This is a genomic window from Mucilaginibacter sp., from assembly GCF_028288225.1.
Classification (GTDB): Bacteria; Bacteroidota; Bacteroidia; order Sphingobacteriales; family Sphingobacteriaceae; genus Mucilaginibacter.
The window spans coordinates 57,672-219,173 of the sequence record NZ_JAQBOC010000080.1; the positions used below are offsets into that span (position 1 = coordinate 57,672).

Annotated in this window: 133 protein-coding genes and 1 pseudogene (1 of these 134 cut by a window edge); 77 read left to right on the plus strand and 57 right to left on the minus strand. The window is 42.3% G+C overall.

All coding sequences use genetic code 11. The features are described from left to right. From JWQ54_RS23840 to JWQ54_RS23860, 5 genes are all read right to left on the minus strand, one after another. Nucleotides 1-1,165 carry the 5' portion of a carboxypeptidase-like regulatory domain-containing protein gene (locus JWQ54_RS23840; RefSeq protein WP_299590104.1) on the minus strand. The gene continues 1,562 nt to the left of window position 1, outside the view, so the window shows 1,165 of its 2,727 coding nt (coding positions 1-1,165); its start codon is at nucleotides 1,163-1,165; the stop codon falls past the left edge of the window. A gap of 106 nt (nucleotides 1,166-1,271) precedes the next feature. Then, complete coding sequence (locus tag JWQ54_RS23845; RefSeq protein WP_299590106.1) at nucleotides 1,272-2,528, minus strand: aspartate kinase; 1,257 nt, start codon at nucleotides 2,526-2,528, stop codon at nucleotides 1,272-1,274. Continuing rightward, nucleotides 2,528-3,328: a DUF3298 and DUF4163 domain-containing protein gene (locus JWQ54_RS23850; RefSeq protein WP_299590108.1), complete on the minus strand. Its 801-nt coding sequence runs from the start codon at nucleotides 3,326-3,328 to the stop codon at nucleotides 2,528-2,530. The genes JWQ54_RS23845 and JWQ54_RS23850 overlap by 1 nt, the downstream gene beginning before the upstream one ends. A 3-nt stretch (nucleotides 3,329-3,331) precedes the next feature. Continuing rightward, the gene (locus JWQ54_RS23855) at nucleotides 3,332-3,793 is read right to left on the minus strand and encodes a GNAT family N-acetyltransferase (protein WP_299590109.1); all 462 of its coding nucleotides are present in this window, start codon (nucleotides 3,791-3,793) and stop codon (nucleotides 3,332-3,334) included. 115 nt (nucleotides 3,794-3,908) lie between these two features. Continuing rightward, nucleotides 3,909-4,598, minus strand: coding sequence for a YggS family pyridoxal phosphate-dependent enzyme (locus JWQ54_RS23860; protein ID WP_299590110.1), 690 nt, complete (start codon nucleotides 4,596-4,598; stop codon nucleotides 3,909-3,911). 43 nt (nucleotides 4,599-4,641) lie between these two features. Between JWQ54_RS23860 and JWQ54_RS23865 the strand changes: the two genes are divergently transcribed. Next, entirely contained in the window at nucleotides 4,642-5,046 is a 405-nt protein-coding gene (locus JWQ54_RS23865; protein WP_299590113.1) for a DUF4296 domain-containing protein, read from the plus strand. A gap of 2 nt (nucleotides 5,047-5,048) precedes the next feature. Next, nucleotides 5,049-7,406 carry an endonuclease MutS2 gene (locus JWQ54_RS23870; protein WP_299590114.1) on the plus strand — a complete coding sequence of 786 codons (2,358 nt, stop codon included), beginning with the start codon at nucleotides 5,049-5,051 and terminating at the stop codon, nucleotides 7,404-7,406. Between the two features lie 143 nt (nucleotides 7,407-7,549). On the opposite strand, the gene JWQ54_RS23875 is transcribed toward JWQ54_RS23870, so the two are convergent. Continuing rightward, nucleotides 7,550-8,125, minus strand: coding sequence for a hypothetical protein (locus tag JWQ54_RS23875; protein WP_299590116.1), 576 nt, complete (start codon nucleotides 8,123-8,125; stop codon nucleotides 7,550-7,552). A gap of 143 nt (nucleotides 8,126-8,268) precedes the next feature. On the opposite strand from JWQ54_RS23875, the gene JWQ54_RS23880 reads away from it, so the two are divergent. Next, on the plus strand, nucleotides 8,269-8,967 hold the full coding sequence (locus JWQ54_RS23880) for a CoA transferase subunit A (protein ID WP_299590118.1): 699 nt from the start codon (nucleotides 8,269-8,271) through the stop codon (nucleotides 8,965-8,967). 191 nt (nucleotides 8,968-9,158) lie between these two features. Then, nucleotides 9,159-9,815 carry a 3-oxoacid CoA-transferase subunit B gene (locus tag JWQ54_RS23885; protein ID WP_299590120.1) on the plus strand — a complete coding sequence of 219 codons (657 nt, stop codon included), beginning with the start codon at nucleotides 9,159-9,161 and terminating at the stop codon, nucleotides 9,813-9,815. An 87-nt stretch (nucleotides 9,816-9,902) separates the two neighbouring features. On the opposite strand, the gene JWQ54_RS23890 is transcribed toward JWQ54_RS23885, so the two are convergent. From JWQ54_RS23890 to JWQ54_RS23900, 3 genes are read right to left on the minus strand one after another with little or no spacing between them, the layout of a single operon-like run. Then, entirely contained in the window at nucleotides 9,903-10,535 is a 633-nt protein-coding gene (locus tag JWQ54_RS23890; protein ID WP_299590121.1) for a uridine kinase, read from the minus strand. After that, nucleotides 10,528-11,616 (minus strand): LysM peptidoglycan-binding domain-containing protein, encoded by a 1,089-nt coding sequence (locus JWQ54_RS23895; RefSeq protein WP_299590123.1) that lies wholly within the window; start codon nucleotides 11,614-11,616, stop codon nucleotides 10,528-10,530. Before JWQ54_RS23895 ends, JWQ54_RS23890 begins: the two co-directional genes overlap by 8 nt. Before the next feature lie 21 nt (nucleotides 11,617-11,637). Next, nucleotides 11,638-12,396 (minus strand): DUF4905 domain-containing protein, encoded by a 759-nt coding sequence (locus JWQ54_RS23900; protein ID WP_299590124.1) that lies wholly within the window; start codon nucleotides 12,394-12,396, stop codon nucleotides 11,638-11,640. A 97-nt stretch (nucleotides 12,397-12,493) separates the two neighbouring features. Between JWQ54_RS23900 and JWQ54_RS23905 the strand changes: the two genes are divergently transcribed. The 4 genes from JWQ54_RS23905 to JWQ54_RS23920 all read left to right on the plus strand — a co-directional run bounded on the left by JWQ54_RS23905 (nucleotide 12,494) and on the right by JWQ54_RS23920 (nucleotide 16,769). Beyond that, nucleotides 12,494-12,973: a DNA starvation/stationary phase protection protein gene (locus JWQ54_RS23905; protein WP_299590125.1), complete on the plus strand. Its 480-nt coding sequence runs from the start codon at nucleotides 12,494-12,496 to the stop codon at nucleotides 12,971-12,973. 185 nt (nucleotides 12,974-13,158) lie between these two features. Then, nucleotides 13,159-14,649 carry a proline--tRNA ligase gene (gene proS / locus JWQ54_RS23910; RefSeq protein WP_299590127.1) on the plus strand — a complete coding sequence of 497 codons (1,491 nt, stop codon included), beginning with the start codon at nucleotides 13,159-13,161 and terminating at the stop codon, nucleotides 14,647-14,649. Nucleotides 14,650-14,752: 103 nt separating this feature from the next. Next, a complete protein-coding gene (locus JWQ54_RS23915; RefSeq protein WP_299590128.1) occupies nucleotides 14,753-15,892 on the plus strand; it encodes a cystathionine gamma-synthase in 1,140 nt (379 codons plus the stop codon). Nucleotides 15,893-15,983: 91 nt separating this feature from the next. Then, nucleotides 15,984-16,769: a TIGR02757 family protein gene (locus JWQ54_RS23920; RefSeq protein WP_299590129.1), complete on the plus strand. Its 786-nt coding sequence runs from the start codon at nucleotides 15,984-15,986 to the stop codon at nucleotides 16,767-16,769. A gap of 730 nt (nucleotides 16,770-17,499) precedes the next feature. Here the strand turns inward: JWQ54_RS23920 and JWQ54_RS23925 are convergent. Beyond that, on the minus strand, nucleotides 17,500-18,558 hold the full coding sequence (locus JWQ54_RS23925) for a nucleoid-associated protein (RefSeq protein ID WP_299590130.1): 1,059 nt from the start codon (nucleotides 18,556-18,558) through the stop codon (nucleotides 17,500-17,502). A gap of 49 nt (nucleotides 18,559-18,607) precedes the next feature. Further along, entirely contained in the window at nucleotides 18,608-18,973 is a 366-nt protein-coding gene (locus JWQ54_RS23930; RefSeq protein WP_299590131.1) for a hypothetical protein, read from the minus strand. A gap of 149 nt (nucleotides 18,974-19,122) precedes the next feature. Here JWQ54_RS23930 and mnmE point away from each other — a divergent pair, with 149 nt between their 5' ends. From mnmE to JWQ54_RS23945, 4 genes are all read left to right on the plus strand, one after another. Beyond that, complete coding sequence (gene mnmE / locus JWQ54_RS23935) at nucleotides 19,123-20,493, plus strand: tRNA uridine-5-carboxymethylaminomethyl(34) synthesis GTPase MnmE (RefSeq protein WP_299590132.1); 1,371 nt, start codon at nucleotides 19,123-19,125, stop codon at nucleotides 20,491-20,493. 351 nt (nucleotides 20,494-20,844) lie between these two features. Continuing rightward, nucleotides 20,845-21,405 (plus strand): helix-turn-helix domain-containing protein, encoded by a 561-nt coding sequence (locus JWQ54_RS23940; protein ID WP_299590133.1) that lies wholly within the window; start codon nucleotides 20,845-20,847, stop codon nucleotides 21,403-21,405. A 200-nt stretch (nucleotides 21,406-21,605) separates the two neighbouring features. Then, on the plus strand, nucleotides 21,606-21,866 hold the full coding sequence (locus tag JWQ54_RS29250) for a phage integrase SAM-like domain-containing protein (protein ID WP_367187134.1): 261 nt from the start codon (nucleotides 21,606-21,608) through the stop codon (nucleotides 21,864-21,866). A gap of 99 nt (nucleotides 21,867-21,965) precedes the next feature. Further along, nucleotides 21,966-22,532 carry a site-specific integrase gene (locus JWQ54_RS23945; protein WP_299590134.1) on the plus strand — a complete coding sequence of 189 codons (567 nt, stop codon included), beginning with the start codon at nucleotides 21,966-21,968 and terminating at the stop codon, nucleotides 22,530-22,532. A gap of 200 nt (nucleotides 22,533-22,732) precedes the next feature. Here the strand turns inward: JWQ54_RS23945 and JWQ54_RS23950 are convergent, their stop codons facing one another. Further along, nucleotides 22,733-22,891 (minus strand): DUF1810 family protein, encoded by a 159-nt coding sequence (locus JWQ54_RS23950; protein ID WP_367187132.1) that lies wholly within the window; start codon nucleotides 22,889-22,891, stop codon nucleotides 22,733-22,735. Then, nucleotides 22,878-23,162: a DUF1810 family protein gene (locus JWQ54_RS23955; RefSeq protein ID WP_299590136.1), complete on the minus strand. Its 285-nt coding sequence runs from the start codon at nucleotides 23,160-23,162 to the stop codon at nucleotides 22,878-22,880. The genes JWQ54_RS23950 and JWQ54_RS23955 overlap by 14 nt, the downstream gene beginning before the upstream one ends. Before the next feature lie 197 nt (nucleotides 23,163-23,359). Between JWQ54_RS23955 and JWQ54_RS23960 the strand changes: the two genes are divergently transcribed. The 3 genes from JWQ54_RS23960 to JWQ54_RS23970 are packed head-to-tail and all read left to right on the plus strand — an operon-like array spanning nucleotide 23,360 to nucleotide 27,539. Further along, nucleotides 23,360-24,400, plus strand: coding sequence for a hypothetical protein (locus JWQ54_RS23960; protein WP_299590137.1), 1,041 nt, complete (start codon nucleotides 23,360-23,362; stop codon nucleotides 24,398-24,400). Nucleotides 24,401-24,402: 2 nt separating this feature from the next. Next, a complete protein-coding gene (locus JWQ54_RS23965; protein ID WP_299590138.1) occupies nucleotides 24,403-25,515 on the plus strand; it encodes a S8 family serine peptidase in 1,113 nt (370 codons plus the stop codon). Between the two features lie 11 nt (nucleotides 25,516-25,526). Next, a complete protein-coding gene (locus tag JWQ54_RS23970; protein WP_299590139.1) occupies nucleotides 25,527-27,539 on the plus strand; it encodes a hypothetical protein in 2,013 nt (670 codons plus the stop codon). Here JWQ54_RS23970 and JWQ54_RS23975 read toward each other — a convergent pair. Genes JWQ54_RS23975 through JWQ54_RS23990 form a run of 4 tightly spaced genes read right to left on the minus strand, consistent with a single transcriptional unit; the run spans nucleotide 27,528 to nucleotide 33,740 of the window. Further along, nucleotides 27,528-28,472: a hypothetical protein gene (locus JWQ54_RS23975; RefSeq protein WP_299590141.1), complete on the minus strand. Its 945-nt coding sequence runs from the start codon at nucleotides 28,470-28,472 to the stop codon at nucleotides 27,528-27,530. The two genes, JWQ54_RS23970 and JWQ54_RS23975, sit on opposite strands and share 12 nt — an antisense overlap. Continuing rightward, on the minus strand, nucleotides 28,469-31,774 hold the full coding sequence (locus JWQ54_RS23980) for a hypothetical protein (RefSeq protein ID WP_299590143.1): 3,306 nt from the start codon (nucleotides 31,772-31,774) through the stop codon (nucleotides 28,469-28,471). Before JWQ54_RS23980 ends, JWQ54_RS23975 begins: the two co-directional genes overlap by 4 nt. After that, nucleotides 31,771-32,439: a hypothetical protein gene (locus JWQ54_RS23985; protein WP_299590145.1), complete on the minus strand. Its 669-nt coding sequence runs from the start codon at nucleotides 32,437-32,439 to the stop codon at nucleotides 31,771-31,773. Before JWQ54_RS23985 ends, JWQ54_RS23980 begins: the two co-directional genes overlap by 4 nt. Further along, complete coding sequence (locus tag JWQ54_RS23990; RefSeq protein WP_299590147.1) at nucleotides 32,409-33,740, minus strand: hypothetical protein; 1,332 nt, start codon at nucleotides 33,738-33,740, stop codon at nucleotides 32,409-32,411. Before JWQ54_RS23990 ends, JWQ54_RS23985 begins: the two co-directional genes overlap by 31 nt. 92 nt (nucleotides 33,741-33,832) lie before the next feature. On the opposite strand from JWQ54_RS23990, the gene JWQ54_RS23995 reads away from it, so the two are divergent. The 4 genes from JWQ54_RS23995 to JWQ54_RS24010 all read left to right on the plus strand — a co-directional run bounded on the left by JWQ54_RS23995 (nucleotide 33,833) and on the right by JWQ54_RS24010 (nucleotide 37,578). After that, the gene (locus tag JWQ54_RS23995) at nucleotides 33,833-35,029 is read left to right on the plus strand and encodes a hypothetical protein (RefSeq protein ID WP_299590149.1); all 1,197 of its coding nucleotides are present in this window, start codon (nucleotides 33,833-33,835) and stop codon (nucleotides 35,027-35,029) included. Then, nucleotides 35,026-35,538: a hypothetical protein gene (locus tag JWQ54_RS24000; RefSeq protein WP_299590152.1), complete on the plus strand. Its 513-nt coding sequence runs from the start codon at nucleotides 35,026-35,028 to the stop codon at nucleotides 35,536-35,538. Before JWQ54_RS23995 ends, JWQ54_RS24000 begins: the two co-directional genes overlap by 4 nt. A 262-nt stretch (nucleotides 35,539-35,800) precedes the next feature. Then, on the plus strand, nucleotides 35,801-36,976 hold the full coding sequence (locus JWQ54_RS24005; protein WP_299590154.1) for a toll/interleukin-1 receptor domain-containing protein: 1,176 nt from the start codon (nucleotides 35,801-35,803) through the stop codon (nucleotides 36,974-36,976). A gap of 8 nt (nucleotides 36,977-36,984) precedes the next feature. Then, on the plus strand, nucleotides 36,985-37,578 hold the full coding sequence (locus JWQ54_RS24010; RefSeq protein WP_299590156.1) for a hypothetical protein: 594 nt from the start codon (nucleotides 36,985-36,987) through the stop codon (nucleotides 37,576-37,578). On the opposite strand, the gene JWQ54_RS24015 is transcribed toward JWQ54_RS24010, so the two are convergent. Then, the gene (locus JWQ54_RS24015; protein WP_299590158.1) at nucleotides 37,562-38,368 is read right to left on the minus strand and encodes a hypothetical protein; all 807 of its coding nucleotides are present in this window, start codon (nucleotides 38,366-38,368) and stop codon (nucleotides 37,562-37,564) included. The genes JWQ54_RS24010 and JWQ54_RS24015 overlap by 17 nt on opposite strands. An 83-nt stretch (nucleotides 38,369-38,451) precedes the next feature. Here JWQ54_RS24015 and JWQ54_RS24020 point away from each other — a divergent pair, with 83 nt between their 5' ends. Together JWQ54_RS24020 and JWQ54_RS24025 are read left to right on the plus strand one after the other, a co-directional pair. Continuing rightward, the gene (locus tag JWQ54_RS24020) at nucleotides 38,452-39,120 is read left to right on the plus strand and encodes a toll/interleukin-1 receptor domain-containing protein (protein ID WP_299590160.1); all 669 of its coding nucleotides are present in this window, start codon (nucleotides 38,452-38,454) and stop codon (nucleotides 39,118-39,120) included. Next, on the plus strand, nucleotides 39,117-41,081 hold the full coding sequence (locus JWQ54_RS24025; RefSeq protein ID WP_299590162.1) for a GH25 family lysozyme: 1,965 nt from the start codon (nucleotides 39,117-39,119) through the stop codon (nucleotides 41,079-41,081). The genes JWQ54_RS24020 and JWQ54_RS24025 overlap by 4 nt, the downstream gene beginning before the upstream one ends. Here JWQ54_RS24025 and JWQ54_RS24030 read toward each other — a convergent pair whose 3' ends face one another. Beyond that, on the minus strand, nucleotides 41,082-41,246 hold the full coding sequence (locus tag JWQ54_RS24030; RefSeq protein ID WP_299590164.1) for a hypothetical protein: 165 nt from the start codon (nucleotides 41,244-41,246) through the stop codon (nucleotides 41,082-41,084). It abuts the gene before it with no gap. Between the two features lie 65 nt (nucleotides 41,247-41,311). Here JWQ54_RS24030 and JWQ54_RS29255 point away from each other — a divergent pair. Continuing rightward, nucleotides 41,312-41,563, plus strand: a pseudogene (locus JWQ54_RS29255) (hypothetical protein); the annotation flags it as partial. An 83-nt stretch (nucleotides 41,564-41,646) separates the two neighbouring features. On the opposite strand, the gene JWQ54_RS24035 reads toward JWQ54_RS29255, so the two are convergent. From JWQ54_RS24035 to JWQ54_RS24045, 3 genes are all read right to left on the minus strand, one after another. Beyond that, a complete protein-coding gene (locus tag JWQ54_RS24035) occupies nucleotides 41,647-42,087 on the minus strand; it encodes a hypothetical protein (RefSeq protein WP_299590166.1) in 441 nt (146 codons plus the stop codon). Nucleotide 42,088: 1 nt separating this feature from the next. After that, entirely contained in the window at nucleotides 42,089-42,883 is a 795-nt protein-coding gene (locus JWQ54_RS24040) for a hypothetical protein (protein WP_299590168.1), read from the minus strand. Between the two features lie 294 nt (nucleotides 42,884-43,177). After that, entirely contained in the window at nucleotides 43,178-45,997 is a 2,820-nt protein-coding gene (locus JWQ54_RS24045) for a toll/interleukin-1 receptor domain-containing protein (RefSeq protein ID WP_299590170.1), read from the minus strand. A 191-nt stretch (nucleotides 45,998-46,188) separates the two neighbouring features. Here JWQ54_RS24045 and JWQ54_RS24050 point away from each other — a divergent pair, with 191 nt between their 5' ends. From JWQ54_RS24050 to JWQ54_RS24070, 5 genes are read left to right on the plus strand one after another with little or no spacing between them, the layout of a single operon-like run. Further along, nucleotides 46,189-47,226 carry a phosphotransferase gene (locus JWQ54_RS24050; protein WP_299590172.1) on the plus strand — a complete coding sequence of 346 codons (1,038 nt, stop codon included), beginning with the start codon at nucleotides 46,189-46,191 and terminating at the stop codon, nucleotides 47,224-47,226. Further along, nucleotides 47,226-50,015 (plus strand): SUMF1/EgtB/PvdO family nonheme iron enzyme, encoded by a 2,790-nt coding sequence (locus tag JWQ54_RS24055; RefSeq protein ID WP_299590174.1) that lies wholly within the window; start codon nucleotides 47,226-47,228, stop codon nucleotides 50,013-50,015. The genes JWQ54_RS24050 and JWQ54_RS24055 overlap by 1 nt, the downstream gene beginning before the upstream one ends. Nucleotide 50,016: 1 nt before the next feature. Beyond that, nucleotides 50,017-51,459 carry an aldehyde dehydrogenase family protein gene (locus JWQ54_RS24060; protein WP_299590176.1) on the plus strand — a complete coding sequence of 481 codons (1,443 nt, stop codon included), beginning with the start codon at nucleotides 50,017-50,019 and terminating at the stop codon, nucleotides 51,457-51,459. Next, complete coding sequence (locus JWQ54_RS24065; RefSeq protein WP_299590178.1) at nucleotides 51,459-51,986, plus strand: hypothetical protein; 528 nt, start codon at nucleotides 51,459-51,461, stop codon at nucleotides 51,984-51,986. The genes JWQ54_RS24060 and JWQ54_RS24065 overlap by 1 nt, the downstream gene beginning before the upstream one ends. Further along, a complete protein-coding gene (locus JWQ54_RS24070) occupies nucleotides 51,979-52,599 on the plus strand; it encodes a 2OG-Fe(II) oxygenase (RefSeq protein ID WP_299590180.1) in 621 nt (206 codons plus the stop codon). The genes JWQ54_RS24065 and JWQ54_RS24070 overlap by 8 nt, the downstream gene beginning before the upstream one ends. 46 nt (nucleotides 52,600-52,645) lie before the next feature. Here JWQ54_RS24070 and JWQ54_RS24075 read toward each other — a convergent pair whose 3' ends face one another. Continuing rightward, entirely contained in the window at nucleotides 52,646-53,137 is a 492-nt protein-coding gene (locus JWQ54_RS24075; protein WP_299590182.1) for a hypothetical protein, read from the minus strand. A gap of 95 nt (nucleotides 53,138-53,232) precedes the next feature. Here JWQ54_RS24075 and JWQ54_RS24080 point away from each other — a divergent pair, with 95 nt between their 5' ends. From JWQ54_RS24080 to JWQ54_RS24160, 16 genes are all read left to right on the plus strand, one after another. Further along, nucleotides 53,233-57,321: a leucine-rich repeat domain-containing protein gene (locus tag JWQ54_RS24080; RefSeq protein WP_299590184.1), complete on the plus strand. Its 4,089-nt coding sequence runs from the start codon at nucleotides 53,233-53,235 to the stop codon at nucleotides 57,319-57,321. Between the two features lie 1,079 nt (nucleotides 57,322-58,400). Then, a complete protein-coding gene (locus JWQ54_RS24085; RefSeq protein ID WP_299590186.1) occupies nucleotides 58,401-59,600 on the plus strand; it encodes an acyl-CoA dehydrogenase family protein in 1,200 nt (399 codons plus the stop codon). Between the two features lie 88 nt (nucleotides 59,601-59,688). Continuing rightward, nucleotides 59,689-60,735 carry an enoyl-CoA hydratase/isomerase family protein gene (locus JWQ54_RS24090; protein ID WP_299590188.1) on the plus strand — a complete coding sequence of 349 codons (1,047 nt, stop codon included), beginning with the start codon at nucleotides 59,689-59,691 and terminating at the stop codon, nucleotides 60,733-60,735. 23 nt (nucleotides 60,736-60,758) lie between these two features. Continuing rightward, nucleotides 60,759-61,982, plus strand: a complete 1,224-nt coding sequence (locus JWQ54_RS24095) for a CaiB/BaiF CoA-transferase family protein (protein ID WP_299590190.1) — start codon at nucleotides 60,759-60,761, stop codon at nucleotides 61,980-61,982. A 73-nt stretch (nucleotides 61,983-62,055) separates the two neighbouring features. Next, nucleotides 62,056-62,850 (plus strand): enoyl-CoA hydratase-related protein, encoded by a 795-nt coding sequence (locus JWQ54_RS24100; protein WP_299590192.1) that lies wholly within the window; start codon nucleotides 62,056-62,058, stop codon nucleotides 62,848-62,850. Between the two features lie 32 nt (nucleotides 62,851-62,882). Beyond that, the gene (locus JWQ54_RS24105; protein WP_299590194.1) at nucleotides 62,883-63,848 is read left to right on the plus strand and encodes a 3-hydroxyacyl-CoA dehydrogenase NAD-binding domain-containing protein; all 966 of its coding nucleotides are present in this window, start codon (nucleotides 62,883-62,885) and stop codon (nucleotides 63,846-63,848) included. Nucleotides 63,849-63,898: 50 nt separating this feature from the next. Continuing rightward, nucleotides 63,899-64,810, plus strand: a complete 912-nt coding sequence (locus JWQ54_RS24110; RefSeq protein WP_299590196.1) for a hypothetical protein — start codon at nucleotides 63,899-63,901, stop codon at nucleotides 64,808-64,810. 118 nt (nucleotides 64,811-64,928) lie between these two features. Then, the gene (locus JWQ54_RS24115; RefSeq protein WP_299590198.1) at nucleotides 64,929-65,528 is read left to right on the plus strand and encodes a Pycsar system effector family protein; all 600 of its coding nucleotides are present in this window, start codon (nucleotides 64,929-64,931) and stop codon (nucleotides 65,526-65,528) included. Nucleotides 65,529-65,690: 162 nt separating this feature from the next. Then, a complete protein-coding gene (locus JWQ54_RS24120; protein ID WP_299590200.1) occupies nucleotides 65,691-66,137 on the plus strand; it encodes an ester cyclase in 447 nt (148 codons plus the stop codon). A gap of 47 nt (nucleotides 66,138-66,184) precedes the next feature. After that, the gene (locus JWQ54_RS24125) at nucleotides 66,185-66,676 is read left to right on the plus strand and encodes a hypothetical protein (protein WP_299590201.1); all 492 of its coding nucleotides are present in this window, start codon (nucleotides 66,185-66,187) and stop codon (nucleotides 66,674-66,676) included. 2 nt (nucleotides 66,677-66,678) lie between these two features. Next, a complete protein-coding gene (locus tag JWQ54_RS24130) occupies nucleotides 66,679-67,947 on the plus strand; it encodes an NAD(P)/FAD-dependent oxidoreductase (protein WP_299590203.1) in 1,269 nt (422 codons plus the stop codon). 297 nt (nucleotides 67,948-68,244) lie between these two features. After that, nucleotides 68,245-69,567, plus strand: a complete 1,323-nt coding sequence (locus JWQ54_RS24135) for a TolC family protein (RefSeq protein WP_299590205.1) — start codon at nucleotides 68,245-68,247, stop codon at nucleotides 69,565-69,567. Between the two features lie 12 nt (nucleotides 69,568-69,579). Next, the gene (locus tag JWQ54_RS24140) at nucleotides 69,580-70,644 is read left to right on the plus strand and encodes an HlyD family secretion protein (RefSeq protein WP_299590207.1); all 1,065 of its coding nucleotides are present in this window, start codon (nucleotides 69,580-69,582) and stop codon (nucleotides 70,642-70,644) included. Nucleotides 70,645-70,661: 17 nt separating this feature from the next. Continuing rightward, on the plus strand, nucleotides 70,662-72,185 hold the full coding sequence (locus JWQ54_RS24150; protein WP_367187135.1) for an MFS transporter: 1,524 nt from the start codon (nucleotides 70,662-70,664) through the stop codon (nucleotides 72,183-72,185). A 7-nt stretch (nucleotides 72,186-72,192) separates the two neighbouring features. Beyond that, nucleotides 72,193-72,621, plus strand: a complete 429-nt coding sequence (locus JWQ54_RS24155) for a hypothetical protein (protein ID WP_299590213.1) — start codon at nucleotides 72,193-72,195, stop codon at nucleotides 72,619-72,621. A gap of 29 nt (nucleotides 72,622-72,650) precedes the next feature. Further along, a complete protein-coding gene (locus JWQ54_RS24160) occupies nucleotides 72,651-73,130 on the plus strand; it encodes a hypothetical protein (protein ID WP_299590215.1) in 480 nt (159 codons plus the stop codon). 43 nt (nucleotides 73,131-73,173) lie between these two features. Here JWQ54_RS24160 and JWQ54_RS24165 read toward each other — a convergent pair whose 3' ends face one another. Then, on the minus strand, nucleotides 73,174-73,296 hold the full coding sequence (locus JWQ54_RS24165) for a hypothetical protein (RefSeq protein WP_299590217.1): 123 nt from the start codon (nucleotides 73,294-73,296) through the stop codon (nucleotides 73,174-73,176). Nucleotides 73,297-73,704: 408 nt separating this feature from the next. Between JWQ54_RS24165 and JWQ54_RS24170 the strand changes: the two genes are divergently transcribed. The 12 genes from JWQ54_RS24170 to JWQ54_RS24225 all read left to right on the plus strand — a co-directional run bounded on the left by JWQ54_RS24170 (nucleotide 73,705) and on the right by JWQ54_RS24225 (nucleotide 86,133). Continuing rightward, nucleotides 73,705-74,673, plus strand: a complete 969-nt coding sequence (locus JWQ54_RS24170; RefSeq protein ID WP_299590219.1) for an AraC family transcriptional regulator — start codon at nucleotides 73,705-73,707, stop codon at nucleotides 74,671-74,673. Between the two features lie 191 nt (nucleotides 74,674-74,864). Continuing rightward, nucleotides 74,865-75,635 carry an ABC transporter permease gene (locus tag JWQ54_RS24175; protein WP_299590221.1) on the plus strand — a complete coding sequence of 257 codons (771 nt, stop codon included), beginning with the start codon at nucleotides 74,865-74,867 and terminating at the stop codon, nucleotides 75,633-75,635. 5 nt (nucleotides 75,636-75,640) lie between these two features. After that, the gene (locus tag JWQ54_RS24180) at nucleotides 75,641-76,411 is read left to right on the plus strand and encodes an ABC transporter ATP-binding protein (RefSeq protein WP_299590223.1); all 771 of its coding nucleotides are present in this window, start codon (nucleotides 75,641-75,643) and stop codon (nucleotides 76,409-76,411) included. 3 nt (nucleotides 76,412-76,414) lie between these two features. Beyond that, nucleotides 76,415-77,410 (plus strand): MlaD family protein, encoded by a 996-nt coding sequence (locus tag JWQ54_RS24185; RefSeq protein WP_299590225.1) that lies wholly within the window; start codon nucleotides 76,415-76,417, stop codon nucleotides 77,408-77,410. 186 nt (nucleotides 77,411-77,596) lie between these two features. Then, complete coding sequence (locus JWQ54_RS24190) at nucleotides 77,597-78,481, plus strand: phosphatase PAP2 family protein (protein WP_299590227.1); 885 nt, start codon at nucleotides 77,597-77,599, stop codon at nucleotides 78,479-78,481. Between the two features lie 763 nt (nucleotides 78,482-79,244). Beyond that, nucleotides 79,245-79,781: a sigma-70 family RNA polymerase sigma factor gene (locus JWQ54_RS24195; RefSeq protein ID WP_299590228.1), complete on the plus strand. Its 537-nt coding sequence runs from the start codon at nucleotides 79,245-79,247 to the stop codon at nucleotides 79,779-79,781. 684 nt (nucleotides 79,782-80,465) lie between these two features. Beyond that, on the plus strand, nucleotides 80,466-81,098 hold the full coding sequence (locus JWQ54_RS24200; protein ID WP_299590230.1) for a hydrolase: 633 nt from the start codon (nucleotides 80,466-80,468) through the stop codon (nucleotides 81,096-81,098). A 67-nt stretch (nucleotides 81,099-81,165) separates the two neighbouring features. After that, nucleotides 81,166-82,548, plus strand: a complete 1,383-nt coding sequence (locus JWQ54_RS24205; protein WP_299590232.1) for an alginate export family protein — start codon at nucleotides 81,166-81,168, stop codon at nucleotides 82,546-82,548. A gap of 43 nt (nucleotides 82,549-82,591) precedes the next feature. After that, on the plus strand, nucleotides 82,592-84,511 hold the full coding sequence (locus tag JWQ54_RS24210) for an amidohydrolase (protein WP_299590234.1): 1,920 nt from the start codon (nucleotides 82,592-82,594) through the stop codon (nucleotides 84,509-84,511). Between the two features lie 12 nt (nucleotides 84,512-84,523). Then, nucleotides 84,524-84,955: a DoxX family protein gene (locus tag JWQ54_RS24215; RefSeq protein ID WP_299590235.1), complete on the plus strand. Its 432-nt coding sequence runs from the start codon at nucleotides 84,524-84,526 to the stop codon at nucleotides 84,953-84,955. Nucleotides 84,956-84,973: 18 nt separating this feature from the next. Then, nucleotides 84,974-85,447, plus strand: a complete 474-nt coding sequence (locus tag JWQ54_RS24220; protein ID WP_299590236.1) for a DNA starvation/stationary phase protection protein — start codon at nucleotides 84,974-84,976, stop codon at nucleotides 85,445-85,447. Between the two features lie 5 nt (nucleotides 85,448-85,452). Further along, entirely contained in the window at nucleotides 85,453-86,133 is a 681-nt protein-coding gene (locus JWQ54_RS24225; protein WP_299590239.1) for a YoaK family protein, read from the plus strand. Nucleotides 86,134-86,516: 383 nt separating this feature from the next. On the opposite strand, the gene JWQ54_RS24230 is transcribed toward JWQ54_RS24225, so the two are convergent. After that, nucleotides 86,517-89,762, minus strand: a complete 3,246-nt coding sequence (locus JWQ54_RS24230; protein ID WP_299590241.1) for a sigma 54-interacting transcriptional regulator — start codon at nucleotides 89,760-89,762, stop codon at nucleotides 86,517-86,519. 866 nt (nucleotides 89,763-90,628) lie between these two features. Between JWQ54_RS24230 and JWQ54_RS24235 the strand changes: the two genes are divergently transcribed. Beyond that, complete coding sequence (locus JWQ54_RS24235) at nucleotides 90,629-91,996, plus strand: sigma-54 dependent transcriptional regulator (protein ID WP_299590243.1); 1,368 nt, start codon at nucleotides 90,629-90,631, stop codon at nucleotides 91,994-91,996. Nucleotides 91,997-92,512: 516 nt separating this feature from the next. Beyond that, nucleotides 92,513-93,520, plus strand: coding sequence for a sensor histidine kinase (locus tag JWQ54_RS24240; protein ID WP_299590245.1), 1,008 nt, complete (start codon nucleotides 92,513-92,515; stop codon nucleotides 93,518-93,520). Nucleotides 93,521-93,621: 101 nt separating this feature from the next. On the opposite strand, the gene JWQ54_RS24245 is transcribed toward JWQ54_RS24240, so the two are convergent. The 4 genes from JWQ54_RS24245 to JWQ54_RS24260 form a co-directional block, all read right to left on the minus strand. Beyond that, on the minus strand, nucleotides 93,622-94,182 hold the full coding sequence (locus JWQ54_RS24245) for a dihydrofolate reductase family protein (protein WP_299590247.1): 561 nt from the start codon (nucleotides 94,180-94,182) through the stop codon (nucleotides 93,622-93,624). 42 nt (nucleotides 94,183-94,224) lie between these two features. Further along, a complete protein-coding gene (locus tag JWQ54_RS24250; protein WP_299590249.1) occupies nucleotides 94,225-96,693 on the minus strand; it encodes a sensor histidine kinase in 2,469 nt (822 codons plus the stop codon). Nucleotides 96,694-96,960: 267 nt separating this feature from the next. Beyond that, on the minus strand, nucleotides 96,961-99,408 hold the full coding sequence (locus JWQ54_RS24255; protein ID WP_299590251.1) for a histidine kinase dimerization/phosphoacceptor domain -containing protein: 2,448 nt from the start codon (nucleotides 99,406-99,408) through the stop codon (nucleotides 96,961-96,963). A gap of 174 nt (nucleotides 99,409-99,582) precedes the next feature. Continuing rightward, nucleotides 99,583-101,835: a histidine kinase dimerization/phosphoacceptor domain -containing protein gene (locus JWQ54_RS24260; RefSeq protein WP_299590252.1), complete on the minus strand. Its 2,253-nt coding sequence runs from the start codon at nucleotides 101,833-101,835 to the stop codon at nucleotides 99,583-99,585. Nucleotides 101,836-102,252: 417 nt separating this feature from the next. Here JWQ54_RS24260 and JWQ54_RS29260 point away from each other — a divergent pair, with 417 nt between their 5' ends. The 6 genes from JWQ54_RS29260 (at nucleotide 102,253) to JWQ54_RS24285 (ending at nucleotide 109,364) form a co-directional block, all read left to right on the plus strand. Further along, nucleotides 102,253-102,492: a DUF2798 domain-containing protein gene (locus JWQ54_RS29260; RefSeq protein WP_367187136.1), complete on the plus strand. Its 240-nt coding sequence runs from the start codon at nucleotides 102,253-102,255 to the stop codon at nucleotides 102,490-102,492. 60 nt (nucleotides 102,493-102,552) lie between these two features. Continuing rightward, a complete protein-coding gene (locus JWQ54_RS24265; protein WP_299590254.1) occupies nucleotides 102,553-103,143 on the plus strand; it encodes a YceI family protein in 591 nt (196 codons plus the stop codon). 194 nt (nucleotides 103,144-103,337) lie between these two features. Continuing rightward, nucleotides 103,338-104,732 (plus strand): cytochrome ubiquinol oxidase subunit I, encoded by a 1,395-nt coding sequence (locus JWQ54_RS24270; protein WP_299590256.1) that lies wholly within the window; start codon nucleotides 103,338-103,340, stop codon nucleotides 104,730-104,732. Between the two features lie 7 nt (nucleotides 104,733-104,739). Then, nucleotides 104,740-105,975 (plus strand): cytochrome d ubiquinol oxidase subunit II, encoded by a 1,236-nt coding sequence (cydB, locus tag JWQ54_RS24275; protein ID WP_299590258.1) that lies wholly within the window; start codon nucleotides 104,740-104,742, stop codon nucleotides 105,973-105,975. 20 nt (nucleotides 105,976-105,995) lie between these two features. Then, nucleotides 105,996-107,729 (plus strand): ABC transporter ATP-binding protein/permease, encoded by a 1,734-nt coding sequence (locus JWQ54_RS24280; RefSeq protein WP_299590260.1) that lies wholly within the window; start codon nucleotides 105,996-105,998, stop codon nucleotides 107,727-107,729. Nucleotides 107,730-107,732: 3 nt separating this feature from the next. Next, nucleotides 107,733-109,364 (plus strand): amino acid ABC transporter ATP-binding/permease protein, encoded by a 1,632-nt coding sequence (locus JWQ54_RS24285; RefSeq protein WP_299590262.1) that lies wholly within the window; start codon nucleotides 107,733-107,735, stop codon nucleotides 109,362-109,364. Nucleotides 109,365-109,801: 437 nt separating this feature from the next. On the opposite strand, the gene JWQ54_RS24290 is transcribed toward JWQ54_RS24285, so the two are convergent. From JWQ54_RS24290 to JWQ54_RS24300, 3 genes are all read right to left on the minus strand, one after another. Continuing rightward, entirely contained in the window at nucleotides 109,802-110,107 is a 306-nt protein-coding gene (locus tag JWQ54_RS24290) for a single-stranded DNA-binding protein (protein ID WP_299590264.1), read from the minus strand. Between the two features lie 59 nt (nucleotides 110,108-110,166). Continuing rightward, a complete protein-coding gene (locus tag JWQ54_RS24295; protein ID WP_299590266.1) occupies nucleotides 110,167-110,451 on the minus strand; it encodes a hypothetical protein in 285 nt (94 codons plus the stop codon). A gap of 1,000 nt (nucleotides 110,452-111,451) precedes the next feature. Continuing rightward, on the minus strand, nucleotides 111,452-111,697 hold the full coding sequence (locus JWQ54_RS24300; protein ID WP_299590267.1) for a hypothetical protein: 246 nt from the start codon (nucleotides 111,695-111,697) through the stop codon (nucleotides 111,452-111,454). A 325-nt stretch (nucleotides 111,698-112,022) separates the two neighbouring features. On the opposite strand from JWQ54_RS24300, the gene JWQ54_RS24305 reads away from it, so the two are divergent. Then, complete coding sequence (locus tag JWQ54_RS24305) at nucleotides 112,023-113,039, plus strand: hypothetical protein (protein WP_299590268.1); 1,017 nt, start codon at nucleotides 112,023-112,025, stop codon at nucleotides 113,037-113,039. A gap of 58 nt (nucleotides 113,040-113,097) precedes the next feature. On the opposite strand, the gene JWQ54_RS24310 is transcribed toward JWQ54_RS24305, so the two are convergent. The 3 genes from JWQ54_RS24310 to JWQ54_RS24320 all read right to left on the minus strand — a co-directional run bounded on the left by JWQ54_RS24310 (nucleotide 113,098) and on the right by JWQ54_RS24320 (nucleotide 116,488). Continuing rightward, nucleotides 113,098-113,958, minus strand: a complete 861-nt coding sequence (locus tag JWQ54_RS24310; protein WP_299590269.1) for a sigma-70 family RNA polymerase sigma factor — start codon at nucleotides 113,956-113,958, stop codon at nucleotides 113,098-113,100. A 188-nt stretch (nucleotides 113,959-114,146) separates the two neighbouring features. After that, complete coding sequence (locus JWQ54_RS24315) at nucleotides 114,147-115,163, minus strand: cytochrome d ubiquinol oxidase subunit II (RefSeq protein ID WP_367187133.1); 1,017 nt, start codon at nucleotides 115,161-115,163, stop codon at nucleotides 114,147-114,149. Between the two features lie 11 nt (nucleotides 115,164-115,174). Continuing rightward, the gene (locus JWQ54_RS24320) at nucleotides 115,175-116,488 is read right to left on the minus strand and encodes a cytochrome ubiquinol oxidase subunit I (RefSeq protein WP_299590270.1); all 1,314 of its coding nucleotides are present in this window, start codon (nucleotides 116,486-116,488) and stop codon (nucleotides 115,175-115,177) included. A 550-nt stretch (nucleotides 116,489-117,038) separates the two neighbouring features. Between JWQ54_RS24320 and JWQ54_RS24325 the strand changes: the two genes are divergently transcribed. Together JWQ54_RS24325 and JWQ54_RS24330 are read left to right on the plus strand one after the other, a co-directional pair. Further along, entirely contained in the window at nucleotides 117,039-117,215 is a 177-nt protein-coding gene (locus tag JWQ54_RS24325; RefSeq protein ID WP_299590271.1) for a hypothetical protein, read from the plus strand. A gap of 263 nt (nucleotides 117,216-117,478) precedes the next feature. Further along, the gene (locus JWQ54_RS24330; RefSeq protein WP_299590272.1) at nucleotides 117,479-118,330 is read left to right on the plus strand and encodes an NAD(P)-dependent oxidoreductase; all 852 of its coding nucleotides are present in this window, start codon (nucleotides 117,479-117,481) and stop codon (nucleotides 118,328-118,330) included. A 153-nt stretch (nucleotides 118,331-118,483) separates the two neighbouring features. Here the strand turns inward: JWQ54_RS24330 and JWQ54_RS24335 are convergent, their stop codons facing one another. Next, complete coding sequence (locus JWQ54_RS24335) at nucleotides 118,484-118,906, minus strand: DUF1810 domain-containing protein (protein WP_299590274.1); 423 nt, start codon at nucleotides 118,904-118,906, stop codon at nucleotides 118,484-118,486. Beyond that, nucleotides 118,884-119,069, minus strand: coding sequence for a hypothetical protein (locus tag JWQ54_RS24340; RefSeq protein WP_299590276.1), 186 nt, complete (start codon nucleotides 119,067-119,069; stop codon nucleotides 118,884-118,886). Before JWQ54_RS24340 ends, JWQ54_RS24335 begins: the two co-directional genes overlap by 23 nt. 610 nt (nucleotides 119,070-119,679) lie before the next feature. On the opposite strand from JWQ54_RS24340, the gene JWQ54_RS24345 reads away from it, so the two are divergent. Further along, the gene (locus JWQ54_RS24345) at nucleotides 119,680-120,945 is read left to right on the plus strand and encodes a glycoside hydrolase family 71/99-like protein (protein WP_299590278.1); all 1,266 of its coding nucleotides are present in this window, start codon (nucleotides 119,680-119,682) and stop codon (nucleotides 120,943-120,945) included. Between the two features lie 27 nt (nucleotides 120,946-120,972). Then, the gene (locus tag JWQ54_RS24350; protein ID WP_299590279.1) at nucleotides 120,973-123,345 is read left to right on the plus strand and encodes a TIM-barrel domain-containing protein; all 2,373 of its coding nucleotides are present in this window, start codon (nucleotides 120,973-120,975) and stop codon (nucleotides 123,343-123,345) included. A gap of 98 nt (nucleotides 123,346-123,443) precedes the next feature. Here the strand turns inward: JWQ54_RS24350 and JWQ54_RS24355 are convergent, their stop codons facing one another. The 7 genes from JWQ54_RS24355 to JWQ54_RS24385 all read right to left on the minus strand — a co-directional run bounded on the left by JWQ54_RS24355 (nucleotide 123,444) and on the right by JWQ54_RS24385 (nucleotide 133,748). Beyond that, nucleotides 123,444-124,712 (minus strand): glycoside hydrolase family 71/99-like protein, encoded by a 1,269-nt coding sequence (locus tag JWQ54_RS24355; protein WP_299590280.1) that lies wholly within the window; start codon nucleotides 124,710-124,712, stop codon nucleotides 123,444-123,446. Nucleotides 124,713-124,762: 50 nt separating this feature from the next. Further along, entirely contained in the window at nucleotides 124,763-125,767 is a 1,005-nt protein-coding gene (locus tag JWQ54_RS24360; protein ID WP_299590282.1) for a family 43 glycosylhydrolase, read from the minus strand. A gap of 32 nt (nucleotides 125,768-125,799) precedes the next feature. Beyond that, nucleotides 125,800-126,810, minus strand: a complete 1,011-nt coding sequence (locus tag JWQ54_RS24365) for a family 43 glycosylhydrolase (RefSeq protein WP_299590284.1) — start codon at nucleotides 126,808-126,810, stop codon at nucleotides 125,800-125,802. Between the two features lie 79 nt (nucleotides 126,811-126,889). Beyond that, complete coding sequence (locus JWQ54_RS24370) at nucleotides 126,890-128,035, minus strand: hypothetical protein (protein ID WP_299590286.1); 1,146 nt, start codon at nucleotides 128,033-128,035, stop codon at nucleotides 126,890-126,892. A gap of 21 nt (nucleotides 128,036-128,056) precedes the next feature. Continuing rightward, complete coding sequence (locus tag JWQ54_RS24375; protein ID WP_299590287.1) at nucleotides 128,057-128,761, minus strand: DUF3823 domain-containing protein; 705 nt, start codon at nucleotides 128,759-128,761, stop codon at nucleotides 128,057-128,059. Nucleotides 128,762-128,779: 18 nt separating this feature from the next. Beyond that, nucleotides 128,780-130,597: a RagB/SusD family nutrient uptake outer membrane protein gene (locus JWQ54_RS24380; protein WP_299590288.1), complete on the minus strand. Its 1,818-nt coding sequence runs from the start codon at nucleotides 130,595-130,597 to the stop codon at nucleotides 128,780-128,782. 10 nt (nucleotides 130,598-130,607) lie between these two features. Next, nucleotides 130,608-133,748: a SusC/RagA family TonB-linked outer membrane protein gene (locus JWQ54_RS24385; RefSeq protein ID WP_299590289.1), complete on the minus strand. Its 3,141-nt coding sequence runs from the start codon at nucleotides 133,746-133,748 to the stop codon at nucleotides 130,608-130,610. Between the two features lie 579 nt (nucleotides 133,749-134,327). On the opposite strand from JWQ54_RS24385, the gene JWQ54_RS24390 reads away from it, so the two are divergent. Then, nucleotides 134,328-134,816 (plus strand): DinB family protein, encoded by a 489-nt coding sequence (locus JWQ54_RS24390; RefSeq protein WP_299590291.1) that lies wholly within the window; start codon nucleotides 134,328-134,330, stop codon nucleotides 134,814-134,816. 58 nt (nucleotides 134,817-134,874) lie between these two features. On the opposite strand, the gene JWQ54_RS24395 is transcribed toward JWQ54_RS24390, so the two are convergent. From JWQ54_RS24395 to JWQ54_RS24405, 3 genes are all read right to left on the minus strand, one after another. Further along, nucleotides 134,875-135,018: a hypothetical protein gene (locus JWQ54_RS24395; RefSeq protein ID WP_299590292.1), complete on the minus strand. Its 144-nt coding sequence runs from the start codon at nucleotides 135,016-135,018 to the stop codon at nucleotides 134,875-134,877. 73 nt (nucleotides 135,019-135,091) lie between these two features. Then, nucleotides 135,092-135,268, minus strand: a complete 177-nt coding sequence (locus JWQ54_RS24400; RefSeq protein WP_299590294.1) for a hypothetical protein — start codon at nucleotides 135,266-135,268, stop codon at nucleotides 135,092-135,094. Nucleotides 135,269-135,292: 24 nt separating this feature from the next. Further along, a complete protein-coding gene (locus JWQ54_RS24405) occupies nucleotides 135,293-135,685 on the minus strand; it encodes a response regulator (protein ID WP_299590296.1) in 393 nt (130 codons plus the stop codon). A 324-nt stretch (nucleotides 135,686-136,009) separates the two neighbouring features. Between JWQ54_RS24405 and JWQ54_RS24410 the strand changes: the two genes are divergently transcribed. The 5 genes from JWQ54_RS24410 (at nucleotide 136,010) to JWQ54_RS24430 (ending at nucleotide 144,619) form a co-directional block, all read left to right on the plus strand. Further along, the gene (locus JWQ54_RS24410; RefSeq protein WP_299590298.1) at nucleotides 136,010-136,519 is read left to right on the plus strand and encodes a DinB family protein; all 510 of its coding nucleotides are present in this window, start codon (nucleotides 136,010-136,012) and stop codon (nucleotides 136,517-136,519) included. A 223-nt stretch (nucleotides 136,520-136,742) separates the two neighbouring features. Further along, nucleotides 136,743-139,157, plus strand: coding sequence for a carboxypeptidase-like regulatory domain-containing protein (locus tag JWQ54_RS24415; RefSeq protein ID WP_299590300.1), 2,415 nt, complete (start codon nucleotides 136,743-136,745; stop codon nucleotides 139,155-139,157). A 252-nt stretch (nucleotides 139,158-139,409) separates the two neighbouring features. Further along, complete coding sequence (locus JWQ54_RS24420) at nucleotides 139,410-141,014, plus strand: DNRLRE domain-containing protein (protein ID WP_299590302.1); 1,605 nt, start codon at nucleotides 139,410-139,412, stop codon at nucleotides 141,012-141,014. Nucleotides 141,015-141,309: 295 nt separating this feature from the next. Next, nucleotides 141,310-142,269: a ThuA domain-containing protein gene (locus JWQ54_RS24425; protein WP_299590304.1), complete on the plus strand. Its 960-nt coding sequence runs from the start codon at nucleotides 141,310-141,312 to the stop codon at nucleotides 142,267-142,269. After that, nucleotides 142,223-144,619: a PQQ-dependent sugar dehydrogenase gene (locus tag JWQ54_RS24430; protein ID WP_299590306.1), complete on the plus strand. Its 2,397-nt coding sequence runs from the start codon at nucleotides 142,223-142,225 to the stop codon at nucleotides 144,617-144,619. Before JWQ54_RS24425 ends, JWQ54_RS24430 begins: the two co-directional genes overlap by 47 nt. 359 nt (nucleotides 144,620-144,978) lie before the next feature. Here JWQ54_RS24430 and JWQ54_RS24435 read toward each other — a convergent pair whose 3' ends face one another. The 10 genes from JWQ54_RS24435 to JWQ54_RS24480 form a co-directional block, all read right to left on the minus strand. Continuing rightward, entirely contained in the window at nucleotides 144,979-145,569 is a 591-nt protein-coding gene (locus JWQ54_RS24435) for a trans-aconitate 2-methyltransferase (RefSeq protein WP_299590308.1), read from the minus strand. 57 nt (nucleotides 145,570-145,626) lie between these two features. Beyond that, nucleotides 145,627-146,508, minus strand: a complete 882-nt coding sequence (locus JWQ54_RS24440; protein ID WP_299590310.1) for an SDR family oxidoreductase — start codon at nucleotides 146,506-146,508, stop codon at nucleotides 145,627-145,629. Nucleotide 146,509: 1 nt separating this feature from the next. Further along, complete coding sequence (locus JWQ54_RS24445) at nucleotides 146,510-147,283, minus strand: enoyl-CoA hydratase/isomerase family protein (RefSeq protein ID WP_299590312.1); 774 nt, start codon at nucleotides 147,281-147,283, stop codon at nucleotides 146,510-146,512. 28 nt (nucleotides 147,284-147,311) lie between these two features. Beyond that, nucleotides 147,312-149,123 (minus strand): long-chain fatty acid--CoA ligase, encoded by a 1,812-nt coding sequence (locus JWQ54_RS24450; RefSeq protein ID WP_299590314.1) that lies wholly within the window; start codon nucleotides 149,121-149,123, stop codon nucleotides 147,312-147,314. A gap of 32 nt (nucleotides 149,124-149,155) precedes the next feature. Beyond that, the gene (locus JWQ54_RS24455) at nucleotides 149,156-150,949 is read right to left on the minus strand and encodes an acyl-CoA dehydrogenase family protein (RefSeq protein ID WP_299590316.1); all 1,794 of its coding nucleotides are present in this window, start codon (nucleotides 150,947-150,949) and stop codon (nucleotides 149,156-149,158) included. Nucleotides 150,950-150,977: 28 nt separating this feature from the next. Beyond that, nucleotides 150,978-152,156, minus strand: coding sequence for an acetyl-CoA C-acyltransferase (locus JWQ54_RS24460; protein ID WP_299590318.1), 1,179 nt, complete (start codon nucleotides 152,154-152,156; stop codon nucleotides 150,978-150,980). 15 nt (nucleotides 152,157-152,171) lie between these two features. Next, a complete protein-coding gene (locus JWQ54_RS24465) occupies nucleotides 152,172-154,544 on the minus strand; it encodes a 3-hydroxyacyl-CoA dehydrogenase/enoyl-CoA hydratase family protein (RefSeq protein WP_299590320.1) in 2,373 nt (790 codons plus the stop codon). Nucleotides 154,545-154,582: 38 nt separating this feature from the next. Continuing rightward, complete coding sequence (locus JWQ54_RS24470) at nucleotides 154,583-155,035, minus strand: DUF2147 domain-containing protein (protein ID WP_299590322.1); 453 nt, start codon at nucleotides 155,033-155,035, stop codon at nucleotides 154,583-154,585. Between the two features lie 373 nt (nucleotides 155,036-155,408). Further along, nucleotides 155,409-155,858 (minus strand): thioesterase family protein, encoded by a 450-nt coding sequence (locus JWQ54_RS24475; RefSeq protein ID WP_299590324.1) that lies wholly within the window; start codon nucleotides 155,856-155,858, stop codon nucleotides 155,409-155,411. Between the two features lie 325 nt (nucleotides 155,859-156,183). Further along, complete coding sequence (locus tag JWQ54_RS24480; RefSeq protein WP_299590326.1) at nucleotides 156,184-157,068, minus strand: helix-turn-helix domain-containing protein; 885 nt, start codon at nucleotides 157,066-157,068, stop codon at nucleotides 156,184-156,186. A gap of 158 nt (nucleotides 157,069-157,226) precedes the next feature. On the opposite strand from JWQ54_RS24480, the gene JWQ54_RS24485 reads away from it, so the two are divergent. The 3 genes from JWQ54_RS24485 to JWQ54_RS24495 all read left to right on the plus strand — a co-directional run. After that, nucleotides 157,227-158,450, plus strand: a complete 1,224-nt coding sequence (locus JWQ54_RS24485; protein ID WP_299590328.1) for an OmpP1/FadL family transporter — start codon at nucleotides 157,227-157,229, stop codon at nucleotides 158,448-158,450. A gap of 19 nt (nucleotides 158,451-158,469) precedes the next feature. Continuing rightward, nucleotides 158,470-159,804, plus strand: coding sequence for a G-D-S-L family lipolytic protein (locus JWQ54_RS24490; RefSeq protein WP_299590330.1), 1,335 nt, complete (start codon nucleotides 158,470-158,472; stop codon nucleotides 159,802-159,804). Between the two features lie 782 nt (nucleotides 159,805-160,586). Further along, the coding region (locus tag JWQ54_RS24495) for an NHL repeat-containing protein (RefSeq protein WP_299590332.1) at nucleotides 160,587-161,502 on the plus strand (916 nt) is incomplete at its 3' end.

The following is a 161,502-nucleotide window of genomic DNA, read 5'->3' on the forward strand; positions in this document are numbered from 1 at the left end:
CCCCACTTGATTTTGCCAGGATAAAAAATGTTTTACCCTCGTTTTCTTTTACAAATGCAGGATCTGACAATAATTTTATTTTTAATGTATCCGGGTTGGTATTATCAATATTTACAGTTGTTGCATCTGCCAATACCTTTGGCATGTCTGGGGTTGCCGTCGTTCCGTCTGCAAAACTTACCTTAGCAGTATAAGTTCTGCCTTCCTCAGGAGTTAGCTGAAAAAAGCCCATCCCCAAGTGCGAGGAGGTAAATTCAGCTACTACTTTATTGGTATTATCTGTAACGGTACCTTTTACATCAATGCCAAGTCCATCGGGTTTCAAAGCTTTAAACGCTATTTTTGAAGGAATACCGCTTATCAGTTGCCCGCCTTCCGGAAAAAACTGCAGGTCGTTTGGTTGGGCCACAGATTTTAAGGAGAATTTACTGGTACCCTGTTTTCTTTCGCCCCTGTCAATAACGGTAATTAAGGCTGCAGAATCTAATCCAATATTTTTTGTATTGGTAAAGCTGATGTCGATAAAACCGTTTTTATCAGTTACTCCTTTACCCTTTATTATCTCATCGTAATCTTTTTCAACCGTCCAGCTTACTCTTTTATCGCTGTAAGGTTTGCCCTCATCATCTTTGTAGTAAATACCTGCAGTTATTTTTGAAAACTTATTTGCAACAGATCTTTTTAATGAGATCTGGGTTGAAAGGTTGTTATTTATAGCGTCGCCAATGGTAATGCTTTTATTAAAAAAGTATTCAGATCCGAAATTATTCATCCAGTTTGTGTAGGCAACTACTCTGTAATTTCCTTTTTTAAACGTGAATTGTGAAAGCGCAATATCAGCCCATGAAACACTGTTTTTTACCGGAATCTTTAATGATTGTACCAGTGAATCTTTTGCTGTTAATACATCAATGTATATTATTTTACTTATAGGTGATGGCTGATGCTCATCCATTGTGAGATATGCCTTAAACCATATGGTATCGCCTAAAGCATAGTAGGGCTTATCAAAATGAAGATAAACTCTTTCAATGGGCATATCATTGTAGAGCTTAGCTGTTTTAGTCATTATTTTATTTAAAACAGGCACATCCTGTGCAGCTGCGGTTAAATAAAAGAAAACTAAAAATAACGATAGTACAGAAATGGTCTTTATAAATCTCATGAATTTAGATTAAGCCTGATGCAAGGGCTAAATATAGCCCATTGGTATTTAAAATTGATAATATACCGCTGGGTTTAACATATTTTTACAATTTTAAACAGGAATGTTACTTAACCACCATTTGTATGGTATTGCGGCTAAGCTGTTCCATCAATATGGTTTTATTTACTTTCAGCTCATTTAACGATTCGGCCGAGTAATGCCTTACGGTAATTAATGATAAACCTTCATTATACTTTACGCTGAAGTCCTGGCCCAAGCTTTTCAAAAGCTTTTTAAAGCGGTCTTCATAAAAATCAATACAAACAGTAAAGCTAAGCGCTGATGTTTGCATCATATTTACTTTTGCCTGGCTGGTGGCAAACATGCCGAAAATATCGCTTAAATGGTTTTCAGAAATAAAGGAATAATCTTTAGCCGAAAGGGAGAGCAAAACCTGGTTTTGTTTAAGGATAATAACCGGCTTTAAAAATATATTCTGTCCATTTTCCTTTATTACCGTACCGGGTTCATCGGGAGCAGTAAAGGGTTTTACCAATAATGGTATTTTAGCGTTTTGGAGCGGTTTTATTGTTTTTGGATGGATTACTGTAGCGCCATAATAGGTCATCTCTATAGCTTCTGAATAGGAAAGCTCATCAAATTTAATGGTGTCCTTAAAAAACTTTGGATCGGCATTTAATACCCCGGGAACGTCCTTCCAGGTTGTTACTGATTCTGCGCCCAGGCATGATGCAAATATTGATGCTGTATAATCAGAACCTTCGCGACCTAAAGTGGTGGTGAAATTTTCAGATGTTCCTCCTAAAAAGCCTTGCGTAACTACAATACCTTTTTGCAATAGCGCCGGAATTTCTGCGCTGATGCTTGCCTTAGTTTTATCCCACTGCACTATACCTTCACGATACGTGTTATCCGTATGGATATATCCGCGCACATCAAGCCATTGGCTTTTTATACCTGCTTTATTTAAATAAGCGCCAACAATCCGGGTGGATACCAGCTCACCTATGGATACAATCTGATCATAAATAAAATCATAATCATCATGCGGCTCCTCTTCAATTACCCAGTCAATCTCCACAAACGTATTGGCAACATCATTAAATATGGCATCAGAAGGTTCAAATAGCTGCTCGATGATATCGTAATGATATTTTTTTATCTCATCAAAAATAGCATGAACCTCATCATCCTGGCCAACATAAGCCTTTGTGAGCTTTTCGAGCGCATTGGTAGTTTTGCCCATTGCAGAAACCACTATTAACAATTGGTTACCGTCGTATTTTTTAACCACGTTAGCCAGGTTAACTATGCCACCGGCATCTTTTACTGACGCTCCTCCGAATTTAAAAACAAGCATTATTTAATATATTGGGTTATGACCGTATTGGGCCGCAGTAGTAATTTAATTTTTGAGTAGGGGATAATAAGCTCTGTGGTACCGGCAGCGTATGGTTTTATTTCGTACTGGTTATAAAAAAACTTTAAACCTGTTGGCGTTATTGAGAAATTATCATTCAGTGCAAATTTATTATCTTTAAAAAAGTAATTGGTTGCCAGTGAGGCTGTATCGCTTAGCTTTTCATTTTTACGAAAAATACCTTCAGCAATACCATTAAGTTTTTCCAAATTATTGGGTTTGATCAGATCTGTAAGGGTTATACTTTTATTTGCTTTCGTATTCCAGTTTATAAAGCCGGTGAATGATGACGGATGTGCGCCGCCTGTAAAAACATATCCCCCTGTTTCAAGCGTTGTAAGACTGGAGTCCTGTCTTAATACTTTGGCGTAACAATCAAGCGAATAAAACAGATCTGATCTGCCATCCTGCTTAGAGCTTAAATAATCAGTCATGAATTTTTTTGATAGCTCTGTCAAACTGGTATCAGGCTTTTCACTTAATTGAAACAATGTAACAAGTTTATGCGCTATAGTATCGTTCAATTTTTTTTGGCCTTTAAAGTCAGGATATTTGAATTTTACCAGGGTACAATCGCTATCTGCCTTATTGCCACAATCAGCTGCACGCTCTTTAAATACCGTGTACTTATAAGTTAGCGTGTCTTTAACAATATCAGGATTTTTTTTATCAGGTTTACCCCACATGCACGAGCTGATCGTGATAGCAAATAAATAAACAACTAAATAACCTGATCGCATATTTTAAAATTTTAAAAGCTGTTCTTTTGACAGGGATGCATTGAGCCATCCGGCTTCAATACTAGCGTCATATTTATTATAGAAATTGATAGCAGGTTCGTTCCAGTCCAGCACCTGCCATGTCATCCCGTTAAAACCTAATTCCTTGGCTTCTGCAATAAGACGGTCAAACAATAATTTCCCTACCTTTTTTCCGCGCATGCTTTCAGTTACTATCAGGTCTTCAAGATACATCCTGTTGCCTTTCCAGGTTGAATAGCGGATGTAGTAGACGGCAAAGCCAACTATCAATCCATCTATTTCTGCAACAAATGCTTTCCAAACAGGTTTATCGCCAAAACCGGCATCTTCAAACTCCTGTAAGGTAACGGTAACCTCTTCAGGCGCCTTTTCGTACACCGCCAGCTCATTTACCAGTTCCATTAAACGCGGGCAATCTTCTTTTTTTGCTATTCGTATGTTCATTTGTTATTTTTTTGAACCATGATTAATAGGATTTAAGGATTATCATGATCCTGTCGTTTCAACCAGGCAAGTTATTATTTAAAATTCCGAAATCGAAAATCCGACTTCCGAAATCCTAATTATTTTTCCAGTGCTTTATTACTCTTTTTCCAAATATCGTACTGCCCAAACGTACCATATTGCTGCCTTGTTCAATAGCTATTTTATAATCGGCCGACATGCCCATTGACAGGGTATCAAATGCATCATCCTTCCTGAAAAAACTTTGCTTTATGCCATCAAAAAAGGTTTTTAGCTCGTAATACTCATCTTTTATCTGTTTTTCAACATCGGTATTGGTTGCTATGCCCATAAGACCGCGGATCTTTATGTGTTTTAAAGCAGCAAACTCTTCTGACCGTAACAGTTCAATTACTTCGTCAAAGCCTAGTCCAAATTTCGTATCCTCATCGGCAATATAAACCTGCAGCAGGCAGTCAATAACGCGTTTGTTTTTCTCTGCGTGTTTGTTTATTTCCTGCAAAAGTTTAAGGCTATCAACAGACTCTATCATGCTGATAAACGGAGCAATATATTTAACCTTATTGCTTTGCAGGTGACCTATAAGGTGCCATTGAATATCTTTTGGTAATTGTTCGTACTTTTCTACCAGCTCCTGCACCATATTTTCACCAAATAAGCGTTGTCCTGTATTGTAAGCTTCAAGCACTTCTTCAACAGGTTTGGTTTTTGATACCGCTATTAAGGTTACATTTATAAGTTCAGTTTCTTTTTTTAAGCTTTTGATGTTCTCTGCTATGCTCATTTATCCGTAAATTTGCTTAATTAATACGCCGCTAAATTACAGAATGCATAAATATATCACCTTGTTTTTTTCAGTATCGCTTTTTTTATTTTCATGTAAAGGTGATAAAACCCCCGACGGAATTATAAAACGCAACCAGATGACAAGCCTGTTAACCGAAGTACACCTGGTTGATGGGCGGATGTACGGTATCTTTCAATCGCAGGATAGTTTAAATAAATACGGAACCAGCAGGTACGATGCCCTGTTTAAAAGGTATCATACAGATTCGGCTCAATTTAAAAAGAGCTTTAAATATTATGCTACCAAGCCAGCCGAACTGCAGAAAATGTATGAGCAGATCTTAGCAAACCTGAAACAAAAAACAGACTCATTGAATAAAGTACAGCGTAAAACTGATTCATTGAACAGGATAAAACAACGAGAACTAAATAAATCGAAAATATAATAATGCTTTACCCGAGTAATAGTACTGATAAACTGGGTTTTACCGAGGTAAAAGAACTGATAAAAGCACATTGCCTGAGTGAAATGGGCAGACAAATGGTTGATAAGATCCAGGTGATGAATAATTACGACCAGATCCGTAAGTTTCTTTACCAGGCCCATGAGTTTAAAAATATACTGGAGAATGATGCTCCTTTGCCCATCCATCACTTTTTTGATATAAAATCTCTTGCCAATAAGGCTAAGATTGAAGGCACTTTTTTAAGCGAGGAAGAATTTTACCAGGTGCAGGCGTCACTTACAACTGTATTTGCTGTAATTGGTTATTTTAATGAACGCGAAGGCCAATACCCCAACCTGGAAGCTTTATTTGAGCATCTGCCGATTGAAAAAGCTATCCTTAAAAAAATCGATCTTGTTATTGATCAAAAAGGAAAGATAAGACCTAATGCCTCCAGGGACTTACAAGAAATAACGTCGGGAATTGCAAAAGCCGAACAGGAGGCCCGCAAAAAGATTGACGTAATATTTAAAAGCGCAACCGGCAATGGCTGGACTGCCGATGGTTCATTAACTGTTCGTGACGGGCGCTTATGCATCCCGCTGTTAGCCGAAAATAAACGTAAGTTAAAAGGCTTTATCCATGATGAATCTGCCTCCGGGCAAACGGTTTATATGGAGCCTGAAGAAGTTTTTACCTTAAATAACAAGATCCGGGATCTTGAATTTGAGCGAAGGCGCGAGATCGTAAAAATATTAATGGCATTAACTGATGAGTTAAGGCCATATGTTCCGCTTTTACTGTCATACCATAGCCTGTTAACCAAGCTTGATTTTGTAAGGGCCAAAGCGCTTTTTGCGATAGATATTGAAGGCAATATGCCCGAAGTAGTGAACGATGCACGGCTTAAATTAACCAATGCCCGGCACCCGCTTTTGCTGCTGAACTTTAAAAAAGAAGGGAAAATAGTTGTCCCCCTAAACGTTCAGATTGATGAAGGTACACGTATAATAGTTGTATCAGGCCCTAATGCCGGTGGTAAATCAGTTTGTATGAAAACGGTTGGACTGCTGCAAATGATGGTGCAGGCAGGATTACTCATCTCGGCCGCGGAGGGGAGTGTTGCAGGCGTTTTTAAACAGCTGTTTGTTGATATTGGCGATGATCAGTCTATTGAAAGTGATTTGAGTACCTACAGTGCCCATCTGTCAAAAATGAAGAATTTTGTAGAGCAGGCCAATGGGAAAACACTGATCCTGATAGATGAGTTTGGTACCGGTACTGACCCACAATTTGGCGGCCCGATTGCCGAAGCGGTACTGGAATCGTTAAATCATAAAAAGGTTAAGGGAATGGTAACCACGCACTATTCAAACCTGAAAATTTTTGCCAGTCATACCGAAGGGATCGAGAATGCATCAATGCTTTTCAATAACGTGGAAATGAAGCCGCTTTATATGCTTGAAGTAGGCAAACCTGGAAGCTCGTACGCTTTTGAGATAGCACAAAAGATCGGGTTGCCGCAAAATGTGCTTAACCTTGCAAAAAATAAAGTAAGCGCCGGTCAAAAAAAGGTTGATACTTTATTGGTTGACCTGGAACGCGAGAAAAAAGAAATTTTTGACACCAAACAAAAGCTCGATAAGCAACAGCGACAGGTAAACACCCTGCTTGCAGAAAATGAAAAGCTAAAAAGCTACCTTGAAGAAAATAAAAAGGCACTGATAAAGGATGCCAAAGAACAGGCAAAAAATATAATTTTAAATGCCAATAAGCTTGTTGAAAATACCATATCTGAAATAAAAAGCAGCAACGCCGATAAGGAAACTACACGTACGCTCCGGGAAAACTTAAACATCGAGCTGCAAAAAAACACGGTTAAACCTGCAGTGGTAAAATCTTTACCTGCTGATGAAGAGCTGAAACCCGGAGATTGGGTAAAACTTACAGACAGCGAAACAACGGGCCAGGTTATTGAACTGATAAAAGATAACGTAGTTATTGCCATTGGTGATCTGCGTACTGTGGCTAAGAGGAAACGGGTGATAAAGGTCTCTAAATCTTCTGTACCGAAAGAGATCAGGAAAAGCTATAGCCAAACCAATGATATGGCCAGCTTTAGCCCGGAGATTGATGTGAGGGGAATGCGTACGGAAGATGCGCTGAGCAATATAGAAAGACTTTTCGACCGGGCAATAATGATGGGTTTCGGCAACTTAAAGATCATACATGGCAAAGGCGATGGCATTCTCCGTAAAATGATAAGGCAATATTTGAAGAAATATGACCAGGTTGACAGGATGGAAGATGAGCATGCCGACAGGGGCGGCGATGGGATCACTTATGTATATTTGAAATAAAATAGTCAAAACTTAATCTGATAGTTACGTGTTTTAATTTTTCGTAACTGTCAGATTAAGTTTTGACTATTTCATATTAGATTTTATTCGGCATGGCAGCTTGTTGTTTTCCTAATCTCTAAACTCCAACCTCTAATCACTAACTAAGTTTCTATATGCTCAATATCATCATCTGCATCTTCCCCTACTTTTTGCTGATCAGGTAATTCATTTGGGCCTGGGATGTTAGGTTCGTTTTCATTATCTGCAGTGCCTTCCTGGTAGGTGCTTTCTTCATGCGGGCGGTCATTTTCTCCATCACCCCGCTCTTCTGGTTTACCGGGTTTTGGCAATTCGTTATTCCAGTTTGCGTATGGTTGTGCCTTAGCATAGTCAGGTTCACCATCCTGGTTTTTGGCTTTAAAATTACTGTCTTCCGGATGTTCTTCCAATGGTTCGGTACGGGCAAAATAAGCATTGGAATATCCTGCATTTTGTGATGGATTATTTTTATCGTCGCCAGCCGGTGTGTTGCTGTTTTTGCCAAAACTATGTCCACCCATTGCCCGGCCTTCCATTACAGGCTTCATGTTATTTTCACTTTTGCCGTATAAGTTTCTTTCCAGGTTCTTTTCCTTTAGGTTTTTGTCATCCTCAACACGCCATGCGTTTGGTTTGACAGCTGTCAGGTTTGGATGATCATCCCAATCATCCAAATGCTTGTTTTTATCAAATTCCATTGGTTTACTAATTGATATATAATAATGACGCCTCAGCTTTATAATTGTTTTGATTTTGTTTAATTCAGCTCGATTATTGTCACCTGATTTTAGGTATCAACCATGAACTAAAATGACTAATTTTGCGCCACCAATTATAAAACATGAATAAAACAGTTAGTGGGGCCGATGAAGCGATCCATGACATTCAGGATGGGATGACCTTAATGCTTGGTGGGTTTGGCATGAGTGGATTGCCCGAAAATTGCATAGCAGCATTAGTTAAAAAAGGCGTGAAAGATCTTACCTGCATCTCTAACAATGCAGGTGTGGACGATTTTGGCATAGGCCTGATGCTTAAAAAGCGGCAGGTTAAAAAAATGATCTCATCATACGTAGGAGAGAATGCAGAGTTTGAACGGCAGCTACTAAGCGGAGAGCTGGAAGTCGAGCTGATACCACAGGGCACCCTGGCAACCCGTTGTATGGCAGCCGGGTATGGTATGCCTGCAATTTTTACCCCGGCAGGGATAGGCACTGAAGTTGCCATAGGTAAAGAGGTGCGAAATTTTAATGGGAAAGACTATTTAATGGAATTAGCTTTTGAAGCCGATTTTGCCATAGTAAAAGCCTGGAAAGGCGATACGATGGGGAATTTGGTATACCGGGCAACTGCGCGTAATTTTAATGCAGTTATGGCCACGGCTGGAAAGATCACCATTGCAGAAGTTGAGGAACTGGTACAGCCCGGCGAAATTGATCCGGATCATGTACATACTCCGGGGATTTATGTGCATAGGATTTTTCAGGGTGTGAATTATGAAAAAAGGATTGAACAAAGAACGGTAAGAAAGCGACAATAAACGAGGCGTCATTGCGAGGAACGAAGCAAACTCTGCACTCGCAAATCAAAAAGAAATAGGCCAAGTGGCGACCAAAATGTTTTTTAATATTTTAGGTTACCGAAAAAATTAAGGTCCGTGATTGTCCTTTGAAGAGGTTGCTTCGTTCCTCGCAATGACGTGGTGGTTTAATGAATTTTATATAAAGGTAAATGTTAGACAAAGAAGGAATAGCAAAACGAATTGCTAAGGAAATAAAAGACGGTTACTATGTAAATCTTGGTATAGGCATTCCAACGCTGGTAGCCAATTACATACCCGCAAATATTGATGTGGTACTGCAATCTGAAAACGGATTGCTGGGTATGGGGCCATTTCCTTTTGAGGGTGAGGAAGATGCGGATATTATAAACGCAGGTAAACAAACCATAACCATGCTGCCTGGTTCAGCTATTTTTGACTCGGCTATGAGCTTTGGTATGATCAGGGCTAAAAAGGTAAACCTTACCATATTGGGTGCCATGGAAGTATCTGAAAATGGCGATATTGCTAACTGGAAGATCCCCGGGAAAATGGTTAAAGGAATGGGCGGAGCGATGGATCTTGTGGCGTCAGCGGAGAATATTATTGTAGCCATGCAGCATATAAACAGGGTAGGAGAATCAAAACTTTTACCCCAATGTACATTACCGTTAACCGGCGTTAACTGCGTTAAAAAAATAGTGACGGAGTTAGCCGTGCTTGATGTATTGCCCGAAGGCGGATTTAAATTACTGGAGCGCGCACCAGGCGTAAGTGTTGAAGAAATTATAAAAGCAACAGCCGGGAAGCTGGTAATTGATGGCGATGTGCCGGAGATGGTTATTTAGTCCATGGTCCATAGTCGATAGACCATAGTTTTGAATTGATTTGAAAGAAATTTAACTATGGTCTATGGACTATCGTCTATCGACCTCTTAGAACAACTTCTCTCTCAAATCTTTCGAAATCTCTTCCGTTACGCAAATAATGTCTTCGGCTTTGTGGCTATTGTTTACAATAACTTTGTCGCATTCATCCCGGTAGGGCAGCAAAAACTCTTTGTATGCCGGTACAACATGGTTTATCCATTTATACATAACACCATCATGCGAGTAGCCGCGTTCAATCAGGTCGCGTTTCAAACGGCGCTGAAGGGCTATATCATTATCGGCTTCAATAAAGATCTTCAGATCAAGTGTCTCAGAGATCTTTTTAAAATGCAGGATAAACAGGCCTTCTACAATTAAAATTGGAGCTGGCTTTATCTCCAGCATTTTAGGCACAGCAACGGCATTATTAAAAGTATATTCTTTTTTTAATATAGTTTGCCCATTCATCAGGCTTTCAATATCAGCCTCAAAATGGTCGTGATCAATGGTTGATGGGAGATCGAAATTGTAGAGTATATTTTCTTCTTTGGTCATGTTATGAGCCACCGGGAAATAATAATCATCCTGCGAAACAAGGCATACCTCATCGGTAGAAAAATGCTCCAAAAAACACTTCAAAAAAAAAGTTTTGCCGGATCCGCTGCCTCCGGCAATACCAAGGATATATGGTTTATTCATTCGGGCTACCGTAGCTGATATTTACATGAAAGCGTTTATCTAAAGCGCCTAATGAGTCGGCAACATTTTTTGTCATTACTAAAATAACATCTTTTGTTGATTCATTATCTGTAAAACGGCCAACTACTTTTGCAAAAGTAGTACGGTTAGTCATTGGGTTAGTAATTTTTATAACAGTGCCAATAGGGGCTGTGCGGTGAAGCACCAGTTTTTTGTTAGGGTCAAGGCTGGGGTCATCAATCCAGCTTGCTACACCTTTTTCATTTTTTTCATAAAGCCCATACTTATTTGCATTTAAATGGTTGCTGCTGTCTTTTGAAATTGACGGTGCCAAATTTGAATCCCGCGTAGCTACTATATGCTGTGTATCAGGGTTTGTAGCTTGCTGCACAGTTTGTTGTACTGCCTGCTGTGGTTGCTGCTGCCCGGTTGAAGGCTTTACTAAAATAATTTGACCAGGTTGCAGGCTGGTCGAGGTTAAGCTATTAAGCTTAGTAATAGCATCAACATTAGTATTAAAACGTTTGGCTATAGCATACAAGGTTTCTCCTGCAGATACTTTGTATTGTGTTGGCGGAGTGTTGTCTTCTTGTACAGGTTGCTGGGCTACAGGTTGTTGTGCAACCTGGGTTGACTGTTGTGCTGCTGTATTTTCCTGTGCGGGTTGTTCGGGTGCAGGATTGGAAGCTACACTATCACTTTCCTTGTGTTTTTTATGGCTTGCCTCTTCCGCTTTAGCCTCGTTTGCCAGTCTGGCTTTTTTCTCTTTTTTAGTTTCTTTTACCGAAGCTTCTTCGGAAGCTTTTTTGCTCTTTTTATAAGGAATGTCGGTTGGTACGTTTACAATTTTACCTAATGACAATGTTTCTTTTTTGCTGCCATTAAATTTCATTAATACCTGGGGTTTTATGTTATAACGGTGGCCAATTGAATAATAGGTATCACCGGATTTAACTTTAAACAAAATCATTTTTTTGCCGTCGTTGTTTTTTACGCCTATTGAATCAATAATGGGGTTAGCAAATAATGATACAGAAAGTGTAAATAACGATACGGTTAATAATAGAATCTTAAATTTCATAATGAACTTTGGATCAATAATCTATAGGGATAAAACTTTCAGTTCAGTCTTATTTTTTATGTAAATTAAATTGTTTTTATGCAATATAAACGCCTCCGGTTGAATTTTTTGTATGTCGGCGTTTAATAAATCTTCGTAAATCATATTTCCTCCGTCAAATACATAAAGCTCCTGGATCAGGCGCCCTTTCTTTAACGCGTGCAAAGATACAATTCTAAAATTATTGTATTCAAGGTAATGTACCCAATTTCCATAAGGGTGGATAGTGATAAGATCAGCGGGCAGAAGTTGAGGCGTCAATTGTTCAGGCACGATAATGTTATTTTCAAAGTCCTTATAAACATAAGGCTCATAAATGCGTGTAGTTGTTCCTGTTTTAATATCAGCCAAAAATAATTTGCGCGACTGCATGCGTGTATCATAAACAATGGGGCCGTTAACACTTAAGTGGTCAAATCCATAAGTAAAATTACTCCACAACGTTTTGCCGGTAAATGCATCTATGGCCAGTAAGCCCTTATGGGCAGGGCCGGTTTCAGTTTGATAATAATGAATGAGTAATACACCATCATAAGCCGCTTCAATACCGGTGAGCCACCGTTCGGGCGTAACCACATTCTTAAAATACACTTTGCCGCTATCCAGATCTATTGACCCAAAATAGACTTTTTTTTCTTCGTTATTCCTTATTTCAACAAAAAGCGTTTCACTTAACCCGTCAATTTCCATGCGCCAGATTGTTCCTGCAAATTGTTCGCTTATATGTGGCAATAGTGTCATATTGTATGCAAATATGGCTATAAATAACGGGGATAGTTATTTTTGCATGATAAACAATCGACCCCATATTTACACAAATCAAAAACACAACAATACTATGAAAGCAGAAAAAATAAGCCTTAAGGAGTCAAAAGAAAAACCGGTAGTGGATCATTTAAATGAGCTTTTAGCTAATTACCATATCCATTATCAAAAAGTACGTGGTTGTCACTGGAACGTTAAAGGCAAAAGTTTTTTTACCCTACATATTAAATTCGAAGAGCTTTACACTGCCGCCCTTACAACAATTGATGAGCTTGCTGAAAGGATCTTAACCCTTGGCAAACCGCCATATAGCACTTTTGACGATTATATTAAAAAAGCCAAAATAAAGGAAATTGACACCATCGGTTTAAAAGACACCACTATGGTTAAAGCCATTATTGAAGATATGGCCACATTAATAAAAATGGAACGTGCAATTTTAGAGATTACGGCGGAAGCAGGTGATGACGGCACCAACGATATGATAAACCGTTTTATGCAGTTCAAGGAAAAAAATACCTGGATGTTGCGTTCGTTTGTTAACGAAGACTAGTTGATTTCGGATTTCGGAAGTTCGATTTCGGAATTGGATAAAAATAAAACCCTGCTTAAAGTATAGGCGGGGTTTTGTTTTACTATATTTTTATAATCCTTCAATCTAAATAATCCAATAAATCATAGTTTAATTTATAAATTTGACGTCCATAACAATTTAAAAAATCTATTTCAAATATTAATATGAGCAAAGGGGTTGTAAGTAGCAAAGGGGTTGTAAGTAAGGACGAAGATTATTCGCAATGGTATAATGACCTGGTGATAAAAGCTGATATGGCCGAGTATTCACCGGTTAAAGGATGCATGATCATTAAGCCGTATGGTTATTCAATATGGGAAAAAATGCAGGCTGTACTTGATGGCATGTTTAAAGAAACAGGGCATGTTAATGCTTATTTCCCCATGATGATCCCAAAATCCTTTTTCTCCAAAGAAGCCAGTCACGTTGAAGGGTTTGCCAAGGAATGTGCTGTTGTGACCCATTATCGTTTAAAAACTGACGAGAACGGACAAGTTGTGGTTGATGAAACAGCTAAGCTTGAAGAAGAGCTGATATTACGCCCGACATCAGAAACCATTATATGGAACACTTACAAAGGATGGATCCAGTCGTACCGCGACCTGCCGATATTGGTTAACCAATGGGCCAATGTGGTACGCTGGGAAATGCGTACCCGTTTGTTTTTACGCACAACCGAGTTTTTATGGCAAGAGGGGCATACGGCTCATGGTACTGCTGATGAAGCCATTGCCGAAACCGAACAAATGCTTGGTGTTTATGCTGACTTTGCCGAAAACTGGATGGGCCTGCCCGTGGTAAAAGGTAAAAAAACCCCAAATGAGCGCTTTGCAGGTGCATTAGATACCTATTGTATTGAAGCGTTGATGCAGGATGGTAAAGCTTTGCAAGCCGGGACCTCACATTTTTTGGGGCAAAATTTTGCTAAAGCCTTTGATGTGAAATTTACCAATAAAGAAAATAAGCTCGATTACGTTTGGGCTACCTCATGGGGTGTATCAACCCGGTTGATCGGTGCGCTTATTATGGCCCACTCTGATGATGCAGGACTGGTATTACCGCCCAAACTGGCACCGATACAGGTTGTTGTTGTGCCTATTTATAAGCACGATGAGGAGCTTGAAAATATATCAGGTTTTGTAAAGGGCCTTACCAAAGAGTTAAAGGCCAAAGGTATTTCGGTTAAGTTTGATAATCGCGATACGCACCGCCCGGGAGCTAAATTTGCCGAATACGAGCTTAAAGGTGTGCCTTTGCGTGTAGCCATTGGCAGCCGCGATATGCAAAATGGAACGGTTGAGCTGGCGCGCCGTGATACTAAAACAAAAGAAACGGTGAACCAGGAAGGTTTAGCAACGCATATTGAAGGCTTGCTGGAAGAAATTCAGCAGAATATCTATCAAAAAGCTTTAAAGTTCAGAACAGAGAATACTACTGAGGTTGATACCTACGATGAGTTTAAACGCATGCTGGATGAGGAACCCGGCTTCCTTTCAGCTCATTGGGATGGCACGCCTGAAACTGAGCAACAGATAAAGGATGAAACTAAGGCTACAATAAGATGTATTCCTTTGGATAATAAACAAGAAGAAGGCAAATGTATTTTAACAGGAAGGCCAAGTAAACAAAGAGTTCTGTTTGCAAGGGCGTACTAAGAAAAAGTCCATAGTCCATGGTCGATAGTCCATAGCTATGATAGTTTATTTTATACTATGGTCCATGGACTATCGACCATGGACTGTGCTAAAGCACACACGCATGAAATTCGCAACAAAAGCTATACACGCAGGGCAAGAGCCTGATCCTACAACAGGGGCGGTGATGACACCGATATACCAAACATCAACCTACTGGCAAAAATCGCCGGGGGATAATAAGGGGTATGAGTATTCACGCGGCACCAACCCAACCCGGAAGGCTTTGGAAAACTGTTTGGCTGCATTGGAAAATGCCCAATTCGGCCTGGCTTTTTCGAGCGGGATGGGTGCTACGGATGCAGTGATGAAATTGTTAAAGCCAGGTGATGAAGTGATTACTGGTAATGACCTTTACGGTGGGTCATACCGGATGTTTACCAAAATCTTTGCAAATTATGGCATTAAATTTCATTTCCTGAATCTTTCCGATCCGGAGATCGTTAGGGAATATGCTAATGAAAATACAAAGCTGATCTGGATTGAAACACCCACCAATCCAACTATGCAGATTATTGATATTGCGGCAATTGCTAAGATCAGCAAAGAAAAGGAGATCCTGCTTACGGTTGATAATACCTTTGCATCGCCTTATCTGCAAAACCCAATTGATCTGGGAGCCGATATAGTAATGCACTCGGTAACCAAATACATTGGCGGCCATAGCGATGTGGTGATGGGCGCTTTGATGCTGAATGATGAAGAGTTGTATAAAAAACTTTGGTTTATTTATAACGCCTGCGGTGCCACGCCGGGGCCAATGGATAGCTTTTTAGTACTACGTGGTATTAAAACCCTGCACCTGCGTATGAAAGCGCATTGCGAAAATGGCCGTGTAATAGCTTCCTTTTTAAAGACTCACCCTAAAGTAGAGAAGATCTATTGGCCGGGTTTTAAAGATCATCCAAACCACGACATTGCCAAAAAACAAATGCGCGATTTTGGTGGAATGATCTCTATTGTGCTTAAAGATGCCGATCTGCAGGAAACTTTCCGTATTGCATCGTCATTTAAAGTATTCGCACTGGCCGAATCATTAGGCGGTGTTGAATCACTGATCAATCACCCTGTTAGCATGACACATGGTTCTATCCCTAAGGAAGAGCGTGAGAAAGTTGGCGTGGTTGATAACCTGCTGCGTTTAAGCGTAGGAGTGGAGGATGTGGATGATTTGCTGGAGGATTTGAAACAGGCGCTTTCATAAAAGAAGCAAGAAGTCAAGAAGCAAGAGTCAAGAAATGAACTGATTTTTATCTTGCTTCCTGACTCTTGATTTCTTGACTCTCTGACAATATATGATCGAAAACATAAAGGCCTTCCTCGACTCAAAAGTATCCCAATACAACCAGCCTGATTTTATAAAGAACGATCCGGTTTCCATCCCGCATATGTTTACCCAAAAGCAGGATATTGAAATTATGGGTTTGTGGGCTGCGGTATTGGCCTGGGGGCAACGGGTAACCATCATAAATAAGTGTAAAGAATTAATTATGCTGATGGATGGCGCGCCATATGATTTTATTATGAATCATGAAGAACCTGACCTGAAAAAGCTGCTGCATTTTAAACACCGAACCTTTAATGATATCGATACTTTGTATTTTATATCATTTTTCAGGTATCATTATGGAAATAATGAATCACTGGAATCGGCGTTTTTGCCCCCCGGCCCCCTAAAGGGGGAGTTAGATGGTGAAGAACCAATTGAGAAGTATCTGAATTATTTTAGAAGCTATTTTTTTTCTTTGCCGGATTTTCCGCACCGCACTAAAAAGCATATTTCCTCGCCATCACAGAAATCAACCTGCAAACGGTTAAATATGTTTTTACGCTGGATGGTGCGCAAGGACAATTGCGGAGTTGATTTCGGCATCTGGAATCACATTAAGCCATCAGAATTGATAGTTCCCTGTGATTTGCACGTGGATAGGGTAGCTCGCAAACTCAACCTCATCACCCGCAAACAAACTGACTGGCAAACTGCTATGGAGCTAACCGGACGGTTAAGAGAATTTGATCCGGCTGATCCGGTTAAGTACGATTTTGCTTTGTTTGGGCTGGGGATAGAGGAGAAGTTTTGATTTGGGTCAAAATTGTGGATGCAATGAGTATTAAATACTTATCAACGACTTAATGACCTCCTCCATGACCACAGTGGCTTCCTCCATCGATAGACGAACCCGAGTCACTTTCATAGTAGTCGTTTGAAATGCGCCTCCTTTTATCGAAATAGTCAGGCTCTTTCTTAAGAATATAATATATCAATGCCGACCAAACGAAAGGGATCGCAAGCAAAGAATAATATTCAAAAGTTTTTGTCTTTTTGTTAAAATAGTAGTCCTTGATATTCTGGAAATCATGAAGGCTGCTACAACAACATGAACTAGCAACGGCAGTAACGGGAATAAAGCTAGTATGCTTGTCATAGGCCAGGGCTTTTATCAAAAATACATAATATATTTTTAGTCTTCTTTCTTAAATATACCCCAAAGTAATTTATGCGTTCGCAATTGAACCATTACAATACTGAAGATTTAATCATCTTAGGTTTCCTCCCTAAAATGCACGTTATAATTAATTCGTAGCCTTACCATCATCAAACCCTTTTCAAACAGTAGTCTCGATGTGTGAAACACTTTGAAATTCAGTGTATTATAAGCTTGTTATTAAAAAGTACAAAACTAAATAAACTGATTATCAGTTAATTATCACAATTTAATAAATTAAAAAACGTCAATTTATTGATAATCAATATGTTTCACTGCGTTCCACCCCGTTTCTGAGTCGTAAAAATGGAACGCTTTGGAACGCTTACGCTTCTTCCTTAAAATAAACTTTATAATAATTCATTGCCTTACCATCATCAAAACCTTTTTCAATCAGGTCTTTGTCACCATGAATATAGATGTGAAAGTTTTTATCCAGCTTTAAAACACTTTTATAAACCTTTGCCTGCTTTTTAACGGCATTGTCTGAGATCTCGAAGGTATCGGATATGGGGCTGTCAAATTCTTGTTCGTACTGGCTTTTAAAGGTTTTGAATGATTCAATAGCCTTTGGGTTGCCGATAACTTCCCCGGTAAACTCATCCATATCAAAGGTGTCTTTTTCCTTAAAATATTTCATGGAGCGGTTAAGCAGGTCTATTTTATCGGCTTTGCTCATTTCAAATTCGTCATCCAGCTTTTGGGTGACAAAGTTTTTGTAAATGCCCAATGTATTGCTGGTTTGGTTAAAGCTGTCGTTGCGGATCTTTAGCTGTAAAAAATCATCCTTCCAGTAAACGGCAGCATCTTGCCCTGTATTGTTTTTATCTATAACAACTACTTTATAGCCATTCTCCTTCTCGATATTGAAGATTAGCGCACCTTTATCAAGTTTGTTTATATTAATGGCATTTTCTTCATAATCAACCTGGAAACCGCCTTTATCGGGGTAAACTTTCAGGTAGGTTTCTTTATTTTCTGATTTAAAGATGCCAATAGCATCCAATAAATTACCCTCAATCTGTACCTTATTAAAATACACGACGTAAAGCTCACCGCCTTTTATGTTAGGATGGGTAGTTACCTTAAAAAGAAACTTAGCAATCAGCTCAGATGCTTCGTGGAATTTTTCTTTCTGTTCAAAGATCCTGGTTACAAAATGATGGATCTCGTTCAGGTTAAGATCACCACTGCTGTGGGTGAGGTGATAGACCTCGTTCGCTTTTTCAAAAGGCTTTAGAAAATACTGCATCAGCAGGTTAGGAATAATCTCATCCTTCAGTTCAAGCGGATTATCAGATAATGAATACATCTCATTTATTGACGGGTTGCCAACATGATGCACAGAAATAGTATCGAGCGAAGCTTCAAAAAAGGTTACCATAGTAAGGCGAAAGTAGGGATTATTGTAATAGTGGAATATAAATTAAGTTTTATATCGGGCTCTTTTTCGTAAGTCGCCCAACTCTTGTATCGCCATGCGAAACCATTTCGCAAATTTTTATTGCCGAAGTTTCAAAATTTTCCGCTTCGGCAGGGAGCAGTAGCCAGTTGCTTTCCCTTTCTACATTGTCCAAAAAAAAAGGCTGTAGTTCCGGCACATCGTTAAAAAGGCCGTCGTGATGCTCCCGCTCTGTTGCTATCCAAATTCCGTCCCACTCAGGTCGTTTCAGAGTTTTGGAGAGAACAATCATTAATTTTTTACCCCAATAAACGTAGTGCCAGCCAAACATATATTTTATTACGATGCTATCCGGAAGATAATCGAGCACAAAATTGTATGGAACCGCCTTTGCCATGCAACAAAAATACTGCTTAATATCTTTCACTGCTATGGAACTGTGGTGTTTATGGCATACGGGCAACAAAAAACTCCCTTTAAATGCCGAACTTTGCGCCCTGTTCTTTTGCTTGCTTCACCGCAAATGATCTAATGACTAATGACACAATGACTAATAACCAAACTATCGTTGCACTTGCTACACCAAACGGAACCGGCGCCATAGGTATAATCCGCCTTTCGGGACCGGAAGCCATTACTATAGCCAACAGCGTTTTTAAGGGTAAGGATCTTACTAAACAACCATCACATACTATTCATTTTGGGAGCATTGCGGATGGCGATATAATTTTAGATGAAGTTTTGGTTTCATTATTTGTTGGGCCCAGATCATACACCAGAGAAAATGTGGTTGAGATCTCCTGCCATGGTTCCGCTTACATTATTGAGTCGATCATAAAACTGCTTATTAAAAAGGGAGCTCGTTCTGCAAAGGCGGGGGAGTTTACTTTAAGGGCATTTTTAAACGGACAGCTTGACCTGTCACAAGCCGAGGCCGTGGCTGATCTTATTGCTTCTAATTCAAAAGCATCACAGCAGGTAGCTTTAAATCAGCTTAGAGGAGGGTTTAGCAACCAATTGCAGGCCCTGCGCGATCAGTTGGTGCAATTTGCCTCGCTGATAGAGCTGGAACTTGACTTTGCGGAAGAAGACGTTGAATTTGCTAACCGCGATCAGCTTAAAAAACTGATCAACGAAATAAACAGGGTTATCGGCAACCTGATCCGCTCATTTGAATTGGGTAATGCTATAAAACAGGGTGTAAATACGGTTATAGCCGGCAGACCTAATGCAGGTAAATCAACCCTGCTAAATGCTTTACTAAACGAGGAACGTGCCATTGTAAGCCACATTCCTGGCACAACGCGCGATACTATCGAGGAAGTACTGAATATACAGGGAATAAATTTCAGGTTGATAGATACAGCCGGGATTCGCGAGGCTACAGATGCAATTGAACAATTAGGAGTGCAGCGCACCATGGAAAAGATCAGCCAGTCGGCATTGCTGATCTATTTGTTTGATGCGGCGCAAATTACCATTGAAGAGTTACAGCAAGATATTGAAAGCTTGCAAAAACCAGGCATTAATATGTTGCTAGTTGCCAATAAGTCAGATTTGCCGGAACAGTCTTCCACACTTTCGGACTTTCGGGCTTCCGGACTTTCGGACTTCCTCTCCATTTCTGCCAAAGAAAGACTGCATATCGATGAGCTGAAAAATAAGATCTATACCTCAGCCATCAAAGATCAGCTAACAGGCGATGAAACACTGGTAACCAACATTCGCCACCTTGAAGCACTGCAAAAAACCGAAGAAGCCTTAATAAGAGTGCTCAGTGGAATGGACAGTGTAACATCGGATTTTTTGTCGATGGATATTAAACAGGCCTTGCACTACCTTGGCGAAATTACAGGCGCTGTTACTACTGATGATTTGCTGGAGAATATCTTTAGTAAGTTCTGTATCGGCAAGTAGCTATAATAACTAACTGATAATCAATTAGTTGTGAATTTATTTCAGAAAGTAAAAACGTCATTTTATTTTCCTTAAGCATCATGTATTCAGATAGTTACAAATAAAACTGATTGGTATATTTACGTATTTTGTTACTGAAATTTGTTTCTTTTGTTCCTTATCTGTTCCTCATATTACTATTTGTTCCTCATTTTTATGTCAATCTAAATCGTTGTGACTATCAGTGATTAAATGGCACTAAACAGCACTAATCTATACAAAACGCCGCAAAAATGAGGGGAAATAACACTTGATATCTATACTTAGAGTTTTCATAAGCTAAGCATTGATTAGATTGTGAAAATTTAATATATGAGTTCAAACTTCACGATCAAAAGAAAATGTGTGCATTGTAAAAAAACATTCGATGCCAAAACAACCGTTACGCGATACTGCGGCAAACTATGCAATAAACGGCACAATGCTGCCAAACAAAGAAATGACAAGTTAGAAGCAGAAAAACAGCGGCGGCCGATCATTTTGTCTCCACAAGTAATCCAGAATATTCAAGGCGTGGAATACTTAAATACCCAAAAAGTAGCGCTCCTGCTTGGCGTGTCACGCAATCTTATCTATCATTTAATAAATACGGGTAAGTTGAACGCCTATAACCTTTCAATTCGAAAGACGATAGTTCTTAAAAAGGATATTGATTTACTATTTCAGACAAGACAGCTTTTAGTCATGCCCAATAGTAAATTGCCCAAAACAACCGATTGTTATAACATGGGAGAGCTTCATGCAAAGTTCGGAATGTCTGAAAGTGCGATATATACTCTAATAAAAAGATACGACATAGCGAAGTTCCATATAGGGAGATTTACCTATGTTAGTAAAAAAAGCATTCATCCATTCTTACTCAATCAGAACTAATGTCAAAGGTAGCAATAAGAAAAAAGCCATTAACTAAAAACCGAAAATCCTTGTATTTGGACTATTCACCTCCAATCTTCAATTCATCAACAGATAAATTTCAGCGGTTTGAGTATTTAAAATTGTTCGTCTATAATGAACCTGCTAATAGAATTGAGCGGATACACAACAAGGAAACCATACTTTTAGTAGAATGGATGATGCTAAAACGGCAACTCGATGTGCAAAATAAGAGATTTGGTTTTTTATCTGATTCCATTAGGAGAGATAGTTTTCTCAATTTTTTCAAAAAATACACTACTAAGCGTCAAAAGGTAGGCTCAGATAATATGGCTATGACCTTTCGTTATTTTGAAAACTTTGTTAGTAAGGGATTAAAATTTTGCGACCTGAACGAATCGATCTGTGAGGGTTTCCGGTCATATCTTTTAAGTAGTCCTGGAATCAGCTTCAGGGAATAACCAATTTCAAGAAACACTGCATCTAATTATTTCGTAAAATTTCGTTCTGCATTAAAAGAGGCCTTCAGTAAGGGGTTACTCATAGAAGATCTTTACTCTTTGGTTAAGCCTATAAAAATCAATGAAACGCATAAAGAACGTTTGGAATTGGAGGAGCTTCAAAAGTTAATATCGACACCAATTAAGCCTGATCTAATGAAGCGCGCGGCTATTTTTTCTGCATTGACCGGCCTAAGATTTTCTGATGTAAAAGCGCTGAAATGGTCGGAGCTTAGAGGACGGCCAGGGAAATACTATTTACAATATCGCCAACAAAAAACAATGGTGGCTGAATATATGCCAATATCTGATGATGCCGCTAACTTATTGGGAAATAGAAAGGACGGCGATGAAGTTGTTTTTAAAAGTTTCACTTATTCGTCGATCAGGATCTTCCTGGTAAGGTGGCTTGCAAAAGCTGGCATTGATAAAAACATTACATTCCATTGCTTTAGGCATACTTATGCTACTTTACAACTTGAATTTGGAACGGACGTTTATACCGTTTCAAAAATGCTTGGTCACAAGCACATCAAAACTACTCAAGTTTATGCAAAGATCGTAGATAGAAAGAAAGATCAAACTGTAAATAAAATCAAAATAAATTTGGCTAGGTTGATTGATTAGGTTAATTCCATAGAATTAATAAGGGCTGGTTTGATTCCCGGCCCTTATTAATAGGTATTGATTAACTCGTTAAGCTATTAATAGCATGGCGTTGGAAAGGCTACTAATTTGACTCCAATATTTTCCTAAGGTTTGCCGGCGGTCAAGGAACTGATCATAGAGTTGAGAACCGATCCGAAAAAAGCGCAGGAGGCATTTGATCAACTTGTCGCAGTCTTGCCTAATAGTTCGAGGGTCACTTGATCGGGCCGGCCTTCAAAAAATCGGTCCAAGACGGTTTGAAAGATCGGGTAGCTGGCCGGAACAGCAGCGAACAGGGTCATCGATGACTGGAGCTTGAGGTCGTCAGGGTGCCCCATAATAATTAAAGGATCGGTAATGGGTAATGAAAGCAAGACCTTCGTGATCTCGATCAATCGTTTGCCCCAAGATCGGGTGTTGCAGATAGTCCTGGGCTTCCTGCAGGTCGTCGATGCCATAATAAATAGCATTATGACTATAGCCGAGACCCTTAAGCTGGGGAAAAACGAACCATATCCAATGGCTGCGTTTGCGGCCGTTACGGATCTCGCTGAGAGCTTGAGAGTAAATCAAAGCCTGCGCATCTATAAATCGCTGGAGTTCGCTCATAGGGTAAAGTTAAGCAATAAATTACAGGTTCATTAGCTATGCAGTTTGGAGCGCATGTGTTCCCGGACGCTACCAACTGGTAATTTTTTTTATAAATATTTTATATAGCGTGATATTATTATAAATAATATATTCCTATCTTTAAGCGACTTAAAACCAATGGGTTAAAATTAACCCAGGCTATAAATGCTTATCACATGCTGGACAACACCGTATTAGAGGTCGTGATCGGCCTTACTTTCATTTATTTATTGTATAGTTTATTGGGTACGCTTTTGCAAGAGATCGTGGCAACGAATATCGGACTAAGGGCAAGGTTACTACAGTATGCGATCAGGCGGATGTTAAATGACCAGACCCGGAAAAAGGATAAAATAGCTATCATAAAGAAACACGGTGTGCCCGAGCCGACCTTGCTGAGCGAGGCTTTTTATGGTCACCCCTTGATCAAGTACCTGGCGTCTGACGGTTGGTGGCCTTTACAAAAGATACCAGCCTATATCTCCAAAGAGACCTTTTCCAAGGTGATGGTGGACCTGTTACGGGGTTGTGAGTTACAGCCTGGCGATGTTTATAATGCACTGATCACCAAAAGCTTGAATGATGGTAAGATCGCCTGGACCGATCATAGCTTTATTTGCACGCAGACACTGAGTTATCTCAAATCTCTTTGGATCGATGCGCAGGGCGATGTCGTCAAATTCAAAATGCTGTTAGAGCAGTGGTTCGAAGAAATGATGGAAAGGACGACAGGCTGGTATAAGAAGTGTACGCAACTTGTTTTATTGGTTATTGGCGTTGGGATGGCGGCGGTCTTTAATATTGATACGGTCAAGATCGTTAAAAAACTGGAACATAGCCCCAAATTACGGGCGCAGGTGGTTGCCCAGGCGAATGACTATGCCAAGGCACATCCGCAGGTGGCTGATGGTCAAACGCCGGCAGCCTCTCAAAAAGTACGGGATAGTTTGTATAACCAAGCAGCGGAAGTGGTGAAGGGCGATGGTGATGTGGCCAAGGTGAACGAACTATTGGGGCTTGGGTGGGACAATAAAGACAATACGGATGGTACGACTTGGCTTGGTTGGTTATTGACCGCTTTGGCGATTTCCCTGGGTGCACCATTCTGGTTCGATCTGCTGAACAAGCTCATGAAGCTACGAAGTTCGACCGCGACCAAGAAAGACGATACGCAAACGAAGGCCGGGGAGATCCCTGCAACACAAAGAGTAGGCTAGCGATGAAAGTAACGGTCAAAGATAAATACCTGAATGTGCGGGTCGGTAAGCCTTTACTGAGCGCACCGAGTTACCAGTATATCGCACCGGGTAGCCAGATCGAGGTAGATGGTAAGCTGTATCCGGGCGACCCTTATGAAGGGAACGCGAACTGGTTAAAGGATGCGGCTAATAACTATTATTGGGCGGGAGGGGTAAGTGGCCTGCCCGGTGCTGTTACGACGGTGGCTGGCAAAACCACGTATGGTTGGTTCAATCGTTTGAATATCGCGCAGGTATGGAAGGACTACAGTACGCAAGGGTCAGGGGTAAAAGTGGCGGTGTTGGATTCGGGTTATTCGGTGACCAATGCCGACTTAAAAGGAAAAATTACGGCAGCAGATACCCGGATCGTGATCACTGGTCCTGAATATTCAGCTACTTCGTTAAAGATCAATGATGAGAGCAAGGTAAGACACGGTACGCGCTGCGCCTCGCTGATCGGGGCAGCGAACACCAAAGCTTCGGTTGTCGGCATCGCGCCTGGCTGCGAATTGCTGATCGCTAAAACAAGTGTGGATCGGGAGTTTCTGAAAAAAGACTATTTGTTGACCGCGCTAGATTGGGCCATCGGACAAGGCGCTGAGATCATATCGGCTAGTCTGGAGTTCGATCTTTCGGCTCAAGAAATCTTATCATTCGACCAACATATCCGGAATACGATCGGTAACAAACAAGTTTTGCTTTTCGCGGCGGCCGGTAATACGAGCGGCATATCGCAAAGGATCATTAATTATCCGGCCAACTTAAAGACTTTCGTTTCTGTCGGGGCAACCACAGAGTCTGGGATCCTTAGTCCCATTACCGCCTTGAACGATGTGACGACGATCCACGCGCCAGGCGAACGCGTCGAGTCTTATGGTCCCGGAGAGGTGATCACCCCGGATGATGGTACAAGTTTTTCAACGCCCATCGTGGCAGGGGTCGCTGCATTAGCGGTCAGTTACTTAAAAACAAAAAATGGCACCTGGAATAGTGCGGATCTGTTAACACAGATCTATGCGACCGGTGACAGGATACCTGGTGAAGCGCTGAAGAAACTCATTAACCCCGTCAATCTTTTCAAATCCTTTTAACCCTCACGCATATGAAAAAAAAATCACTAACGCTGCTTTGCTGGTGCCTTACCTTGACCACATTCGCGCAGCAAAAGAGCTTGTTCAGCCAGGCCGCTTCGATCTACAGCAATAACACCGCCGGAACTACCATTTATACGATCGATGCGGCGATGGCTACTGACTTGCAAAATTTATTTTCGGGAATGGATAAAACCCAGATCTCGGCTGCTTTGTCAGCTAACCCTTTTATCACTGGGAAATTGCAGATCAGCCCTGCCGCCGCCGCAGCTTTTGCGCCGGTCAATTCCGCAATCAGCGGCTTGGGTAGCCTGGACGTCACTAATTTCGCTAACGCGATCGCCAGCTTGATGATCGACCGGGCCAAACAAGAATTGACCCTGGCTTTTTTTGAACGTTTGTCGGATTTCTCAAAGAAATATCCGGAATTCCAAACCATGTTTCCCAAAACCTATGATAAAATGCGGAATCTCTTATCCTATAACTATCCGCAAATGTTACCGGCCCTGCGTGACGCGTTCTTTGCTGACCTGGAGCAGCTCACGTTTAACCTGGAAGCTGTGCTGGAATTACCCAAGTATGCTACTTTGAGAGCTAACTTTCGTGAGATCAAGATGGCTATACAAACCTTGAAAGTGATCCATGAACTTGAACAGGGGCATACACCCGCAGAAGTGATCGCCGATGTAGATAAGGCGCTCACGGACATCGAAACTGATGGCACCCTGGTCAAAGGGAGTGAAGGCTTTACCAATGTTGTAGCGACCGTACATTTTGCGCAGGTTTTTTCTCAAAGTTTGCAGGATGCTGACGGGCACAATATCTGGATCACATTGGATCAAGCGAAGCAATTGATCACCGATGAGAACTTTGCCCGGATCTACCTCGCTTTGCTATATCAACAGGTCAGCAATAAGAATTTGACTTATGTTTTTAAAGGTGTATCCACGCCTATCGTTGATCTGTTAAAACAGAATGCAAATAATATCTTGATCTTCCAAACCAAGATCTCCCAGTTTCTGACCTTGGCTGTCAAAGTACAGCAGGCGTATGATCAGATCAGTACTACCTTACCGATCGGTACCAAACCGACGCCGGAGCAATACTATAACTTTATCAATACTTCCCTGGATGCGATCGACTTTACGGTGAGTGTCGTGAAAATTATCGATCCGAAACTCCAGCCCGATGATTATTTAGCGATCGCGCGCAAAGCGAATGCGTTGTATAAGGATATCTATTCCAAACAGTATACCCAGGCAGTAAGTGATGGGGTCGATATTATCGTCAGCGTTCAGGAACTCACCAAGTACGATAAAAAGACAGTGGTGGTCAATGTAACTGGGGCTCCCGATTACAAAACCGCCTCCAGTGACTTGGAGGCTTTTGTAACCAAGGTAAAGCCCTATGCTTTGTTCATTGGCAATGTAGTTGATGCCAAAAGCGAGGATGATATTAAGGCGGCCTTAAATAATGCGATCTTGCCGGTGGGCAGTTCGTCGATCAAAAAGAACACATCCAATAATTTGTCGATCCAAACGTATTTGGGAGCTTACGATTCCTGGTACAACGCCCGGCCGGATGCGGCCAGGGCATGGTCGAACAAATATGGAGTTTATGGGCCGATCGGCTTGTCTTATACACCAGGCTTTTTAAGTTGGGGTAAATGGGGTTCTTTGTCTTTATTTGCTTCCGTATTTGACCTGGGTGCGATCATTGATTATAAGTTGAAGCAAAACCCAACGACAAAGACCAGTACGAATCCAGCGACAGAATCAGCCACTTCAAAAGATTATTCGGTCAATTTGGGGCAGCTGTTTTCACCAGGTATCCATGTGGCTTACGGCTTCCTGGGCAACATCCCTTTATCGCTTGGCATCGGCGCTCAATATGGGCCTGGACTTGCCTCGGTGGATGCGGCGGGCAATACCAGTGTGATCAACCCGAGCTGGCGGTATAATATTTTCCTGGGTGTGGACCTGCCGTTCTTCAATTTGATCAATAAATCAAGATCAGGAAAGTGAGCGGTACATTTCCGCCAGGTCGTTGCTTTCTTCTTCGATCCAGTGGTCGGTATGGATGAGTTCCTGGATCAGGTCGGTTTGTTGCGGCGTAAAATCTGCGGCGATGAGCCCTGACAGCGGTTTATGCATTTGCCAGCGACTGTTGTGGGCGAAAGAACCGGAAGGCAGGCGATTGTGGCCGCTGCTGGGCGATAAGAGGGTAAGACCGGCACCACGGACCTGTAGCCGCGCTTTGATCCGGGAGAAAATAGATAAGCCATCATAGTCCCAGTCGCAGGAATAATAGATCGGGCGCTGCAGATCGATATGGTCGATATCATTGATGATGCCGATGTTGTTACCACCGACCTGCCAGAGTTTGACCTTGAGCTCCGAAGCGAGCCAAGGTTGCTTTAAAAAGGAACGGTTCTCGCAGAGGATGACAGCTTCCGGATGGGTATAATCGACCACAAAGCGCCACTGGAACTCCTTACTGTTTTGCGGAAAATCAGTCACCCCCAAGATCTGCAAAACCGCGTTGCGTACACTGCCTTTTTGCTTGAGATACTTGGAGCCCGCGAAGTCGAAGATCTTGGCGGAAAAATCCTCTATATTCGTCAGTTTAGCCGCCAGTTCCTGGCGGTTCTCCCAAATGAACATGAGGGTCTGGATATCTTGTTGGCTAAAGGTCTTACGGGCATCCGCACTGAGCGCGGTCTTGTCAAAAAAGTTTTGATAATAATCGAAGGTCGCAGCGATATGCTTTTGGTAATAGGCAGCATATTGTTCCGCGGCAACGAGGATATGCGGCTTACCATGTTTACGGTCCAAAAGCTGTAATTGCAGCAACAGGTATTTGATAAAATCATCCCCTTGCACCTTGGCAGCGGTCTGCCCGCTGCTGTAAAGCGTATGCAGGGCTTTTAGTACGGGCCAGTCGATCTTCCTATTCATAATTCAAAGCCATCAGCGATCCGGTCGGTGATCCGCCCGTTCGCAAAAATAGCGAATGGCGCCACATAGCTTTGCTCATCGGCCGCCCGGTTGTCGTGTAAGATATAAATATATTGGTCGGTCGCATTGATATCGCCCGCGGTCTCGATAGACATTGTGATCAGCTGGTAATTGTCCTTATGCGCCAATTGGTTGAGCATCTCGTAATTGCCACCCAAACCTTCAGCCTCGTCGATAGGGATGAATTTCAAACCGGTGCGTTTTTCATCCTGAATGAGGGAGAGCCTGGCTAGGCAGAGCAAGGCGTTAGCCGTGTAAGTTTGCCCATTACTGCCCGCGTTATTTTGGCCATCGTCTGTTTTGATCTCGAACTTGAGGTCGAAATAGGACTTGGGGTTGAGCAGTTCCTCCGGCGTCACTTTGGCCGTGCCACCGCATTCCCGGAATACCTCGACCATCATTTGGTTGATATCGACTGCTTTATAGAGTTTTTCGAACAGGCCCTGGTTATTGAGCTGTTCGCTCAGGCGTTTGCGGAAGGTCACCATCCAGCTATCCGGAAAATCGACCGATTTGGTATAGGTCAGCGAAGCATGGTGGCCACCCGTAATCGTGTGGTCTTTATTTTTGAGGTAATTGTTGATCTCATGCACCTTGCTGAGATATTCATTGTAGACATTATAGACCGCCGAAAATACCCGGTTCAATAGCTCGATCTTACGCGAACCGATCATCATCACATCTTCCATGAGTTTACTCAAGCGCCGGTCGATCTGCTGAGCGATCAGGGCTTCATCCACCTCGCTGGTCGGGAAGACCGTCGGTAATAATTTGTTGGCCAGCACACCCAGGGAATGGTCCTCCAGTGCCGTTTGATCTTCGATCTGCCGGCCTGCGTTCTCATATAAAGTAATATACTTGACCTCCGCATCATCACATTGTTTGGTCAGACCGGCGGGGTCAGCCGCTTCTACCGGCACTTCCGGCGGCTGGAACTTTTCGCCGAAGCGTTTGAGGTACAGGACCTGCGCTTCCTCCCATTTGACCTGCGCCTCCTCGAACCGGCGATCGGCCGCCGCCAGTTTGATCTTGAGCACACCTTGTTCGGTATCATGGTCTGTCTTGAGTTTGATCAAAGCGCTGCGCGAAGGCTGCGCGGCGAAGAGCCTGGCTTCGAGTTGCTGGATATAGCTGTGCGCCCGCTCATATTCAACGATCAGGTCTTCCAGTTCGTCTTCCAGTGCTTGTTGCTGGCGATCATAACCCGCGATCGCCGTTACCGGATCGATCTGTCCGTAATTGTCCGCTATTTCCTTGTTGGTCCGGGTGAGGTGACCTTGCTGGGTTTGCGCCTCGTTTTGCTGGCCGGCCAGTTCCAGATAGGCGTGGTCCAGCGCGTCCTGCGCATCCTTCCAGTCGGTCAGCACCTGGACCTTGTTTGCATATAAGTTCAAGCGCTGCGCAAAGTCCTGCGCGTTCAGTTCGGCCACGGCATGAGGGACGTAGGCGTCCAGGTCCTTATCTTTGTAAGCTGCGATCGCCGCTTCCAAACCCGTAAAGGCCTGTAAAGCATTATACAGTTGTTGGGCCTGTTCCAATTTGTCACTGAGCAAGGCCAATTCTGCCAAGGCGTTTTGCTGGTCAATTCGCAGCGTTTCTTGTAATTGCGTGCCGTCCGGCTGGTCCAAATAGCGGACAGGAACGTAATCGACCCATTCGTAAATACCCGATAAGTTCAACCAAAAGCCGCTGGGCAGTATTTTGGGGATGTCCGGCTGATAGAAAAGGGTTTCGGGGAAAGGAAGGTATCGCGGCTCTTCCCTTGTCTCGGGCTCCGTGCGAGACAGCTGCTGAAAGTGCATTAACATACTTTCCTTTTCATGACTGACAGGAAATGCGAGTTCTGCGATGGCCCAAGCGGCCAAAGACGAAAGGTTGTTCAGATCAGAAAAAGCCAGAAACAACTGCTTTTCCGCGATCTGCTGGGTAAGCTCCTGAAGCTGCTGGAGCTGAGCGGATTGCGAGCGCCAGTTCGCATTTTCAAAAGCTTCGAGCAGCTCACCTTTTTTGAGATAAGCGATAAATTCTTCGCGCAAGGCATGATCGCGGTTTTTTTTGCGGGCCCGTTCATAATGCTCCTGCAAACCTTCAGCACTAGTCCGGAGTTCCAGCAGCCAAGTGTCTAGCTCTTCGATGGCCTGTTTTTCTTTTTCGGGTCGTATGACTTGCCCTTTGGCCACCGCTACGGCTTCTTCGAACGGCAATAAGCGCCGTTCGTTTTGGGCGATCTGCTTTTCATAATGCGCTTTGTCGAGCAGCAAACGCTGGAGTTCGGCGCGTTCCAATTTGTTGAGCCGCTGGTCGGCCAAATTGGAGCTGAATCGTGCCTGACCCATCTCGCCTTTAAGCTGGCCCTGTTCAGCAGCTAAGCGGGCGTGCTGCTGGTACCAAAAGCGCGCGCTGTTCAAAGCCAGGTCTTGCCGCAGGGAGCGCAATAGCGCGAACTGCGCTGCCACCCCCTCGATCGCCTGGTGTTTTTCCCGGATCAGTCCGATCTCCTGTTGATAGCGTTCGTGTTGCTGGTAATCGGCGCTGATGTTATTGACCTCGTCGCGGTATTTTTCCATCAGCAGGAGCTGGTCTTCGTTCCCGAACAAAAATGTTTTCAGCGCTTCGGGCTCCGTATCAAAACCCTTACCCCGCGCAAAAGAGCGCAGGATCGTGGCATAACTTTTTAAGGTTTGCTTGTTGCTTGACAGGTCCAGCGCGAGAATATTGTTCTTGTACAGCAACTGCTGGTATTTTTTCAAAGGCAGGACCTTCAGGTAATAGGGCGAAAGGAGGTTCTGCAACTCCTCGGCAGCAACGACCTGCCCGTCCTGGAGGAGGGCTTCGTACAAGACCGGGCTATCCATAGGGACCAGCGTGTCTTCCCAATCATAACCATTTTGGATGATAAAAGAGCGCATTTGCGCCGCGGAACTTTCCAGGTAGGCGCCCAAGGTGATAAATTGACGAGGCCCTTGCTCGATATTCAACAAGATATAACCCCGGCTATAAGCGCCGGCTTTTTTCTCGGCTAACATCCCCCGGGGATCACGGACCTTATTGCCTTCTGTACCGGAGCGGAAGACAGCTGTCCCGACCAGCAGGAGCTGGATCATATCGGCGATCATGCTTTTCCCACTACCACTTTCCCCGCTGAAATCGGTCCGCAAATGATGGAACCGATAGTTGGCGTTGAAATGCTGGCGGATACCTATCGTCGAGATACTGTATATTTTAGGGTAGATACTACTCATGCCTGGTCCTTTTTAAGTAATTCATCGATGGCCTGGATCTGCGGGTAATACATGCGCCGGAGCCGCTCGAAAGAAGGCTGATAGCTGAAACGGTCCCGGTCCTCTTCCTCGCGGGAGACCCAGCCAAGGGATTCAAACTCGGCGAAGGCTTTATGGACCATATCACTAAAACGGTCCTCACTAAAATCAGAATTGGCATCGGGCAGGATCTTGTTCAGCAGCCATTGTATCTTATGCACCAATTCATCATATTCCTGATATAGCAACTGGATAAAATCCGTAATGCGGTCAAGTTCGATATTGGCATCCAGCTTATAGACCTTAAAGAGCAGTATGCCTACCAGGATATGTTCCGTCTTCAGGTAATCGCGGTTATAGGCGGGCAGGTTACCCCTGGACCCTTCGGCAAAATCGATATAATAATAATTGTCCAGGCTTTCATCACTGCGGACCAGCAGGACATCAAAAAGATCGGCATAATAAGCGCAAAGCCCTTCGAAATGATTTTCCAGGAAACGGTAAAGCGCCTCGGGTGAAGGATAATTACGCTGGATATGCATCCCGCTCTTGAGCGCGTAATCCAGTTTTGCGAATACCTTCCGGGCCTGCTTGTCCTGCAAAAAGGCATAAGGGCTCAGTTCTTTTTGCTGATCTTCATTTTCCATAAGCTGATATCGCTGGGTAAAAGGGGGATATAGGTTTCGGTCTGGACCTCGATACCGAAACGGCTCCGGTCCTGGACCTCTTTGATCACACGGTGGGCGGTACGGACAGGGATCTGCAAGTTCCCTTTTTCCTCCGCCAGGATATGGTAAAAGAAAGCCGAGAAATCGATCTCGCCTTGTTCTTCGATCAGGCGCAGCGCCTCGTTCGCCCAGTAAGTGATGCGGTTGCGCAGGTACAGCACACGCTCATTACCCGCCATCATTTGTCTGGTCCGCTCCGGATCGACGGCCCGCACGATGGCCGGTTGCGGCGGTTTGGGTAACAAGTCCCTTTCGGGCACGATGCAAAAGCAGCTGACCAGATCCGCCCTTTTAAGCGCAACGGCCGGAATATCCGGCGGTAAAGTCAAACGCTTGGGCCCGCCCGGGCTGCGCTGATATGCGGAACGGTCCAGCAGGTAATGGATAAAACGGTCTGTTTTCCTATCCAGCTCGCGCTGGTTGAAATCGTAAATAAATTCCCGGAGCCGCGGCTTGATCTTGTCGATACGCAGGCTGACCTGTTCCAAATGGGAGCGGACCTGTTCATTATAAGTGCGGACGAATTTGATGTTATCCAGATAGGGGTAGGCCTGATCACTTTCCAATAACTGCTGTAAAAGTTCGTCGATATCAAAGGTGACCTGGAAAGCATTGGTCAGATCGGAGGCCTGTTTTTTGATTGCTTCCAAGTTCTTTTCGATGCTATCGATAAGCTGGATGATGGACTCATGCTGGCTCTTGACCGTATAACGAAACAGTTTGACCGATTCGGCGACTTGCTGGTCGAGGATCTCGATCTGCTCGGCCAGTTCATTACCGCGCTCCGAAAAATGGTCCTCGACCCAGGTATTCAGGTCGCCGTCTGTGCCGCTCAAACTTTTTTTCAGTTCGTCAAGCAAATAATTGAATATCCGTTTGATCTTGGCCGGGGAGTAGCTATCGAGCAGGCGGTTATTGATGCGCTTACAAAACTCCAGCCCATATTTTTTAAAGCGGTAGACCTTGCGCTCGCTATCCCGCCATAAAAAGAATTCCTGCAAACGGATCACGACCTGGTTCTCCCGTTCGTATTCATTACGGCCCTGGGGTTTGCCCAGATCTTTATTGACCTGGCGAATGATATCGATGATCTGGTCCTCGGTAAATTCCCCGCCCTGATAACGGTTAAAAAGCGTCAGCAAGATCAAGCCCGCATCCTTTGGCGGGACCAGTTGGTTATAATGCTGCCTGGCTTCTCTTAATAGGTCGGATAAAGGCATTAGGGATGAGGTTTAAAAGTTAAAGCTAAAAAAAATAATAGGAAATAATACCCAGGAATATATTTATCTTAGAAGGACCTTACCGATCGCCGATGCCTGTACCGAACCCTAAAGATCAATTGATCAACGACCTGCTAGCCAATCGTATAACGGAGGCGGGCTTGACCAGCTTGCGCCAGATGGTCAATGAGCTGGACCTGGCGCATATTATTCAAAAAATATATGACCTGAACGGAAACCAGGTCCGTAAGATCGCGGCATTGGACCAGATGCTGGGTAAGATCGACGCAATCAAGAACAGCCAGCGCAACAGCTGGTTCACCAAGCAGATCAGCGCGGATTTCCGCGACAAAACAAAAAACAACAAGATCATTTTAGCGGAAGGGGATTCCTGGTTCAATTACCCGGTCATCCTGAGCGACGTGCTGGACCGCATCAATATGGAGCCCGATATGCTGATCTATAGCCTGGCCAACGGCGGGGACTGGCTGCTGAATATGCTCGGCGCCCGTAAATATGTCGAGCAATTATCGGTGATCCACCCGGATGTTTTCCTGATCAGCGCCGGGGGGAACGACCTGGTCGGCCGGAGCCGGTTGGCAGCGATGGTGATCCCGGAAAGCAGCTCCCGGGAATTAGCCCATAACGAGTGGGCGACCAACCTGATCAAAAAAGCGACCCTGCATCCAATCATCCCGCTCGATCAAAAGCGTTTTGATCGCGGGGTATCCTATATCTCCAAAGATTTTTTTGCGCTGCTGATGTTCTTTCATCTGCAATATTATTTCCTGATCAATGGCATCCTGACCGCCGGCACCGGCGACCCGAAGAACGGAAAGTTCCCGGACCTGAAGATCATTACCCAGGGCTATGATTATGCTATCCCTTCCCATGAGCTCAAATGGGGTTGGAACCCGCTGCGCTGGTACCGGCCGTTCATCCGGAGTTTTTTAGGGCATGGTAGCTGGCTCAAGACCCCACTGCAGATCCGCAGTATCACCGATCAGGGGATCCAGGCCGATATCGTTTATGCCATGATCTTTTTGTTCAACGAAATGATGATTCATACCGGCGATGTGTTTTGTCAACTGACCGGCCCGCGGGTATTCCACGTCGATTCCCGCGGGGCCATGGGCACGGACGGCTGGGCGGATGAACTGCATCCGCTGCCGGGGAATTTCGCCAGGATCGGGCAGACTTTTATTGATTGTATCCAAAGGCCGGCCAGTTCCGAGCATGGCCAGGTCTTTGTCGTGAATGAACTTTACCCGCTATCCGTAAAACCATGAAAAAGATACTTTGGCTGGCCCTGATCGTGATCTTCCTGGTATCTGTCTACCAGGCCCTTGTGGTTTATCTAGGCACACCGGAACATTACCAGCTGCCCGGCCTCGCTTACGCCGACCAGCAAGGCGCACACGATTGGCTCGCGGCCTGGCAGGCGGCTCCCTATGGGCGCGGAACCTTACTCGATGTGGCCCGTAGTAATTTACACCTGGACTTTGGTTTTATTTTCGTGTATACCATGTTAATCCTGCTGCTTTCGTACCTGCAAATGCAACGGGAACGCTCGCCCAGGCTCAATGCCTACCTGCGCCTCAATATTTTCCTGGCCCTAATCCTGACCGTCAGTGATATCCTGGAGAACATCTTACTACTGTACGACATCCGCCACATTAACGATCATGGTCTATACCTATCCCCCTGGTTCTTTAGTACCCTCAAATGGCTGCTGACCGCTTGGGTAGTCGGCGTTTACCTCATTTCACGAAGCCGGGAAACACTGGTCAAGGGTTAGGGCTCCAGTCTATGTAATGTTCAGAAATTGTTAGCGGCCGGAAAAAGATGCGGACAGTAAAAAACCAAATAACGAGGACTTTGCGGTCGATACGGTCTATGATTTTATGGCGCTGGGCTCAATTATTTCCAAGGAATTGGACAGCAGATTGGTCACCAGTGCCGCTGCTACCGAGGCCAGGTCTACAACTGAGGCCTGCAGCTTACCGGTCAGGGGCTGATCGGAGAACTTTTACTATAATAAATATCCTTAATTTTACGTCATGGACTTCACTTACCAACTCATCTTCCTCGGTGCCTGGAACGGCTGGCAGAAGGAGATCGAAACGATCTTCCGCGCCCGTATCAGCGAACTGGGTGTAGCCCCGGAACATATTTCGATCTTGACGAGCGCGAATTTTGATGAGCAGTACCGCGCTAATGCGCCGGCCTTTTGCATCTATTTCGGCGCCGTTACGGCGGCCTATCCCGACCTGGAGAAAGTTGGGAGACTGCTCGCCAGCGCTAAGACGATCGTGCCGGTGGTGGATGACCTAAAGGCCTTTAATCAGCAGATTCCTCAGGAATTGCGAGCGATCAATGGTTACGCGCTCGACGGGACGGCTAATATAGAGGCTCTGGTCAGCCTTGCGCTGGAGAACCTCAGCTTGCTGCGGACCTCGCGCCGGCTCTTTATCAGCTACCGGCGCGATGAATCGACCGCCGCCGCGATCCAACTCTTTGAGCGCCTGGAAAAAGCCGGATTTGATGTTTTCCTGGATACCTATAGCATCCGGCCTGGCGAACCCTTCCAGGATGAGCTTTGGCAAAGACTGGCCGATACCGATGTGGTCATTTTATTGAACACCCCGGATCTGTTGGTCAGCCAATGGACCGAGAAAGAATTGGCCAAGGCCAATACCATGGCAGTTGGTATCTTGCAGCTGGTCTGGCCGAACAACGCCGACCTGCGCTACGCCGAACTGACCGTGGCCGAAACACTAAGCCAGGCGGATTTTGGTACCACCGACCCGCGCAGCAAACAAGGGCAGCTGACGAATGATTGCCTGGACCGTACCGTGGGCCTAGCCGAGTCCTTACGCGCCCGCAGCCTGGCCGCGCGGCAAAGCAATATGATCAGCGAATTTTCGATGGCAGCCAAAAACTTGGGCATCCCGGTGAGCGTACAACCCGGTAAGTTCCTGCTGGTCGACCGCGGTCCCGGTCGGCAGCTCATCATGATCCCCACAGTCGGCGTGCCGCAAGCTTTTACGTACCACCAAAGCGAAGAAATGGCCAAAACCATTCGGACAAAAGAAGTGTCGGGCGTATATTTGCTGTACGATCACCTGAATATCCGTGACAAATGGGTCAAACACCTGGACTGGCTGGACGGATACCTGGAGATCAAAAGCTTGAAACTGTTGGAAACCGAAGCGAAATTAGCCGGTTTAAAATGAACGCACCTATGAAAAAAATCTTCCTTTCGGCCAGTGTTCCCAAGCTGGACCGGCCCGAAAAATACCATAAGACCGCCGACGTGATCGCGATCCGTGACGCAGTCAAAGCCCTGGCGACCGTTGTGATCCCCAAAGCCGAACTCATTTGGGGCGGGCACCCGGCCATCACGCCACTGATCCGTGAGATCCTGGAGCGGATGAACACGAGTGTCCAACTCCATGTGACGATCTATCAATCTGGTTTTTTCGAAGGCCATTTCCCCAAAGACAACCAAGCCTTTGAACACATCATCATTACCACGCCCAAAAAAGACAAACCGGAAAGCCTGAAAGAAATGCGCGCCCGGATGATCGGCGACAATGATTTTGCGGCCGGCATTTTTATCGGCGGGATGGAAGGGGTAGAGGCGGAGTATGCGCTGTTCAAAAAATACCACCCGCAGACACCCGCGCTGGCGATCGCCAGCACCGGAGCGGCCGCCGGCATCGTTTACAAACAACAGCTCGAAAATGCGATGAAACCAGACCCGCGGCTAAAAGACGACTATGCGTATATGGCGCTGTTCAAGGACTTGCTACGGGATGTTATCGCGGCTTCTTAAGGGGTTTGATCTCATAAAGGGTGTCTAGGGGATGACCTTCTTTGACGTGTATCAATTTTTTTTTGGTCTGAAAGGCCCTGGCCCAGAATTCAAGATCTGTGGTATTCAATTTGACCAAGTGATCCAGTTCAAGCATATATTGGATCTGTACTTCTTCCCGCTGGCTTTCGTTTAAAGCCCCGCCACCTGAAAAAGCTTTAAATAACTCCGTAATTTGAGCTCTTTCAGGGATCCGTTTTCGGATGATACGGGAAATGGAAAGCTCGGAATAGATCCAGGGCGACTGGGTCTTCTTTTCGACTAATTCCCGAACGGTAGATTTCGGTGTATCCAGGAAGAAAAGACATTCCATATGATCGATCATTTTGGAAAGCGCATTGTTTACCATGATATGTACGTGTGCTGTAGAACGGTTCCGTCGTTGATAATTATAATTGCCCGTTTTAGGATCTTTGCAATGGACATCATCAATGTTGCGCAACAGAACGTCGGCATGCCCCCAAATACAGGAATCGATGAATGCGATGATTTCAAACTTTTCATATAACCAGCCAGCCAATCCCATAGCCAGTTTTTGATCAGCATGGGCATGACTGATGAAAATATCTCCATGGGCTTGTGGGAACCAGTCAGCCTGCATTTTTGAGCCGTCAAGCACGGTATCACTAACGGCATATTGATCCAGAACCTCTTTAAAGCCATCAAGCAGCACTTCATGAATTTGTTCGCCGTTGGCTAGATAGTCCGAGAACTTTTTTGGGTCCAGGTTCAATTGAAATCCTCTATACATGCCCAAAGATATTTAATATTTGTAGGCCTCATATATTTTCTATACTTTAACTGCCTGATCACTAAACCTGACCAGCACAACACATGGCTTACCGGCACGATATTTTTGTCAGCTATAAATGGGGTGGGGACCTGAAAGTTTGGGTCGACTCCGTTTTTATCCCGATCCTGAAAAATGTCCTAATTGAACTTAAGGATGAGTTCCGGGATACTGACATTTTTCATGATGTACGCTCGACACTTTCCGGCGCTAATGTACCGGATGTTTTACGCGATGGTGTGGCTTATTCTAAGTGTATGGTCTGCGTGGTCAATAAGCCTTATTTCACGAACTCTAAATGGTGTACCGAAGAATTATCGGCCATGCTGCGCCGGGAAGAAGAAACCGGCGTCCGCCGAAATGCCGATCATGTGGGCTTGGTATTTCCGGTGTTGTTCGTCGATGAAGCAGAAACCGAACTTGGTAATCAAAATACCGTTTATACCCATCGGGGCGCTGCCGGTCTGCTCGAGCAGATCCTGCCTTTAAAATTGAACGAAGAAAAATTTTTTTGCATTGCTGCCGGTTTCAAAGGCACAACCGGTTATGACCAACTTCGCTTGACCATCAAGCGTTGGGTCAGGAATGGCTTGCTCAAGCAGATCCAGACGCCACCCGAATGGCGGCCAGGATGGGGCGAGTTGCCGTATTTTGAATCCCGTTTTAATCCTCCTGCCCTAGTGCAGGAACACTTTGCCATGCCCCAACTATGAGTAAGATCGCCAAAAAAACGGGTACGATCGTTACCTTTTATTCTTATAAAGGAGGGGTCGGTCGTTCGATGAGTTTAGCAAATGTGGCCGTCATGCTGGCCAATTGGGGCTATCGTACATTGATCATCGACTGGGACCTGGAAGCGCCCGGACTGGAGAATTTCTTCAAGGATTTTATCTCCTTACAAAAAGCCAAATCCAAACCTGGTCTGATCGATCTGTTGACCAGTCAAATGGGGGAGAAGGTTAAGCCGGTGAGCTGGCAGGATTGCCTGGTCAATATCAATATCGCTGAAAGTAAATCAGGCGTTAAATTTAAAGATAAACTTTACCTGATCACATCCGGGACCGTTGATGATGATTATTATAGCCGGGTCCGCGGGTTCGATTTTACAGAATTTTACCAAAAGCATGACGGTGGGAACGTTATCGATAATTACCGTAAAGAGTGGAAAAGCGAATTCGATTTCGTATTGATCGATAGCCGTACGGGTGTGACCGACATCGGCGGGGTCTGTACCATACAACTACCGGATATGCTGGTACTTTTGTTCACACCGACCAATGCCGGTTTTGATGGTGTGCGTAAAGTCGCCGCTAAAGCGGCCCAAGGGCGCAAACTGCTACCCGAAGCCCGGGTCAAGTTGTTGAATTTACCGATCCCGACACGGATGGATAATACAGAATCCGAACTGCATTTTGACTGGATACAGAAGTTTAAAGAAGGTTTAGAAGAGTTATACGCGCCTTGGCTGCCAGAATCAGTGGACCGTACGGAATTTCTATTGATGACGAAGGTGCCCTACACACCATACTACAGTTTCGGCGAAGGTCTGCCAGTATTGGATAAAGCAGCCAAAGACCCGGCTCGCGCAGGTTATGCCTATGAGGCCCTGGCGGCGCTGATCGCCAAGCAGTTGAATGATGCGAAATACCTGTTGAATTCCCGGGGAGATTATCTACATTCGGCTGCGGACCCGGGTTTGGATTTGTCTTATCTGGAAGAAAAAGAAGCTTATCGGAACGCAAATGTTTCTTTAAGGCAAAAAGAATATGATTATGATCGATCAATAAGTGAATCGTATTCTCAAATCAAAAGTCAAAGAAAGTTGCGATTAGCTGCGATCATTAGCATAACTATTACTGGGATCGCCTTAATTGTCGCGGCTTATTTTTATCTTAAGAGCAAAACCAAGGAAGATTCCCAACAACCGACCAAAGACGCCCTTGCCTTATTGGCGCTGCAGGATTCCATTAAGCGATTGGACGCACAAAAGACTTATCGCGTCAAATTACCAGCACCTTACACACAATTTGGCAAGGCGGGAAAGCCGATCGGTATCGATATTTCCCGTATCAATGTGGTCAGCAACTGGGATAGCCTGAAAGCTACCGGGATCCATTTTGTTTTGATGCAAGCGACAACCGGTAGTAATTACCAGGACCGCTTATTTAGCAACAACTGGCTGAATGCAAAAAAGTACGGACTTATCAGAGGAGCCTATCATTATTATAGGCAAAACGTTGATGCGGAAATTCAGGCCAGTAATTATTTCGCCACGGCAAAGCTTGAAAAAGGTGATCTGCCGCCAATCGTAGACCTACACGCCGTCGTTTCCTTAGACCAGGAAAAAATCATCCTCCCGTTATTGCGATCGCTGCAAGAACATTATCATGCCAAGCCGATCATTTATGCAACTTATGCGACCGCAAAGCTTTTGGCCCAAGTGCCGGGTATGACCGAATATCCCTTATGGATCGGGGTTTTTGGCAATAATAACAGGCCAACTTCCGGCCCTTTATTACTCAACCCACAACTGCCCAAAGGCTGGCAAACCTGGAGGTTTTGGCAGTTTACGACCGAAGGCTCCTTGCCTGGCGTACTGAATGAAAAGACCAAGCTTGACTTGAACCAATTCAACGGGGACCGTGCGGCATTGAATGAACTGCTGATCAAATAGCTAGCCATGGAAACCGCCAAACTCATATCCCAAAAAGACCTCGATAAGATCTACTGGCGGGAGGTCAAGGACAAAGGCGAGCAGGCGGCTTTTGAGCGCGCCCTGTATAACAAAACCTTGTACCATGGAAAAAAACATTCGAGGCGCAGTGTCTTTTTTTGCCATAGCGACCGGGATAAAACGATCATCGCTAAGACCTTGCTTTTTTTGACCGACTCAACGCCGGACTTTACGTCGACTGGATGGACGAGGCGCTCCCGATCGTACCCGATGAACGAACGGCGCAGTCGATCCATACCAAGATCAAAGATTGCCATAAGTTCCTGTTCTTGGCTACCACCCGGGCTTTGGAGTCCAAATGGTGCAGCTGGGAACTCGGCCTAGCCTTTGGATCAAAGGCCCCAAAGAATTCGCGATCCTGCCGATTGGGGCGCGGGACGGGAAATGGAACGGCAGCGAATACCTGCACTTATACTCGGTGATCGATACCCAGCAGTTGGATATGGAGAACCTGCGGGAGGACAGCTTGTCTGTAAGTTACCCTGACGCGCAAAAGATCAGCTTTTTAGACTGGCTTAGGCAATGAATGCGTCAAAAAATAATATACACCGCCGGCGACCAATGTGATAAAAATATAAAGCGGGCCGATACTATCTGTTAAAACAAAGCTCAAAACCGTATTCGCTTTGACCATTGATTCCGGTACAACCATATCGAAATCGATAGCCCCCTCGTCGGTAGCCCGCACATGGTCATAAAGCGCGCGGTAACGTTTCTCCTGCGCTAAATAGTAGGCGTCCAAACCCCAGAATACAGGCAACACTACGCCAATAACATAAATGAATTGGTACTGAGAGTCCTTGGCCGATAGGGCGAACAAAGCGGATACGAGCGCTACAGTCCAGCCTTTGATGGCGAAGGAGTTGGCGTTCATCCGAGTGATGACGTTTTGCAAAAAATCCAAATGCTGGCGTTTGTTTTCGCCTGTTGTGATGGTTGTTGACATACTATGATCGAATATGGTTTACTTGATGGTTGTCGTACAATAGTTTTAAGGCATCGCGCTCATTGGCTAGTTCTGCGAATGCTTTTTCCCAAGTGATCATCTGATCAACATGGACTTTGGTCAAATGGCCCAAGTCAAGCTGATACCTGACCCGTAACTGTTCACCTTCGTTCAGCGAGCGCAGTTCTGTCGCGCTAAAGGACTTGATTACTGAGGTCCGCAATCGCTTAGGTATGCGTTTTTCGATATGTTTTGCGGTCGCTATCTCGGCATAGATCCAGGGGGAAAAGGTGCTCTGCTCAACCACATTTTCGGCACTGATGGATGCTGGTGTATTCAGGAAAAAAAGGCATTCACAACGGTCGATCATTTGTGTCAAGGCCACAGACAGCATCATATGCACATGACTGGTCGAATAATTCCGCTTTTCGTAATTATACGTTTCAGCGCCTTCGTTCCTGGTGAACCGTTCGTCGATCCGTTTTTGCAACTGGTCGCAATAACCCCAGACACACGAATCAATAAAACAACTTAATCCGAATTTATCCTGCAACCAACCGGCGAAAGCGATCGCCATATCCAAGTCATTGTGGGAATGAGATACAAAAATGTCCGCTTTGATATTAGGGAACCAGTGTGCCTGGAGGTCCGAGCCGTTGATCTCGCCAGTCGCATTGATAAACTGATCAAGTGAGCTTTCCGTTGTCCGTTTTAAGGCATCATAAATGGTTTTGCCCCGGTCGTAGAACCGGCTAACATTCTCATTTTTTAGGTCCAGATCGAATCCTCTATACATGGTTCAGGTGTTCATTAAATAAAAAATTAATATTAGCGTTTTTTCAACACTGAAAAAATACTTCGGCGCTAAATTTTGAGTTTATAAGTGTTTATTTCCTTTGGTACAAAGTTTTACATAAATTCGGTTTAAAAAGCGCGCTTTGGCAACCATATGGTTATTATGTGATTTGAAAAAAGCAAAGGATATTGAAAAACGCTTTTTAGCCAAGAAAAGGGTCTAAAAACGAACATCTCGTTATGGCGGTGGATAAACGGGTAGAAGAGGAGTGGAAGTAACGGAGGGGGTGACCCATCATTTTTTACCGGTAATGCCCCAAACCAACTTTGCCGCAGCTTCCTGATCGAAGATATTTTCCTTGAATGTTACATGGCCTAACCCTTGTAAAAAAACAAGGTCATCAGGAATACTTGTGACGCCAGGAAGCAATACCGGGATCAGCGGGATCTTTTCATGGACGCAGCGATGTATGAACGAACGGAGCTCTAAGTTTTGCCATTGTCCGATGCCCTGTGTCCCGATCAAAATAGCGGCCGATTTGACCGAGCGTATTGCAGATTGCAATACGTCCTGGAACCAAAGCCCGGGTGGGACCTGCTCATCATCTATCCATGGATAAACCCCTCTTGCCCGGAGTATTTTACCTAATTGCAAGGTAGCAGTTTGGTCGGCGGAGTTGTGGGCTAAAAAGACATCGTATTCCTGCGATGCCGCCTTTAGCTTTAAAGCTTCAACGACGCTTAAGGAATCTGAGGCTAAACATTCCTCATCCTCTGGTAATAAAGACAAGGCGATAAAGATGGTGTCATAAATGCTCGCCTTGGTAGATACGGAGGCCTCGTAATTACTAGGGCTGGCGTTTAATTTCAATTCAAGGGCGATGAGCTCTTTCACATCCAGTAAATCAAGAAAAGTTTTGATTTGTGCTCTTGAAGCTAATCTTTCGCTTAACTCATCCATATCTTTAGCATGAAAAGCGATGACCAATTCGTTAAAGCGCTCTGTCGTCGCTATTGCAGTAATTGCTAAAATCAATTGCCCCGCCGAGCTTAGCCCGAACATTTCTACCTTTTTGTTGCCCCAGCTACTTAGCAAAGCGTCATTCCCAGCGATCGTTTCGTGGATCTCCCGTTTCAACTGGTCTGCTTTTTTTCTGGCGTCATTATCTTGTTGAATACCAATGACGCTGGCAACCGATCGATCAAGATCGATTCGAAGCAATTCGGGATCATCTTCGAAAGGAAAAGTAAAACCACTAATGATTTCCTTATACTGATCGAGTTTTTCCAGCAGGAGTGTTATTTCCTGCCTGTCAAATTTCGTGTCGGGATATTTTTTGTGAAAAATAGTCTTAGATAAGGCAAAGACCTGTTCTTCCATTTGTTTGCGTAGTGGGACGAGACTGGAGATCAAGGCTGCCCAAATTGCCTTGGCATCAGAAATTGAGGGTATGGCTGCGGTATGCCAAGATCCGATATTAATGATCATTTGATGTATGCGATCGCTTTGACGTTGGGCGAGGAGCTTGTTATGGAGGCTGACCCTTGCATCTCTTTCTTCTTGCACAGATGCCTGTAGCGAGCTTAATTTTCCTAATTTATCAAAGCAATTTCTTAGTCCATGGTCATTTTGCTGTTGATGGCTTGGGATACAATCGGCCCAGGTCAATTGTAGATTCTTTTGTTCATTAAGTTCGTAAATAACCGCTGGGGCGGTTTGTTGTAAGGTAGAAAAATATGCTTCCAAAGCTTCAAAATATGGTAGGGTAGCAGTTTGCCAGTGGCCATCATGAGGGTCAATTTCTAGGTGCAGGGCTAGAGCTTCTAGTACCGCCGATGCCGATGTCTTTGGTTCGTTAGCTATGAGTTGTCTATTTGACGTTTGCAATACGACCTGATATTCGTTGTGCAATATGCCAGCCAAATGTCCTGGTGCTGATGCGTTAAATTTTGCTTTCGAATATAGCTTCCAGGCACCTCGGTGATTGTTTTGAAAGCGCTTGCTGATCTGTTTCCCTGCATGGCGCCACCAATGGTAAAGTTCAGAATTAAACGAGCGGTAGGATAGGAATTTCGGTTTGTCAGAAGCGGTCTGTAAAATTTCGGCTTTTAACCGCTCAGGTAAGATTGAACTAAAACCTTCGTAAAATTTTTCTAAGGTCCAGGTTGTTAGCTCTTCCTCCTTCGTTTTTTCCAGCCATTTACCGATGAGCAAATGGTCGTTTTGTAACGATTGCATATCCGTTAGTTTAACTAAAAAGGAATAGACATGCTCTCTGAACTCAAAAGAGAGCTCATAATCCCTGATCATCTTTTCAAGTATGGTCAGATCGAGGGGGGGATTTTGAAGCCGGGTGTGATAAGCGGCCATTTTCCGAAGTTGTTGCCAAGTATCTCCGATATTCTTACCCCATTGGTCGATTTCTTTCATCGGTTTTTGCAGTTGCTTGCACAGGTCAATGATATCTTTTTCAAATTTCGTCCAATACGCGATGCGATCATTGTTGATTTCATAAAAGGAATCGATCAATCTCCGCAACCTGAGATGTAATTCTTTCGCGTTCCTTCTTCCGAAGGGCAGGATCCTTAAAATGGGTTGACCTACGTCGCCAAAAAAAATAAAACAAGGCACAAATCTCCCGATCCCGAACCTTTGAGCTAAGCGCATAGCTTCAGACGCACCAGGAATAGCGGCGTAACTTTGTGTCTCAAAATCGATGTGATGTTGGATCTTACCAGGCGTATTCAAAGGGTATAAGCCGTCTGGTCTCAAATCATCCCAAGGATTTCGTTCAAGGTCGAATTTGTTTGACGACATCATACCAGTTACTGCACTAACAATTTGTGAAAGGAAACTGCCGCCCCCTTTGCCGCTATGGGCCATGTCCTGCGTCTCGATTTCACTTAGCTCCGAAAAAAAAACGAACCGGATGCGATCACCAGTCCGGTGACAAAGATCTATAGTGTATTGGGATAAAAAATCCCGGCATACGGCGGAACTATCATTGACCATTAATATACTCCAGCTGAAGCCGTCAGACAGGCCGTTATCGTCATGGTCCTGCCGTAAAATGTGGCGATATACTTGTTCTGAACTTTTTGCGCTGTATCCCATGTGATTAAGTCCATTAAAGATAAGGTGAATTTCTATTTATTGGTATTTATTTTAGCTAACGAATTAGGTAATTTCTTTCTATGAAACTAATTATCAGAGATCCCAATCAGAAAAGAAACCGAAATCATGAGATATTATTTTAATATGAATGAATAATTATCTAATTTCATAATTATTATACCTAATCCTTGATGTCGTTCAATAAAACAAATAATTTAGGTCAATTTATCAGTCGAGATGTTAAGGATGATGCCGTACTTGAGTACTTTGTAGACAGGGTCGAAGCGAGTTTTCCATGGGAACAGGTCGAAGAGATCATTTGCAAAGAATACGGTATTCGTGTGATCGGATTATATGTGATCAATATTGGCTACGATGACCTTAACTTTCGTGCTGAAACTGATGCGGGACCGGTGTTTATTAAATTCTTCTGTAAAGAGAAAACCTTAGCATATTGCCTTAGCGCTGCTCAAATCATCAAGGAGGCAGCCGGCCTCGGAATTGTCACGCCTGGCATTGTAAAGAATCTTAGTGGTTTTGAGGTGTCTAATGTTAGCGGGGCTTACTTTTCAGTGATGGACTATGTTACAGGCGGAGATTATTATTCAAATGAAATTTATCCCGGTAAAAAAGATATTGAAGCGATCATTACTAATGTGAACTTGTTTCAATACATAAACACAACACCGATAGTCGTTTATAATCCGTGGTCGGCGATAAATTTTACTGCTGAATATAATAAAAATAAATATTTATTAACTTCATTTGAGTCAGAACTAATTCAGCCTACCTTCGAGAAATTTGCAACGATAAACTTGGGGGTTTTGCCAAAAAGCTTTGTACATGGCGATATCCTCCGTTATAACGTCATACGGTCTACAGGCGAGATGAACTGGATAGTTGACTATGGCTCTTGTTCGATATTACCCAGGATTTTTGAATTTGCTGTAATGTGCAATGATATTTTATTTAACACATCCGATTTAGACCACGTGAAGGAAATTTATGACTTCGCTTTCAATTTTTTTCATCACCTGAAAAACTTAGACAGCAATGAAATTGACGTGCTGCCAATAGTGATCCAAGCCGGGTTTGCTTTAAGTATACTCGCGGCTAGAGCAGAAAAGCAACGTGATCAAACAGGAGATCCTTCTCAACATGATTATTGGATCGACAAAGGGAATGCCGGGTTGAATTATTTTAGGACTACCAATTTTCAGTTTAATTGATGAAGAAAACGTATAATATTTTTATTTCTTATCATTTGGCTGACGCGCGGACTCATTATTCCAAACTAATAGCTAGCTTGGATCGAGAAGGGTTTTCTTGTTGGACAGATTTTGATGATGTCGATCAAAATAACAATTTTGATCGTGAACTTTCAGCAGCCATCAAGGAATGCGAGTTTTTCTTGGTTTGCATCACTGCAAATATGGCTAATGGCGAATATATGGCAGAGGAGATCGAATATGCTAAACAAAACGGGAAAACCATCATTCCGCTTATATTCGAAAATGTCATTGTTCCTTTGCGTTTAGCAGCTTTACGACGTGTTGATTTTATAAATTATAGAAAAGGACTTAGCGACCTTGTCGCTATCCTGCAAGGTTCGTTCAATAAAAAGAAAAAAACGCCGGAGGAAAAAGAGCTGGAATATTTAGCATCGATTGGAGATATGTTCCATGCGATCGATCCTACCTATGCGCAGCTAACATTTAAAGGTAACTACTCGGATAAAGTCAAGAATGCTTTTGCAACGACTTTGTTCCAAAAAACTGAACTAAACCAATTTCTTCATAAAAATTCAGATTCGGCATCCATAACCATTACCAAAATAAAGGAGCTGATCGCTTTTATTTTAATTCACAAAAGAGTGGCGATCTTGGGCGAATCGGGCGCTGGAAAAACATTTACGCTACAAAAAATTGCTTACGAGCTGGCCAAGATGCGGTTAAGTGATAACACGGTGCCTTTACCAATTTATATTTCTTTGGGGACATATGTAGGTGAGCATTTCAGTATTTTTTTAAATGAGAATTTTGGCGAGCTCAATATCAATAAACTTGGATCTGCTAATGTGATTCTATTGTTGGATGGCTTAAATGAAATTCCTACAGAAAATCTCGAAGCATTCTACTCCGGCATCTCGAAGAGTGAATATGCCTGTGTGTTATCTTCTCGCAAAATTGATTACATCAGCCCAGAAAAACACTTTTATGAAATTACCATCAAAAGTCTAGATGTTCGGCAGATCCGTTCTTTTATCCATAATTACTTGAAAGAAGAAGCGGCGGAAGAATTTTTCTGGAAAATGTGTGGAATTGAGGTTTCAAACCTATGGGATTGGTATAGGGCGACTTATACTGACGTGAATATCGATAACTTTTGGTACGATAAACCCTATGAAAACGTACGGTCGAACGAAGTTAATAAGCTGAAGATTAATAAATTGAGAAAAAGCTATCAAACGAGCGGCATCATGCCTCATTTATTAGAATTCGCGAAGAGCCCGTATTTGCTTTTTGTTATGTGCTGTATATTGGTCAATGAAGGAGATCTGCCCCAAAACAGAGCTAGTCTTTTAAAGATCTTTGTCGAAATATTGTTGAGTTCGGGTCGCAAACGCAGCAAACGTAAATTTGCAGATGTTCCCGATGATACGCAAAGGATCGCTATGTCGAAGTTGGCATTCCTGATACAAAGTGAAAAGAAAGGGACCTTTTTTGAAGAGGACTGGGCGATCGATGTACTCAATAAGTCGGTCTCGGGTTTTAGCTCAGATAGTTTGATCTATCATGCGGTTTGTGCGAATTTGATCGAAAAACATCAGCATCTTAAATTTTCACATCAGCTGTTGCAAGAATATTTTGCAGCGTTCGAGCTTATTGATGATATAGAAAATGGAGCAAGGGTAGAAGAATACTTTTCAGATGCGGAATGGTGGAAGCCAACAGGGTGGGAAGAATCCCTGTTGTTTTCTGTGAGTATTGTGAAAGATGCGACCAATATCTTTAAGTGGTTAATACCTGCTAATCCCGATCTCGCATTTCTATGCAGTAGAGAACATGGAATAAAATTCGACAATGAGCTGTTATCTAAAATATATGAACCAGCGTTAGGCGAGCGCGTATCACCCTATGCAAAAAAAGAATGGGGGGAATTACTTGCGAAAAATGGAGATAGCAGGGATGGCGTAGGTTACAGTGCCGTGCCTGATATTGCCTGGATCAAAGTACCCGCAGGGCAGCTGGATATTGGGAATGATGTGCATTGCGGCGAAATGGGTTTTGCCTGGGAGGGTATGAAAGTTAAAATTGACACGCCATTCCTGATGGCCAAATTCCCGGTGACCAATGGCCAGTTTGAAAAGTTTATTGAAATGGGCTATAATGAGGAACGGTTTTGGACCAAAGAAGGATTCGAATGGAAAGCTGACCAGCAGAATCCGTTGAATTGGAAACCCGAGGCATTTGAAGATTATAATCAACCAGTTACAGATGTTACATGGTATGAAGCCTATGCTTTTACAAAATGGCTTAACGAATTAATTGGCGATGAGGTAAAGAAGGCTTATGATTTCCCGGACTGCGAAATTCGCCTGGCCACGGAGATGGAATGGGAGTATGCTGCTCGCTACCCCGATGGTCGTTGTTTTCCTTGGGGCAACGAATATATAGCTGGATATGCTAATATTGATGAAACAGCGGAAGAGGCAAAAGTGGGACCCTATTTTCTTGGAAAAAAGACTGCCGTGGGTATGTATGAGCAAGGAAATAGTGCGCTCGGTATTAGCGATATGTGCGGGAATGTCTGGGAATGGTGCCAAACAATATGGCAACAGAAACTTAGCGAAAGTTGTAATAATTCACCTGAAGGAGACGGCTTCAGATCTCTGCGTGGTGGCTCCTGGTTAAATTCATGTATTTTTTCAAGAAATGCGACCAGGGATCATTTTGATGCCGAGCTTTTTGTGTATGATGTTGGTTTTCGAATAGTATTTGCACCTAAAATAATGTAATATGAAAAAACTGTGGATAAATGGCAGCTGGGTTGAAAGCGAAAGTTCTGCCACCATCAATATTATTGACCCGGCTACAGAAGCGGTAATTGGGGTCACTCCAAATGCCAATCGCCAGGACGTGGATAAAGCAGTCGCTGCCGCAAAAAATGCGCACGATCTCGGGCTATGGAGGAATTTGTTACCGGGCGAAAAATCTAAGATCCTTTGGAGGTTAGCCGATCTGATCGAGGAAAAGTCCGAATACTTAAGCAAATTGGAAGCGGAAGATACCGGAAAGGCTTATTCTTATGAATGTCTGGCTGCAGAGATCCCGTTGATCGTTGACAATTTACGTTTCTTTGCCGCCAGTGTAAGAGATTTAGGAGGCTTGGAAAGTAAGAGTCTAACAACAGGTGGATTGTCTATTTTTCTGAGGGAGCCGTTGGGCGTAGCAGGATTAATAACGCCATGGAATTACCCGTTAATGATGGCGGTATGGAAAATCGGAACGGCCTTAGCGGCTGGTTGTACCTTAGTTTTGAAGCCTGCCCCGCAAACGCCATTGTCTACTTTAGCCTTGGCTGAATTGACCAAAGAGGCTGGGATACCTGATGGGGTCGTTAATATTATATCAGGTGATGATGAAACTGGGCAGTTTATTACCGAGAATCCTGACGTAAGTATCATCAGTATCACCGGATCTTCTGAAGCCGGACAGGATGTCATGGAAAGGGCTTCAAAAAATATTACCAAAGTTACATTGGAACTGGGTGGAAAGGCGCCGTTTATTGTTTTTGACGACGTCGACATTGAGACCATAGCCGCATCCGCAGCTTTCAATGCCACGGTAAATTCGGGGCAAGATTGCGTCGCTGCTACACGATTATATGTTCAGGAAAATGTGCTCGAAGCTGTGACTAAAGCGGTGGTCGAGAAAATGAGTTTAGTGAAAATGGGCTTACCGTTTGATGAAGACACAGAGATCGGGCCACTGATATCCATAGAACATTTAAACAGAGTTGACGGTTTTGTGAAAAAGGCTATTTCCGACGGAGCAGAATTGTTATTAGGAGGAACGCGTGACTTGTCATTTGAACGAGGCTATTTTTATAAACCGACCGTTATCTTAAACCCGGATCGAAAATCTGAGATCATTCAGAAAGAAGTTTTTGGACCGGTGCTAACGATCAATTCATTTAAAACAGAAACGGAGGCTATAGAATTGGCGAACGATGTGGAATATGGCTTGGCTTCCTCTATATGGACTAAAGACATTGGCCGGGCATTTAGAATGTCGACACAACTTTCGTTCGGAACGGTTTGGATAAACAACCACTTAACATTTGCTTCTGAAGCGCCACACGGTGGTGTGAAACGCTCTGGCTTTGGTAAAGATCTATCTACAGAAGCGATCAAAGAGTTTCAGACCGTCAAGCATGTCTTGATTAACTCGCTGTTGTAATGGAATCGGCGAAAATACTTGTTATTGGCGAAAAAGGTGTCGGTAAAACGGAATTTACAAAATCAATTTCGTGGTATCCACCGACAAATATTTTCAAAAAATTTGGCGGTGTCGGCTATTTGAAGATCATCAATGGTAGGTGTAAGGTCAAAAACAGTATGATCTATATTTATTGTTTAGATGAGCCCAATGATGAAGCATTACTAAGAAATATTCTTGAAGGACAACGATCGAAATTTGATGCCATATTATTCATGTTCGATGCTAGTAAGGTCGGCGCGAAGGAATATTTAGATGAGTTAAAACAACATTCCTTGGTGATCGATGAGCTGTGTTTCGGCAGAGTGCCTTATTTGATGGTTGCCAACAAAATTGATTTGCTAACAAAACCTAACCTAATAAGAAATTTAAAATTTGGTTTGTCATCAGGACAACAGATAGAACCATGCAATGCGATGAATAAGGATAATGTTGCGGGCGTTTTTTACAACCTGCTGCAAATTATTAATAATAATACTCATGAATAAAATTGATGATTTCTATTATAAAATAAACCTGATCGAAACGAATGACCTACCGAAAGGCTGGGCAGAAGAAATTGAAAATCTGGTTGATCGTTATTCAACGGCGGTTTTTTTAGATGGGAACAATCCTACATCCAGAGAACCAGAGGAAACACGTGGCATGACCTACCATGTGATCACAGGCGATATTATCAAAAAAAGTTTAGGATGGCTTTATGAATTATATGCCAGTAGAATTTTAGAAATTGCCAATACGATCTCGGAAGAAGTGTATGTCGCGGATAACGATTTGGTTTACGCTATCAATATTAATGCATTAAAAAAAGTTGGTGACCGGTACGAACGCCATGTTGATACTGAAGAATTAAGCGCAGTGCTATTTGTGACCGACCAGGATGATATCCATGGTGGCCAGTTATTATTCCATTTAAAAGAAGACCTTATTGCGATCTATCCGAAAAGCGGAGATTTGATCCTGTTTGATGCGCGACTAGTTGAGCACGAGGTAACTGCCTTAAAAATGGATCGGTATAGAATTTCCATTCCAATGGGTTACTATAAAAAGGATACGCAAACCGACTCTAATGATGAGATAAAAAGCTATTTATATCAATAAAAGCCCTGACCAATGTCGGCTATTCTTAGCTTAGGATCAGCTGTAATTACAAGGAGAACCAATTGTATGCCGCCAGAAAAACCACGAGCAGGAACGGGACCAGGTAAAAAGGGAGTAATGTTTTTGTTTTCATAGCGTCCCAAACAGTTTTGGCGTCCGCTTGGCAATCTATATCAGGTTGGCTGGTATCTACGAAATTTTCCCTCTTTAATGTATTGAGATCATATAAGTATCTGTCGGTTTTTGGGCGATTGGCGATCACCCATTTGTAGAGCTCACGGTAAAGTTTTTCAGTTCGAAGAAAAAAGCCGTCGAGGTACCAAAAGCAAATGATAGGCATTAATAATACCAGACAAATATAAACGCCATGGTGGTCCTTTGTCAAACCGGCACTAAAAACTTCCGTGTTCTTAAAAGCCAATATGGCGGTAACTATACTCATCATCCAGGTTTTGACTTGGAAGGAGTTTGTGGCCATGCGTTTGATCACATCCTGGATCAGGTCAAGTTCTTTGGGAACGATTTCTTTGTCTGCCATAAAGTTTTGGGGTTGTTGGGTAAAGTTAAATATTTGTCTATATATTAACTGCATATTTTTGCGTATTTTTATAAACCGACCTGATCTCCTTACAAATGTCCGAAATCGAATTACAAGATATTTTTCAGATCGATTGTGATCTGATCATCATCCCTATCTCCACTGTTGGCTCTTTATCCGGACCCTTTGCGAAATATTTGAACGAGCATGAGGTACCGCAAAGTGCCTATCGCAAAAGTTATCAATTAGGGGAGGTTGAGATCGTGCCATTTGAAACGCCCCATTTTCGATATATCGCTTTCGCCTGTGCGGTAGAAGATTTCACCAGTAACTATACCGCGATCCGGCAGATCGGAAGGACGGTCGCTCAGCAAATTACGCAGTTAGAGGATGTCAAGTTGATCGCATCGGTCATTTTAGGTACCGGGGCAGGTAGTCTGGGCTATGTTGAAAGCCTTAGCATTATGCGGAACGCATTTTACGAAGCTGCTTTATTGCCAGGCACGATCGTTTTCTGTACACCCGACCAAAGAGTTTACAATAGTATTTTAAAAGAACCGGTCGATCGGAATATTTTAAGCGCGGTGTTGGTATTAAGGGCGGATAGTAAACGTCTTTTAGCTAATAAGCATATCGAACCGATCGCCTATGCGGATGAATTCTATTACGAGCTGGCCAGGAAGAAATTTTTAGAATTTTGGCAATACGATAGGGCTCCCGATTTTTTTTCTGAGCTACTGGCCCAATTCAAAAGTGAGAAAAGTACCTTTAGCCGTTTTTTGGAATATTTAGATAGTCGGAACGATGACGATAGGCGTCACTTTTGGGTCTTATGCGGGGAACTTATCGCCTACATTGATTATAACGCCTACAATAAAAGTGAATGGAACCAATATCATGACCGGCGGGTGATCGCTAAATCCAATGTGAACCAGACTCACTGGGTCACCAATTTGTTGAAAGCCAAAATATCAGGAAGTTATCAAACAGGACTTCCGAAGAATATTAAGAACGCACTGGCTTTTTTAGCTGAACCCTTGGGGAATATTTCCGTGCTTTCGGTCAAACACCGAGAGTTGATCTATAGTAATCTTCGGATCGGAAAGTATGAAGGAGAGGCTTCTTTAGTAAAGTTGTTCTATTTTTTTCGGGATGCTGGATTTAGAGCAATCAATCCGGAGAACGAGGGTGCACTACTTAGCCGCATACTCTATTATCCGGAGGTCAAAAAGATGTGGCTCACCGATGATCTCGATGAAGGCGTCGATCTGATCATTGATGATGATACTGAAGATCTGTCTCACGCGCGTTACCTTGTTACGGAATGTATGCGTAGTAAAAACAAAAGGTTGGACCTAGGCCGCTGCGGTTTAACAGACTTGGATTCCTTACCAGAGCTGTTTGAGTGCATCCATCTGGAGGAACTCATTTTAAGTAACGAATGGGCGATCTACCAGGACCAGAAATGGCGAAAGCAGGTGAGCAACAATAAAGGGAAACGGAACCTGTTACAGAGTTTATCTACCGATCTCAAAGCCCTTAAAAATTTAAAACGGCTGATCTGCGGTGGGGACTGGAAAAAAGAGGATGGCAGCTGGGACCGTTGGGGCATCAAAAATATCAAGCCGGTCGCTGACTTAAAAAAACTGGTCTATGTCAATTTGAGCAATAATACGATCAACGATCCTGCACCGCTGAGCCGATTGACCAAACTAGAGTTTATCCATCTGAACAATAACGTCATCTCCAGGCAACTGCCCATGGCGCGTTTGGTGAATTTGAAAGAGCTGAATCTGAGCAGTAATATTTTACAGGATATCGGCTTTCTTGCTGATGCGCCATCGCTTTTAACGCTGGATCTGCATGCCAATCGCATAGCAGATATCAGCCCATTGGAAGATCTGATCCGCCGTATTGGAATTAAAAATGCCAAATGGGAGTTAGGTACCATTAATATCGCCAAGAACCCGATGGAGCGGCCGCCGATGGAAATCGTTATTCAAGGTAAAGATGCGGTTTTAAGCGTCCTTGCAGATATCCGGAAGGAAAAGGAATATATCAATACACAGATCAAGATCATCCTGATCGGTAACAGTGAGGCTGGTAAAACGACGCTGGCCAAATACCTTAGCAACGATGAAGAACTGCATTTATCACATCCTGCGACGCACTGGATGAGAGAAATACCGGCGCAAAGTAAGGCTATCGTAGAAAGCATCGGCAGGCCCTGCGAACTTCGTCTTTTTGATTTTGGCGGTCACGATTATTATCATGACACCCACCAGGTATTCTTTACTGCTAATACCATTTACTTGCTGCTTTGGGAGACAGCAACAAATAATCTCAAAAGCAGGCCGTCGATCCAGATCGCAGCAGATGGAACGACCAGTAAACTAGAGAATCAAGATTATCCGGTCGAATACTGGCTGGATTCGGTCAAGTTCTATAACCAAGCAGTGGAGGCTGATAATTTCGCCTTTAAAACTGCGGGAAATAACGCTTACGAAATTTGGTTACTGCTTTTGCAAAATAAAGTAGGGAACCGGGCACTGCTGGGCCCACTGAACAACGAACGCTTAATAAAGGATTATGCTTTTATTTTCGATCTTTTGAATCTGTCCATTATTAAACCTTCAAGGAATATGGGCTATTTTGACCATGTTTTTAAAGAAATGTTGGATCATATGTCGATCCTGGGCGCTGTATTGCCCGGGTATTTCGGCGTGGTCAAGGACGCAGTGACAAGCTATACTGGGCCTGCGGTCTTGAGTCCTTTGGAGTTTCAGGCATTTTGTAATAGCCGGCTTAAAAACCCAATCGATCTGTTGAAAAGTAATATCCTTGCGCGCTATTTGGACCAGATCGGCATCTTGCTTTGCTCTAAAAATTTAGAAGGTGGGAGGATCTATATCCGTAAAGAAGTCATCATCGATGAAGTATACAAGGTACTTACAGAATTGGCAGGTTCAAAAGGCGAGATCAGTTTAAAAGAGTTCGCTGACCTTTTTCCTGAAAATGGGGTCCTCGCAGATGCTGTGCTTGCTTTTATGCAGGAGTTCAAAATGATCTTTAAACACCCTATCCGGGATATCTACATTGCACCCCTATACTTACCAGCGATACCCGCCACTTCGGTTAACTTGTTTTTAGACAAACGTAAAACGCCGTACCGCCGGTTCACGTATTGCGGTTTTATTCATAAACAGGTGATCCTGGCATTTTTTGCCCAGTATGGCCAGTTCATTAAAGAAGATCCGGAGGGGCAAAATTATTATTACTGGAAGGATGCCTTGATCATCAAGGACACGGCGACGGAGGAGATCGTGATGATCAAATTCGATATTGGGAAGAAAAAAGGCGATGCCTGTATTGACGTCTATAATTTTGGACATGGTACGGCGACCAACTTTATCAAAAAGGTGATCGAGCAATTGCGGCTGATCAATAAGGGTTATGACACCGAAGAAATGGTATCACTTGACGGAAAGATATTTGTTTCGGTGGAGTTACTGAATCAAAACGCAGAAAAAGGCTTATTGGTTTTTACCGAAAGTAAGCTGTCTGATAAAGAAAAACCAGTGGCGGGGCCTGAGCATATTTTTCGTTTAAAAGATTACCAGGAATTCCTCACGAACCAGATCAAAAAGAAGCGGGTGGTCATATCGTACTCCAAAAAAGACTTGGCACAGGTCCATGAATTACGAAGGTATTTGCAACCTTTGGTCGATGATGAGCTGATCGGAGAGCCTTGGTATTGTACCAGGTTGCTCGCTGCAGATCAATGGGAAACAGTGTTAAAACCAGAGTTTGAAAAGGCTGACATTGTTTTTTTTATGATCAGCGCAGACTTTTACGCGACGCCGTATATCATCAAAAACGAGGTGCAAAGTATTTTCGACCGCTACGACCGGGATAAGAATGTGAAGATCGTTCCTATTTTCCTCGAATTTTACGATTGGGCCAGAAAAGGAACTTATGACTTTAGCCGTTTTGCCGGCCTTCCGTACAAGGCTAAGCCGGTCAGTGATTTCAAAAACCCCAAATTGGCTTGGTACACGATCGCGCTATCAGTTAAAGAAATGATACTGCAGGATCTTGATCCGGAGAACCAGGTGGCGATGAACCGGGAACTTCAGCTAATTTACGAGCGACTTGTAGAAGGCAAATTGGATGATAGTGTCTGAAACCTATTAAAGAGTTAATTATCAGTTTTTAATAGTGCGCAATTTTTCGAAAAAGAATCGTGATGTTTTATTAATAGCCTTCAATAATTTACGATTAGTGTTTTTCTCGAATAATTTTATGGAAAGCTAATCAGTACAGAATGGGCTAAGGTGATAAACTGTTCTTCGGATACAGCGCCGAGGGATATACAAAATCTTAGAGAAAAAGGCATATTGGAATAGGAACCGATATGGCGCGAAATGCAGCCTATAATTGTAAATTAACGCATATTAACTCAACGCTAATTAAATTATAAAGTAGAAAACAAATAAGTTTAAATCGAGAAATTAGATTATTGCAGTTAAAATATTGAATAAAAATTTGTGAGTTATTAACATTTTTTACTATATTATATATTTGTTACTCATTTGTAACTTAATCTCTGTAAGTAATTGATTGTCAGAAATATATTACTTTCTGTATCGGTAAATAATTGAAATAAACTCAGTAAATATCTTATTTTCAATTAGTTATAAATATAAAAAATCTTTAAAAATCATCACTTTTTAATTTCTATAGTGTTGTAAATACTTGATAATGAGTTTATTGATAAATATTGCAATCTCCAACTCGATTCATTCTTGTCATTATTGTTCAATTTTTGACCCCCATTTGTTCCTCAAAAGCCCTTTTGTTCCCCATTTTAAAGAAAAAAAAGGCATCATGCTTAACAGTACTAATTAGTACTTAATTATACTTCCTAAAGGCTGAATGGAAGCCAATCAGCATACCGGAAAAATTGTACTTACCGTTTAACGGTCATGCAGTGCTCAATGCAACATAAGAACCCATTGAGCCATGCTGGCATTGTCGTAGTGATCTCTTGTCAAACGACTAATTATTAAATTTTTCCAGCCACTAAAACCAAGACCAGGCAATGTTCAGAGGGCTTGCTTTCTCATGTATTTACCAGTATGGGTTAATCATTGATTGTGAAAGTATATCGTTTGAATACGAAAGATTTAAGTGTAAATGTCAGGCTACTTTTGTCATGTACAAAAACCAGATAATTGAATTTACAAACTAAAATATCATTGTTATGAGTACTACCAATTTGCCAGGTGCTTTACCAGCACCAAATTCTGATTTTTACATGATCGCGGATTGCCTTTCGGACAAGGAGCGAGAGAAACTTGCCGAAGTAAGGGAGTTTGCAGAAAAGAAAGCAAACCCTATAGTAAATGAATACTGGGCAAAAGATGCGTTTCCATTTGAGCTCTTGCCCCCGTTTAAAGAATTGAACATTGCCGGAGCAGGTTACACTGGCTATGGATGTGCAGGTGGCGGAACCCTTTTTGCTGGGTTTCTTGCTATGGAACTCGCCCGTGTTGACTGTTCGCTGGCCACTTTCTTTGGTGTACATAGCGGCCTGGCCATGGGCTCAATCTTTTTATGCGGATCTGAGGAGCAAAAAGAACATTGGTTACCGCAGATGGCCCGCCTGGAAAAAATAGGTTCGTTTGGTTTGACCGAGCCGCTGGTTGGTTCAGGCGCGTCAGGCGGCCTGCTGACCACGGCTAAAAGAGAAGGTGACCACTGGATCCTGAACGGAGAAAAAAAATGGATCGGTAATGCCACGTGGGGCGACCTCACTATTATATGGGCGAGGGACCTTGAAGACAACCAGGTTAAAGGTTTTATTGTAGAGAATAATGCTCCTGGTTTCCGGGCAGAAAAAATTGAAAATAAAATGGCGCTAAAAATCGTCCAAAATGCGCACATCATTATGGAAAACTGTATCGTACCAGAGGCCAACAGATTGCAGGAAGACAGTTCATTCCGGGATACCGCGAGAGTGTTGCGGATGACCAGGTCCTTTGTTGCATGGGAAGCTGTTGGATGTATGATGGGGGCTTATGAAAATGCTTTACTATATGCTCAAAACCGGCTTCAATTCGGAAAACCAATTGCGAAATTCCAGCTCGTGCAGGATTTGCTGGTAAAAATGCTCGGAAACATTACAGCTTCGCAAACGATGTGCGTCAGGTTGTCCCAAATACAGGATGCAGGCAAACTAAAGGATGAACACGCCTCCCTTGCAAAAGCTTTTTGTACCGTAAAAATGAGAGAATGTGTTGGCTGGGCCCGGGAGGTACTCGGAGCTAATGGTATACTTCTGGATCATAATATAGGTCGTTTTGTGGCTGATTCTGAAGCTATATATTCTTATGAAGGCACACGTGAAATGAATACTCTTATCGTCGGCAAGGCTATCACCGGGTTTGGAGCGTTTGTTTAGATCTTTTCGCCGCAGGTATCTATCTGTAACGGCTCCTTATAGCATTTGATAATAGAACATCTTCTTAAACTTAAGTTACGCGGAAATAATGAACGGAAAAGCATTAAACATTAATCTGTCCAATCTCGCTCAGAACAAAATTGCGATTGACCTGGAAAAGATCAAAAGTGCCGGTAAAATATATCTTGAAAACAACGGTGCAACTATTCTTGACGCAGGTGATGGAATTGGAATCATAGAATTTCATACTAAGGCTAATGCCTTAAATGATGAGATCAGCGAGATCATCGTAAATGGTTGTGAAAAGGGTAGTAAGGAATTCAGGGGACTTGTCATTGGTAATACCGGAAAGCATTTTTCAGCCGGAGCGAACCTTGCCCTGATATTGGAAACTGCCAGGTCAGGAAAATGGAAAGCCCTTGAAAACACCATCCTTAACCTGCAGCACGCTACGATGTCACTCAAATTAAGTCCTGTTCCGGTAGTTGCTGCACCTTTCAGCAGTGCGCTGGGCGGTGGTTGCGAAGTTTGCCTTCATTCCGCTTTTGTTGTGGCATCCAGCGAAACGCATATGGGCCTGGTGGAAGCCGGTGTAGGTCTGATCCCAGCCGGAGGTGGAACCAAAGAGCTTACCATAAGGGCCTTTGACAAGGCAGACAAGACTGGCCTCCCACGTGAACAATTGCTGATGCAGGTGGCTGAAAATATTTTGAAAGCTAAAGTATCCCATAACGGAGAGGAAGCGAAAAATATCTTTTTAAATGAGAATGACCTTGTTGTATCCACACCGGTTTCGCCGACAGGGATAGCGAAAATGGCGGTTATGATAATTTCTGAAGATTATACCGCTAAGAAAATGAGAAATGACATCCCTATTCTAGGCAGAAATGCATTTGCTGCTTTCGAAGAAAAGATTAAATCAGCCATTGATTCAAAAACGATGACAGCACATGATGCTGTAATAGCGGGTCACATAGCGTATATCGTATGCGGCGGCGATCATGCTGAAGCCTTTTCCTCAGAACAGCACTTTCTTGACCTTGAAAGACAGGCATTTCTCTCCTTATTAGGTACTACTCAAACGCAAGAGCGGATAGCCTATCTCCTTGCCAACAACAAACCCCTTCATAACTGAATACACTATTTAAAATTTAAATCATGACAAACAGTAAAGGAATTTTTAGCAACCTGAAGGTCATCGACTGTGCCAGCTTTATTGCTGGTCCTGCCGCAGCTACCATATTATCAGATTTTGGTGCAGATGTCATTAAGATCGAACCTCCCGGAATGGGAGATCCGCACCGGTTCTTATACATGGTTGAACCCAATCCCAAAAGCAAAAAGAATTATTTCTGGCAGCTGACCAACCGGAATAAACGCAGTATATCGCTTAATCTGAAAGATGCGGAAGCGCAAAAAATTTTAAAAAAGCTCATTGCGGAGGCCGATGTCTTTGTTGTAAACTTCCCTCCGCATGTTCGCAAACCTTTAGGAATAACCTATGAGCAAGTCAGCGAAATTAATCCCAAACTTATTTACGCTGACATAACTGGTTACGGAGAGAAGGGGCCCGAAGCGGATAAGCCGGGCTTTGATATTACAGCCTATTGGGCGCGTACCGGCTTAATGGACAGCGCAAGAAACGAAGGCAGTCCGCCAACACTACCGGTTGCAGGTATTGGTGACCACGCAACGGCAAGTACATTATACGGAGCTATTGTGACTGGCCTTTACAGGAGAGAGAAGACAGGTACCGGTTGTAAAGTATCTACCTCCCTTATTGCGGAGGGTGCATGGGCAGCCGGCGGCTGGATCCAGGCAGCATTGGACGGTGAAGCTGTATCCGGACCATCGGGAAACAGGGAAAAACCACACAATGCCCTTACCAATACCTATCAAACTTCAGATGACCGCTGGTTACTACTGGCTTTTGTAGTAGAAGCAAAAGACTGGCCCGGCCTGGTAAACGCGTTGGCCCGCCCCGAATTACTTTCAGATACGAGATTTGCAGATGCAAAAGCGCGGCATTCTAATGCGGCCGAATTAATGCTGTTATTACAAGCGGAATTTATTAAACATCCATTGTCCTATTGGAGAGAAGCACTCGACCAGGTACACGTCACTTTCGGTGTTGTTCAAACTATTAGTGAAATAGCTCAGGATCCACAGTTAATTGCCAATGACGTTATTCGCCAGATCGAAAACGGTGATGCGGATACGAGTATGCAGACTGTGGATAGTCCGATGAAGGTATGGGGTGAAGAAAAGGTGGCTCCCCGCCTGGCTCCGGGACTGGGGCAACATACCGTTGAAATATTAAAGCATCTCGGGTACAACGATGCAGAGATTGAACGGCTTAAATCGGCGGGCGCTATTGCTTAATACACGTTGTTGTCTATAGCAGTTGATGACACATAACAGCATGGCTGACAAATAAACTATAAAAAAAATAATTATGACTACCAATGCATCAGAATCTTCTCCTGTTCTTTTTTCCGTCGCGAATGGGATAGGATTGATCACCCTTAACAGACCGAAATCGTGGAACGCTATTAATAAAGCCCTTGCAGAAGCGCTTCTTAAAAGTCTTGATGAATGTAAAGATCCCTCGATCAGATGTGTATGTCTGACCGGGGCGTCGGATGTTTTTTGCGCAGGCCAGGACCTTGTGGAGGCATCCGCCAGCAGCCCGGGGGAGTTGGGCAAGAAAGTGGGAGCACTTTATAATCCCATTATCAAAGCCATAAAAGAACTCGAAAAACCGGTGGTAGCAGCGGTCAACGGCCCGGCAGCAGGTGCAGGCGCTAATATTGCATTATGCTGCGACATCGTTATTGCATCTGACAATGCCTATTTTCTGCAGGCTTTCAGTAATATAGGGCTTATTCCTGACAGCGCAGGTACCTATTATTTGCCCCGGCTAATAGGCTGGCAAAAGGCGTCCGCGCTTATGCTGCTGGCTGATAAACTGTCAGCTGCCGATGCCGAGCGCATGGGTATGATCTATAAAGTTTTTCCTCAAGCGGAATTCCTGCAAAAAAGGGATGATCTGACAGCTCGCCTGGCAAAAATGCCAACAAAGGCATTAGCCCTGACTAAACAAGCTTTGATCGCCTCGCTGACCAACGACCTTACCCTGCAACTGGATGTAGAAGCTGAAAATCAAAAATTGGCGTTAATGAGCGCTGATTTTAAAGAGGGCACCCAGGCTTTTATTGAAAAACGAAAACCAAATTTTATAGGTGCATAATCTAATCCGTCTTTACTTAAAATTTTACTATTATGAATACAATATCAAAAACCAACGAAAAAAAGGCAGCTTTTATCTCCGGACAAAGAACGATAGCTGTGATCGGTGCAGGCGCAATAGGTCTATCCTGGACAGGTTTGTTCCTGGCCAACGGGTTGAATGTTGTTATCAATGATCCGAGACCGGATATTCGGGAAACTGCTTTACAGGGACTTGATCTGATCAAACCTACTTTAGGTTCCCTTGGATATGACGTCGCAGATCTGACCGCACGCCTGTCTTTTGAAAGCGAACTCGGGAAAGCAGTCGAAAATGCAGACTTCATCCAGGAAAATGGACCCGAGAATATCGCTTTTAAGCAGGACCTGTATGTCCGGCTGGAACAATTTGCCAAACCCGGAGCGCTTATGTTTTCGTCATCGTCAAGCATTCCTGCCACTGTTTTTGCTGAAAAAATGAAAAATGCTGAACGGGTGCTGATCGGCCATCCGTTTAACCCGCCACACCTTATTCCGTTAGTGGAAGTAGTTCCTGGTAAAAATACAAGTAAAGAAGCTACAGACGAAGCGCTGAATTTCTATAAGGCCCTGGGTAAGCATCCGGTCCTCATTCAAAAGGAAGTAACAGGATTTGTTGCAAACCGCCTTCAATGTGCGCTTTTAAGAGAAAGCGTGCACCTGGTACAATCAGGGGTTGTTACCATGGAAGATCTTGACGGGATCGTATCCAGTTCGATTGGCCTGAGATGGGCCGCAGCAGGCCCCTTTAAAACCTTTACTCTCGGCGGAGGAAAGGGCGGCTTTCCGCATTTTCTTGAAGGTTTAGGCCCCATGGTTGGACATATCTGGGAAGTACTTGGAATCCCAACATTAGACGAGCCAACTAAAGCAATTTTGCTAAAACAAGCTGCGGAAAGCTATGGCAAGATTCCCATTGAAGAACTGGAAACAGAACGTGATGAACAACAGCTTGCTATTCTTAAAGCTTTAAATAAATAATTCGGTAAATCGGCTGCAGTATGTAAGGTGCAGCATTAATTTTTGAAAATATGGAGAATAAACCTTCATCAGATAAAGGCAGGTTACTCGTACTGGACGGGTATAAGGGCAAAATTTTGATTTTCGACACCGAAGGTAATCCGTTAGGTACTTTAGTAGATGATTGCGGGGGCACGCCGGATGGCGTTTGCGTTGACCCGGAAAACAAACATATTTACTGGACCAATATGGGAGCGCACTGGGAACAGAAGGATGGTTATATCGAAAGAATAAATTATGATGGGTCGGGCAGACAACTAATCATACAGAAAGGTGAAACAACAACGGCGAAACAAATGCAGCTTGATCTGAAAAATCGGTTGATCTATTGGTGCGACCGGGAAGGGATGCGTGTTATGCGGGCAAACCTGGACGGCACGGGGATAACTACCCTGGTGATATCAGGTGAAGGCCCTGAGCACCAGCTGGACGAGAGGAGGCATTGTGTAGGTATCGCAATAGATCCTGAGGCAGGTTATTTGTATTGGACTCAAAAAGGGCCTCCAAATAGCGGTACGGGAAGAATATTCCGTGTTGGGATCGACCTGCCTGCGGGAGAAGATCCGGCAAACAGGAAAGATCTCGAAATCCTGTTAAAAGACCTGCCAGAACCAATTGATCTGGAGATCAATCACCTCACCCATGAATTGTACTGGACCGATCGTGGCGATCCGCCCAAAGGGAACACGCTAAACCGCCTAGATATGGACGAATGGCAGACCGAGATACTCACGGGAGGATTTGACGAAGCCATCGGTCTTGCAATGGATATTGAAAATGATCGTGTTTTTGTAACAGACCTGACCGGGAGTATTTATAGAAGCCGCCTTGATGGCACGGCCCATACAAAAATATACGGCGGGCAAAATTTAGGACAAGGTTTTACCGGAATTGCCTATGTCAAGGATGGTCTTGGGAGGTAAAGTCTGTCTCGGGAGATAAAGTCTATTGTATATCTGATTTAAACTCATCAGGAGTGATGACCAGTATTACCGGTCACGCTCCTGATGAGTTTAATATAAGTAAAATGAGAAATGAACTATGAAAAAGCCACAAAGCATATTGCAGGGAGGCAAACCGGAAAAGAATAAAAAAAAGAAAACGGAAAAAGGTGTGGATACGATGTTTAAAATCGCATCGTCCAATAACCAGCGGCTTAGCAGTATGGCAGACAATAAAGCCCATATTTTAATCACCGTTAATTCGATCATTCTTTCTGCTATCATCAGTCTGCTGGTCAGAAGATTGGATACCGACACCTACCTTATTATCCCCACCATTATTATTCTTGGAGTGAGTCTTTCCTCAATGATCTTTTCAATTCTTGCTACACGTCCCGATATTTCAAAAGGAACCTTCCAGGCCAGGGACCTGGCCAGTGAAGATATCAATCTGTTGTTCTTTGGTAACTTTTATAAAATGCCACTCGGGGAATATGAAAAAGGAATGGTTCAAATGATGGAAAGCAGTGAATTCCTTTACAGCGCACTTATTCGCGATGTTCATGCCCAGGGAGGAGTTCTTGGAAAGAAATACCGTCAGCTCCGGCTTGCCTATAATATCTTCATGTTCGGACTTATTATAGCGGTGTGCGCCTTCTTATTGACAACCGTTCTGCATACAGCCCAACTGTATCATTGATTTACGAATTCAGTTTAGGAGACATTTTAAACGCATGAAGTTAACATTATGTGCTTTCCAAAGACTTTCGTTTGGATTTGAAAGATAAGCGAAATGAGGCTAACCGTAATTTGTGTAACCGTCATCGCGAGAATATTTTACGACAATAATGTAGCATCACTTATGAAATTAGCCGAAAACCTTCAAAAAGTGTCCGCACTTGATCGCGCCTGGAATGAGCGCAGATGGGACGACTACAGTAGTTTTTATTCAGATGAAGTTGTCGTGTTCATAAACGGCATGACTAATCCGCAAAACAAAAGGGATTTCCTAATAGCAGCCCGCTCCATTTGCGAGTTGTTTCCGGATAATCAGGTGTTGATCGATCCTTACATCAACTTATTTGCATCTGGTAATGAAAGCCTGACCTGTTCTGTTGCCTGGGTAATGGGGTCAAAGACTGATGCGTTCGTTTTCGGAGATTACCTGTTCAAGCCAAAATACAGCAACTATGCAGTTACGGTTGCGGCTGTCAGGGGTTGGCGCAATGGAAAGGTAATCATGCAAAGGGTGTGGTTTGATGTTGAACAATTGCTTTCCCGGGTTTCAATGAGCCGTATAAGAAAGTAAAAAAATATTATAAAAAAATATTAATTGCATTTATAGAGCTATTTAAAATGAAAAAATTCGGGAAAAAGCTGATCAGCCTCGCAATTGCCGAAGTGTGGATCTCACTGTTTAAAGTTAATGATAACCGGCCTGCCTTCCCTAATGGCGGAGACAGGAGAAAAATGATCGCTGAGTTTATTCAGCTTACAGCGAAGGAAGAAAAGAAATTCTGGGCTATCTATGACAAGCTTCAAAGTAAAAACGTAGCGCTCACTGCCGAAAAAATGGAAGAGGCTGGGTTGCTTCGAATTAAAAGTATTCAACCAGAAGAGCGGTCAGCTTTATTTTCTGACCTCATTTTCAATTGGGTTAACGATGTGACGGATCTCTACGGGCGCCAGACAGATAAAATGAGAAAAGAGGTTGGAAAGAAAAAAAGCATTGCTTTTTTAAATATAGAAATGAATTTCTATGCAGCGAGGCTGGAAAGCATGATGGCCGGCAGGGTATCTTCCAGCCATCAGGATGAAAATAAATTTATAAATCATTTAAATAAATAACTATGGAACATGTTGTGATCATTGGCGGCGGGTTTGGGGGTGTGAACCTGATTAAGGAACTTGCCAAAGACAAAAATTTTGAAATTACCCTTGTCGACCGAAATAATTATAATTTTTTTCCACCCTTGCTTTACCAGGTATCAACCGGTTTTTTGGACGCTGCTAACATTAGCTATCCCTTCCGGAAACTACTTCGCAAATATAAGAATGTTCACTTCAGTATGGGTGAGCTGGAAAAGATCCTACCTGATGCAAAGGTGGTCTTAATTAATTCTAAGCCTATACAATACGATTACCTGGTTTTAGCCACCGGACTCTCAACCAACTACTTTGGCATGGAGAATGTCAAACATCATTCCCTTCCCATGAAAACGCTCGGTGACGCGCTGGCTTTACGTAACCATATTCTTGGAAGGCTGGAAGCGGCTTCTGCAGAACCTGACCCGCAGATACGTCAGAAAGAAATGAATGTTGTTGTGGTAGGCAGCGGCCCGACCGGGGTAGAAATTTCAGGTATGCTTTCAGATATGAAAAGAGATATCCTGGCGAAGGACCACCCGGAAATACCAGCGTCAGGAACGGAACCCCACATTTACCTGGTCGATGGGTTAAACGAAGTACTTAAACCGATGAGCGATAAAACGCACGCATATGCTTTTAAAGCATTAACCCAGATGGGGGTTGACGTCCGCCTGGGCATGCAGGTTAAAGATTATGACGGAGATACCGTTGTTTTTACAAATGGTCAGCAAATAGATACCAAATCGCTGATCTGGGCCGCCGGGGTAACCGGAACAAAGTTTGAAGGGATCCCTCCGGAAAGTTACGGGCGTGGCAACAGGATCATTGTAGATGAATATAATGAAGTGCTAAACATGAAAAATGTTTACGCGATCGGAGATATCAGCCTGCAGACACATGAAAGTGCTTATCCGGGAGGCCATCCGCAAATGGCCCAAATTGCTATTCAGCAAGGAAAAAATCTGGCCGATAATTTAATAGCGGAACTCGAAAACCAAGAGCTACATCCCTTTAAATATCATGATAAGGGAAGTATGGCAATTATTGGCAGGAACCGCGCGGTGGTCGATCTGCCAGGCAAAGCTCATTTTAACGGGATATTGGCTTTTTATATGTGGCTGATGGTTCACCTGCTGTCCCTGGTAACAGCAAGCAATCGCATCACAACTTTTTATAATTGGCTGATCGCTTATTTCAGCAGGGACCAGTCCCTCCGAATGATCATCAAACCATCCGACAAGTCCCAGTAGCTTGTCAAGGTAAATAAACTGAGGGGGAAAGGGAAGACTTTTGTTCCCCTCTTTTAAACTTAATCCCATTGTCCGGTTTGATTTGAACATTACATTCTTTGTTTTCAAAAGGACTTGGATTTATAAATAAAAGACATTTGCTTACAAGGATCAACCAGTGCTGAATCTGAATAAACCGATTCCCTGGTATCAAAAATTGGCTGGTGGAATCCCAATATTTCATCGAAATATCAGTTCACCAAGCTGTTTTACTGAATAAGCCAGGTGAGAATTTGTCCTTAGAAAGAATTTACTTATATGAAACAAGCCTGCTTGACCATTATTGTATTAGCATCATTTCTTGTATGCAATGTTGCCTCAGCCCAGGATACGCTTAACCGTCAGGTACTGACTATGCAAGAGGTGTTTAAACTGGCGCTTGAAAACAGTCCTCAACTCAAAGTGTCGGCAAAAAACATTGATCTTGCAAAGCAACAAAAGGAAATCGCAAAGCTTTACCAGCTCCCCAACGTTTCTACCGACCTGGATTATGGCTACCTCAGTAACGCCGACGTTTGGACACCTACTTTTTCAAAGCACGAAAAAGGCGCGATACCTCACCAGTTTACTCAGTTCAGTGTATCAGCTACACAGCTTATTTTTAAAGGAAACGAGGTTAGGAACAACTTGCTTAAAGCATCTTTTGAGGAACAGGTTGCTTTTCTTAACCAGGAGAATAACGAAGAGGATATCAAATTCCTGGTTGCGGCCAAATATCTTGATATTTACAGGCTGATCAATCAACGGATTGTCCTTGTCAATAATCTTCAGCTTGCAAAAAAGCGTTTGGCGAATATCTTAACCATGCAAAAACAGGGCATGGTCACAGAAAATGACGTCCTGCGCACAAGACTGAGCATATCAGATCTGGAGCTGTCTATCAGAAAGGTGGACAACAATGTTACAATCGCCAATAAGCAACTTAACCTGGTTACCGGCCTGCCGGATGATCACAGGTTGCTCCCTGACAGCACGCTTCTTCAACAGCAGCAGGAGAAAAAAGCCCTTGAAGAATTCAGGGATATAGCCCTTAAAGAAAATCATGAACTCAAAATAGCCGGGCAGGAAGTTAAAATTGCAGAAACCAATATTAAAATTTACGGCAGCGACAGGTATCCGCAGATCGGACTTTATTCTGGTAGTGTGCTGCAGCGCCCTTTTTTGTATACCCTTCCGTCACAGGATGTTTTTTATAATATCTGGCAGGTAGGTGTATCTGTTAAATACAACATTTCTTCGATTTATCAATCTCCGAGAAAGATCCGGGCGGGAAAAATACAACTGGAGCAATCAAAATCCAGGGAAACGCTTGTCAAAGATCAGTTAGGCGTAAATGTTGACGCGGGATTTATTAAATACAACGAAGCGGTTGAAAACCTTGATACCTACCGCGAAGATTTGCGGTCTGCACAGGAGAATTATCGCATCGTTGAAAAAAAATATTATAACCAGCTATCCCTCTTAACTGACATCCTTGATGCGTCGAGCACTAAAATCTCCGCAGAGCTAAAAGTTACTGATGCGCAAATCGATGTGATTTATTACTACTACCAACTATTAAAAACTATAGGAACTATTTAATTATAATCGGCCATGAGTGATACTAACCAGGAAACAACTAATCAAAAAAAGAGATTTTCGCTATTGATAATCAATACTGCATTGGTTATCGTCGTGCTGCTCGCTGTTATGTGGGGGATTTCCACCTATTTTGATTTGGGCGACGGCGCATATACCAATGACGCACAGGTTGAAGAATATATTAACCCCGTAAATGCTAAGATCCCGGGATATCTCCGGGAAGTTCGGTTTAAAGAACATCAATTTCTTAAAAAGGGAGATACCCTGGTTACTATTGATGACAGGGAGTACAAGATCGCTCTTGAACAGGCTGAAGCAGCGTATCATTCCGCGTTGGCTGCTAAAGTAGTAACGTCATCTTCCAAAAATACAACAGAAAGTAATCTGAGCATTTCCGACGCCAACATCCAGGCCTCCCAGGCGAGGTTGTGGAATGCCAGGCAAAATAAAGACCGGTACGAAAATCTGCTTAAAGATGGTGCTGCGACACAGCAGCAGTATGACCAGGTTAAAACTGAATATGATGCACTTTTTGCACAAACAAACGCATTGAAGAAACAGCGAAACACCACTACGCTTTCCACAGACGAGGTATCTAAAAGGATATCTGTGAATAACGCAGAAATTGAAAGGGCAAAAGCGGCGGTTGACCTGGCTAAGTTAAACCTTTCCTATACGGTTATCCTCGCCCCCTACGACGGCGTAACAGGGAGAAGGAATATCCAGGAAGGGCAGCTTGTACAGGCCGGTCAGAACCTCTTAACATTAGTTAGGAATGATTACAAATGGGTTGTAGCCAATTACCGCGAAACGCAGTTGGAGAAGTTAAAGATCGGCCAGGTAATGAAGCTCGGCATAGACGGAATCCCGGATAAACAAATTCTGGGTAAAATCGTCTCCATTTCCGAAGCCACAGGTTCCCGGTATTCGGCTATACCTGTGGATAATTCAACGGGGAACTTTGTTAAAGTTCAACAACGGGTACCAGTGATAATTGACTTTATCAAAAATAAAGACACGGACTCCCTGATGAAACAACTGCGTGCAGGAATGAATGCCGAGGTAAGTAAAAATTAAACTATAGTGCTATGGAGATGTATGACTTGTTTTATAAATGGATACCCATATATTTCAGGATCCCTGTTTTAGTTCTGCTGTTTTTTGTCATTCTCTGTGCCAATGGCGTTTTTTTAGGCAATTTAACTGACATGGCGAGCAGCCTGGGAATGTATCCTGAACATTATACCGCAGCGGTAAACGCCATGTATATCGGGATGGCGTTAGGGCTAATGACAGATGTTCGATTGAAGCTGCGCTTTTCCAGTAAAACACTTTTGCTGGCTGGCTTGAGCGTAATGCTGCTCATGAATATCATATGCGCTACTACCAGTAATCCCTGGATAACGATCATAGCAGTGTTTATTCTTGGTTTTGCAAAAATACCCGCATTAATGGAAGTATACATTATTCAACTGATGATGTGGAGCAAACAATTAGATACATCCCGTTTTTACCCTTTTGTATATTTTGTAGCATTGGGGGGGCTGTACTTAACAACCTGGGCCACTGCCAGCCTGGCTTATTATTATAACTGGCGATACGCCTATATCCTCGTTGTGATGGTTTTACTGATCGCAATTTTATTGACAGTCTTGTTAGTTGAAAATCATCCATTAAAAAAAACAATGGCTATTAGAGGAATGGATTGGACCAGCCTCTTGCTGTTGGGAATTAGTATGTTAATGTTGAATTACGTTGTGGTATATGGCAAGGTTGAAGATTGGTTTTATTCAGACTCGATAAAGCTCGCTGCGTTTGGGTTTATCTTTTCGTTTTTAATTTTTCTGAAAAGAACATTACTCATTCCTGCACCTTTTTTCAAATTGGAAATTTTTCTGAAGCCAAGTTTCCGAATAGGATTATTGCTGTTTTTCATCCTCGGCGTGTTCTCAACGGGAACCTTTCAGTCGGCCTTTTCTGCCGGTATTTTACAATATGACACGCCGACTAATATGGAGCTCAATCTTTTCCTGATTCCGGGCGTAACAGCTGCCAGTGTGCTTTGCTTTATTTGGTATTATAAGAAACTTGATCCCGAACCTATGATAATCATCGGGTTCGCCGGTTTTTTAGTGTATCATATCATGATGTATCAAAGTTTTTCCAATGAATTTGCCATAACTGACTTTTGGGCACCGTCGATTGTGAAAGGATTTGCCACCTGTGTAATATATATCGCCGTTGGATTATATACAACCCAAAATTTTGACCTGGGGGTTGTCATGATGGCAGGAGGAGTCATGATCCTCGTCCGGTCTTTTCTCGGAAGCGGTATTTTTTCAGGAGTGTATAATTATATTCTGTATGCGGAACGGGTAAGGCATCTGGATAAACTGGCCGTGATGACTGATAGCGGTGGGTTTTTTCCTGGTCAACTAACCGGCGGTGGCCTGTATAAAGCCCTGGCAGAACAATCTACGCTTGCAGCGTCAAAAGAAGTGACAGGCTATATCATTGTTTTTGGCTTTGCTTTGATTGCCATTCTGATACTAAACTATCTCAGAATAAAGATTATTGGAACCACTCCTGTAACACCGGAGCCAACACTTGCCAAATAATGTTGTAATGGAAAAGAAAAAGACAAGAGAACCCATACTTACGCAAGCCATTATTGATCTTCACGAGAGAGGTTATTGTGAAGACTTTATGCCGATTGGTGACGGCGTCTTTTCTTGTACAGGAAATAAATCGCAGTTTTCCAGGTCACAGGTTACGGTACATGTTTATCAAAGTCCGCTATTAGAAGAGTCTCAAAAAGTGCTTTGTCTTGTGGAAAGCTGTGATGGGACGAAGGGTATGATGCTCTTAACAGCGAACAACTATAGGCATGACGACCAGTGGCGTTTTACCGATACGGTTGTGGATGCGAACCGCATTTATACGGGTGTGCCCCGGGGATCGCGATCACCTGCAGGCCTTACCTGTTTTCAGTTCCTTGCCGGCCATTCAACCGAAGGATGGTATCCTTATATTTCTATGAATTTCAGATTGTAATCAACGTTCAAATTTTAATCCATATCAAAATGAAAAAAACAATTTTAACATTAATGCTCGCAACAATTTTTATCAGCAAAATATTTGCACAAACCGATAAGGAGGATGTAAACATAGCACTGGCCTTGCTCAATAAAAATAAAAAAGAAGTTATCTCGCAGGCCGTTCCGCTCAATGAAAGTCAACAAAAACCTTTTTGGGATTGTTATGATCAATACGAGAATGAGTATAATCTCCTGCTGAAAAAGCGCATTTTATTGATAGACAAGTTTACCCAAAATTACAATACGCTAAACGACACGCTGGCCACAGCTGTCGCTGAAGGAATTATCAAAAATACCGGCGAGTTGAATGATCTTCACTATAAATACTTTAAAAAATTCCAAAAGATTGCGGGTGGTGTCAAGGCTGCAACATTATATCAGATTGAGCTATATGTACAAACAGCGATACAATTTGATGTACAACGTCAATTGCCGATCATAGGCGGCCTAAGCAGTATGCAATAACATGGTGGCGGGCAAGCAGTGAAAATTTTGCCTGCAAGGCTCATTATTTTTCAGAAAAATAATGAGCCTTGCCTATTCCCAATTTCTCATTTTTGACGTTAATACAGAATATGGCGCACGGCATCTCCGCGGCTCCGCCATAGCCCGAAACTTTTCCTACGGTCATTTTTAATGCTTTATTATCTCAGACTGTCCAAAAACTCCTTCATTATTAAGCTCATACCCCAAAAAGTTGTAACTATCATAATCACTATTGGATAAGCCAATGTAAGCGCGCCTCGAAATTTGAGATAGGATGCTATCGTTCCGGCTACTATTATAAATCACCGATAGTTTCTGATTTTGAAATTTCCAGAATAATCGAATTCTGAAGTATCTGATCGCCGTCTGAAACGGTTGATAAAAGTTTCCTGTGATCTTGAATTATCGTTATTTCGCTATTTTATTTAAACAATTACCGAAAAGTAAGATCATCCTAAACTGCAAATTTTTATCTAAATGGTTGTTTGTCAGTAAATTAATTAAACGGCATCCCAATTGGTTACTCCATATGGTTATAATTTAAATAATTGTTATGCTAAAGAATTTATATATCGCTGAAAGCCAGCCTGAAAAAGATAAAGTATTGTCCAGCTATTTGCGCGCCTTTACCAAATTTTCAGGAGATGGGGTAATCGATCTTGATAAGCGGCTAAAAGACAAATTTGAGTACTCGTTGTATGATCTCGAAGGTGTGGTCCGGGCCTTCAATGGCACCGTACCCCCAAGCAGGCAGTCTATTTACACAGTTGCCTTGATTAAGGAAGGCTCAGGTTTAAATAATATCGGCCAACATGCTTTCCCGATACTTAACAATACTCTTTTTATAATTCCCAGCAGGGTTATTCATGCCAGTAGTTTTGATACCCTCACCTGCAAAGGATTCCTATTGCATTTTGACCTTGACTTTTTTTCTAAAACCGCATTTCCAAAAGAATGCATTATCAACAGAAAAATCTTCAGGACTTCTATCAGGCCTTATTTATATCTTAATAAGTCACAAGCCAAATCCTTATCCTGCATATTTGAGCAAATGATGAATGAAGAAGAAAAAATAAAGAATGAAGGCAATGATATGCTGGCCGTCAAGATACTGGAACTATTGATCCATTGTGACCGTTTGTTTTCTAAAGCACCAATTATGGGCAATGTAATAGATTATCATCCCGTTATCGACAGGTTTTCAGAATTACTGGAACATAATTATAAAACGTACAGGAGCGTACAATTTTATGCAAAGAAACTCAATGTTCACCCGAACCATTTAAATTTCCTGCTTAAAAAACACAACGGGTTGAATGCAAAGCAATATATTAATAACAAGATCATTTCTGAATCCAAATACCTGTTATCAAATTCCAGTTTCATCATCAAAGAAATTGCCAATCACATGGGTTTTGAGGACCCCAATAATTTTTCGACTTTCTTTCAGAAGGGTACCGGCCAGGCGCCTTTAAGTTATAGAGGATCAACTCCTTTATATAGCTCCCAATCTGCCAGTTAGCTTATCGGGGACGATTTTAAAAGGCTTTTCTTTGAAAATTAAAGGATTAATGTGGTGAATTAACAGATGTTTGGTATAAATGCCAGGAACGTAATTAAAAGAGGAAATCAACCATCTAACGTTTTCTTTGCCTGGGCGCAATTACCCTTATTTTTTGAATAAATAAACACGAATTAAATACCCGATGAAACATGGCGATTTTTGTAAGGACGAAAACATTTCTGGAAGAAGCAGGTAGCCTGGCGAAATTTACCGGGCAATTTCTGTTTATGGGAAAGCAATCCAGGTACGAGGTCAGGGAGTTTCTCGTCCAGTCTTATACCATAGGATACCGGTCATTAGGGCTTGTAGGTCTAACTGGTTTTATTATGGGCCTGGTGTTGACCATGCAGCTTCAGCCCTCACTGGCCAGGTATGGAGTACAATCTGAACTACCCGGCATGGTGGCTATTGCAATTATCCGGGAAATCGGACCTGTACTGACAGCATTGGTATTTGCAGGTAAGATAGGAAGCAGCATTGGCGCCGAACTCGGATCGATGAAAGTCACTGAACAAATAGACGCCATGGAAATAAGCGGAACGAATCCATTTAAATTCCTGGTTGCCACGCGGGTTATTGCAGCTACGCTGATGTTGCCTGTACTTACTATTCTTTCTGACGTTATTTGTCTCTTCGGATCATTTCTCGGCGTTAACATGGGGTATGAAACAAGCTTTAAGCTATTCTTCAACGAGGTAATTCAGCATTTGTCATTCAATGATCTGTTCCCTGCACTTATCAAGACATTTTTTTTTGGATTTGCTGTAAGTATGATCGGATGCTACAAAGGCTTTACCTCGAGCAAGGGAACAAGAGGCGTAGGCAATTCTGCGAATTCAGCTGTGGTCATAGCCTCCGTAACCATTTTTATTATGGATCTGCTGGCTGTACAAATAGCCAATCTACTCAACCTTAATTAATTTTCATGAAAATGAGGCATGATATATCAAGTAAGGAAATTGATCCCAATGAGGAGCCTCTTCTGATAGAACATCTGTCTAAGTCATTCGGTGAGCGTAAGATCCTTGATGATTTCAGCCTTCGGTTAAATAGTGAAGAGAATGTGGTTGTACTTGGAAAGTCGGGAGCGGGCAAATCTGTACTGATCAAGTGCGTAATCGGATTGCTGGTTCCGGATGAAGGAAGTATAAAGGTTTACGGAGAAAATGTAGTTGGGATCGGAAAGCATGAGCTGGACCAACTTCGCACGACCATTGGATTCCTATTCCAGGGGAACGCCTTATACGATTCGATGAGCGTCCGCGAAAACCTGGAATTTCCACTGAGAAGACATTGGATTAAAATTACAGAAAACGAAGTCAATGATATGATCCTGGATGCGCTTGAAAATGTCAATTTGGCCCATACCATAGACATGATGCCTGCTGAGTTGTCCGGTGGTATGCAGAAGAGAATTGCGCTTGCCAGAACAATGATTTTAAAACCAAGGATTATTTTATACGATGAACCAACAACAGGGCTTGACCCCGTTACGGCAAGGGAAATCGATCAGCTCATTCTTAAGCTGCAGGAAAAATACCATACCTCCTCAATCATAATTTCCCACGATATGAATTGCGTCAAAACAACAGCCAACCGGATTGTCCTGTTACTTGATGGTAAATGTTATGCGGAAGGCACCTATCGGGAACTGGAGCTTTCCCGGGATTTAAAAATTAAACAGTTTTTCGAATAAGCAATGAAAACGGAAAGAAACAACATTAAACTTGGGATATTCGTCATGTGCGGATTAGCCATCCTGGTAATTGCACTCTACCTGGTGGGTGAAAATAAAAACAATTGGGGATCGGGGATCCAGGTTAAGATTCATTTTTCTGACCTTAATGGCCTTGTAGAAGGGGATAATGTATTATATGCGGGCATGACTGCCGGCAGCGTTAAAAAGGTTCAAATTTTAAACGATACGACCATTGAGGTTACATTACTGGTTAATAATAAAACCGGGCATTTTATTCACCGGAATTCAGTTGCGACAATTGGCTCCCAAGGCTTAATGGGCAACAAGGTGATCAATATTACACCGGGCAGAGGAAATGCAGGCCTTATAAAGGACGGAGATTATTTGGCCACCTTGCAACCTGTAGGAATTGACCAAATGTTACCGAAATTATCGCACATCGGGGATAACGTCGCAGTGGTTTCCGAGGTGTTAAAAAATACGGTGCTGGCACTCGACTCTAGTCACCTGATGAGGTTGCTGAAAGACAGCAACACAGCAAAGCAACTTCGCTTGACGTTGACCGGTGCACGGGTAACCCTGCAAAACACGGCGGAGGTGACTACTGTATTTCGCAATCTTGCCTATCAAACGAAAAATGGAAAAGGTGCCCTGGGTTTATTAATTGCAGATAGCAGTTTCGCTCGCTCTATCTCAAAAACCGTGAACCAGCTGGAAGGTGCTTCTCATAATGTCAATGAGGCTTCCTTAAAATTAAACAATACAGCTTCCGATATTAATGACGAGCTCTTACATGGAAAGGGGGTGTTAAACCTGCTGCTTACAGATTCAGCATCCGCGGAGAACGTGAGTAAGTCATTACTTAATATTAAAAATGGAACTGACGGTTTTAACCAAAATATGGAAGCGCTTAAACACAACTTTTTCTTTAAGGGATATTTCAGGAAGAAACAAAAAGAGGAAGCTAAACAACAGAATAAAACCGGGGCTCAATAACGCTGAGAAATAGGAAGATCATGCATTGCTTTATTAATGGGTGGTTCAAAATTGACGGATCAGGCATTGCAGTCCTTACAGCGCCTGAACGTTTCTTAACAGAACGTTGAAATTAAAATAACATCATTTGATTTAAAAAGATTTTTCCGCCGGACACACGCTTTATTTGGTAAAAAATAAATTATCATGGTCAAATCAATTTTCTTGCCGGTTAGATATAAAATACTTACCATTTCTATCATGAGTTTGTTAGCCACGGTGCTTTCATGCCAATGCTTTGCACAACAACTAAATGATACCACTAAAAGAATAAAAGTTATAGATACTTTAAAAAAGGACCTTTTTACCGCACCGGATACTGTTCGCCATTTACACAGCAAATTGTGGACCCTTTTGCCACCATCAATTATGATAGCGTACGGAACATCCTCTTTTTATTTTCACCCGGTCAGGAGAATAGATAAGTCGATTTATAACGAGACATTAAAACACGATTGGGTTCCTAATAGTCATATGGAAGATTATTTTCAATTTGCCCCGGTAATTTTGACCTACGGGCTTAATTTGGCAGGCATACACGGTAAAAACACTTTCGTTGATCGCTCCATGACTTATCTATTAGCACAGGGAATGACTGAGCTGACTGTTTTTTCTTTAAAGAAGGCCACGCACCGCGCACGGCCGAATGGATCCAACTCCTATTCCTTCCCGTCAGGTCATACTGCTAATGCATTTGCCGGGGCAGAATTCATGGCCCAGGAACTGGGTGAAAAGTCGCCCTTTTACAGCGCGATTGGCTATGCATTCGCGGCTACCACCGGTGTTTTTCGCATCTATCACAAGGATCATTGGTTCAGCGATGTTGTTGCCGGCGCGGGTTTCGGAATATTGTCCACTAAAGGAGCATACCTCCTGTATCCGGTCATCCGTAATAGTCTGACACCTAAAGGACGGGAAAAGGAGAGAAGCAGCACCGGGATCGATATTAAACAAAAGCCAAAAAAGGAAAAGATACTCCTTCCATCCTTTAATGACGGAACTATCGGTTTACAGTTCGCGATGCAATTATAAGACGAGTTAGCCGGTATCCTAAAAAACCGGGTACCATCTATAGAGACGGGCAATAAACGGATAGACTCACTCGATTTTCACAGGACGCACGGTTGCCGGTATTTGGTAAAATCAAGGAAATCGCGAATCACATGGGTTTTGAGGACCCGAATAATTTTTCGACTTTCCTTCAGAAGTGTACGGGCCAGCCACCTTTAAGGTATAGAGAATCATGCCCTTTATATAAGTCGCGATCTGTCGGATAAGTCATCGGGCCGATTTTAAAAGACTATTCTTTGAAAGCTAAAGTATTAACGCGGTGAATTAACGGATTTTGATATATAAAGGAAGAAGAGCAACGGGTCGAATGAATTGCAATTAATTTTCATGCTAATGTTATCCGGTTTCTTGCACAAAAAGTATTGCTTTTGGGAGATACAGCGTCTCACGAAATAGAACCATTCATGGGCGTATCAGGCTTAAAGGCACTTAGGTAACTATCAGGCCTCCCTCAGCTTTTATTTGAAATTGAAAGCTAATCTTTTGGAATTAAAAGAGGAAATCAACCATCTGTTGTTTTCTTTGTATGGGTGCAATTATTCTTGTTTTTGAACAAATAAACACGAAATAAAATGGCCCCCTGTGAAATATGGCGATTTTTACAAGGACTAAAATATTTCTGAAAGAAGCAGGTAGTTGGGCGAAATTTACCGGGCAATTTTTGTTTATCGGAAGCCAATCTATATATGAAGTTAGGGAGTTTCTCATCCATAATAGGAAATGAATGGAAAAAGCAGAATTACTCATTTCAATAAAGGAATGTTTACGAAATAATAAAATTCACCAGAAAAAGGTGTATGTGGCTTATTATGGGTTCGCATATTGCATTGCGTTACGATATGCGAACAGCAGAGAAGAGGCGTCCATCATAATGAACAAGGGCTTTTATAACGCTTTTGTTCGTTTGGGCGATTATGATAAAACGATTGAATTTAAAGAATGGTTGAAATTTCTTATTCTTCATGCAGCTATTGAATATCTTTTCAAAGTCAAGCAATATCCTGAAATACCACGAGAGTCAGAAATTAGTGATCATAATCCCCGTCACAATAATTTAGAAACTGGATTTTCCTACGATTATTATATTAAAATTCTGCATCAACTCCCTTTTCGAAATCGGGCAGTTTTTAACCTTTTTGCAATTGAAGGTTATGAGCATGAAAAAATTGCAAATATGCTCAACATATCAATTAACTCTTCCAAACTACTTTTAACACAGGCCAGAGAGAATTTAAATTTTTGGATACTCCAGAGCCGTTGACCGCCTCTTCCCGGAATAACAAGCAGTTAACGCCGCAACACTTTTAATATATTAATTATTAATTCGGATTTTCCTAATTCCCTATACAACTTGGTGCTTCGAGGCGCATGGAACAATCTGATCAAGCCTCCCGGAATGTCCATTCATATTCAGGGAAATTGCCAATCACATGGGTTTTGAGGATCCCAATAATTTTTCGACTTTCTTTCACAAGTGTACCGGCCAGGCGCCTTTAAGTTATAGAGGATCATGTCCTTTATATAAGTCCCAATCTGCCCGTCAAATTATCGGGGACGATTCTAAAAGGCTTTTCTTTAAAAATTGAAGGATTAATGTAGCAAATCAACAGTTGTTTGATATAAATGCCAGGAAGGAAAGCAACAGATCAGATGGCTTACAATTAATTTATGCCAATTTGTAAATACTAAATTTAACGGATAAGGTATCCGGTGCCGTGTGGGGTGTTTTTAATTTTTAGATCTCTTAATGATCTGATTAAAGCTCCATCCGGTTAAATACAGCCACTGTCAGATTACTTGCTTTTCGTTGCCTTTCACTGCCAGCATTCGTAAATTTTCGAAATATCATAAGTGATAAAATAAATATTTATGGTTAAGTATTTAATTATAAGTAATTTATATAAGTGGCATTGTTCATGAATAATGGTTTTTAAAAATTTATATTATGAAACCATCACCAGATTTATTAACTCCTGACAACCATGTATTGGTTCTGATCGATTTTGAAGGACAAATGGCCTTTGCTACTAAAAGCATCTCTTTAAACGAATTGCGTACAAATACAGCAATCATCTCCGGTGCTTCTAAAATTTTTAACGTTGCTACGATTGTGACTACTGTTGCCGAAGAATCGTTCTCCGGACCGGTCTTTCCGGAAATACAAGAGTACTATCCGCAGGCAACCTCGGGCTATATAGACCGCACCTCGATGAATACCTGGGAGGATGAAGCTGCATATAAAGCGATCACCGGCACCGGCAAAAAGAAAATTGTTTTAGCCGGTTTATGGACAGGCGTTTGCATCGTCGGCCCGGCTTTGTCTGCACTAAGCGAAGGATACGAAGTATACGCAATCACCGATGCCTGCGGTGATGTTAGCACCGAGGCACACGAACGCGCTGTTCAACGCATGGTGCAATTAGGCGTTAAACCGATGACATCTATTCAATACGTGCTGGAACTACAGCGTGACTGGGCCCGCCAGGAAACTTATGTTGCTGTAACCGACCTGATGAAAAAATATGGCGGTGCATACGGCATCGGCCTCCAGTATGCTCACCATATGCTGGCACACTAAGTTTTATAAAAGAGACAGGGTTTTTGCCCTGTCTTTTTAACTCATTTCCATATTACTAATACCACTAATGAAAGCATTTTTTAATTACCGGATAATATTATTGCCTGCCTTTGTGATGCTATGTGTGGCCGTATCCGCGCAAAACTTTAAACCTTTAAGATATGATGAAGATTATAGCTATTTAAGGAACGATACCTCCCGGAACTGGTATGATAATATGAAGTTTCAGCCGCTATCTAAAAATAAGGAAACTTATTTATCTTATGGTGGGGAGGTTAGATATCAATATTTTTGGTTCCAAAATGAAAACTGGGGCGCTGCCCCCAAAGATAAGGATGGATTTTTTCTAACGCGGTATCTGGGAAGTGTTGATTTCCACGCCGGAAGTCACTTCAGGACATTCGTTCAGCTTCAAAGCAGTTTAGCTAACGGCCAAATTACTTCCCCCAACCCTGTCGATCAAAATCTTCTGGATCTGCACCAGGCATTTTTCGATGTCAGTTTTATAGAAAATAAAAACAAGGACCTTATCTTCAGATTTGGCAGGCAGGAAATGGCCTATGGCTCTCAACGCTTAGTATCTGTCAGGGAGGCGCCAAACAACAGGCAAGCATTTGATGCAGCAAAATTTATATATAAAGGAAAAGACTTCAGAATTGATGCCTTCTATGGCGACTACGTACCCGCTAAATCCGGTATTTTTGATGATGGGGTTAATAAAAACACCTCTATCTGGGGTTCCTACGCTGCATTTAATGATGTTCCGTTTTTCAAAGATGTAGATTTTTATTATCTGGGCATACACCGAAAGAATACTGCATTTGACGATGGCAAAGGGAAGGAGACCCGTCATTCGATAGGTTCGAGAATCTGGAACACTGCACCTGACTGGTCTTATGATTTTGAAGGTTTGTATCAGTTTGGAAAGTTTAATTCCGATAATATCTCGGCATGGACCTTATCTTCCAATACTTCATATACCTTTTTTCATACACCGTTAAAACCCGAGTTCGGTTTAAAAACCGAACTGATAAGTGGTGACAGGCATTATGGAGACGGGAAACTGAATACATTTGATCCCCTCTTTCCAAAAGGGGCCTATTTCGGCCTGGCTTCTCTGATTGGTCCATCCAACCTTGAGGATGTACATCCTTATTTCTCTTTAGCATTTACGAAAAGGCTAAGCTTTACAGCTGATTATGATTTTTTCTGGAGAATGAGCACGAACGATGGAATTTATGCGGTCAATACTTCGCTGATCTATTCAGGTAAAAACTCGAATTCCAAAAAGATCGGAAATCAATTACAGGCAATGTTGGAATATTCAGTTAATAAATTTCTTTACCTGCGCGGAGACTTTACCTGGTTTCAGGCCGGACAGTATCTAAAAGATGTAGGGCCTGGAAAAGATATTTTAATGTCAAGCGGAACCGTCCAGTTCAAATTTTAATAAACACTTATCATCAACAAATTTTACACTTATAATTTAAGAAATGAAAAAAGCTGATATGATACTTTACAATGGTGACATTCACACTGTTGACAAGAATATTCCTTTAGCAACAGCCGTAGCTATAAATGACGGAAAATTTATTGCAGTAGGTGATGATGCTCCTATAATGCAATATGCAGGTGAAGGTACCTTGATCATCGATCTGAAAAAGAAAAGAGTGATACCCGGCATAAACGATTCGCACACGCACCTGATCCGGGGCGGGCTTAACTATAACCTGGAACTACGCTGGGATGGTGTGCCCTCATTGGCCGATGCACTGCGGATGCTTAAAGAGCAAGTAGACCGTACACCGTCACCGCAATGGGTGCGTGTAGTTGGTGGCTGGTCGGAGTTTCAGTTCGCTGAAAGGCGCATGCCTACCCTGCCCGAAATCAACGCGATATCACCGGATACTCCTGTTTTTATAATGCATTTATATGACCGTGCTTTTATGAACCGCGCTGCGCTAAAGGCCGTTGGTTATACCAAAGATACGCCGGCGCCACCGGGAGGCCAAATCGAAAGGGATTCAAAAGGGGAGCCTACAGGCCTTATCCTGGCTACACCCAATGCTATGATCCTGTATTCCACACTGGCCAAAGGTCCAAAATTATCCTACGAACACCAGGTTAACTCTACCCGCCATTATATGCGCGAAATGAATCGCTTCGGTATTACCAGTGTAATTGATGCCGGGGGCGGTTTCCAGAATTTCCCGGATGACTACAGGATTATTCAGGAATTGAACGATGATGGCAAACTAACCGTAAGGATAGCCTACAACCTGTTTACCCAACACCCCAAACAGGAAAAAGAGGATTTCGATAACTGGACAAAAAGCGTAAAGCTATACCAAGGCGATGACATGTACCGCCATAACGGTGCAGGTGAAATGCTTGTTTTTTCGGCGGCAGATTTTGAGGACTTTTTGCAGCCCCGTCCCGAATTACCCGAACAAATGGAGGAGGAACTGGAACGGGTTGTGCGTCTGCTGGTTCAGAATCGCTGGCCGTTCCGCCTGCATGCTACCTACAACGAAAGTATTACACGTTTTTTAAACGTATTTGAGAAGGTAAACAAGGATATTCCATTCAACGGACTGCCGTGGATATTTGATCATGCAGAAACCATCAACGAAAAAAATATAGAGCGTGTTAAGGCACTTGGCGGAGGTATTGCAATACAGGATAGGATGGCTTTCCAGGGCGAATATTTTGCGGACCGTTACGGCAAAAAAGCGGCCTTGCAAACCCCGCCGGTAAAAAAGATGCTGGAAATGGGAGTACCCGTAGGTGGCGGTACTGATGCAACCCGGGTGTCAAGCTATAACCCATGGCTGGCATTGTACTGGCTAACATCAGGCAAAACGGTAGGTGGAATGCCTTTATATGATGATGGTGCCAGGCTTAGCCGTGCAACCGCCCTTGAACTTTACACCAGGGGCAGTGCCTGGTTCTCCAACGAGCAGCAAAAAAAGGGAAGCATAAAAACTGGTCAACTGGCTGATCTTGTGGTACTCGATCGCGATTATTTTACCGTTGATGAAGAGGATATAAAATCCATTGAAGCCGACTTGACTATATTAGGCGGCAAGGTAGTTTATGCCAAAGGTGCTTTTGCCACGCATAACCCACCGCCTATACCGGTATTGCCCGATTGGTCGCCAACCACTATTTACAACGGCTATTTCCCAGGGAGCAATCATTTAGTTCCGGCAAATTCCAAACAGGCCAAAGCCGAAAAACGTAAATCTGACGATGCTATAGTACAACTGCAGATAGCAACTGCTGTGCATGCTTGTATCGGCAGTTGTAATGTCCATGGCCATAACCATAATGACGCACGTATGAGCGGTGTTCCGGTTGACAATTATACAGCCTTCTGGGGCGCACTGGGTTGTTCATGTTTCGCGTTTTAAACTATAATAATTGTGAACGATATTATTAAACAGCTGCTTTATTCGAACCTAGGCTCATCGTTGTCTAACTGGGCTATGCTTGCCTTCCGCGTACTGCTGGCTATCGAACTTTTCCGTGTGCACGGAATGAAAAAATTCAGGGGTAATAACGGTAAACCTGAGGTAGTGCCCAATCCGCTTGGTCTACCACAGGGCTTAAACAACCTGATAGCCACAATTTCAGATACCGTAGTGCCTGTGCTGATAATACTGGGCGTGTTTACGCGCCTTGCAGTGCTGCCAACCATTGGCATTACTGCGGTAGGTTACTTTGTGGTGCATAAAAACGACTCACTTGAGGTTAGAGATGTTCCCTATGTGTACACCATTTGCTTTCTGTTATTGCTTGCAACAGGGCCGGGCAGCATATCGCTTGACCAGCATCTTTTTAATTATTTTTTTTAGCTTTAAATATTTATAACAATGGAACCACAGATCGGAATATCATTAGAAAACCTCGCAAAGGTGGCTCATACATTAAATAAAATTCTTGCAGATGAGTATGTACTTTATGCCAAAACCCGGAACGCGCATTGGAACGTAGAAGGCCCTGATTTCCACAGCAAGCATCTTTTCTTTGAGAGCCAGTATCAGGAATTGGATGAGATCATAGACAGCGTTGCAGAACGTATCAGATCACTTGGGCACTATGCACCGGCAACATTGAAAAGCCTTTTGGAGCTGACCCACTTCTCCGAAGTGCTGCATAACAAAAATGATGGCGTCGGTTTTATCACAGAATTATTGAACGACCACGAAAGCCTGATCATTCAACTAAGAGAGAATATCAACGTTTTTGCTAACGACCTGAAAGATATAGGCACCAGCGATTATGTTACAAGCCTTATGGAAACACATGAAAAAATGGCCTGGATGCTGCGGTCACATTTAAGATAATAATTATGGAAGATCAAAAAAGCATCTGGTTTTTAACCCTCATGTTATCTGCAGTAGCGGGCTACTGTGATACCGTCACCTTTGTATCGGCTGGTTCTATCTTCTCTGCCCACGTAACTGGTAATTTTATTGTATTCGCCTACCAGGTTATTAAAGGTTCTGACGCGCAGGCCTGGATCAAACTACTGACTTTCCCGGTATTTATAATATCGGTAATAATTGGCGGGCGGATAGCGGCAAGATCCTTTAACCGTTACAAAATACTGCTGTCAGAAGGCATTATTCTTGTGCTGAGCGGCATTATTTCGGAAGTGTTTATACGTAAGCCCGGTCTTATCTGGGAAACTTATGTGGTTGTTATGATGATTGTACTTGCCATGGGGCTGCAAAACACATTTGGCAAGCTATACGCTAAAGAAACCTTTGGTCCAACAACCATGATGACCGGTAATGTAACACAGGCTTCGCTTGACCTCGGCAACTCGATCAGTTCTGCATTTAAAGATGTCATATCTGTACAAAGCCTTAAAAAGCAAAGTTTAACTATCGGCAGTTTTTTATTTGGCTGCCTTATGGGCGCGTTGCTGGCCAAAAACTTCGGTTTAAGCGTCACTATCTTACCGGGAGCGGGTATCATCGCCTGTTACCTCAGTGCCGGTAAAAATGCGCCGGTTACTGTAAGCTAAACAACCAATATGCACAACAAAGGCCATTATCCTGATGGCCTTTGTTGTTATGAAAAACAATGCTTACGGTAACCTGGTGTTAAGTCAACGGTAATTAGTCGCAAGCCTAAATTCAATTTTGCGGTTTTCTGACTCAAGATTTTCGACTCGGGACTAAGGGCCAATTAGTAGTTGACTTGACACTAGTTCACCGGCAACATTAACCACTCCGGGTTGATCAGCTTTCATCAGGAGAGAGTAGAACACAAAAATAAATTGATCTTTTCAGGAAAACACTTTCAAAAAGATTTAGATCGTAATGATTAATTCATGGGTATGCTTCGCTTACGGGTTTAAAAACCCGTTTCGTAATTGGATTAGTCGTCGAAAGTTTCGTTCCTGTATTACTTTTGAAAAATTTGCGCTTTAGTGATTTGAAGTTTAATCAGTTTAGAGCTAAGTGTGGATACAGGTACTCCCAGAAATTTTGCTGCGCCACCATCCCCTGACAATTTTCCACCACATTTTTTTAGTGTTTTTATGATATGGTCTATTTCATTTTGCTTAATGGTTTTGAAGGAGAATTCGTCCTTGGTACCTTTTTCATGAAGGTTTTTTTTAGGTAGAAAAATTTCTTTTAGGGAAGAGTCGGTGGTCATCAAAACGCTACGTTCCATCAGATGTTCAAGTTCCCGGATATTTCCGGGCCAGTAATAATTTAAGAGCTCCTGCTGGACTTTTTGTGATATAGAAGTTATGTTTTTGCCGCTATTGCGGGAATAGCGATCCAAAAATGCCATTGCAAGGTCTATAATATCATCCTTTCTTTCCCGCAGCGGGGGAAGATTGATAGGGAATACGTTTAACCGGTAAAAAAGATCGCTTCGAAAACGTCCGGCATTGACTTCCTTTTCCAATTCCCTGTTGGTGGCAGCAATTATTCTGACGTTAACCTTAATGGTCTGTTTACCTCCAACTCGTTCAATCTCGCGTTCCTGAATCGCCCTCAATAGTTTCACCTGTAATTCAAGAGGCATTTCGCCGATTTCATCAAGGAACAAGGTACTGTTATTGGCAAGTTCGAATTTTCCAACCCTCCGTTCAGTAGCTCCGGTAAAACTACCACGTTCGTGGCCAAAAAGTTCACTTTCTATAAGGCTAGCCGGTATAGCAGCGCAATTAACTTTTACCATTGGCTTGTCTGCACGTAATGAAGACATATGTATTGCTCTTGCAATAAGCTCTTTCCCGGTACCTGTTTCTCCCATTAATAAGACTGTACTCGTCGACTTGGCTACTTGTGATATATGATCATAGACCTCTTGCATACAAGGGCTGCTACCGATTATCTCGTCATAATTATTACTGGTATGAATTTGCCCGACCAAATTGGAATCTTCGTCTTGGAGGCTGCTTTTAGATACATTAATTTCTTCTAACCGGGAAATAATCTGTTCATTGGCAAGCATATTAAACATCGCAACGGAAAGCTGTGCACAAACGCCCTTCAGCAACGCCAGGGAAATCCGGGAAGCCGTTTGCAGCCATGCACAACCAATCGTCTTGTTAGCCACTTTTAATCTTACTCCAATAAGCTGGTCGATGGAATTATCCATATAAAAGCGAATATAATCAGGTACAACAGGATATTTATTCAGTCTTTTAAGACTATATAAAACAGGATCGTCAGAAAGCGTAACCCGTTCAAATGCTTCGTCTTCCCTGATTTGAAATCTCTTTTTTGAAATGACATTCAGGTCTTCAGGCAGAAGTGGCTTTCCACGGCGTGTCGTCAGAAAAATGGAATGCGATTGCATGTCCTGGTTAATTATAGAGACGTGAAAACAATTTACATCGAAATAATCGGTCAGTTTTGTTTGAATAATATTCAATAGATCCTGTTTATTTCTGAGTGCAGCCATATCATGGCTCAAGCTTAGTAATATTGACCTTTCCTTCTCTCTTTCCAAAATCTCCTCATTCGCCTTAATATTCGCCACAGCCGTGGCCAGGTGGCAAGAAATATGTTCTATAATTTCCAGAGATTCCCTATCAAAGTTGTTTTTTTTGTCGGAAAATAAGATCAGGATATATTTTGCCCATTCTTCGCCAGGGAGAACTGTCATAGCAATTTCCCGGGCACCGGTTTCGTAATTAATTTTAAACCATAATGGCGGATTTTTATCAATAAAACTGTCCATGTCAATGACAACCGGCCTCCCGCTTTTAACGGCTTGTTCGTAAACGTAATCATTCATATCGTTTGACATTGAAAGGATTTCATTGTAAAACGCAGATTTTCTGGCCCTGGAATTAGGATCAAGCAGAAAAGCTTCGTAAGTTTTGCCATCCTCACTTATAATACCCATGTTATTGTGGGTAAAGTAAATTAGCTTTTTCAACTGTGTATTGATCACGTTGAGGAGATCTTCTTTGTTTCGTGTTATGGCCATATCGAGTGTCAATGCCGCCAATACAGATTTTTGAAAATTTTCATGGTCAATGTGCTCTTTCAATAAAATGTTAGACATCGCAGTCGATAAGATTGGAGACAAATATTTGAGCACTTCAATCGCCTTTTCGGTAAATTGATTTTTTTGGTTATATGCTAATGCAGCAAAGCCAATTATACCGTCTTTGCTCTTAAGTGGTATTATCGCCATTTCTCTGCATCCGTTTTCATGGCTTGTCCTAATATAATCCGGCATTTCGGGGCCGACAGGCATATCGTCAAATCCATATAAGACAGGCCGGTCCGAACTTAGTACACCTTCCATGATCGGATCTTTGATAGCATAATTGCTTTTTTTTAAATTATTACCCTTCGGATGATTTTTGTTCGTGTCGTCATTTAAAAAGGGCGAATAAGTGTTATTTACATTATCAATTATGCCAATAATTCCACTATTAAATAATAGTAAAGACTTTAACCGGCCATTAAAGGCGCGCGCCAGGTCGTTTTTATCTCTGGCCATTCCCAATTCCTCAGATATTGCATTGATTAGAATTTTTTCCTTTTCAGTAGAGATCTTTTTTTCATATGTAATAATGTGGCTTAGAATATTTGTAAATTGTGGTGTGATTTTGTTTGCGGCCTTAACTATTTCTTCCGAAACCGGATTTTGATCAAAATAAAAAATAAGCAATCCGAAAATATCGAATGCATTGTTCAGGCTTAAAACAAGGCAATGATCACAGTTGGTTGGCTTTCTGTCTTTTAAAAATGTGAGAAGTTCATTATCTACATGTGGCTGCCGGAACATAAATAGAGAGGCTGAACTGTTTGGGGCTACCATATCTATCGGTACGGTGAGATTTTCTTCGGCTGTTAGAACATTGTCAGGCCTATTTGACAACAGCCCGTTGGGTGACCCCAATGTCATGAATTGATCAAAGGTTATTTGATTCTCACGCCGTAATAAAATCTCAAAATCAATGTAATTAAAGATTTTACGAAGTTCTTTGCTGAGCAATAAATGCAACGAGTTCTTATCCCTGATTTTTAGCAACTCGTTACATAACGAAGTTATTGCCATTTTACGTTTTTCTTGAGATTCGACCGGGCAAATAAGATGCTCGAACTGATCATAATCTGGCTGATTTAGGGCTATTAGTGCTGAGTTGGTATTTAGATTCAAAGTATTTTTCATGGTGGAACGGTTAGGGAACTAATTTTGCTATCTGGATATAATTTAATATTTCAAGTATACAGTCACTATTATTCAATACAAGTGCCATATATTAAATATCTGAAAATAAATAAGATAGGTAATTTTACTTCGAAATGTTAATGATATATCACTTAATTTTATCGATTTTGTTATCTAAATATCATTAATTGATTGTTGTCGTACTAACTCAATTTCGATTGCCGGCTGATATCACGGTTAAAACAGTGGGGCTTTTTCATTTAAACTATTATACTTTGGTTTATAGATAGTTAAAGTACATTGGATTAATCAATTAGATATGCAGGATTGGCAATATACCAGGCGTATTTAGTTCGATGAAAATTGTCAGAAAATTGTCATTTTCAATTTTGGGTATTAACAAGCTTCGTGCCGATTTTTAAATTATTGATATTCAGATGATTATGAATTACTGATTATCAATTGGTGAGATGTCAACAATTGTTAATCTTGTAACTGTCGATATTTCGATAATAATATAACAAACTTGCGGCCGGGTATTTATGCTATTTTCCGTTTGGCTTATAATATCAGTTTGTGCAAGGCAAGTGTTTCAAATTTATGACGATTTTTACTTATAAAACAGGCAAGTTTAGAATGTGGCCGGTCTGGGGATTTGAGAAATAAAGAATACGGAGTATGAGCATCCTTTCACATTTAATGCCTAAACACACATGGTGTGCAACTCATGCGGAGCTTGAGCAAGGATATAGATGCTAATTTAATATTTATCGTAAAAAAGGAACAAAGGTTGCGGTTATATTTAATATTAAGATTAAAAGTATTGACAGTAATTCAATTCATAAAAAAGTATTATTTAAATAGTCATGAAAGCTAAAATACTTATCGTCGAGGACCAATTTGTTGAGGCGAATAATCTGCGTCTTATGCTTGAGCGTGCGGGGTATAAAGTTTGTACTATTGCAAGATCGGTGCCTATCGCCTTGAAAATTATTGAAAAAGAGCATCCGGAGTTGGTACTGCTCGATATCCTGCTCCAGGGGGAGCTTACCGGTATAGACCTCGCTAAATCGCTGAGAGCTAAAAATATAGCTTTCGTTTACCTGTCCGCAAACTCGAATAAACCAATCTTCGCCCTGGCAAAAGCGACCAAACCTTATGGATTCCTTGTAAAACCTTTTCGTGATAAAGATGTATTGGTTATGCTGGATGTAGCATGGTACCTTCATCAGGAACAATTACAAAACATAAATCAAAAAAAAGTTGTCACGCCTGTAGATAATACTGATCGGCCCTCCGGCCTGGATTATATTATTACAGAAAGCATGGATATGCTTCGGGTACTGACAAGTGTAAAAACAGTAGCCTCAACTGATACTTCAGTATTAATCTTAGGTGAAAGTGGTACCGGAAAAGAATTAATAGCCCGCGGCATTCATCAGGCTTCTCAGCGGGCATCTAAGCCTTTCATTATCGTCAATTGTGCAGCATTGCCGCAAAATCTCATCGAATCCGAACTATTCGGACATGAAAAAGGGTCGTTCACCGGGGCTTTTAATAAAAGGATCGGGAAATTTGAACAGGCAAACGAAGGCACCATTTTTTTAGATGAGATTGGCGAACTGTCTTTGGAATTACAAGTGAAGTTCCTGCGGGTTTTACAGGAAAAGGAAATAGAGCGTATCGGAGGCCAAACCAAAAAGATTAACGTTCGCGTTATCGCTGCCACTAATCGTGACCTTGAAGAAGAAATATTGGTTGGTCGTTTCAGAATGGATCTTTATTACCGGCTCAACGTTTTCCCCATTTTACTGCCCCCGCTGAGGGAAAGAAAGGAGGACATTCTTCTACTGGCACGTCATTTCATCAAGTTTTATTCGAACAGGGAAGGAAAAAAAGTAATCGGCATGTCCGAACAGGCAGCTAAAGAAATGGTAAACCATTCATGGCCGGGAAATGTACGGGAATTGGAAAATCTTATAGAACGTTCAGTGTTAATGGCTACGGGACCAAAAATTGAATATATAACTCTTTCGAAGGGCGTGCAAAAGCCTGAATTACCTGAGGACGATCCTGAAAAAATGAAAACGATGGAAGAACATGTGCGTGATTATATTTTGACAGTTTTAAAGAGATGTAACTGGAAAATTTATGGTAAAGGCGGAGCTGCAGAAATTCTGGGTATGAACGTTTCGACACTTAATTCACGTATAAAAAAACTGGGTATAAAATGAGGTTAAAAAAACCAAAGTTTTTTTACATAAACACTTCTGCGCTATTTGCCTGGTGCCGTGTCTGGTAAAATAGTTTTATTTCGTTAGCATATCGGAAATTTCCGGAATATAAGCGAATGTCATTTTTACTTTTCAACATTTATCGCTTATTATCAATGCTTTGTATATTTGGCATTTTAAGTGCCACGAAAATTTTATACACGTTAATGATTTTACAATGATAAACGCCTATGAAAAAGACAAGCTTAAAAATATGGAAGTGTCAGAGTTCCGGGGTCTGGCAATTGTATCAATCCTTTTCAGCAATAATCTGCTGTCACATCTTTTAATATCTACGGCTAAGGCGAACCTGCATTAAATCTTCAAATGGCCTTAATTAATTCCAACTGATAAGTTGTTTGTAAATATTTTATTGTACATTTTTTATCTCAAATAAATTATTATACATTTAATTCATCGTTAAAACCCTATCCATCCCTGAATGTCTCGCGGGTCATGCCGTTTAATATCATAGTTATGCGCAAACTCTACGTTTTTGCCTTACTGACGGCATATATTTCAGGTGCTTATGCCCAGAAGATTTCCGGGCACGAGGCAGAATCCTTTTTGAAGGCAGCAATTCATGTAAATGCGGCCCGGATCACCTATGAAACAGGAAGGAAAGAGAATAATATAAGGCTGCGGGAACAAAACATCAGCCTGCTCAAACAAAACGTACGCCTGCGGCAGGCTTTGCAGGACCAGGCTGCCATGCTTCGGAACGAAACGATCACATGTATTTTAATTCTACTGATTTGTGCGGGAATATTTTACAGGCAATATCAGCTGAAGCAAAAGTCAAACAGGTTGGTTAGTCAGAAAAACAAAATAATTACCGAAAAGGATGAATTGTTTGATCGTTTGATCAAAGAGAAAGAGTGGCTGCTTATGGAAGTGCATCACCGCGTCAAAAATAATCTCCATACGGTTCTATCCCTTTTAGAGTCTCAATCTATTTTCCTGGAAAATGAGGCCTACAAGGCATTGGAAGACAGTAGGAGCAGGGTATATGCGATGTCACTGATCCACCAGCAACTGTATCAGTCCGAGGATATCAATACGATCAATATGTCCGTCTACCTTTCAGAATTCGTCAGCCATCTCCAACAAAGCCCGGGTGCGCCTAAAATTCATTTTGAACTTAATGCCCCGCCTATGCAACTGGCGCTATCACAAGCAATGCCGCTGGCGCTTATTATTAATGAGGCAGTCACCAATTCCATCAAATATGCATTCCCCGGCAAAAGAAGCGGCGAGATTAAAATAAATCTCTCGAGGAAAGATGAATTGATCAAACTGGTTATCGCAGACAATGGCATTGGGATTGATCTTGGCCTCTTTGACACACCCCTGAATTCATTAGGTATTACCCTGATCAAGGGGTTGGCGGAAGATATCAGGGGAAGCCTGCAATTTGAGTCAAATAACGGCACTTGCGTCACTTTGAGCTTTAATATAGATCGTTTTGATTACAGCCTGTCCTAGTGTCTTGTCAACTACTGATTGACGCTTAGTCCCGGGTCGAAAGTCCTGTGTCTTGAGTCAGAAAACCGTAAAATTGACTTTTGACTTACGACTAAAGACTTTCATTTTCTTATTTCGTAACATATTTCTATCATTCCGCTCTTGTAGGCTGTCACGCCTTTCAGATGCAATGCCTGTTCTTGTCCTATGTTGTCAAAAAAAAGTGTCCCGTTACCCAATATAATAGGTATAACTGACAACCTTATTTCATCTGCCAATTTTAAACGTATGAAATCTTTGGCTAGCATTGCCCCACCTGCAACCCAAACATTCTTGTAGTTTGGTTTTAGTCGTTCATCTACAAGTTTGTTCAAGTCACCCGAATAAATTTCAATGTTCGGTCTGTCAACAGGCAGGTTTCGGTGAGTTAATACAATTGTCGGCACGTCTCCATAAGCCCACCCATTGGATTTTGAAAGCTCCAAAGCGTGTTCGTATGTCCTGGCACCCATTACATAGCAATCTATTGTTTTAAGAAATTCCTCCGCATCATGTTTTGTAACGGTAACTCCTTTTTCATAGTGATCAGATGTCTCAAACCACGAAACGCTGTCTTTTTTGGCAATAATCCCGTCAAGACTTGAAACCATATGTATCGTTACTTTAAATGTTTTTGTCGGCATTTTTTAGTTAATATTTGCCCGTTCATAGGAATACTTTTCTTATCAATTCAAAACGGGTGATTTTTCAACCAGTAGGTCAATCTCAAAGGTAATCGTGATTACCGTCCCACTGTTATTTTCAAACTGTATTTGGCCGCTGATTTCGTCGACAAGTCCTCTCATTAGTTTTAAACCAAGGGAATCAGGATCGGGGCATTTTGCAGCTTTTCCCATTCCAACACCATTATCCATAATTATCAGTTCAATATTTTCATCTATTTGCCGCATTCTGATGCTGATCTCCCCCAGTCTGTTACCAGGGAATGCATATTTAACGGAATTTGTGATCGCTTCATTTAAAACTAATGCCAGGGGAATGGCCTGCGCTATACTGAGTTGAACCGGATCAACTTCAAGGTTAAAATGAATGTATCTTCCTGTATCAAAACTATCGCGAAGGTAATTGACCAATTCAGGAAGATATATGGACATATCAATCGTTTTCACATCGTCTGACTGGTAGAGTTTTTGATGGATCAATGACATGGAGAAGATCCGGTGCTTGCTGGTTTCCATTGCCTTTAATGCATCGTTTTCCAGGTACATAGCCTGCGATTCCAAAAGGCTGATAACCATATGCAAATTATTTTTTACGCGGTGGTTTATTTCCTTAAGCAACCAGTCTTTTTCGGCAACCAGTTTCTGCAACAGCTCATTTTTATGGGTGATCAGCTCGTTTTGGCCGGTAATTGTTTTATTGTTCCTTTGTCTCAGCCTGCTTTGCCGGTAAAGCAACCCGGCGATGATCGCCACCAAAACAATACCACCTATGGTTACATTTTTTATTAACCTGGCTTTATTTAAATTGGCCTTTTCCAGTTTTGCATTTTGGTTCAGTAATGCTATCTGGCCTTCCTTTTCTTCGGTCGCGTATTTAACCTGCAATTCCTCTGCCTGCTTTGTTTTTGAAATGACATAATTGGAGTCAGCTAATTTTTTGTACAGACTTAAGTGATGCACCCCTGATGTATTGTCTCTTTGCATGGAGTCCATGTTGATCAAAGTGCTTAATACGTCAAGCTCATTCCCTAATCCTCCGCTTCCATGTGAAGGGTCTGAGAGGAATCGCTCATAAAAGATGCGGGCCTTATCATAATCGCCTTTTAAAAAATATAAATCTCCAAACTTCTCAATAACAAGCGCGCGTCTGAAACTATAGCCATTTTTCTCCAATTGTTTCTCCATACTATCAGCAGTAACCACATATTTTTCGGCCATGTTATAGTTTTTAAACGAGATATAACACGAGGCATAGGCCATATTATAAAATAGTTTATCTGAGATCGTTTTCGGCGGCATTTTTTTTGAAACCTCAAGAAGGATATTCCAGGCTTTATCGGGATGATCTGAAGCGATAAGAGAAATGACCAGGCTATTAAGGTTTAGATATAATAAATTGTCGTTGCCCGCCCTCATCATCGTATATACCGCTTTCTCTAACCATTTTTTAACTTCTTCATGCTTTGGATCTTCATCATAATATAATTGCCCAATACGGCCGTAAAAACCGCCCAATCCAATACTATCATGCACTCCCTCAGCTACACGTACTGTTTCAAGCGCATATCGTAATGGCTCCCCAAACTTCCCTTCAAATGTGGTTATCATGTCCACCGCATCGGTATTATAGTGTATGAAAGGAAAGCGGATCGATTGGGCCAGGCTGAGTGCCTCGAGCGAAGCTTTACGGGCCTTGTCCAATTGATAAATGGGTACGTTCAGGTAGCTGATATCCGTTAGCGCACTTATTTCGCCTTCGGTATTGTTTTGCTGGTGATAAAGCTGCCGGGCCTGCTGCAGATAAGCTATCCGTTTGGGAGCGGTGACTGGTGTAAAGCCGGTGTACAGGCCCCTGTAAAACCATACTTTTGCCTCGGTTATGTGATCACCTGCCGCCTGGCAGTCTTTTGCCAGCTGATCAAAGATGGGGTCACCGTGCTGAAAATCGTAGCCACCAGCATACATCTTACCGATAAGCAAACGTGCCTGCCGGCCCAATTGCTGTTCGTGCAGCGCCTTACTTTCGCTGATGGCCCTGTTCAAAAAATATAAAACGCTGCCTTTATACCGATGGTAACTATCCGGCTCGAAGGCGTAATAAGCGCCCAGGAACACTAACAATTCAAGATGTTTTTTACCTGAGGCGGCTGACAACATTCGCATGCCGTTTTTGGGATCTCTTTTATCTATCCATTTTAACTGACCGGCCAGATCGGCGGTGTCTATCGCTTCGGCAATCACCGGCAGCCGGCTCAGCCCAAGAGAATGGGCGCAATAGATAAGGCTGCTGTCCAGGTCGACCTCGCTTTCCTTCGCCGCCGTATAAAATGATGCGCTAAGCTGCAACAGCAGGCGCTGCCAGGAGGTTTTGTATTCGGATGGCTTATGAAACGCAACAGTTTGTGCACTTGCTTTAAAACAAAAAAAGCAATTCAAAAAGATCACCAGGCCCAAGGATAATTTTTTGATCATGACTGCTAATTAGGTGGATATCTGGTGCGATAACCGTTAATGATATAGTGCCATAAATTCTTGCGATCAGAATAGCCTATGTTATGTGAATTTACCAAATTAAATTAATTTCCGAATCAAAATTTCTTTTTTAAAAAGCATCAGGAACAGAAAAGGCGATGTGGCATATATGGTACCCGCTCTTTCCGGGATCATCTGCAGGTTATTTGCCTCAATAAATTGGTCTTCAACAATTAATATTTCCCGTTCATAGGAATACTTTTCTGATTAATTCAAAATGGGTGATTTTTCAACCATGAGGTCAATCTTAAAGGTAATCCTGATTACCGTCCCATTGTTATTTTCAAACTGTATTTGGCCGCTGATCTCTTCGATAAGTCCCCTCATTAGTTTTAAACCAAGGGAATTAAGATCGGTGTCTTCCCTGGCCATTACCATTCCAACACCATTATCCCTAATTATAAGTTCAATATTTTCACATGTTTGCCGCATTTTGATGCTGATCTCTCCCCGTCTGTTACCGGGGAATGCATATTTAATGGAATTGGTTATGGCTTCATTTAAAACTAATGCCAGGGGGATGGCCTGCGCTATACTGAGTTGAACCGGGTCAACTTCAATGCTAAAATGAATGTATTTTCCTGCATCAAAACTATCGCGAAGGTAATTGACCAATTCAGGAAGATATACGGACATATCAATTGTTTTCACGTCGTCTGACTGATACAGTTTTTGATGGATCAATGACATGGAGAAGATTCGGTGCTTGCTGGTTTCCATTGCCTCTAATGCATCGTTTTCCAGGTACATAGCCTGTGATTCCAAAAGGCTGATCACCATATGCAAATTATTTTTTACACGGTGGTTTACTTCCTTTAGTAGCCACTCTTTTTCGGTCAGCAAACGCTTCAGTAACTCGCTTTTATGAGTGATGACCTGGTTACTCTTTTTCGTGAGCCTGCTTTGCCGGTAAAGCAACCCGGCGATGATCACCACCAAAACAATACCACCTATGGTTACATTTTTTATTAACCTGACTTTATTTAAATTGACCTTTTCCAGTTTTGCATTTTGGTTCAGTAATGCTATCTGGCTTTCCTTTTCTTCGGTCGCATATTTAACCTGTAGTTCCTCTGCCTGCCTTGTTTTTGAAATGACATAATTGGAGTCAGCTAATTTTTTGTACAATTTAAAGTGACGCACAGCTGATGCATTGTCTCTTTGTATCGAGTCGATCCTGATCAATTTCTCTAACGCATAAAGCTCACTCGATAATCCTGTGCCTGCACGTGAGGGGTCTGAGAGGTATCGCTCATAATTAATACGAGCCTTACCATAATCGCCTTTAAAAAAATATAAATCTCCAAGCCCTTCAGTAACAGCCGCGCGTTGGAAACTATATCCATTCTTTTCCAGTTGCTGCTCTATACTATCAGCCCTAACCAAATATTTTTCGGCCATGTCATAGTTTTTAGCCATGATATAACACCATGAATAGGCCATATTGTAATTTAATTTATCAACAGGCGTTTTCGGAGGCATTTTTTTTGAAACTTCAAGAAGGATATTCCAGGCTTTATTTAGATTCCCCTTCGCGTTAAGAGAATAAATCAGGTTGGCCACAGTTAGATATAAAACATTGTCGTTGCCAGTCCTTATCATCGTATATATTGCTTTCTCTAACCATTTTCGAGCTTCTTGATGAGTTGGGTCTTCAGTAGCATATAATACCCCAACACGGCCGTAAAAACCGCCCAATCCAATACTGTCACGTGCGGCCTCAGCTACACGTACCGTTTCAAGCGCATATCGCAAGGGTTCCCCAAACTTGCCTTCAAAAGTGGTTATCATGGCCACTGCATCAGTATTGTAGTGTATAAAGGGAAAGTGGATGGATTCGGCCAGGCCGAGCGCTTCGAGTGAAGCTTTATGGGCCTTATCCAATTGATAAATGGGTACGTTCAGGTAGCTGATATCCGTTAGCGCGCTTATTTCGCCTTCAGTGTTGTTTTGCTGATGATAAAGCTTTTGGGCCTGCTGCAGATAAGTTATCCGTTTGGAAGTAGTGACTGGTATAAAACCGGTGTACAGGCCCCGGTAAAACCATACTTTTGCCTCGGTTATGTGATCACTTGCTGCCTGGCAGTCTTTTATCAGCTGATCAAAGATGGGGTCGCCATGCTGAAAATCGTAACCATCAACATACATCTTACCAATAAGCAAACGCGCCTGCCTGCCCAACCGCTGTTCGTGCTGCGTTTTACTTTCGCTGATGGCCTTGTTCAAAAAATATAAAACGCTGTCTTTATAACGATGGTAGTTATCCGGCTCGAAGGCGTAATAGGCACCCAGGAACACTAACAATTCAAGATGTTTTTTCCCTGAAGCGGCTGACAACATTCGCATTCCGTTTTTGGGATCTCTTTTATCTATCCATTTTAACTGCCCGGTCAGGTCGGGGGCGTTTATCCCTTCAGCAATCACCGACAGTCGGCTCAGCCCAAGAGAATGGGCGCAATAGATCAGGCTGCTGTCCAGGTCGACCTGGTTTTCCTTCGCCGCCGTATAAAATGACGCGCTAAGCTGCAAAAGCAGGCGCTGCCAGGAGGTTTTGTATTCAGATGGCTTATGAAACGCTGTAGTTTGTGCACCTGCTTTAAAACAAAAAAAGCAATTCAAAAAGATCACCAGGCCCAAGGATAATTTTTTGATCATGACTGCTAATTGGTGCGATAACCATTAGTGATATAGTGCCATAAATTCTTGCGATCAGAATAATAGCCTATGTTATGTGAATTTAGCAAATTAAATTAATTCTGCAGATTATTTGCCTCAATAAATTGACCTTCAACAATTAATATTTTCCCGTTCATAGGAATACTTTTCTGATTAATTCAAAATGGGTGATTTTTCAACCAGGAGGTCAATCTTAAAGGTAATCCTGATTATCGTCCCATTTTTATTTTCAAACTGTATTTGACCGCTGATCTCTTCGATAAGTCCTCTCATTAGTTTTAAACCAAGGGAATCAATATCGGTGTCTTCAGTAGCTTTTACCATTCCAATACCATTATCCCTAATTATAAGTTCAATATTTTCATTAGTTTGCCGCATTTTGATGCTGATCTCTCCCCGTCTGTTACCGGGGAATGCATATTTAACGGAATTGGTGATGGCTTCATTTAAGACTAATGCCAGGGGAATAGCCTGCGATACGCTGAGTTGGACCGGGTCGACTTCAAGGCTAAAATGAATGTATTTTCCTGCATCAAAACTATCGCGAAGATAATTGACCAATTCAGGAAGACATACAGACATATCAATCGTTTTTACATCGTCGGACTGGTAGAGTTTTTGATGGATCAATGACATGGAGAAGATCCGGTGCTTGCTGGTTTCCATCGCCTTTAATGCATCGTTTTCCAGGTACATAGCCTGCGATTCCAAAAGGCTGATAACCATGTGCAAATTATTTTTTACACGGTGGTTTACTTCCCTAAGCAACCAATCTTTTTCGATCAGCAGGCTGTCCTTCTCTGCGACTGTAACCTGAAGGCTTTGATTAATCAGGCTGATCTCCTGCTGTTGTGCTTGCAGCAACCGGTTGTTATGTTGTTTCTGGCGATAGCGCCGGTAGCCCAGTACCAGGGATAAGAAAAGCAGGCCGGCGCCTGCAATGGTAAAATTCCGTACAGTGCCGGCGTGCTGTAATTTGACCTGTTGCAACTTACCTTTGTTTTCAAGCTGCTGCACTTTCTGATCTTTTTCATATTGCAATTGCAGTTCAGCTATCTGCTTAGCCTTGGCGACCGTAAAAATGGAATCGGTCAATGATTTATATCGCTGATAGTTTTTGATTGCTGAAAGGTAATTGCCTGTTACAGAATCCGTTTTAAATAGCTTTAGATAAGTATCTCTTATCGTTTCCACTTCGCCGATCCCTCGTGGGACAGCCAGCACTTTGTGCAAATAAATACCAGCCGGGATATACCGTTTACGGGAAAAATAAAAGTCGGCCATTCTCTTATACGCTATTAGTCCATCATATTTCCTTGATTCCCTTTCTGCAATGGCAACCGCCTGCTGATAGTATTTTTCTGCCAGATCGTCTTTCCCCAGTAGGCTATAGCATTCGCCGAGTTTTGTTGCTACCTTTAGTTTCTCCCAATCAGCAGTCGGCGGCCGTTTTTTGATGAGCTTTAGCAGAAATTCCAGCGCCTCTTTTTTTTTGCCTTCCTTTATCATCAGGGATATAAGGGAATTGTTGATGCTATAAAACAACTCCGGGTCCTTAGCGCCGTTAATCATAGCCCTTTTTATCCAATATTTACTTTTTTCATCTTCGTTCAAATTTTTGTAAACAGCTCCTACTTTCAAATATAAAACATATGCCTGGGCAGTATCACTGGTAGCCTGCACGCTTTTGATCATTTCGAGCGAATAATATAATGCTTTGTTAAAATTGCCTTTTACATTACTTATCGAGGCGAGGAGATCATAAGTGTAATGCAGCTTTTTGTAGCCGATCGATTTGTAAATGCTTAGTGCCTTCAATAATTCATTTTCGGCCTCATCCAATTTTCCCTGCCGTAAAAGCTCATCACCGATATATTTAAGCACATCGGCTTCTTTTTCTTTATTATGGAGTTCTGTGTAGATATTTAGCGCGTGTTCAAAGCCATGTAGTCCCCGCATTACCGTACTATCCTCCGAATACATTGTCCTAACCGCTATTGAGATCCAGGCCTGCGCTGCTTCTTCCTTCCCGCCGGATCGCATATAGTTATCAATTGCCTGCAAATAAGCAGTCCGGGCTTTCGGCTGGTCTCCCCTTTCAAAAAGCACTTCAGCCTTCAGGAACGAAACCTTATTTTGAATTTTAGAGGATTTCAGCGTAGCACCTAGTGTACTTGCCTGGTTTAGAAACAGATCTGCGCTATCCAGGTCGCTTTTAAATTCTCCCAATTTATAGAGGTAGTAGCCACCGAGTTTTATTAATATTTTAAGACGTTCGCTACTGCTTGTTGTTTTTTTCAGATCGAAAAGTAATTGCCGTGTGGAATCAGCTGAAGAGGCGTTTTGGGCCTTCGCATTTAAATAGAGGGTAAATAATAACATAACGGCTGTAAATAGCTTTCTCATTACTTTACTTATTTGAAAATGTTACAGCGTGGATAATGGCAGGTAAAAAAAAGTCTCTTTATAAAAATATAGGTGCGATAACCATTAGTGATATAGTGCCATAAATTGCGATCAAAATAACCTATGTTATGTGAATTTAGCAAATTAAATTAATTCCAGAATCAAAAATTTCTTTTTTACAACAAAGGCCTATCATCCAGCGCACTGATCAACGCTGTGAACTGCTGTTTTTGCGATTTTCATGGTATCCCTATCGTAAATTTTCGAAATACCAACAATAAAAAATATCCAAAAAAACATATAACTGCCTGCGTAATATCATTTTAGCTACATGGTATCCTTTTTGCAAATGTTGGTTAAGTTTCTCACGATAGCTATGTTAAACGTGGAACATTGAAAAAGTCAACTTTTAGAAACATGAGACTCACACAAAAACAAGCGGCACCAGCATTTGTCATTTTGGTATCTATCGCCACAACTGCGATACTTAGTTTCGGAATTTTATGGACCCATCACAAAATTGACAGTGAATTTTTCATCATGTGGAGACCTGATTTTATTCATGGCTGTTTAATTTCCATCCCGACCGGTTTTATATTAAATCCGCGTATTAAAAAATTGATAGACCATTACACGGAAACAGTCAAGGCCAATTAAATAGCTCAACCTGGGTCAACTGGAAAAGGATATAGATTAATGGACTCAAAATACAAAATCATGAAAAAATTACTTGCTATTTTATTCGTTTTAATTTCGGCTGGCTACTCATTTGCCCAGACTACCAAATGGAAAGATGACCCAGACCATTCCAAGCTGACATTTACAGTTACACATAGGGGATTTTCGTCCATTTTTGGTTTATTTCAAAAATTCGATGCAACCGTCACCTCTTCGAAACCGGATTTCAGCGATGCGGTATTTGAACTTTCTACGGATGTGGCATCTATCAATACCGAGGTCAAAATGCGGGACGAGCATTTAAGGAGCCCTGATTTCTTTAACGTGGCTAAGTATCCCACCATGACCTTTAAATCCACTTCAATAGTGAATACTACAGGCATGAAGGACAGGTTCAGGATCACTGGCGATTTAACTATGCGCGGTGTTACCAAATCTGTTACAATGGATTTATGGTACCGGGGCACTGTAGACGATGCGATACCCCAAAAAACTAAGGCGGGTTTTCAATTAACCGGGGTAATCAACAGGGTTGATTTTGGTGTCGGAGCCACTGATCCTTTTGACATAAGTACAGAGGTAATGATCAAAGCAGACGGGGAGTTTTTTAAAACTCAGCCGCAAAACTGAGCTGAGATTTGACTAAAACACGCTGATACTATCTAAAACAAAGAGGTGTAGCGAAACATGACTAGAATCAAGAAATAGGTAAAACTTATATTTTGTTGATTATAAAAGCATTATATAAAATCATTTAAAAGCAAATTATGAGACCGCGAAATGCGGATTACAAATAAATTAATAGACACTAATCCATTAAAAATATGAACAACTTTGCGGAACTTTTATCTCGGTTTCAATTCGGATTTACCGCGTGTTATCACATCATGTTTCCGGCACTTTCTATTGGGCTGGCGTGGTTTCTGGTCCTGATCCACGGGCTTTATCTGAAAACCGGAAAAGCTGATTACTTTAGAATTTATAAATTCTGGGCTTCAATTTTTGCGCTAAACTTTTCGGTTGGGGTGGTTACCGGCATTTTTATGTCCTTTCAATTTGGCCTTAACTGGTCTAAATTCTCTTACGCTGCCGGACCGGTGCTGGGGAGTATTATCGGACTTGAGGTAATGACTGCTTTCTTTCTGGAGGCCGGTTTTTTAGGGATCATGCTACTGGGCTGGAACCGGGTGAATAAAAAGGTCCACTTTTTTGCCACCCTGATGGTAGCATTAGGTACACTGATTTCCGCAACGTGGATACTTGGCGCAAATTCATGGCTGCATACACCGGCTGGTTTTAAGGTAAGTAACGGACAGTTTTTTATCGTTGAGTGGTGGCACGCCTTATTTAATCCATCTTTTTATATAAGATACCCTCATATGTTATTGGCTTCTATGTTTGCCGCAAGCTTTTTCGTTGCCGGCATTTCAGCCTGGTATCTGCTAAAGGGGAAATACACGGGATTTGCCCGCACCTGTTATTCAATTGCACTGGGGGTGATAACTATTTTAATTCCCGTTCAACTATGGGTAGGCGACACGCTCTATGGAAAAATGTCTGTTTATCAGCCCGCAAAAACACAAGCTTTGGAAGGTTTTTGGGATGATACGCCAACTGCGCCATACCTGCTCTTCATCAATCCGGACGCTAAAAACCAAAGAAACAAGACGCAAATAGGGATACCTTACCTGGGAAGTGTCCTGGTCGACCATAGCCTTCATGGAACTGTGGCCGGCTTGAAAAGGACTCCTCCAAAGGAGCAGCCAAATATGGCGATGACCTTTTATTTTTTCAGAATAATGTTTTTAATAGCCATCTTAATGTTTTTTGTCGCTTTAACGAGTATTGCTTTACGTTTTACCGGCAAACTGTTCACAAAAAGATGGTTTTTAAAACTTAGCTTATGGATGACGCCTGCCGGTGTGATCGCTACGATGGCCGGATGGATCACGTCGGAAACAGGCAGACAACCTTATGTTATCTATGGTTTGCTCCGAACCACCGAGGCTTCCTCGTCGTTAAGTAATTTTCAGGTGATTTTTTCCTTTGGGCTATTTTTGATAGTATATGCTGTTCTATTAGCTGCTTATATCATATTCGTTTGTAAAATAGTAAAAAAAGGACCTGAAACCATCCACGACACCATTAAGACAGGCGAACGCAAGAAAGACAACTTCATTTCCGGATTACCGGAAACCATTAAATTATCTATTAAATAAATTGAATATGGATATTCATGTATTATGGGCATTGATCATATGCTTTTCTGCGGTAATGTATACCATCTTTGACGGGTTCGATCTGGGCGTCGGAATACTCATTCCTTTTGTCCTGAAGGAAAATCAGCGGGATACGATAGTGGATTCGATTACGCCTGTTTGGGATGGAAATGAAACCTGGCTGATTTTAATGGGAGTAGGATTATTCGGAGGATTTCCAAGGGCTTATAGTGTGCTGCTGCCGGCGCTGTATATACCCTTGATCCTGATGCTGCTCTCCTTGATTTTAAGGGGGGTAGCCATGGAATTTCGCTTTATGTCTGCCACAAGAAAAACCTCGTGGGATATCACTTTTGCTTTGGGATCGATTTTGGCTGCCTTTTGCCAGGGCATCATACTGGGCAATTTGATGGAAGGGATTAAAACCGATAAAAATTTCAACTATGCGAACACTGCCTTTAGTTTTATCAGCCCTTTTACTATTTTGATAGGCTTTACGTTAATAGTTACTTATGCACTAATCGGGGCTACGTGGCTGAACCTGAAAACAAGCGGATCGCTTCAGCGCGGGTTTAAAATATATGTCAGGCGCATTGTAGTCATCCTGGTTTTGTTATTTGTTGTTATTATTTGGGGCCGGTTTTATTGGGGTATATTCACGCCCCGGTATGGAGTCTTTGGAATTCGCAGCATTTTATCGGCCGCATCTGTCATTTGGTATGTCCTGACCTTAGCGATAATGGCGGGGATTTATTTGACCATTAATTCCAGTAGGGATCGGATCCCATTCTTTCTTAATATGCTGATGACTGTGGTTTCCGCCTTGTACCTCGTATCCGGGTTCTGGCCCTATATCATTCCACCCGGTCTTACGATTTTTGATGCGGGCTCCCCGGCTTACGGAAACAGAATTTTATTGATCAGTTCATTTGTTATCATTCCCATAATCCTTTGTTATTTGATATACTCCTATTCAGTGTTTAAAGGGAAGGTAAATGGGAACAACTACGAACCTGTTTTACGTGCTGAAGATGTTGCATTAAAGCCGGTCAAACTGAGTGACCATAAGGACTTGTTTATAAAGCAACTCACTTTATCATGGCCCTGGCGGATAATCATTTCGATAGCCGGTGTCTTATTTTTTTTCCTTGTACTCGGATTCGAGGGGGACACTGTCGCGCAACTGTCAATCCTTATTTTCATTGTCGCGTTTTTGATTGCCTGTTTTAGATATAAAAATTAACCACTTCATTATTTTTCAATATGATATCATCCATTTCATACGCTGATAAAGCAACATCCAAAAAAGCGGCTGATCTTTTAAAATCGCTTCGGGGCTTGTGGAAGAAGGAAATTTGGGCAATAACCGTCTTAAGATTTGGGGGGATTCTTGCATTCAATTTACAATTAATAATAATTGCTCAATTGGTAAGCAGTTTAGCCTTAAAAAAATCAGGCGCCATGGATAGCTACCGGTCATTAGCCTGGCTGGGTTTGTGGGCAATAGTCAGGGCCTTATTTAATTATTTAAGTGATTTAAAGGCCGCGGAACTAACAGAAAAAGTAACTATTGGTATACGGTCGGCGATAATGAAAGATATTCATAAAGGGTATATCGCCAAATTTAGAAATCAATATTCTGCAGGTATCTCGTTAAGCTTCCTGAATAAAACTGAAGTGATATCACCTTATTTTACCAGGTACATTCCGCAAATGTTGTTATGTGTTATTGCCCCTTTGTCCGTCCTGATTTACCTGGCAACCATCAATTGGGTTTGTGCATTACTGGTTCTGCTCTGCGCACCAGCCATTCCATTATTCATGATGATCATTGGAAGGGGAACTGAAGTTAAAAGCAGGGAACAATGGGAGTATCTTTCACAGATGGGATCTTATTTTTTTGACCGGTTGCAGGGTATAACAACACTATACCTGTTTAATCAATTAAAAAAGCAGTCAGATCAAGTCCGCATCTTCTCCAGCGCATATGGTCGTTCGGTTATTGATGTTTTAAAGCTGGCTTTTCTGTCATCGGCCGTACTCGAGTTCTTTAGTGCGGTAATTATTGCCGGGTGCGCTGTATTTATTGGTCTGAACATGATTCATTATATTCATTATGGACCTGACGGTGGTACTTCTTTAAAAAATGGTTTGATTATTCTGCTGTTGATCCCCGAGTTTTTTATAGCGTTAAAAACGCTGGGGAATTTTTATCATGACCGGGCCCAGGCTTTAGGGGCAGTTATCAGTTTGCAGGAATGGGGGTTTTTTCAGGCCCCTATTTTAAAAGAAGAAGTTAACAAAGGCAACTATGAGGAAACGCCCCTCAGCGGTGAAATGCAACCTGATGGATACCAGGCGGCGCCAATTATCTTCAAAGACGTCAATTTTGCTTACCCCGGCGGGCCGGACCTTTTTAGTTCTTTTAACTTATTGATAAGGCCTTGCGAGAAAATTAAAATCTCCGGCGCCAATGGATCGGGAAAAACTACGCTGATTGAATTGATTTTAGGTTGGCAGGTTCCTTGCAGCGGCCAAATTCTTATTGGCGATCGTTTACTTGACAAAATCGGTGAAGCAGAACTGTTTAATGAGATATCTTTGATCAATCAGCAAACAAGCATCTTTCAGGGTACGATCCGTTCTAACATTTTAATGGGTCGTTCATTACCGGACAAAGACCTTTTTTGCCGGGTTCTGGGGCCCGTTTCCCTTATTTCGTTTTTAGAAAGGTTACCGGACGGGCTCGATACCCGGGTTGCTGAAGATGGCAAGTCAATTTCTGGAGGTGAACGACAAAAAATAGCTTTGGCCAGGGCATTGGTCAAAAGGTCCCCGATAATTATTTTGGACGAGCCGTTCACGCATCTTGATCCGGCAAGTGTTATATCTTTTATCTCGATTTTAAACAACATAAGTCCGCAAAGGACGATTATCATAACCGGGCATGGTGAAGCGTACCAGGCTTTGCAGGGGTATCGGGAAATTAAACTTTGAGAAATGCTGACAAACATTCCTGTTATTTATAAGAGATTAACCAAGGGCCAGCTAATCGGTATTTTGATGGCAATATTGTCTCTTGTTGCTGGTTTGCTTCTTGTTTGCAGCTCGGCATGGTTTATTACTGCTACTGCGCTAACTGGGTTAGGTGTTCTTGGGGTGCAAGGCTACAATATTTTTTTACCAAGCGCATGTATTCGCTTTCTGGCCCTGTTTAAGCCACTCAACAGGTACGCGGAAAAAATATACACCCATAAAGTAACATTGAATAAATCAAGTTCTTCAAGAGAATGGCTCTTTGATAAAATAGCACAACTTAAGAAAGCTGAGTTGGCCAAATTTAGATCGGCTCAATTATTAAATGGCCTGGTTAACGATATCGAGGAGCTGGACCATTTTTACCTGGGAATGGTACTTCCCTGGATTTCAGCGGGAATTTTGTTTTTGCTGGCAGCCATATTTTTTATAGTTGTACTTCCTGTCATGCTCTGGGTCTTATCAGGGGTTTTCCTTATTTCAGGTTTTATTATCCCTTTCCTAACTTACAAGAGCAGCAAATCACAGGAAGAGGAAAGTTTGTTCATCAAACGGCAATCTCATACGGATTTGATCGGAATGTTAAGAGGCTTTGCAGATTTACGTCAATTCGGGTTACTCGACTCAAAACGAAAACTCATCATCCAGGAAATAAATTTAGAACAGCACCTCCAGAGTAAATCCAAAAAGACTTTAGCTTTTTGGCAATTTGCACAGCAAATTATTTTGCAGGCGGGATTAATTGTTTCTATACTGATTATTTTTCGCCATATCGACAATATCAGCGGGTCGCTGCTTGTTTTGATTGTGATAAGTTTGATTACGCTTTTCGAGGGGCTTTTACCCTTCCCGGCTCTAGCTCACCAGTTTTCAAGGACCACGTGGTGTGGCAATAGTCTAAATGAATGGAAAAATAATAACCATGCGAATGAGGAAATGGGAAAACTGCCATTTCCTCATGATTCGGATATTCAAATCGATGACATATCCGCCTTTTATGGTTCGCGCAACATTTTTACAAACTTAACTTTGAGATTTCCCGCTTGCTCTATTACAGCGGTGACGGGTTGTAACGGCTGCGGTAAAACTACATTGCTGGACGTTTTATGTGGTTTAAAAATGACGGAGCACGGAGACATCTTTATTGGGGGTAAGTCTTTATTTGAAATTGATCCTGACGAACTTATTGATAACATCGGGTATATGGAACAGCAAGCGACAATTTTTAATGTGAGTTTGTTCGATAATATAGCATTAGCGAAACCAGATGCAGTCGACACTGATGTTTTTAATGCTGCCGCCCGGGCCGGTTTCGGTCCAACCCTGGAACAAAACCCGGATTTTTTGAAAAAACAAGCCGGTGAATCAGGAAAGAATATTTCAGGTGGACAGGCCAGGATGATCGCCCTGGCAAGAATTATATTGAAAGATCCCCCGGTTCTGTTAATGGATGAACCTACAGAAGGATTAGACATAGACGCCGAAAGAAATCTTCTTAATTTACTTTCTTCCTGGAAAGGCACTAAAACGGTTATTCTCGTGACTCACAAAAAATCACTGGTTTCTATTGCCGATCACCATTATAATTTGCAATGAAAAGAATGTTCTTAAACTCCGCAAAATCCGAATTGAGTTGACCCTTATCCTATGCATCACTCCCAGAATTCAAAATGCTAAACCTGCAGCCTCAGCAGTTTTCATAATCTATCCGGCCCTGAATAGTAGCGAAAAAGCTATCCGCGAAAAGGACGCCGGCCCTTTTAAGAAAGTTTTTTGCGCTTTTGACCAATACCTTCAACACTTGTCATCGAGCATTAAAATACGGGAATAATATAGCATCACCATAAATTCGACTGATTTTCAACAATTGTGACGACACTATTTTTATAATCCGACCTTTAACCACCCTGGAGCCTATGGTAGCTGAGGAAATTGCCAAAAGAATTAACCGTTCAGTTGCGCAAACGCGGAGACTTAAAGACACAGCGCTTGAGTGCTTACGTAACTCAGATATTGGCTCTTTCGTTTTTTCCTTAAATGTTTAAGATTTTGATATTTGACGTTTTGAAGGTCAAATTGGCCTTTGCGACGCCATCTTTATTAACCCATGAACCCGCGCCCATATGCCCCATTAATTCCACCAGGATCCCTTCATTGAGAAACTCGGCCACTCCCGGATTGAACCAATAATTACACTTCACATAGGTGGTTGTTTTTTTGCGTTTACCGTTCTTTGTGTAGTCCTTTTCATTCATGACGATTGTAAAATTGGTTACCAGTTTACCATCCCCTAATTCCCTGACCAATGCATTTGCGGTCAATTTTCCTTTGATTTCCATAACCTAAAGTTTTTAGTGCACAAATAAATAATTTTGGCCCCAGTTGATGATTTATTCAATCACTGTACTGATTTGTGGCAGTTTTCAGTTACTTCAGTCTTTTTAAGCTTCACCAAGTCTGCTGACTTTTCTCTCCTGCCAAATGAATAATCGAAAATCATAACACCCGGACCTTGCAAATACATTATGCCCCAGTATGGCTCGTTGCCACGCAGAATCGATTCGCGGTTTCCCAAACCAAAATAAAGGCCATTAAAGAATCGTTCCTCCTGAAGCAGACCGAGTCGATGGTGCGCTATAAAAGTAGCGCAGCAATTGCTTTTTGTTTCGGTACCCGTTTCCATACTATTATCTTATTCATCACATTAGGATGAAGATTATAAGGGAGAAGCTATGCGGCTCCCACGAAGACAAAGTTCCTTGTAATCACGTAGGGTATGCTTTGATTTTCAAGCAATATTATTTAGAAATCAAATGGGCTTTTTGCTAAATAAAGGGTACCAGTCGCCGTATTGCCTTACCCTTCTCCCGCTACTCCCTCAGAAAAGTATAGGCAGCAGCAAGTAAAACTGTTTTGGGGTCATGAAATATAGTATTGTAAAAGATCGCAGGATTCCGGCATCCTGCAAATGGAATCGGATATCTATTTGAGGTTATAACCTTTAACGGATCTATCTCTTTAGCGTTGAATTATGATTCAAACTTTTAACTGTGCTGAACCAGTTATATAATTTTTTTACAAATTCAAGATCACGGGTTATAATACTTATATCGTCCGTTTTGTATTCAGTTTTAAGAAAGTTGGAAACATGGCGGTATGAGGTATTAAAATTAGTTAAGGCACCTTTGGCGGCACCTTTCCCGATTTTTTTTTAAGTCCTCGTTGTGAGTTTTGAAAACTGAAAGCAACATCCATTTCCTTTGACCGTCGCCGCATAGAATATCCAATATTGCCCATCCTTATATTTAATTCAAAGGATATAGCAAAGCAGCATTCCCCAATTTATTAACAGGCTGCAAGCAAAAATCGCGAGAGTGACGCGTAGGCCCGATCCAGTCATAGCTGTAATTATGTTAGGAAAATAGGTTAGCATTGTGATAATTAGTACGTAAATCGGCGCATCATAATAGAAAAGTAAAATTGCCGGCACCGGTAAAATAAGAATGCCCTGTAACACCATCGTAAGCATAAACCACGCCGTCTGATTTTTTTGCTGTCTTTTTATAAATGCAAGGTATCTGTTATGAACCGTTGGTTTTGACCCGCCAGGAAATTTTTCTTCGGTCAGGTTAATTGCGGTTTTGATTGTTGGTTCCATGATTTCTATATTTTATGGATTTATATTACCGGGGAAATTTCATATCTGTTGCCTCTTTTCTCCTGCCAAATGAATAATCGAAAATCATAATACCCGGACCTTGCAAATACACTATGCCCCAGTATGGCTCGTTGCCATGCAGAATCGATTCGCGGTTTCCCAAACCAAAATAAAGGCCATTAAAGAATCGTTCCTCCTGAAGCAGACCGAGTCGATGGTGAGCTATAAAAGTAGCGCAGCAATTGCTTTTTGTTTCAGTATCCGTTTCCATATTATTATCTTATTCATCGCTTGAGGATGAAGATTATAAGGGAGACATTATGCGGCTCCCACGAAGACTAAGTTCCTTGTAATCATTTAGAAAATGCTTTGATTTTCAAGCAATATTATTTAAAAATCAAATCGGCTTTTTGCTAATAAAGGGGTCGGTCGCCAATAATGAATTTTGTTAACTTGAGCTGTAGAGAGGATCGTCACTCTGTGATTTTTTCTTACTCGCTAAATTCTGGAAATTGTTTGAAAACGAAAGCAGTACGTTGGAATATAAAAGGATTTTGTGACCATTGATAGGTGATATTTGATCAAATCGCCGTGTTATGACCACCATTCAGACAATTCGGTTCGATGATCCCGGTATTAGATATTCCGGTAGAATCCGCAGATCGGCAGAGGCTGCTCTGCTAACCTGGACCGGATCGTCAGTGAAGATCGCTTTTACAGGTCGTGCCCTGTCAGCATGTTTCTCTGACGAACATGGGGATAATTATTTTACGATTGTGGTCAACGGAAAGGAAGCAAGTATCCTGCATCTTGAATCAGGGAAGCGGGATTATTTAATAGCGGAAGGCCTGGATCAAATTATGAATTGTATCGAATTATATAAGCGTACGGAAACAGTGAGAGGAACATCCTTGTTCTTTTACTTTACCCTTTATGATGCCGATCCGGTACTTCCTGACATCATGGCAAAAGCAAGGTCGATGGAGACTATTGGTGATTCCATCAGCACCGGATATGCACTTCAGGATCAACACCGCAAGGATAACTGGCTTCCGGCGTACGAAGATGGCTATAATACTTACGCGGCAATAACAGCCAGAAGATTTAACGCGGAATACGCTTGTACAGCTATTAGTGGTATTGGTGTTTCTGCAAGCCGGCGTTCCCCGGCAATACTGGACTTGATTTCCGGAATTGTCGATGAGAACCAGTATCCGGGTTTACGCCAGCCAGACCTTGTTGTTATTAATTTATGGCAAAATGACGCATTCATTATCTCCCATCGGGATTCCGAAGATTACCGGAGATGGTTCGGTTCTTCAATTCCTGATAAGCGGGAGCTCATTAAAGCCTATTGTTTACTGACCAATAAGATTCGGAACTGCTTTCCGGATGCTTTCATGATTTGTTCACTGGGAAGCATGGATGTGGTTAAACCAGGTTCGCCCTGGGTCGACTACCTGCATGAAGCCGTCCACATCCTGAATGATCCAAAAGTATTGCCATTCATATTTCCATACAAGGAAACAAGGGGGCACCCAAGTTCCTCCGAGCATCAGAACATGGCGGCTGATCTCATCGACTTTATCAGTGAAAAATTGCAATGGGAATAACGGGAGAACCACAGAATTGCTGTAACATAAAATATCATATGGAGTTATGCTCCATTTATCAGGCAAGGTAGGACGCTAACCTTGGCGCCACGCGTGAGCACCTTATCTTGATCAGGGCAGCATCTTTCAAACGGCGAACATGTTCTACGGATAACATAAATTGCTCCGCAATTTCCTCCAATCGGCGGGGAATAAAGCAATTCAGTCCGAAATACATTACAAGTATATCTTTCTCTCGTTTTTCGAGTATGGACATGGCAAGATCTACTTCTTGCTTTAATGACTCCTTTATGATATCCGCATCTGGAAAATGATCATTGGCGGAAATTAAATCAAGCAGGGTAAAATTACTTTCACCCCCAAGCGGACGGTCAAGCATCACTTTATCAGTGGCGTTTTTCAAAATATCGACTAGATTTTCTACCTCCAGACCCATTACTTCAGCGATCTCCCGGATGGACGGCTTGCGTCCTTCTCCCTGTTCAAAACGGGCACTTTCGCGAACGTAGCGATTTAACACCGTAATCTGATTACACGGAAGGTGAATCAACCGGGTCTGCTCATTCAATGCAGTGATAATGGCCTGCCGGATCCACCAAACGGCATAGGATATAAACTTAAATCCTTTCGTAGGATCAAACTTTTTTGCAGCAATTATTAACCCGATATTGCCTTCGTTAATAAGATCATTCAGGCTGATCTCACTGTTTTGGTATTGTTTCGCTACGGAGATAACAAAACGGAGGTTTGCATTGATCAGGCGGGTTACAGCGGCACTATTGCCATCGGCGACCTGCCTGGTGATGATGATTTCTTCATTTGCTGTCAGCAATGGGATTTTACTGACCTCATTAAAATAAACATCCAGCGAACGGTTATCCTTTATAGTGTTGGTCTGTATTATTTGTAATTCCCGCATTTTATGATCAATCTTTAAAATAACTTTTAGCCATTATCCGGAATGGGCCTCCATGAGTGTACCGAGGCTGTTTCCGAACAAATTTACCCTAATTGGCCGCTCTAACTCTTTTAGAATCAATGAATCACCTTTGCATATCGAACGCGGAGGCGTTACCGGCGATTCTGAAATAATATACGCTGGCGAATTCAATGAGGCACTTTTTCTTTTGTGCCAAAACTGTAAACCAAATAGAATAATGCAGGTAATATGAAAAGACTGCCAATCAATAACGCTACACCAAGCATATGAACGGTGCTTTCCGGAGCCTGGTGTTTTATAAGCGAAAGTGTTGCGTGGTCTTTTAAAAGAACGAGGTGGGGGTAATGGCTGTAAGTGACCGCTATCAGCAGAAGTGTTACCAGGGCAGATGCAAAGAAACGCATACGGGCAACTTTATGATTATAAATGTTTGTCCATATAAAGACAAAACAGATGGATGCCAGGCCAACACAAAACAAACTTAACGTATTGCCGAACAACCATTGTGTCAAGGGAATTTTTTCCTTAAAGGCAGTAACGAAAATGATGATCATAAAAATCAGCATGGCCATATTCGTGATCGCCGCCATACGCTTGTATCTGTGGTTTGTCAATGGATCCTTAATTTCTCCGATCAGGTAAATGGCTGCCAGGAAGCTGCAAAGGGATGTAGTAAAAAGCCCAACTGAGCAGGCGAATGGATCGAGCCAGTCATAAATGTAGGCTGTCATGAAGTCGGTAGTATGGGTATCAATCTTACCTGAAACTACACTGCCCGCTATGATCCCCAAAAACAAAGGTGTTATAAAACTGGAATAAACGTAGATTTTATTGTATATGCCCTGCATCTTGTCTATTACAGCATCATAATTCCGGAAGGTAAAGGCCGTTCCCCGTGCAATGATCCCCATCAGCATAATTAATAATGGAATGTGGAGGTAGATGGATACTGTGGAGTAGATCGCAGGAAAACCTACAAATAGTACAACCACGGCAATGATTAACCACATATGGTTAGCTTCCCAGATCGGGCCTATTGCCTGATAGGAGGTTTTCCTGTGCGATGACCTGTTATCTTTTGCGCTGAAAAGTTCCAGAATCCCTGTTCCAAAATCTGCTCCTCCCATGAGCAGATAGATCAATAATGAAAACCATAAAAATCCGATTAATACGTAAAGCATCATATTATTGTGTTTTAATTGGTAGTATCATATAATTCCGGAACCATAGCGATTTGACGGCTAAGCAGAAAAATTACTGCGATCGACAATGACAGGTAAATCAATGTGAAAAGGCAAAATGTATAAGCTATGCCCGGCATTGGTGTTACCGCGTCTGCGGTTCTCATGATACCTTTGATAATCCAGGGTTGCCTGCCAACCTCGGTGACTGTCCATCCTGCTTCAACCGCGATGAAACCTGCAGGTATCGCAGCAACAAATAGAATCAGGAACCACCGGCTGTCCAACCAATCCTGTTTAAAAACCCTTGCGAACAGGTAGAGTATGCCGAGACCCAGCATCGCCATACCGAGCGCAACCATGATTTGAAAGGCATAATGTGTGATAGCTATAGGTGGCTGATCCACAACCTGAGTTTTATCCAACCCTTCAACCGTTGAGTTGAAATCACCATTCGCCATGAAGCTTAGTACCCCGGGCAGTTTTACCGCATAATTGACTTCACCATTTTTTACATCGGGTATACCACCTATTACCAGCGGAGCATTTTTCTCGGTTTTAAATAAGGCCTCCATAGCAGCCAGTTTTACTGGTTGATTTTTGGCAATGAACTTTGCAGAAATGTCTCCGCTCAGTGGTTGCAGAAACGCTGCTGTAACCGCAAAGGCAACAGAAATTTTGTATGCGGTCATGTGAAAAGCTATGTTTTTTTTCCGAAGGATGAGAAAGGCATGTACCCCGCAAACGGCAAACCCTGTGGCTGCAAATGCCGCGATGGTCATATGAAGCGCCTGGGAAAACCATGCAGGATTGAACATAGCTTTGATGGGATCAATATCAGAAAACGTTCCGTTAATATATTTAAAACCTGATGGGCTGTTCATCCAGCTATTGGCTGCTACCACGAGAATTCCCGATATTATCCCGCTTAACCCTACCACCACACCGGTAATCCAATGGAACCAACGGTTAAAACGGTCCCAACCGTAGAGGAAAAACCCGAGGGCTATTGCCTCAATAAAAAACGCAGTTCCTTCCAAAGAAAACGGCATGCCAAAGATCGGGCCAGCCTCCTTCATGAACCGTGGCCATAACAGCCCCAACTCAAAGGATAAAACGGTACCCGAAACAGCGCCGGTGGCAAAGAATATAGCGACGCCTTTACTCCAGGCTTTAGTAATATGCAGATACATCACGTTACCTGTTCGTAACCACAAAAAATGGGCGACTGCCATAAAAAAAGGCATAACCATACCGATACATGAAAATATAATGTGAAAACCTAAAGAAGCCGCCATTTGCGAACGAGCCGCTATAAAATCATTCATTTTAAATCTTATTAATAAAGTTTATATACAAAAATGCAACCTGAACCAAACCACAATACTACCACAGGGAGTCCAGGGTTTCCTTCTCGGGGATCGCGGCTATATAGATGATTGTCATCGAACAGGAAAACAACACAGCCCTTGTAATCAGAAATATAACCTCTTCCATATTTTTAATAAATTACTTTGATTGAATTATTTATGACGTATCCACTGCTGATCTTGAATGCCTCGCCAGTTGCGCGTTAGTCTGCAGGTAAAGTTCAATTTATCATTTCACGGATATCTTTGGTTTTCAAACCATTTGCTTTATGAATCAAACGCAGGAAACCAAATTGTAGATTTCAGGCGGGGTGCCTGCAGGGCTATCTGATTAATCCTTCAAGAAACACTATCTTCGGGTTATTAAGCAGAGTAACCGAAGTACCCAAATAGAGTTTAGTTATTTTGAAAAAGAGGCCGTATCAAATATTAAAAGTGCGGCCTTTTAGTTTGATGAGTTTAGTTCCTTTTATAAGGATTATCTAAACACCAAACGTTTGGGGTAAAAATGCGTCAAAAAGGGCCTTTTCAGGCTGCTTTTTCCTTAGAATTTGTGCTATTGAAAGTAAAAATTCAATTCTATCGCTACTTTTTCCTTATTGCGGGCTATAAAGCACCGGAACCTGTGATTCTGTTTGATATGTCCGAAGACGGTTTCGATCATCCAGTCTTTCCTTTTCATTAAATTTATCGCAATTTAAATAGTATTTTCCACATAAAATACTGTTAAAATTATCTTGAAAATTTTGTTACTGATTTGTAACTTAAAACTTGTAACTTGCTTATAATCATATAATAAGTGAGTTCTGTATCGGCAAATAAACCCCAAAAACAACGCCTTACTTGGCTCGTATCAAATTTATTGATAGGTAGGTGAATATGATTGTTTAAGTAGTTTGCCTTTGCCTGGTTTATGAGTATTTTTACTTCATTATAAAAACAAGACACATGAAAGCATTTTTAGGAACGGGCCTTTTAGGCGCCAATTTTGTCAAAGCCATGCTCCACAGGGGTGAGCAGGTACAGGTATGGAACCGTACGGCTGCTAAAGCCCGGGCGCTTGAAAGTGATGGAGCGAAGGCGTTTGAAGATGTCAGCAAGGCTGTTAACGGAGCCGATATCATTCACCTGACCTTAAAAGATGATGCGACAGTAAATGAGGTGCTGGAAAAGGCAGCCCCGGGATTTTCACCAGGTACAGTTATATACGACCATACCACAACTTCGGTTGAAGGTGCGAAAGAAAGGACAGCTAACTGGAAAGCCAAAGGTTATACTTATTTACATGCGCCGGTTTTCATGGGTCCGCCGAATGCGCTGGAAAGTACCGGGTTTATGCTGGTATCCGGCGATCAGGATGTTATTGAAAAGGCCAGACCTGAGCTATCCAAAATGACCGGAAAGCTGATCAACCTTGGGCCTGCTGAAGGAAAAGCAGCCGGCATGAAATTAACCGGCAACCTGTTCCTGCTGACGCTGACAGCTGGTATTTCTGATACGCTGGCACTAGCCAAAACGCTTGGTATTTCTGGTGATGAGCTATTGGGTTTGTTCGATTCCTGGAACCCTGCAGCTGCGATGCCCGCCAGGTTGAAAAAGATAATAGGCGGTAATTTTGAACAGCCCTCATGGGAACTGGATATGGCGCGCAAAGATGTGGGATTGATGCTGGCCATAGCAAACAAAGGCCATACGCAGTTAACGGTTATCCCGGCCATCGCTGACGAAATGGATCGCTGGATCGACAAGGGTTATGGCAGCAATGACTGGAGCGTTATCGCAAAGAATAACGTCAGCTAACTTTTATGATAGCGCTAAGACCTGTCAAATAGGGAAACATTTCCAGGTTGATACGTTAACCGGCAAACGATTATCCACCGTGAATATATCTGGTATTCTATATTGAAAATCCGGTATTGATGACTTCTCCTTCGTTTCCTGTTGTCTTTAATTTTATAGATTTAAAAGATTTAATGTTTTAGTGTCCTTTTCCCCATTAAAATATTTATCGAGCACAGCCTGGAAAATGGGATCAGGGTTGGGCAAACTTGCAAATAGTGTCATCGATGATCTTAGCTTCATATCGTCAGGGCTGCCGAAAATACTGTTGGGATTATTGCTTTTCAGCTGGAGTAAAGCTTCACAAATTTCAACAAGCCTCGGGCCTAAAACGGCATGCTGCATAAAAGCTTCAGCTTCGTCCAAATCATTTATCGCATAATATTTGGATGTCCCGCTAAAACCCAAACCCTTGACCTGCGGGAAAATATACCACATCCAGTGACTTCGCTTACTGCCGTTCCTGATCTCAGCCAGTGCGGTAGCGTAATCCTTTTCCTGGGCTTCCAGGAATCTATTCAGTTCGTCCCGGTTCATATTTATTTGGTTTTGGTGCATCCGGTGGCAATTCCTGCGGTATTTGTTCCGGGTCTTCCTGCGGAATTTGAGGTTCTTTTGGATCGTTTGGCGGCATGATCTCAGGTTGGGGTTTTGGAACCGGCATTTCATCAGGTTCATTGGGGATTGTTTGCTTTTTCATATCTTTAATTCATCAATAAACAGGCCAATTCAAGCAATTTCGGTTTGTCGGATGATATTAATTTGAACTGGCAATCCCACACCTGCACCACCCTGTAATATTTTAAAGTTTCTGTTTGCCGCTTGTAATTAGTTAACTATCATCATGAAATTAACTTTATAATAAAGACAATAGCCATTACCGGATACCTGAAAAATTCCTGTGGCCTTAAGATTGAATAAACATTTACGCTATTGTTTAACCGCGACTTTAATTCAATTTCTCAATAAATTCGTTACAACCGTCCTTTTCTTTTCTAATTAATCAAATATTAATAGATCATTAAGCTTTAGGAGCAATTTTGGGATTATAATCCAATTATAATTTAATAGATGCTTATTAATGTCGCCCGGTTACTAAGGCCGGTTATTTTATCTGCTTTATGTAGTATTACTGCAATAAGTGCATGCTATGCACAAAATGCAGGGATCAACCTTGAATATCGATCCGCGGATGAGAAATATTGGACAACTTTTAGAACCAATACCCTATACAAACGGCTATTCCCCGGCTTTAAAAAAGGGCGAAAGGAATCCGAATTAATCTAAAAAAACATAAAAAAATTATCCTGATGAAGAAACAAGTTTTTAGCATCCTGCTGTTACTACTGTGCGCTGTCGGATACGGACAGCAAAAGCATAGCAAAACATCTGCATTTAAAAGTTATAAAGGCCTTGTAATGGCAGGCTACCAGGGTTGGTTCAATGCCCCCGAAGATGGCGCCGGCCGGGGTTGGAACCATTATCTGTCGCACGGTAAATTTGAGCCCGGCAGTACCAATATTGATATTTGGCCCGATGTAAGCGAGTATAAAAAAACATATAAATCCCCGTTTAAATTGGCTGATGGCAGTGATGCTTACCTGTATAGCCCGTATGACGAGTCATCGGTTGATACCCACTTTAAATGGATGCAGCAATATGGAATTGATGGGGTGTTTGTGCAGCGTTTTATTGCCGACGTACAACGTGGCCGCGGCCGTAATCACAACGATGTAGTATTAGGAAATGCTCTAAGAGCAGCACAAAAATATCACAGGGCAATTTCATTAATGTATGACCTTTCGGGCATGGGGGCCGGCGGTGATTCTTTGGTGATAAAAGACTGGAAGCATTTGATTGATAGTATGAAATTAACCAACCGCGGCAACAAACAAACCTGGCTGTACCACAACGGTAAACCACTTATTGCGGTATGGGGTATTGGCTTTAATGACCACCGCAAATACGGCCTGGCAGAAGCAGAAAGGGTCATCGATTTTTTAAAGAACGATCCCGTTTATGGCGGATGCGCTGTTTTGCTTGGCGTGCCAACCTACTGGCGTGATTTTGGGAACGATACGGAAAAAGACCCGCATCTGCATGATCTGTTAAAGAAAGCAGATATCATCCATCCCTGGTTTGTAGGACGATTTAATGAAGCCGCATATCCTGCATTTCAAAGCCGGATAGCCGATGATATAGCCTGGTGCAGGGCTAATAACCTCGACTATGTACCCGTAGTTTTTCCGGGATTTAGCTGGCACAATATGAACCCGCGAAGCCCGCAAAACCAAATTCCCCGTAACCGGGGAAATTTTTACTGGAAACAAGTTACCGGCGCCATAAAAAAAGGGGCAGATATGCTGTATGTAGCTATGTTTGATGAGGTTGATGAAGGTACAGCTATTCTTAAAGCGTCCAAAAATCCGCCGGTAGGTTTAAGCCATTTTGTTACTTATGAAGATGATATCCCTAATGATTACTATTTGTACTTAACCGGGTACGCAGGAAAAATGCTGCGGAAACAAGTGCCCTTTATAGAAACTGTACCTGCGCCCATTAATCACACCAAATAATGGAGCCTTTATTATATTAAAATCGCCATGAAAAGAAAGAATTTGCTTCTGATAGTTGGGTTTATCTGTTGTTATGTTACAGTAAGCGCCCAAAACTATGCAAAAACGGCGCTGGGTATTAAAACCCGGGTGAACAATATTGATATTGAAATCCAGTTTTTTACCCCAAAAATTGTAAGGATAATAAAATCACCGTCGGGAATAAATGATGACAAACATAGTTTATCCGTTATTCAACAAGCCCAAAAACAGCAATTAGATATTCATACCAATGAACCCTATATTACCATCAGCAGCAATGCTATCCAGGTAAAGCTTAGTAAGCTAAACGGACAGCTTACTTTTAACGATATTAAGGGTTCTACGCTTTTAAATGAGAAACGGGATGGAATCAGGTTTACCCCCTTTAAAGATTCTACAGAAAATACATTTACAGTTAGCCAGGTTTTTCAATTACAACAGGCGGAAGCAGTGTATGGCTTAGGGCAACACCAGGCGGGTAAAATGAACCAGCGTAACCAAAAAGTCACATTAAAGCAGGAAAATATGGAGATTGGGATCCCTTTTATGCATTCGTCAAAAGGATATGGTGTGTTTTGGGATAATTATTCAACCACCGTTTTTGATGACAATGCAGCCGGAACTTCGTTTTCATCACAAGTGGGTAACTGCGCCGATTATTATTTTATATATGGTGGCAATGCCGACGGGGTAGTTGCCGGCTATCGCTATTTAACCGGGCAGGCCCCTATGTTTCCGCGCTGGGTATTTGGTTACTGGCAAAGCCGTGAGCGTTACAAAAGTCAGCAGGAAGTGGTAGGCGTAATTAAAAAATACCGTGAGCTTAAAGTGCCCATTGATGGCATAGTGCAGGATTGGCAATATTGGGGTGTTGAGGAATCAAAGTGGAACTCTACCGAGTTTGGCAATCCTAACTATCCAGATCCTAAAGCCATGATAGATAGCGTACATCAGCTGAACGCACATATTATTATATCGGTATGGCCTGACTTCGGTAATCAAACCAAAATATGGGCTGACATGAAAAATAACGGGTTTTTATATACGGATTTTCTAAGCTATCCTACTACGCCCACAGTGCAGGTTTACGATCCTTTTAACCCAAAGGCCCGCGACCTGTACTGGAGCTATATGAATAAAAATATTTTCTCAATAGGAATGGACGGCTGGTGGCTTGATTCTACAGAACCTGATCATTCACAAGCTAAGGGGCACGATGATGATAATACACCCACCTGGTTGGGAACCTTCAGAAAGGTGCGTAACGCTTTCCCTTTGGCAACAACCGGGGGAGTATATCAGCACCAGCGCGAAACAAGCGCGGATAAACGCGTATTTATACTGACACGCTCTGCCTTTGCCGGGCAACAGCGGAACGCGACGACTGTTTGGTCGGGCGATATTGTTTCCGACTGGAGTGTTTTGCGCAAACAAATATCAGGCGGCCTTAACCTTTCATTATCCGGGATCCCTTACTGGAACACTGATATAGGAGGCTTTTGGGGTGGCCGGCTTTACCATAAAGGGATTGACGCTCCCTTCCAGGAACTGTATGTGCGCTGGTTGCAATTTGGCACCTTTTGCCCTATAATGCGCTCGCACGGAACAGATCTACCGAGAGAGATCTATCAATTTGGTAGAAAGGGATCCTGGGCTTATGATGCTATAGAAAAGTATATCAACCTGCGGTATCGCTTATTACCTTATAATTATTCAAACGCATGGGACATTACAGCAAATGGCTCCACCATGATGCGCGCGTTAGTAATGGATTTCGGGGAAGATCAAAAAGTGTTGGACATCAATAACGAATACATGTTTGGCAAAGCCTTTTTGGTTTGCCCTGTAACCGATTCTATGTACACAAATAAGGTTAATAGTCAGGCCAATTTCAATAACATTAAATCACAAAAAGTATACCTTCCTGCGGGGCATACCTGGTTCGACTTTTGGACAGGTAATAAAATAAAAGGCGGACAGTTTATTAAAAAGGAAAGCCCTGTTGATATTATGCCATTGTATGTAAAGGCAGGCTCTATTATCCCGATGGGGCCTTTCCAGCAATACACCAGCGAAAAGGATCTGAAAAATATTGAATTGAGAATATATCCGGGCGCTAATGGAACATTTACGCTGTATGAGGACGAAAACGATAATTATCACTACGAAAAAGGTATTTATTCGACCATCAAATTTATATGGAACGATAAAGCGAAAACACTCACCATTGATTCCCGCAAGGGAAACTATCCTGGCATGTTAAACAACAGAACGTTTAACCTGATTCTGGTTAATTTAAATCATGGTGTTGGCGCTGGAATAGCAAAAACTGACAAGATAATCATGTATAGTGGATTGAAAAGGGCGGTTCGGTTTTAATGAATTAATGCAGTTAGAAATGTAACATAAAAAGCGGGCTGATCTTTTGATCAGCCCGCTTTTATAATAATGCATAATAGTTTGTTTTAAAACTCTCTTTATGGCATTGGCTTGGTTGGCCTTGTTGCAGTAAGCGGAATCACTCCCTTGAACATTTTAGCACCATCCCCGGTTAATCTTAAATAATAATCTGCGGAGCAGGCTGTACCATCATCATCAAGCGACCTGAAACCTGAGCCAGCAGGTACAAATGCCTGGGTTTCCGCGGTTTTGGCTATCTGATTGCCTTCGTTATACTCATCAAACATAGAGATATAAAGACCCTGAGCTCCTGCTCTTGTCATATTATAAAATTGCCTCCACATAAAGTCGCCATGCGCACGCTGGCGCCCCTGTAAATCGCCGGGCAAAACGCAGGGCTGGTAATCGATACCATTACCGATGCAATATGCCTCATCTGCTTTATTTACGTTTGCAAAAAAGCCATCAGACTCATTTGCATTACCAATTCTGCCAACCATCCACGGTGAGATCATATCCAGGGCTTTATAAGCGTTTTTAAAATCGGGACGGGAATCACTGTTCTGATCGCGCCAGTGTGTGGGCACGCCGCCAATTACATAACAGCCTTTGCTTTGAAACCATTTGATCACATCAATGCAGGCTGCTACGGTAAAATTGTGGTTGTCGTCACTAAATCCAAAGCCCCAGATACATACCACAGGCTTTCCATTTTGTTTAGCATAGGCAGCTGAAGAAGTATATTGTGACATTTTACTGGTCCAGTCGGTTTTAAGCTCCGTTTGCATATTTGTCCAGCCGCTTACATCATACATAATATAAAACTTCACGCCGTTTGCCTCTGCAGCAGTTTTTACTTTGGCTGCCATGGCATCGCGCACAGGGCCTTCAATGCCGCTTGGGTTAAACCGCTGTAAGGCAGCGCCGTCAATGCCATATTGTTTCATCCATTTAAATTGTATATCAACAGTTTGATCGGTAAAGGAAGAAAATACATTAGCAGGCTGGCCATTATTTAAATTGGCATATTTTGTTGGGAAGGTGCTGGTATAATCGCGCACATCCGGCCATGATTGAATAGCTGTATTGGTTGGAGAAGGTTGCTGCTCCCACGTTTGGGTCCAATGCCAATACCTGTCAATCGGCGAACCATCGCCAATTGCTGCAAACCATCCCTGATAGCCAACTACCACCTTACCCACCACATCGCCCACAGGCGAGGGGGTATGGTCAATTACGGTATCCTTTGGGGGAGGTGGCACCGGGTTATTGGTCTTCTTTGAACAACCAATTATCACGGGTAACAGCGCTATAAGTAACAACGCATTCATCTTTCTTATTCTCATGTTGTTTAGTGTTGGAGTGCTTTGGTTAATATGTATTTATATAGATGCCTTTACTTTTTTTCTCCGCTTAGATCTGTCTGGATAATTTTCCTGATAGCGCCATCGGCATTGTAGTAAAGTTTATTTGCGCAGATTGATCTGAGCCAATCGTTATGAGAAAGCGAGCTGTTATGGTAAAATGCATACCATTGCCCCTTAAATTCAACAATTGAACCGTGGTTGGTAAAGCTGTCTGTTGGATCAATGTACACGCCCCGGTATGTCCAGGGGCCAAGTGGGTTTTTGCTTGTAGCATATTTCATACGGTTATGCTTACCTGCTTCATTAAAATTATCTGCATATGAAAGGTAATAAACCCCATCTTTTTTATGTACCCAGGTTGCCTCGTGAAAATCATTAAGCCCCTGCATGGTTTGCATTTGGCCGTCAATTTCCATCATATTATCCTTAAGCTTGCCACCTTTGCAAATATTGCCCCCGCCATAATAAAAGTACGCCTGCCCGTCATCGTCAACAAACACACACGGATCTATTAATGATTCAAGCCCTTTGATATATCCCTGAGATTTAAAGCCACTTGCCGGACTCTTGCTGGTTGCCACACCTATTTTCCAGGTATTGCCCCAGTCTGTTCCGCTTGGGTGCGGGAAGTAGAAATAATAGGTGCCGTTTTTATAGGCACAATCCGGCGCCCACATAAAGCCACCTTCCGGCCTTCCCCATGAAACATCGCTGGCACGCAGTATTTCACCCTCATCTTTCCAGGTCACCATATCACCGGTTGAATAAACATGATATTGGTCCATAAGGTCGCAGCCGCGGGGCGGGTCAATGTCATGGGATGGATACACATACAAACGCCCATCGGCCCATACATGCGCCGATGGATCTGCTGTATAGATCTGCGTAACAAAGGGATTTTTAAGCCCATCGCCCTTAGCATCCTCAATAACCGGCGCAGGGGCATTATTGCCGGCATTGCCTTTTTTTGAGCAACCGGCTATTGTTATAATCAATGCGGTTAAAAGGGTGATATAAACTATTGGCTTGTTCATAAGCAGGTATTTGTAATTAGTTTGCCGCCGGTTTAATTGCTTTTTATAAAACCGGTTGGTACAACCTTTTTAATGGTGCCATCGGCATTATAGTAAAGTTTATCAACACAGATAGACCTTAGCCAATCCTGGTTAGACAGCGCGCTGTTATGATAAAATGCATACCATTGTCCTTTGAACTGTACTATTGAACCATGGTTGGTATAACTGTCGGTAGGGTCCATGTAGATACCTTTTGAAGTCCACGGGCCTAAAGGGTTGGTACTGGTGGCATAACGCATTTGATTGTGCTCGCCGTTAACATCGTGGTTGTCTGAATACGACAGGTAATAAATGCCGTTTCTTTTATGCACCCAGCTTGCTTCGTGAAAATCCTCCAGGCCCTCCATCTTCTGCATTTCACCATCAATCGCCACCATATTATCTTTTAGCTTGCCGCCTTTGCAGGTACCGCCGCCGCCATAATAAAAGTATGCCTGCCCGTCATCGTCAACAAATACACACGGATCTATCATTGATTCCAACCCTTTGATATATCCTTGTGATTTAAAGTCGCTTGCAGGGTTTTTGCTGGTAGCAACGCCTATCTTCCAGGTGCTGTTCCATTCGGTTCCGCTTGGGTGCGGGAAGTAGAAATAATAGGTGCCATTTTTATAGGCACAATCTGGCGCCCACATAAAGCCACCTTCAGGGCGCCCCCATTCAAGCTGACTGGCACGTAATATTTCGCCATGATCTTTCCAGTGAACCATGTCATCAGTGGAGTAAACGTGGTATTGGTCCATCAGATCACAGCCGCGTGGCGGAGAAACATCATGTGATGGATATACATACAGACGGCCATCTTTCCAAACATGCGCAGATGGATCAGCTGTATAAATATCTCTTACAAAGGGATTTCCAACCGGGTTATTGGCTGCCGGTTTGTCCTGGGCAAAACACGAAACTGCAGATAAAATACCTAAACTTATAACTAATGTCGCCGGCAGGGATGTCAGCTTACTTTTACTAGCCGGTATTTTTAACAAATTATGTATGTTCATTATCATGTTATTCTTTAAAAGCAACGGAGAGAAATTTCTCTCCGTTGCTTTAGTTTAAATTGATAGGATTAAGGAATTATTATTTTGATATGAACTGCAGGTTATCTATACCCGTAACCAGATCAGCATGATCCTTTCCTGTAGTGAAAAAGAAGATGCGGAAGTGGTTAATTGCCGTATAATCAGCACCGCCATCACCTGTTTTGATGGATTTATCAAAATCGAGCGTTATCAGATTCCATCCGTTTTTCAGGGAGGGTATAAGTGGGGCTACATCCCAGGCAGATTCGTATGCATCTGATTTTCCGGAGCTGGTGATTTCAATAGACCCGTCATTTTTAAGAAGTGAAACATCCGAAACATACCACCAGAATTGGAACCTGCCGGTAGTTTCAGTAAAGGATGTATTAACCGGGGTAGCCACATCTTTTATATACTGCATAAAATCGCCGCCATTTGCAATGGTATTTTTGATATAACCTGTGCCTTCTTTTTGGCCAGTTGTTGTAATATTTACATCGCCTACAGTTTGCCAGCCGTCTTTTGAGTCGCAAGCGTCAAACACAACCGCTGGTGGCGCCGGCGCAGCCCTGAATACAAAGTTGTCCACTCCGGTTACCAAATCGGCATGATCTTTTGTTTTTGTAAAGAAAAATATACGAAAGTGATTTATTGCTGAATAATCAGCTCCTCCATCTCCTGTTTTTATGGCCTTACTAAAATTAAGCGAGATCTCGTTCCAGCCGTTTTTTAAGGTTGGTATTAACGGCGCTACATCCCAGGCCGATTCATAGGCATCTGATTTTCCTGAACTTGTGATCTCAATCGAGCCATCAGCTTTTAGGAGGGATACATCCGATACATACCACCAGAATTTAAACTGTCCATTAGTTTCATTAAGTTTGGTATCAAGCGGTGTTGGTAAATCCTTAATGAACTGCATGAAATCGCCGCCGCCTGGAATGGTGTTTTTAATGTATCCGGCGCCCTCTTTTTGCCCCGTTGTAGTAATATTCACATCACCAACAGTTTGCCAGCCGTCTTTGACATCGGCGTTGTCAAATACCACAAGGGTAGGGTCAACGGGCGGGGTCGTTGTCGTATCAATTGGTGGCGGTTTCAGGCTTGAGGTGTCTCTCGACTTATATTGTACCTTTTTACAGCCAATGACTGTAAATGCTATTATGAAGATGGAACATACCATCGCTGTTTTAATGAATTTCATTTCCTTTTGTTTTAGGTTAAATTATTTAGGAACATCTACCTGTACTATTTCCGAAAAATTGGAACTATTGAAGCTATCGCTTAAACGTACCCCAACACGTACAAAAAATGTACGGCCCGGGATAAGATTAGGAACCGTCAGGGTCATGGATTTATCAGCAGCACTCAGATCAATAAAGTCTTTATTGATAGTTACAGCATTTACATCCGAGAAGTCTCTTATAGATGCTCCTGTACCTACAAGCCTGGTTGTGTTAACATAAGGTTGTGCGTCCTTAATAGTTGGCAAACCCGCGGCAATAGGCGCATCAATGTCAAACTTCAGGGTTAGCGTTGTACCGGTTAAGGTCGAGGTGAAGTTTTTGATCACGATATAAGGCGTAACGGTAAAGTCATGTTTACTGCCGTTATCAATTTTCACGGTTAACGTATCATAAACCGGCCAAAAAGCACCTCCGGTAGGTATCACCTTATAATTTCCTTTAAACAGCTTGGTATCCTCAAATGTACCATCAAATTTACTTGGGATGGTTTGTGGAGTGGTCCAGCCAATTTGCTGAAGCTTGATCTGGGTACTACCTGATGATGTAAGTAAATTACCGCCTGCAGAGGAAATTATATTTCCCTGGAATGAGGCGTTTGGGCCACCGTAATTATCTGTTTTTGTACACGCAGAACTTGCCAGTATAGCTATGCCCACAAAAATTCTGCTAATTAGTTTTTTCATATCTTAAATTTTAAATTCTTAATAATTAGGATTATTAGGGAGTAAGTTAGGGTTCTTTCCAATTTCGCCGCCTGGAATCCCTTCATAATAAAATTGTTTCTGGAAAGTATATTCCCTGTTAAATAGTTCGGGTTCGGCAAGGAAAATGTATTTATTTTCATTAAGTATATAATACGGCATAAGGCCTTTAAAATGCGCGCGGTCAAGCACCACATCAGAAGTGCGCCATCTTTTCAGATCCCAGTAGTATTGGTTTTCAAACGCAAGCTCCATGCGTCTTTCATTGCGAACTTTATCCCGATCAATAGAAGCGTAAGGTGTTGCACCTGCCCTGTTCCTTATCTGGTTGATATCGCTTAGCGCGTCACCGGTATTGCCTAATTCAATAGCAGCTTCTGCCCGGTTCAGCAATATTTCACCATACCGCAGGTCTATCCATGGCTGCTCGCTTCTGTTCAAATCAACGGCGGCCTGGGGTTTATTGTAATCAACATATTTACGCACATAAAAGCCTGTTCGCGTTAATTCATCACCACCTGTCCAGGGTCCTGTAAAACCAATAACCTGTTTGCCCTGGTACAATGTTTTTGTATCACCTGCAAGTATGTATGAGCGTGAGTTAGCTTGTTTTGCAACCTCTGCAGCTGCGGTCCCGCTAAAAGAAGGGTAAAGGCCTCTTTGCATATCAAATGTAAGCCCTCGTAAAGTAGCCCCGGGGAAATACACAGTAGCTAACAATCTTGGCTCAAGCCCCTGCATTATTCCTGTACGGTCATCAAAACGTTTAGGCGTGCCATCGACGTTAGTTACCGCCAGGTCTCCCCAAAGCCGTACAAAATCCAGCGTAGGGTAGGAGCGCGAAAGTGCATTAGCGGTCATATAACGCGGAGACATGGTGTCATCCCAGCTATGGGCGGTATGATTAGCTATCGAATACTGTTTTATGAAAATATTTTCCGGGCTTCCGCTTTTTAAGAACAGATCAACATAGTTCTGTACCTTGTCGGAATTCGCGTTATAAAGTGAGTAGTGACCTTCAAGCAGTTTAGCAGCATCGTATGCTGCCTGGAAATATGCATTTGCCTTATCAGCAGGGATCCCTACTAAACCTAATGAACGTGCCTGCCCGTCAACAAAGTTTACTGAGCCATATTTGGCAATACATCCTGCATATAGCATCACTCTTGATTTTAAAGCGGCTGCAACATATTTGTTTGCCCTGCCCGCATCGCTGCTTTCAGGCATCATCTGATAACCCAAATCAAGCTCCGCTCCAATAAAATCCCATGTAGCCTGTTCTTTATCACGATGTACCTGGAGTTCTGACAGGGGAGCAGCCGGATCTTGCGGAACTTTTATGATCGGCACACCACCATAACGCTTGGCCAGGCCAAAATAATAGTATGCCCTTAAAAAGTGAGCCTCGCCCAATAGCGCATTTACTGTCGACTGGCTTAGCGTAGCCGCGTGTTTAGGCAATTCAGCTATCAGTGTATTAACATTCCTGATATCACCGTATGGCCAGTAGCCAAAACCACCTCCAATATCCATGCCGCCAAAAGGCCCTACTTCTTCGCCTGTAACCGAGGCTGAATTATAAAAGTTCTCCCAATCATTACCCCCGGTCTTAAAGCCCTGATCAGGCCTGTATTTAAAGTCCTCAATAGGTAAATTCTGGTATATGGTTGCTAAAAACGATTTAACACCTGCTTCACTATTATATATAATGTCAGGAGTGAATATATTGGTTGGCGGTATATCTAACTTTTGGCAGGAAGTAACCAAAGTTCCTGCGCCGACAGATATTGCTATAATTAATTTATGTATACTTTTCATATGTCAATATTTAAAAGGAAACGTTAGCTCCCAGATTAAAAGTCCTGTTCATTGGGTATGTGTATCCTCCCAGGGCTATGCCGAAATTGTTATTATCTCTTGGATTAGGCCCCTGGTGCTCCGGGTCATAGTTCTTCAATCCGGTGAATGTTAACAGGTTGTAGCTGTTTACATATACCCTGAACTTTTTAATGCCTATATTTTTCAAAACGGCCGGAGATAAGGAATAACCAAATTCAAGCGTTTTTACACGCAGGTAACTGGCATTCTGGATAGCCTTTGTGCCTTGTGCTGCCGGTGAGCCCATTGCAGGGTAATATCCAGGTACCCATTGTGTGTTGGGGTCAAAAACATTTGCATTAGGGTCAGCGGTATGCCAGCTGTCGAGGAAACGGGTCAACGCACTTCTGCCATACATCAGTGGCTCTGCAAACTGTTCGCCGTATTGTACGTAAACACCAGCGGCGCCTTGTAAAAGCATGTTCATGTCAAACCCTTTATAACTTAAGCCTATGTTAAGGCCATAGTTATATAATGGAATATCAGTAGTTGCAATAGGGTGGTTATCCTTATCATCTATTACCCCATCATTGTTCCAGTCCTTATAGTAATAATCACCAGGGATCACGTTGTTATTACCCCCGCCCGTGTTTACACCATAATTGTAGATCTGTTTATAATTGGTAAACTGCCCGGCGTATTCAGGGCCCCACCAAACGTTCTGATACCTGTTTGTTTGGTTTTCTTTCCAGTTTAAATACTCATTGCCTGACCCGCCACGAAGAACTTTCAATGCCTTTAAGCGCGTTGTACCTACGTTGCCGGCAATATTTACGCCCAGCTGGCCGAATGTGTTCCTGTATGATAAGTTAAAGTCCAGGCCTTGTACCCTGTCACTGTTATAATTGATCTGCGGCACAGCTGCACCCACTGTTCCGGGTAAAGCTACAGAAGGTGTGGCCGGCAATCCCGTTCTGTCGTTTCTGAAAACTTCAATGGTTCCATCAATTTTTCCATTAAATAAGCCGAAATCGAGTGCTATATTCTTCATGGTATTTACAGACCACGTTAAGCCTGCGTTGCCAAGTTTTGGCGCCGATCCGTTTACTGCACTTGAGCCAAAAATGTAGCTGTTTACAGGGTAGGTATAGCCGTTAACATAATTAAATGCAGCCGCATTATTCTCATCGCCTGTTTGACCGTAGGAAGCCCTGATCTTTAAGTTTGAAAGGGTGTTTTCAGAGATCAGGCTGCGGAAAAACTTTTCTTTAGTTACAACCCAGCCTATTGATCCGCCGGGGAAGAAGCCCCATTGATCGGGTCCTGGTTTATATAAATTATTACCATCCCGGCGAAAGCTGAATTCTGCAAGATACTTTCCTTTAAAATCATAATTGAACCTTCCTATAATGCTCCTGTGCGCACGATCCTGTAAAGCACCGGCATCCATCCCGCCAGACATATTAGAGTTTTGCAAACCTCCGAATAAATAGTCTACAGGAATTTCAGTATCCCGGTAAGCATTAAAATTATCAGCAGTTTCATGGCTTTGCTCATAGGTAACCATAGCCGTTATATTATGATTCTGGAAAAAAGTATGGGCATAATTTAATGTTACCTGGCTTAATGTATTTAAATGGGTGTAATAAGCACGGGTTATACCTGAAGGTGAATTTACTACACTTGGTATATAAGTGTCATTATCTGCTTTGTAGGTATATAAAGAAAATGTTTTTTTGATTTGATTAAAGTCATTAACACCGTAATCAATGTTAAACAAAGCCTTGGCGCTCAGCCCGGTTATGCCGGGTATGTCATACTGTAAGTTTAACTGACTTGTAATACTTTTATTCCTGCTCCTCTTTGAGCCCACCTTATCAGCATCAGTTATGATGGAAGGGTTCATGTTATCATCCATTACAGCAGGATATAAAGGATTGTTATTGGCATAGATCTGATGTGTCGGGATCTGGTTCCAGGTGTACTTATAAACAGTCCACTCATCGGTATAAGGCTGGTTTTTTTCATCCATCCAGGCTGATGTTAATACCTGCGCCTTTAATCCTTTGGTTATGTTTGCAGTTACGTTTGAGCGGAAATTATACTTGTTGTAGTTTAAGTCCCCGGTTTTAAAAACGCCGTCCTGCTTCAGGTACCCAAAGTTGAAGAAATAGGTTATCTTATCATTTCCGCCATCAATATTTAAATTGTGGCTCATTTGGTTGGCTGTTTTCTTGAAAACCATACCTGCCCAGTCGGCTGACTTGTTAGTGCCATCGAGCCACGGTTTCATATCGGCATATGAAAATTGCGGAGTTACGTTGTTAACAAAATTATTAGCGAAATCGCGTTTAACTTTTTCATTTGTTAGCATCATGTAATCTACTGCGCCTACACCCTGGGGCATCCCTAAAAATGTTTGGATTGCATCGTTAAATGAATAATTGACATTGATCTTTCCGTTCTTCGCACCTTTTTTGGTAGTGATCAAAATGGCGCCGCCGGCAGCCCTCATGCCGTATATGGATGCAGCCGCATCTTTCAGCACAGAAATATTTTCAATTTCATTTGGATCCATCCTGCCTATAGTTGACTGGTCTCCGCCAATTACACCATCAATTACAATTAATGGAGCGCTTTGATAACCCCTGATATTTAGATTATTAGCATAAGATCCCGGTTCGGCGGTTCTTTGAACAATACGTACACCTGGTATTTTACCGGTCAGCATGTTTATAACACTTTCGTTTTTTGTTGTGGTGATCTCTTTATTTTGAAGTGTTGATACAGAGCCGGTTATTGTTGCCCTTTTTTGTACGCCATAGCCCACAACTACTACCTCTTCAAGGCTTTTATTTGTGGCTTTTAAGGCGATTGTAGCACCCTTTATATCTTTAACGGCAATTTCCCGGGTTTCATAACCTATGTATGATACCTGAAAAATGGCATTGGGGCCGGGTACTGTAAGCCGGAACTTTCCGGCTGCATCAGTGATAGCACCAGTGGTTGTGCCTTTAATTTGTACACTTACCCCCGGAAGTGTTGACCCATCGGTTAAGTCTATCACTTTTCCGTTGATCGCAGTTTGCTGGGCTAACAAACTAAGCGGGAAAAGAAATAAAAGCACAAGTAAGTATTTTATTTTTTTCATATTGTCTTTCTGTTAATTTTTAAGTTTAATTGGTTGGTTTACCATGGTAGGATATAAATAGCGCATTGCGGCAGCATACTTACGGCGGGTTAGGTTCGTAATTGTACATGATCTTGTTTGGGTTGATTAATAAATCGCCTGGTGCTTTGTGAAGGTCAACAGGCGTTATAATTGGTTTATAATAGTGACACAAAAGAATAGGCAATAATTAATAAAAAATAAATAATAGATTAATTTTAGCTGTAAAAACACCAAAAAGACATGGTTTTGAAAGATTTCTGCAATCGATTGCATTTTTTTTCAAATACTGACAAAGTTGACCGCCTTTAACAACAAATGAAACCCGGGAAGAAGGATTTGGAACCAGAGCTAAGTCTATGCCTGAAAGAAGGCTTTAATAAGGCTTGGCTTAATATACTAAATCAGGGCAGCGAAGGAAAATTGACTTTACGATTTGAGTATAATTTGCAAAGTTTGTTCAGCCTGCAATACTATTGAGATCAGGTGGCGCATAGTCAAAAGCAAGTCAATTTAAACTATATTTTAAAAAGTTCCTGTTTCAAAGCCCATCTTTACGCTATGGATCAGCAACAAATCTTCGTACAAATGGCCCTGAACAGCTGGAACACCCAGTTAGCAAGGGCTGAAAAAGTATTCAGCAGCTACACCGAAGCAGAGTTTTATTTACCTGTAGCGCCCGGCAAGAATCGCATCCTCTATTTATATGGTCACCTTGCGACCGTTCACGATGCCCTAAAAGAAACGCTGGGATTAGCCAAACGCACCCGGCCTGAACTGGCGGTTCTTTTTCTACAGAATGCGGACAACCCGGCAGCAGAATTTCCCGCCTATGCGGACCTAAAAGAATATTGGAACAATGTTCATGACGAGCTCAAAGTATTATTTACCAATTTGCCGGCGGAAGAATGGTTTAAACGCCACAACGCCATGACCGATGAGGATTTTGAGAAAGACCCCTCACGCAACCGCTTAAGCGTGTTACTGAACCGGGCTAACCATGTCGCTTATCATCTCGGACAGGTGATTTTGTTAAAGCCGGGAGAATGACTAAAATTGACTCCGTAGGATTTAAGTATAAGGCTAATTTTAGGATACAACAATGGTGTCAGCTTTCATCTGACACCATGTTCTGTTCCCTGGTTCTTTTTAAGCGCTCCCATTTTTCCAGAGCTTCCTTTTGAAGCAATTTGGTACGCTCTATTGATTCACCCTGCTCATCCTTCTCACAAAGGGGGCCTTCGGTCTTCAATACTTGTGCTCTTTGTTGATTGAGAGCGGAAACTTGTTTTTTTTGTAGTAGCATAGCGGTTTGTGTTTTTGCGTTAAATACGATCCTGTGACAGTTCATCATGATCCTTGTTGCCCTCCGGCTTGAGCTCTGACTGGATTAGTTCTTTTTCAAAGGTTTTCTCATCCTTAATGTTCCTTCCGATCAGCCAGATCACCAGTATAACCATCAGGACGATAAACAGGCCGGCCCACCAATAATTGATATCCATCACCTTAAAAATTAAATGCGTGTTTTATAGTGTTAGTTCTGTGTATTTCTTTTTTCGTTTATCCCCGGTCAACTGTTTCCTGACCACCTGGTAAAGTTGATCCAGGTCGAAAGGCTTTTTAAGATAGTCATTAAATCCAAGTTCCCGGTAATGGGCGTCAATATGATTATCGCAGCTTAAAGCGATTACCGGCAGGCCGGGGAAATGCGACTTGATCCACTGGCAAATTTGCTTGCCCGACTGATTGTTGAACGGGCAGTCAAGCAATATGAGCTCTGGGCGGTGCCGCCTGATCATTACCAGGGCATTTTCGCTATAATCGGTCAAACTGCAAACCCGGAATCCCTCCATTTGCAGAGCAGCGGTGAGTACCTCTAAAGTAGCGGCATCTCTTTCTTGTACCATGATCGTTTCCATAAGCTTTATTTTTATAAATAAATAACAGAAACACCGGTAGAAATAGCCTGGTGTTAGACTAGCATATATATAGGGGGGATATATGTAATTTAAACGCTGCGTTCATCTTGTTAGTATAATTAAAAGTAAAAGGCAGCCGAATAACGCAGGTTAAATTTGATATGAGGCAGGTACAGGAAAGTGCCTTCTTACAAGGCTTCAAACTGGTCGGCTTTACCAGTGCATTAAATTAATTGAGCGTCAGCATAAAACAAAGGTATCAGGCCAAACTATTTTGATCAATGGCTGTTATTTACTTTTTACTCACCCATAAAACCCAGACCAATGAACGATCTTTTATTTGCCCGGGAGTTTGCAAAAGAACTGGAGGCCGAATCATCCGCTACCATCAAATGCCTGGAACGCATCCCGCCCGAACTGTTTGCCTGGAAACCGCATGAAAAATCTATGGAACTGGGTTACCTGGCATTACTCGTAGCCGAAATTCCATTGTGGATTACGCATATTATCCGGCACTCGGAAATCGACTTTGCTACTTTCGAGCATTTTAAGCCGCAAACTACGCAGGAACTGGTAGATCATTTAAAAAAGAACATAACGGAAGCTAAAGAAACGCTGTTAAATATCAGTGATGGGGAATTAGCAGAAACGTTTTATCTCAAAGCAAATGGGCAGGTACTGTTCAGTTCCTCTAAAAAGGAGAATGTAGAGTCGACCATTAATCACCTGGTGCATCATCGCGGGCAGCTAACCGTATATATGCGGCTGAATGATATCGCGGTGCCATCAATTTATGGGCCTTCGGCTGATGATAAAAGTTTTACGACTGGATAGTCGGGTATAACTAATGAACTTATTCATATCATCTGAAATGAATCTTAAAGTCAAGGCGTTTATTTTTGGCGATACTTTACTATTTTGATTGGCAGATCATCAGGAAAACAACTTTTAATACTATTCGTTTATTATTCAGGGAATAGTAAGGCTATACTTACAGGCCCCATCAGTGATGACATATAAGCGTTTTTTTATCGGCTTAATCATATTAACCAGCGTCATGGGTATTTACAGTTTTGTATGCCTAACGGATGATCCTTTTTCGAAAATACGCCGTCAACTGGAAAAATGGACTTTGGAGCAACCGGTAGAAAAGGTTTACCTGCACCTGGATAAACCTTACTATGCTGCAGGTGACGACATCTGGTTCAAAGCATATGTAGTAAGTGGCGGGCTTCACCGCTTATCTACCCTCAGCGGCATACTTAATGTTGAACTTATAGATGAACAGGATTCAATTAAGCAAAGTGTGAAGCTTCCTCTTGATTCCGGTGTCACCAATGGTGACTTTGCGTTGCCAGATACACTACACCAGGGAAATTACCGGATCCGGGCCTATACCAATTACATGCGCAATGCAGGAAAAGAATATTTTTTTGATAGGCAGATTGCCATCATTAATACCATCAATCATAATAAAAACAACATAGTTAAAGCATCGTCAATAAATAATAAAGGAGCAGGTAAAATTGACGTACAGTTTTTCCCGGAAAGTGGCTACCTGGTCAATGGTATCACCTCAAAAGTCGCCTTTAAAGCCGTAGCGCCAAATGGATTGGGGGTAGCAATTAAGGGCATCCTCACCGATAGTAAAAGGCAGCAGGTTACTGAATTCGCCAGCGTTCATTTAGGCATGGGTGTGTTTGAGCTTACTCCCAAAGCGGGCGTAACTTACCAGGCTAAGATAATTGATGGAAATGGATCCGCAATTAACATTCCGTTGCCAATAGCAGTGGATAAGGGAGAGGTATTAACAATTGATGATAATGACCGCAGGAACCTTCTGGTAAAAATAGCCATCTCAAGGCCTTTGTTGATTACTGACCCCGGCATGCAGCTGACATTAATTGCAGAAAGTGCAGGTAAAATATATTTTACAGCCAAAACCAAAGCAGGAACCGCTGTGTCTTCTTTAGTTATACCCAGAAACAAATTTCCTTCAGGCATTGTGCGATTTACATTATTTTCTGGAGTAGGTGAACCCTTAAATGAACGGCTGGTGTTTATTCAAAACACTGACCGGTTAAACTTAAAATTGACAGCCGACCGGCAGGTCTACGCACCCCGTCAAAAAGTTAAACTAATGCTTACAGCACAAAACAGCAATAACCAACCTGCTGCCGGCAGCTTCTCAGTTTCAGTCACCGGTGAAACCAGGATGCCTGCCGACGAAGATACACAAAACAACATCCTGGCCAGTCTCCTGCTTACTTCTGATCTAAGGGGGTATGTGGAACAAGCCGCCTGGTATTTTAACCATGCGGATGAAAAATCCAGGGCCGCCCTGGATGTGCTGATGTTGACCCAGGGTTACCATCGTTTTGAATGGAAGGAGATCTTAAAGGATGTTTACCCTGCGAAACAATACAGGCCCGAAAATTCGTTACAGGTATCCGGTACAGTTTTAACAACAGGCGGCAAACCTGTTATTGATGCAAAGGTAAAGCTATTTGATCTGGACAGTATCCAGTTCACCCGTGATGCAGTTACCGATGAACATGGCCGGTTCATTTTTAAAAATCTGACTTTTGATGACAGCGTAAGGTTTATTGTTCAGGCACGTACCAGTAAAAATAAAAAAGATGTGGATATCAAAATGGATAAGCTAATGCCTGCAAGCACTTCGTCAAATAAAATCTCACCTGATTTTCAAAACGATTTTAGTGGCCGTTTAGCTGTTTACGCGCAAAGCAGCAAACAGCTATATGAAGAACAGCGCAGGTATGGTTTAGGCAACCATGTCATTTCTTTACAGGAGGTGGTGATCAGGGAAAAAAGGCAGGCGGTTCGCAATTCATCAAACCTGAACGGCCCCGGAAATGCAGACCAAATAATAATGGGTAAAGACCTTCAGGCTATAGGCTGCATTAATATTTCTGATTGTTTGCAGGGCAGGCTCGTTGGTGTGAATTTCAGCAATGGTGTTGCTTATTCTACACGTGATTTCAGACCCATGCAATTGATTGTTGATGGCATGTATGTGGAGGACAAGTATCTGAACACCGTTAATTATAATGATGTACAAGCCATAGAGGTATTGCGCAATATTGGCTTAACATCTATTTACGGCGGCAGAGGAGGGAGCGGGGTTTTACTGGTTACTACAAAACGCGGTGACGAAAATGATGAACCGGAACCCGTTTATGGCAGGGGTATTACTACATACTACCCAAAAGGCTATTACAAGGCAAGGAAATTTTATTCACCTTTATATGACAGGTCCGGCACTAATAAACAACTGGCTGATCTGCGCACAACCATCTACTGGAACCCAAATTTGTTAACAGGAAAGGATGGCAACACCTTCTTTGAATACTTTAACGCTGGCAGCAAAGGCACTTACCGTGTAGTTATAGAAGGAATAGACAATAAAGGTCATTTAGGCAGACTGGTTTACCATTATCACGTTCAATAAATCGTGTTCCGGATTATGCAGGCCTGTCGCCGGAACCGGGTAACTAATAAGAAATAAAATACAACATGGAAGAATTGCAGACAATGTGGTCAGCTGTTAAATTATCATTGCGATAAAAGCAACTCATTTTTTCACATATTTTTCACATTTAATGCCTGTTCTGCAAATGATTTTTTTTTCTCCTTATCTTTAATGTAATCTGCCCCTAACCATTAGACCATCACTTCCTGCACTAAAATAAGTAATGACAGTATGAAAAAGCTTAGAGCGTGGTTTATATCCTTTTTAATATGCTTTACCGGCATATGCTGCTTTCACAGTTGTAAAAAAGGTCAAAATGAAGTTACAATCCAAAAAAATGAGCCCGCTGTGGCTGTAGCCATTGAAAATAACCTGGTTAAATCCAATAGTGATAACTTTTCAGCTATTATTTGGGGAACCGCTAAAAGCCAGCCAATATTAACCCATGAGGTGCACGGGGACGTAGTTAATGGTAAACTCTATATTTTCGGCGGATACGATGCCGCTAAACGACCTAATACATGGACGCCAACTAAACATGCATATGTTTATGACCCTATTGCAAACACATGGGCAGCTATTGCTGACCTGCCGCAAGTCCCAAACGGTCCGGGTTTTGGAGGGATCACCCATGCCGGACTTACAAGCGATGGCATAAATATTTACATGGCTGGCGGGTATACCTCCAATGCAAATGGAACTGGCCAGATTTTCGGAACCAAACAGGTTTGGAGGTACAATGTTAACCTGAATACTTACACCCGCTTGCCGGATTTACCCATGGCCTTAGCTACCGGGCAACTGAGGTATTTAAATGGCAAGATACATTATATGGGAGGCGCTAATTTATCGCGGGTGGATGTCAATATCCATTATGCATTGGCCCTTGATAATCTTTCTGCCGGATGGAAAGCCCTGGCGCCTCTGAATAATCCTGCTAATCACCCCGGATCCGCGGTATATAATGGTAAGATATATTTTCTCGGAGGTGCACATGGGCAGGACGAAAATACAGTAACCCAAAAAACTTTGGAGGTGTATGAAGAAAGTACCAACAAATGGACAAATTTAGCATCCATGCCGGTCGGCCGTGATCACATCGCTTCTGATGTGGTGGTTATGGGAGCACGTATCCTGGTACTTGGAGGAGAAACTTCTCATAATGTTTTAAGCAAACTTGTTTCTGCATACACGCCGGCAACCAATACATGGAGCGATCTTACGCCGCTAACCGCAGGCAAATCTGCAGGCGTTGCTGCTGTTTTAAATGGAAATCTATATTACACCGGTGGAAATTTCTCAAACGTTAACCGGAAGGGGATACCGGTAGTTGATAACGCAGGATCTGTTATATCACCTCTTGCGGATGCCTTTGTCCGTGATGGGAGCTTTGCAGCCATAAATTATGGCCAGGATACCACCTTGCTTATAAAAGCAACACCTGTGAGTAGCTATACAAGGAAGGCGTACATAAAATTTTCACTAAAAGATACAAACTATACGGTTACTTCTGCAAAACTACGGATCTATGGTTTTAACAAAGATAATACAGTATCGATCAGTGTATCCTGTTATGGAGTGGATGATGATTCCTGGACAGAAAACGGCATAACTTTTAACAATGCGCCGGCAGGTACTGCCACAGCTTTGAGTACAGCTGGCATTAATAACCAGGCAAAATATATTGAATTTGATGTGACCAATTATGTAAATACTCAATTAGCAGGAGACAAAATAGTAAGTTTTTTGCTCCGGGACCCTGCCAATAAAAATATTAATTTGATATTTAACAGCAGGGATAATATCCATAATAAGCCCCAACTGATCATCTATTAGTGTGAACGTTGCATTTGATCATGTTAAATTAAACGGAATATGTCGACATTGCTAATATACCGGGATTAACCACAACGTCAATTGCACCTGATATTGAATCACACCAGTTTGTTAAGCTTATGTCGTAACAAATTTGTGACATTCAAATAATCTTACAACACTGAAGATCAATCCGCTATTTTTATATCGATAATAAACCTATTATAAACCTATGCTAAAGTCAGCTTACCTAAATTTTCTGTGCGTTATTTTAATGTCAGTTTGTATTTCTGCCGTTTTATATTCCTTTAAAACTGTGTCCAATCCAAAAACTGTCACAGTAACAGCTAAAACGCCGCCACGGATCCTGGTTTTCACAAAAACCAAGGGGTGGTATCATACCTCGATACCAAGCGGCATTGCCGCCATTCAAAAATTGGGAAAAGAGAACGGCTTTGAGGTCGATACCACAAAAAATGCCGCCTGCTTTGTTGAAGATAGCCTGAAACATTACAGCGCTGTAATGTTCCTGAGCACTACTTTAAACGTATTAAATGCTGATCAGCAGGTAGCATTTGAGCGGTATATAGAAGCAGGCGGCGGCTTTATAGGCATACACTCTGCGACTGATACAGAATACGACTGGCCCTGGTATAATAAACTGGTAGGCGCATATTTTAGCAGCCACCCGGGTAACCCTAACGTACGTAAGGCGATTATTGATGTGATTGATTCCACTCATATTTCAACCAAAGGCTTGCCTAAAAGATGGGAGCGTACAGATGAATGGTATAACTACAAAAGCATCCAGCCCGATCTGAAAGTGTTAGCTAAGCTGGATGAGGATACTTATGAAGGAGGCACTAACGGCGACAACCACCCAATTGCCTGGTACCATGAGTTTGATGGCGGCCGTGCCTTTTATACCGGTGGTGGCCATACTGACGAAAGTTACAGCGAGCCGTTGTTTTTGCAGCATGTTTTGGGTGGCATAAAATATGCGATTGGTACAGATGCACCCCTGGATTATTCCAGATCATACGCAGTTAAAAAACCCGAGGATAACAGGTTCACCAAAACCGTCCTTTCAAATGATCTGAACGAACCAATGACATTGTCAGTTGCGCCCGACGGAAGGGTGTTCTTTATTGAGCGTGCCGGTAACTTTTATGTATATGAGCCGGTAACAAAAAAAACAAAACTGGTTTACAAGTTCCCGGTAAAAGCTGTTGATAAAATACCTGAATGGTTTGTTGGGAATGACCATCGATCCTGATTTTCCCAGTAATAATTTCATCTATTTCTTTAACACGGCTGAAACTAACGGAAAATACAAACAGCACATATCAAGGTTTGCGATCAGTAAAAATAATGTGCTTAATCTTAAATCAGAAAAAGTAATTATTGAAATACCTATCGACCTTGAAGTTAGCGCACATACGGGCGGCTCATTATCCTGGGACAAAAACAAAAACTTATTCATATCTACAGGTGACAACACCACTCCCTTTGAATCAGAAGGATATGCGCCTATAGATCAACGCCCGGGTAGACTGGTATTTGATGCAGAACGCTCTGCAGGTAACACCAATGATCTTCGTGGTAAAATTTTGCGTATCCATCCTGAAGCAAATGGCAGCTATACCGTACCCGATGGGAACCTGTTTCCCAAAGGCATGGCCAATACCAAACCAGAGATCTATGTAATGGGTTGCCGTAATCCCTACAGAATGTCTGTAGACCCTAAAACTGGCTATGTATATTGGGGTGAAGTTGGTCCGGATGCCGGTACCGATGGTGTGCAGGGGCCACGTGGGTATGACGAGTTTAACCAGGCAAAAAAAGCAGGCAACTATGGCTGGCCATTTGTTGTTGGCAATAACATTCCCTACAATGAATATGATTTTGCTACAAAAAAGGTTGGGAATGATTTTGACCTTAACGGACCCAAGAACACATCGCCTTATAGTACAGGGTTAAAGATCCTGCCGCCGGCGCAAAAACCATTGATCTGGTATCCGTACGCCATGTCAGATGAGTTTCCGTTATTAGGTCAGGGTGGTAGGTGTGCTATAATTGGCCCCGTGTATCATTTTAACCCACAACTTAAATCAGATACAAAACTCCCGGCGTATTATGATAAGGTGTTATTTGTGGCTGACTGGATGCGTAACTGGATCTTTGCAGTCCACCTGGATGAAAATCAAAATTTTAAGCGCATGGACCCTTTTATGGAAACAAACGGCGATTTCAGGCGCCCGATTGATATAAAAGTGGGGTACGAAGGCGCAATTTACATGCTGGAATATGGTACAGTTTACGGAATTGATAATGTAGATGCGCGTTTGGTACGTGTAGATTATAATGGCGGCAACCGTGCTCCTGTAGCAAAAATTGATACCCGCGACACGATCGGGATGGCACCATATAAAGTAGCTTTTAATCAAAAAAGTTTCGATTTTGATGAGGATAAACTTACTTATGAGTGGCGTTTTGAAGGGAAAACCGTGGCATCAAGAGTGCTAAATCCCACCTATACTTTTAAACATAACGGCGTGTACAGGGTGACCCTAAAAGTTACCGATAGCCAAGGCAAAAGCAGTATGGATGCCATGAAAATCATAGTTGGCAATACCCTGCCGCAGATCTCGATTAGTACCGCTGATAACAGCAGCTTCTTCACCAACAATCCGCAATCACTAAAATACAAGGTTAATGTAAAGGATGAGCAGGATAAAATTATTGATCGCAGTAGGGTTAAGGTGATACTCAATTATATAGCTAAGGTAGAGAGTGGTAAAACATTAATTGGTCACCAGGAAATTGCCCCCACTTATAGCTACGGCAAGGAGATGATGGCCTCCAGCGACTGTAAGGCATGTCACCAGGTGAACGCAATATCGGTTGGGCCGGCATTTATGCGGATCTCAAAAAGATATGCCGGTAAAAAAGACCAGGTAAACCGTTTGGCCGATAAAATTATAAAAGGCGGAAACGGTGTATGGGGCGAACATGCCATGAGTGCCCATCCGCAGCTCTCAAAGCAGAATGCTGCTGAAATTGTAAAATATATCCTGTCATTAAGTACACCTAAAAATGTGGTACTGCTTCCACAACAAGGTATTGTTACTCTTAAAGACCATATTAGTAATAAAGATGAAGGCAGGTACGTACTCTCTGCATCATATACGGATAGGGGTGGAAGAGCAGCGCCTGCGCTAACCTCCGGCGCGAGCCTGGTATTAAGGCCAGCCAAAGTACAGGCAGAAGATGCCGATCTTTACAACAACGTTTCTATAAGAGATAAGGAGATTGGAAACATTCACAACAAATCATATTTTGTATTAAAAAATATCGATCTTAAAGCGATCAATCAGCTTACTTACCGGTATTCTTCTGCAAATATGAATGGGGCTGCAGAAGTGCATGTGGATTCGCCAACCGGGAATATCATCAGCACGCTTAACTTTACCCCCACAGGCAAACGATCTGATTATGCGGAGGTAAGTACTGCTATCAGTGATCCGGGTTCAAAACATGACCTGTACTTTGTTTTTATAAACAAAAGCAAGCCAAGACAATCATTATTAAATGTTGACTGGGTAAATTTTGGAATAAGCCAATAAATGCAGAAGCCTTTATAAGAAAAGCAGGAATAGATAGCCTTTTTTTAGGCCAAGGAAGGCATAACAATTCTTAGAATCTCCGTCGCATGCAAGGAGGATGTTTACGAAGAATTGATAGAAAAACACGCTGTAGATTGAGATGAAGAGATCGAAGAGGTGATAAAAAATCACGTCCGGTTGGAGCAGTTATAATTATTGCAGACAATGGGCAAAAACGCTATAATAAAAGTTAATGAAGGACAGGTTAATATCCACATTTCTTTACCACGACAGGGGGTATCATTATTGTATTTGAGCTATTTGTAGGTTCAAAATAATTATACTTTTCTCTTTTGTTATAATGAACGGAACTAACTAAGCTATTTGTACATATAAACCGTAAAATCTTCGACATCATAATCGTTTATCATTTTTACTTCCCGGCAAACCGATTTGCAATACGCCATTATCTGAACCGGATCATAAGCCACTATCAAGTCATTTGGTTTAACCTTGCTTAATAAATTAAAGCCAAACCCAATTTTGCAATTTTTAAACAGCCGGGCAATTGCCTTGAATATATACCCAGGATCTTCACTCAGGTAATTCAATGATCCGCTAGCCACTACATAATCAGATGTGAGAAGATCAATTATATTGAAATTGCCGGACATAAAAGTTGTATCAGGCCAATTGCCATAGCGATTGACAGCTTCATCTAATAGTTCCGGAATCTGTTCTATACCTATGTAAGTCATTCCAGGAAAAAGCTGCCGGAAGTCGCCGTATCCGCATCCTGCATCCAGCACAGAATGACCGTTCATATCTGCCAAACCTGCAAGAGCTTTGAACCGGATAGCCTGGCTTTGCTCATCCCGCCACCCTAATGCATGACTGCTGTCATTGCCATACATTGCTATCATGTAGCGGTGATAATGAAAAATGGATAGGGAATCGTTTACCGAACTCATTGATTAGTTTAAATTACACTAAAAATAGGCTATATAATTCCTATGTGTGATTTTCAGCTACCTTTTAGTCGACCTGGTTAATTGTTCAATATTATCCCACATGTCACTTGTAACCATTTCGAGGCCATTAAACTGGCCTGCGCCCTGCAGCCATTCACCGCCATCGATTGTAATAACATCACCATTGATATAACCTGAAAAGTCCGAGATGAGATAAGCGGCAAGATTTGCAATTTCCTGATGCTCACCCACTCTTTTAAGTGGCACCCTGTTTTTAAAATCAAATTTTTCAGCCATATCTCCGGGCAGCAGGCGTTCCCACGCGCCTTTAGTAGGAAACGGCCCTGGCGCTATGGCATTTGTACGGATTTTATGCCGTCCCCATTCTGCGGCCAGTGAGCGGGTCATAGCCAGTACACCACCCTTTGCGCATGCCGATGGCACCACATAAGCTGAACCTGTAAAGGCATATGTTGTAACAATATTCAGGATATTACCGGGCATACTTTCTTTGATCCAGTATTTACCCAAAGCAAGCGAGCAATTAACCGAACCCTTAAGTACAATATCAATTATGGTTGAAAATGCATTGGCTGATAACCTTTCAGTTGGCGAAATAAAGTTACCCGCAGCATTGTTTAGCAAGGCATTCACACTACCAAAACGTTCTATCGCTTTCTGACGCATGTTTTCCACTTCGCTGTAATTGCGTACATCACAGGCTAACGCCAATACTTTGCCACCGCTTTCGGCTTCCATTTCGGTAGCTGTTTTTTGCAATACATCAAGCTTGCGGCTTGTAATTACCAAATTGGCCCCTAATTTTAAAAAGTAAGTGCCCATGGCCTTGCCAAGCCCGGTACCACCGCCTGTAACAATAATGGTTTTACCTTTTAATGCATTTTCTTTAAGCATTCCGCTTTCTTCGGGAGATGGCATGTTATTTACTTTTAACCGGGTTTGTTAATTTGTCAATCATTTTTTGCAGCGATGACCGGGTTTCGGGCGCCCACCATTGCAACAACATTTTATCTAATGTATCGCTGTTTTCCTTTTGCATTTGGCTGCGGAGTTCTTTACGTAAGTTAAGCTTACTATGGTTCCAGGTTGCGGGGTTCAGTTTCATGTATTGCCTAACCTTTTTTTCTGCAGTAGCTAATACATCTGCCAGATTGCATACCTCATCAATTAATCCGTCTTTAAGCGCTTCTTCAACATTTAACAGCTTGCCTTCAAGCAGATATTGGTAAGCTTTGCGGCTGCCCAGCCAAAAAGAATACAAGTGAAATACAGCCTCAGGCACAATTATACCTACAGGTATTTCATTTAAACCAATTATAAATTGCCCATTGGCCATTATGCGGTAATCACTACATATAGCTATTATACAACCACCGGCAGGACAGTGGCCGGTTATGGCTGTAACAAATGGTTTTTTAAATGTGGATAAAGTTGATTGCATCAGCAAAAGGCTGCTCCAAAATTCCCTGCTCTGTTCCTCATCATAATTATACACTTCAATCAGATCGATGCCGACAGAAAAAAAGCCTTCTTTCCCGGTGATGATCAGCCCGCCTACATTATCGTTTGTTTCAAGATCCTTTACAGTAACAATCAGTTCGTTGATCATTTCCAAATTGATAGGATTGGAGCGGCCCCTATCTAAAGTGATAGTTGCAAGTTTATCCTGAACCGTTACCTGAAGTGTATTCATTGAATTTGATTATAAAAGATTATGAAACTTAATGGATAAGCGTTGTACTGCCAATGTCACTGGCATACATTTTCTCTATTTCCGGGTTATATTTATCAAGGATAGCGCGGCGTTTCATTTTACCGGTAGGTGTTAGTTCCCCGCCATCAATGGTCCATTCATGCTGAAGCAGTCTGAATTTTTTAACCTGTTCAACATGGTTAAATTCGGAATTTGCTGATTCTATAATTGATTGAAATAGTGCAATTACCGCAGCACCATTCACAATTTCCTGATTTGAAGAAAAGTTGAGTTTGTTTTGATCGCACCATAATTTAAGATTAGGATATGATGGTACTATTAGTGCCGTCGTGAATTTTCTTTCGGCGCCCACAACCATCATTTGCTCAATAAAAGGACTTTCCTTCATCCGGTTTTCAATGGGGCCCGGTGCAACATATTTACCTCCTGATGTTTTAAAGATCTCTTTCTTTCTATCTGTTATTTTCAGAAAGCCATCTTTGTCCATTTGACCAATATCCCCTGTATGGAACCAGCCATCTTCCAGTACTTCAGCAGTAAGCTCCGGATTTTTGTAATAACCAACCATAACGCCAGGTCCTTTGGTCAATATCTCTCCATCAGCAGCGATCTTAACCTGTACATCTTTTATCAAAAGCCCAACTGTGCCAAATCTTCTGTAATAAGGGTCATACTGGTTAACTGAAATTACGGGTGAAGTTTCTGTCAGGCCATAGCCTTCCAAAACCACCATGCCGGCAGATGTGAATATTCGTTCCAATCTTGCAGGACAGGCAGAACTACCTACAACTATTGCTTTAACATTACCACCGATGGCATTACGCCATTTACTGTAAACAAGCTTATTAGCCAGGGTTAATTTTAGTTTATACCACGGGCTTTTGCCTGTATTCTCAAACTGTTCCGCAACTTTAATAGACCATAAAAAGATTTTTCTTTTTACCCCGTTAAGCTTTTGCCCTTCAATCATGATCTTTTCAAATACTTTTTCCAACAGCCTTGGAACGGCTGTGAAAATGTATGGCTTCACTTCCTTCATATTAAAACCAATGGTTTCCATACTTTCGGCGTAATAAATGGAGAAGCCATAGAACAGATAAATATAGGAGCACATTTTTTCAAAGATATGGTTAAGCGGTAAAAAGCTTAATGCACGTTTATCTGCCATCGGAATTTGATTTAACACCTCACCCGAGCCAGATACATTACTTGCTATATTTTTGTGGGTGAGCATAACTCCTTTAGGGCGACCAGTTGTACCCGAAGTAAAAATGATGGTTGTAACATCATCTTCCTTAATTGCAGCACTTATTGTTTTTATTTTATTCCTATCAAAATCATTAACAGGTTTAAGCAACTGTTGCCAGTTTTTACAACCTTCAAGATCATTAAAAGAATAGATAGCTTTTAGCGACGTTGCATGGTTAATAACACTGTTTACTTTAGCACATAGATCCGCATCGCTTACAAAAATGCACTTAACCTCTGCTTCAACTAAAATCAGTTCAATTTCTTTTAAGCTCGAATTAGGATAAAGCGGAACCAATACAGCCCCGATCAGCTGAACAGCAAGATCAACGATCAACCATTCAGGCCTGCCATTACTAATAAGGCCAACCTTGTCCCGCCCCTCTGTGGTTCCATCGCCGGCAGAAATCCCCATCTCAAGAAGAGCCTCAGCCAGCTGATATATTTTTTCATGTACCGCCGCCGTACTATATGATACCCACTCACCATTCACTTTGCCATTTAAAAGGTCAGCCTTAGGGTTCTGTGCCTGGATAGCAATACAATCAAACAATCTCGCTGCATTCTTCATATAACTTATTTTTATATCTTAATGAAGCTTATTTAAAAGCAATATTTATTTTGCCCGATCAGTCTTGCAGCAACTCTTCTGCGTGCCGCGGTAGTGTTAATGTCTTCCGTTTTGGTATATCTTTTTAAACCCGTCATCATCATTCTGCGTTCATCACCTTCGGCAAAAGCGTTCAATGCTTCTTTAGCAGCTTTAAAAATTTTATCACCAGCGTCCCTGATATAAACCTGCATCATGTCAATTTGTTCCTTAACAGCCTCTTCGCCACGTTGCCCGGCCAGTTTTTCAACTCTTAATTGGATCGATTCACTGGCATAGGTCTCTATCACCATATCAGCCAGGTACATTAAAACTTCCTGTTCTTTGGCTAGGTTAGTCATTAACTTCTGTACTGCAGCGCCTGCTACTAATAAAATAGCTTTTTTAAAGTTAGTTATATACTTTTTTTCTTTGGTGAAAAAGTCTTCTTCATCCGCATTAAAATCGGGAATACTCATTAACTCATTGGCTACAGCTTGTGCGGGACCCATCAGGTCGAGTTCCCCTTTCATGGCGCGTTTCAAAATCATATCTACCGTTAAAATGCGGTTGATCTCATTAGTGCCTTCGAAGATCCGGTTTATCCGGCTATCCCGGTAAGCCCTGTCCATTGGCGACTCGGCACTGTAACCCATACCGCCGTAAATCTGCACACCCTCATCTACGATATAATCCAGCGTCTCTGATGCATGCACTTTTATAATGGCAGCTTCTATGGCAAACAGCTCAGTACCTTTAAGTTTAGCTTTAGAGGCTTCCATACCCCCTTCAATTAAATTGTGGATAGCATCTTCAATGTTTTGGCTTGCCCGGTACATAGCAGATTCGGCCGCATAGGCACGAATAGCCTGTTCGCCAAGCTTATAACGGATTGCACCATATTTTGAAATAACTCGGCCAAACTGTTCGCGCTCATTGGCATACTTTACAGAATTTGTAATAACTGCTTTTGAAGCCCCTAATGCTGCACCACCCAATTTGATGCGGCCCAGGTTAAGGATATTTACAGCTATTTTGAAACCGTTACCACGTTCAGACAGCAGGTTTTCTACCGGTACTTTGCAATCATTAAAAAACACCTGGCGTGTTGAGCTGCCTTTAATCCCCATTTTGTGTTCTTCAGGATTAAGCGACAGTCCCTCAAAACCTTTCTCAACGATGAATGCGCTCAGATTTTCATCATCATCGATTTTGGCAAAAACGGTGAATATGTCTGCAAAGCCTGCATTTGTAATCCACATTTTTTGACCATTGATGAGGTAATGTTTACCATCCGCAGTTAGCGTTGCGCGCGTTTTGCCTGAGTTTGCATCAGAACCGGCACCCGGTTCGGTAAGGCAATAAGCACCTTTCCATTCGCCGCTCCCCAGTTTAGGGATGTATTTGTTTTTTTGCTCCTGGTTACCATAATAAAGTATGGGCAGCGTACCAATCCCTGTATGTGCCATTACTGCTACAGAAAATGATGCACCCGGACCTGTTTTTTCGCTGATAAGCATAGCGGTTGGGAAATCTTTACCAAAACCACCATATTCTTCCGGCAGAGATACACCCAATATGCCCAGTTCGCCGGCTTGATTAATTAAGCTCACCATCAGGCCTTCTTCCTGTGCATCAATACGGTCAAGAATCGGAACTACCTTTTGCTCAACAAAGTCCTGGCAGGTTTGAGCGATCATCAGTTGTTCCTCGTCCCAGTTTTCCGGGATAAATACATCTTCAGCATTTGTTTCCCTTACCAGGAACTCACCACCTTTTAAATGCTTGTCTTCTGTTGCAGTGCTCATAATAATATGTCTTAAATGTTCTTTATTTTTAATTTAACAACTCAAATATTCCTGCGGCGCCTTGCCCGGTGCCAACGCACATAGTGACCATACCATACTTTATATTTCTTTTCTTCAATTCGTCAAAAAGCTGTACCGATAGTTTGGCACCGCTACAGCCCAGCGGATGGCCTAATGCAATAGCACCGCCGTTAACGTTTACAACATCAGGGTTCAATCCAAGGCCTTTTATAACGGCTAATGACTGCGATGCAAAAGCCTCATTCAGTTCAAAAAGATCTATATCCTGCTGCTTTAAGCCTGCCTTTTTTAACACCTGCGGGATAGCATACAATGGGCCAATACCCATAATACGCGGTGGTACGCCAACAACCGAATAGTTTACCAGACGGGCAATAGGGGTAAGTTTATTTGCTTTCATAAAACGCTCGCTTACTACCATTACAAAGGCGGCGCCATCACTTGTTTGTGATGAATTTCCAGCTGTAACCATTCCTTTGGCATCAAAAACGGGTTTAAGTTTGGTCAATGCTTCTATTGAAGTATCTGCACGGGGGCCTTCATCTGTATCTATTATAAAGTCTCTTACCTTTCTTTTTCCGTTTTCATCTACATAAGTTTCGGATACATTAACCGGAACTATCTGATCTTTAAACCGCCCGCCTGCTATCGCGTTAATGGCTTTTTGGTGCGATCGATAGGCAAATTGATCCTGCTCGTCACGGCCAATTTTATATTCTTTAGCAACAGCTTCGGCTGTTAAACCCATACCCCAGTAATAATCGGGATGCGCTATGGCAACATCTGCATTTGGCACAATGCGCCAGCCGCCCATGGGTAACAAGCTCATGCTTTCCACACCACCCGCTATAATACAATCAGCAATCCCGCTATGGATCTTTGCTGATGCTATTGCAATGGTTTCCAGACCTGATGCACAATACCGGTTCACTGTCATTCCGGGTACCTTGTCAGTATCCAGCGCTATTAACGAGATCAGGCGGGCCACGTTTAAACCCTGCTCTGCTTCGGGGGTAGCATTGCCGACAATTACATCTTCAATTTGCTCTTTATCCACATTTGGTACAGATGCTACCAGGTGTTTGATCACTTCGGCAGCGAGTGTATCAGGCCGTGTAAACCTGAAACCGCCACGGGTTGCTTTTCCAACTGCACTGCGGCTTGCCGCTACTATGTATGCATTCATTTTGTTCTCAGTTTATTAATTTCTTAATACTTTTCCGCCTGTTAAAATAGACTGGATGCGCTCCAACGTTTTGCGCTCGGCACATAAGGATACAAAAGCCTCGCGTTCCAGGTTCAACAAATATTCCTCACTTACTAATGTTGGTTGTGACAGGTCAGCACCCGCAAGTACGTAAGCCAGTTTTTGTGATATTTTAACATCATGCTCACTAATGTAATTACCGCTAAACATGGTATTAGCGCCAACATAGCCTAAACCTAGCGCCTGTTTACCTAAAACCCGGATATCTTTACGCTGAACCGGTTGTACATAACCTTCATTAGCCATTAACAGGCATTGTTTTTTTGCTTCGGATAGCACCCTGTTGCGGGACACAACGACCATATCGCGGCCTTTTTTAAGATAACCCAGCTCAAAAGCTTCATGGGCCGAGGTTGATACTTTGGCCTGGCCGATGGTCAGGAACCGCTCGCGGAAATTATTCAGCTCTATATCGCCTTCCTGCAGCTCATCGCTTAAACGCAAGGCAAACTCTTTGGTACCGCCACCGCCGGGGATCAGCCCAACGCCAAATTCAACAAGGCCCATATAAAGTTCGGCATGTGCCACTACCTTATCGGCATGTAAGCATAACTCACAGCCCCCGCCCAACGCCATTTGATGAGGCGCTGCAACAACAGGAATTGAAGAATACCTGATGCGCATCATTGTATTTTGAAAAGCTTTGATCACTATGTTCAGCTCATCAAATTCCTGCTCAACGGCCATCATAAATATCATTCCTACATTAGCGCCCGCACTAAAATTGGCTCCCTCGTTCGAGATTACCAATCCCTTATAACTTTGCTCGGCAAGGGTAATGGCTTTGTTGATACCTTCTATTACCTCGCCGCCAATGGTGTTCATTTTAGTATGGAATTCCAGGTTGATGATGCCATCACCAAGATCAGTAATGGTAGTGCCGCTATTTTCCCAGATGGTGTTTGCTGCGCGAATAGTATCCAATAATATAAAGTCTTCTGTCCCCGGAATTACCAGGTATGTTTTTGATTTGATATCATAGTACAAGCGTTTGCCATCCTGTATTTTATAAAAGCTTGCTGCCCCGCTTTTAAGCATATCATAAACCCAGGCTGCCGGCTTATGGCCTTCGGTTTCCATGGCCTTAACGGTAGTGTCCACTCCGAGGGCATCCCATTTTTCAAAAGGGCCCATTTCCCAGCCAAAGCCTGCATTTACAGCAGCATCAATTTTATAAAGCTCATCGGAGATCTCGGGGATCCGGTTGCTTGAATAGGCAAACAGCTGATAAAATATAGCGCGGTAAAAATCGCCTGCCTTATCTTTTGCGGCAAAAAGGATCTTCATCCTATCTTTTAAATTATCAACCGTTTTGGTTGTTTCAATCGAAGGGAATTTTACTTTTTTTGAAGGCTGGTATTCCAGTGTTTTTAAATCAAGCGTGTAAAACTGGTTAGCCCCGTTAACCTTTTCTTTTTTATAAAAACCCTGCCCGCTTTTACTGCCAAGCCAGTTATTGGTCACCATTTTGGTTACAAAACCGGGGATCCGGAACAAGTCTTTCGCCTCATCATCAGGTACACCCTGGCTTAAACCAACGGCTACATGTACCATGGTATCCAAACCAACTACATCAGTAGTGCGAAAGGTTGCCGATTTAGGATGACCAATAACAGGGCCGGTAAGCTTATCAACTTCTTCCACAGTCATACCGGTTTTTTCTACATAATGCAGCATGCTCATAATACTGAAAACCCCTATGCGGTTACCAATAAAGGCAGGTGTATCTTGAGCCAGTACGGTTGTTTTACCCAGGTATTTCTCGCCGTAACTAAGTAAAAAGTCAACAACCTCCGGTAAGGTATCTGCAGCAGGTATAATTTCTAATAGTTTTAAATACCTTGGGGGATTAAAAAAGTGGCTGCCGCAAAAATGCTTCCTGAAATCTTCACTACGGCCTTCAGCCATTAAGTGAATAGGGATGCCCGAAGTGTTTGAAGTGATCAGTGTACCTGGTTTGCGGTATTTCTCTACATTTTCAAATACCTTTTGCTTAATATCAAGCCGCTCAACCACTACCTCAATTACCCAGTCGCACCCGGCAATCTTGTGCATATCATCATCAAAGTTCCCGGTTGTAATATTTTTTGCCAGCCTCTTTGAATAAATAGGCGAGGGGTTTGATTTTAAAGCTGAGGCAAGGGCCTCATTAACCAGTTTATTTCTTGATTTAGCATCAGCATCTTTTGGTACAATATCAAGCAGCAGCACCTGCAGCCCAATATTTGCGAAATGGCAGGCTATCCGGCTGCCCATCACACCTGAACCCAGCACAGCTACTTTTTTTATAATTCGTTTAGCATCCATTGTTTATGCTTGTATTTTATGTAGATAGATTTTTTACTTTATTCGGCTTTCTCCCAGGTAGTGGTACGCCCGAAGAGCGAGATGCCCACATAACCCCTTATATCAAGGGTTTTGCCTTTATAAGTCATTTTGCAACTATAGGTTTTGCCATTGTTAGGGTCGTAAATTGTCCCGTTTGTATATTTATTTTCACCATCTTTTTCAAAGCCTGCCAATACTGGCAACCCGAGCCTTGGCCTGCTACGGAGTTTTTCGTCACTGTTCAGCTCGTCAACTTTAGGTTTGCCATTTTTTAACGGTTCTTTAAGCCAAACAACCTTGCCATAAAATTTGCCATTAGCATGTTTGGCTATCTCTATTTTGGCGCTTTTAACGTCATTGTACCATAACCCCTCTATTTTATCCGTTTGTTGACGGGTAGTAAAACCGAAAGTGGCCATTGTGAGCAGAATTAATACCAACCCGGTGAAACGCTTTTTGCTTAAGAACATTGTTTTAGGAATTATGATCATACAATTAAATAACGCTTCAAAAAGAATCCATGTTACAAGATACTATGTGCTGATGTACAGCACAACGGCTTTGACTCTTTATAAAAAATAATTTAACCGCCTGAACGGTGAATAATTTAGTATTGGTTTATATATAACAAATATCCTGTTTATTAAGGTAATCTAAAGGGTTGTAAGGCGGAAACATTTGTCAAAATATCGGTTATTTCAACCTTTGTTTATTCAGGACCCTTTAAACTGTATAATTTAAGTAAAGTATCATTATCAGAGCGTTTTGTTAGTTCTTCACTTTCTTTAACGGCTGTTTCAAAGTCTTCTTTTAAACTCATGGGTTTTATATGGCAGTTCCTATCTATTCTTTAGGTTTAGGAATCTCTTCAGTATAATCATTACTTCGGGGCGAATCCAAAAACAACTTCCCCAGTTCTTCAGGTAGCAAAGTGAGCCGACGTTTTTCCGTATCTATCCAGGCACCTTCGGCGTTAATTATAGCCGCTTTTGTACCATCACCACGATAGATCTCGTGCCTGATCGTCCAGCGGGAACCATCGGCTCTTGATTTTGTTATTTCACAGGTAACCTTTACAAAGTCGCCAAGCACTATTTCCCGCAGATAAAAAAGCTCCTCTTTAAAAAGCACCGGCCCTATTTTGTAATCAAGTAGCTTTGCAAGATCAAGCCCTGCTTTCCTTAGCATGTTTAACCTTGATTGTGCGGCCAGATCTGCATAAGCTGAATGTCTCATGTGCTGGTTAGCATCTATCTGCGCCCACAAAACTTGTCCTTCATAAAAAATATTCATGATATACTTATTTATGTTTTCATTTAGTTGTTCTGTAACAGCTGATAGCAATTATAAGTAATAAAAGTCCGCTGCTTTTTGATAGCAAGGAATACCTGGTTTTTTAATCGAGGGTAAAATTAGAATGGATGTTATCTGCCTAAAAGGGCAGCAATACGGAGAAATTAGTCAAAAAGTCGGAAAGAAAACAAGGGCGTTGCCAATGCTTTACCGAGTGTCGGGTCAATCATGAATTGAAACTTAGTCTTAAGTCGAAAGTCTTGAGTTCTAAGTCAGAAAAGACAGAATTTGACTTAAGACTTTCGACTTAAGACTGTTGACTTAACTAACGCGGAATAGCCATCCGGTAATCTGAAGGAGACAATCCCGTTTGTTTTTTAAAATACTTACCGAAAGAAGATTGGTCAGGAAAGTGAATGGCGAAAGCAATGTTAGCTATGCTGGTTTCCTGGTTCCTTAATAAAACTTTTGCTTCAAGTATCACGGCATCGTCTATCCATTCACCGGCAGTTCTGCCGGTTACATCTTTTATGGTTTCTGTAAGGTGCTTGGATGATACAAATAATGCATTGGCATAATACTGTACATTGCGATGTTCTTTATAATGATGAAAAACAAGTTCCTGGAAAAGCACATTGAGCTCCTGCTTGCGGTTTAGTTTTCCTTTAACCATTATATGCTGCTTTTCATAGATAGACCCTACTTCATATAGCATAGTAATGAGCATGCTTCTGGCAATCTCCATTCGGTATGGATGACCCTGCCTGTCGAGCTTTTGTTGTAGCAACACATAAATTTCAAGCAGTATTTTGGCATCATCATGATCTGGATAAATTACCGGCAGAGATGCGCTTTTAAAATAGCTGAAAGACTCCAGAAAATGACTGTTTACGTTGTTTTCTGTCAGGAAGGCCTTTGAAAAAACAATAAACCTGCATAAAAAGTCGGGGCTGCTTTGATAAATCCTTAATACATGAAAAGGTGTGGCCAGCAACATGGCATCCGGTTTTGCCTCATAAACCTGCAGGTTTACTTCCACCTGCGCGGTACCACGTGTACATATGCCTATAATATATCCGTCAGAACGGTAAGGATATTCACTTAAACTTAATAATTGTTTTTCATCCGTTATAAAAAAATCCGGGCCTATCAGCTTATCAGCATACAGGTCAGCAAACTTTGATAAGCTGAGTTGTCCTATTTTCTTCATTTTACGGCTAAAAATAGTTTAAATAATTCATAACCGACTTTTTGACTAATTTCTCCGCATTATAGCCCTTTTTTTGAAAGTTTTACACTGTATTTTTAATTTTTAATTAACAACAGGAGCAATCCCAACTGCTGCCTAAATTTTATACCAATTATATTATGAGAAAATTATTACTCTTAGCGTTCGCGTTATTACCTGTTCTTGCTTTTGCGCAGGGATTTCAGGTTAATCTGGAAGGCCAAAAACAAATCGGGATGGGGCACACGGGCACAGGCCTGGTACAGGATGGAGCATCCGTATTTTTTAACCCTGGTGCGGTTGTTATGCTGCCCGAAAATTACATTCAAGCTGGTATAAGTCCGCTGATATTTCAGTCGGTATTTAGCCCCAGCGGCTCATCTGCCCAGTATCATACAGCCAATAAGGTAGCCACCCCATTTAGCTTTTATGCAGCCATAGGCCCTAAATCTGCCAGGTGGAAAGCAGGACTGGCCGTTTACACGCCTTTTGGAGGATTAACTGACTGGGGAAACAGTTGGGCAGGAAAATACTCACTGGAGAGCCTGAACCTTAAGGCAATTTATTTTCAGCCAACTTTAAGTGTTAAGGTGGCTAAAAATTTAAGTATAGGCGCAGGCTTTGTTTATAACAGAGGCACTGTTGATCTAACCCAGGGTATTCCATTATCAGGCGCAAACGGACAGGACGGGCAGGGAGAGCTTAAGGGAAGCGGTAACGGATATGGTTATAACGTGGGTATTTATTATAAACCTGCCGAAATTTTTACAGTAGGTTTAACTTACAGGTCAAAAGTTAAAACAACTATTAATAAAGGGGACGCGATATTTACTGTACCTGCTTCTCTTCAAAGTAACTTTCCGCAGCCAAATACTTTTAGCGCCGCCATACCTTTGCCTGCAACTACCACACTCGGTTTTGGTATTTATCCCACAAAAAAGCTTACCCTTGCATTTGATGTAAACTATGTTAACTGGAGCGTTTACAAGAGCCTTGATTTTGATTATGCAAGCAACACTGCCGCTTTACAGGATACTCATTCTGCGCGCAACTATAAAAATGCATTTGCGCTAAGAGCCGGCGGACAATATAAGTTAAACGGTAAATTTGATGTTCGCGCAGGTGGTGGTTATGCCAGTACAGCCGTTCGCGACGGCTATGTTACCCCAGAAGTGCCTGATGCCAACCGGGTATTTTTAACTGCGGGTTTAGGTTATCATGCTGCCCGTCACCTGGATCTCGACCTAAGCTTTGAATATGAACACCTGATGTCGCGCACACAAACCAATATCCAAACGCAATTATCAGGCACGTTTAAAACCAATGTATACATCCCGGGCATTTCTCTTGCTTATCACTGGTAAACTCTAAACAAAAAAACAGATGAAGACTTTTAAACAATATAGCTACCGCTACCTTTTTATCCTCGGTCTTATGAGCCTTGCAGCGTGCAAGCCGGAGATCAATAATTTTAAACCATCAAAAGGCACCGCAGATTTTTCACGGTATATTTCCGTTGGAAATTCATTAACCGCAGGTTATGCCGATGGAGGCCTCTACCGCGAAGGACAATTGAACTCGTACCCAAGTATAATTGCCAAACAGATGCTTACTGTTGGCGGCGGGCAGTTTAATCAACCGCTTTTTACAGAGGCCCAGGCAAACGGTTCAGGCTATTTAAAGCTAACTGGGTTTAATGCAGACGGAACACCCATTACCACCCCTGTTACCAATAACCTTGCTGTAAGGGGCATTTTACCTGTCCCCGGCTTTGGTAACGTTACCTTATACACCAAATATAGCGGCGATATTAATAATTATGGTGTACCGGGAATAAAGTTATTTCACATTACCTACGCACCTTATGGCAATCTTAATGGTTTTTTTGAGCGCTTGTTGCCAGGAAATGCACCTTCCAATAATACCTCGTATCTTGACTTTATTACTGCAAAACCTTTTACGTTTTTTTCAAACTGGCTCGGTAATAATGATGCCTTAGGCTATGCTACATCAGGCGGTGCAGGTGATGTGCTGACTGATAAAAGTACATTTGCGCAATTATACACCCTGCTTATTGGTAAGCTTACCGCTAACGGTGCAAAAGGAGTTGTAGCAACCATCCCTGATGTTACTTCGGTTCCTTACTTTACAACTATAACTGTACCCGCAATTTTGGCAGGGGTTCAAAAAGCTAATCCCGCAGTTGCGGCAATCTACATAAATGCCCTGGTTTCAGGAACTACCTCTACCTATGCACCAAGAGCGGCTACAGCTTCAGACCTGATCGTGCTGACTTTCCCTACCAGCAAGATAGGGCAGCCCGTAACATCACCAGCCGGGACCGTTCCTTATGGTTTAACACCCTATGCCCCTATTGATAATCAATATGTACTTGATGCAAACGAAGTGGCAATAACCCTTGATTATGTTAATAACTATAATACAACCATTAAATCAGTAGCTGCCTCAAAAGGCCTGGCTGTTTTTGATGCTTTTGCTTTTTTAAATGGTATAAAGCAACATGGTTTACTTATTAATGGTTTAAGTTTAAGCTCTAATTATATCAGCGGTGGGATTTTTTCGCTGGATGGGGTACACTTAACGCCAAGAGGTTATGCAATTGTAGCCAATCAATTTATCGGCGCTATTAATAAACAGTACAGCGCCAACATTCCTTCGGCTGATGTGGCCGCTTATAATGGCGTAAAATTTCCCTGATAATAATCAGTGTCAGATACAAGCCAGTGAGGATAGGTTCAATTGGCGGCTTGTCTCCGGAGCCGGGTAAAAAGCCTTTAGCCCAAAGGAGGGCGCTGAAAAAGTCCTTTAGAGTTAAAGAGGTTGTCGTACAAATAAAATAGAGGCTCTGAGAATCGTCTATACGAAAGTACTCTCCACCACCTATCCGGATACGCTAAAGAAAAAGAGGCTGTTTTCTATAATGAAAACAGCCTCTTTTGAATAAATAGCTACTTTTTCAGTGCCCTCGCCCAAAGCCGGAGGCTTTTTTGGTTACCAGGCTTAATAAATATCAGTAATTTATAGGTGAAAATAAAGTATCATGGCATAAAAAATAGCGTAAAACCCGCATAGCGAATATTAAAAAAATTAGTAAACTTTATACATTCAAACAGTTATTAAACCCTGGGCTCTAAGGCGATATTGTAAAATAATAATGCTGATGGCTAATTATTAAGGTTTTATAGCTGCCGGGCTTAATACCAGCTATAAAATGTCTTTTAAACCTAAAACAGAAGCACAAAATCTTCCACCTGGAAAAATACCGGAGAGACATCGTACGACCGGTGAAAAGTTATGCCAGGCAATGGTGAACTTGCCAGGGCACACAGAGCACGAATCATTAAACGGACCCCTTGCTCCTCCATAAAATCATAAGTTTATATGATTGACCATTAACAATATATATCGGATTTTGGCATGGCCAAAAAACATGGTTATCAGTTTGTTAGTATTAAAAACTTTTACCTTTCAACGTTATTATGAAAACGCCCTTACCTTCATCAAGAAATTTTTTTTCTGCGATAGCTATTATCAAGAAATTAAGCCTTGCCGTGTTTATGGCTTTATTTTGTTTTAATAGTTTGTATGCCGATGCCAATACTTCACCAGGATATAAAAGTAACCGGCTAGGCAGGCCCGGTAAAAAAAACGCAGCAATAATAAAAGGACCAAATCAGTTTGCCGGACCTACCATAAGCTACTACGGCTCCCCTAAAACGTATATTGCTGGTACAGCGATCAGCCCGCTGGCACCCACGATAAGTGGGGGAGTTGCAGATGCCCCGGCTTATAGCAGCAGCACCACTACGCTGGGTTCAGGCTTTAACATCCCGGCAGGTATCGCAGTAGATGCGGCAGGCAATATCTATATCGGCGATCAGAACAACAATGTGGTAAAAAAGATCCCGGGCGGCACCGGCACCCCGGTTGTGATTGGTTCCGGCTTCAACACACCGGATGGGGTAGCGGTAGATGCGGCGGGAAATGTATATGTGGCCGATGACGGAAATAATCTGGTGAAGAAGATCCCTGTGGGCGGCGGTCCGATCATAACCTTAGGCTCAGGTTTTCTTCAGCCCTTTAATGTGGCGGTGGATGCAGCGGGGAACGTATACGTGGCAGATCGGGGCAATAATGCGATCAAAGAGATCCCCATAGGCGGCGGGGCAGTGATCACGCTGGGTTCGGGCTTTACTACCCCAACAGGAGTGGCGGTAGATGCCTACGGCAATGTATATGTGGCCGACTTTGGCAACAGTGCTATCAAGAAGATCCCGGTTGGCGGCGGCGCACCAATCACCATAGGTTCAGGCTTTAGCACCCCGTTTGGCGTTGCGGTAGATGGCTCGGGCAATGTATTTGTAACGGACTATGGGAACAAACAGGTGAAAGAGA

Coding starts and splice junctions, on each gene's coding strand:
- JWQ54_RS24150 (WP_367187135.1), top strand. CDS start 70,662: ATGTATGACTTGTTTTATAAATGGATACCCATATATTTCAGGATCCCT.
- JWQ54_RS24305 (WP_299590268.1), top strand. CDS start 112,023: ATGACCACCATTCAGACAATTCGGTTCGATGATCCCGGTATTAGATAT.
- JWQ54_RS24350 (WP_299590279.1), top strand. CDS start 120,973: ATGAAAAGAAAGAATTTGCTTCTGATAGTTGGGTTTATCTGTTGTTAT.
- JWQ54_RS23970 (WP_299590139.1), top strand. CDS start 25,527: ATGAAAAAAAAATCACTAACGCTGCTTTGCTGGTGCCTTACCTTGACC.
- JWQ54_RS24080 (WP_299590184.1), top strand. CDS start 53,233: ATGTCCGAAATCGAATTACAAGATATTTTTCAGATCGATTGTGATCTG.
- JWQ54_RS23870 (WP_299590114.1), top strand. CDS start 5,049: ATGCTTTACCCGAGTAATAGTACTGATAAACTGGGTTTTACCGAGGTA.
- JWQ54_RS24465 (WP_299590320.1), bottom strand. CDS start 154,544: ATGGATGCTAAACGAATTATAAAAAAAGTAGCTGTGCTGGGTTCAGGT.
- JWQ54_RS23955 (WP_299590136.1), bottom strand. CDS start 23,162: ATGAGCGAACTCCAGCGATTTATAGATGCGCAGGCTTTGATTTACTCT.
- JWQ54_RS24205 (WP_299590232.1), top strand. CDS start 81,166: ATGAAAGCATTTTTTAATTACCGGATAATATTATTGCCTGCCTTTGTG.
- JWQ54_RS23850 (WP_299590108.1), bottom strand. CDS start 3,328: ATGCGATCAGGTTATTTAGTTGTTTATTTATTTGCTATCACGATCAGC.
- JWQ54_RS24090 (WP_299590188.1), top strand. CDS start 59,689: ATGAACGGAAAAGCATTAAACATTAATCTGTCCAATCTCGCTCAGAAC.
- JWQ54_RS23905 (WP_299590125.1), top strand. CDS start 12,494: ATGAAAGCAGAAAAAATAAGCCTTAAGGAGTCAAAAGAAAAACCGGTA.
- JWQ54_RS24345 (WP_299590278.1), top strand. CDS start 119,680: ATGAAGAAACAAGTTTTTAGCATCCTGCTGTTACTACTGTGCGCTGTC.
- JWQ54_RS23880 (WP_299590118.1), top strand. CDS start 8,269: ATGAATAAAACAGTTAGTGGGGCCGATGAAGCGATCCATGACATTCAG.
- JWQ54_RS24140 (WP_299590207.1), top strand. CDS start 69,580: ATGAGTGATACTAACCAGGAAACAACTAATCAAAAAAAGAGATTTTCG.
- JWQ54_RS24400 (WP_299590294.1), bottom strand. CDS start 135,268: ATGGATATCAATTATTGGTGGGCCGGCCTGTTTATCGTCCTGATGGTT.
- JWQ54_RS24370 (WP_299590286.1), bottom strand. CDS start 128,035: ATGAAATTCATTAAAACAGCGATGGTATGTTCCATCTTCATAATAGCA.
- JWQ54_RS24065 (WP_299590178.1), top strand. CDS start 51,459: ATGGAATCGGCGAAAATACTTGTTATTGGCGAAAAAGGTGTCGGTAAA.
- JWQ54_RS23980 (WP_299590143.1), bottom strand. CDS start 31,774: ATGAGTAGTATCTACCCTAAAATATACAGTATCTCGACGATAGGTATC.
- JWQ54_RS24240 (WP_299590245.1), top strand. CDS start 92,513: ATGCGCAAACTCTACGTTTTTGCCTTACTGACGGCATATATTTCAGGT.
- JWQ54_RS23960 (WP_299590137.1), top strand. CDS start 23,360: ATGCTGGACAACACCGTATTAGAGGTCGTGATCGGCCTTACTTTCATT.
- JWQ54_RS24045 (WP_299590170.1), bottom strand. CDS start 45,997: ATGGGATACAGCGCAAAAAGTTCAGAACAAGTATATCGCCACATTTTA.
- JWQ54_RS24420 (WP_299590302.1), top strand. CDS start 139,410: ATGAAAAAGCTTAGAGCGTGGTTTATATCCTTTTTAATATGCTTTACC.
- JWQ54_RS23900 (WP_299590124.1), bottom strand. CDS start 12,396: ATGACACTATTGCCACATATAAGCGAACAATTTGCAGGAACAATCTGG.
- JWQ54_RS24075 (WP_299590182.1), bottom strand. CDS start 53,137: ATGGCAGACAAAGAAATCGTTCCCAAAGAACTTGACCTGATCCAGGAT.
- JWQ54_RS24155 (WP_299590213.1), top strand. CDS start 72,193: ATGGAAAAGAAAAAGACAAGAGAACCCATACTTACGCAAGCCATTATT.
- JWQ54_RS24485 (WP_299590328.1), top strand. CDS start 157,227: ATGAGAAAATTATTACTCTTAGCGTTCGCGTTATTACCTGTTCTTGCT.
- JWQ54_RS24225 (WP_299590239.1), top strand. CDS start 85,453: ATGGAAGATCAAAAAAGCATCTGGTTTTTAACCCTCATGTTATCTGCA.
- JWQ54_RS24050 (WP_299590172.1), top strand. CDS start 46,189: ATGTCGTTCAATAAAACAAATAATTTAGGTCAATTTATCAGTCGAGAT.
- JWQ54_RS24130 (WP_299590203.1), top strand. CDS start 66,679: ATGGAACATGTTGTGATCATTGGCGGCGGGTTTGGGGGTGTGAACCTG.
- JWQ54_RS24475 (WP_299590324.1), bottom strand. CDS start 155,858: ATGAATATTTTTTATGAAGGACAAGTTTTGTGGGCGCAGATAGATGCT.
- JWQ54_RS23975 (WP_299590141.1), bottom strand. CDS start 28,472: ATGAATAGGAAGATCGACTGGCCCGTACTAAAAGCCCTGCATACGCTT.
- JWQ54_RS24265 (WP_299590254.1), top strand. CDS start 102,553: ATGAAAAAATTACTTGCTATTTTATTCGTTTTAATTTCGGCTGGCTAC.
- JWQ54_RS23845 (WP_299590106.1), bottom strand. CDS start 2,528: ATGCTTGTTTTTAAATTCGGAGGAGCGTCAGTAAAAGATGCCGGTGGC.
- JWQ54_RS24405 (WP_299590296.1), bottom strand. CDS start 135,685: ATGGAAACGATCATGGTACAAGAAAGAGATGCCGCTACTTTAGAGGTA.
- JWQ54_RS24290 (WP_299590264.1), bottom strand. CDS start 110,107: ATGGAAATCAAAGGAAAATTGACCGCAAATGCATTGGTCAGGGAATTA.
- JWQ54_RS24315 (WP_367187133.1), bottom strand. CDS start 115,163: ATGATGCTTTACGTATTAATCGGATTTTTATGGTTTTCATTATTGATC.
- JWQ54_RS24415 (WP_299590300.1), top strand. CDS start 136,743: ATGGGTATTTACAGTTTTGTATGCCTAACGGATGATCCTTTTTCGAAA.
- JWQ54_RS24210 (WP_299590234.1), top strand. CDS start 82,592: ATGAAAAAAGCTGATATGATACTTTACAATGGTGACATTCACACTGTT.
- JWQ54_RS24295 (WP_299590266.1), bottom strand. CDS start 110,451: ATGGAAACGGGTACCGAAACAAAAAGCAATTGCTGCGCTACTTTTATA.
- JWQ54_RS24010 (WP_299590156.1), top strand. CDS start 36,985: ATGAAAAAAATCTTCCTTTCGGCCAGTGTTCCCAAGCTGGACCGGCCC.
- JWQ54_RS24135 (WP_299590205.1), top strand. CDS start 68,245: ATGAAACAAGCCTGCTTGACCATTATTGTATTAGCATCATTTCTTGTA.
- JWQ54_RS24330 (WP_299590272.1), top strand. CDS start 117,479: ATGAAAGCATTTTTAGGAACGGGCCTTTTAGGCGCCAATTTTGTCAAA.
- JWQ54_RS23985 (WP_299590145.1), bottom strand. CDS start 32,439: ATGGAAAATGAAGATCAGCAAAAAGAACTGAGCCCTTATGCCTTTTTG.
- JWQ54_RS24410 (WP_299590298.1), top strand. CDS start 136,010: ATGAACGATCTTTTATTTGCCCGGGAGTTTGCAAAAGAACTGGAGGCC.
- JWQ54_RS24440 (WP_299590310.1), bottom strand. CDS start 146,508: ATGCCATCTCCCGAAGAAAGCGGAATGCTTAAAGAAAATGCATTAAAA.
- JWQ54_RS23915 (WP_299590128.1), top strand. CDS start 14,753: ATGAAATTCGCAACAAAAGCTATACACGCAGGGCAAGAGCCTGATCCT.
- JWQ54_RS23925 (WP_299590130.1), bottom strand. CDS start 18,558: ATGGTAACCTTTTTTGAAGCTTCGCTCGATACTATTTCTGTGCATCAT.
- JWQ54_RS23875 (WP_299590116.1), bottom strand. CDS start 8,125: ATGGAATTTGATAAAAACAAGCATTTGGATGATTGGGATGATCATCCA.
- JWQ54_RS23995 (WP_299590149.1), top strand. CDS start 33,833: ATGCCTGTACCGAACCCTAAAGATCAATTGATCAACGACCTGCTAGCC.
- JWQ54_RS24285 (WP_299590262.1), top strand. CDS start 107,733: ATGCTGACAAACATTCCTGTTATTTATAAGAGATTAACCAAGGGCCAG.
- JWQ54_RS24085 (WP_299590186.1), top strand. CDS start 58,401: ATGAGTACTACCAATTTGCCAGGTGCTTTACCAGCACCAAATTCTGAT.
- JWQ54_RS23940 (WP_299590133.1), top strand. CDS start 20,845: ATGAGTTCAAACTTCACGATCAAAAGAAAATGTGTGCATTGTAAAAAA.
- JWQ54_RS24375 (WP_299590287.1), bottom strand. CDS start 128,761: ATGAAAAAACTAATTAGCAGAATTTTTGTGGGCATAGCTATACTGGCA.
- JWQ54_RS24165 (WP_299590217.1), bottom strand. CDS start 73,296: ATGACCGTAGGAAAAGTTTCGGGCTATGGCGGAGCCGCGGAGATGCCG.
- JWQ54_RS24195 (WP_299590228.1), top strand. CDS start 79,245: ATGGAAAAAGCAGAATTACTCATTTCAATAAAGGAATGTTTACGAAAT.
- JWQ54_RS24340 (WP_299590276.1), bottom strand. CDS start 119,069: ATGAAAAAGCAAACAATCCCCAATGAACCTGATGAAATGCCGGTTCCA.
- JWQ54_RS24220 (WP_299590236.1), top strand. CDS start 84,974: ATGGAACCACAGATCGGAATATCATTAGAAAACCTCGCAAAGGTGGCT.
- JWQ54_RS24280 (WP_299590260.1), top strand. CDS start 105,996: ATGATATCATCCATTTCATACGCTGATAAAGCAACATCCAAAAAAGCG.
- JWQ54_RS24185 (WP_299590225.1), top strand. CDS start 76,415: ATGAAAACGGAAAGAAACAACATTAAACTTGGGATATTCGTCATGTGC.
- JWQ54_RS24310 (WP_299590269.1), bottom strand. CDS start 113,958: ATGCGGGAATTACAAATAATACAGACCAACACTATAAAGGATAACCGT.
- JWQ54_RS24335 (WP_299590274.1), bottom strand. CDS start 118,906: ATGAACCGGGACGAACTGAATAGATTCCTGGAAGCCCAGGAAAAGGAT.
- JWQ54_RS24005 (WP_299590154.1), top strand. CDS start 35,801: ATGGACTTCACTTACCAACTCATCTTCCTCGGTGCCTGGAACGGCTGG.
- JWQ54_RS24230 (WP_299590241.1), bottom strand. CDS start 89,762: ATGAAAAATACTTTGAATCTAAATACCAACTCAGCACTAATAGCCCTA.
- JWQ54_RS24100 (WP_299590192.1), top strand. CDS start 62,056: ATGACTACCAATGCATCAGAATCTTCTCCTGTTCTTTTTTCCGTCGCG.
- JWQ54_RS24390 (WP_299590291.1), top strand. CDS start 134,328: ATGGATCAGCAACAAATCTTCGTACAAATGGCCCTGAACAGCTGGAAC.
- JWQ54_RS24170 (WP_299590219.1), top strand. CDS start 73,705: ATGCTAAAGAATTTATATATCGCTGAAAGCCAGCCTGAAAAAGATAAA.
- JWQ54_RS24325 (WP_299590271.1), top strand. CDS start 117,039: ATGCGTCAAAAAGGGCCTTTTCAGGCTGCTTTTTCCTTAGAATTTGTG.
- JWQ54_RS24460 (WP_299590318.1), bottom strand. CDS start 152,156: ATGAATGCATACATAGTAGCGGCAAGCCGCAGTGCAGTTGGAAAAGCA.
- mnmE (WP_299590132.1), top strand. CDS start 19,123: ATGACTAATAACCAAACTATCGTTGCACTTGCTACACCAAACGGAACC.
- JWQ54_RS24030 (WP_299590164.1), bottom strand. CDS start 41,246: ATGGCAAAAAAAGACACTGCGCCTCGAATGTTTTTTTCCATGGTACAA.
- JWQ54_RS24360 (WP_299590282.1), bottom strand. CDS start 125,767: ATGAACAAGCCAATAGTTTATATCACCCTTTTAACCGCATTGATTATA.
- JWQ54_RS24190 (WP_299590227.1), top strand. CDS start 77,597: ATGGTCAAATCAATTTTCTTGCCGGTTAGATATAAAATACTTACCATT.
- JWQ54_RS23990 (WP_299590147.1), bottom strand. CDS start 33,740: ATGCCTTTATCCGACCTATTAAGAGAAGCCAGGCAGCATTATAACCAA.
- JWQ54_RS24385 (WP_299590289.1), bottom strand. CDS start 133,748: ATGAAAAAAATAAAATACTTACTTGTGCTTTTATTTCTTTTCCCGCTT.
- JWQ54_RS23890 (WP_299590121.1), bottom strand. CDS start 10,535: ATGAATAAACCATATATCCTTGGTATTGCCGGAGGCAGCGGATCCGGC.
- JWQ54_RS24055 (WP_299590174.1), top strand. CDS start 47,226: ATGAAGAAAACGTATAATATTTTTATTTCTTATCATTTGGCTGACGCG.
- JWQ54_RS24160 (WP_299590215.1), top strand. CDS start 72,651: ATGAAAAAAACAATTTTAACATTAATGCTCGCAACAATTTTTATCAGC.
- JWQ54_RS24095 (WP_299590190.1), top strand. CDS start 60,759: ATGACAAACAGTAAAGGAATTTTTAGCAACCTGAAGGTCATCGACTGT.
- JWQ54_RS23865 (WP_299590113.1), top strand. CDS start 4,642: ATGCATAAATATATCACCTTGTTTTTTTCAGTATCGCTTTTTTTATTT.
- JWQ54_RS23855 (WP_299590109.1), bottom strand. CDS start 3,793: ATGAACATACGAATAGCAAAAAAAGAAGATTGCCCGCGTTTAATGGAA.
- JWQ54_RS24320 (WP_299590270.1), bottom strand. CDS start 116,488: ATGAATGATTTTATAGCGGCTCGTTCGCAAATGGCGGCTTCTTTAGGT.
- JWQ54_RS24120 (WP_299590200.1), top strand. CDS start 65,691: ATGAAATTAGCCGAAAACCTTCAAAAAGTGTCCGCACTTGATCGCGCC.
- cydB (WP_299590258.1), top strand. CDS start 104,740: ATGGATATTCATGTATTATGGGCATTGATCATATGCTTTTCTGCGGTA.
- JWQ54_RS23885 (WP_299590120.1), top strand. CDS start 9,159: ATGTTAGACAAAGAAGGAATAGCAAAACGAATTGCTAAGGAAATAAAA.
- JWQ54_RS24180 (WP_299590223.1), top strand. CDS start 75,641: ATGAAAATGAGGCATGATATATCAAGTAAGGAAATTGATCCCAATGAG.
- JWQ54_RS24105 (WP_299590194.1), top strand. CDS start 62,883: ATGAATACAATATCAAAAACCAACGAAAAAAAGGCAGCTTTTATCTCC.
- JWQ54_RS24250 (WP_299590249.1), bottom strand. CDS start 96,693: ATGATCAAAAAATTATCCTTGGGCCTGGTGATCTTTTTGAATTGCTTT.
- JWQ54_RS24235 (WP_299590243.1), top strand. CDS start 90,629: ATGAAAGCTAAAATACTTATCGTCGAGGACCAATTTGTTGAGGCGAAT.
- JWQ54_RS24040 (WP_299590168.1), bottom strand. CDS start 42,883: ATGTATAGAGGATTCGATCTGGACCTAAAAAATGAGAATGTTAGCCGG.
- JWQ54_RS24450 (WP_299590314.1), bottom strand. CDS start 149,123: ATGAAGAATGCAGCGAGATTGTTTGATTGTATTGCTATCCAGGCACAG.
- JWQ54_RS24490 (WP_299590330.1), top strand. CDS start 158,470: ATGAAGACTTTTAAACAATATAGCTACCGCTACCTTTTTATCCTCGGT.
- JWQ54_RS24060 (WP_299590176.1), top strand. CDS start 50,017: ATGAAAAAACTGTGGATAAATGGCAGCTGGGTTGAAAGCGAAAGTTCT.
- JWQ54_RS24445 (WP_299590312.1), bottom strand. CDS start 147,283: ATGAATACACTTCAGGTAACGGTTCAGGATAAACTTGCAACTATCACT.
- JWQ54_RS24110 (WP_299590196.1), top strand. CDS start 63,899: ATGGAGAATAAACCTTCATCAGATAAAGGCAGGTTACTCGTACTGGAC.
- JWQ54_RS23950 (WP_367187132.1), bottom strand. CDS start 22,891: ATGGGGCACCCTGACGACCTCAAGCTCCAGTCATCGATGACCCTGTTC.
- JWQ54_RS24270 (WP_299590256.1), top strand. CDS start 103,338: ATGAACAACTTTGCGGAACTTTTATCTCGGTTTCAATTCGGATTTACC.
- JWQ54_RS23920 (WP_299590129.1), top strand. CDS start 15,984: ATGATCGAAAACATAAAGGCCTTCCTCGACTCAAAAGTATCCCAATAC.
- JWQ54_RS24255 (WP_299590251.1), bottom strand. CDS start 99,408: ATGATCAAAAAATTATCCTTGGGCCTGGTGATCTTTTTGAATTGCTTT.
- JWQ54_RS24175 (WP_299590221.1), top strand. CDS start 74,865: ATGGCGATTTTTGTAAGGACGAAAACATTTCTGGAAGAAGCAGGTAGC.
- JWQ54_RS24300 (WP_299590267.1), bottom strand. CDS start 111,697: ATGGAAACGGATACTGAAACAAAAAGCAATTGCTGCGCTACTTTTATA.
- JWQ54_RS24200 (WP_299590230.1), top strand. CDS start 80,466: ATGAAACCATCACCAGATTTATTAACTCCTGACAACCATGTATTGGTT.
- JWQ54_RS24380 (WP_299590288.1), bottom strand. CDS start 130,597: ATGAAAAGTATACATAAATTAATTATAGCAATATCTGTCGGCGCAGGA.
- JWQ54_RS23965 (WP_299590138.1), top strand. CDS start 24,403: ATGAAAGTAACGGTCAAAGATAAATACCTGAATGTGCGGGTCGGTAAG.
- JWQ54_RS24125 (WP_299590201.1), top strand. CDS start 66,185: ATGAAAAAATTCGGGAAAAAGCTGATCAGCCTCGCAATTGCCGAAGTG.
- JWQ54_RS24365 (WP_299590284.1), bottom strand. CDS start 126,810: ATGAACATACATAATTTGTTAAAAATACCGGCTAGTAAAAGTAAGCTG.
- JWQ54_RS24260 (WP_299590252.1), bottom strand. CDS start 101,835: ATGAGAAAGCTATTTACAGCCGTTATGTTATTATTTACCCTCTATTTA.
- JWQ54_RS24020 (WP_299590160.1), top strand. CDS start 38,452: ATGGCTTACCGGCACGATATTTTTGTCAGCTATAAATGGGGTGGGGAC.
- JWQ54_RS23895 (WP_299590123.1), bottom strand. CDS start 11,616: ATGAAATTTAAGATTCTATTATTAACCGTATCGTTATTTACACTTTCT.
- JWQ54_RS24115 (WP_299590198.1), top strand. CDS start 64,929: ATGAAAAAGCCACAAAGCATATTGCAGGGAGGCAAACCGGAAAAGAAT.
- JWQ54_RS23860 (WP_299590110.1), bottom strand. CDS start 4,598: ATGAGCATAGCAGAGAACATCAAAAGCTTAAAAAAAGAAACTGAACTT.
- JWQ54_RS29260 (WP_367187136.1), top strand. CDS start 102,253: ATGAGACTCACACAAAAACAAGCGGCACCAGCATTTGTCATTTTGGTA.
- JWQ54_RS24435 (WP_299590308.1), bottom strand. CDS start 145,569: ATGAGTTCGGTAAACGATTCCCTATCCATTTTTCATTATCACCGCTAC.
- JWQ54_RS24000 (WP_299590152.1), top strand. CDS start 35,026: ATGAAAAAGATACTTTGGCTGGCCCTGATCGTGATCTTCCTGGTATCT.
- JWQ54_RS24470 (WP_299590322.1), bottom strand. CDS start 155,035: ATGTTCTTAAGCAAAAAGCGTTTCACCGGGTTGGTATTAATTCTGCTC.
- JWQ54_RS29250 (WP_367187134.1), top strand. CDS start 21,606: ATGCTAAAACGGCAACTCGATGTGCAAAATAAGAGATTTGGTTTTTTA.
- JWQ54_RS24015 (WP_299590158.1), bottom strand. CDS start 38,368: ATGTATAGAGGATTTCAATTGAACCTGGACCCAAAAAAGTTCTCGGAC.
- JWQ54_RS24035 (WP_299590166.1), bottom strand. CDS start 42,087: ATGTCAACAACCATCACAACAGGCGAAAACAAACGCCAGCATTTGGAT.
- JWQ54_RS24480 (WP_299590326.1), bottom strand. CDS start 157,068: ATGAAGAAAATAGGACAACTCAGCTTATCAAAGTTTGCTGACCTGTAT.
- JWQ54_RS24245 (WP_299590247.1), bottom strand. CDS start 94,182: ATGCCGACAAAAACATTTAAAGTAACGATACATATGGTTTCAAGTCTT.
- proS (WP_299590127.1), top strand. CDS start 13,159: ATGAGCAAAGGGGTTGTAAGTAGCAAAGGGGTTGTAAGTAAGGACGAA.
- JWQ54_RS23930 (WP_299590131.1), bottom strand. CDS start 18,973: ATGGCAAAGGCGGTTCCATACAATTTTGTGCTCGATTATCTTCCGGAT.
- JWQ54_RS24025 (WP_299590162.1), top strand. CDS start 39,117: ATGAGTAAGATCGCCAAAAAAACGGGTACGATCGTTACCTTTTATTCT.
- JWQ54_RS24070 (WP_299590180.1), top strand. CDS start 51,979: ATGAATAAAATTGATGATTTCTATTATAAAATAAACCTGATCGAAACG.
- JWQ54_RS24455 (WP_299590316.1), bottom strand. CDS start 150,949: ATGAGCACTGCAACAGAAGACAAGCATTTAAAAGGTGGTGAGTTCCTG.
- JWQ54_RS24355 (WP_299590280.1), bottom strand. CDS start 124,712: ATGAGAATAAGAAAGATGAATGCGTTGTTACTTATAGCGCTGTTACCC.